This is a genomic window from Odoribacter sp. AF15-53 (genome assembly GCF_003479425.1).
Classification (GTDB): domain Bacteria; phylum Bacteroidota; class Bacteroidia; order Bacteroidales; family Marinifilaceae; genus Butyricimonas.
The window spans coordinates 115,343-346,028 of record NZ_QUHC01000002.1; the positions used below are offsets into that span (position 1 = coordinate 115,343).

Consider the following 230,686-nt stretch of genomic DNA (forward strand, 5'->3'; position numbering starts at 1 on the left):
AACTTCGAATTCTTCCACACGTGCAAATTATTTCCTTGCAACATGAAGCGAATATTTTGAACACCCAGTTCCTGCAACTTCTTCAAATGCAAATCATAACTCAAGGATATGTTCTGCAACCGCACGAAATCACCTTTCACGGTTCTCAAATCGCTATTATTATACATCGTTCCGTTCGAGGGATAAGGATAGAAAACGGCATCATCAAACTCGTTAGCTTCCAATCTCGGCACATCCGTGAAAGCCTCGTCTCCCGGTTTTCTCCACCTGTATGCCCATTCCTTTGACATATTCTGCGTTGCCTCGGGATAAGCGAATGCCTGACCGTCGGTCATGTTTCTCAGGCGAATCACGTTCCCGAAGTTACCCACCAGCAACACGGACAAGGTCACCCCTTTATACACGAACGTGTTGGTGAAACCACCTTGCACCAGAGGCATCGTTGTCCCGGAATATACCAGTCCCTCTATATTATTCATTCCTTTCAACACCTTCTCTCCTTTCTCATTATAGAACTGGGCCCGTCCTTCCTCGTTCAGCCCGGCATATTGATAAGACCACAAACCGTTAATCGGTTTTCCCACGATTGCCGCAGACGCATAATCCGTCCGCTGGGCATTGGTCATCGAACCGTAAGTCGGGGTGGAATACACATCTAGAATTTCGTTATAATTATAACCGAAATTCAAATTAGATGTCCAACGGAAACCGTGCGTATCAACATTCACCGTGTTCAACGAAAATTCCCAACCGGTATTTTTCATCGAAGCCCAGTTAACAGAAACGGAGGGGAAACCGGAAACCAATGACACTTGTTTTTTTCCTAACAAATCCACCCCTTTCTTGTAATAATACTCCAAAGTACCGGCTATCCTACGCTTGAAAAGGCCGAATTCCAACGCCAAATTCGTGGAATAGTTCTTTTCCCATTTCAAATTCGGATTCTTGGGAGCCTCGATCACCAGGTAATTTTCTTTCTTTATAGCGTCAATGGTACCAACCTTAGCCACCAAATCAGAATAAGCGTCAGCCACGTTACCCTGACTACCATACGAACCTTTCAAGGTCAAATAAGTCAACCACTGCAAATCTTTCAGGAAATTTTCCTCTTTCACCTGATAATTAAACCCGACAGACCAAAGCGGTTGGAAAAGATCATTCGACTTCACCCCGAAACGATTGGACCCATCCGTACGAGCGTTAAAACTAACCGTGTAACGATTCTTGTAAGTATAACCGGCCACACCAAACCAGGATACAGCCGCCGACTCGTTCAGATTTTCTGTCCAGTAAGGAACACCCAATTTTGCCATCAAATCTAATTGCAGGATTTGCTGATGTCCCCGATCATGAGCGTAACCATAAATTTGCGTGGTCTCCTCCTCATATTTAGAAGTCCGAATTTCCTGTCCCAACATAATATCAAAACGATGATCCTCGCTTATAACCGGCATGTAAGAAAGTTGATTACGGAAAGTTATAGAACTATTGTTCGTCCCTTTACCCTGGCGGTATCCCCCGTCATGCCACACCGGTTCGAAAGTGGTATTATCCTGCATATCTTTCTGCCGGGCCCGGACAAAATAACTATCCTCCGTAGCCACATCCACATCGGTCGTGTTAGATTTTGAGAAAGAGAATAAGCTGCTGAATGTCAGATCAGGCAATATCTTCCATTCGATATCGACCGTACCTTTCAACCCGAAACTCTTTGACTTCCGCCAACTTTGATCCCTGTTTTCCAAGAAGTTAAATTTCAAATCATTATAGTACATATAATTGAAATTACCGTTCTCATCGTACGCATTATGAGCCCGAGTCGTGTAAATAGCCCACTCGTAAGGATTTTCACGAGAATCCGACGCGAAGAAACTTTTATTATTACGCATGTTCACGTCCAACATTCCCCCGACTCTCAAATTATGTCTTAGCTTGGTGAACACCTTGGCCGCCATCGTGTAAGTCTCCATACCGACATCCTTGGCCGTTGCCTGCTCATCCATGTAACTGCCGGAGAGGTAAAACGTGGTGGTCTCGGACCCACCGGAAATACTGATACTATGCCGATGCGTAATTGAATTGCGGAAAAGATACTTGAACCAATCCGTGTTCACCGTTTCCAACTGGTTGACCTTTTGCTGAAACTCCTCCCAAGTCATTTTATGATCGTGCACGTCGATAAAATAACGTTCGAAATCGGAAACCGTACCATATTGTCCGGCACTATTGGAAGAAGCCTGCAACAAACCTTTCTCCAACATTTCCATATTCACGTCGATACGATCCTTGGAATTCATCATATAGGCATCTTTCAACTTCGGACGCATCCCGACAGTTATACTCCCGTTATAAGTCACCCGGGTTTTACCGGCTGTACCCTTTTTAGAAGTAATCACAATAACACCATTGGCCGCACGAGTTCCATAGATAGCCGTTGCCGCCGCATCCTTCAACACGTTGATTGACTCAATGTCATCCACGTTCACGCCACCGATACCGGAAGCGATCAGATTCCGATTATTCAGAAGATCATCCACGTTAGCATCCACCGGATCCTCCAGGATAATTCCGTCTACCACCCACAACGGCTGAACATTACCACTAATGGTTGACGTTCCCCGGATACGAATTTGCGGAACCGCTCCCGGCGCACCCGAAGTACTCACTATCGTCATACCCGGGACTTGTCCCTGCAATAATTTATCAATACTCGGTTGATTTACCATCCGTAACCGATCCATATCCACCGTGGTAATCGAAGATGTCAATTTACGACGTTCTATCTTCTGGTAACCCGTAACGACCACCTCTTCCATTTCGCTCACGTCATCCAGCAGAACGACATTAATCACCTTTTGCCCCGTGTAAGTCACCGTCCTCGTTTTCATCCCGACAAACGAGAATTCCAACACGAGAGATTGCTGATCGGGAATCGTCAACTTGTAAGTACCGTTGATATCCGTGGCCGTACCCAGACTTGTACCCTTCACGAGAACCGTTACCCCCGGAAGCGGAACACTATCTTTGTCAACGACTCTACCGGAGATATCCACCGATTTAACATTCACTTGTCCCGCGGGTTTAGAAGAAACCACGATCACGTTATCCACCAATTCAAACCCGTAATCCTGTCCGAACACCAATCGCACGAAATCGGCAACCGTGGCATTCACGAGATCAACTGAAACTTTTTTATTCACGTCAATCTCCTGTTTGTTAAAAAAGAAATCCTGTTTTAATTGCTTTTCCGCGTTCCGGACGGCCTCCTCTAAAGTCACATCTTTCAACTTCAGATTAATAACTGCATTTTGACTGGAAGCCGTTGCCGACACGTGGGTTAACCCTACCAGCATCAAGAATATCATGATTCTCAATCCTTGGAATAAGTTAAAAAATCCCTTGTATGTACCGGAATGGCACAAACTAAACTTTTTTTTCATAACTTTGAATTACAAATTAATATTGAGGTTCTCTCTCGGAGAATCTTGACGGGGATTGTTGACGGCAATCCTCGTTTTTTCTCCTATTTGATTTTTGTTGCTACTTTTATGGTCCGCCCCTGTACATTGAAAATAACATTACTTGTTTTCTCCACGATGGACAACACGTCCATCAAATTCATGTCTCGATTGATTGCCCCCCGGAATTCATATCGCTTCACGTCCGGCACCACGTATTCCACGTCAATATCGTACCAACGTTTCAACTGGCTCATCAAATCCTCCAGCGTGGTGGAAGCAAACACGAACCGTCCTTGCCGCCAAGCGACATATTGTTCTACATCCACTTCTTTCAATTCCGTTTTTCCCGATGCCAAATTCAAAATGCTTTGCATTCCCGGTTTCAACGTCACTTGTTGCTGATCTTTTTCCGCCGTAAAACAGACACGCCCCTCGACCAGCGTCGTATATATATAATTCTCATCCCCGTACGCCTTGATGTTGAAAGAAGTTCCCAACACGGCAACATTCGATTCATTCAGATGAACCACGAAACGCCTTGCCGTATCCCGCTTCACGTCGAAATAAGCCTCTCCTTTCAGGTACACGTCCCGTTGCTCCCCGATAAATTGCACGGGGAAATGCAATTCGGACTCGGCATTCAGCCATACCCGGGTCCCGTCACTCAACTCCAATTGATAAAAACCACCCGTGGGTACTTTCAACGTGTTATACAAAACCTCGGTGTCATTCACTTGTTGCGCTTTCGCCTGTAAATAAGTCAATCCCTGCAAAGAATCATCCTTGATCCCCGACACGCTCAAATCCTCGATCATCTTGCCGGAACCGTCAAGTAACACCCGTTCCCCGTTGGCCAAGATCAACTCCACGTCGGCTTTTTCAGATTTCATGATTTCTGCCTGTTGCGGCAACTTTCTTTCAACTGCCAAATAAGAGTCATCCAATAAATACCACACGCTAAACACCACGCACAAAGCGATAGAAGCGGCCACCGACCAACGAATCACCAATTGACGTCTAGTCCGGACATCGACAGCCTTTCGCAAACGAGCATATTCCGCAGCCTTTACCGCCTCGAAATTCAAGTCCGAATATTCTCCCCGAATAGCCCCGAATTCTTTCAACAATTCCACGTGTTCCGGATCACTCATCCACATCTTCACCGCCTCGTCGGATAAATTCTCCCGACGTGTAAGTATCTGACTTGCAAATTCTATATCTTCCTCGTTATACTTCATTTCTTTTATTTTACACAGCTAATACACGTACCCCCATAAAATGGGTGACGAGAGAAATAAAGTTTTTTTGAAAAAAATCGAATCTATTTTCCCCGGTTATTAAAAAACTATTACACCGAGGTCGCACTAGGTTTTCTACGCTCGTTTTACGCACATACCACAGGCATTCTACCGGAAATTCAGAAGAAAGCATGTTCGAGGGCAGATCAAACACACCTCCAATACACGACTAAAGACTTACCGATATAGTATAAATAGCATCACCAGATCATCCTGCAATTCTTCTCTCAAGAATTTTAACGCCCGCGTGATATGAGTCTTTACCGTATTCAACGTGATATTCAATTCTTCCGCCACTTCCTTGTATTTTTTCCCTTCCACCACACATTTCACCAACACTTCCCGCTGTTTGTCCGACAGTAAGGCCAACTTTTCCTCCAAACGCGCCAAACGATTCTCGTAATCATTCAAATCCTCGTTTGCCGCCTCCAATAATTCACTCACGACTTGCTCGTTGCCCACCACGACACGTAAGTGCCGCAGGTAATTCAACGCACAATTCTGAGCTAAAGTAAACAAGTAAGATTTCACAGGATAGACAGGATTCAGGCACTTCCGGTTCGTCCATAAAGTCAGAAAAGCGTCATGCACGATATCCTTGGCAACCTCCTCATCCCGTACGTAATTATAGACGAATCCCATGAGTTTCGTGAAATGCAGCTCGAACAACTCCTCAAAAGTCTTATTATCCAAAAGTTCCTTTGCCATATAACATTCGTAATTAATACGCCCGTGACTTCACCTTGACAAAGTTAAATAATTTATTAAACTAAAAAAATACCTTCTATAGATAATGATTTACGAAAAAAGAGGAAGTACCGTATTTCGAGTACTTCCTCTCTATTAAACATCAAAATAATAACTCAATCATTTCCCAAATCTCCCTCACATTCTCTCCAGACAACCGATTGACACAACCACCCGTTCAAAATTATACTTCGCTTCATTCGTGTAATCTATTATAAAAACACGAAATCCGTAATTTTTCCGAATTCATAATATACCTGTTTAGCCGAAAAATGTTCACTACTCTCTCCCAGAGAACCCGTTGCAGCTAAATTCAATATTACAAAATCACTCGTACCATCTTCCATCTCAAAAGCCACTCCCAAACTACGAGCCAGATCAAATTCATAATTTTTATATCCATCTTTCTCGCTACGGGTACGAGCGAATCTCATCCGAACCACTTTACCCCCCTCATGCGTGTAAATTGGCGTGGCCTTACCTCCTTGTTGCACAAAATCCAAACGATATATCGTATTGCCTGCCGAGTAAAAAATAATACCACTATAAGCTGCAGAAGAAGCGAAACAACTACCTTCATTCAAACCTTTCGGCATCGGCAAGCGATAATAATTACTAAAACTCGGATTTCCAGAACCATAAGACATCCCCATGACATTAAATTCATAAATAAAACAACTATCCTGTCCTTTCGTTGCCACAGCATAAGCATAAGAATAAGACGCATTACTTTGGTTATAATTATACCCAGCACCAACATATACCACCTCCTGATCCGGAGAAATATTACGAGGGTCGGCATCTTTAGAGTCACTCGTGGTCCTGGGCAATGCAGCTAACTCAACCTTATTTTCTTTGGTCGGATCAAAAAAATTAGGATCCGGGTACCCGGAATTATTCATGTGCCACATGCTACCGAAACGACGCCCCTTTTTATCATACACTAAAGACACGTCCGCTATTTTAGCCGCATGCGAGATATAAAAATCACCACTAAAATTATCTTTATTCCGTGCCGGTTCATACAATTTCATGGCTGCGGATGTTTGATAAAACCTTCCGTTTGTAAGCATGATTCCCCCACGGTACCCCTCACCATCAATCATTTCTACTTTATCAAAAGCAAAATTCACGGCATCTGCCGAATATACCATCCTTGACAAACTATCCATGTGTTCAAATTGTTTCCATTGGCAATATACCCCCGCTTCCTCCGGAATATCTGTCATTACCGAAAACATTTGAACGCTAGAGGAACCATAATACGTGCTACTCAATGAAACACGCCCCAAACACAATGGATTTCCCCGGAAAAGTTTACCCGTTGCTTTATAATAAGCATCTTTGGTTTCCACAACATTTTCGCCGATGTATTCTATCGTACCCAATTCAGTCCGTCCATCTTTAGCATGCAATAATATCCAAGCACCATCAAACGGTTTTACCAGTTTCATCATCGTGTTCACCGGATATTCCAAACCGGTCAACTTATCATACACGTTTAAACGAAAATAGTGTTCGTACTTCAATTTCGCATCCTCCGGATCAACGTGAAATTTCAACGCTTCCGTTCGACAAACCGTATCACAATCTTTTATCGTGTAGAAATTGGTATTTGTCGTGGAATGCAACCACATAAATTCCAAATTATCTTTATTCTCCTGCAAGGATTGCGACAATCTAGGCTGAATCGTCACGATAGTATCACTCGCAATTCGAACAGAATATATTTCGTCCAACCCGACTTCCAGCACGTTGATATCCGCATAATCATAATTTCCTTTATCATCATAACAAGCCGTGAAAAGCAAGCCTATCAATATATAATAAATAACCAGTTTCATACTCTTTCCATTTTTATGTACAACCTAATTCTGATTGGGGAATTCGATCCATTCCCCTGTATTCTCATCTATAAACTTCGGTTTCGAGGCATCTTGCTCACAAACCTTTTTATAAGCCTCCAAATCAGTGTATAACATATTATAGTACAAGGCTAACATATACCCGTTACGATACCATGCAGCAAAAGAGGTTCCGCCATATTGCTTCCCGTATTGCGTGATCACGTATCTGGCTTTTGCCTCACTATACTCACCAAAATATTTTTTATAAGTATTCCAATCCCGATCGTCCACACCCCATAACTCTTTACTCACACAATCTGAAATAATCAACTGAACCACCTGACGTTCTTCCGAACCTTCCTCGAAAGCAGAATTCTCATAATTGAACAACAATTCGGCATTATATTCAACACCCCGGTTAGCGGGACGTTCGATAACAATCCGAAATACCGCAGCAGTGGTGTCAGCTCCCACATAATATTCATCGGGAAATATCACATTGAGAATATTCTCACCCGACGATTTTGCCATTAATGTAACCTTACGTGGCTGACTGACAACATCCCCCATTATTTTCACTCCCACTTGCAGTGTATCATATAATAAATTCTCCCCGATGGCATTAATACCGAAATTAAACGTGTACTTTAACGTCGCATCATCCGACCACAGGGGACTACTGGACGTTCCAGGACTCGCCCAATTTATATCGCCCATAAAATTGATCCTCGCACCTTTCCCGTACTGTATCATCTCGTATTCCTCGCAAGCCGCAAAGCATAGGGCCACGATCATCATATATAATATCTTCTTCATACAACTACAAATTAATTCGTATAACCAAACAATATTTCGTTTTCAGGCCAACAGAACATATAATTATTCTCCGACATGTTTTGCAAAGGACAATTCACAAAAGTCGAGCGTCCCAGACGTTTATAATAAAAAAATACCTGACCTTCTCCATAAAATTCTTTCCTATATTCTTCTTCTATTTCGGATTGCACGTTCTGCGAAGTACAATTCACCGGATCAATACCCCGCATTTCCCTCACACTGTTTAAATATCCGGAAGCCTCTTCCGGTGTTCCGGCACACTCGGCCAAAATGTAATACATCTCCGACAGACGGATCAGAACAACTGTATTTTGCAAAGAGGGCCACACGTTTTCCTGTTTATATTTCAACATTCTTTTTCCCGAAGTAGCATTCTCAAAACTAACTCCTTCACGTACCCGAAAGTCATTCGTACCATCATTAGCGACATCAAATATCTCATTAAAAACATCGTTGTCAATAGTGTAGGTAGTTACAGTCATCATATTATCTACCACCTGATCAAATTTATCAATATAGACAGAGAAAATAATTTCTTTGGAACGTTGAATATCGTTTGCATTACCAGACAACTCGAACTGTTTACTATCAATAACCTCCCTAGCGTACTTGGCAGCCTCCGTGTAATTCCCCGCATACAAATGTACACGGGCTAACATAGCTTTAACCGCATACAGATTCATACGTTTATGACGATAAACAAGGAATCGATCGCCTTCCATCTTATTCTCTTCAACTGTACTAATCGGGAAATCAAACCTCAACGGATCCGTACCCGTCAGTAAAGTTTCGGCCTTCTTCAAATCCGCAATAATACTATCAATCACCACATTCGAGGGTTGCATTGCTTTGGCATCCTTATTAAACTCCGTACGATAAGCTATTCGTTTGGCTGTTGGTTTATCTTTATAGATCGGTCCATACATACGCAACAAATCAAAATGAAGAAATGCACGTAAACCCAAGGCCTCACCCTTGATTATCTCGTAATAAGATGCTGTAGTAAACACCCGCTTGTTCTTATCACAATAATACAACATATTGTTCAAGTTAGCAATAATATTGTACATACTACTCCATATACTTCTACTATAAGATTCTGCAGTAGACGAAGGATCGGGGGCAAACGTGTAATAATCTTTCTGCTCCGTCTTTTGAGTGTAACGTCCTCCCAGTATATCCATGAAACCAAAAGTCAAATTCCTTGCATACAAATCAGTGGAGGCCATTTTTATATAAGCACCAGTCAACGCCTCTTTAAATCCCAATTCCCGGCCAAACACTTCCTCTTCCTTCACTGTCGTCTTAGGTTCAACATTCAACCAATCCGAACAGGCTGAAAAAAGCAATAAGCTAAAACAAATACAAACAATATTTTTTTTCATATCCTACGAGTTTAAAAGACAACATTTAAAGACATTGATACCTGTCGGGAGAAGGGATAATCAATACCTCTCTCCATTTTTATGGTTGAAAAACGACAAATATCCTCCATGTACAAACCGAGTGTTGCTGAAGTAATCCCAATTCGTTTCATCCAATCGAACTTCTTCCTTTCAAAACGATAAGATAAATTCACCGTGGAGAAATAAAATTCATTATCATCCATCACGAAACGAGAACTCTCCTTCGTATCCGTTTTAGAAACATTACCGTCGATAGCTTTAAAGAACACATGATCTCCCGCCTCCTGCCAACGACTATACAAGGCCCTCCTATCCGCATTCTTACGTAGATTCGCATTTTCAACCTTATTAATCAAAGTTTTATTAAACGTTTGGCCTCCCCAATGATATTGCCCGGCAAGCGTTAAACTCAAACCTTTGTACGTGAATGTCGTTGAAACTGAACCTTGAAATTTCGGTTCCGAATCTCCAAAAGGAATCTGATCGGCCGCATTGTAATTACTAGTCAATTTCCCGTCACGAGTCATAAACACTTCCCGACCGGTTGCCGGATCAATCCCCTCGGAACGAACCACCCAAATCGTGGTTTGCGAATAACCATTTTCATAACGAGGCAACGGGAATTTCTCACGCTTGCCCTCCAAATCATACGGATTCTCAAATGCCATTGCCCGATTCATCTGTTTTTCATTCAACACTTTTAAAGCATTAGATATCTCCTCGATCCGAGATTTATTATGCGACCCGGTAAAAATCACCTGCCAATAAGCTTGATTAGCAGGATTACTATATGGCATCAAACGTAATGTTATCTCGTACCCTTTATTGGATATCTCTCCCAAGTTCTCCTTCATCGTGGCGAAGCCGACGGAAGGGGCCATCGTGTAATCCAACAACGTGTTTTTCGTGTACTTCTCGTAATACTCAAGTTTAGCACTCAATATATTACGAAACATAGTAAAATCTAATGACACGTTATAATTCTGTGTTTGCTGCCATTTCAAATCAGGATTTCCCAACCCGTATATTTCTGTCCCGACCACATCCGAACTCTTATAAGTTTTCATCAAATTAGAGTAGGTATACATCTGCAAAGACTGGTAAGGAGTAAAACCTTGTGATCCCGTAATGCCGTAGGTCCCACGCAGCACCAGTTCGTCAAAGATTTCCAGATTCTGAATAAACTTTTCTTTTTCCGCATTCCAACGTACCCCGGCAGACCAGAAAGGAGCATAACGATTGTTCTTTCCGAATTCAGAAGAAGCATTAATACTCATACTATAATCAAAAGCATACCGTTGTTTATAAGAGTAATTCAAAGTCATCATAAAAGCCAACGCACGAGCAACACTCTCGCTACCTCCCGTTGTCTGGTACTCCGTTCCCATGTATACCTCGCTCAATTTATCATTCGGAAATCCCTTCATAGAAATAGAAGTCAACTTATTCGCTGTTTCATTAATGCTGTAACGAGCAAAAGCCGAGAACAAATGATCAGAACCAAATGATTTATTATAAGCTCCAGACAAACTCAAACGGTAACTACTACCTTCAGATTTCGACCAATAATAAGATCCTTTCTCCGCAGGATCCGTCACCATATAAAAATCATTATGTTGAGCCGATTTAAAAGTCTCCACAGTACCATCACTTCGGGATAACGTGAAATCCAAGCTTAACCGCAAGTTATCCACGGGTATATATTCAACTTTTAAAGCCTCTCTCAAATCAAAATTACGACTATCATTTTTTGAATCAAATTGTGCATTCCAAAGCGGATTCAACGTTGGTGTATCATAATCTGCAATATACTTATCACCAACTTTATGATCATCCAAGACTTGCTTGACATTGCCATTTTCATCTTTTTTACGGTAATAAGGATTTATCTGTGCATAATCCTGAAAACTACCATAAGGAGACGTACGAGCCCCGTCAGAATAATCCACGGTTAAAGAATTACTGATTAAAACCTTGTTCACACGGTAATTCAAATCTATTTTACCCGTCTTGATATTCAAATTGGATTCTTTCATCACTCCTGGAGCCCACCTGGCGCCTAAATAAATTTTGTAACGTAAAGCTTTATCACCACCTTCCGCCGTCAATCCGTGACGATGAGAAAAAGCCGTGTGTACCGGTTCTGCCAACCAATACGTATTCACCCCCCGCAAAATATCCTGTTTGATACGGTTGTAATAATTACGCAACTCCACGTTATTCTTGTTGGAATAATACCCCGCTAATTCTTCTATACGTAATTTTTCTTCCGCATTCATCAAATCATACACGCTCAGATCCGGCCACTCCAGTTCATAATTTCCATTATAACTAAACCGTAATTTTCCAGGAGCAGGAGCTTTCGTTTCAACCACCACAACTCCATTAGCAGCATCGGAACCATAAATAACTGTAGCAGCAGCATCTTTCAACAAGGTGATTGACTCCACTTGTTCCGGATCCAAATCCATAATTGTCGTTGCACTCACCCCGATCACCCCGTCCAACACGAATAAAGGCTGGTTCGGACGTGAATTCACGTCCCCTCGCAAAACCACCACATCATTACTTTCATAATTCCCGATACTCGCTTGTCCCCGCATCTGGAAGTCTGGAATGGCATTCGGGTTCGAACCGGCCAAATTACTGGTATTCATTCTAAAACCCGGATCAAGCATTTCCAAGGCTTTCAACACATTACCCGATGTCATCCGTTTAATCTCTTCCCCCGTGACCTGTGTCGCCGACCCAGTAAACCCCTCCTTCTTCCGGGTAAAAATACCGGTTACAACAACTTCTTCCATCGCCTCTACATTTTCTTTCATCACCACGTCAATCGTTTTCTGCCCGGTGTACTTAATCTCTTGTGCCTCCATTCCGACAAAGGAAAATACGAGTTCCAGATTCTCCCCTTTTGCAACAGTCAATTTATAAGCACCATCAATATCTGTAGCCGTTCCGAGTGCGGTTCCTTTCACCATTACCGTCACTCCTGGTAACAAATTGCCATCAACATCTTTAACCACTCCCAACACTGTAATCTCCTCCAATTGTTTCTTCACCTCTGTTTTCTTTATCAAAATAGCATTCATCTCGAAACGGTACTCAAACGGTGTACCCGTGAACAACTTTGATAAAGCAGCATCCACAGTCACATCTTTCACCTGAAGAGTCACCAAGCCAATTTCTTCCAATTGTGCAGTATTATACACGAAATCCAATCCGGTTTGCTTATTAATACCCTTGAACACCTCCTGAATATTCACGTTCTTCATGTCTATGGTTACCTTCTGCTGTTGCGCCATAAGTTCGGTCATAAAAAACAAACAACATAGCAACATACAACTCCTCGTAACCCAAATCTTCGCACTTTTCAAGCACAAAAAATTCCTAAAGAAAATCCATTCTCGATTTTTTTTCATAGCTTTGTAATTAATTAATATTATATGTGACCTAATCACATCTACTATAACCGGAAGTTGTTAGCGCAACTTCCGGTTTTATTATTGCTCACCTTGTTCTCACTGTTACCACATTATCTTTCTGGTCAAACTGCACCATAGCTGTCTCCCCGATCAGATACAACAAGTCTTTCACGTTGGAATGTCGCGTAATAATCCCGGTGAAAGTTTGATTTTTTACTTGTTCGTCACCATAAAAAACTTTTATATCATACCAACGCCCCAACCGGGACATGATCGTCTCAATTGTAGCATTTTCAAAAACAAATTTCCCGTCTTTCCAAGCCGTGTAAGTAAATGGATCCACTTTTCCCACCTTTACCATTCCCGATTCCTTGTAAAATTCTGCCATATCATCAGGTTTCAACATGACTTCCTCGCCGGTTTTCAACGCCTTCACGCTCACTTTACCACGTTCTAGCACAGTCTGAACAACTCCTTCTTCTAAAGTATTCACGTTAAACCGAGTTCCATACACTTTCACCTCCATCCCCTCCACATTCACTACAAACGGATGATCCGCATCTTTCGCCACGTCGAAATAAGCCTCTCCGGCCAAGTACACGTTACGTTGTTCACCTCTGAAAGTCACGGGATAACGTAACTTTGTCATGGAATTCAACCACACTTTCGTCCCGTCAGATAACGACAATTGATAAAAACCGCCCACCGGAATACTCAACGTGTTATACACTTCTTCTCCCGTCGAAACATTCGCTTGTAATCCCGCACCCATGTAATTCAACCCGAATAAAGAATCATTCTGAATCCCAATTTCGCTCGCCCCCTCAATAATTTCATTTTTTTGTTCCAGAATAACCTCTCGTCCATCCGCCATCATCAGCACGGGTTTTCCAAAATCTACATTGGTTTCCGTATTTACAAGGATCGGTTCGGACTTCTGTTCCGACCAGAAATAAATACCCAGCAATAATAACGGGATCAATAAAACAGCCACATACCGATACCACAAACGGACAACTTTGGATTTTAAATGTTCTCTCTTCTTTAAAGATGAATTTTGCATATACCCTACAAAACGCTCCATTTCCAACGCCTTCCGTTCCGGTGACAATTTCGGTCCGTTCGTCATATTCCATACTTTCTTCAGCATGTTGAAATACTCCCGGTGACTTCCATCCTCTTTCATCCACCGCATCAGCACACGCATCTCTTCTTCCGAGGCTTTCCCGTCCAGTACTTTTCGAATCAACTCATCCATTTCGTTTGTCATACTATTTCTGCTTTTATAAATATATGACAACTCAGAAAAGAGGAACCCCTACGCTAATTTCAAAAATTTACAAAAAAAATGATACATAACACCCATTCCAGTTCTTCCCGTAACCGGGACAAAGCTTTAGTCATCTGAACCTCAACGGTTTTTACGGAAATATTTAATTTTTCAGCAATCTCCTTATTAGATAATTCCTCCACCTTACTCAACACGAATACCTCCCGACACCGTTCCGGCAACTTGTTTATTGCCTCTTCAAGCGCTTTCCGGATATCTTCATTCTGCAACGCCAACTCGGCTTCTGGCGTTTGCACGATCTCGGAAAAATAGAAATCCAACAATTCCCGATCAGCATAGTTATTAACCACCTTTTGATACTTGATCTCGTTCAGACAACTATTATAAACTGATTTATAAAGATAGGATTTTACAGATAAATGAATATTCAAATTCACATGATCCTCATACAACTTGCAAAATGTCTCCTGCACGAGATCATGAGCCAACTCCGTCTCCCTCACGATACGCCCTGCATAGTTTAACAGTCCCTCGTAATATCTGTCAAAAAGATACACGAAAGCTTTTTCTTCCCCTTTTTGCAGGGCCTCCAACAATACTTCATGATTATCAAAAGGATGCATATTCATTTCCATAGCTTTTGCAAAGCTAAGAAAAAAAACAGAATATATCCCTGTCATTTTTTCCGAAAAATTCTTTGAACTCTATCAAAACAAATTACATCCTCTCGATAAACATTCTTCAAAATACATTATTCATCGTACAAGAAGTTATAATTAACCAACAGGCAACAAAACCTCATTATAACAACACTTCTCATTCATTTTTTTAACTCAGCTTCAATCATTTCCTTCAAGCGAGGATCAGAAGGACGAGGGGCCTCTTCTTTCACCACACATCCCTTTTTATCAAATACGATAAAACGAGGAACTCCCGTAATATTATAATCTTTCGCAAATTGACTTTTATCGGATGCATACAGTTGAATTCCATCCAAACCTTTCTCTTTGACAACATTCATCCATTTTTGCTGATCCTTGTCCAACGAAATTCCGATAAACACCACATCTTTACTCTGAATCTCTTCTTCCAACTTGCTTAAATAGACATGTTGCGCAAAACAAGCGCCACAAGTCGTTGTCCATACATCCACTACAACCACCTTTCCCTCAAAATCCGATAAAGAAACATCTTTTCCGCTCACATCCGGATAAGTAAAATTCCCTTTCCGTCCAACGAAGGACGGATGCAATTTAGCAGCCATAACCTTAGCCCTCTCTTTTTGCTCCTCGGTCAAGATCTTCGAGTTCTCCGAAATAAATTCTTCGTAATCAGAATAGTATCTTGCTCGAATAGAGAATAAATACAAAAGGAGTTCCCCACGCAACCGAGTATTAGTAAAAAATGCTTCTCCCTCTTTAGGCACATCAACGTAATAGGTATAATTATAATACATGATTAAAGTACTCAATCCTTCCGGCAACAACAATAATTCATCCGAAATAAATTTCTCATCTGCAAGAATTATATCATAATAAGCAGGCCAATCCGAACGTGGGGGTTTTCGCGAAGACAACAAAAACATCATTGCGCAATAATCCACATCATAATCTATTTTTTTATAAAACAACTCATCAAATACAGGATTCCCGCTTTTAATCGCTTTTTTCACCGAATCTATTTTAGCTACAAACTTCGTTAGGTAAGGGAAGAAATCTTCATGGGCAACTCGTTTTCCCGACATCACACGCAAATCCTTCACATACTTTTCCCATTGGTAAAGAGCCCTATTTTCCCTCGTGTTCTTTCCTTTCAACACCACCTCGTTTCTAAACAAATCCAAATGAATCTTTTCTCCACCTTTTATATAAATAGGATGATTTTTCTGTTTATTACCAATAACATAAAATCCCGGTTTTTCTGGAACAAAAGTCATTTGATAAGAATTATCCTGCTTTACCGACGTTGTCACACATTCTTTCACCTTTCCGTTCTCGATGGCAAAAAGAGTAATCTGTGATGCATTCTTATATTTAGCAAATCCCTCCAAAACTGTTTTCTTTTGTGCAAATACAACAATATTGACACAAAGCAACAATAACAATACCGACAATCTCTTTTTTTTCATAATCAGATCATTTTTAATGTAACAAACTCTCTTATCATTTATTCAATTCTTCTTCTATCATCTTTTTCAAGCGAGGATCAGAAGGACGAGGAGCATTTTCGGAAACAATATTTCCCTTTCTATCGATCAGCATAAAACGAGGAATTCCCTTAATCTCATAATCTTTGGCTATTTGACTCCATCCTGAAGCGTGTAGTTGAACTCCTTTCAAAGCTTCCCGCATCACAAAATCAATCCATTTTTGTTTATCTTTTGCTTCATCTAACGATACCGCAATAAACACCACCTCTTTGCCATGCATCTCTTCTTCTAACTTTTTCAAAAAAGGAAGTTCTCTTTTACAAGGTCCGCACCAAGTAGCCCATACATCCACCACGACAACTTTTCCCTTAAAATCAGATAACGAGATTTCTTTCCCGTTCATATCCGGATACGTGAAATCCATGGCAGGTTTGCCCGCTAAAGAAGGCGATAACTTCATCGCAATCTCCCGGGCTCTATTTTGCTGATCTTCTGTCACCAAATATTTCCCACTTTCTTTCATTTTCTCATCAAACTGCGAATGGAATTTACAATATTTCAATCCGAATAATAACATTTCTCCTTTTAGTTCATCATTATTCAAAGCTTCTATTCCCTGTCTAGGAGCCTTAATTATAGTAGCAAAACTAGTATACATACTCATCATTCTTGCTCCCAACGGAAACTTCAAAACATCAATAGTCGTAAATTTCTCATCTGAAATTACATTTTTGTAAAAATCAGGCCATTCATCACGTTCTGGATGTACACTCCTGGGAGACAGAATAAATAACATGGCATAATAGTCCAAATCATAGTCTATTTTCTTTTTTAATAACTCATCAAACGCTTTATTTTTACTTCGAATTGCTTTTTTTACAGAATCAATTTTGGGAACCACGGCCATCAGCTTCGGGAAAAACTCCCGATATGTACACATCGGGTTATCCATCGCATCACAACGTATATCATTGATAAAATTCTCCCATTGATACAAAGCCTGGTTTTCTCTCGTATTCTTTCCTGCTAATTGTGCCTGTTTTTCAAGTAAATCAATCTGAATCTCTTCGCCACCTTTTACATAAACGACATAATTCCGTCGGTCGTCTCCTACTGTATAAAATCCGGAAGCGTTAGGAGAAAAATCAAAACGAAACTTACCATCCGCATCTGCTTCCGTTGATTTTAAAACCTTTACCTCTCCATTTACAACGTCATAAAGATTCACGATTCGAGTTCGTCCATGCTTTACATACCCGTTTATAGTTGTTACTTTCTGAGCAAACAGAGTTTCTCCCATACACAAAATCAACAATAATAATCCAATTATTTTCATAACATACAAATTCCATTATTCAAAATCATTTTCTTAACTCTTTTTCTATCATCTGTTTTAATTGCGGACTGGAAGGACGAGGAGAACTCTCCGAAACAATGTTCCCTTTTTTATCAAATACCATAAAACGAGGGATACTCTTTATTTTATAATCCCTTGCAATCTGACTCCAACCGGAAGCATGTAATTGAACTCCACCCAGATTTTCATTTTCAACAAAATCTAACCACCTCTGTTTATCTTTTGCTTCATCTAAAGCAACACCAATAAACACGACATCTTTACCACGCATTTCCTCTTCCAGTTTTTTCAGGAAAGGAATCTCTCCTTTACAAGGGCCACACCAAGTTGCCCAAACATCTACCACAACTACTTTCCCTTTAAAATCAGATAATGATACCTCTTTCCCATTTACATCTGGATAAGTAAAATTTTTTGCCGGTTGACCTTTCCAAGAAGTCCCCAACTTATCACCAATCATCTTGGCTCTTGCTTTTTGATCATCTGTTGCCAAATATTTCTCATCAGTTTCCATATAGTTATCAAAATCAGCACGTACTCTGGCATATTGTAATTTCGATAAAACAGCTTCTCCACGCAGACGCTCATTATTCAATATCTCAAATCCCGCTCTAGGCGCTTCTATTTTCATCGAAAAATTAATATAAGCATTTATCATAGAAAGCCCTGTCGGGAACTGTAACACCTCGTCTGAAGTGAATTTTTTATCCGAAATAATTGTATCATAAAAAGCAGGCCAATCGCTACGCTGGGGATGTGCAGTACGTGGAGTCATCAAAAACATCATGGCGTAATAATCCACATCATAATCTATTTTCTTTCGAATCAAGGCATCAAATTCCAGGTCACCACTAGATATAGCCCCTTTTATTGAATCTATTTTAGTAAGAAATTCTGTAAATTCGGGAAAAAATTCTTTGTAAGTTGTCTGCATAACCAATGGCACGACGGATTGATACCGAATACTATTGGCAAAATCCTCCCATTGATAAAGAGCTTTATTCTCTCTTGTATTCTCTCCAGTTAACACAGCTTTCTTCTCCAACAAATCAACATTGATCTGTTCTCCTCCTTTCACATAGATCGGGTAATTTACCCGAAAATCACTAATAGCATAAAATCCCGGTTCTTCGGGCACGAAAGAAAATTCATAAGCTCCATCATCACCAATATTACTAGTTAATAATGTTTTACACTCCCCTTTTTCTACAGAAAAAAGTTTTACTATAGAATTCCGTTTCTGTTTTACAAATCCTTTTATTGTCGTACTCTTCTGAGCAAACAAAGGCATGCTCAGGCAAAGTACCCATAATAATAAACTAATCTTTTTCATACATCCATTTTTAAATACAATACTAAATATTCTGCTTTACCAAAATTCATAAAACAAAAGGAGAGACAGGGGAAGGGCATACCCCTTCCCAAAAGTTACATTTTCAGTCTAATATCCTTGCTTATAAACTATACAAACCCCAATCCGGTCATTAACTCCTTGATAATTTCATATTTTTTCAACACCAAAGGATAATCGACATACATTTCCTTGAATTCTGATTCACTATAACGGAAAAAAGCCATTACAAAATCTTCAAGATCTTCAGCCTGTGATATCGTGTAATATATCCACTGCGACGGATCTTTCCCTTCATTCATTGCATAATAACGGCTATCATAATCCAAGAATCCATACACCTCGCATTTCGCCGAGGGCATAGCTGCACCAGGCGCATAATTAACCACGTGCTGATAATAACTAAACTTCTTCTCCGAATCATAACTTACCATATAAAAATCAGTCAATTGATCATCTTCCATCTGATCCAATGCCAAAGTTGCCAAGATAAGACCCTTTTGCTTATTTTGTTCTTCCGGGGTCATCTTCGCAATGGCCTTTCCTTGTCCGATAGCCAATGTCATTACACCTTTATATACATTTAGATCTTTCCTCTCCACCCCCCAACCGCTACTAGACATACGCATCTCGTATAAAGAATCCAACAAAAGAATAGAATTAAAATACATTCCTTCCGGTAATGCCGGTATCAGATAGTTATCCAGGAAAGCGATCCCTGCCAATTGGTCTTCAACATCTTGCAACAAAGAGTATTTTCTAGATCGCAAATAATTGTCCGTAACTGGTGCACCAACCGTATAATTCATATTTAAAACATAATAATACACGATCGGATTACCATAATAATCCACCCCTCTATCTTCTTGTCCGATAGTATCATTCACAAAAACAGGAAGATTATATTTTTCATACAATAAATACAACTCATGTCCTACCGGATCATCAGAATCCTCAATAGCAAACCAATCCCGATCTGCACGAGAAGGTGTCAACTCGTTTTCATCACTATTACATCTGATAGTCAGAAAACAAACCAAAATCAACAGTATATAATTTCTCATATTTTCCATCATTAAAAACGTACAAATGCTTCTCTGTTCGGCCTCGTCTCATTATCCTCTATATTTCCTTTGTTAAACTCGATCACGTGTTGAGGAATCGGTATCACATAGGCTGGCTCTTCTCCATACTTATTTAGCCTATAACTACCCACGTAAGTCACCTTTCTTGTGGAATTATCATAGAAATAGTGATCATGCACGATCTCTTTCGAGAACGGATATTTAGGATGAACGGCATATCGGCGTAAATCAAACCACCGTTGCCCCTCTCCACATAATTCCCGACGACGTTCGTCCCTGATCAATTCGACAAGCTTTCCCCCGCTTCTCACGTCCAACGGTTTATATTCTGTCGCAACAATGCGCTTTATTCTCAACTCTTCTAAGACCTCCATGGCTTCTTCATCACGATCCAACATTGCCAAAGCCTCCGCTTTATTCAACAACACTTCTGATAAACGAAGTAAAAACTCAGATGAAGCCGTGGTCAAAGATGTTGTTACTTGCTTTTGAATATAACGTTTATTCGCGGGATCCCGTTGATTAATATACATAAAAAACGTGGGTCTTAAATCCGTACCACCGCCCTGCTCTTTATAATACATTTGCACTAACTCTTCCGAAGCCCTAAATCTATTGACAACAGACAACACACTACCATTAGCTATTCCATACCCATGTTTATTACCAGCAAAAGCCCCTGTCCCCTGTGTAAATATAGTCTCCTCAAAAGAAGGATCCAATACACTTACCGGAACAATATCATGCATTCCATACATATTGGCAGGAGAAGCCTCAACTTGTGGGAATTCATTATAATCCAACAATGTATAATTACCTTGCAACACAGAATCTGCAGCTTGAAGCGCAGCCTCGTACTCCCCACGATACAAGTAAACACGACTCAACAAAGCTTGTACGGCATAATAATCTGCTTGAAACACGGATTGATGTTTCTTATCCTTTAATAAACGTGATGCTATCTCCAAATCACTCATGATCAAAGAATAAGTCTCTTCTACTGTATTCCGTTTAAAATAAATATCTTCGATATATTCCGTCGTTTTTACAGGAACCCCTAGATCCGTCGAAGCCGATTCCTTCACATAAGGCTTTGCATAAGTATTCACCAAAAAATAATAGTAAAAAGCCCTAAGGAAATGGCATTCCCCTCTCAACCGTTCTACCTCTTCGGGTAAATCGGTAATATCTTTCAATTTAGACAAAACTACATTGATGGCACTAATATTTTTATACATCGTCACCCAAGTTTCATCCTTATACACCTTGTTATTTCTGGTACAAGGGTAGCTTACCCAAATAAAAAAATTCTCGTACTCCGTGTAACTGGAACTTACCACGGCTTCCTCCAAATCATCATCCATCGTATGTACCCATGAAAAACCCGTTGATCGATTAAGATACCCGTTACCGATCAAAACTTCTTCCAAATCCGAAAACGTCTCGGCATAAGCAAGATCCTGAGAATATTCTTTCAAGAAGCTATCACAACTCCCTAACAAGAATACCAGTATACCTAAAATAATATATTGTTTCATCTCCATTCAATTAAAACGTTACATTTAAATTCATCGTGTATGTAGGACGAATCGACAGATTCAACTGATCAGCAGTTCCCGATTGAGAAGGATCTTGTCCTTTCAGTTTTGAATTACAAATCGTAAACAGATTCGTTCCAGAAATACCGATATCTGCCGATTTCAAACGCAACTTCTTACAAAAACTCTCCGGTAACATATATCGGAATGATACAGATTGTAATTTCAAGTAATCCCCGCTCACAGTCCGAATATTCGAATTATCATACATCTGCCAGATATTCTCGGCAAATTTAATGGCATTATAATTTCCTTGCTTCCACCAAGGCTGTAAAGTCTCAGTATACACACTATTCTGAAGCAATCCGGGAATACTAGTCTTTTTCTCATCTCCCGGTCTCTGCCAACGATGAACGAATTCCCTACGCATATTTCGTTCTGGCAAGAATGCCACGCTTGAACCACCCGAATTCTCCCCGTACAACTTCAACAAACGGATCTTCGACCCCAATGAATAAGAAAAGTGTATTCCCAAAGTCATTCTTTTATACGAAAAAGTATTTGAAATGCCACCCTGAATCACGGGTACCCGAGTTCCGGAAACTTTCATTACCCGACGGAACACCTCTTCTTTATCCATATTCACATACTCGTCTTTTAACTCTTCATCAATATCATAAAACATCGGACGACCATCCACTGGAGACAAACCCGCAAATTTGTAAGAATAAAATGAATTCAACGGTTCACCTTCGATTAACACGTTTCCATTCAAATAATCTTCAAACCGGATTTCATCCTGCACTTTATCAAAACTATTATTATTAACAGCTTTAGACAATAAAGTGTTTACAATCTGACCAATCTGCGGGTCAAAATCCCAACGGAAACCACCAACCTCCGCTCCGGCTTTAATCGGAGTAAAATTAAATCCCAACTCGAAACCTTTGTTCTCCAATGTTCCCGAATTAACGACATAACTATCCATACCGTTAATATCCGATATTGTTTTAGTCAAGAAAGCATCCTTGGTCTTCTTGTAAAAATAAGAAACCGTACCACGGATTCGGTTATTGAACAAGGCAAAATCCACGGATGCATTAATGGTTCCCGTCTTCTCCCAACGCAAGTCCGGATTCGGGTAATGTTTGATCGCTGATTCATACTTTCCGAAATCATCATTATAATCCCCACGCTCGATAATCAATTCCGGACTCTGCTCGCTCAATATGTTTCCCTGGTATCCATAAGAAGCCCGTAAACTTAACACATCCACCCAACGTACATTCCGAAGAATATTCTCTTTCATATCCCAGCTACCGGAGACAGACCACACGGGTAAGACACGTTCATTACTCCGATCCCCAAATTTATTCGAAGCATCCGCCCGGGTGTTAAAATTAAAAGAATAAGCATTATTTAACGTGTAAGTCAAAGTTAAATAAGCAGATAACTCGTTCTGAACATTATCCGAAATAATACCTCGTGTCGCTCCTGCCGTATTCATCTGCCATTGTGCAAATGAAGTATACACGGTAGGATCAAACGTTGTGATAATCTTTCCCCTCTCCGGCAAATACCCCCGATGCGTCTGACTCTTACCTGCATATTTATTGGATGACAATTCGAATCCCACGGATGCATTAATCAAATGCTTGCGATCCTTATCCAAGAATTTATTATAATCCAATTGTAAACGGGCTGTATACGTATCATTTCGTGTAACATCCTCCCGGTACTCACCTCCCATAGGTAACAAACTCCACCCCTTAATGTCATCAGATAAAGCTACCCCATAATCGGTTCCCCGGAGACAAGACGCATACCAAGAAGACTCATCCATCACAGTCTCTTGTGTGGTATTACTCATTCCGTAAGAAAACATAAACTGTGCCTTCAGATGCTCATTAAACCGATAATTCAGATCAGTTGTAACCGTCATCGCATAAGTGTTATACTCATCCCGACAATTCTCCATCTCATTCAAGGCATTAAACGCCAGATCCAATCTCCGTCGGCCTTCAGAATGGATATAACTTTTCTTATAATAATAAAGACTTCCGTCCTCATTAAAAGCAGGTATTGTTCGGGCCGTATTATAGGCATAATTCAATATATCAACCTCCGAATTCGTGTAATTTCGCTCTCCCCGATTTGCCTGAATCATAAAATTAAATGCCAACTTGTCGAAATTTCCATTCACTTTCAACAAAGTTGAATACCGATCGTTTTTCTCCTTCTTGATAACCCCGTTTTCATTCGTATACCCTAAAGAGGCATAATAACTAATATTGTCACTTCCTCCCGACAAACTCAACGTATGATTGTGAGAGAATGTATCCTCGGTGATCAATTTAAACCAATCCGTATTCACAGTCTCTATTCGGTCCACTTCCTGTTGAAACTGATCATAAGTATATACCCCATTTAACAATTTGTTAATGGCATCCTCGTATCCCACGTAATTTTGTATATCCGGAAGAGACAACCTTTTCTCCACTAACTCTCGGGAATAAGCTACACGTTCTTTTGAATTCATTAAATAAATGTTATTATCCGTGTAACGAGGTCTTCTCGTGTACGTCCCACTCACGTTATAAGTCACGGAAGGAGCCCCCGTTCTTCCCTTCTTTGTGGTTATCACGATCACCCCGTTAGCCGCCTTTGCCCCATAAAGCGCAGTTGCTGAAGCATCTTTCAAAATATCAATACGTTCGATATCATTAGGATTTATTCCGGAAATTGCATTTCCCACAAGATTCACAAAATCCAGATTATTTGCCAAGCTTGGACTTACATTCACGGGATCACGCAAAACGATTCCATCGAGTACCCACACCGGTTCTTGATTTCCCAAGATTGTCGATGTTCCCCGTACTCTCAACTTAGGGGCTGCACCTACCTGTCCTGAATTTTGCATGAAAGTCATTCCTGGAACATGCCCTTCCAACAATTGATCTATTCGAGTCACCCCCGGTACCTTAATATCATCCATCCGTAACGTTTGAACGGCACTGGTATTTTTTCTCTTATCAATCTGCTGATAACCCGTAATTACCACCTCATCCAGATTTGCAGACTCTTCCTCAAGAGTCACGTTCAGAACTTGTTCCCCGTGAAGCAAATGTTCCGAGCTTTTCATTCCGATAAAAGAAAACACCAGTACGGGATTATCCGTCTTCGGAATCACCATCTGGTAATGTCCCTGCATATCAGTGGCCGTTCCCACCATAGTCCCTTTCAACATAACAGTAACCCCGGGAAGCACATTTCCCGAAACATCCGACACGACACCACGAATCACCCTCTGAGCTTGTTCCTGCTTTTTCTGTATCTTCCGAATCAAAATAGATCCTAGCTCGAAACGATACTCGAAAGGTGTACCCGCAAACAACTTTGACAACACAGAATCAACCGAAATATTTTTCTCCTTCATCGAAACATTCGACATAGAAGCCAATTGATCCGGATCGTACACGAAGTTTAATTTCGTCTGTTCCTTGATCTGTCGGAAGACTACCGACACGTCCACGTTTTTCACGTCAATCGATACTTTCTGCTGTTGTGCAAAAGCCCCTAAAGAAAAACTCAGGCACATCACCATCGCCAACAACCAACGGCGACATAAAAGATTTGGATTCTCCCGTCTAAAAAAGTCGGGAAAAACAAAACTTGTCTTGTTTTTTTTCATAAATTTGTAAATTAACTATTAGAACTAACGCAGATGCGCAAACATCTCGTGACAAACCGTAAAAGTGTTGACGCACTTTACGGTTTTTTATTTACCATCACTCTACATTACTGTTCATTTTTCACGGTTACCACGTTTCCTTTCACTTCGAAACGTAGTGTTGCCGGCCCCTCGATCAGACGCAACACTTGCTCTATATCCTCATATCGACTGATCACCCCAGTAAATCGTTTTCGTTTCAACGACTCGTTTTCATAGAAAACCTTCACATCAAACCACCTACTTAATCGTCCCATAATTTCCTCTATTGTCTCCCGTTCAAAAACAAATTCTCCATCTTTCCATGCGATATATCTATACGGATCAACCTCTTCCACTTGAACCATTCCCGTCTTTTCCTCATACACTGCTATCTGTTTGGGTGCCAACATCACTTCTTTTCCCGTGCCATCTACCCGAATCCCCACCTTGCCTTTCACCAACACAGTTTGTACCATACCTTCCCGGTATGTATTCATGTTAAACTCCGTCCCGTAGACCTTCACTTCCATCCCTTTTTCCGTCATCACGATAAACGGATGTTTCGAATCATGAGTCACTTCGAAATAAGCCTCTCCTGTCAGGTAGACCTTCCTCTCCTCTCCCATAAAAGTAACCGGAAAGCGAAGTTCTGTCATTGAATTCAACCAAACCTTACTTCCATCAGACAAAGCCAATTGATAAAATCCTCCCACCGGTATACGCATCGTATTATAGATACTCTCTTCTCCCTGTACCTTTGCCGTTGTATAATTCAATCCGCTCACCGAATCATTTTGAATTCCCGTTTCATTCATTCCCTCGATCAATGCACTTTGTTGATTCAAGATCACTCGTTCACCCGTACTCAAAATCAACTCGGCCTTCACCCCGGGAACAATCCGCTCCGTTTCAGCCAGCAAACGGGCATCATCCAAATCACGCCATTCATTAACCGTACGCCCCACAAACAAACCTACCATCAAAATAATAGAAGCAGCCACCGACCAACGTAAAGTCATCCGTCGGCTCTTCCTTTCTTGAATCGTATTTTCCAACCGGACAAACTCTTCTTTCTTATCCCGGTTAAAATCCACATTCCTCCGCGTCTGATAAACCGTGGCAAATTCCTTCAACAACTTCACGTGTTCCGGATCTTCCATCCACGCTTCCACCTTCATATCATCCTGATTTTCCCGATCCGTCAGTATCAAGTTTGCAAATTCAATATCTTCATCCGTGTATTTCATAGACTGTCATTTTGCATCTATCACACGTACCTTTCAAAAAAGGGTGACAAAAAAAGATATTTTTTTCAGAAAAATTAAAAAGAAAAAGAAAATCACTTATCACACAGCAAAAAAAGCAGGATAGATTCGTCCTGTAACTCATCCCGTAAAAATTTTAATGCACGGGACATATGCTTTTTAATTGTGTTAATGCTCACCTCCAATTCATCAGCCACCTCCTGGTATTTTTTCTCCTCCACCACACATTTCAAAAAAACCTCTCGCTGTTTATCCGGCAATAAAGCTAATTTCTCCTCCACCCGGGCAAAACGTTCATCATACTCTGCCAACTCGTCTGCAGCAGACTCCAACAACTCTGTTACCTCCCGTTCGTTCACCTCCACCACCCGCAAATGTCTCAAATAATTCAAAGCGTAATTCTGAGCCAATGTAAACAAATAAGATTTTGCAGAATAAGATAAATCCAAGCGTTTCCGGTTATTCCAAAAAGTCAAAAAAGTATCGTGAACAATATCTTTAGCCACCTCTTCATCCCTCACGTATCCATACACGAATCCCACAAGATTCCCGTAATGCAAATCAAACAACTCCTCAAAAGCCTTATGCTCCAAAAAATCTTTCGACATAGTATCTCTATTCACGACATCTTACCTGCAAAAATAAACTATTTGTCGTGTTATACAATAACCCTCGAAATATTTAATTAAAAAAGAGGCTATTCCCGAAGAAATAGCCCCTACAAACATTCATTCAAATACAATTCGCTACCTGTCAAATAACTCTATCAACTTCGTATCCAACCACCCTCCACGAGCATTCGTCAGGATAATCTTACCTTGTGGATCAATCAGGAAAGAACTCGGTACTCCACGAACACCGTACTTTTTCACGATAAATCCATCAAATCCCTCACCTTTATCACAAACCTGCAACCAAGCCATTTGCTCCTGTTCCAATGCTTTTTTCCATTGCTTCTTATTAGCGTCAATTGACACGCTCACGATATCAAATCCCTTTGCATGATAAGCTGAATACGCATCTTTCAGATGAGGGATATCTCCCCGACACGGCCCACACCAGGAAGCCCAAATCTCCAACAAAGTATATTGACCGGGTTTTATCACATCCGATAAATTCACCGTATTCCCCTCTTTATCCAACATATCAATATCCAGATACTGATCGCCCACGTAAACTGGAATTCCATTCAAACGATCAGCCAAAGCCTTACCTTTCGAACTATTCCGTAAATTCTCCGACAATAAAGACAACACCTTATTTATCTCGCCCCGCCCGTATTTTGTTATCGCCAACGTACCGGCAACATACAAGGCTACCGGAGAATCCGGATTCTCTTTAATAAAATTCACCTTGTAACGATAAATCTCATCTTTACAATTCTCCAATTCCTCCAAAGCGTCATAGGCGGATTGCATATTTTTACGTCCCAATTCATCGGCCTTCGCGTAATAATAAGCCACACGATACTTCTCGAACAATTCAGAATTCAAGGTCGACAGGGGGGCCAATCCTCTATCATACTTCATGTACAAATCATTAACCGGGGAACCTGTAATTTTAATACATTCCGAAATTATCTCGTTCGATTTAGTAGGTAAACTATCATAAGGAGCTTCCAGCGTTATAGATGAATTATCAACAAAGATCGGTAACTTCACCGTACTTTTCCATTCCCCTCTCTGACTGTCATTCTTATAAATCGTGATACAACGCATTTCGGGAGAATCTACTTTCCCATTAAATTCAAACTCACCATTTTTAATCGTGGTACTATCATATAAATGCTTGTATTGGGAAAGGTCCGTCAAAAAAACTTTCACACCTTCTCCACCCCTACTGATTTTCCCTTTAATTTTAAAACCATCCGCATGACACAAACTCACGCTCGCTAACAAAACAATAACGTAAACGCATATAAACTTCATCATGACTTATTTCTTATTGTACTTTTCTAAGAGAGGAACAATCACATCTTTTTCAGACGGACGGGGAGCAGAAGCTGATATAATCTTGAAATCTTTATCTATCAACAAAAAACGTGGAATTCCCGTGATATCCCATCCTGTCCGAACCAACGGGTCGGTAGAAAACAACTCTAACACCTTCCCATGATCGGCATCTCCTTTCAATTTTCTCAACCACACCTCCGTGTTATCATCCAGAGATATACCAACAAACTGGATATTGGGATATTGCTTGCTCAACTCGTTAAAATAGGGCATCTCTCCCAAACAAGGCATACACCACGTGGCCCAAAAATCCACGAACAGAACTTTACCTTTATAATCACTCAGTTTACCTTTTTTTCCCTCCATACTCACAACCGTGAAATCAATTGCAGGACGTCCCTCCATCAATTTCGCACGTTTCTCCAATCTTCCTAAAAATGCCTGTTTAAAATCTGCATTTTTCAACTTGGAACCGTAAGCATATAATTCATCATAAAGCGGTTTCGTCATTTCCTCATCCATACTTTCACCTTTCATGTACGCATCGTTTAACTCCGTCAAACGTTGAGACTTCGGGAAATCAAAGATAGATACATCCATCTCGTAGCAACTCAACAGTACATCCCTCACCACGGCAACATCCAAATACTTATCTTTGGCAGAAATCTCTTTCAGTATAGGATTAATATATTCCCGAATAGACTTATTAAACTCATCTGCTTTTGCCTGCCCCTCTTTCTCCGTTTTACAATCTCTTAAAAGATCTGAATACCACAAATATGCCATATAACTATTCGCAACATCCGCTTTAATCCGCATCATTTCCAATTCCACGAACTCCTTACTCACGTTTGGCAACGCTTTTAACTCCTTCTCCCGTTGCGCAGCCCGTTCATCAATATACTTTTTTGTCTCCTCAAAACTACCTTTTACATTCCGACCTGCCTCCAAAAACGAACCCGCTTTTGGAAACAAACGGCCTTTCATGTAAGTATTCGCCTCTGCCCCTTTCCCTTTAAACCAGCTTTGCGGTTGGGAGGTTCCCAAGTTTACTTCCATGTCATCTCCCGGAGTCAAGTACAACGTATTTCTTCCCACGGAATAATACCCCGGTTTCTTCAAATCAAAAGTAAAATCAAAAGAACCATCCTTGTTTACCGGGATACGTTGCGTCCACTCTTTGGCGATCTCTCCTGCCGCCCCGTCAAAATTCATAGACACGACATCCGTTCCGAACTCTTTCAATGAACCGTGCAAACGCACATTCTTCCCCACCCCATGACTGGCAACGCCAAACACGAGTAAAAACACAAACAATACATTTTTCATACAATACAAATTTTATTTATTCAGTAATTCAAAAAGTTTCATATCCAACCATCCTCCTCTAGACTTCAATTGGATAACCTTTCCCGAAGGATCTATCAAAAAACCGGAAGGTACTCCCATAACCCCGAATGCTCGAATTCCATTCTTATCGAATTGTTTACCGCCTGTATCACGAAGTTGTTTCCAAAGCATTTTCTCTTCTTTTACCGCTTTTTTCCAAGACTCAGAAGAATCATCAATAGAAACACTAATAATGTCAAAACCTTGCGGATGATACTTCTCATAAGTTTCTTTCAAATGCGGGATATCCGAACGACAAGGACCACACCAAGAAGCCCAAAACTCCACTAAAGTATAACGCCCCTTCTCCACCAAATCCACAAGTGGAACCAGTTGTCCTTCCAAATCCAACATACGAACATCTGGTAACGGATCATTTAAATACAAAGGCTTATTCAACAAATTCTTTTCCAAAGCCTGTCCCTCTTCTGTATCTCGCATTTCCTCAGGAAAATAACTTACCAGCCGCTCGGCTTCCTTTCTACCGTAACGCTCGACAGCCATGTTCTCAACCACATACCTAACAACAGGAGATTGCGGATACCGATGTATAAAATCAGCTTGATAACGGAAAATATTTTCTCTGATCTTGTCTATTTCCTTCACCATACGAAAAATCTCTTCTTCCGTTCCCTTATGATAATAGTAAGCCGTTCCGTAGCGAGAATATAAATCACAATATTGCTGATACAGTTCCAAATACCCTTTCATGTAGAGCGCATACTGTTCATGAATAGGACCACCTTTCACTTTCACCTCCGTTGATAATTGACTATCCCCCTTTGTCGGCATTTTCTCATAAGGAGCCTCCACTGTCACAAGCGTATTTTCCACGAATATCGGCAAAGCAATGATACCATTCCATGCCTCTTGGTTCTGCAAATTCTTATAAATCGTAAGACAACGCAGTTCCGGTAGCTTCACGATTCCCTGGAATTCAAATATCCCGTTTTTTATCACAATACTATCATAAACCACCTGCTGGTCCATGTCTGTCAGATACACCCATTGCCCTTCTTTTACCCCGGATATCTTACCTTTTAAGACAAAACCGTTAGTCTGTGCCTGCCCCGCCAGTGCGGTAAGCAGGCATATGATCAATACAAATATTCTCATGCTTTCTATTGCTACAAAAATAAGATATCTTTTACCTCTCCAAAACCTGTATAAACTTGAGTTGCGGGATAATTTTCACTATCCGAACCGATACCCCCAGTTACAGAAAGGTTCAGTATAACAACATCACACGTTCCATTTCCCATATCAAAAACAACTCCCAAACTACGATTCGGATCAAATTCATAATTACTAAAATCAAGATAAGTACTGTTTATTTGAGCCTTTTTAGCAAATTTCATGATAGTCGCCTTACCTCCCGTATGCGTGTACACGGGTGTAGATTTCCCTCCACTTTGTTTAAAATCCAAACGATAAACGACATTATCGACCGTGTAGAACAAGATTCCACTATAAGGTTTGGTTCCAGCAAAACAACTATTTTCATTTACACCGGAAGATAACTTCAATTTATAGTAACCGGAAAAAGCAGGATATCCATTTACAGTCGAAGCAATTCCGTCCATATTAAATTCATACACGAAACAACTGTCTACACCTTTTAATGATACACCATAAGCATAAGATCCCCGCACGTAATCTGGCTCAAATTGGTAACCGGGTCCGATCCAGATCATCTTCTGATCTACAGGCAGTGCATTCGGATCAACCTCTTTCACGTTGTTATCGCGTACCGGGATTGGATTAATCTTATAGCTAGTAGGATTTTCATTCGCTGCATTAAAACGAGTCGGGTCACCTGTCGTTTCCCGCGACTGATTCTGATAAAAACAAAAACGATGTCCTGCTTCGTCATACAACATAGAACTAAAGCCTGCTTTAGTCGCATACTTTATCCACACATTATCTCCCAGTTCTGAGGCAATATTCGCTTTATACAACTTCATCGCTATCGGACTTTGAAACAGTACTCCGTCAGATAAACAGATCGCTCCCCAAGAAGCTTCACCGTCAATTAACTGAACATTTGAAAAATTGAAACGTCCTTGATTGGGACCATACACCATCTTATCAAGAGAATTCATTAATTCAAATTTTTTCCATTGGCAAAATACCCCAGACTCCTCAGGCTGATCCGTAACAACAGAAAAAACATTCCAAGTCTTTCCTTTCCCATATGGAAAGAAAGAGGTCAAATAATTTCCCATACACAAAGCCTTACCTTGTAAATACCTACCGGTTTCTTTATAATAAGCATCTTGTGTCTTCACGATATCATTTCCCATATATTCGATAGCTCCCAATGCTGCATGCCCATTCTCGTTATGCAGAATCATCCAAGCCCCATCATACGGTTTCATCAGTTTGATCGTCGTATTCAAGGGATAATTAATACCTGTCAAACGATCATACACGTTCAACCGGAAATAATGCATATATGCTAAATCGGGATCATCCGGATTAATACGAAAACGTAATGTATCAACACGACTGATTGTATCGTTATCATCATGCCCCTCAATAAACTCATTAATCACAGAATGTACCCACATAAAATCCAGGTTATCCTTATTCTCCTGCATGGATTGACTCAATTTAGGGACAATACTTATCGTGGTATCTTTATCCAAGCGAAACGAGTACATTTCATCCAAGCCGACTTTAACCGTATTTATATCAGCATAGTCATAATTTCCTTTATCGTCATAACACGCCGCCAAAAGGAATAAACTCAAAATATAGATTATTTGTTTCATAGCTCTCATTTTTAACCTAACAATTCAGATAAATCCGGGAATTCAATCCACTCCCCCGTGTTCTCGTCCAGCAAAGGAGGGTTAGACGGATCTGATTTATATTCTTCCAAAGTCTCGTACAATATATTTCCCATAATAGCCTCCCAAAAACTATCATCTGCATAATACCACGCCTCGAAATTCGTACATCCGAGCATGGTTATCATGTAACGCATCTTTGTCTCGCTCCATGCCCCGAAAAACATCACCGGCTCATATTCCCAATATTCCTCTGTAATCCCCCACAATTCCAAAGAAACCTTATCCTCAGCTACTAATTTAAAAACTTGCCTTTCTTCTGTTCCCGCCTTGAAATCTGATTGAGCATAATCGAAAACTAATTCGGTAGTATAAGTTACATTTTGAGTTGCCGGACGTTTCACCAATACCTTAAAAGATGCAATCCCGGTATCTGCCGAAACGTAATATTCTTCCGGAAAAATAACTTCCAGTGCATTTTCTTTCGGCGGGTTCGACTTCAATACCACCTTACGCGGATGATCCGCTTTTATCCCCATGATCTTCACCCCCACGATCATCGTATCCAACAACAATGAATCTCCCAGTTTATTGACTCCGAAATTTCTCTTCCACTCCAGATACTTCTCATCATCACTCCAGTAATACTTACTGCCACTCTGAAATCTACCCATAAAATTGATTTCACCACCTTCTCCATAATCTACCATTTCATATTTTTCACATCCCTGGAGAAATACAAGTAGAATCATGAATCCTATAATCATTATTCTTTTCATAGATTGTTCATTTTAACTTGATAATCAAAATACCCCACACTCTCAATAGGCTTTCCCGAACAATTCCTCATTCTCCGGCCAACTGAACATATAGTTTTTTTCAACCATTTTCAGCATCGGGCTATGCAAGAAAGTCGTGTAACCATGCCGTTTATAGAAAAAGAACAATTGTCCCTCACCATAAAACTCCTTACGATACTCTTTCTCAATCTCGTAAAGTTTGGTCGTTTCCGTGCACGAAACCGGATCGACTCCCCTGATTTCACGAACTTTATTCAAGAATCCTTCTGTCACTTTAGGATCAGTAGCACATTCAGCCAGAATATAATACATTTCGGCTAAACGAATCATGACAATGGTTCCTTCCGTTGAAGGCCACATTTTATCCTGCTTGTACTTTCGTGTTGTGATTCCATTTAACCCGTAATCAAAGCTAACCCCTTCCCGAATTCTGAAATCATTTGTCCCATCAGTAGCCACATCAAACATTTCGTTTAAAAACTCCGAGGTTGAAATATAATATTGACCACTTGTTGCGAACTCCTCCTCCACTTGCTGATCAAAATCATCCACGTAAATCGAAAAAACAATCTCTTTAGAACGCAATAAATCTGCGACATCTGCAACAAAATCAAATTGTCTGCTGTCAATCACCTGATTGGCATAATTTTCAGCTTCCGTTTTATTACCGGCATACAGGTTTACCCTAGCCAACATTGCTTTAACAGCATACAAATTCATTCGTTTATGACGATACACCAGAAAACGATCCCCGGTCATGTTTTCTTCCGACTCAACAGGAAATTCAAAATTTAACGGATCCGTATCCTTCAGAAGAATTTCGGCTTCTTTCAAATCTGCGATAATACTATCCAACACGATGTTTGAGGGTTGCATTTCTTTCGGTTCCCGGTTAAACACGGTCCGGTAAGCAATCCGTTTAGCCGTAGGATTTTCCTTGTATATCGGTCCGAACATCCGCAACAAATCAAAATGTAGAAAAGCACGCAATCCTAAAGCTTCCCCTTTTATGATTTCGTAATAATTCTCCGTGGTAAACACATCCTTTTTTTTATCACAGTAATACAATAAATTATTGATATTAGCGATCACATTATACATTTTTCCCCAAATAGCCGTCGTGTAACTTTCGGTCTTCTTCGAAGGGAATGTATACCACAATTCATCTTGGTAAGAATCAATATTTGTCGGCTGATAGCGTTGCCCTAGTATATCCAAAAAACCATAACTCAGATTTTTAGCATACAAATCCTTTGAAGCCATTTTAATATATATACCGGTCAAAGCTTCCTTAAAACCTAATTCCCGACCGAACACCTCTTCTTCTTCAACTGTCGTTTTCGGTTTCACATCTAACCAATTCGAACAGGAAGAAAAAAACAATATACCTAGACAAATAACAATATATCTTTTCATATCTATCACATTTAAAAAGTCACATTTAAAGACATTGACATCCGACGAGAAAACGGGTATTCAATACCCCTCTCCATTTTCACGGTCGAGAAACGGCAAATATCCTCCATATAGAATCCAATAGTAGCCGCACTGATGCCAGCACGTTTCAACCAACTAAATTTAGAATCATCCATTCGGTAAGAAAGGTTAATCGTAGAGAAAGCGAACTCGTTATCGTCCATAACAAAACGAGAACTTTCCTTCGTATCCTCCTTAAAAATATCACCGTCAATAGCCTTAAAAAGTACTTGGTTCCCCGGCTTCTGCCAACGACTATATAGAGCTCTACGATCGGCATTTTTACGTAAATTGGCATTCTCAACTTTGTCAATCAAGGTTTGGTTAAATACCTGGCCACCCCAATGATACTGCCCGGCCAATGTCAAACTAAATCCTTTATAGGTAAAAGTAGTAGAAACAGATCCCTGAAACTTTGGTTCAGTATCCCCAACGGGCACCTGATCCACGGAAGAATAAGTATTAGTCAACTGGCCATCACGGGTAACAAAAACCTCCCGACCAGTCTGAGGATCAATTCCCTTAGATCGAACAGCCCAAATTGTCGTTTGAGAGTAACCATTCTCATAACGAGGTAACGGACGCTTTTTACGTTTATTATTAAAATCATCCCAACTCTCATACTCATCCGCATTTTCCTCTTTATCCGCTTCAGCCATCTGCTTCTCGTTCATCACTTTCAATGCGTTAGAAATCTCCTCGATCTTTGATTTATTATGCGAACCCGTAAGTACAAGATTCCAATACGCCTGTTTAGCCGAATTACTGTACGGCATCAAACGTAAAGTGACCTCATAACCCTTATTGGAAATTTCGCCCAAATTCTCTTTCATCGTCGAGAAACCGACAGACGGAGCCATTGAATAATCCAACAAAGTGTTCTTCGTATATTTCTCATAATATTCCACCCGTGCGCTCACGAGATTTTGTAATACGGTAAAATCCAAAGAAACATTATAATTTTTTGTCTGTTGCCATTTCAAATCAGGATTTCCTAAACCATATATTTCCGTACCCACCACATCCGAACTCTTATAGGTTTTCATTAAATTCTTATACGTGTACATTTGCAAAGATTGATAAGGAGTAAAACCCTGCGACCCAGTAATACCGTAAGTACCACGCAAAACCAATTCGTCAAAAATACCCAGATTATTGATAAAAGTCTCTCTATCGGCATTCCAACGGAAACCAGCGGACCAAAAGGGCGCATACCGATTGTTTTTCCCGAACTCAGAGGAAGCATTAACACTCATGCTATAATCAATAGCATAACGCTGCTTATACGAGTAATTCAAAGTCATCATAAAAGCTAATGCCCGAGCCACACTCTCACTACCGGAAGTTTCTTTGTATTCCGTTCCCATATACACTTCACTCAATTTATCATTCGGGAAACCTTTCATGACCAACCCTGTCGTTTTCGAGGACGTTTCATTTATACTGTAACGGGCAAAAGCGGAGAGCAAGTGATCGCCCAAAGACTTATTATATGCTCCAGATAAACTGACTCGATAAGAAGTTCCCTCCTTTTTTGTCCAATCATAAGATCCCTTTTGTGCCGGGTCCGTTACCGAGTAAAAATCATTATGTTGGGCGGATTTGAACACCTCGACAGAACCATCCGTTCGCGTCAACGTGAAATCCAAACTTAAACGCAAATTCTCTACAGGCAAATATTCAACCTTCAGGGCTTCACGCAGTTCAAAGTTTTTACTATCATCTTTTGATTCAAATTGTTTATTCCAAAGCGGGTTCAAAATAGGTTCTCCGTAACGTGCCACAACATCATCAAATTCATCCCCGGTTCGATTATCATCCAACAATTGTTTAATATTTCCATGACTATCCGTTTTACGATAATAAGGATTAACCATAGCATAATCCTGAAAACTACCATAAGGGGACGTCCGTGCCCCGTCAGAATAATCTACAGACAATGAATTATTAATTAATAACTTATTATTCCGGTAATTCAAATCAATTTTTCCGGTTTTAGTATTCAAGTTCGATTCTTTCATCACACCCGGAGCCCATTTGGCCCCTAAATAAAGCTTATACCGCAATGTCTGGTCTCCCCCCTCCACGGTCAATCCATGTCGATGAGCGAAAGCCGTCTGTACCGGTTCTGCCAACCAATACGTGTTCACTCCTCTCAACACTTCCTGGCGAAGATTATTATAATAGTTCATCAACCCCATATTATCTTTCTCGTCATAATATCCGGCCAATTCCTCTATTTTCAACTTCTCCTCCGCATTCATCAGATCATACACACTTAAATCCGGCCATTCCAATTCAAAATTCCCGTTATAAGTAAAACGTAACTTACCTGGAGCTGGAGCTCTCGTTTCCACGACCACCACTCCATTAGCCGCCTCGGAACCGTAAATAACCGTTGCAGCAGCATCTTTCAACAAAGTAATAGATTCCACCTGTTCTGGATCAAGGTCCATAATCGTCGTGGCATCCACCCCAATCACACCATCTAACACGAACAACGGTTGATTCGGACGGGTATTCACATCACCACGTAACACCACCACGTCATCACTCTGGTAGTTACCAATACTCGCTTGCCCCCGCATTTGGAAATCTGGAATAGCATTCGGATTTGAACCTGCCAAATTACTGGTGTTCATTTTAAAACCCGGATCTAACATTTGTAACGCTTTCAACACATTACCCGATGTCATCCTTTTAATCTCGTCACCAGAAACACGAGTTGCAGAGCCGGTAAACCCTTCCTTTTTCCGGGTAAAAATACCCGTCACCACCACATCTTCCAGACTTTCCGTCTGCTCCTCCATCACCACCTTCAAATCCTTCTTCCCGGCCAATACCTCTTTATCTTTAATCTCAGCCAACTTCACTTTCTGGGTTTCCATTCCCACGAAGCGAAATACCACCACCACGTCTTTCAACTCTTTAGGTAAAGGCAAGCTGAACTTTCCGTCCACATCAGTGGCACATCCAACGGTAGTACCCTCAATAAGTACCGTCACACCAGGTAAAGGGGCTCCCCCCTTATCAACGACCTGCCCTTTCATCAGAACCGTTTTCTCCTCTTGGACGACAATGGCCTTTGGGGTAATCACGATCAGGTTATCTATAATTCGATAACCAAAGCGATCCCCAAAAATCACTCGAACCAACTCGTCAAGAGTGGCCTGATTCAAATCCACTGAAATCTTTCGGTTAACATCCACTTCCTTTTTACTAAAAAAGAAATCCTGTTTCAACTGCTTTTCGACCTCGAAAATGACCTTCTCTACCGTCACGTCCTTCATTTTCAAGTTAACCTGAGCATTCTGACTTCGAACCTCCGCGGAAAGGTGAGTCAAACTGAGTAACATCAAAAAAATTACAATTTTCATCACTCGAAATAGGTTAAAAAGTTCCCTGAATGTGCAATTCATGCACATACTTCGTTTTTTTTTCATAGCTTTGTAATTGGATTATTATTAAAGATTCTTCACGAAGAATTTAGACGAGGGTTGTTAGCGGCAATCCTCGTTTTTTCTTCCTAACGTTTTATAATTGTTATCACTTTTCCTTGCACTTTAAAATCAACATCTGTTGTTGCCGCAATCACGGACAACACACGATCCAGCTCCATATCCCGGTTTATCACTCCCCGGAAAACATAATCCTTCAAATCCTGATTCTGGTAAAAAACCTCAAAATCATACCAACGTTGTAACTGTCGCATAAGCAGGTCCAACGTCATGGACTGGAACACGAATCGCCCTTTTCTCCAAGCTATATAAGGCTCCACGTCAACCTCATACAACATGAACTTACCAGTTTCCAAGCTCATCACGCTCTGCATCCCCGGAGTTAACACTTCTTCCTGACCACTCTTTTCAGAAGAAAAACGAATCGAACCATCCACCAGCGTCGTGTACATCCGTCCGTCATCCCCGTAAGCATTTATATTAAAAGAAGTTCCCAACACTTGCACCTCGGCCCCGTTTACCCGAACGATAAAAGGATGCAAACTATCTTTCCGCACATCAAAATAAGCCTCTCCTTTCAAATCAACCACCCGTTTCCCGTTCAAAAACTCTACCGGGTATTTTAATTCCGAATCCGCATTCAAATACACTTTCGTACCATCAGCAAGAGTCAAAGCGTATTCTCCTCCAACCGGGGTTGATAACGTGTTATACTCTTCCTTCACACTTCCCTTCCCGGTTTCCTCGTACACGATCCCTTCTCCGGTAGTTGCCACCCGCACCCGTTCATTCAACTGAATATTCAGATCTCGATTCTGTTCCAAAGCAACCTTTTTACCATCGGCCGTCATCAAAATAGCTTTTGACTTGCCGGGTTGCATTGCGTTTGTCGTCAAAACCTGTTCATCATGCATATCCCGAACATCGTTTATCATCCGTCCAACAAACAACCCGACCAGTAATATAATCGATGCCGCAACCGACCAACGTAAGGTCATCCGGCGACTCTTCCGATCGTAAACGGCCTGTTCCAGACGTTGATATTCCACATCTACATTCTCCCCATACCCACGACCGGATAATTTTTGCCGGATTGCCGCAATCTCGTCCAACAACTCCACGTGATCTTTCACTCGCAACCATGCAGCAACCTCCTCCTCGTTCAATTCTTCCCGTTGGGTAAGAATCCTGTTGGCAAATTCTATATCTTCATCCCTGTAACTCATTTTTGCTTATTTTTATAATAACACAACAACCTACTCGAAATAGGTGACAAGAAATAATATTTTTTTTCAAAATTCTTCCAATTCCCCCCAAAACCTCTTCTTTATCAACAACGAAGGTCATGTCAACATACCTTTCTACAAGGGCAAAGTAACTTTTTTCCCAAGGTTTTAAATCACATAAAAATCCAAATATTCTTCAACTTTTTCAGAATCACACAAAAAAAGAGTGCCCCAACCGAAGCACTCCACACTTAAAAAATAATAATATCTTACTTGTACTTTTTCATCAAATTCTCAATAACCTCCGCGGTCAATTCATGTCCCTGTAATAACGGAAAACCTTCCCAACGGATGATTCCTTTCGGATCAATCAAGATAACATGAGGAATACCTTTCACGCCGAGCGCTTTTTTCATCACGCCTTTAGTATCCACGGCACTGTAATACTCGATATTCGGATCTTTCATCGCTTTCACTTTATCAGCCGTTTCATCAGAAATACCAATAACAACCAATTTTTTACCAAACTTTTTGGCAAACTCGTTCAATTCGGGGATCGCTTTCCGGCAAGGTCCACACCATGTCGCCCAAAAGTCGATTAGAATAAACTTTCCTTTCAATTTGGGTTGTTGGGAAATCCATTCCTCCACAACAAATTCAGGAGCCTTTTTATTCAAAAAAGAATCTGCCCACAACTTTTTACCATTATTAGACTCTTGTCCAAATACATTTGACAAGGTCAATGTCAACACGATACATACAATAAACTTCATCATACTCTTCCATTATTTAAAATTAACATACAATGTCAAACTCATTTATTCACGCTCTCGCTTCAACATAAACAACATGACCATCTCTTCCTTCAACTCGTTACGCAGGAATTTCAATCCCCTGGAAATATGTGTTTTCACAGAATTGACACTAATTCCCAATTCATCGGCCACGTCTCTGTATTTTTGCCCGTCCACGAAACATTTCATCAGCACCTGCCGCTGTTTGTCTGGTAACTCTGCGAGTTTCTCGTTCAACCGGGCTACCCGTTGCTCGTATGCATCCAGCTCGTCATCAGCATTTTCCAACGCCTCGATAACCTCTCGCTCGTTCATGGCCACCACACGCAAATGTTTCAAGTAGTTCAATGCGTAATTTTTAGACAAGGTGAATAAATAGGATTTCAAGGAATAGGATACATCCAAGCTCTTTTTGTTTTTCAATACGACCAGAAAAACGTCATGCACGATATCTTTCGCCACCTCCTCATCGTTCACGTAACTACATACAAACCCCACCAAATCCCCGAAATGGGATTTAAACAAGCCTTCGAAAGTATCCTTATCAAATTCATTCTCTACCATGGTATATCTATATAACACGCCCCTATATCCATACAAAATTATACTTTTTATCGAAGACAACAAACAATCAATATAATATAAAATGAATCCCGACATTAAAATAATTAACAAACAAACTTAGAACCGGTTTAAATTCCATGTTCTGCAGGAAGCTTTCTTTGAAATAAAGCCTCCCTCTAGCAATCTCTTCTCTATCGTTACACTTGGACAATAAGGAAATTCCCTCGCAGCACCTACGGAACATAGACCGAAATGAGTGTCTATGGTATGTTCGTGTTATATAGTTGTTATGTTCTTGATCTAGAGAAAGGGTTGCTCAACCACAGGCCACGGAGGGGTTACTCCCGAATAATAGTCGTAATGATGAACTTGGATGGGCTATAAGCTTCAGCAAAGAAATTCAAACAGGCTCTTATTCTTCCCGATTTATTCCTAAATTTGCAGACACTCATAAAAAATCAAACGTTATGAAACCGACCTTTCAACCACCAACTCCCGAAATTCTCGAAAACCTGCTCGGTAAAGACCTCTATCCCGTGTGGACGTCCCTCTGTCAAAGAATCGAACAGAAGTACGAAATGGAGCAACTTTGGAACAAGGGGTACAAAATATGGGATTATGAATACAAATACCGTAGAGGGGGGAAAACACTTTGCGCTCTCTATGCCAGGGAAAATGTATTCGGGTTCATGGTCATTCTCGGAAAGGATGAACGTGCGAAATTCGAGACAGAACGGGAATACTTTTCCAAAGATGTACAAGAAATGTATGATCAGGCGACCACTTATCACGACGGAAAATGGATCATGTTCGAGCTAAAAGACACAAGCCTGTTCGGGGACATGGAACGCCTCCTGCTCATCAAACGCAAGCCGAATAACAAGTTATTCCATCACCAAAGAGTTCCGAATCTCCCCGCTGATCAACAATAACGATAACTCGGATACTTTCGCTTGATACAAAGCAGACAGTTTCCGGTCAACGGCATCAATATAACTACGTTGGAACTCCCGGAATTCAATCCCGGAAAGCGAACCGAGCTTGTATTTTTGCAAAGCGGCATCCAAGTTAGCCTCCGCCACGTCGGCACTCTCGATCTCGAAATTCACCATCAGCAGATTGTTCTCGTAAGTATTGTACAACAAGGCCAAATCACCCAGAGTTTCTTTCTCGACCTCTTGGTATGAAAGTTCCGTGTTTTCCAATTCGAGTTTGGCATTCTTGATCTTTGTCCGATTCTGCAAACGGTTGAATATCGGTACATTCAACGAGAATCCCCAATAAAAACCGTTTGTCCGGTTCAGCGTGTTGTTAGACGAGGGAGAATCCGTTTTGTTATAGTTATACCCGGAACTGAAATCCAGTGTCGGGAACAGCACGGCCCGGGTATTCTTCAAGTCCAATGCAGAAATCCTCTGGTCCTTTTTAGCCATCAATAAGGTTGTATTCCCCTGTAATGTCTTTGCCTCCAATGTACCTAAAGCTAACTGAGATCCCAACAGGATCGTGTCCTGCACGTAATTCACCAGTTGCAGGTCGGCATTCATTAATTTATTTAACGTAATATAAGCACTTTTCAACGCTTCTCTTTGCCGCATGTAAGCAGAACTGTCCGAGTTCAGATCTATTTTCGCTTGTCGAGCTTCCAATCCCGACAGATTTTTAATCTGATAACGAACCTGAGCTTCTTCATAGCGCTCGGTCGAAATCTCCAACGAGTGACGAACGGCAATCAATTTATGATGCTGTACCAACACGTTATAATAAGCGGAACTCACGTTTACAATCAGATTCTCCACGGCTTGCTGCACGGCAAGTTCTCCCATGGCCAGCAACTCTTTTTGTTTCTCGTGGGTGGTAAACATTTCCAGACCATCAAACAGACGCCAGTTCAAGGCGACCCCCGCCGTGTAATTATCCGTTTTCATGTCGGACACTTTATTCACTTCTCCCGCACTATTTTCCGTCTTCGAGTCATTCCGGGTCTGCGTTTGCTTAGCGTTGGCCTCCAACGTCGGCAGGAAGGTCGAATAATTCAAGTTATTTTTATCCATGCGAGCCTCGTTCCGGATAATCTTGATCGAAAAATTGGATTCCAAGGCTTTTTCCAAACACTCATCGAGGCTCACGCGCTGTTGCGCGTGGCAATTAAAAATTGAAAGTTGAAAATTGAAAATGAATAATAGAAGTACGGACTTCAAAACCATTCCTTTATATTGTATCTTTTGTTTCATCATAATTCACGTCATTCAAAATAGGGTTATCTTTTAATCTTCAATTTCCTCAATGATACGGACTTTTTTAGCTGACAGATAGGTGTAGATAGCCGGGATCACGAACAAGGTCAACAGGGTGGAACAAACCATTCCCCCGACAACCGCTATACCCATGGCGACACGGCTCTCGGCTCCGGCTCCCGTGGCCATTGCCATCGGAAGGATACCCAATATCGTCGACAGACTGGTCATCAGAATCGGGCGCAAACGAGACACGGCCGAATCCTCGATCGCCTCCCGCATGGATAGACCTGCCGCCTTACGCTGGTTGGCAAATTCCACGATCAAAATACCATTCTTCGAAACCAATCCGACCAACATAATGATACCGATTTGGCTGAAAATATTCATCGTCTGCCCGAAATACCACAAGGCAACCATGGCCCCGATCAATGCCAAAGGAACCGTAAACATGATAATCAACGGGTCGCGGAAACTCTCGAACTGTGCAGCAAGTACCAGGTAAATAAATACCAAGGCCAACATGAAAGCGAACATCAAACTGGAAGAACTTTCCACGAAGTCTTTAGAAGTTCCAGACAAAGTGGTTTTGAAGTCATCGCTCAACACTTCGTCAGCGATACGATCCATTTCCTCCAATCCTTGTGAAAGCGTTACTCCTTTCGCCAATCCGGCAGAAACAGTAGCCGATACGAAGCGATCGTAACGATACAACTGGGGAGGCATGGAACTCTCGCTGATTGAAATCAAGTTATCCAAATGGATCAAATCCCCACTATTATTTCGCACGTAGATTCCTTTCAGGTCACTCGGCTTGTTCCGGTTCTCCCGATCCAACTGACTCAATATCTGGTATTGTTTTCCATTCATGATATAATACCCCACGCGCTGCTCGCTCATCGTCAACTGGAGGGTTCTGGCAATATCTTGCACGGAAACGCCCATACTGGCAGCCTTGTCACGATCTATGTTAATGGTCAATTCCGGTTTCGTGAATTTCAAATTCAAATCGGACGCCGAGAACTTGTCGCTCTTGTTCACTTCGTCCATAAACACGGGCAATATAGCTTTCAAGTCATCCAGATTTTTAGCCTGAATAACGTACTCCACGGGAAGTCCACCCCGGCGTCCGCCGAACGTCTGTTGCTGCGATACCAGCGTACGTCCTCCCGTAAACTCCCGTACTTGAATTGCCAACTCGTCAGCAATCTCCTGTTGCGTACGATCCCGCTTGTCGGCATCCACCAACCACAATTGCAGGCTGGCCCGGTTGGTCTGTCCTCCCCCGATAAACTCGATCACTTTTTCCTGTTCGGGTACGGTTTCCTCCACGAAAGAGGAAATCTCGTCGGCATACCGGCTCATGTACTCGTAAGTAGCCCCCTCCGGAGCCACGGAGTTCAAGCGAATATTCGAACGATCTTCCAAAGGAGCCATTTCCGAAGGTATCAATAACCAAAGCAGGTAGATGGATACACCGGATATTCCTAGTATGATTATAGACCAGTAACGTACTTTCAGAAAACCTCTCAACCAACGGCGATATACCCGGTTCATCCCTTCAAAGAAAGGTTCCGTTTTCCGGTAGAACCAGTTCTGTGCGGCAGTCCGGGTCAACAATTTCGTGGAGATCATCGGGGTAAAGGTCAGGGCCACGAAAGACGACACGCATACCGCCCCGGCAATAACCACGCTGAATTCCCGGAATAAACGTCCCGTGGTTCCTTCCAGAAAGACAATCGGGAAGAACACGGCTACCAACACGACCGTTGTGGCGATAACGGCAAAAAAGATCTCGTTCGCTCCCTTGAATCCGGCCTGTAAGGGAGTCATTCCCTGCTCAATCTTTGTGAAAATATTCTCCATCACCACGATAGCATCGTCCACCACCAGACCGATAGCCAGAACGACCGCCAGTAAGGTCAAGATATTAATCGTAAACCCGGCAATGTACATGATAAAGAAAGATGCGATCAAAGACACGGGGATTGCCAACACGGGGATCAACGTGGTACGCCAGCTTCGCAAGAAGAGGAAGATGATCAGAACGACCATGATAAAAGCCTCGAAAATCGTGTCCTGCACCTCGTTAATAGAACTTCGTATAAACACGGTGTTATCAAAAGCGATCGTTGCATCTACATCCTCCGGCAGGTCCTTCTCCAAATCTTTCATCACCACGTACGCCCGATCGGCAATATCAATATAGTTCGCTCCGGGCTGGGGTATCAAAGCACACATCACCATCGGGACCCCGTTACGTTTGGCAATACTACGAGTATTCTCGGCATCCACTTCCGCGGAACCGATATCCTTGAAGCGAACGATCTTCGATCCCTCCCTTGAGATAACCAGGTTATTAAAGTCGTCAATTGACATCAAACGCCCCAACGTACGAATCGTCAATTCGGTATTATCTCCCTCCACGCGTCCGGAAGGTAACTCTATATTTTCTTTCTCCACGGCAGACTGCACGTCCATCGGGGTCAAACGATGCGCGGCCAACAAGGCCGGGTCCATACGCAATCGCACGGAATAACGCTTTTCTCCCCAGATATCCACGCTACTCACGCCGGGAATAGTCTGCAATCGTTCTTTATAATAACGTTCGGCATAAGTACTCAAATCAATCAACGAACGTTGACCGCTTCGCAAAGAGACCGCGAAAATCGGCTGGGCATCCGCATCCGCCTTGTACACGGTCGGGGGATCAATATCCTGAGGCAATCGGCGCAACGTACCGGACACTTTATCACGCACGTCATTAGCTGCCGTCTCCAAATCCACGCTTAACTCGAATTCAATCGTGATCCGGCTCTGCCCGTCACGGCTCGTACTGCTCAAGGAACGAATTCCCTGAATACCGTTAATAGCCGACTCCAAGGGTTCGGTTATCTGAGTCTCGATCACGTCGGCATTCGCACCCACGAATGAAGTTGACACGGATATCACCGGGGGGTCCACGCTCGGATAGTCACGCACTCCCAAATATAACAACCCGATAGAACCGACAATAACCAAAAGCAAATTAAGCACAGTCGCCAACACGGGACGTTTTATACAGGTTGAAGATAAACTCATTTAATTTTAGATTTAATGATTTTAGATTTTAGATTGCAAAAGCCTACTAATTTTTTGATTTATGATTTCCGATCAAGTGATTCTATTGATTCTGTGATCAAGTGATTCCAACCGTACGACTCTCTCGCTCTTTGTCAATAATCACCAAATCATTGAATCGCCAATCAATGAATTTATTAATTGTTCACCGTGACACTTACCACCATTCCTTCCCTTAATTGCATCAGCCCTCCGGTCAGCACGGTGTCCCCGACTTGAATACCGGAAGTGACTTCCACGTATTTGGAATCCCGGCTATCCGTTTCCACGGGTACACTGGTTGCCTTTTTATTTTTCACCACCCACAAACGTTTACCGCCCATTTCCGGCACGACAGCCTCGGTCGGGATAAGCATGTATTCCAATCCCTCCTCGGTCCTCAAATCCCCTTTCACGAACATCCCCGCTACCAAATTTTTAGTATTCCGGTAACGTGCCCGCAAATTAATAGTGTGTGTTGACACGTCGGATTGTGGATCAACGGCATAAACCTCGGCCTCTATCGTGTAATCCAACCCGCTGGGTTGGAACGAAATTTTCCGGCCGATCAAAGGCACGTCAATATATTTCTCGGGAATCGAGAATTCTACTTTTAAATAAGAATTATCGACTATCGTCGATACCTTCGTACTGGGTTGCAAATAACTCCCCTCGCTCACGGACCGGAATCCCATTCGCCCATCAAAAGGAGCCCGAATTTCAGTACGTGCAATTTTCACCTTTAACAATTCGATATCCGCCAAGTTCATATTATACTCGGTTTCCAACTGTTGGAATTCCTCCAGACTGATAGACTCCCGTTTTAACAAAACCCGCTGCCGTTCCAACTTGGCGGCAAGCTGTTTATCCTGAAACTCGGCCCGGGACAACTGGGCCTGCAAGTCCGAATCATCCACTTTAACCAGTAATGTACCTTTTTTGACCAAAGTTCCTTCTTCGAAAGCGATCTTCACCACTTTACCCGCAGTTTCCGAAACGAGTTCGACCTCCTCGTTCGCCACCAACAATCCAGTCAAGGGAATACCGTTCGTGGACGTGGATAGGGAAGCGATCACTCCTGTTACCGGCAAAGCGCCCCGCACCGCGGTCTTGGGAGCGGATGTAGACGTTGACTTACTTTTATCTGAAGAAAAATCTAAACGAGGTATTAGTATCGCCCCCACAACAACAACGGGGATACCAATTTGTAAAACTCTCTTTAACCCTTTGTTCATATTTAATAAATTACATGCAATTACATTCCTGTGTCAGCCAAGCGTTCACAAGCATTCACGACACTGTTGTTAAGACATCAAATATCCCCAAAAGTTTATCAACAAACAGTTAAGAGTTTGTTAAATTAAAGAGAGGTTTCACACTTTTTATTTAAAACCAGTGTTTCCATTTAAACACGATGTAACCGAACACGGAAAAGAGGATCGAGATCACGATCACGATCAAAAAACCGTAAGGATTCTCTTCCAGCGAATTCGGAACATTCATCCCGTACAAACTAGCGATCAGGGTTGGTAACATGAGTATAATCGAAATAGAGGTCATTCGCTTCATCACGATATTCAGGTTATTGGAAATAACAGAAGCGTAAGCATCCATCGTCCCGCTCAAGATATCGCTGTAGATACGGGCAGAATCCTGCGCCTGTCTCAATTCGATTTCCACGTCCTCCACCAAATCCTCGTCAAAGAACTGACGTTGCACTTTCAGATTTTTCATCTTGATCAACAAGTTATCGTTCCCCCGCAAAGAAGTAATAAAGAAGACCAACGATTTCTCGATTTTCAACAACCGCTGCAACTCCTCGTTACGAATAGAACGCTCCAGCTCGACCTCAGCCATGTGCATCTGGGTATTAATCTGTTTCAGATATTTCAAATACCACACGGAAGCGGACAGGAACAAACGGAATACCAGATCCCAATTATTGGCAATCTCCAAGTTTTTCCGGATCACGTAATTGATAAAGTCGGGTATCATTTCCGTCCCGTAGTAACACACGGTCACGAAGACATCTCCCTTCACGATAATACCCAAAGGCACCGTGATAAAAGGTATACTTGTATCAATAGATTTAAACGGGATACGCAGAATCATCAGCGTCCACCCCTCTTCCACCTCCAAACGGGAACGCTCGTCCACGTCCTCGATGTCATCAATAAAAGCTTCCGGAACACCCATTTCGTCGATCAGGTAGCGAAGATCTTCCTGAGTTGGTGAAACAACATTAATCCAGCAATTCGGTTCCCATGCTTTCTTCTCCAAGAACCCTACTTTACCCATTAGGAAAGTTCTCATAATAATCCTCCTTCAATTTACGAATAGAGGCTTTTTTTCCGAGAACCCCTATTCAGATTAATACTGTTGATGATAGTCGTCCATATCTTGTTCTATGAATTTTGCCACAAAAATAAACTTTTATTTTCAGTTCGAACCTTTTGAAGGTGAATTATTTTTTCAAATCAATAAATACCGGAAGATGATCACTATACCCCCCGATATACCGAGGCCCCCGGTATGTCGGTTTCGGACGAATTCCAAACATTCCACGTTCTTCCTCCATCAAGAACCCGGCGTCATAAACACTCATCTTTCGGGATGCCCGCACCCCAGACTCCCCGTTCAACAGGCTACCGGAAACAATCACGTGATCCAATGTCTGCCATTCCCCCCGGTAGCGGTAACTACCGTAAGGTTTCCCCAAGAGATAATATCCGGTATTATACAATGCCCCAGATTCAAGCATCCCGTCATCCGGCTTTCGGGCTTTCAATACCTGTTGGGCCGGGGTATCCGCTCGCCCATTCAAATCTCCCATGATCACGATCATCGCTCCCGGGTGCGTATTTTGTATCGAATCAACCTTCTGCCTCACCACCGAAGCTGCCTTCACCCGCTTCCATTCACTTTTGGCCTCGCCCCCTCTCATGGAAGGAAAATGACAAACAAAAAAATGAACCGTATCACGTTCTCTCATGATCCCTTCACAATAGAGAATATCCCGAGTGGTCTCTCCCGCCTTCAAACGCACGGGAAAAAAACAAGCATGTATCACCCGGAACAAATCCTCCCGGTAAAGCAGGGCAACATCTATCCCCCTCCGATCGGGAGAATCGGCATGCACGATTCCATACTTCCCGTCCGACAACCCGGTCTTCCCGATCAGGTCTGACAAGACCGAACGATTTTCGACTTCACTCAACCCGATAATTCCGGGCAAATCACCTTCCCCGACCCCGATCAACGCTTTTGAAAGATGCAACAATTTTCGAGTGTAACGCTCCCGGGACCAATGCTGCCTTCCCTTGGGAGTGAAATCATCATCTGCCGTCAAGGAATCATTCCGGGTATCAAACAAATTTTCCACGTTATAAAACACCACCCGAACCCTTTCGATCTTCTGCCCCGGGAGCAGAATCGGAACCAAAAGTAACAATATACTCGCTTTTAACAACATCCCTAAAGCAAGATGAGATGTTTCTCCAGTAAACTCATAATTTTGTTTTTCAACAGACTGGCATTAATCGGTTTGGCCGTGTAACCACTAAAACCGCTGGCCATAATCTTCTCCTCATCGGACGCGTAAGCATAAGCCGTAACCGCGATCACCGGCACAGAATCCGAATGCTTACGGATCTCCTGCACCGCCTGAAAACCGTTCAGTTCCGGCATATTGATATCCATCAACACCAAATGCGGCTCATGCTCTTTAAACAATTCAACAGCCTCCAACCCGTTCCACGCGTGAATCAGATTATAATCCTTCTTCAGGATAGACTCAAAAAGCATGTAATTACTCGGATTATCCTCGGCAATCAATATTTTAAGTTTGCTTTTCTCGACAATCTGTTGAGCCACCGTCTCTTTTTTCTCTTCTTGTATCTGCAACTTCACGGCACTATAGGGTATCGTAAACCAGAACGTGGTACCTTGTCCGAGTTCCGATTCGACCCCGATCTTCCCACCCATACGTTCCACGATTGTCTTGCAAATAGACAAACCGAGTCCCGTACCTTGGGCAAAACTGTTCAACTTGACGAAACGATCAAACACCGCATCCTTTTTATCCGGGGCAATACCGCATCCCGTATCGGAAACATAGAAATAAAGAGAATCTTTTTCCAACAAATGATAACCAAAACGAATACTCCCCTTTTCAGTGAATTTTATCGCGTTGGTAACCAAATTGGTAATCACCTGAGTCAACCTGTTCCTCTCGGAACGGATACAACATTCCGGCAAACAATCTTCAAAATGGATGACAACAGCCGAGGAAGTCAAACGCAAGGAAGTTGACTGTTCCAACTCGTGCAACAAAGCGTTTAAATCGAACTCGGAGTACACAAATTCCATCGTACCCGATTCTATTTTGGAAAGGTCAAGAATATCACTGATCAACTGTAATAGCAACGTGTTATTATTCTCGATAATATTAATGTATTCTCTTTTCTCTTCCTCAACATCCGTGGACGCCAATATATTCGAGAACCCAACGATTGCATTCAGAGGAGTACGAATCTCGTGGCTCATGTTGGCCAAAAACGCAGATTTCAAACGATTGGATTCCTCCGCGTGTTCCTTCGCTTCCCGTAACGCCAACTCCATGCGCTTTCGTCCCGTGATGATCACCGACGAACCGACCAGAGACAAGGGTTTTCCGTCCGCATCCCTCTGGTCAATAGCTGCCTGTGCTTCCACCCACTCGTAAGAATAATGATGATCGCTCCGGTCCAGCACCCGATACTCCTCTCTTATTTTATTGACCTTTCCCGCTATCAACGCGGTATAAGCGATCCGAACCCGGTCTCGATCCTCCCGATGAATTTTAGAGAAATATTGATCCTCCGGAACAGACAAAGAAACTTCGCTAGCACCACAATGTTTTAATTCTATCGGACGATTTACATCACACATCACCGTGTGACTCTCCAGATCCCAACGCCAGGGAGTTATACTAGCCACGTCAAGAGCCATCGACAATTTATCGTTCACGGCTTCCAGCATAGATTTCGTTTTCCGCAAATCGGTCACGTCCACGCAGAATATATCCACCATTCCTTTTTCCATCGAAGCAATACTCAGCACCTCGTAGTATTTTTGGGTGGCTTTATGATAATACTCTACCGTGAAAGACATCTTCTCGGCAAACATTTTCTTATACAATATGACAAATTCCGAGAAGCGATTATTCGACAATTCATCCCCCTTTTTCCCCACGACAAAATCCCTTGTTGCAAAACATTTCTCAAACATCGGATTCACCTCTTCTATCTGATAATTCACGATCTCTCCCCGGGCATCATAAATCAACCGGTGTTTCATGTAGGCAAGCGGCATATTCGTGAAGAGAGCCTTGTATTTCTGAAGCAACAACATCTCCCTGTCATGCATACCTTTTTCCTTTTTCAAAAGTCGCACCCGAATCCACATCAGATAAGTCACGAACAATAAAATGGCGATCACAAGCAACATATAGCGAGACTTCTCCCAAAAACTTTCCGGGGCAAAAAAATAAATAGCATTATCCGGATACAAAGATGTCGGAATCCCGGCTTTTTGAAGCATCGGATAACATAAATAATACTTCGATTCGCCCGCCATTTGATTAGGGATATTCCGAGCCTCATTCTTCACGAGAACCTCCCTTACCGTCTTGGCCACGGTATGTCCGAAATCCGATCCCAAATAGAAATATCCTCCGGCAAGCTCCCCGTTAGTAACACCCACGTCCTTCAACGTAAAGACCGGGTGATTATCAAAATGACTGATCGTCCGGTGGTTATTGGAAGAAAGGTATTTATTACCAGCGAGAACATTCCGCTGGAACCACGAATAATAAAGAACGCCTACTTTTTGAATATCGAAAGAATAAATAGAATCCAGCATACGATCCATGCTTATCTGGCCCTCGACAAAATAAGAAACTTCAAGATCCGGAAAATATTCCTTACACACTTGTCGCATATTATATCTCACCTGACAACTTATATAACGCTCATCAGATATCAACACGATTTTTTCCATCTGAGGCAATAACAACCTCATCTCATCAATGGTCTCCTTTATATATATCGGACATTCAATCAAAGTCACGTCCATCCCCTTCAGCATATCGTTCAACGGGATGATATTATCAGGAGTGATCTCTTTTTTTTGATAAAGAACATTCAAAGGACTCACGTAAAATTCTTGCGCGCACAACACGACGGGAACATCTTTCCAGATCCCGTCAAAAAATTCCCTGAAAACACACAACGCACTATTCCCCAACACGACAATACACGAGGGTTTGGAACTATATTTTGTCAGTACGTACTCTCTCCTTTCCTCGGCCCCCGTCTCGTCATCCACCAGAAGCATGTTGAGGGATTCCACACAAACATCCTCCTTTATCGAAGGATCTTTAATTAAACTATCAATCGCGTAATTCGACCAAATAGCAACATCCGTGTAAGAATTAAGTATTAAAACATATCCCCGATCATGAATCTTCGCCTCTACAGAAACACTAACAAACCAACAAGTTATAAATAAACCAACCCTCAATATTCTTTTAAACCACATGACACTCTGCCTTTATACAAACATTGTACAAAGGTATAAATATCTTATCAAGAATCAACCCTATTTAGCTTAAACTTTGAAAGATTGCGTAAATATAACTCACTATTCCCCGGACATACTTTCCAGCTCTTCCCAGTACTCCAACGCCCGCCTCGTGTGAGGGATCACGATTGTTCCGCCGACCAGATTGGCAACCGAGAAAATTTCAAATAATTCCTCCGTGGTCACGCCATATTGATGACATTTTTCCAGATGATATTTGATACAATCATCACACCGCAACACCATGGAAGTCGCCAAACCCAACATCTCTTTCACTTTCGAGGATAAGGCCCCGTCTATATAAGTATTCGTGTCCAGATTATAGATACGTTTTATCACTTTATTATCGCCGGCCAGTATTTTCTCGTTCATCTTGGCCCGGTACGCCCGGAATTGCTCCACCATTTCACTCATAACACAAGTAATTTACTACATGAATAATTTTAATATATCGTTAATGTTCGCGAACAACAACAAGAACAACAGGAAGAACATCCCGACAATCTGGGCATTCTCCATGAACTTCTCGTTGGGCTTACGGCGGGTAATCACCTCGTACAACAGGAACATCACGTGCCCCCCGTCCAACGCCGGGATAGGCAACAGGTTCATCACACCCAGAATAAGCGATAACATCGCCGTTAAACTCCAGAATGACGGCCAATGCCAATAACCGGGGAATATACTCCCAATAGAGATAAAACCACCCACGGAACGGAATGCTTCCGGGTTTTTAAACAGCTTGAATTGCTTCAGATAGGTTTGAATTTGATTGATCCCCTTGTCAATTCCCGCCGGGATTGCTTCTAGGAATGAATATTCCTTCACGGCATATTCAAAATCGTACACCACTTTCGGATACACCCCGATAACTTTATCCGCCCCCATCGTTATCGAGAGGAATAAGGTATCGAAACCCCGCAATACTTTCACATCCAGCACGCTATCCTGACTAGAGCGTATTAAATCAAGATACTCGTTCAAATAAGTAAACCCGCGACCATTAATCTCCACCACGGTATCTGTCACTAACATTCCCGCATCCCGCGCCGGAGACTTATCCCCGAACTGTAGGATCGTTCCATCATATTTTAATCGAGGTTCCAACAAATCACCCCGACTAAATCCTTTCGAAGAATAAGCCAGCATATCGTTAACCAACGTTGACGGGAGATTGATATTAACCAATTCTCCATCCCGGATCACCTGCATGGTTTTAGGACTTTCCATCAATATATTAATAATGATATCCCCGAAACGTTCCACCTTCTTGTTATCCAACGACACCACGATATCCCCGTCACGCACCCCGGCGTTCAGCATCAGCGAATCACAGACAACACCGTATTTTGCGTTCTCGGCGGGTAAATACTGTTCTCCCCACGCGTACATCATCATGATGTAAATGAAAAAAGCCAACACAAAATTAACAAACACCCCGCCAATCATAATAATCAACCGTTGCCAGGCCGGCTTGGAACGGAACTCGTAAGGCTTTGCAGGTTCCTTCATTTGCTCCAGATCCATCGACTCGTCTATCATTCCCGCGATCTTCACGTAGCCCCCCAGAGGTAACCACCCCATACCGTATTCCGTCTCTCCCTTTTTGAAGCGGAACAATGAAAACCACGGGTTGAAGAAAATAAAAAACTTCTCTACCCGCACCTTGAAAATCTTCGCCGCCACGAAATGTCCCAACTCGTGCAACATCACCAGAATCGAAAGACTCAATAAGAACTGCAATATTTTTACTAATACCTCCATATACTAAGTTTATGATTTTAGATTTACGATTTTAGATTTAATTAATTCTGTGCTTTCCGATTAGGTGCTTCCTGCCGTACGAGGCTAACGCTTTTTTTTCATAATCACAGAATTATTCAATCGGCAATCTCTGAATTGTTTCATTCTAAATTTTGCACTTTAATTGTTTCGCAACTTCCCGTCCTTCCCGGTCGGAAGCAATATAATCATCCAACGAAGGAGTGGCGATATAATTCACCTTTTCCAGCGTTTGCTCGATCACGTCGGACATCGCCGTGAAAGAAATTTCATTCTTCAAGAAAGCGGCAACCACGATTTCATTGGCAGCGTTCACCACGCAAGGAGCGTTCCCGCCCCGGTCCATCGCCTCGTAAGCCAAACCCAAATTGCGGAAAGTCTTCATGTCCGGTTTCTCGAAAGTAAGATCGGAATAAACCCCGAAATCCAAACGTCGGATTTCTGAATGCACCCTTTCCGGATAAGTCAATGCGTATTGAATAGGTAAACGCATATCCGGCACTCCCAGTTGGGCTTTTATATTACCGTCCTGAAACTGCACCATGGAATGCACCACCGATTGCGGGTGAACCAGCACCTCGATCTGCGAGGGCTTTACCCCGAACAACCACTTCGCCTCGATCGCCTCGAAACCTTTATTCATCATGGAAGCCGAATCAATCGTGACCTTCGCCCCCATGCTCCAATTCGGGTGTTTTAAAGCCTGCGCCGCGGTAACCGTTTTCAAATATTCATAATCACGTCCCCGGAACGGTCCCCCGGAAGCCGTCAATAATATCTTTTCTATCGGGTTATCATGCTCGCCTACCAAGCATTGAAAAATAGCCGAATGCTCCGAATCCACGGGCAATATCGCGACCTTATACTCCTCCACGAGGCGATTGATCAGATCCCCGGCAACCACCAGCGTCTCCTTGTTCGCCAGAGCGATCGTCTTACCCGCCTTGATAGCATTTATCGTGGGCAGCAACCCGCTATATCCCACCATGGCAGTTACCACCACGTCAATCGCGGCTGTCTGCACCACTTGGGCGATAGCATCACTCCCGGCATATACCTTTACATCCTCGTCTTTCAACAATTCGGTCAACTCGGAATACTTCTCCTCGTTCCCGATCACGACCATGTTAGGTTTAAACTTCTTGGCCTGTTGCGCCAGTAACTCCACCTGATTATTCGCGGTGAGCACTTCTACACTAAACCGCTCCGGATTGGCCTCGATCACCTGTAACGTTTGTGTCCCGATCGATCCGGTCGATCCCAATATCGCTATATTTTTCATTATTCAACAATCATCTAACCTTAAACCTTCCCTATCACCAATTCCCTCATTTAAATTTGATAAACGTCTCCGGGTTCAACGGCTTCCCGGCTTGCCATAACTCAAAATGCAGGTGCGGCCCCGTGGTCTCCTCCCCCGTGTTCCCCACGATCGCTATCGCTTCCCCCGCACGCACGAAATCACCCTGCTTTTTCAATAACACGGAATTATGCTTGTAGACCGAAACCAGATTCCCGTTATGCTGCACTTGAATCACGTATCCCGTTTTCAAGGTCCAATCCGTGAAAATCACCACGCCATCTAACACGGACAACACGTTCGAATTCTGTTTCGCCACCAAATCCACCCCGTAATGACGGGTCGTCTCGTCGAAATGATTCGTCACGACCCCATCCAACGGGGAAAAGAAATGGTAAAAATCATCATCCGAGGAACTGACCTGTCCCAAGGCCAAATTATACCTCTCCTCTTTCTCCACGATCTCCCGGAAACCGGCCTCTTCAGCAGACATACCCAACATGGAAGTATCGTAAGACACCTTCACGTTCTGGTGCATGGCCTCGTAACTAGCCGTATCCAGCTCTTCATCTCTCAATATAGTCTGTATAGAATAAAGGAAACGATCTTTCTTCTGCACCTCATTTAACAAAGAATCAACGCGCAAAGCATTCTGCGTGATCTGGCGCCTCAATTGCTGGCTCGGATAACCGGGTATAAACTCACGCAGATTCGTGAAAGCGATCAGCATGATTGTCAAAATAACTAATATTACAATCAACGTACTCAAAGCCGTGAGCACGTGCAAAGGCGAAAGTCGAAGATGCATCACCTCCTCGTAAGTCGACTCGTTAAATATCGTCAACTTGTAGCGGTTCTTCAACTTATTCCAGTATTTCCGTTTCTTCGTACCCATTCAATTATTTTTAGCCTTCAAAAATAGTATAAAAATCCAACTTTCCGAGTCACCGGGCGCACAAAGTTTTATATAGTCCGAGAGATCAAGTAATTTTCAACACAAATCAGGATACAAACCCATCCCGACATTCCCCTCCCGCCCTCCGGTGTCCCGCCAATATGCCGGCCACTCGTCGGGGGTAAACCAAGGATAAGTTCACGATCCGCGTCGGCAACTTATCGGTAACTTATCGGCAACTTATCGTTAAGTTATACACGCGCCACCCCGGCAAGGAAGTTGAAAACAGGAAGAATTCAAGAAGCTTTAAACGTCTCCGGGTACTGGAATATCCGCAAATGAAAATAAGGAATCACGGCTAACAAGTGATCGAAAATATCGGCCTGCACTTTCTCGTAAGCCACCCACTCTTGTATCCGGGAAAAACAATAGATCTCCAGCGGGATGCCCGTCGGACCGGGCTGTAACTGCCTGACCATATAGGTCATATCCATATTCAAATTAGTATTGGCCTCCAACTTGCGCACCGCGTATTGCCGGAACACGCCCAAATTCGTCAACCGTCGTTCATCCAACACGTCCGCCTTCCCCTTGTTCTGCTCGTTCAACTTCGGAAGCATGTCCTCGATATACCCTTTCAACACTTCCGACTTTCTTAATATGTCGATCTCCTCGTCTGAAAGAAAATGCACCGAATGCATGTCAATATTAATATAGCGCATAATACGCCGTCCGGCAGACTCCTCCATTCCCCGCCAGTTCGTGAAAGAATTAGACACCAGTTGATACGTGGGAATCGTCGTGATCGTCATATCCCAATTCTGCACTTTCACCGTGTACAAATTAATTTCCAGCACCGTCCCGTTGGCATTATTACTCGGCATCACGATCCAGTCGCCGATTCGCACCATTTGATTGGCCAGTAATTGCACCCCCGCGACAAAACCTAAAATCGCATCCTTGAAAATTAACATCAATACTGCCGCAAAAGCACCCAAACCAACCAATAGATTGCGAGGAGATTCCCCGATAAACTCGCTGACAATCGTGATAATAATTGCCGAGACCACGAAAATCTTGATCACCTGCACGAACACCTTGATCGGGCGATCCTTCGAGATCGGGTACGACTCGTAAATCCGGTTGATTGAATCCAGCACGGCGACAATAACGAATCCCGCCACCACCAAAATCCACCCGACAATAAAGCGATGAAACAACTCAATATGATCCCACTTCCCGTACACGATCTTAAAAGCGAAATCAATAAATATAGGAGGAATCAGGTTAAATATTTTCTGAAAAACATGTTCCTCGAAAAAAACATCATCCCATGTTGTCTTCGTCCGGCGAACCATCCCCCCGATCAAACGGGTAAGCCCCTTGCGCAAGAAAAAAGTAAACAGAAAAGCGATCAGGCAAATGACCCCAATCTGTAACAACACCTCAACCGCCGAAGCCGTCGAGGGATCTTTAATTCCCAATTTCAACCAAGAAAACCACTTATTTACATCTATTTTCAACAGCATCATATCATTTCTAATTTTTAAAGTCCACAAGGTGATATAAAGTCTATAATTTTGTGATCTCCGCGAGGTGCTTTCTTCACAGCAGCATTAGCTGCCGAATCACTGAATCTACAATCTCCTAATCACTGAATCCCTCAATTTAAAATCTAAAATTTTTATAGCCCGTTACTGTATACGACTCTCCTCCCGATAAGTTAAACCCAATTAACAACGAATCGTTCTAAATTATCTAAAAACCCCTCTATTTTTCTCTATTTTTACACTTATCCCATAAATTAACGTTAAAGATTTAACGTACGAGGACAAAATTAGTTACAGTTTACTATATTTGCAGACACAAACATTAAAACATTAAAATAATTCGTATGGCAAAGAAATTATTAATTGTGTGTGCCTTATTGGCGTTGATCAGCAGCAGCTTGTTCGCCCAATACGATATGAAAGCACCACTTCCCATGGATCCTAACATTCGGATCGGGAAACTAGCTAACGGTTTGACTTATTACCTCCGCCACAACGCGGAACCGAAAGAACGGGCAAGTTTTTACATCATCCAAAACGTGGGAGCCATCCTAGAGAACGATGACCAAAACGGTTTGGCCCACTTCTTGGAACACATGGCTTTCAATGGAACCAAGCACTTCCCCGGAAGAAAAGGAATCACCAACATGTTGGAAAAACATGGTGTTGAATTCGGTAGAAACGTGAACGCTTACACCGCACAGGACGAAACAGTGTACAACATCAGCGAAGTTCCCACGACAAACCCGGGATTGCTGGATACTTGTTTACTCGTACTTCACGACTGGTCACACTACCTTTTATTAGTTGATGAAGAGATCGACGGCGAAAGAGGAGTTATCACCGAAGAGTGGAGAACCCGGAGAAACGCAGGTTTCCGCATTCGCGCTCAAATGATGCCGGTTCTTATGAAAGGCTCTAAATACGCGGAGAGAGATGTTATCGGAGACTTGGATATCATCAAGAACTTCAAATATCAAACGCTTCGCGACTACTACCACAAATGGTATCGTCCGGACCTGCAAGCTATCGCCGTTGTTGGTGATTTCGATGTAGACCAAATGGAGAAAAAAGTAAAAGAACTGTTCTCTCAAATTCCTACCCCGGTTAACCCGGCCAAGAGAGAAACATTCACGGTTGAACCACACGATGAAATCTTGTTCGTATGCGCAACCGACAAGGAAGTAACCAACTCTTCCATAAGCGTGTACATCAAATACCCGGAAACTCCTGTTGCCGAGAAAAATCACCAGTACATGAAAAACGGAATTCTTCAATCCTTCTTCAACACGATGTTAGGACAACGTATTTCCGAATTACTTCAAAAAGGTAATCCTCCCTTCATCAACGCACAAGCCGGATTCGGCGGAGGCCTAGTTAGAGGTTGGAATGTTTACGCTATCTCCGCAACAGCAAAACCGAACGAAGAAGCGGGAGCCCTGGAAGCCGTGTATCGTGAAAACGAAAGAGTGAAAAGATTCGGATTCACCCAAGGTGAGCTTGAAAGAGCAAAAACCAACATGTTGGTAGGCTTGGAATCCGCTTACAAGCAAAAAGATAAAACCACCTCCGAAGATTATATCGGCGAAATGAAATCCAATTTCTTGGAAGGAGAACCCATCGTGGATTTCGATTATTATTACAATTTTGCCAAAGCAATCATCCCGACAATCACCGTGGAGGAAGTTTCCGCTTTAGCTGACCAGTACATCAACCGGAAAAACATGGTTATCATCGTACAAGGTCCGTCCGAAGGTGTAAAACACATCACGAAAGACGAAGCTATCGCAGTCATGGATAAAGTTGAGAAATCTCAATTAGAACCTTACAAAGATCAATCTTCAGAAGCATCTTTGATCACGGAAGACCTGAAAGGTTCCAAGATCATCGCTACTAAAAAATTACCGCAATTCGATGCAGAAGAATGGACCTTGGAAAATGGGGCAAAAGTAGTATTCCGCAAAGCAGATTTCGAAAAAGACCAAGTACAAGTAACTTCTTACAGTAAAGGTGGTACCTCATTATACGATGTTGACAAATTGGCTTCTGCCATGGTTGCAACACAATTCATCGGGGCTTACGGACTTGGCGATTACGATGCTATTACCCTGAGAAAATTATTGACCGGTAAACAAGCTAACAGTGCCGTTAGCATCGGTGGACTTTCAGAATCAGTAGGAGGAGCATCAACCCCGAACGATTTCGAAACCATGATGCAATTGATCTATTTGCGTTTCGAGAAACCTCGTTTCGACAAAGAAGCTCACGAAGCCATGATGCACCGGAACTACGCTGCTATCGAGAACGCTCCTATCACCCCGCAAAAGATTATGCAAGACTCTATCAGCATGATCATGAGCAATTATAGCAAGAGAAACTTGATATTCAACAAAGAATTCTTGGATAAGATCAGCCTGGAGCAAATCGAAGAAATTTATCGTGACCGTATCAAAGATATCAGCGACTTCACCTTCTTCATCGTGGGTAACATTGATGCAGAAACCGTAAAACCGTTAGTAGAAAAATACCTCGGTTCCGTAAAATCCTACAACCGCAAAGAAACTTGGGTAGACAACAAGGTTAGAGGCCCGAAAGGAAGAACGGAGAAAGTGATCGAACTCGATCTGACTACACCGAAATCAACCGTGATCACCAACTTCTCTAAAGATATGAAAGTAACGATCCCGAACAACCTTTGCTTGAATATCCTAAGAGGCGTACTGGATGCAAGATACTTGACCAACATCCGCGAGAAAGAAGGCGGTACCTACGGAGTAAGCGTTCAACCCGGATCATCCAGAGAACCGTATGAAAGTTACAGTATGGCCATGAGCTTCGATTGTGATCCCGACAAGGCCGAGCACTTGAAATCATTAATCTACGCCGAAATCGACAAATTAATGAAAGAAGGCCCGACTCAGGAAGAGATCGACAAGGTAACCTCAATCATGAAGAAAAATAACGAACAAAGCAAGCCTCACAATGCTTATTGGATGAGTGCTATTCAAACTTATTATCTTCGTGGAATTGATGTTACCGACCCGAAAAACTTTGATAATATCATTGACAAAATCACCCCGAAAGACGTGAAGAAATTCACCCAGAAACTATTCAAGGGAGCTGACGTCGTTGATATTCTCTTCGTTCCGAAAGCAAAATAAATTATTGAATATATTAGAAAACGTCCGGGATTCACTTTCCGGACGTTTTTTTATAACTCAATAAAATCTACACGACATATTCATTCTCAAAAAATAATAACAGAGAAGTTCTATATATAATTTTTGATTATCTTTGCGTGAGAAGTATCCCTCATAATAAAAAAATGCGTCAAGACAATTATATAGATGTATCAACATGGGACAAGAAACAATTTCAACGATTTATCGAAAAAAACGCTTCTAGTTTCCGTGTTTTTACAACCCGTTACGTCCATGACAATGATGTGGCAGATGACATGCTACAAGAAGCATATATCAAATTTTGGATAAATCGCCAGAAAATTGGTAAGGTAATTTCTCCTCGCAACTATTTTTTCTCTCTACTGAAAAATTTAATTATTGATAAACGAAATTACTTTACTCGCCGCAGTATTGATTATGACGAAAAAGCTTATACAGAACTAGCTGACGAAGAAATCATTGAAGAGCATATCATAGAAATAGAAACTTCAGAACTAATCTCTCGGGCAGTGATGTTATTAGCCCCGAGGGGAAGACAGATCATTTTGATGGAACTAGACGGAAAAAATCTAAACGAAATAGCAAAAGCGCTTGACTTATCCATTAATACCGTTAAAACCGTTCGCTATAGAATGTTGAAGCGTTTATCCGAATTACTTTCTCGGGAAGATTTCAATTACTTCTTATCCCTCTCGGCAATTAACATCTTTTACATTTAATTTCTATTTATATTGTCATCGTTTTTCCCCTTTCACCCCGTCAATAAGGTAAAAAGTGATAGGTATGGAAAAGAAGAAACAAAATATTACTCGTTTAATTGCTTCGGCTGTATTAGGCATAAAACTTTCAGCCGAGGAGCAAAAGATATTAGATGATTGGTTGAAAAATAACACTCGGAATCAACGTGTTTTCGAAGAAGTCCAAACATTACGCGACGCGGATGAGATCCTAGAATTAGAACGAAAAGGCTATCCGCTTCATATGGCCACTCGGGTATTACAACAGATCGAAGAAAATCAAAAACATTCAAAACATTACTGGATAAAGTGGATAAGTGGCGTGGCTGCAGTGCTCGCGGTAACAATATTCATATTAACGTGGTCTCACGATAAATCCATTAAACAACCATTGGCACAATCAGAATCCACAGAACAAATTGTTCCCGGTAAAGTGGAAGCTATATTAACTTTGGCAAATGGAGAAAAATTACATATTACCGATACAACCAATATCGAAATATTACACAACAAACTAGTAACAAGTGATAGTACCACTTACAACACACTCACAGTGCCTCCAGCAGGAGAATTCTTCTATATGCTCTCAGATGGAACACAAGTTTGGATCAACTCGGATTCTGAATTACAATTTCCTGCAAATTTTGAAACCTCTAAACGCCAAGTGAAATTACGAGGAGAAGCATTCTTTAATGTAACTCATAATCAACAACGGCCTTTTGTCGTCTCTCTCTCCGAAGGAGACATTACAGTTTATGGAACTCGTTTCAATGTAAGCAACTACGAAGATTCTGATCTCTCGGCAGTATTAGTGGAAGGATGTATCGGTTTCTGCTCTAAACATGGAGACTCCGTTCTTTTGAACCCATCAGAACAAATGATATATAAAGAAGATAAAGACGAAATATCTGTAAAAAAAGTTGATACAGAATTGTACACGTCTTGGATTAATCACCGATTTGTATTCAAAGAACAAACCCTAGAAGAAATCATGACAACCCTTTCCAGATGGTATGGATTTAGCGTCAGGTTTGCCGACAAAGATGTCCGCTCAATTCGCCTTTCTGGACGACTAAACAGATACGACGATATCCGAGTCCTGCTTTACAGTTATGAAGAAGTAGCTAATATCCATTTCGACATCCAAGGACGGGAAATTATCATTTCTCAAAAAGATAAATAAAAAGAATCCGGAACTAAAATTGCGAGTTTCGGGACCGGATTCAGAATAATTATATAATTAAATTACAACGTTATGAAAAAAAAATTACATTTAAGGTGGAAACATCCACAAAAATTATGTGTTTTTTTAGCAACATGGCTAATCTGCTTGTGTCCGATCATGCTAGTAGCACAAAAAATCACAGTACATATTGGACAAGGAACGCTGGATCAGGCTTTTCAACAAATTATGAAGTCAAGTGATGTTGAAATCGTCTACAATACAGATCTTGCTGCCAATATAAAATGTTCGGCTGCAACATATAACCAGCAAGAAATTTCCGATATTCTGACAACCCTGCTACAAGGTACGTCTTTACAATTTCGTAATAAAAACGGGATCTATTTAATTACATCTAAATCAACACAACAACAGCGAGGAAAAATAACAGGTAAAGTGCTTGATAAAGATGGAAGTCCAATTCCAGGAGTAGCGATCATTATCAAAGGAACTTATAATGGAGCGGCGACTGATATTGACGGTAAGTTTGAAATACAAAACTTACAAGATTCCGTGTTTACGTTGGTAGCTAGTTATGTCGGGATGAAGACTAAAGAAATCCAAGTAAACATCAACACGAACATTGTGATTCGGATGGAAGAAGAAACGAAAGACCTAGAAGAGGTTGTTATTACTGGTTATCAAACCATTAAACATGAAAAAGTAACGGGATCTACCACCACGGTCACCTCTCGACAATTAGAAGAACGTTATACCACAAACCTTCTTAATAATTTGGAAGGACGCGTGGCTGGTTTAGTGACTTACGGGGATAAAACATTAATTCGTGGATCAAGTAGTATGCATGCCGAGACCAATCCCCTATTAGTTGTAGACGGCCTGCCAATAGAGGGAAAGATCGAGGACTTGAATCCCTATGATATTGAAAGTGTAACTGTATTGAAAGATGCTGCCGCAACTGCAATTTACGGGGCTAGAGCTTCTAATGGAGTTATTGTCATAACAACAAAAAAGGCAACAAAAGAAGGAACAACAGAAGTTACCTTCTCAGGTAATCTCTCAATCTACGAGAAACAAAACATGAATTATCATGACAATTTCTACATGAACCCGGCAGAACAAGTAGATTTTGAAAGTGCTTATTGGGATTATTACTATTCAGATGCAAATACCGATACCACCGATCCTATTGCCTCTTTTGAAAGCAGTTTAAACAGTTATGGAACGATTACTCCTTTACAATACGCTTATTACCTCCGTGCAACAGGTGAACTTTCTGATACAGATTTAGAAGCATACAAAGAAGAATTAAGACAAAACAATTTCGCGAAAGAATTTGGAAAACATGCTCTAAAACGCCAATTATTACAACAATATAACCTGGCGATTCGTACTCGGACAGAAAAATTAAATTCAAGCCTGGTATTCAACCTCAAACGAGACAATAACGGGATCATTAACTCGTATGATAATCAATTGAACATATCGTTCAAAATTTCCTATGACGTAAAGAAATGGTTGACCGCAAATTTCAATTTTAATAGCATCTTGTCAAAAACCAAAGAAAGTGCCAGATCCTGGTGTACTACTCCGTTTAATGTACCGGCATACTACCGTTTATTAAACGATGACGGTAGCTATAATTATTACTCAACCAACTTTAACCAATACTACACCTTGGACGACGAAAATCCCGCATTAAAATCAATGGATTTCAACCATTTAGAAGATTTAGGAATGGATAGCGAGATCACAGACAACCGGAATATGCGTTATCAAGGAGAATTACTATTCAAGGTCATTGATGGCTTGACAATAAATAGTTCATTCGTGTATGAAACAGAACGCAAAAACATATCAAACTATTCTGAAGCTGATAGTTATGTAATGCGTTTTCTTCGGAATGTATACACGACACAATCCGGAACAGATCCCAATTACACCTACACGTATATGATCCCAGAACAAGGAGGAAAATTAACAACACAAGACACCAGGGGAGAATACTGGACTATTCGGGGGCAATTAAATTTTCAAAGAACTTTTGCTGAAAAACACGCTGTAGACTTCATTGGCGGTTTTGAATTCAGAGAAACAAAAAGCAATGGTACCAAAGGAATCTTACTCGGTTATGATGATCAATTGCAATCACATGCCACAACAACCGTAAGTTTCCCGGATTTAAATAATTACACGTACACCACGTTTTTTGCCCCGGGTTATTCCGCACTCTCTTGCTACAATGTCTACATCAACCCCTATCTTGATATTATCCAAGAACAATGGCATCGCTATGCATCCGGATATGTGAATTTAACATACACTTATGACAATCGCTACAACGCGTTTGCTTCTTTCCGTAAAGATTATGCCGATTTATTTGGAGCCAATGCCAAGTTCCGTGGGAAACCGCTTTGGTCTGTCGGTTTGAGTTGGAACATCGGATACGAGGATTTCATGCAAGACGTGAAATGGCTGAACAGCTTGAAATTGCGTACAAGTTACGGTAAAACAGGAAACATCTACCAAGGAGCGACCAGTTATATGACAGCTTCTACGGGAACCTTAAACTACTATACAAACATGCAAAAAGCAAGCATTGATTCCCCTGCTAATCCCAACCTAAAATGGGAAAAAACGGCAACTACGAATATTGGTGTTGACTTTTCTCTCTTCGGTTACCGCCTGCGAGGATCATTTGACTACTATTACAAAAAAGGAACCGACATATTCTCTCAAAAGACTTTAGACGTATCTAAAGGATTTACATCCATGAACATGAATATGGCAAATATGAAAAACAACGGGGTTGAAATTACTTTATCCTATGATTGGTTCCGTGCTGACAAAGAAGGGGGGTTCTCTTGGACGTCATCCATGACTGCCGCTTATAATAAAAATGAAATTACCTCCATGGAAGTACAAGCAACTACCGCTAGTAGTTTAGCTGGGACTAGCTTCCAAACCGGATATCCAACAAGCGCGTTATTTTCGTATCGATACGCAGGCCTAGATCAAACCGGAGAAACGACAGAATTGGGACAACCTACATGGTACACGGAAGACGGGAGTAAAGTCGGAACGACAATCATGAGTGAAGACATCTCCGCTCTCGTTTATAGTGGACAAACAGACCCTAAAGTTAACGTAGCCTTAGATAATACCCTGCGTTACAAAGGATTTAACTTGAATTTCATGATGGTATATTACGGTGGTCATAAAATGAGGGCAAGAGAGTATTTGCAAATTTCCGCGCTACCTTATGGTGCGGCCACAGATTACCTTCTAAATAGCTGGACTCCGGAAAACACCGATACGGATGTTCCCGGATTTGGACAATACGGACCTAAAAATAATTCGAATGTTAGTCATCAATATTCTGACCTATTTGTTCGTCCGGCAGATTTTATCAAGATACGTAACATCACTTTCGGGTATTCCGTGCCAGAATCTTTAACAAGACAAATCGGGATGGAAAATTTACGATTAACTTTCCAAATAGACAATATTCCTGCCCTATGGAAGAAAAACAACGTTGGAATTGATCCTGAAACATTAGGCATCAGAAATCGCATGAAATATATAATTGGTCTTAATTTTAATTTTTAAGCTATTATGAAAAAACTACATACTATTTTAATAGGTATCTTCTTGTCCTTGGTTAGTTGCACCGATTTCACGGATATTGATCCCAAAGGGAAGAATATTTTAAACACCGTAGACGATTTGGATTTAGTATTGAATTACCAATATTCTTTATCAATATACAATTATGTGATAAACATGATGAACGATATCTATCCCCAAATGACAAATATCCCAGACTTAGTGAATCAATCACCAAGAACATTAAGGAGTATTTACGTTAGTTGGGATGAGACTTCAGATAGAGAATCATTAACAACATCTGATGAAATATATACCGGTTTATACAAGATTATTGGTCAAGTATCAAATCCCGTATTATTGAATATTGACAACGCTGACGGTGATCGAAAAAAAGCAAATCGGTTAAAAGCAGAAGCATTAGTATTGCGGGGATGGTGTCACTACCTTCTTGTGAACATTTATGCCAAAGCATACGACCCGACAACGGCAGCAACAGATCCAGGTATCGTTTATGCCATCGAAACTGAGGCCGTAGAGACCCCAAACGAAAAATTAACGGTTGCTCAAATATATGAAAATATCCTGTCGGATGTGAATGCCGCATTGGAATTAGGAAGTTTATCAACATCTCCGAGTAAAATGCGTATAGGACAAGCTTTTGCCTATGCCGTAAAAGCAAAAGTTCTTATGTCTATGCATGACTACGATGGTGCTTTTAAAGCAGCCACAGCATCCCTAAAAGTGAAAAACACAATGGATAACTATAATGATTTAGTTATTCCCGAAGTAACTTACGGAACAGGAATAAGCGAATTCACTCATCCATACCTAGAGTTAAATGAAGAACTTTTCGATACTCCGGTCTTGTTTTTCTATGAAGCTTTCACCACCGACCTCTGGAATGCATTTGAAGAGGGACATATCGTTAAAGAATACGCCTTAACAGATACAAGATTATATGGCATGAATATGTTTGGTTCTTCATTCTACGGCTTAAACATTCCTATGATGATATCCATGAATATGTATTACAGCCCAATAGGATTAACAACCGTAGACATGTATCTAACTCAAGCCGAATGCTACATTCGGGAAGGAAATTTAACAGAAGCGATGAATACATTGAACAATATTCGGCAACATCGTATTATCACGAGCAAGTATGCAGATCTAAGTGCATCCACGCCAGAAGCTGCAATAACGATATTAAAAAATATTTACCGGACGGAGAATTATGCAACACTAAAGAATTTTATCGACTTGAAACGCTGGAATACCGACGCCACCTTCCAAGCGACTCTCTACAAATCGATATCATACACGGCAAATGGTGAAACTAAAAATTTCTCGGCCGAGTTAACTCCTGATTCCCCGCTTTGGATTCTTCCGTTCCCGCAAAATGCCACGGACTATAACCCCAACTTGACCCAGAATTACTAACAATTCATATAAGTTGATTTTAAAAAACGGGAAAGTATATTTTTCCCGTTTTTTTTACCGTGTTGATCGTGTTCCCCAAAAATCGGCTCTGAAAAAGTAGGTGGATGTTCTTTTGTCTTTCAAACAAAATTGGAACAATAAAAAAGTCCTACAACACGTTGGTATATAGGACTTATCTCTTTTTTATCGCCATTTGGCTTTGTTCTTCCGTGATCCAGCTGGGACTCGAACCCAGGACCCCAACATTAAAAGTGTTGTGCTCTACCGGCTGAGCTACTGAATCCTTCAATTGTGTTTCTCAATTGCGGTTGCAAAGATAGTAATTCTATCTTAACTCCCAAAGGACAGAAGGATTTTTTTACAAAAAAAATACGAGGAAATCAAGCAGGCAGCACGATTTCGGCTATTCCTCAATCGACAAGGACTCGATTTTCAACAAGCGTTCTTTCAAGCGAGGCATATCTTTCTGTCTGATTGACAGCTCCATTTCGCATTCCATTTCAAAATTACGGGACAAGACCTCCGGTTCTTCCTCTTTTAATACTTTCATCACGTCATTCATAACCACGTAAGTAAAACGTACCCGGATCACCTCGTCAACCGTACGCTCCACGATCTCGGCATTATTAATCGCATCGGAAGCCGCTTCCTTATAAGCTTGGATCAAACCGGAAACGCCCAGTTTTATTCCCCCGAAATAACGGATCACCACGATCAACACATTTGACAGATCGTTCGACACGATTTGCCCGAGGATCGGTTTCCCTGCCGTGGACGAGGGTTCCCCGTCATCATTCGCCCGGAAGCGTTCCCGGTTTGCCCCTAAACAATAAGCATAACAATGATGCCGGGCATCATAATACTTTGTCTTCAGTCCGGCAACAATATCTTTAATCTCTTCTTCGGATTTCACGGGATAGATAAAAGAAATAAAGCGACTGCCTTTCTCCTTGTACAGGCCCTCGGCAATCGCGTTTACTGTTCTATATTTATCCTCTTCCATAAAGGAATAATTGACTAGTTACTACAATAGAGTTTCTTTTGAAGTTCCTCTACCTGTGCTTTAAAAGCACGATCGGTTTCCATCATATCGGTCACCGCTTTACAGGCATACAACACGGTCGTGTGATCCTTGCGTCCGATCTGCTTCCCGATATACGCTAAAGAAGCGTTCGTGTAATTCTTGCTGAAATACATCGCCAACTGACGAGCCTGAACCACCTCTCGCTTTCTCGTCTTCTCCTGCAACATATCAGGCGACATATTAAAGTGGGTACAAACCACTTTTTGAATATGCTCCACGGTCAACTCGATCTTCTGCTTCTTCACCATCTTACCCAAGATATCCTTCACCACGTCGACCGACAGATCCTTATGGTTAAAAGTAGCTTGAGCCAGCAAAGAGATCATGGCTCCTTCCAGTTCCCGCACGTTATTGCTCACGTACTTACAGATATATTCCAATATCTCGTCCGAAAAATCAATTCCGTCCTTACGTGCCTTGAAACGGGCGATCTCCATCCGTGTCTCAAAATCCGGGGCTTTTATCTCGGCGGATAATCCCCAACGGAAACGAGAAAGCAAACGCTCTTCCAAACCGCTCAACTCGGCCGGAGAACGATCGGATGTCAAAATCAACTGCTTCCCGGATTGGTGCAAATGATTAAATATATGAAAGAACGTATTCTGCGTTGCCGTCTTTCCCGCCAACTCGTGAATATCATCCAGTATCAACACGTCAATCAATTGATAGAAATGCAAGAAATCATTGATCTCGTTCTTACGCACGGCTTCCGTGAACTGCGTCTGGAACACGTTCGTGGTCACGTACAGCACCACCTTGTTCGGGTAATTCTGCTTCACTTCCATACCGATAGCTTGGGCCAAGTGAGTTTTTCCTAATCCCGATCCGCCATATATCAACAACGGGTTGAAAGCCGTACCTCCCGGATTCTGGGCTATTGCCACCGCTGCCGACTTGGCCAAACGGTTACATCCTCCCTCGATATAACTGTCCAACGTGTAAGAAGGATTCAATTGCGGGTCGATCTGTAAAAGATTATTTCCACGCTCGAAAGGATTCTTCGGAGCCACTCGATCCTGCTTTCCCCCATTCACGTAAACCGTGTTCGGTTCCACTTTCTTCACATTATTAGAAGACATGGTCACGGAAATGGGATCGCGAGGATGGCTCTCCTCTACCACAACCGAATATTCCAATTTAGCATTCGGACCGATCACAGTACGAACAGCCTTCCGTAATATATCCACGAAATGCTCTTCCAGACACTCGTAAACATACTGACTCGGCACTTGAATCGTCAACACATCCTGTTGTAGATTCAACGCACGAATCGGCGCGAACCAAGTCTTAAACGTTCTTGGTAACACTTGTTCTTCGATCAAGCCTAGACATTCCGACCAAACACTTTTACAATCCCTTTTCATTTATATATCGTTTTTCATCCCTATCTCATTTCTGCGAAATGGAATGCTAAATTCGAAAAAATTTTCTTGTAAAAAAAATGATGATTTCGCTTGTTTTTTATGGTTTCCCCCTTATGGTTTAGATATCAATTCTTTAGATATACACTACTATAAATCAATACATTAACCCCATTTTCCTCATTCCCGAAAACAACAAGCCATGCAACACATTCTTAACATAAGCGTAACAAAACAATTAACCCTCACACGCTATAAACCTTTAACACCGAGGGTAAAAAAATAAGATCAAAGACTATATTTCGATTCTTAATTTTTAAGCATTATGTTAACAATATTCCCTATTCCGGAAACATTATTTAGAACGATTCTAATTTTCAAATAAAGTCAATTTTAACAATATAAGCATCATCATAACGTTTGATAACATCCTCCAATTTCCGCTGAGCTGCTTTCAATTTCTTGTAACTATCAATGATATAAAGATACTTATCCTTGTATTTAACCTCTTTCACCCCAGGATTTTGCATGTAAATCTCCGAATTCATGGATAATCGTTCCGGGGACTCGAAAATCACCACCCCGTACTCTTCAAGCGATGCTTTTCCCGATGAAAAATCAATCAAAGAAAGGCTGATGAAGCGCTTGGGATTATACCTGAATTCCACCAGTAAACGATTCAAATTTTCACTCGCCTGATTCAAATTATAATACAAATCATTATCATTCAAAAGAGCACCTATCGTTCCCTCTCCTCGATTTATCTTACCCATGATCGAATCCACGGAAGCCAACATATTATCCAGACTCATTAACGTCTGGTGCAAACTGGCCCGCTTCAAAGAATCAGTTATAGCCGACACGTTGCCCAGAATATTCGAAATCTCCTCGTTATTATCTCTCAGATTCCCGGTAATACTATTTATATTTCTCAAAATAGAACTAATTCTGACCGACTCGGATTTCATCAACGTATCCAGATTTTCAGAAGCACCTTCCAAGTTACGCAACGTGCGATCAATACTCCCGAAACTATTTCCCAGATTCTTTTTCGTCTCTTCATTAAAAAGTCCCTGCACAATCACCATCACCGAATCAAGAGATCCCATCAACCGTTCCGCCTTCTGCTTCAGGGGCAACATCTGTTGACTGACCTGCTCCATAAGCCCTTGCTCCACTTGGGAGCGCAAGGTATCACCACTCACGGCAAACACGGGAGAATTACCCGGGACCAGATTAATCACCTTCGACCCCATCAAATCGGCACTCTGGATCATCGCCAAGCTATTGACCGGCAATTCCAATCCCTTGTTCACGGAAAACTTCACGAGCACCTTATCAAATCTCTCCCCGGTAAACTGGATTGAAATGACCTGTCCTACCTGATACCCCCGGTACATGACACCGCTGGACACCTTCAACCCCTCGACACTATCATACGTGCTGTAAAACGTACTCTTGGATTCAAACAAGGACGAACCTTTCAAGAAATTTATTCCCCAAATCAGGATAAAAACCGCGGCTAATGCCGTCACGGCCAATTTCGCTTCTCTCTTTATTTTCATGAGTGTTATTTTAATTTCTCTATTTAATTTTCTGTTCCAATTTCTTTGCCTCCGCAACCGTGATCTGTTTTCCTTTATATATAGCGATCACGAAACAATCTTTCACCGTCTTCCGGACATCCTTCTGCACGTCTAACGCTTTTTCATAACTTGAAGTTTTCCCCACGTAATACCGGAAACGATCCACTCCCTTCAACTCCTCTACCTTATATTTTAATTTCAGGTACCTGAAATCTTTTACCTGTGTCTTGGAAGACGCCACCTGTATCGCGAAAAACAAGTCGTTTTTATCAACCGCTTCCGCCTTCGTCGTCGAGCTTGTTTCTACTTTCTTCTCCACGGTTTTAGAGGTTTCCTGTTTCGGCGACGTTTTCGGTGTTTCCGTTCTTACCACGTCTTTTTTATCTTCCTGTCCTGCCGTCAACACCACGCTATTCTTTTCCACGTTATTCTTATACGTCTGAAAAGCGGTAAAAATCGAACGGGCGATATTCGTCTGTCCCGATTCGGAAGTCAATATCTTCTGGTCATTCGGGTTCGAGATAAATCCCGTCTCGATCAGGACGGCAGGCATCCCCACGTCCATCAACACGATAAATCCCGCTTGCCGCACTTCCCGGTCCGGCATCCGGGTCCTCGCCACCAACTCCTTCTGGATCGGGGCGGCAAATTCCATGCTGTTTTTCAAATGACTATTCTTCAAAAAATTGAACATGATATACGATTCGGCCTTCTTCGGGTCAAACCCGTCATACTTCACCGAATAGTCCTCCTCGTAGTGAATAGCCTCGTTCTCTTTCATGGCCACCTGGAAACTCGCCTCGGACTTGTGCAACCCCAACACGTAAGTCTCCACCCCCCTCACGCTCGACTTGGCAAACTTGTTCACGTGGATAGATATAAATAATTGTGCTTTCGCCTTGTTGGCAATCTTACCCCGCTCCCGCAAATCCACGGCCACGTCTTTCGTTCTCGTGTAAACCACTTTCATATCAGGATACGTGTTACTCACCATTTTTCCCAGTTTCAAGGCAATCGCCAAGGTTATATCCTTCTCTCTCAACCGCCCGCTAATAGCCCCCGGATCTTTTCCCCCATGCCCGGCATCAATACAAATACATTTAATTTTACCCAATGCCTCCTGTGCTGTCAAGGATTTTGAACCTCCTAACAGCAAGATTACCAACAACAAACTTATGACACTGTACTGATTTATCATGTATTTAAAACTTTTTAAAAAGAATCATGAGCATTAACAACCATTATTTCTTACATTTGCAAAGCAAAAATGCAATACGCGTGATGCAATAATTAGTCACAAAAATAATTATAAAATTGCAAGTTAGATTATATACAGGGCTTTTTATTAAGAAATGTATCATTTTAACAATGATCGCCCTGCCCATAATACTCTCCTCGAATGGCTTGGCGTCCGAGATTATTTTCGGACAAGGCATCTTCGTAACAGCCATTGACACAACGGGAAAACCCGGTGATAGCATTCGTATCGTTTATGATTCCGCGGGAATTCCCATCGACACGATCCGGAATGACACCACTCCCCAAAAACCTTTATTTGATGATCTAATCAAATACACGGCTGATGACTCCGTTAAATTCTCGATCCGGGAGAAAAAAGTATACTTGTACGGCAATGGTTACGTGAAATACCTCACGACCGAGCTAAAAGCCGATTACATCGAACTGGATATGGATAAAAAACTGGCTTTTGCCTGCGGGGTACCCGATTCTGTCGGGGAATTAAAAGGAAATCCCAACTTAAAAGACAAGGGCCAGGAATTCGATAGCAAGGAATTGCGCTATAACTTTGATACCAAAAAAGCTTATATCACGAATATCGTCACGCAGGAAGGGGAAGGCTACCTGCAAAGCGAGTTGACCAAAAAACAAAGTGATTCCGTTTATTGCGTGAAACACGGGACCTACACGACTTGCGACGAACACGACCATCCTCACTTCGGTCTCCGGATGAACAAGGCGAAAATGATCAAGGACAAAAAGATATTTACCACGTTCACTTATCTCGAACTGGAGGGAATACCTTTACCCATAGCTCTTCCGTTCGCCTTTTTCCCGATCACGAAAAAAGGGACATCGGGAATCATCATGCCGACATACGGGGAAGAGCGAATGAGAGGTTTTAACCTGAGAGGCGGAGGATATTATTTCTATATCAACGACTACATTGATATGAATATCACCGGGGATATTTACACGAACGGATCATGGGGACTGCAATACGCCACCCAATACCGGAAACGGTACAAATTCAACGGTAACCTGAACTTCACGATCAGCAAAAACTACGTCAGTGAAAAAGGCCTGCCGGACTATCAGGAATCATCGGACTGGTCGGTACGCTGGACCCATACCCAAGACGGGAAAGCGAATCCCTACAGTTCATTCTCCGCTTCCGTGGATATGTCCTCGGCCAACAACAATTATTATAACGCCAACACGGTTGATGGAATCGCCAACCAACGAAAACAATCCAGTATCTCCTGGAGCAAGAAATGGCCGGAAAGCCCGTTCAGTTTAAGTGGTTCCTTTAACCACAGCCAGAACAGTCGGGATACTTCGATCGCCATAACCTTGCCCAATTTAAGTCTCCGTATGACACAAATCTACCCCTTCCGTAAAAAAGGGAAATCGGGTGAAATGAAATGGTATGACAACATCGGTCTATCCTACTCGGCAGAATTAAGAAACAGTATCCAAACCAAAGAAAATAAACTATTCAAATCTTCTTTCGAAAGAGATTGGAACAACGGTTTCAAACACAACATCCCGATCAGTCTCTCGTTCAAAATCGCCAAGGACGTGACGTTCACCCCTTCGCTAAACTACAACGGATACTTGAACCTGAAAACCATAGAAAAAATATGGGTACCCGATACCACTGCAAACGGAGGGCAATATGTTACCCGGGATGTTATCGGTTTAAATTACTCGCACGACTACTCTGCCAGCGGGTCCATCGGTTACACCCCGACCATATACGGTATGTTCACTTATAAACCGGGCTCTAAAGTCGTGGCTATCCGCCACATGATCCGCCCGTCCATGTCCATATCTTATACTCCGGCAATCAAACCCTTGGGTAATTACAAAAAAAGTTACTTCAACGGGAAAGAGGAGGTAGAATACGCCATTCATGAAGGATTGGCTTATCGCCCGAACACGGAAGGAGGTAAACAATCCGGAAGCATCAGTTTCAGCCTCGACAACAACGTCGAAATGAAAGTGCGGAATGACAAGGACACCACGGGAGACGATGAATTCAAGAAAGTAAAACTCTTGGAGAGCTTCCGTATCTCCACTTCCTACAACCTGTTTGCCGACAGTATGAACTTCTCGAACATATCGTTAAGCGCACGTACCAAAGTTTTCAATAACAAAGTCGATTTGAACTTTAGCGGAACGATTGACCCTTACGCTATCGACACGCTCGGCCATAGATATAACAAATATCACGGGAAATTAGGCCGTTTGACCAACGCTACTATTTCTACGAATTTCAGTTTCTCCGCGGATAACGGGAAAAACAAAGAAAAGAAGAATGATCTGGTCGGCGGATTCTATGATGATTACGTGGATTTTGACGTGCCTTGGAATATTAACATCAGTTACAATTTCAGCTATTCAAGGCCTAATCCTTACAAGAGCCCGACCATCAGTCAGATTATCAACTTCTCCGGTGACTTGTCACTAACCCCCAAGTGGAAGATCACCTTCCAATCCGGTTATGACATCAAGGCCAAAGAGGTTACTTCCACGAGTTTCGGAGTCACGCGAGACCTGCACTGTTGGGAAATGACCTTCAACTGTATGCCGTTCGGGCAGCACCAATCTTACAATTTCGAGATTCACGTACGCTCGTCCATGTTGAGAGATTTGAAACTTACCAAGCGGGATTCCTGGTACGACAGGCGACTCTAGTTACTACTGAGATACGTATATGTTCGAACCGAGATACGGCTCAAATAATTGAACAAAGACGAGACATAGCCAAGATAAAGACGAGACAAAGCCAAGATAAGTCGGCTTTGTCTCCCAAATAAATTACAGATAAATGTTTCGTGAGAACCGATCACACCTCTATCACGGTTAGATTTCGGTCTGAATACATGCTTATTCCATGATTCCTCTTTGTCTTACCGCCTCGTACATCAACACGGCAGCGGCGGCAGAAACATTCAACGATTCGATTTGTCCCAGTTGGGGGATTTTGATTTGCTGATCAGCCAGAGCCAACAACTCTTCGTCGATACCGGTATCTTCCGATCCCATGATGAACATACACCCCTCTTTCATGTCCACGTTGGTATAGAATTTATCCGCTTTTTCCGTGGCAGCATACAACGTCAATCCTCTCCGTTTCAGCTCTTTTATCGTTTTCTTCAGATTTTTCTCCCGACAAACAGGAATATGATATAACGCACCCGCGGATGTTTTTATAGCATCGGAAGATATTTTCGCCGAATTCTTATTCGGGATTAAAATAGCACTCACCCCGGCACATTCGGCCGTACGGGCAATTCCACCCAGATTACGGACATCGGTAATCCGATCCAGTATAAGTACCAAAGGATTTTTTCCCTCGGCCACCACGGCATTCACCACCTCGTCAATGTCCTGATAAGGAATAGGAGAAACCTCCGCCAGCACCCCCTGGTGATTCTTCCCGGCAAACGGTTTAAACACTTCTTCAGGTACGTACTGGAACGGGATCTGACGTTCGCGCACCAATGAAAATAGCTGCTGGAATAACTCCCCCTTATTCCCCTGACGGAACATCACTTTATCTATCTCTTTCTCGTCCTGTATCGCTTCCATAACAGCACGAATACCGAAAATACACTCTTGCTTAAACTTTGCCATTTTATTTGTTTTTTTAATTTCTAGCTTTTAATTCTTCCAGATGTTCGTTCTCCCCTTCCCACTCTTCCATGCATGCCTCCAGACGCTTCCGCAACTCGTCATAACTTTTCAGAAGCTCCTCGCCGATCACCCCTTCAGCCATTTTCCCCTCGGCTTCCCCGATCTTCTGTTCCAATTCGGCAATTTCATTTTCCAACTTCTCGATCCTGCTCTCCGCACGTTTCAACTCCTTATTCCACTGTTTACGTTCCTCGAAGGCCATTTTACTCTCGGAAACCACCTCTTCTTCTACCACTTCATTTCCTTGGGCTTTCCGGGGATGCATTTGCTCGTATTCACGGAAACATTCCAATTTTTTGGCTTCCAGGAAATGAGTTACTCCCCCCAGATATTCTTTTATCCCTTTGTTAGCAAACTCGTACACCTTGTCGGCCAACCCGATCAAAAAGTCCCGGTCATGCGACACCACGATTACCGTTCCTTCAAATTTTTTCAAGGCATCCTTCAATATATCTTTCGTCCGCAAATCCAGATGATTGGTCGGCTCGTCAAGAATTAATACATTATAGGGTTCCAGCAACAAACGAACCATAGCCAAACGGGTGCGCTCCCCCCCGGAAAGAACCTTCACTTTCTTATCGACATCCTCCCCGGAAAACAGGAAAGCCCCCAGGATATCCCGAATTTTCTTCCGGATATCACCCACGGCAACCTGATCAATCGTGTCAAGCACGCTTAACGAGGGATCGAGTAAATCCGCTTGATTCTGGGCGAAATACCCGATATTCACGTTATGACCGATTTTCAACTCTCCTTCATAAGGGATCTGATCCATGATCATCTTTACCAACGTGGTCTTACCCTCGCCGTTCCGTCCCACGAAAGCAACCTTCTCCCCCCGCAACACGTCGAGATTCACCTCGTGCAACACCACGTGACTGCCATACGCTTTCGTCAAATCACGACCGCTCACGACGACATCACCGGAACGCACAGCCGGTTGGAATCTCACGTTAATCCGGGCCGAATCTTCCTGCTCGACCTCTATGCGATCAATTTTCTCCAACTGCTTGATCCGCGACTGCACCTGTACTGCTTTCGTCGCCTTGTAACGGAACCGCTCGATAAAATCCTCGGTATCTTTAATCTGCTTTTGCTGGTTCTCGTACGCCCGTTGTTGTTGCTCGATTCGTTCTTTACGCAACTCCGTAAACTTGGTGTACGATACCTTATAATCGTATATCTTTCCTAAAGAAATCTCCACCGTACGCGTCGTGATATTATCCAGAAATGCCCGGTCATGAGACACGAGAACAACTGCCCCCGGATACCCCTGCAAAAAAGACTCCAACCAAGAAATGGACTCGATATCCAAGTGATTGGTCGGCTCGTCGAGTAAAAAAACATCCGGACGTGCCAATAATATTTTCGCCAACTCGATCCGCATTCGCCATCCCCCGCTAAATTCCTCGCAACGACGTTCCAAATCTTCCTGCCGGAACCCCAATCCTTTCAACACGACCTCGACTTCCCCGTCCATGTTATCCGCTCCCCGCATGTGCAACATTTCGGTCTTGACATTCAATTTATCAATCAACGCCATGTAGCTGTCCGACTCGTAATCCGTGCGTTCGGCCAGTTCCTGATGCAAACGATCCAATTCCGCCCGCAATTCCAACACGTCATTAAACGCCGTCTCCGCTTCTTTCCGCACCGTTTTCCCCTCGGCATACACTTTGGTCTGGGGTAAATATCCAATTTTCAACCCGGAAGGAACCGACACGCTTCCCCCCGAAGGTTCCTGAACTCCCGCTAATATTTTTAATAATGTAGACTTGCCAGCCCCGTTACGCCCGGTCAAACCAATACGATCCCTCTTGTTTACTAAAAAAGAAATAGAGTCGAGCAACGCGTAATCACCAAATAAAACACTTACATTATTAATTGAAATCATATATATAGGTACAAAATAAAACCTTCCATTTTTAACAGGTGCAAATATACGAAACTTATAGACAACGGACAAACGTGTTTGTCCGTTGTGTTACAAGTTACAAGTTTACAGGTTACAAGTTATTTTTGCTGCTTTTTAACTTGCAACTTGTAAACTTATAACCTGTAACATGACGAAGTCATATAAAAAATGACAATTATCATGTTTTATCCTCCAAATAATTTTGTATATTTGGAAAATCTTGGAAAATACTAACTACATAAAAAAATAAAATATGTCCAAAGGAGTATTTAGACTACCGAACATTACCAATGAACCCATCAAAAGTTATGCACCGGGTTCTCCGGAAAGAAAAGAATTGAAGTCACAAATCAATCATCTGCGTTCTATCGTAGCCGATGTTCCCATGATTATCGGCGGGCAAGAAGTTCGCACGGACAAGTTAGTGGATATTCGTCCGCCACATGATCATAACCACCTGTTGGGCCATTATCATCAAGGGGATGCCAGTCACGTGCAAATGGCAATTGACGCGGCAATGAAGGCAAAACCGGAGTGGGAAAAAATGAGTTGGGAAAGCCGGGCAGCTATTTTCTTGAAAGCAGCCGACCTTTTGGCCGGTCCTTATCGTCAACGCATGAACGCGGTCACGATGCTGGGACAATCTAAAAATGCATTCCAAGCTGAAATTGATTGTGTTGCCGAACTAGCAGACTTCTTCCGTTTCAACGTGAAGAATATGTACGAGATATATCACATGCAACCGAACTCGGCTCCGGGAATCTGGAACCGCACGGTATGGCGTCCATTGGAGGGATTCGTTTTCGCCCTTACCCCGTTTAACTTCACTTCCATCGCCGGAAACCTTCCGGGCGCTCCAGCATTGATGGGTAACGTTTGCGTGTGGAAACCCTCGAAAACCGCCGTTTATTCAGCTCACCTGATCATGGAAATCCTGAAAGAGGCCGGACTCCCCGACGGAGTTATCAATCTGGTATATTGTTCAGGTCCCACCGCGGCCGAGGTGATTTTCTCCAATAAAGATTTCGCGGGAATTCATTTCACGGGTTCAACCCAAGTATTCAATGATATCTGGGCTACCATCGTGAAAAACATTGATAAATATCGCAGCTACCCGAGAATCGTGGGTGAAACCGGGGGTAAAGACTATATCTTTGCCGACCCGACAGCATGCCCGAAAGAAGTGGCAACCGCAATCGTTCGAGGCGCTTTCGAGTACCAGGGACAAAAATGTTCTGCTGCATCCCGTGCTTATATCCCGTCCAACATCTGGGCTGAAGTAGAGAACTACGTGCAGGCAGATATGGCAACAATTAAAGTCGGTGGCGTGGAAGACTTCACGAATTTCGTGAACGCGGTTATTGACGAGGCTTCTTTCGTGAAATTATCCGGGGCTATTGACGCGGCAAATAAATCGGAAGATGCAGAAGTAATTATCGGTGGACATTACGACATGAGTGCCGGTTATTTCATTCAACCGACAATCATCCAAGCTTTCAAACCGGATTACGTTACCATGCGTGAAGAGTTGTTCGGACCGATCTTGACCGTTTACGTGTATGATCCCGAAAAGGTAGATGAAACACTGGACCTTCTGGATAAATCATCCGCGTACGCTCTGACCGGAGCTATTTTCTCTAAAGATAGGGCTAATATTGAAAAAATGACCGAGCGTCTGACTCACACGGCAGGTAATTTCTACATCAATGACAAACCCACGGGTGCCGTTGTCGATCAACAACCCTTCGGTGGAGGGCGTGCATCGGGTACGAATGATAAAGCGGGGACAATCTTTAATCTATTGCGCTGGGTATCCCCGCAAGCTATTAAGGAAACATTTGTTCCGGCTACAAATTACATGTATCCCAATTTCCTGGAAGAATAGAACTACAAACCTTTACATACGGGGTTGGTCAAATATTTGATCAACCTCTTTTCTTTTAAAAGAGCTGATGTTTTCGATTCACCGCGTAAAAAGTCTCCCGCGATACATTGTAAATCCGGCAAATAGCCGACACGGACATCCCTTCTTCAAGCAAATGAGAGATCTCTTCCCAGTTATCCAATAACATATTTTGTTTTCCCTTTCCCGGCGGACGCCCCAGACGTACGCCCTCGGTTTTTCGATGTGCTAACGCTTCTCTGGTTCTCATCGAGATCAAATTATGCTCGATTTCCGCGACCAGTGCAAACGCGAACGCCAATACTTTACTGTTAATACTGTTGTCAAAAGCATAACCGTCTTTCGTACTATAAACAACAATATCCTTTTCAAGACAACGATGAAGAATCGACATGATATTCAACAAAGTACGACTTAATCGTGATAATTCAGTAACAATCAACACATCACCTTTTTTCAAACTCTTCAATAATTTTCCAAGTTTCCGGTCATGTTCGTTCTTCTTACCGCTGACGACTTCCGTAACCCAACGATCTATCGTTAAATTCTTCCGCGCGGCAAATTTTTCAATTTCCTCTTTTTGATTCTCCAAATGTTGTTTTCCTGTGCTAACTCTTAAATACGCTATTGTCATAAACCCTATTACCTTATAAAATGAATTAATACTACGACAACGAATAAAATTTCATATAAAAATCAGAATCTCAAATACTTACAACCAAATTACACAGGTGTCATGCAAAACGTCCTTAAAGTTGACATCGTTTTTTGCACTGATTATTACTTCTTTCGAACTCTCATTTCATTCGTATAATAGGCTCTTTAGTAACATTTCTGTAAATTTCCATCCTGTTTTTTCTAAAAAATGCTATATTTGTCAAGTAAAAGGAACGTTTATCCTGACAAATAGTTGTCAAAAGTGCGTTAAATCACATGAAAATTAGAATTTACATTTGATAGTTCAAACTAATAAACATTTGATTATGAACAAAAGAGAACTCACGAAGAAAGTTGCAGAAAAATGCGGATATACCCAAGCGACTTCCGCTCAGGTCATTAACGCTTTCATTGATTCCATCATCGAATCACTTGAAGCCGGAGAAAAAGTCACGATACAGGATTTCGGCACATTAGCCGTAAAACAGCAAAAAACAAGGAAACGTTTTAACTTGATTACGAAGGAGGTAGAGAACTATTCTTCTTACGATTACATCAAGTTTATCGCTAGTAAATCACTCAAGATGAAACAGAAAGAAAAAAGTTTGAAATAAAAAAAATAGAGATACTCACGTATCTCTATTTTTTTAGCGATTATCTTATTCTTAGATAATCTCGATATGTTCTTGATCTGTCAACTTCTCGCAATAGTGGCATTTCAGCACGATAGGAGAACTCCCGACAACATCAAATTTCGTACGAACGTGTTGATTGTTGGTAATACATTTCGGGTTCACGCATTTAGCAATTCCCTCTACATGTTTCGGTACCATCACGGCTTTCTTTTCAGCCACTTCGAAATCCCTTATAATATTGATTTTAGCCGTCGGCGCAACCAAGGCTAGTTTGTTGATCTCGTCGTCCTTCAGGAATTTATCCCAAATCTTGATGATTCCCTTTTTTCCCAGCTTGCTACTGATCAGATTATACCCGATCGTCACCGTGTTATCCAACTTCTGGATTCCCAACACGTTAATCACGTCAAACAATTTATCCGCAGGAATATGATCTATTACCGTACCGTTTTCTACGGCGCTAACCTGTAATTCTTTCTTTGCTGCCATATCTTTCTATTCTTTAATTACCATTTTAAATCTAATGCCTTGAAAATTATTGCCTGCCGGGTATACACACCGTTCAGTGCTTGCTGGAAATAGTATGCCTTCTTGTTGTCATCCACGTCCTCGCTGATCTCGTTCACGCGAGGTAGCGGGTGAAGGATACGCATCGTGTCTTTCGTTCCGGCCAACATCGAATTCTTCAAGATGTAAACATTCTTCACCTTCTCGTATTCCAACGGATCGGCAAAGCGCTCGCGTTGTACGCGGGTCATGTAGAGAATATCCGCGTCGTTGATCACGTCATCCAACTCGGTATGCTCGTAGTAAGGAATGTGTAACTCATCCAAGAATAACTTGTAAGCCTTCGGCATTTCCAATTCTTTCGGGGAGATAAAGTGGAATGTCGGGTTGAAGTGACTCATGGCTTGTAGTAAAGAATGAACTGTTCTTCCATACTTCAAGTCTCCTACCATGAAAATGTTCAAGTTTTCAAGAGTTCCTTGAGTTTTGTAAATTGAATACAAGTCCAACATCGTCTGTGTCGGGTGTTGGTTAGCACCGTCACCTGCATTGATCACCGGAACATCTGCCACCTCACTGGCAAAACGGGCAGCGCCTTCCAAGGGGTGACGCATCACGATCAGATCGCAGTAGTTATCCACCATCTTGGTCGTATCTTTCAACGATTCACCCTTTGTAGTACTGGACGATGAAGCATCGGAGAAACCGACAATACGACCACCCATTCTACTGATAGCTGTTTCGAAACTCAAACGCGTACGAGTAGATGGCTCGAAAAACAGGGAAGCAACCACCTTACCCTCTAATAAATTGCGATTCGGGTTTTTCTCAAATTCAGAAGCTATTTGCAATACTTCCAAAATGTCCTCTTTCGAGTAGTCGGTAATGGATACTAAGCTACGTTTATTCATAATTCTATATATTAAATGTGTTTATGTTCATATTTTCGTGGGCATAAAAAAAAACCAACAATGTCAACTAACGACAATGTTGGTTTTTGTATCTTGTTAAAACAACGATTATGTCTCTGCCTGAACTGGAGGCACAATAACAATCTTCGCCGAATATTTTGATGTTCTATCTTCATATCGGAATACAAAATTATGGATAATTTTCATCCGAACAAAACGATTTTCCGATTTATTTTTCAAAATATTTTCAATGCAAACGAGACTAATTGCAAACGAAGCACTTAGAGACGGGATTCTATTTCATTCACGATATCCCGTGCCACCTCCGTTTTCGTTTTCAGCTCGTAGACCGTTTTCCCGCCTGTTCTGTCCATGATGGTGACCTTGTTGGTATCTCCCCCGAAACCGGCACCCTTATCGTTCAAGCTATTCAATACAATCATATCGAGATTCTTTCGCTGCATTTTGGAAAACGCGTTATTTTCCTCGTCATTGGTTTCCAAAGCGAACCCTACCAGCATCTGGGAAGCCTTTTTCACGTGTCCCAATTCCGCCGCAATATCTCTCGTTGGCAATAACTCCAATACCAAATCCTCCTTTCCCCGTTTGATCTTTCGATCTGCCTTCTCCTTCGGGGTAAAGTCTGCTACCGCCGCGCTCAACACGGCAATATCACACGTTTCAAATTCTCTGGACGCGACCTCGTACATCTGGGCGGCAGATTCCACATCCACCCGATGAATAGACGGATGTCGCGTTTTCAGGTTCACCGGACCGCATACAAGAATCACCTCGGCCCCACGTCCGGCCAACTCCTCGGCTATTGCCAATCCCATCTTACCGGAAGAGTAATTCCCGATAAAACGTACCGGATCAATCTTCTCGTAAGTAGGTCCAGCCGTAACCAACACTCGTTTTCCCTTGAAGTCCGTGCGTTTGGCGAAGTAATCCGTTATAAAGGTCACGATTTGTTCCGGTTCTGCCATCCGGCCTTTCCCGATCAAGCCGCTGGCAAGTTCTCCGCTCTCCGGTTCTATTATAATATTCCCAAAAGACTGCAATATTTGCAGGTTACGTTGTGTTGCCGGGTGTTGATACATATCCAGATCCATTGCCGGAGCCACCATCACCGGACATTTGGCCGACAGATAGGTGGTCAACAAAAGGTTATCCGCTATTCCTCCGGCCATCTTTCCTATCGTGTTGGCAGAAGCCGGTGCGATCAGATACAAATCTGCCCACAACCCTAAATCCACATGTGAATTCCAATCCCCATTTTCCGGATTATAGAAATCGACCATGATCGGACTCTTGGAAAGCGTCGCCATCGTTAGAGGCGTGATAAATTCTTTAGCCAAGGGAGTCATCACGACTTTCACGCTTGCCCCCTCTTTCACGAGCAAGCGAGTCAACGTGGCAGCCTTGTAAGCTGCAATACTTCCCGTCACCCCCAATATAATATGTTTTCCTTTCAGCATAAGTCAGTTTATAAAGTTTATAAGGTTTATAAAGTTTATAAGGTCAAAAACTCATACTTAACTTTTATCGCAGTCACTCTGCCAATAAATAAAGCGCCCGCAGGGTCCATTGACTTTATAAACTTTATGGACTTTATGGACTTTACGAACCTTATAAACCTCATAAACTTATTTAGATTAAAAAACCTGAAAGCATGACACTCTCAGGTATATTCTTTCTCCTAAAAATAGGATTTATTCCCCGTCTGAATTATTTGCTTCACTCTTCTCTTTCGATGAAGTGCGGAAATAAATTTCCCCGTCCACGAATTCCTGGGTAGCAATTAACACCGGCTTAGGTAAACGCTCGTAATACTTGGAAATCTCGATTTGTTCACGATTTTCAAATATCTCTTCCAAATTATCCGCGTAAGAAGCAAACTCTTGAAGTTTCCTACTTAACTCCTCTTTCATTTCAACCGAAATCTGATTAGCCCTCTTACCGATCACGGCAACAGCCTCGTAGATGTTATCCGCTTTGCTGGCCAAGGATGCAGGATTCCGGGTAATAGTATTATTCGGCGCTTTAACTTTCTTAAAATCTACCATGGTTAATTTGAATATTATTGTTTTATCTGGTTAATCTTCTTCGTCAACATCGTACTTTTTCAAGAACTCGTTGATGATCTCGTATTTTCTGGTCATTTCTTTCGCGTAACGGCTTTCGGGATATTCTTCCAAGAAATAATAATATTCTTCTTTCGCCGCGTTGAAACGCTCGTACTGTTTCTCCTCAATACTATTCACAGCCATCTCGTATTTAGAATTGAATAGCATGTACATGATCTCTTCCCGGTATTTAGAACCCGGATAATCTTTCAAACAATTTTCGAGACTGATAACGGCTGCTTTATATTTTTCTCTTAAATAATAATTTCGGGCACTCAGGTAATCCTTGTAAGACAATTTATCCCGCATTTCATCCATAAACTCGTTAATCTGTTCTTTACGAGCACTATTCGGGTAACGACTCAAATAAAGCTGGAAGTTTTCTATCGCCTTTTCGGTCACGGACTGATCCAATCTAGCTTTCGGGGATGCAAGGAAATTACAATATCCGATCATGTATAAACACTCTTCGACAAAGGAACTTTCGGGATACATGGCAACAAATTGTTTGAATAATTCACCTGCCACCTCGTAATCTTTTTGGTTATAACTACAGAAAGCACGATAATAAGCAACACGTTGCGCCTTGGACGTCCCCTTAAAGGTCCCCCGGATCGCATCAAACAGGTTCGAAGCCCGCGTGTAATCGCCATTATTATAATACTCTACCGCTTTATCAAACATGGTCTGAGGATCACCATTTTTCAATAGTTTCTGGTACTCGCCACATGAACTCATCAAAAATATTACAAGCAGAAATCCTATAAAATTTTTCATCATAAAGTGCCTTTTTTGCATCAGGCAAAGATAAATTATAAATATCAATCTACAAAATAATTTACGATTAATGATTGCAAATAAGCCGTCAGTTTCATGTTCACCTACAACTTGTAACCTGCCAACCCGTAACCTATAACTCGCCGAAGGCGACTTACAAAGATAAAAGTTAAAAACTAAAAGATAAAAGGTTGAGTGAAATGGCAAGTCTGGAGCGAAGGGTAATTTTAACCTGCAACTTGCCGAAGGCAAATGTAACCTGTAACTTGTAACTCGCCGAAGGCGACTTTCGACTAAGTATTTAAACGTATTTCCATGCTTCCGCCCACAACTTTTCAAAAGAACTTATTTGGAATACATTTTTTTAGTTACCTTTGCTTCCATATTTGTGAATACAAGAATATTGTAAATATTAAGATTAAGAATTTTCAAAATATTTATCGAAGTGGACATTTTTGAAAGAGTTAGAAAACAAAAGGGAAACATTGGTCAATATGCCAAACAAGCTCATGGCTATTTCTCTTTCCCGAAATTAGAGGGTGAAATTGGTCCCCGCATGAAATTCCGCGGTAAGGAAGTTTTAAACTGGAGTCTGAATAATTATATCGGTCTTGCCAACGATCCGGAAGTACGGAAAGCAGATGCAGAGGCTGCCGCTAAATACGGTATGGCTTACCCGATGGGGGCTCGAATGATGAGCGGACAAACCTCTCGTCACGAGTATCTGGAATCTCAACTGGCCGAATTCGTGGGTAAACCGGATGCCTTCTTGTTGAACTTCGGTTACCAGGGAATGGTGTCTATCATTGATGCCATGACCAGCCGTCATGATTGTATCGTGTATGACGCGGAAGACCACGCTTGTATCATGGACGGTCTGCGCCTGTCTCCGGCAAAAAGATACGTGTACCAACACAATGATATGGAGAGTTTGCGCAAACAACTGGAAAGAGCTACCAAATGGGTGGAAAACACCGGTGGCGGTATCCTGGTTGTGACGGAAGGTTTATTCGGTATGGCCGGAGACCTCGGAAAATTGGATGAAATCGTTGCCATGAAAAAAGATTTCAATTTCCGCTTGCTCGTGGATGACGCTCACGGTTTCGGAACCATGGGTCCTCACGGAGCCGGAACAGGAGATCATTTCGGGGTAATGGACGGAATCGACCTTTACTTTGCAACTTTCGCCAAAGCTATGGCCGGAATCGGAGCATTCATCGCTTGTGACGAAGATATTTGCATGTACTTGAGATATAACATGCGTTCTCAGACTTTCGCCAAATCACTCCCGATGCCGATGGTTGAAGGCGCGATCAAACGTTTGGAATTACTGAGAAGCAAACCGGAATTAAGAGAAAAATTGTGGACCATCGTTCGTGCTTTGCAAGCCGGATTGAAAGCAGACGGATTAAATATCGGTGTTACGAATTCACCTGTTACTCCCGTTTACCTGTCCGGTAGTGTTGCCGAAGGAACCCAAGTGGCCATGGATTTAAGAGAGAATTACAACTTGTTCTGCTCCATCGTGGTCTACCCGGTAATCCCGAAAGGACAATTGCTGCTCCGCCTGATCCCGACCGCTATGCACACGTTGGAAGACGTTGAATACACGGTTAAGGCATTCAGAAACGTAGCTCAAAAACTAGCAAATGGCGAATACAACAAAGACGTAGTTGTTGACGCTAACGCATTATAAAGAATTTCATTCTTCATAAAAAAATCGCTGACCTTTAGGGGTTGGCGATTTTTTATATTCTCTAATTCAACTTTCCGGGATTAATACCCCAGAATTCGGTATTTCTTGCTCAATACTATCGCTTACATCTCTTCGTTATCTCTTCGATATACCATGCTTAAAACATGCTTATAAGCAACGAAGAAATGTCGAAGAGATATCGAAGAGATAACGAAGAGATGTAAGCTTATAATACTCGTTAATAAAGACTTGACATTACATTTGTAGCATTATTTCTCAACATCCACGTACCCGCTAAACATTAATTCCTTATCCCCTCTTTCCTTCAACGTACGGGCTAAACAAGCGGCTGTTCGCTTCACCTTTCCCTCGAATAACGTTTTACCTTGATAAGTCACCTTTACCGGCTTATCCATATCCACCATTTCATCATTCAGATACACTCTTACCCGGGGATAATCGCATTTCTCGATTTTCACCTCGTTCCCATCAAGTTCCGCGATCACACTCATCCCGTAACGAGCACACTCCCGCTCAACCTCCAACCAATACATGGACGGACGCACCACTTCTTCTTGTCGCCACACGATCTTTTTCGGCAAGGTGTTTCTTTTATATCGTGTCATCCAAGTTATGGCTGCCGTATCTGCCCGATCCATCCAATGACCTTTTCCTTTCACGATATGCGTTTCATGAATATATCCCTGCGGCTCCGCCTGTTGTAAAGAATCCATCACCATTCCTTTCTCCACGGCTAATTTATTCCGATCATACGCCCCATCATTCTCGCCCATCCAAATCATAAACGGCACATTACGCAAATTCACCTGCGAAGCTTCTCCCGGATGTCCGGCCATCATGGAAGCTGCCGCCCACCGATCAGCCATTCTGGGAGCCATACGCCACGTGCCATCCCCTCCGGCCGAATATCCCAGCAAGTACACCTTATCCGGGTTCACCCCCATCTCTACCACGGCAGTTTGAATCAACGCCTCGAAAAATTCATCCAACCCGGGCTTGAACCACATATTCCAATCATCCCAAGGAGCCCTTGGTGCCACGTAAACCCCTTCCTTGGGCTGGTATAAACGAATCTGATTCTGCCATTGCTGCGTGTTCAGCGCTTCCGGGGCATTTCCCCCGCCATGCATGGAAATAAATAAACTTCGTCCGTCCGCGGGTTGTTCGCCGAATACCCGATAATCAAACTTCATTCGTAAACTATCCCGGTTGAAACATTTCGACACCCAAGAACGATGATATCTCTCTTTAATCTCCTTCTTCCAAGCCTCAAACAACACGTTTTCAACAGTTAAAGCACTTTCCCGTGTCAACTCTTTTTTTGCAAATCCCTGTGTCTCGACCTCTTTCAACGTCCCCTTTTGCAAATATTTCTCCAATTTTCCCACATTTTGGGCAAACGTGCTGGAACATAACAACACACTCGCCAATAAAAACAAACCGTTTTTTACCGTTTTCATACACTAAACCTGATTACATAAATACTCTTTATGTTGCAAGTTTACCACTAATTCTCAAAAAAACATGATTTTTTCACCTATAACCTCTCTAAAAAAATGAAAATCCCAAGTATTTCATGAGATTCAAAAAATACTTGGGATTCATAAAAAATTCAAGAGATCTTCGGATCACTCCATTATTCCGGTATCACGAACAAGCCGTCACATCCGGTTTCAACCCATTTTGCAAAAACACTGTTATCTTGCGGGTTAAATGACACGATAGAATATCCTTCATCACTCATACCGTAAATCAAATGACTTACCGCATCGTAAACAGCATACGTGAAATCATAATCTAACTTGGTCACGGGTGTCGGGTTATTCTTAACACTTTCCCATGAAGCCGCATCCGTGAAAGAGAATACGGATGTCTCGTACACGCCCTCATCTTCATCAACTGCCACACAATTGAACTCGTACCACGTGTCGCCCACTTTCTGGTAAGAGTAAACCGCACTCTGGTTACTATATTTCTTAGCAACTTCATCTTGCGTCATGGAGAACCCGAAACCACAATTGGAAATTTCACTGCCTTGATCAATACGAAGACCACAGAACCCATAATTACCGTCACAGACAAACGTTCCCCCGATCGTGTACAACCGGTTAAATGAAAGGCCAATTATGTTCGAGTACGTGTGCAACACGGTCTCGCTTCCCGTCGAGCTGACAGAAACCAACGAGATATTGTCTGTACCTTTATCCGCAATCAAAGCATACAATTTTTCCCCATCCGTTCCAAGACTAAAACACTTTTCGGCATTCGCCCAGTCCAAATTATCCCCTTGACGAGTTTTCGTGTCATAATAGTACACGGCATGTTCATTCACCATTGTCTTGGTTTCCTCATCATAGTAAACCAAGATCGTTTTGTAATAAATCTTTCCATGATTATCTGCCACGATTCCGTCTACCTGTAAATCCGGATTATCCAGCGTGAAAAGAACTTCGCCCAAGGCTTTCCCCGTCACGTCGACTGCACATATCGCCAAATTATCATCCTCATCATACACCAACCCGTATGCGGATGATCCCTCTCCCACGACAATCTTGGTCTCGAAAGTTACCTCGCCAAGCTCGTAAGTTTTCCCTCCTTGCGTGAGAATCACCATATACTTACCCTCCGCATTCTCGGGACTCGTAAACGTGAGACTCCCTTCGGTAACGGAAGTTACCGCTACATCTACCAACGTCTCGCTCCCATCCGCACGCAACTGAATCTTACAATTCTTGGCAAAACCGTTACCGGCCAGGATCACGTTTTCCCCGGCCGTTTGCATTCCGGTCGGGATAACTAGGTTCTCGATAGGCATCTTCTTATCGTCGCCACCATTATCATCGTCCGAACAAGCGACAAAAGCCGCTACTAATACAAAAATAAATAATAATTTTTTCATAACTTTTTTATTTACAACCTTTACCCCAAAAGGTCATTCCATTTTTAAAGAGGTGGGGTTTCAACCTCTTCCGTTTTATCTTATTTAACTTCATCCAATTTTTTCACGTAATCCTGCACAGAGGCCGACAACGCCGGGTTATTAAACTGCAATGACACCACGTATGCCTGTTCGTAACTCTTCTTGGCCTTCTCTTTTTCTCCCGTCGTCTTGAAACAATCCCCAAGCATGATAAGACCCCGCATCTGTTCGTCAGGCTTCACCGGGAACTTTAATGCATTCTGCAACCACACCGCCCCATGCTTTGCCACCTCTATCGTCAACTTCTCGCCCAAAGCTTCATACAAGGCATCCACGGCCCCCAAGTAATCCCGGTAACCGACACCCTCACCCAGACGGGCAAAGTAAGTATCCATATCACGACAATACCGATCCACATCCTTCTTATTGTAGAGATAATATTCCGCCTCGAACAACATCTTCAACCCCGTGTAAGCATCCATACCGGCAAAATTCATCAACGAATCGTACACGGGTTTCAAATCACCCTTTACCCGTTCCAACTCCTTCAAGTAATCCATATCCCCTTTACGGGCCAATTCCCGCGTCAGCATAAAACTCAATTCGAACAAATAACCGGACACCTCCATCGGTTCCACCTCCCGAACGTAATCTCCATAATGAGCCGCCACGTGATTAAGCACCCGATCGTTCTTCACCGCCTCGGGATGATAGAGCGTGAATACCTTGAAGTCTTCCCGGTTTACCCGTTGTTCCAACGACTTTTGTTTGTCATAATCCGCATATAAACGCTCCACCCGGAACTCCCATTTGTCATAATCCTGTCCCGACAACCGGGCAAGGAAATCAGGAGCGTCCAGCAACATCGCCCGCACGAGCTCCAGATTCTTCTTATCTTTCCGGTATTTCTCGTACAACTGATCCAACGGCAATACCTCTTTCAACGCCAACAAAGCAAAACGCTTCAACCCGTCAATCTCCAACGCCCCCTCCTGCCGGGCGATCACATTCCCGTCCGGATCCAGAATCAACAAGGTGGGATAAGCTTTCACTCCATAACGTTTCACTTCTGCCGCAAAAGTCTTGTCCTCCGCATTTACCCGGTAATTAACGAATCGTTCGTTAAAACACACTCCCACCTCGTCATTCGGGAACACACGATCAGACAACAATTTACAAGGCCCACACCAAGTCGTGTAGAAATCCACGAAAACCTTCTTGCCCTCGGCTTTTGCACGCTGCAATGCCTCCTGAAAAGTCCCCTCGAAAAATCGAATACCCTCACCTCTTGCCACCACAAGCGACGACAGCAACACGATCAATAAAACAATCTTCTTCATCTTTCTGCAATTTTATTCTACAATAAACGTGAACGCTTTTTCTACCACCTCGCTATATCCCTCATTCGACACCCCCACGCTCACCACGTAACGTCCCTCTGGGATTTCAGCATTCGTCAAGAGTTCCATTCTTCCGGCACCGCGTATCTTCAACAAATTGCGAAACAAAACAACGTTCCCTTGCGCGGATGTCACCTCTATAATCTCATATTTAATCGGTGCCGTTCCCGCCAATCCCTGTAACTTCGGAGATACCCACGGGGCCCCATACTCGATACGGTAAGCATCCTTCACCGGATCAAGCTTTTTACGTATAATCATAGTATCGGGAACATACTTCGCATGCTCCGTTTGCAAGTATCCCACCGTGGGATTTTGACAGCCAGCCAGACCGACCAAAAACAATATTATGATCCAATATCCTCTCATAACCTTCTTGTTTAATAATTTTTCACCCAATCTTTTTCCTCGAACATATCGCCGAAATTGTAGCTATAAGGCAACGAATGAACCACCCCGTTCGTCGGGCGGATATCCACAGAGGCAATCCCGATATCTTTCAATTTCTTGTCGTGCTTATCCAGCGAGGCCATACTCAATATCACGGGCCCCATGTCGTCGATACCCATATAAGGTTCCTTATCCGTCCAGAACCAAAGCCGATTACCCCACCGGGTTGTCAAAAAATCACCACCACCGGTTATTTTTTGAGTTTCGTCATAAGTAGCTCTTGCCACTAAATCACGTAACACGATCTTGTCGATCACGTGACTGTACACGATCTTCCGGCACAAATCCACCGGCACTTGCTTGATACTTTTGTACCCATGAATAACATACCCCTTATCCGTACCGCTCATACCATCCTTACGATCCCAATAGAACCATTTCCGCACGGTAATATTCGTCGGTCCCACGAAAGTAAACTCCTCTTTCTCGAACATCTCCTTCAGACCTGCCCGGTCAATAATCTTCACGATAGAATCCCAGTCATAGGAATTACTATGTAAATACTCGTACATATTCCCGGGGAAATACTGTTCGCTGACCCCCGTGTCGTGGTAATTATATTTTGTTTCGCAGGATACCAACGCTACCGCCGCGGCTATCCAAATCAACCATTTCTTCATAGCTTATTTCATTTTTGACACCCAATACGTGTTCTGTATCATTAAATCATTATCCGAGAATGCCGTTTGCGGCACGGGAAGATAGAGCGCGCCATCCTTCACTTCCGTCTCCGACAACTTGGGAAAATTACTATCGAACTCCGTGTTCCAGTAACCGTTACGGATCACGTCGTAATACCGATGCCCCTCGTGGAGCAACTCCTTCTCGCGTTCCTTGAAAATATCGTATTGCAAATCCCCGCTATCATTCTCGGAAGGCCAAGCTTTCGCTCCCGCACGTTGCCGTATGACACCCAAATCACTCTTAGCCCCGGCTACATCACCCAATTTCACCCGGCACTCTGCCCGCAACAAATAAATATCTGCCAACCTGAAAATCACCTTGTTCAGATCGAATCCCACGAACCAGGACTCGCCCGACTGGGAAGCCCCATAACGGGCATAACGCCATTTATAAAGAAACGCCAAACCTTCAGTACGCCATTCCGGATCGTCCAACTTGTAGAAATAGGCTTCCCGCCGACCATCCCCCACGGGATACATCTCTTCGATCATCGGGATGGACATGCCGTAATTCTTATCCCGAATATCCGCTTTCTCCTCGTTTTTCATAACAGGAGCACCGATAAGATAAGACGCCGGTAAAAAAACAGGGTACGTGGTCGCATCCGAGTAACTGATTTCCAGTTCAAAAAGACTCTCCGCACTCTTCCGGTGCATCACTTCCGTGCAAACTTCTTCGGGATTTACCGCCAACGTGTAAACACCCACCTCGTCACGAAATTCCGGCTCGATTAACTTACTCGCCCACGTCTCGGCATTCACCAGATCCGCCTCCCGATTCATCACAGAGCCCTTCCACGCGTACAAATGCGCCAGCAAAGCAGCCGTATTCCCCTTGCAACCATACTGTTTGGACGTCAGTGTATTATTCTTCGAGTCCTTTAATCCCTCGTACTTGGGTAACAGATTATAAGCCCTCAATGCCGTATTAATCGCCGTGTCGAGTACCGTTTCCACGGAACTTTTCGCGTAACAGTCCGTGTACATACTCCCTTTCGTGATAATAGCCTCCCCCCAATCACGGGCCAAATAGAAATAACATACCGCCCGAACAAAATTCACTTGTCCAAGATAATATTTCAGACGGGCCTCCGACACGTTTTGTGCTTTCTTGTAATTATCCAAATAAAGATCGGCCAACGCCAACACGTTATAATATCTCTTCCATTGTTCTTGATTAGATTTCTGCACGAGATATGCCGCATTCAGACTACGCACCTTCTGGAAGTTCGTGTTTTCCTTAACCACGTCAACTTTCAACCCCATATGATCGTGATATGAGATCTGCCCCAGACTTGCGCGCAACGTTCCATGCATCTGAAGTACAAGAGCTTCCAAATCCTGCTCCGTCCGGAAATAATGCTCGAACGTGATCCCGTTCCGCGGCTCCACATCCAACAACGAGTCACATGAAGAGCAGCCGAGAAGTAATATCAAAAAATAAAATAATCTTTTCATAACGATTCGTTTAAAAATTCACGGTTATACCAAACGTCCATTTACGAGCCAGAGGATAAGCTCCCCCACTATCAATTCCTGTCATGATATCCACCACTTCTGGATCAATACCGGAATAATTAGTCCACGTGAACAAATTCTCACCCGTAGCGAACAACCTGATCCCGTCGATATGCATCTTTTGCGTCAACTTCTTGGGCACGTTGTACCCGATCGTGAGTTGTTTCAACTTGCAGTAATTCACCCGTTCGAGCGAGGCATCCGTCAAGGTCGTCATCGTGATCAAGGAACTATTCGAGTATACTTGCATGCTTTGGTATTTCGAATCAGCCCCACCTTCCTGCCAGAAATCAGAGAACGACACGTCCGCAAACACGGGATAGCCTCCAAGCCGACCTAACAGAGTAGAACGAGAAAAGGCATTAACCATCTTACGGCCTAAAGAATAATTCAATAATATATTCAAATCGAAATTCTTCCACTTGATTTCGTTGACAAATCCCCCGTACACGACAGGCAAGGCACTACCCGAATAGACCATATCGTCCTCCGTGATCTGCCCGTCCCCGTCCACATCCGTCAAACGGAGCATACCTTTCGTGAAAGAGTGTTCCTCGTCCCCGTCAGGAGAGAGATACTGTTTTTTCCCCGCTTCATCATACACGTACGGGATTTCACCCTCGTTCCCGATGATCTCTTCCGCTTTATACAAATAAATACCACTCAGCGGCTTACCGATCACCTTGTCATAAAGGTCAACTCCCGTGTAACTTTTCCGGAAACGGTTCCAGTTCCGGGAGACATTAAGACGAGCCCGCCAACTAACGGGACCTTCTCGCAAAATGTCACACTTCATATCTAACTCCAACCCTTCGTTGGAAATCGCCATGGCATTCCGCCATTGTACCCCGTTGAAACCATACATATCACCGGGAAGAGGCACTTTATAAATCAACGAACGAGTATATTTATAATAGTAATCAAGTGTCACGTTCAAACGATAATTGAAAAAATCCATATCCAACCCGATATCATACTGATCTGACTCTTCCCACTTCAGTTCCCGGTTTATCACTCCTTCAGGCTGCATACCTTGCGTGCCGTCAAAAATAATTCCCGGAGACATCATTCCTTGTGCCAGGTAAGGTAAACCGAACTGGCTACCGGAACGCCCCCAACTGGCACGTATTTTTCCGAAATTCAACCACCACGCCCATTTCATAAAAGGTTCATCCGAAAAGGCCCATCCGAGTGCCACCGATGGGAACGTGGCCCAGCGATTTGCCGTACCGAACACGGACGACCCGTCCCGGCGCACCGTGATCTCCGTCAGGTACTTCTTGTCATAATTGTAAGCCAAGCGACCGAAATAACTTACCATCACCGTCTCGGTAAAATCCGACTTGTAATCTTTCATCGCCCGATAATCATCTATCTTCGGATCATATATCAAATCAGGAAAACCGGAACCCACGTACCAGATATTGTCACTCGGCCCCCCGGATCCCGAACCGCTATTACTCCAACTCTTGCTGGCATCGTAAGCCAATCCTAGCAACAGATCGAAATTATGTTTCTCTTTAATCGAGAAAGTATACGTTAGTAGATTCTCGTTAGAAACCAAAAGATCACGAGTGATCTCACCCAATGATTTCGTCTCCTTGTAGGTAGGATTCAAATAAGTCGGCGTGAATTGATTCCGGTTTCCCTGACTGTAATCCAATGCGACCGAAGTAGAAAGCGACAACCCTTTCACGATTTCGTAAGCAAGTACCAGATTTGTCCGCAAACGATAAGAAGTGTTATCCTCCACCTGCCCATTTAACCTCTGCAACATCTTTTCCTCGACAGCCCCTCCCGTGGAGAGTAATGACGACGTGTATTGCGGATCGACAGTCAGTCCTTCAACCTTGAACGATTCGCCAAAACTACTGGCCGATGTTCCCCGGCTTCGATCCGTGTATGCCAGATAAAAACGACAATCTACGGAAAGTTGGTGTACCGGGGTAAAGGATAAATTAGACAACAGATTGACCCGGGCAAAATCACTACCCGGCATTATTCCCGTCTCTTTATAATACCCGGCACCCACGAGATAAGTCATCCGATCAGAACCGCCACTCGTCTGCAAATTGGCATTCAATATCTTACCGGTCCGGAAAATATACTTGTACCAATTCGTGGAATTATTGAAAAAAGGATTTAAAGAATCCTGTAACACCTTGATCACTCCCACTCCGGTTCCGCCATTCCAGAAAGCGTCATAATCGGCACTGTGCGAGGCTGCCTCCTCGTAAGAAGTGGGATACTTATAATATCCCTTACCTTTCACCTCGTAAGCGGAACGAAGCGCCCGCTGCAACGCGATATGATAAAGCCGTTCACCCCGACCGCCCAATTGATCGGGAGCTTCCGGTAGCATGGAAGCCGAATAAGAAAAATTAGCCGAGAACTTTCCCTCTCCCGCACGTCCTTTTTTCGTGGTAATCAATATCACCCCGTTTGCGGCACGGGACCCGTAAATAGCTGCCGATGCGGCATCTTTCAACACTTCCACCGATTCGATCGTGGAAGGATCAATCTCCGCAATCGTGTTGGTACCAGTCACCGGGGAAGTAAACGAATGTACCGGGACCCCGTCAATCACGTAAAGCGGGGAACCGTCCGTCGACTCGTCAATCATCAACGAATTGTACCCTCTTACCGCCACGTTCGTACCCCCACCACCGGGAGAACCCGATTGCTGGTTTACCCCCACTCCCGCCATTCGTCCTTGCAACAAGGTTTCCAGACTGGCTGAAGGAACTTCCTTAATATCGTCCGCCTTGATCGAAGAAACGGCACTGATTAATTCTCTTTTCTTTCTTGTCCCGTAAGCGATTACCGTCACCTGATCCAAATCGGAAACCTCATCTTCCAACACCACCGTCAACGTATCGACCTTCTCTGCCACCCGTACATCCTTGGGCTTCATTCCCACGAACGAAAAATGTAATATCAAATCCTTTATATTTGGAATTTCCAACCGGAACTGCCCACCAGCATCCGTGGCTGTCCCGATCGTCGTACCTTTCAGCATGATCGTCACACCGGGAAGCACGACACCTCCCGCATCTGTCACCTTCCCCCGGATCAAACGCCCCTGCACCTCCTTCTTCACCGAATCAACTGCCGCGTTACGAATCAGAATCACTTGATCTTCCAATCGCCAAGCCAAGGTCGTCCCTCGAAGCAAGTTATCCATTACCTCTTTTACCCCGGCATCACGAACCTGTAAATCTTGCTTATCATACTTTTTCAAGTCATCGACCTTGTAAAGAAACTGGTAATCAAACATCTTCCTTAATTCACTGATAATGTCTAACATGGAACATTGTTTCATGTTCAAGGTCACCTTGGCTTCTTGCGAGAAACCATTCGCGTGGACCGTGACGGTTGCTAACAAAACCAGATAAATCCCTATCTGTGTTTTTCGCAAAATTCTCCGCGTTATCCCTCCCCGGGCATCAACGCATGTTCGTCTTTTTTCCATACATTTGTTATTAAATACTTTTATTGACGTGCACTAATAATCACGCATTTATTATTGATATCCACTTCCAGATCTGCCACCTCTTCTATCATCCTCACGGCTTGCTCGAAATTTTCATACTTTTTCAAATCTCCCGTGAGACGGTACTCCCGGACCTCATCGTTAGCATAAAAGACTTCCATATCATACCAACGCTTCAAGCGTTCCATGATACGTTCCAACGGTTGATCCTCAAAAATAAATTTACCATCTTTCCATGCGGAATAAACAGAAGCATCCACCTCACCTCTATAAAAAGTTTTTTCTTTCTTGTTAAAAACCACTTGCTCGTCCGGCTGCATCCGGGTAGAATCCCCGTACATGACGATCTCCACGCTTCCCTCTGCCAACGTCGTGACAATCTCCTCGTCCCCAGCATAAGCCGAAACATTAAACTTCGTTCCCAAAACCCTCACATCCACATCATCACCCGTACTGACCGTAAAAGGTCTATCCTTATCCGGTGCTACCACGAAATACCCTTCACCTTTCAGGTAAACCGTTCTCCGATTACCGGAAAAACGAACGGGATAACGTAATTCACTCTCCGAATTCAACCACACGAGCGTACCGTCGGCAAGGCTTACCTTATACTCGGCCCCACGAGGTACGAGAAGCGTGTTGTAAACCTCTTCGCACAAGAGCGTATCTCGTTCTCGGTAACAAAGTTCTTCCCCGGATACCCAAATATTACCGGAAGGTTCTTTTATCTCAAAATGTATTGAATCCACCAATCCCACACGCTCTCCGGAAGAAAGTTCCAACATGACCTGACCTTGTGCCACCTGTATGGAAGCGGGAGAAGTATCTGGCAACGAGTAATCCCGGCGCATTCCCCAGTATAACAGGACTGAAAAACCAATAACCAACAGGACAACCGATGCCACGGCATAATAATAAAAAGGAATCCGACGAGACCGAGTCCGATGACGGTAAAATAAACTTAATTGATGTTCCACTTCCTCGTCCGAATAGGGTCCCATTCCTTTCCCGCAAAGAAAATCCTGTTTAAACTCCCGATAAGTTTCCCGGTTTGCTTCCGACTCCGCCAGCCACTTGTCCAAAGCCTCCCTATCCGACCCGGCAAGCGTACCCGCCATGTCCGAAGCCAACCAACGAGATATCTGAAAACATTTCATTAATCCTTCCTTTTTTGATTGCATAGACAACTAAAAAGGAGGATTTCGGTAACTTTTTGATTATAAAAGAAAAGAAGATGAAAACAATAAGCGAAAATGATGAAAATAGGCTTCACCACGGGATAGCAAAAAAGGAAGGTATTTTGATGTATTTAAAAGTAAAGACGACACCTCCGATAAAACGGGTGAATAAGAATGTTATTATTTAGGAAATAATTTTCATAAAATCACGTAAATAGCTTTAAATTAATCATTTCAAATACACATATTATTACTTAAATAAAAAACACGAATCTCAATCTTCTGTTATACAACTTATTTTACCCGATATTCCCACGCACGTTCTACGGGCTACATGATAAAAACAACATTCGAAAACAGGTTAAAACTCCTCCAACAGTATTAATAACAAGATCAAATACTCCTTAGACAAAGTTTCCCGAAGTATGGCATAACCATTTTTTTTCAACGTTTTCACCGTATTAATGGACACACCTAATAATTCCCCCACCTCCTGGTTAGAATTTCCTTCCATACTTAATAAAATCACTTGACGAGTCTGGTTCGGCAATCGATCAATAGCCGAATGGAGAATCCGGAAAGTCTCTTGACGAATCACATCCTTAAAAAAAGTTGAAACCGTCAATTCATTTTCCTGAATATAGCGAGACATATAATTTTTCTCCGCTTTTCTCCGCTTTAAATGGTCAAAACAAAGATTACGAGCCGATATATATAAAAAAGCCTTGGCATTTTCTTCCGATTCGAATTCATCCCACCGCTCGAACACCTTCAAAAAAACATCTTGGGCCAAATCAGTAACCTCCTCTTTCTCCCCCATAATCCGTTCTATAAACAAACAAATCGGGTTAAAAAAGGCTTTAAAAAACGAATTAAAATTCTCGTTACCTTCGAATTCCATGATGCCGATGTCCTATTCATCGACAAACTTACATAAAATAACTGAAATAAACGAACCTAAATAAAACAATGATCCCCCAGTCAGTTACAACTGCATGAAAAAAGAGGGGGTGTCTTCTGTGTAGACACACCCTCTTTAATATTTCAGAAATATCCCTGAAACGATCTTAACATTCACTTTTTCAACTCCCGCTCCAAAAGTTCTTTCAATGCTTTATCTGAAGGTCGGGGCGCCTTTACCGCCACAATCCGACCATCCCGCCCAAAAACCATAAAACGAGGAATACCGGTAATCTTGTACGCCTTAGCGATATGGCTCCAACCATTGGCGAACAATTGAAAACCGGGTAACTTCTCATCCACAATAAATTTCTTCCATTTCTCATGATTTTTATCTTCATCCAAAGAAACTCCGACGAACACAACGTCCGAGTCTTTCATCTCTTCTTCCAATTTTTTCAGATAAGGCAGCTCTTTACGACAAGGCGAACACCACGTGGCCCAAACATCCACCAAAACTACTTTTCCCTTGAAATCGGATAAAGACACCATTTTCCCGTCTTTATCGGGGTAAGTAAAATCCGCCGCCCTCATTCCTTCTTCCGCCTTGTACAAATTCGCAGCCATCGCATCCATCCGAACTGTCTGTTCTTTCGTCAGATACTTTCCCCACATCTCTTTCTGTTTCATACAATCGGCATAAGAAGAAAACCGTTTCATGCTACTCAACAACATTTCTCCTTTTAGTCGATGATTAGGAACATATTTTTCAAAATATTCAAACATATACGGTTCTTTATTCTCCATCACTTGCTCCAAAACATATTGTTCCAACAAAGCCATTCCAAAAGGAACTTCCATTAGCATGTCATCTTCCAACTTCCCGGAAGCGTAAACACTTTTGTAATACTCGGGATAATCACTTTTCCCCGGGCACTTTTTCCGAGGTGTATACGAGAAACTCAATGCAATATAATCAATATCATATTCCACGTAACGTTTCATCCAAGCATCAAACGATTTATCACCACTCTTTATATTTTTTTGAAAAGCATGGGCTTTCTCCAAAAATGTCTCAAACATCGGGAAGAAAGTAGTATAATCTATACTCATGTATTTTATTCGCGTGGCTATTCGTCGAACTTCCGCCGACAATGCCTGCCATTCATACAAAATCTTGTTTTCTCGAGAACATTTTTTCCCTACCAGATAGGCCGTATCCTGATCCAGATAAAGGGAAACCCGATCGCCTTGCTTCAAATAAACGGGATATTCCAAATGCTTCCCATCCCCGACAACATATATACCCTCGTAGGGCGGAATGCATGAAAAACCGAAATACCTTCCTTCTGCACATTCTCCTTCCGCAACCTGTTGCGTTTTCCCGTCTTTCACTTTTTTGAAAACAATGGTTTTAAAAGCATCCTTCGCCGTGTAACAATCCACAACGGCCTTTTCAAATTTCTGAGCCAAACCGGGCATGTCAACATTCATCACGATACCCAGTAATAATACGAATACCTTTATGTATTTCATCAAATTCTCCTTTCTATTGCCAATAACTGATACTTTTCACTTTACCATCTATCGGGATTACTTCCACGACTTTCAAGTCTCGACTCTCCGACTGGTCGGGTTGTAAAATATACACGTTACCCTTATTTCCGGCACTATAAGTGGCTACCACGATATTTTTATTATACTTCCCATCCGTAACAACAGCCATTGTCGTTATTTCATCCAAAATTACTTTCTCCCCTTCAAAAGTCAGATTTTCCAATTTCACGCAAGCATCAATCCCCGCACCTTCCCTATAATTATACAACGTATTACCGATGGCAAAATAAACAAACCCGTTTCCCCGATCAATCACCATGTGATCAGCTTCTTCCAGCATACGTGCATTATTTTGCAACTCCCGCGTGAAATTTGCCTGTTGTTTAAACACGGCTCCCGGTGGGTATGAAGAAAAATCAAGAGATGTCGTATAAATATAGCGCCGATATTTGCCGTCCGGGTCTTTCGTGATAACGATCACACTACCATCCTCTATACCTTGCATATAAATCAGTTCGCTTCCTTCCAAAGCATCCGCCCCGGACAAACGGGTCGACTCAGACTTGGCGTACATCGTATTCCACGTGCTATAAGAAAGGAAATATTTCCCCACCTCATCGTAAAGCAAAATACCATCTTCACTCACACCCAACATGGTTGATGCTTTAAACTTTTTCCCGCTATTAAAAGCACAATCCGAATAAAATGTTGAAGTCGGGTCAAACCAATGCACTTCACCATCATCCGTTACGAAAAATTCCTGCAAGTTATTTTGTTTAAAAGCATACATCTTTTTAAAAGTATAACTTATCGGTTTCGTCTCGACCATCATAAACGTTGCCAGATTTGTCTCCTGCCACAGCATATCGGGAATCGTCAGCCATCCGGTAGCTTCTCCCGTGGCGACCCATATTTGTTTGATATTCATACGATTCCAACAAACATACGAAACCGCATTGGCCCCCCGTTCCGATAGGGGAAACCCGATCTCCGCAACATCCCGGTCTCTCGTATTTTACCTCCTTCTGCATCATCTCCATACATTTCCAACTCCACGCCTCCACTAGCATCTTCTGTCAGAAAAAGGAAACCGTTCTTGTAAGCCCCGATTACTTTCAATCCGAACTGACTCAACCATGAAACCCCGCTTTCTTTCTCGGTAACGGAAAAAGTCACTCTATATTTATCCGAAATCGGCAGGTAAATGGTATCATCCAGATAATAGCGATTTCCCAAAGTATCCCGTTTACCGGTCGTCTCGTTATACGTGTACCACAAGTAATCGTATTGCTCCAGATTCACAGCCGTCGTGTCATTCCCTCCACGTGTAGTGATCTTCACGATATCCGGCTTTAAAGTTAACACTCGTCCCCTCGTCACGACCGTATCTTTCAGCTCACCTTTCAACATGACACTCTGAATATAATCGTAATCATAGTTTCCCTGATCATCGTAACAAGACGCGAACAGCCCGATGATCATCCAATTTAGCACCAAGAATATATATTTATTCATATTCAATCATTTTAAACTATTAAAATCTCTTCATTCATTATTCCTTTTCAGGCCACGCATCCGGGAAAGAACTCGGAATCACCACATCGGGCAAAGTCATATATCCCCGGGTAGATTGCGGATCCGGATCTTTAATCGCACTTTCGGGTCCTTCGGCTATCTTACTATTCAAATAATTGGTAATCAAAAGCGGCAACTGGTAATAATACTGGGAAGGGAAACGATTCGCATTCCATACCTCGGGATCTATATTCCCCAACTCGTTCACCAGCTTATACTTCGCCTCGGAAAAATAACCGAAAGCCCACTCGTACCAGTTCTTCGGCTGTGTCAATTTACTGGTAAATATCAGCGTCTTACGAGTCATATTCAACGTATCCTCATCTTGCACTTTCAACGCCAACAACTGGGTAAAATATTCGTTAGGCAAAATTCGTAACGTCAAGTAATTTTTCGCGGAACCATGCCGGAATATCCGCACGGGGATATCCGCTACCGCTTTGTTAGCCAGTAAAACATATTCTTCCAAAAGAGGCTCGTAATCAATACCCGATTCACCTGTAGCCTTCTCAACCTCCACCCGGAAAGGACGATCGTAATCCCGCACCTCCCCGTACAGGCGAACAGCCATATTCACGACCGTATCATCTACCGTCACCATTGCAAATGAAAAAGAAGTAGAATCTATATATTTTCCCAGCATATTAGGGGCAAAATAAATCCCGTCATTCCCGTGGTACGTGTCAAGCGTATCTTCCGAGCAATTCAACAATAACAGGCTAAAACCTAAAATCAATAATATATTTTTCATAATCCGCATGCTTTTATTCGTATCTATTATTCACTTCACTTTCAGGCAATGGAATCTGGTAATAATCCATCATATTGAACTTCGTATTCCCATCCTGTCCATACAACACTTCTACTTGATTGCGTTTCAAATAAAAGAAATATTGCCCTTCTCCATAAAATTCCCGTTGCCACTCTTTATCCAGCACATCATTCACGTCCAATCCATCCAGATTGTGGTTCTGGTAGCCTCGGTTCAATCGCCCTTTCTCAAGCCACTCCTTTTTCAACGATTCATCCCGAGTGGTAGCCGCCGCAATCAAATACAGCTCACTCATTCGCATCAACGATTGTATCTGATAAGTATACGGGTTCTTATCCGTCCGATTGATCGTCTGCGGGTAAAAACGTACGAAAACTTTCACCTTTTCGTCGCTGGAAGACTGTTCCCAGAAACGATTACGATAATCCCGGTTATCATTATACAACGCACCGAGATACGACGTCAAACCTTGAAAAATAACCTTGGTATCCAAATCTTGAGAAAACATATTTTTGTACAACTGATCCCGGTTCAGGTTATGCAGGCAAAAAAGCATCTCTGGAAAATACACGCGATCTTTAACGGATTGCTCTTTTGTTACGGCCTCAAAAGTAGTAGCAAACGCGATAGCATTCCCACTCTTCGGATCTTTCCCTTCCAGTAAAGAAGTCGCGATCCGGTAAGCTTCCGTCCGGTATTCTTCACCTAAATACCAACACATCCGGGCCTTCAATCCCCAAGCCGCATAATAGTTCATCCGCACGTTACGATAAGCCCAAAAATCCTCATCATCCAACACGATTCCTTCGGTAAGGATCGGATCTTGCTGTAACAAATAAATAGCGGAATCAATGTCACTCAACAAGCGAGTTGCAACTTCCCCACACGTCAGGATCGGAGCAGGTACATCCGTCGGCTTATCATACAAAGGGATAGCCGGCTTGTTCTCTGTATCGGCACTATAAACCGGGGCAAACAAGCGGAAAAGATCAAATTGAACATAGGTACGAACAGCCAAAGCCTCTCCCAACACCAAAGAATTCTGTTGCTTTGTCAACACGTCTTGATGTTTGGGTAAATTCTCCAACAACTCGTTACAAGCCGACACCAGATTCCAGGATGAACTCCAGATACTCTCGAAAAAAGGCTTCACATCTTTATCGGTATACTGATAACGACTCAATTTATAATATGAGTGTTCCGAGTCCGATATATAATACCGTTGAGCCAGAACATCCAAAACTCCACATGATAATTCCTTGGCATACAAATTCTCTGATGCCATTTGCAGGTATAGCCCGTTTAACTTCCTCTGAATACCCTGTTCGGAAGCATAAACCTGTTCCCCCGTCATTTTGTCATAAGGCTCCACGTCTAACCAACTATTACAACCGGATAGCAAAAAAGCCATCACCACTCCTAACAATTTATATTTACAGACTATCATAATCTTAATCATTTAAAAGGTCATACTTAAAGAGAAAGACACCGTACGAGCAAAAGGATAGGATGTTCCCCGCTCCGCCCGAATTGTCGAACATCGGAATATATCATTCATATTCGCCCGGCAAGTGAGGCTTGAAAGATACAATTTCTTCAACCACTTCTGCCCGCTAAACTCGTAAGCCACTGACATACTCTCCCCGGAAATCGTGTTCTCACGTTGCACGTAACGATCTGACATGGGATAGGTCTCATTCGAGGCCACCTTGGAAGTAATTTTCCGGTATTGGGCATGATCTCCCACCTTTTGCCAACGATCATACAAAGCTCGTTTATCCTGATTGTATTCGGAGAAACTCGTGATATTCTCTATCCGGTTATACAATTCCGTGTTAAAATAGTCCGCCCCGATCCGATAACGGAAATAAGCACTAACGGAAAATCCTTTATAATAGAAATTAGATCCTACAACTCCTTCTAACTTAGCCTCGGTATTCCCCACGACAACTTCATCATTACTGTCATAATCAAAAGTATATGAACCATCTTTTTTGATAAAAAGTTCATTTCCCGTGGCCGGATCAATTCCATTAGAGCGAACGGCCCAAATATCCGTCGGACTACCGCCATCTCGATAACGCTGAAGCGAGGTCTTCTTCAATTCGTCATTAATCAAATCTAGTTTATTACCTATTTTACCGTATTCTTGTTTCTGATGTCTACCGTTGAAAGAGAGAGACCAGTTAATCCGATCTTCGGGACGATAAATCGGCGAGATCACGATACTTGCACTAATACCGTTTGTTTTCTGCGCTCCCAGATTCGTAATATATGCATCCCTTCCCGTGGATGAAGCTATCGTGGTTGTCACCAGCAAAGGATCAGTCTCTTTAAAATATACATCCAAATTCACTTTCAACCGATTATTAAGAACAGCAATATCGGCCCCGATATTATAATCCATTGTCTTCTGCCATTTCAAATTGGGATTTCCGAAACCAAGAACTTCTATACCCATCCCGAACAAATTCTGCAATGACGTATTATAACCGTAAGTGTTATAAGAACTATAAGATGAAAAATTCTGATTTCCCGGATTCCCGACAGAGAAACGCAATTTGAATAAATCCATCCATTCCCCGATAAAAGCCTCGTTATGAATATTCCAAGCAATCCCAACCGACCAGCTATCCGTGAAGCGCTTATTCACACCAAACACGGAAGAACCGTCTTTCCGCCAGTTAAAATCCAGTAAATATCGATTATCGAAAGCATAGTTCCCGTTCACGTAAAAACTTGTACTTCGACTCACCGTCTTGTAATACGAGGGCTTGCTATTGGTTGCATATTGGTTGGAAAATGCAGGATTGGGGATATTATCATCCGGGAAACCAATTGCCTTATAAGAATCGTTCACGTTATTAGAAGACGCGAAACGCCATCCCCCCACGACATTCACCTGATGCTTCTCGGCGAACAATTTCCCGTAAGTAACCACGACATCCCCCTCGTAGGCCCATTTATCGGTCGTGGATTTCTGGTATGATCCCCGCTCCGTTTTTATCGTTTCGTCAAAATCAGAATGAAAAGGTGATTTAAAATATTCCGTTTCATCTTTCGACTTTGTTAAACCGACACGTCCGCGGGCCATCAACCCATCACAAGGACGATATTCTATTTGGAAGTTATCCCTGAAAGCCAAACTCCGCGTACAATCCAGATAATTCAAACTAGCATTATACAATGGATTAGGTCGTTTTATCTCGGTTATCAACCCATCAATAATTTCCGATTCTTCCAAATATTTCGGGATACTTCCTTCGTAATCTTTTTCATAATAAGGATTAGTTCGCACATACACGGCAAAACTCTGCGGCGCATTATTCGCTTCCCCATAATCCAGAGTGAATTTATTGTCAAACCGTAACTTGCCTTTCCGGTAACGCAAATCTAAATTAAAACTGAACACATCCCGATCAGACCCTTTCATCACCCCATTCGTTCCATTGTAATTCAATCCCACACCATACAGCATAGCATCATCTCCCCCTTCTATATATAAATTATGCTTATGCACGAATCCGGTACGCAACGGCTCACTCAACCAATAGGTATCCACCCCGCTCTTCACTTTCTCCAAACGGCGGTTGTATAAATTCAACAACTGGTATTCCAAATTTTGATCTCTATCCCAGGAAACAGAATATTCTCCGGCCAACCGTTCAAATTCCAATTTTTCAGCAGCATTCATCATATTATAATCAGACAAATCAGGAATTGACACACTGAAATCGCCATTATAACTCAATCGTAATTGCCCCGCTTGCGGTCGTTTGGTCTCAATCACGACCACCCCATTTGCTGCCTTGGAGCCATAAATCGCAGTAGAAGCGGCATCCTTCAAAATAGTCACGGAAGCCACCCGTTCCATATTCAAATCAACAATCGTTTGTAAAGAAACTTCGAAACCATCCAGAATAAACAACGGCTGATTCGGATCGACCGAATATTCTTCCTTCAGATTCACCACGCTTGACTTTCCCCGAATATCAATATCCGGCAGTCTATTCGGGTCAGAACCAAACTCATTATTCGGAGTGATATGAAAAGAAGGATCCAACGTTTTCAAACTCTGCAAAACATTCTGACTACCGATCATCTTCAAATCCTCGGTCTTATACGTGGATGTAGAACCGGTAAAGCTCTCGGCTTTTCGCTCGAAAATACCGGTCACAACCACTTCCTCCATCTCCGTCATGTCGGGCATCAATGTGATTTTTATCTCTTTTTGTCCTGTATATTTGATCTCTTGCGTTTCCATTCCGATAAAAGAAAACACTAGTACAAGATCCTTCATCACGGGCATAGTCAACGTGAAACATCCCGCCGTATCCGTCGCCGTTCCCACGGATGTCCCTTTCACCACCACGGTAACTCCAGGCAAAGGCTGTTTCCTGTCATCAACAACTTGCCCTCGAATCGTCATCTTCTCACTCTTCTCCTCCGATACGACCTTCCGTTCTTTGATCACGATAATCCCGTCCATGAAAACATAAGTCAACTTGGTATTCCCAAGTACCTGTTTCAACACATTTTCTACCGTCTCTCCTTTCACGTTAATCGAAACAAGTCCTACAAGTTCTGCTTGCTCCCGATTCATCATAAAATTCAGTTGTGTCTGTTCCTGAATTTTATCCAGCAACGTTTTCAACGTTACCTTCTCCAACTCCAAGTTCACCCGTTCCTGTTGGGCCAGACTCTTGGCCGAAAGCCCAAAAGAACACACACACATCAAAATAAGGCATAACTTCATAATACGTCCAATTTTGTGCCAACGATATTCCACGACACGATGGCAATGTCGATTTTTTTGCATAATTTTGTCATTAAATAGTTTATACTAGCAACAGGTATTGCTGAAAGACTATCCTGTTGCAAAAAATTATTATGGAGGAAGGTGCTGTCACACCTTCCTTTTTTAATTCACAATAATGGTTTTATCCTTTATATCAAATTTCACCCCGGTTGATTCCGTCACCGTGGCCAAAATCTTACGAATATCTTCATAACGCCTCAAATAGCCCGAAAAATGTAATGCCTTAACAGCATCAGAACGGAAAAATACTTCCATATCATACCAACGTGTTAATTCACCCATGATATCCTCAAGCGTTTCGTCATTAAAATAAAAAATTCCTTCTTTCCAAGCCGTATATTGTCGCATATCCACCTCTTTTAACCAAATCTCTCCGCTTTCTCGGCGGTATTCAGCCATTTGACCCGGATGCACGTGTATTTCCTTAGGCGTATTTTTAGCTTTTACACCGATTGAACCTTCTACCAGAACGGCCTGAGTAGATTTCATCCCGTGGGTATTCACATTAAAAGAAGTTCCCAATACCTTTACCCGAATATCATCCGTCATAACGTAAAAAGGAGATTCACTATTCTTGGTCACCTCAAACCAAGCTTCCCCTTTTAGAAATACCTTTCTCTCTTTTTCCGAAAAAGCGACAGGATATTTCAATTCACTATCAGCATTCAGATGTACGATCGTCCCATCCGACAATTCAACCCGGAATTCTCCCCCTCTGGGAACGAGCAATGTATTATAAACCATCTCTTTTTTCTCTTTCCTTATCCCTTTATTATAAGCTATCAGTCCCCCGTTCACTTGTATAGCTTCCCCTTTTTCATCTATCCGAAGCGAATCCTTACCCCCTAATACGATTTGTTTTCCCCCGCTCAACTGTAATACAACCTGTCGCTCTCCGGGAGTAGCATTAGTCACGGGTAAAGCTTCTGGTTTCATCCAAAATAACCAAGATATACCGACTAAAATCAAAACACTACATGCCACCGCGCTTATTCTCCGAATAATAATCCCACGCTGCCTATTTTGCAGCCGACGAAAAGCTTTACGCCCATCATACTTACCACGTCTCGCCATTTCCTCTTCAAAAAATTTCGCCCCCAACATATCCTCCACAAGCAAACTTTCCGAATCATCTCTTTCCTCCTCTTGCTCTTCCGCTAGCTTGGCCGTTATACGCAACACGATCCGTTTGGCTTTATCATCTATATTTTCCCATTTCATCCTTTTCGATTTTAAATACACCTATAAACGCAAAAAATTATGGAACGGGTGACAAGATTTTTCAATTAATTCATTTTTTCTTATTCTAATCGTATTTTCTCGCTAAATTTACATTTATCGAAACATTTTAAAGAGTGACGGAACAAAATAAAAGATAATTTTAAACACAAGTTATCATTTCCCAAGATAATCCGCAATATTCCTTCTTTTCTTAAAAAAGATGGTCAACAACACCCGCAATTTAGTTTTGTCAAAGTGTTCCCGCACGAATAAATAAGCCCGTTTCTTCTGTGTTTTAATAGAATTCTCACTGATATCCATGATTCCGGCAATATCCTGCACTTTCAATCCTTGCAGACTATACAGCAGTATATCCCGTTGCTGAACGGGTAATTGATAAAGAAGTTCATAAAAATAAGAAATTACCTCCTCGCGCAATGCCATTTCCTGAGCCGTTTCCTCATCACTAACCTGCATCTCGTTCCAATTCTCCTGAAAACGCTCCAATAATTTTTTCTCCCGTAAAACACTGACTGAAGCATGGTAAACACTCTTATAAAGCCATGCCGACAATGACTTTACATCCGGGAAAGTCACGGAAGTATTCCACATTTTAATTAAACACTCCTGCACGATATCCTCTGCAATCCCGGCATCCCCCAAAAACTTCTCAACATAACTACATAAAGAGGCATAATAGTGATCATACAACTTTCCCCAAGCTTTCTCACTTTTTGTATTTATACCCTCAATGAATGCTGAATAGTCCATAACCACGTGAAATTACGTGACAAATATACATGATAATTGCTTTTAAAACAAACTTACCTGTATCCGGAATATTCACTTTCAATCGGACATACAACTTTTATCGCAGCACCTTGTATTTTAATACATGATTTCCATCGCTACCCGCAAACAAATAGAATCCGGTATTATTCCCGTTATCAAAGAAAGCAATTGAAAAAGGAGAATTACCCCGGATAGGGAAACCCTTTGACACATCCTTCATGTCAAGCAAAAAAAGACGCTCGCCCTTCTCATCCAACAATCCGATTCGCGTATCTCTGGCTGAGAAGCGATAAGTATAAGGATATCCCAACCCGGCATTATTCCAATTTTTCTCCAACAATAATTTTCCTTGTTCATCATGTACCTGCAACGTGTTATCGTTGGAATAAATAAACTCATTCCGACCGTCATTATTAACATCTTCCACGTTCAACATACCTCCCCCAGTCATTTTCTCACCCTTCACCCGTTGCACGTTTCCCCGGAAATCAACCAATAAAATCTCCCCGTTTGCATCCACAAAGGCTATCTTCGTTTGCCCGCCTTGCTTCGTCAAATAAAGAAGCGTGTTTTCCGGCAGATTCAACAAAGTTGAAACTTTCACCCGTTCTTTTCCTTTGCGATCCAATATATAGAGACGGTAACGATCCGCATACACGATATAATCTTTCCCCTCTACCCGGAAATGATACACTCTGGATGCAATATCATTATCACTCTTGGGCATATCCCATCCTTTCACGAAATTTCCAGATAATTCGTATAGATACAGGTAATGGTCCGCCCCCGGTGCAAAAATCCGGTAATTCTTGTTATTCTCGTAATCGGCCACGGAAATCCCTCGCATACAGGGCGATTTGAAAGCCAACGGGTAACGGGGTAAATAATTACCATTTCGGTCAATCAAGTAAAGATTATTCGCCGTGGAGAACAAATATTGTAACTTTCCGTTCTTGAACATATCTACCTGATACACGTCGCTATTTATCTTACCCTCGATCGGTAACTTCCATAAAATCCGCCCCACGTCATTAATCAAATAGATCGTGTTCCCCTCATCTTGCACAAAAAGTTCCCGTTCTCCCGTATCATGATTCACCACGATAGCCGGTTTCATGCTCATCTTGGCATCCAACTTCGTTTGCCACATCACTTGAGCCTGTTTCTGCTCTACTTCTTCTGTACTTAAGAACAATGTATGATAAAGCATGTCCCCCTCGCAAACCCATTGCAAACCCAAGGAAGAAAACGTCTCCATGCCTTCTTTATTCCGTTCCAGCAAGCCCCGTAACTCCCCTTTCGTCACATTCTCATAATAAGGTAACATCGAGGGAATCTCAGACAAATACATCCAGTTGAATTTGGATGATAATTTCGTTCTTAATTTTTGGTACCACTCCTGATCCCTCACGCTCAGGCGACGCATATAATCACTCGCGTAAGTTTGAATTGCCCGTTCCGAAGAGGCAAAAACCACATAATTATCTTCCACCAGCACATAGTTATTCGCAATACCGCCCAACACGTATCCCCACATTACCTCAACAAAATCCGGCACCGGCATTTTGAAATATCTAATCGTCTTATCTTTATCTAAAGAAAATGTACGATACAAAGAAGCCTCGACCGTCCCGGTCTTTGAAGCATATGATTTCACCATTTTCTCCAACATCCCTCTAGCCAAGCTACCGGCTTTCACGTGAACCACCACTATTCCCTCCTCCTGTTTCCGGGTAGCATCATAAGAAAGAGTTGCTTTCCCCCATTCACCTTTCAACAGAGCTTGCCACTCCTCATCCAGTTTGTCCCCGAAAAGCCGAGTAAACTCCTGCTTCCGTTTCCGTATTTTATCAATCTTACCCGCTCCATAACGATAAGTTTCCAAGGAGGCCAAATAACTCTTTACGTCACTCAATGCCAAAATACTGACACTCTTCGCATCCGTCGGCATCATGGCATCCAATTTCGAATCCTGAGGACTCTGCCCCTTAAACACGATTGGAAAAGCGGCCTTTAACCCATTATAATGCATGAAGCCGTTGAAACTAATCCCGTTCGGCCGGATATCCCCGTCCAAAGCTCCCCATTTAAACCATTTAGCGACGTCTGTCTGTTTCGAAATAAAATCCTTTTGCAACAACAAGGGAAGCAAATCAGAAAAACAAGCCGTATTCAAAAACACGTTCAAACCCGCCCCGGCAGAAAAATAACGATTCACATTCCTGAACCGGGGTGCTTCTCCCTTCTCGCTCTCACTATGATCACTCAACTGGTTTATCGCGTCTTCCACGTACAATTCAGAATTAGAAACCAACACCATCCCGCCGACCACAGCATAACAAACTTCCTCTTTCCCTTTATTTACCACGTGTATTTTCTGGTTATTATATTTTCTCTCCTTCGCCTGTCCCCCGGAAAACATCTTTTGCAAAAAAGCATACACGTCTCCCCTGGAAAACAAACCACTCCGGTTCAACACGTACAAACAACGTATGGATTGTTTTCCCTCAACCCGGATCGCCATAACGTAAGAAGAGGTATCAACCTGACACGCCTGTTTCAAGGTATCAATCGCCCGGAACAACATGCTCTCCCGGAATCTCTTGATTTCACGGTCAAAGGCTGTCGCCAGCTTCGGGGATAAACTTGCATTCGCATTTACATTAATCACCACGGCGGAATTATAAGGAATAAACGATTCCTTCGGTACATCAACCTCCCGTTCTCGCTCGTTCACCCACCATAGCGCAGTCAATATTCCTCCTAAAAGAATAACCCCAAAAACGATTAATGCAATTTTTTTCATCATAGCCATTCAGTTTATAAGGTTTATAAAGTTTATAAAGTATATAAAGTACTTTACGAACTTTATGAACCTTAAAAACTTTATAAACGAAAAAGGCTCCGCCTTTTTCTCTGGAACAAATTTAGTAAAATCAAGCCTTTTTCCTACTTTTGTAAAAAGGAAAATCGTATGAAAAAAATATATACTCTGTCAGAAGTGGAAAACATGCTGACTTGTCGGGGAGAAGAAGAAGCTCGGCTCTACGCAGATGCGAAAAAAATAAAAAACGAAACAATCGGTAACAATGTCTACCTTCGGGGATTAATCGAGATTTCAAACATCTGCACCAAAGATTGCTTTTATTGCGGCATCCGGAAATCAAACACGGAAACAGCCCGCTATGCCCTGTCCGATCAGGAAATCCTCGACGCTGCCGATTTCGCGTACACCCATCATTTCGGTTCCATCGTCTTGCAGGGAGGGGAACGTTCCGACAAAGAATTCGTGGACCGTATCACACGTTTACTACTGGAAATCAAAAAAAACAGTCATGACGAACTCGGAATCACACTTTCTCTAGGCGAACAAACAGAAGAAACCTATAAACGTTGGAAAGAAGCGGGTGCGCACCGTTACCTGTTACGCATCGAAACATCCAATCCCGAACTGTATGCCAAAATACACCCGAATAACTCGCTTCACTCGCACGCAACCCGACTGAAATGTATCGAATCATTACAACGTTGCGGTTACCAAACCGGAACAGGTGTTATGATCGGGCTGCCTTTTCAAACAATAACCGATCTGGCAAATGACCTGTTATTCCTACAAGCCATGGATATTGACATGGTGGGCATGGGACCATACCTGGAACATCATGCTACCCCCCTCTATCAATATCGCCACTTATTGCTTTCCCAGCAAGAACGTCTACGCCTGTCTATTCACATGGTCGCCGCTCTTCGGCTTCTCATGCCGGACATCAATATTGCCGCAACCACCGCTTTACAGGCTATCGAACCCGCCGGGAGAGAAAAAGCACTAGAAATTGGGGCCAACGTGGTCATGCCGAATATCACCCCGACGACCAATCGAACCCTATACAAACTATACGAAAACAAACCGGGAACTCACGAGGGGGCAGCCGAATCCATGCGCAAACTGGAAGAAAGTATTCTGAAAAGCGGTTGCCAAGTTGCTTATGGCTTATGGGGCGACTCGAAACATTTTAAATTTTAGATTTTCATACACATTCCGCTCCAATTTTGTGATTATGAGCGGATAATATGATTATTAATCACAAATCATTACATCATCAAATAACGAGATTTCGAAATGGGGCAAATGCAGCAAGAATCACCAACGCTCCCAGTACGGCAATGATCATCCCAGAAACCCGGTTAATCGTGATCAGCACCCGCAAACGGAATTTTTTACGAAAAATATTAACCAACGTAGAAAGAGTATACCACCACACTCCACCACCTAGTAGTACTCCTATAACAACCAATAATTCCCCTAACATGGAAGACGTCTCTCCAAAAACCGACATCCCGGCAAAAACGGCCATAAAAACGACCACCGTGATCGGGTTGGATACCGTTAAAAAGAACAGAGATAGGTAATCTCCCAACAACCCGGTTTTGCTCACGCGCCCCTGACGTCTCTGTCGGATTTGGCGAATCGGGTTATCAAAATAAATTTTCAATCCAATCCCCACGAGAAAGATTCCCCCGATAATCTGCAACAACAATTCATGAGTTTGCACGGTATTAATCACAAATCCCAACCCGAAAGCAGCCACCGAAGCATAAAAGAAATCAGCAGAAGCAGCCCCCATTCCGGCAATAAAACCCGATAGCGCACCTTTATGTAATGTTTTCTGGATAATTAGAACCCCCATGGGTCCCAACGGAATGGATACCATTAATCCAATTAACATTCCTTTGAAAAGATACAATATATCGTACATCCCTTTTTAATTTTAGATTTAACGATTTTAGATTTTAGATTCCAACCACACAAGCGATTCCTTCTTTTCCATTCTAAATTTTAAATTCTAAATCCTACATTTATAATTCCACGCTATCCGACGAGAAACGGCTCAAAATCGTGTCATCGTTTATCTCCTTTGACAACGACTCTATAGTCTTCATCGGCACGTCAAAAATATCTAAAATTAATAAACCATCCAAACACATACTGAATTTAGGATCAATATTAAACCCGATAATTTTGGCATTCAGTGAAATATATTTTTTCAACAATACAGGCAATTTATCACTTGAAGGCTCAATATCACCGATCATCTTATCCAAAAGAGCAATATCTTTGTGTGCTGCGTCCAGCATAATCTGCACTCCCGGTTGCTCTGAATGAACCTGATATTTGGATCGAGGAAGCACGTATTTTGCCAACTCGTGATCATAATGATTCTCTTGGATAAAACGCATGATCAACTCTTTCGACACCTCCGTGTACTTCCCGCTAATTGTCACCGGACCAATCAAATAACGATACTCCGGATTTTTCAGCAAGAAATAAAGAATACCTTTCCACAACATAAACAACGGAAGCGGCTTACGCTGGTATTCCTCCGTGATAAAAGAACGCCCCAACTCGATCGACTCGTACAGCACTGGCAACATCTCCTTCCGCATCTTGAACAGCGAATGGATATAAAACCCTTTTATCCCGTATCGATCGATTATTTCTTTCCCCTTCCCCACGCGATAGGCCCCGACAATCTTCTCGTCCTCCTTATCCCAGATAAATAAATGGTAATAATAAAGATCGTATTCATCCAAATCTATACTACGATTCGTTCCCTCGCCCACGGCACGGAAAGTAAGTTCCCGCAAGCGTCCGATCTCGTTCAGCACGTTCGGAATCTTCACCGAAGGCGAACAATAAACATCGTAGTTTTTCATGTTAAACAGCAAATAATCCTCAGCGATACCCTCGATCTCTTTCTTCAATACCGCACTGTCTGTCTCCGCTGCAATAGGTTCTGCTTTAGGCATTGCTTTTTGTGATTTAATAAAAAACTTCTTTACTTCTAACGCAGATCCCAACAAATAAGTTTTTGCTCGTAAAAACTTGCCGTATTGGGCAATATCATGAAATGTATTCTGAGTTTCCACGCTAATCGGATTCCCGATTCTTAACTTCACCACCCGGTTCTTCTTGTTCAGCAACTCGGAAGGCAATTTAATCGTCTTTAATACCGGGTGAATCATTCCCAGTAAATAAAACAACAGACTATTAGAACCCTTAAAATAAATAGGTATAACCGGCACTTTTCCCATCTTCACCAACTTCACCACGGATGCATCCCATTCCTTATCCTCCACGTGATTCGAATCCGCCTGGTAAGAGGACACTTCCCCCGCGGGAAAAATACCTAACGGTTTCCCGTCAATGACATGCCGGATAGCTTCTTTAATCACCCGCATGTTGGAAGCGTTTTTCCCGTCAGCCGGTTCCAGACCTAATATATAATCCTGCAACGGATCGATCTTTTTCAACAAGAAATTAGACATGATCTTGTAATCTGGGCGCAATTTACACAACAACCGGATTAATATAATACCATCCAATCCCCCAAACGGGTGATTGGAAACCGTGATAAACGGCCCATTTTTCGGAATTTTCTCTAGATCTTCCTCCTTCACCTCAATCGTTACCCCCAAAGCCTCGATCAGACTATCCAAAACTGCTTCCGGGTCATCATCATGCACCTTTGCATTCAACTTATCCAGTTTATGCAAGCGCAATATATACATCACTAACTTGGATACCAGACTTTCCCGGAATCGGTTCAGTCCTTGGGAGGCAAGTAAAAAATCATTCGTATCAATCAATTTCATTTATATCCTTATTAAATGTTCTATGACTAGAACACTACAATATCTTTTACAACATTATCCCCGACCCGATCATTCAAGGCTTTTATCAACCCCTCCTTCACCATCAGAATCTCGTTCTTCACCACCGAAGACGTGAAACTCACGAATACTTTCCCATCTGAAATCCGCAAACTCTTCGTTCGAGAAGCGATCATCCCCCCCACGACATCCGGCCATACCTGACAAACCTCCCTTTCCTTGAACTGACGGGACAATCCCATCTGCTCCAGATAAAGGTTTACCAGTTCGTCCATTGTCAAAGTCTTTCCCTGCTTCAAAATACTTCTATTTATTTAGTTCTTACTATTCATTCGTTCTACAAAAATACGATTTTCTAAACAACCCAGAACTATTTTAGATCGTAAATTTTAAATCTTATTCCTCTTAAACTTTTTCAAAAAATCCGCATTAATCAACTAACAATCTCATTGTCACCGAATCCTACAATCCAAAATTTAAAATCTAGAATTCTTCAACTTCTCCTCCCTCCACGTGAAATATCTTGTATTCCAGAGCATGTTGCTTCAATATTTCATCAATATGCTCTCGGTTCGTATCTGTAACAAAAACTTGGCCAAAGCTTGTATCCGAAACAATCTGAATAATCTGGCTGACCCGGTCTGCATCCAGTTTATCAAAAATATCATCCAGCAACAACAAAGGTTTCACCCCCTTCTGTTCGGCTAAATAAGCGAATTGAGCGAATTTTAAGGCGGTCAGGAAACTTTTTTTCTGCCCTTGAGACCCTAGTTTCTTCACGGGATACCCCTCTAGGCTCAAATCCAAATCATCCCGATGAACACCGACCGTCGTGTACGTCAATACGCGATCCCGCTCGAAACTATTATGTAAGGATGTAAGAAAATCATCATTCTTTACCGTGGTCCTGTATTCTAGCATCACTTTCTCTCTTCCCAAAGCCACCCGGTTATAATACACCTGAAACATCTCTTCCAACTCTACGATAAACGCCCTACGTCGTTTAAGAATCACGCTACCACTCTCGGCGAGTTGTTCATCCCACACAGACAACATATCAACATCAAACCCTCGTCCCGCGTACTCTTTCAGAAAACTGTTCCGTTGCATCAACACACGGTTATAGCGAATCAATAACTGTAAATACTCCTTGTCACACTGACTGATAACCCCATCAATAAAACGCCGTCTCTCCTCACTCGCCCCGTCGATCAAAACCACATCGGCCGGTGATATCATCACTAGTGGCAACAAACCGATATGATCCGAAAGCCGAGTATATGCCTTTTTATTTTTCTTGAATATCTTCTTTTGTCCCCGCTTCATCCCACAATACACGTCAATCTCTTCATCTTCATATGCGTACTTCCCTTCAATCACGAAAAAAGCCTCTCCATGACGTATATTCTGGGCATCGGGTAAATTAAAATAGCTCTTACACATCGACAACTGGTACACCGCATCCAGAATATTCGTCTTTCCGACCCCGTTATTCCCGATAAAACAATTAAACCTGGGACTACACACAATACCCGCTTCTGCGATATTCTTGTAGTTGACTATATCTAAATTCTTTAAAATCATTCAGTCTTAAATTTTTCAACCTGTATCTAACCTCCAAAAGTAAGGAAAAGAAGAATATATTCCGCCAGACCGATAATTTTTTGCATAAAATTTCGCAGACCCTCTGCTGGTATCAAAAAAAAAATTAATTTTGCACGTTGACGAGCGATACGTCAGGAAATAAGAAAAGTAAACAACAAAAAGTATATAACAATGTCAAAAGAGAAACAGAAACGTGCGGATGGCTTTGAACAAATTGAAGAAGCCACGATTTCAACCGAACAATTTATCGAGAAAAATCAAAAATTACTGATAAGAGGTGTCCTCGTTATCGTTATCGTGGTAGGTGCCATCTTGGGATATTATAGATTTTATAAGGCTCCCTTGGAAGAAGAAGCACTAAAACAAATGTTTGTTGCCGAAAATCTTTTCGAAAAAGATTCATTCAACATGGCTCTTAACGGAGATGGAAACGCCCCCGGTTTCTTGGAGATCATTGATAGATATGGCTCAACCCCTAGCGGAAACTTGGCAAACTACTATGCAGGAATCTGCTACTTGCACTTGGGTGACAACCAGAATGCAATCAAATATCTGGAAAAATTTTCTTCCGATGACGTGATCTTCTCAAGCATGGTAAAAGCCAACTTGGGTGATGCTTACATGCAACAGGGAGATTTCAAGAAAGCTTCCAGCTACTACCAGAAAGCAACCACCGGAACCACCAATATGGTAACAACTCCGATGATTTTAATGAAAGCCGGCCTTGCCTTCGAGAAAGCTAACGATTACAAAAATGCCTTGAGCATGTACGAAAGAATAGAAAAAGAATTTCCGGCCTCTATGGAAGCTGCCGAGATTGAAAAATACATCACTCGTGCAAAATTGAGCATGAAATAAAAACAAAATTCATCATATATAAAAAAAGCTATCCCAAAGGATAGCTTTTTTTATTGCGGATTCCAATAATAAAAATCTCCCTGTTAATACGAGAAGTTCAAACGGATTTTGTCAATTATTTTTATCTCTCAAGCGTCTAGATTCATCAGTATAATAAAGAACCCCCGCCTCAACGAGACGGGGGTTCCTTTATCGTAAAATAACTTATTATTTCTCGAACAATTTACCGAAATCTTCCATAGAGATCTCTTGCTCTTCCAACTTCACGCCTTCTTTAATCACGCTGAAAATCTTGTTTTCCAAAGCACGATCGTATAGACTTGCACGTTGTTTCTCATTCTCTAGCAAACGAACGGCAAAACCGTCTAATTGCTCGTCAGACAAACCGTACAGACCGTATTGTTGTAATTGAGCGGCAGCAACTTCACGACCAACAGCTTTCATATCCTCGTCTTCAACACGAAGATTATTTTCCTTGATCATATCGCCTTTAATCAATTGCCATTTGAACTCGTCGCGGTAAGCATCGAAATCTTTATCCACGGCTTCTTGAGTCAATTCTTTATTGGTAGCTAACATCCAACGTTTCAGGAATGCTTCTGGAAGAACGATATCCTCGTTTTTCTTCAACATCTTGTCACGAGCGTCTACTGTCAAACGATACTCGCTATGAGCTTTGAATTGTTTAGCCAAATCCTCTTTCACGCGAGCACGGAACTCTTCAACGCTCTTCACGTTTCCTTCCCCGTATACTTTGTCAAACAAAGCCTGATTTACTTCAGCATCTACGTAACGTTTGACCTCGCTGATGATAAAGCAAAAATCAGAAGTAATATTCTCAGCCTCTTCTTTGCTTACTTGCAACAAAGCCGCATAATCCGTTTTATTCGGATAAGCTTTTGATGGATTGAAAACGACCTCATTTCCAGCTTGCTTACCTGTGAAAGCCTTTACTTGCTCTTCGTCCTTCATGTGCTCAACCGACAAAGAAGCATCCTCGATGTGAATTCCACCTTCTTTCGGCTTGCCGTCAGCACCCAGCTCGATCAATTCACCTTTCACGTACTCCGATCCCTCGATCGTGTCAACTGAGGTCAACTCACCGTTACTCTTGCAAATGCTTTCAATTTGTTTGTCTATCATTTCATCATCAACCTTGATGACATAATAAGGAACTTTCTCTCTCTTGCTCAACTTCACATTCATCGCGGGAGACAAAGCGATATCATAAACGAATTCGAAACTCTCCTCGTCCAGATTCAACTCTTTCTGATCAGTCTCACTGGGAAGCGGCTCACCCAAGATATTCAAATCGTTCTCTTGGATATAATTAGACAAACTCTCCCCGATCAACTTGTTGATCTCCTCGATCAAAACGGCTTTCCCGTACATTTTTTTGATAATCCCGAAAGGAGTTTTCCCCTTACGGAAACCGTCGATCACCGCTTTCTTCTGATATTCTTTCAACGCGTCGCTCACGCGAGTTGCGTAATCATCCTTATCCAATTGAATCTTAATGGTTGCATTAAGATCGTCGATTTGGTTCTTTGTTACATTCATACTTCTTTATGATAAAACAATAAATTGATAAAACAAAACAAAAAAGCCACCTCATTGTAAGGCGGCCATCTCTTCAAGTGCGGGCGAAGGGACTCGAACCCCCACGCCTTGCGGCACTAGATCCTAAGTCTAGTGCGTCTACCAGTTTCGCCACGCCCGCTTGCTATTTTGACGGTGCAAATATATAGCTTTTTTACGAAAAGCAAAACGATTTGACCGTTTTTTTATTTTTTCCTGCGTAACTCGAAGTTTTTTCCGAGATACACTCTTCTAACCTCCGGATCATTAGCCAATTCCTCTGCCGATCCCGCCTGCAAAATACGACCGTCATACAACAAATATGCCCGGTCGGTGATACAAAGCGTCTCCTGCACGTTATGGTCCGTGATCAGAATTCCGATATTTTTCTCTTTCAACTTGATCACGATACTCTGGATATCCTCCACGGCTATCGGGTCAACTCCCGCAAAAGGCTCGTCCAACAGGATAAACTTCGGGGCGATCGACAACGCTCTGGCAATCTCCGTACGTCTCCGCTCACCTCCCGACAACTGGATACCCTTGCTCTTCCGGATATGCTGCAACCCGAATTCATCCAACATCTCCTCCAAGCGGTGACGTTGGTAATCCTTTGGTAAATTACTCATCTCCAAAACTGCCTTGATATTATCCTCCACGCTCAACTGACGAAAAACCGAAGCCTCCTGCGCCAGATACCCGACACCAAGCTGTGCCCGACGATACACGGGCTCCTTCGTGATCTCCGTGTCATCCAAGAATATCCGCCCGCCATTCGGCTTAATCAATCCCACGATCATATAAAACGAAGTAGTCTTTCCGGCCCCGTTAGGTCCCAATAAACCAACGATCTCCCCTTGTTCCACGTTCACGGAAACCCCCTTTACCACCGTACGGCTCTTGTACTTTTTAACTAAGTCCTCAGCTCTTAATATCATATCTTACAGTTTTATCGCGCTAAGATAGTCTTTTACTATTGAAAATTGAAAATTGAAAATTGAAAATTATCAGAAATTTAGGTGAATCGAGAAATTGATCGCAAAATTATCCACTTTCTGCCCTAAACGATCGCCCCTGTGCGTCAATCGCCAGATCGCATCTATACGGAGAATTCGGAAAATATTCTCCACACCCACACCCGCTTCGATGTAAGGCTTAGACACGGAAGACATACCCTCCGGGAATAAAAGGATCGCTTTGGTATCTGCCAGACTCCCGTTATTCTTGTCCGATAACGTTCCCCACAAAGCCTTCACGGTAGCCACCTCTCGCCATTTCAACCGTTTCATCAACGGGATCTTACTCAGGAAGAATCCCCGGAAATGATGTTCCCAGAATACCGCTGCCCACAAATCCGAGGCAAACTCGTAGAAATTCATACAGGAAAAAGCATACGGATCATAAAAATAGGTAGCGTTTCCCTCATGCAACTTCAACAAAGGATAAGGAACCTTGTTAAAAATCTTTCCTCCCGATACCATGAAATCACTATACCCAATCGGGGCAATATTCACGTCATGCTTTATCGACAATTCAGCCCGATAATACTCGTAATTTCCGTTCAGAACACCCTTCAACCCGGCTACCAAATCAATTCCCACAATCGGGAAATCCGATCCCATCGAAGCCTTGTCAAATGATTGACGTACTACAATCTCGTTTCTTGACAAACGAGTTCCCAAACGGAACTGTGTCGTGCGAATCTGGCTAACTTCTTCTCCATTTGGACGCACAAAACCTACATATTTCGTGGGAAACATCTGCCTGTATTCCATCGCAAAAATATTCGAGAACCCCTGCCACCACTCTTTCTCGTAGCGGAAATCAAACGAATTGATCATTGTCAGTTTATCGTTATTCCCTCTTGAAAATATAGAACTCAGGATATTCCCTGTTGAGAAAGCATTTTCGCTCGCTCCTAACTGGAACACGTCATGCCGCCCGCTAATCGTCAACTTCGAGGTTGGTTGGTTATTAAACATATACTCGACCGTCCCCCCACCTTTAAATTTTTCATCCTTCGTACTATAGGCCCCGTATCCTGAAAGCCGTATCCGTTTACTGAAATCGCTCGTAGTCTTCACACCAAGCTGGAAACGAGCACCTTCCAACTTATTAAAACTAATCAATTTGTAATAAGGACCAAATCCCACGTACTTTGTATTATAATATCCCAGGAAAATGGTCTGAATCATATCATATATATTCTTATATAGCGGCACGTTCTTAATCGAATCCACCATATTATATATATTCTGCTCTTTCACGCTCAACTCGTAAGGACGCACGGACTGCCAGTAATTCTCGTCATTCTGGAGAACATTTTTATTAATAATCACGTCATTATCCAGCTTTTGAATATCCGCCGGAATCTCCTCGTTCACCTTCACGTTCGAATAATCAATCTGCCGATGCCCCATAAACGAGATCAATTTGGAAGAATCTTTCATCTGTACCGTGAAATCCGCCAGAATCTTGTCCTGTTTCAAGAACCAAGTCGAATCATTAATTAACTCGTTGGTATTCTCGATTGCCAAATCCTTGATCCAGTTCACGTTCAAACCTTTCGTCATGCGAAGTTGGGCGGATTCCAGCGCCCATGTTGTGGAATCAATATTCACCTCCCCGTCAAACACAGGTGTAGACTTACCTTTAGGATGAAAACGTATCTTATAAATTTTCCGTCCCTCCTTCTGCACGCTATCCACTAGGAAATATTTATAATATAGTAAACCATGTTCACTCAGAGGACTGGCAAAATTTACCTCGAAAATATTGATATAATTATCATATAGATTCACATTCACGTGTAAATGCCCCGTGAACTGCGCTAGACTATAATCCTCCTCGATACCAGAAATACGACTGGCTTTCACGATCTCCCTGGATAACTTCGGTGAACGACGATAGTAATAATCAGCCGATGCCTCGGAAATCATTACCGGCAAATAAGCCTTTCCCGTGATGGCCGACGTATCCATATACTGGAACACAAATCCGAAATTCTTCTGCAACTTCTTGTTCTTGAACTCCGGCTTCATATTCGCCACATCCAACTCCATTTTAGTATAAGTCGTGTAACTGTATGATTCCTTCTCGGCCGGATTATTTTTCTTCTTGTTCTTCGAAATGTTCCGCAAGATAGCATGAGCCGGATTCTCCCCCGGCTTCACCTTCACCTCGTCCAAGTTCGTCACGATCGGAACCAGCTTGAAGTCAATTGTGTTAAAAGCACCCTTCTTGATCGCCACTGTCTGACGCTCGTAAGACACGAATGAAGCCATGATCTCACTGACCTCCTCCCGCGTCTCTATATTATAATTTCCATCGAAATCAGTTGTCACCCCGATCGTGGTACCCACGAATATGATACTCACCAACGGCATCGGCTCGCCTGTTTCGGCATCCACAACTTTTCCTCTTACCTTTGTCGTCTGAGCCTCAGACACAGACACCCACGCCAATAAAAACAATACAAAGCATAACTTTACATGAATCATAACGATTACATAATTTTAAATTCTAAATTCTAAATTTTAAATTCAAGTGACCATACATACAATCTAAAATTTAAAATCTAAAATCATCAATTAAACCACTCCTTCCCGCAATATGTCATGTATATGCACCATTCCTTTATAATGATTATCCCGGTCCACGACCACCAACTGGGTGATACTATTCTTTTCCATCATCCGGTAAGCGTTGTATGCCAGTTCATCCTCCGATATCGTTTTCGGCGATTTTGACATGACATCTGCTGCCATCAACCCGTCTACATCATCATATTTCTCCATCATCCGTCGCAAATCTCCGTCCGTGATAATACCCTCCAAACGTTCTTCTTTGTCCACGATGGCCACCGCTCCCAAACGTCCTTTTGACATCGCCAGGATAACGGGACGAATCCCGGCTTCCCGAGTGATGCAAGGTCGGTTTGTATTGTCATAAACATCCGATACTCTCGTGTACAAACGCTTTCCAAGACTTCCGCCCGGATGATATCTCGCAAAATCCCGACTAGAGAAACTGCGACATTCAATCAAACACATTGCCAATGCATCTCCCAGCACTAACTGTGCCGTAGTTGAATTTGTGGGAGCTAAATTTAACGGGCATGCTTCTTTTTCCACTTTAGCCTTCAGCACATAAAGCGCATTCTTGGCCAGAAAAGAGTCGGTATTCGACACCATGGCCACGATATTATTATTTCCATTATTTCGTATCAACGGAATCAAAACTTTTATTTCTGGGGTATTTCCACTTTTCGAAACACAGATCACCACATCCTCCTCCCGGATCATTCCCAAATCCCCATGAATAGCATCCGCAGCATGCATAAACACGGCAGGAGTACCCGTCGAATTCATTGTTGCCACGATTTTTGTCGCAATAATTGCACTTTTCCCGATCCCGGTAATGATCACCCGACCTTTAGTTTCATAAATTAATTTAACAACAGCCTCAAAATCGTCATCAATATAATTAATCAGATTTTGAATAGCTTCTGTCTCATCCTGAATCACTTTACGTGCAACCGATTTTATGTCTACCATGCCTCTTTAATTATAAATATTCGTCCGAAAGTCATCCTTATAGCAAAAAAAATAAAAAACTATTGTACTTATCATTTTTTGCTATAACTTTACTAGGGACAAAAGTATCATTTTTTATGATAGGTCAAAAACGAGTGATGACAGATTTATTATAGAATATATTGTTTGTAAAAACAAATTAAATTATAAATTTGCGCACCCGTGTAGAAATGGGGTGTGTGAAAATTAAAAAAACAATGGGATTACAAGTAGATTTACATGCTAAATTAAAAGAGTATTTCGGCTTTGATAACTTCAAAGGGAACCAGGAGGAGATAATAAAGAACGTCCTTGCCGGGAATAACACATTTGTACTGATGCCGACAGGAGGGGGTAAATCTTTATGTTATCAATTGCCCGCACTAATGCTTGAGGGAACGGCCATAGTGATATCACCACTAATCGCTTTAATGAAAAATCAGGTTGACGCCATGCGCTCGTTCAGTGCATCCGAAGGTGTTGCCCACTTCATGAACTCGTCTCTCAGTAAAAGTGATATTTTAAAAGTGAAAGAGGACGTGTTGAGTGGCAAAACAAAGCTATTATACGTGGCCCCGGAGTCTTTAACTAAAGACAGTAATATCGAATTCCTGCGGAAAGTACATATTTCATTTTTCGCGGTTGACGAAGCGCACTGTATATCCGAGTGGGGACACGATTTCCGCACGGAGTACCGAAAAATCAGACCGATCGTGGAGCAAATCGGGAAAGCCCCGATCATCGCGTTAACGGCTACGGCCACACCGAAAGTTCAACACGACATCCAGAAAAATCTGGATATGCTTGATGCACAAGTATTCAAATCATCCTTCAATCGCTCTAACCTCTACTACGAGGTGCGCCCGAAGGTTGATCCGGGAAAAGATATTATCAAATTCATCAAGAACAACGAAGGAAAATCAGGAATTATCTATTGCCTGAGCCGTAAAAAAGTAGAAGAACTTACCGAACTCCTTTGCGTGAACGGTATCAAAGCCGCCTCTTATCATGCAGGAATGGATGCCTCAGCTCGTAGCGCCAATCAAGACAAATTCCTGATGGAAGAAGTCAACGTGATCGTGGCAACCATCGCTTTCGGAATGGGGATCGACAAACCGGACGTACGTTTCGTGATCCACTACGACATCCCGAAAAGTCTGGAAGGCTATTATCAGGAAACAGGACGCGCAGGACGTGACGGCGGCGAAGGCTATTGCCTGACATTCTACAGCTATAAAGATATTCAGAAATTGGAAAAATTCATGCAGGGTAAGCCCATTGCCGAACAGGAAATCGGGAAACAACTCCTCATGGAAACCGTCTCTTACGCGGAAACCTCTCTCTGCCGGAGAAAAGTACTTCTGCACTACTTCGGTGAAAACTACGAAGAGGAGAACTGCGGGGCATGCGACAATTGCCTATTCCCCAAGAAAGAATTCGAAGGGAAAGAATACTTAATCGATGCCCTGAACTCTATTCTTGAAGTAAAAGAAAAATTCAAGGTAGAACATCTTGTAAATATTCTTCTCGGAGAAACCGATTCTATAATAAAATCGTATAAACATGACGAACTGGAATCTTTCGGGGTCGGATCGGAAAAGAATGCACAATTCTGGCACATGGTATTCAGACGTGCACTTATTGCAAATTATATAGAAAAAGATATTGAACAATACGGGGTCATAAAACTAACAGACAAAGGCCACGAATTTTTAAAAGAACCTAAAGATTTTATGCTGATGGAAGATCATAACTTTGAAGAATCAGAAGAGAAACTTCAGGAAAAAGGGGGAGTATCAGCACTCGACAACACCCTGTTTGCCATACTGAAAGACTTACGGAAAAAGATTGCCAAGAAAAACAATCTGCCTCCGTACGTGATTTTCCAAGACCCGTCTCTGGAGGATATGTGTACCAACTATCCAATCACGCTGGAAGAATTAGCCAACATACAGGGAGTAGGTTCAGGAAAAGCTCAAAAATACGGACAGGAATTTGTTGAAGTCATCAAACAATATGTCGAAGACAACGAAATAGAGAGAGCACAAGACTTGGTTGTCAAGACGGTTGCCAACAAATCCAAGTTCAAAGTGTACATCATTCAAAACATTGACCGTAAGATTGATCTCGAAGATATTGCCTCTGCCGAGGGCCTGACCTTTGAGGAACTGATCAAGGAAATGGAAGCCATCGTCTTCTCCGGGACAAAACTCAACATTGATTACTATCTCTCTCAAATCCTTGACGACGAGCAACAACAAGAGATCATGGATTACTTCATGGAAGCCAAAACCGACAACATCGCGGATGCCTATGAAGAGTTCGACGGCGATTATTCCGAGGAAGATCTCCGTCTGATGAGACTGAAACTACATTCCAAACACGGAAACTAGAATAAAAAAGCTACCCTAGGGTAGCTTTTTTTATTCCATCCTATCATCATCACGTCAGGCAGGTGTTGTATAAACTGAAATAGCAAAGCTTCATCCCCCGATTTTCGGGTCCGAATTACCAAAGTTACCCGATAAGTAGTCATATCACCCAGCTTTGCCGATTCCGTAGAATAAGAACTGATTGTATGTTTTTTCCGGTTTATTTCATCCGTAACCTGTTTAATCACCTCCTGACTGGTTGTCGTGAAAACAAGTAACACGTTTCGCTGATTCACTCGTTGGAAAATATATCCCAATCCTTCCAACCCCAAAAGAGTCAACAACATGGCACAAATCCCCAACCAATACTGTCCGGCCCCGACGGCCAAACCGATTGCCGATGTCGCCCATACGCCTGCCGCTGTCGTCAAACCCCTCACAAACAACTTCTGTATAATAATCGTACCGGCTCCCAAAAAACCGATACCGCTCACCACCTGTGCCGCAATACGACTCGGGTCCAACCCGATCCCCGTATCCCCAAGAATATCCCAAAAACCATATTTGGAAACAATCATAAAAAGAGCACTTCCCAGGGCCACGAGAAAATGCGTACGAAAACCCGCTTCCTTCGCCCGGTATTCTCGATCCAAGCCGATAATGGCACCTAAAATCCCGGCCACTAGCAATCTAAAGAAAAAATCCCATGTCATCATATCATGCCTCCTTTACTATAAACCTGATCTTCACCACAAATATAAACCAATCTACGCAAAATTGCGTATGAAGGATACAATACTGTAAAAAAACTTCATAACGTAGAACATGATTTTACTCCTCACGTCCATATTCATCCTTGGCTATGTTCTTATCGCCCTGGAACATCAAACTGGAATCAATAAAAGTGCCATCGCCCTCCTTTTGGGAATTTCGCTATGGACGCTAATCCAACACACAGACAATGAAATCGTCGAACATCTAGGTGATATCGCCGAGATTCTTTTTTATCTGCTGGGCGCCATGACCATCGTCGAATGGATTGACACGCACGAAGGTTTCGACTTGATTACGCGCCATATCACGACCCGGAACAAAAGAAAACTATTATGGATCATTGCCCTGATCACGTTCATCATGTCTTCCGTGCTGGACAACCTGACTACAGCCATTGTCATGATCATGTTACTCCGCCGCTTGGTCAACGATCAACAGGAACGATGGATATTCGGTAGCATCATTATCGTTGCCGCTAATGCCGGAGGCGCGTGGACCCCGATCGGGGATGTCACCACCATCATGTTGTGGATCAACAACAACATCACCTCCTTGAACGTCATCCGTCATCTGTTTCTCCCAAGCCTTGTTTCATTGTTCATCCCGTTGGTAATCTCCACGTTTTGGTTACATGGCAAAACTCAACCACAACTCAATTCGGGAACAAACCCGACTTTGGCTATTTCCCGAAGCGAGCAAATAACCATATTAACCCTCGGAATTGCCAGCCTGTTATTTGTCCCTGCCTTCAAGGAACTCACGAACCTCCCCCCTTTCATGGGAATCATGCTGGCCCTCGGATGCGTGTGGGCATACACGGAAATACTCTATAACCGGAAGAAAAAAATCACCCCGGACAAAGTACATCGCATTCCCTCCATTCTCTCAAAAATAGATTACGCCACGCTTCTTTTTTTTCTGGGAATCCTCATGGCCGTGGCCGCCTTACAAATTGCCGGGGTACTCGACCGGATGTCCTCTTTTCTGAATGACAAACTACACGACGTGTATCTTATTAATATTATCATCGGCTTCCTTTCCTCGGTTATTGATAACGTTCCTCTCGTAGCCGCCGCAATGGGAATGTACCCGCTCACTCACACGGATGCCACCCTATCCCCCTATCTGGTGAACTTCACCACCGACGGAACATTCTGGGAACTCCTGGCTTACAGTGCCGGAATTGGGGGTAGCATTCTGATCATAGGTTCTGCCGCGGGAGTTGTCGTCATGGGTATGGAACGCATCAATTTCATCTGGTACATGAAACACATCACGTGGATCGCCACCCTGGGTTACCTGGCCGGAATCGGTGTATATTATATTCAAAAAATGTTTATATAAGTTCATTAAAAAAGGGAACTTCCTCATAGAAGCCCCCTTTTATATCGTCAAACAAATTATCCCAATCTGTTGCTTATGCCTATTCCGTGTATCTTATAATCGTTTGCTCCCGATCAGGACCGACAGAAACAATCTTCACCGGCACTCCGGTTTCTTCTTCCAAGAATGCAAGGTAATTATTGAATTCTTCCGGAAACTCATCTTCAGAAGTCATCTTCGTCATATCACATTTCCACCCCGGCAACTCAACATAAATCGGTTTCACACCTTCCGTAATATCATACGGGAAATAATCCACCTCTTCTCCATTCACCTCGTAAGCAACGCAAGCCGAAATCGTATCAAACGTGTCCAGCACATCACTTTTCATCATGATCAATTGAGTCACGCCATTAATCATGATCGAATATTTCAATGCCACCAAATCCACCCAACCGCAACGGCGTCTACGTCCTGTCACGGAACCGAACTCATGACCCAGATCACACAATTTCTCCCCGATCTCGTTCTCTAATTCCGTGGGGAACGGTCCGCTACCCACGCGGGTACAATAAGCCTTGAAAATTCCGTACACTTCACCTATACGATGAGGAGCAACACCCAATCCCGTACAAGCCCCGGCACAAACCGTGTTGGAAGAAGTCACGAACGGGTAAGAACCAAAATCAATATCCAACATGGTTCCCTGCGCACCCTCGGCCAGTATAGACTTATCATCATCCAACAAACGATTAATCTCATGCTCACTATCCACGAACTGGAATTGTTTCAGGTACTCGATAGCTTCCAGCCACTCTTTCTCGACAGTCGTCAAGTCATACGTGAAATTCAGACTTTTCAATATTTGCTCGTGGCGAGCTTTCGCCTTGGCATATTTATTATCGAAGTCATGCAGGATATCTCCCACGCGCACCCCGTTTCTACTAATTTTATCCGTGTATGTCGGCCCGATACCTTTTCCGGTAGTTCCCACTTTAGCATCCCCTTTGGCTGCCTCATAAGCGGCATCCAGGAAACGGTGAGTCGGCAGTATCAGATGTGCTTTCTTGGATATATGAAGTTTCTTTCTCAAATCATGACCGGATGCAGCCAATGCTTCTGCCTCAGCCTTGAACAAAGCAGGATCGAGCACGACTCCATTTCCGATAATATTTACCTTATCACCTTGGAATATCCCGGAGGGGATTGAACGAAGTACATATTTCTGACCTTCGAATTCAAGCGTGTGTCCCGCGTTAGGCCCTCCTTGAAAACGAGCCACGACATCATAGTTCGGGGTTAACACGTCAACTACTTTACCTTTACCTTCATCTCCCCACTGTAATCCCAACAATACATCTACTTTCATCTGATATTATTTTTTATAAAACAAACATGCAAAAATAATATTTATTTCTTACCTGCCAACTTACAATTGTGACAAATACCATAAATATAGAGCATGTGATGATGAACGGAGAAATCATATTTTTCTTCAACATGTTCCACGATTTCTTCCAACCGGGAATCGGCAAACTCCTCCACCTTCCCGCATATTTTACACACGATATGTTCGTGTTTCCGGTTATTGTACGCACGTTCAAACTGGGCGATATTATTACCGAACTGGTGTTTTATAACCAACTTACATTCCAGCAACAAATCTATCGTATTGTACAACGTGGCACGACTGACCCTGTAATTTTTATTCTTCATGAACACGTACAGGGATTCTATATCAAAATGTCCGGAATGAGAATAAATCTCATCCAAAATGGCGTATCTTTCGGGCGTCTTGCGATGTCCCTTCTGTTGCAGGTAAGTGGTAAAAATCTCTTTTACCGTCTCCTTTATTTTTTCCATTGAGTCCAAAGCTAATTCAATTTACGACATTGCTAAGTTACAATAATTATCCGAAGAATTCTCACTATTTAGACGAAATTTAATTTAGACATCCAAATTCTCAACTCTAGAAACGTTCTCCACGCCCTTCAGAGAGGCAATTTTCATCATTAAGTTGTTCAAATCGGCAGTATTATGCACGTACAGATGAATCATTCCCTCGAATATCCCGTCCTTCGTCTCGAAATGCACCGTACGCATATTCACGTTACTCTCCTTTGATATGATCATCGTGATATCACTCACGATCCCGATACTATCAATCCCGTTCAGCTTAATAATAGCCAAGAAAGACATAATCTTGTGACTCACCCACTTCACGGGAACAATCTTATCCCCGTGACTGGACATCAAGCGAATCGCTTCCGGACATTTTCGTTTATGCACGGTAATCTTATCTCCGTCGATTTTCATTCCGACCACGTCGTCACCCGGAATCGGGTTACAACAAGGTGCGACAATAAAATCAGAAGCATCTTCGGCTATATCATTGATCACCTTATCTTTTTCTTCTTTCTCCGGAGCGACTTTATCTTTATCACTCTTGAAGAATTGCAGCTTCCAGTACTTGACAAACTTATTCTCGGATTTCTTTTTCAAAGCCTTGCGTACATCCTCGATATCCAAATGCCCCTTGGCAAGACTAACATACAAGTCATCCTTATTTTGCAATTTCAAATGCAACAGGGCTTTATTCAGATTCTCTGTTCCAAAAGGCAATTTCATATCCTCCAGCAACTTCTCGAACATAGTAGTCCCGATACGGATTTGTTCTTTCTTCTCCCGCCGGAAAATCATGAGTATATTATTCCGCGCCTTGGCCGTCACGATAAAGTCCAGCCAATCACTCTGGGGCTTCTGCTTGTCGCTGGTCAACACCTCCACCTGATCACCACTCTGCAACTGGTGACTCATGGGAACCAGCTTGTGATTCACCTTTCCCCCGATACACGAGTTCCCGATTTCCGTGTGAATATCGTAAGCGAAATCAAGTACGGTAGCATTTTTAGGTAAGGTACGCATCTCCCCTTTCGGCGTGAAGACCCGAATCTCCTTGGCGAAAAGATTCAATTTAAATTCATCCAGGAATTCCAAAGCATCTGTTCCCGGCTGTTCCAACATCTCCTTGATACCCGCCAACCACTTGTCGACTTCGTTGCTAGCCTCGGCATTATCACCCTTATATTTCCAGTGTGCCGCCAACCCCTTCTCGGCGATCTCGTCCATACGGCGGGAACGAATCTGCACCTCGATCCACTTCCCACCGGGCCCCATGACCGTCAAATGCAACGCCTCGTAACCATTCGCCTTGGGTACGCTCACCCAATCCCGAATACGTTCGGGTTTCGGGCTATACATATCGGTAATCAAGGAATAAATATTCCAACATTGCCACTTCTCTGGCTGGTTATCCTTTGGCTCGAAAACAATTCTCACCGCAAGTAAATCATATATCTCGTCAAAAGAAATGTGTCTACGCTGCATCTTAGACCACACAGAATAGACACTCTTCGTTCGTGCCGTAATTTCGTAATGATACCCGCTTTCCGTCAAGCGCTCCCGGATCGGGGCAATAAATTGCTGGTATAAACCGGTATGCTCGTCCCGGTAATCATGAATTCGTTGCTCCAACTCTTGATACTCAACCGGGTTCTCGTACTTCAGACTCAAATCCTCCAGCTCGGTTTTGATCGCGTGTAATCCCATACGATGAGCCAAAGGAGCGTATATATAAAGTGTCTCGCTGGCAATTCTCACTTGTTTATGTTCGGGCATGGAATCAAGTGTTCGCATATTGTGCAAACGATCGGCAATCTTAATCAGAATCACCCGCACATCATCCGCTAAGGTCAGGATCATCTTTCGGAAACTCTCGGCCTGTTTCGTCGTGTTAGACCCCATGGCCTCGCTAATTTTCGTCAGCCCGTCAACAAGCGAAGCAATCTTCGGCCCGAAAAGATTGGCTATATCTTCCACCGTGTAATCGGTATCTTCCACCACGTCATGCAACAGAGCAGCAACAGCAGACTTTGTTCCCAACCCGATCTCCTTCACCGCGATCTTCGCCACCGCCAAAGGATGCAATATATAAGGCTCCCCCGACTTCCGTCGAACTCCCTGATGAGCTTCCCTGGCAAACTCAAACGCCCTGCGGATCAGTTTCACGCTCTCTTCCGTTGTTCCCTTTCGTAAAGATTTAATCAAATCATCGAAAGCTGCTTCAATCATTTCCTGCTCGTTCATAAAACCTTAACAATTTTAGATTCAAAATTTTAGATTCCACCCGCACAAGGCGGGGCCCATTTTTTGATTTATGATTTCCGATTAGATGATTCCAGCTGTACTAGACTACGTTTTTAACAATCACTTAATCATTGAATCGCCAATCACTCAATAGTTTCACTCTAAATTTCAAACTTCACAGCTCCGTGTGCCTCGAAGTAACCTCCGCCTGCATGAACAAAGCTGCCATTTTATCAAACATTCCACCCTTTTCCGTTGTCAGGAATTCAACCTTCCCCCCACGAGAAAGTTCACGTTCCATTTCGGGATGACGCTGCAAATAATCCTTCAGACTCCGGGCCACAATCTCACCCTGCTGTATGACCGAAACGCCTTCCGGGATAAAACGATCAATTACACCTCTCAACAACGGGTAATGCGTGCAAGCCAACACCAACGTGTCAATCGCCGGGTCTGCCTGCATGATTATATCTATATATTTTTGCACGAAAAAAGCCGCTCCCGGGGAATTTATCTCGTTATTCTCAACGAGTGGAACCCACATGGGGCAGGCTTGCTGCGTGACTTTAAATCCTTTTTCTGAATGTATTTTAGCGATCTCCAACAGATATGACTCGGAAGCAACCGTTCCTGATGTAGCCAAAATACCGATATGCCCGTTCGTAGTGAAGTCAGCCACCGCCTCCACGCTGGGCCGGATAACCCCCAGCACCCTACGCCGGGGAGCAATCTGTGGCAAATCGACCTGTTGTATCGTCCGCAAAGCCTTTGCCGAAGCCGTGTTGCAAGCCAAAATCACCAACTTGCACCCCATACCGAACAACTTCACGACCGCCTCCCGCGTGTACTTGTACACCACGTCAAAAGATCGTGTTCCATAAGGCGTACGGGCATTATCACCCAAGTAGATATAATCATACTCCGGCATTTCTTTGACAATATCTTTCAATATTGTCAATCCCCCGTAACCTGAATCAAACACCCCGATCGGACAAGACATAAATCTGTTATTTTTAATTTATAGCTGCTAATATACCTTTTATTCCTTAAGAATGCAAAAAAAAGTCGCCTTAAACAGGCGACTTTATTCCTTGCAATATATAAAATTATTGAATACCTAATTTTTTCTTTACCAACGGTAAGATATCCTCGCTATTATCAGCCGTGTACAATAATGCACCCTGACCAAAGTTCGGAGTAGCAGCGAAAATATAAGTGAAACCACCTTCTTTACCTACAGCTTGAACAGCATTCTGAATTTTCGTGATAATCGGGGTCAACAAATCTTCCTGAGTTTTGGCCATCTGCTCTTGAGCCAAACTTTGAAATTGCTCAATTCTTTGCATCAACCCTTGGATCTCCTGTTCCTTAGCAGTACGAGTTAATTCCGTGTATGTTTTTGCGTTAGCTTGATATTCTTGTGCCAATTTCTGATAACTCTCATGCATTGACGTCAACTCTTTTCTGATCTCTGCTTCCTTAGCTTCCAGATCCTGTTGAGCTTTTTTAAACTCCGGCATACTAGTCATAACTTTTTGAACATCAAGATGACCCAACTTGATCGGTTTTGCTGTTTGAGCAGTAGCGGCAAAAGCAGCAAATATAAATGCTACTAAAGCGAATAATTTCAATGTATTCTTCATAATGTTTGTCTTTAAAATGATCAACAAAAATAATAAAATAAATTCCCTTTTCCTAGCCTACATACATAATGTATGCAAACAAGACCAAAATTATTTAGTGATTCAGCGATTTATGATTCTATGATTTTATTAAAATCTCAAAATCACGGAATCAAACAATCACACCATCCTTAAAATTCTTGTCCAAGTACGAAGTGGAACTGTGAACCACCCGCTCCGGAACGTCCCGGTACATCGTCAAACCCGTATCCCCAGTCGATACCTAGCAAACCGAACATCGGCAGGAATACACGCAAACCAACACCGGCAGACCGATACAAGTTGAACGGCTCGAAATCTTTCAATTCATACCAGGAATTACCCGCTTCCAAGAACCCTAAAGCGTAAATCGTTGCCGATTGTGCCAAAGAGATCGGGTAGCGCAACTCCATCGTGAACTTGGAGTACAGGCTCGCGTCTGAAGACTTCGGTGCGATGAAAGAAGAACCGGCATTCGTCAACGAACCGTTTTCGTAACCGCGTAAACCGACATACTCTCTACCGTACAAACTATATCCGGACATTCCGTCACCTCCCATTTCGAATCCCTCGAACGGAGATTTTTTATTCTTATCATAGTAACCTAAATATCCATACTGAGCTGAAGCGTACAATACTAACGGACGTTTCTCGCTACGAGTCAAAGGCATAAACACCTTTCCGCTGAACTTCCACTTATGATACTCGATCCATCTGTATTTAACCTGATCCTTCTCGGCCTCGAAATGACGACTAGAGAATAAAGAATAAGGCGGAGTCAACGTCAAGGAGAAAGTAAACTCACTACCTTGTTTCGTGAACAACGGGTTATCAATAGAACTTCTCTTGATCACCGTGGCGATAGACAAGTTGTTGGAGTTTCCGTCACTGAATATATAATACGGCCAATTCTTCAACTGATAACGTTGGAAAGAAACCTCATTATACATCGTGAACCAGTTATCCGGCCAGTTAATCCGTCGTCCTAATCCCACGCTAAGACCATACGTCAACATCAACTGACGTGAATCGTACATCTGAGACGTGTTACTCATATAATAGGAATTCCGGTAACTACTTGAATATCCCGTTTGACGAGAGAAATACATGGACACACTCAAAGAATTCGGCTTTCTTCCTCCCAACCAGGGCTCACGGAAAGACAAACTGAAAGAGGTATAATATTTACCATTCGTTTGGGCTTTCAAACTGAACGTCTGACCGTCACCCTGCGGGAGAGGACGATAAGTATCCCAGTTAAATATATTACGAATCGAGAAGTTCGTGAATGTCAATCCCACAGAACCGATGATCATACCGGCACCCCAACCTCCGGAAAGCTCGATCTTATCATTTGCTTTTTCAACCAAATCAAACACGACATCTGTCGTCCCGGCTTCCGCATTCGTATTTGCCAAATCGGGTTTTATTTGTTCCGGATCAAAATGTCCCATATTTGCCAACTCGCGGGCACTCCGGATAATATCCTCACGACTGAACAACTCTCCCGGATAAACATACAATTCCCGACGAATCACGTGTTCATGCGTACGATTATTTCCCCGAATGATTACTTTATTAATAGTAGCCTGGGGGCCTTCAACCACCCGAATCTCCAAATTTATCGAATCTTCTCCGGATATCGTTTCCACCGGAATCAAACGAGAAAAAAGGTAACCGTTATTCTGGTACACGTTGGAAACAGCATCGTCATCCGATTGCATTCTTTCTCCTAAATATTTACTATTATATACATCACCTTTCTTGATATTCAGTACACGGCTCAATGTTTCGGAGTCATAAATCGTGTTACCGACCCAAGAGATATTATTAAAATAGTATTTATTTCCTTCCTGCACGTTAATATAAATTCTCACCCGTTTCGGAGAAATTTGAACAACACTGTCGGAAAGAATAACGGCATCCCGGAATCCCTTCTCGTTGTATTTATCCACGAGGTTAAATTTATCTTCATCGTAATTTTTCTCGATATAATTGGCTGACTTGAAGAAATTCATAAGAGATTTCTCTTTGGTTTTCTTCATGGCCGCTTTCAAACGACCATCTTTCATCAATTCATTTCCTTCAATAATGATCTTATCAATCTTTATCTTATTGTGCTTTTCAACGATAGCATCCAAAATCACGTGTCCTTCCTGATCTGGGTCATCCCGTTGAATAATCCGGATGTTCGTGTTGTAATACCCTTTTTCTTTCAAGTACTTTTCGATCTGTATCTTCAAATTCGACTTCATGAAATCATTCACCTGCGAACCATAGACCAGATTCATTTTCTCCTTAATCTTGTTCTCCTCTGCTTTTTTCAACCCGACATAATTGATCTTGGAAAGCTTGTGGCGTTCCTTCACGTAGAAAGCCAGATACACTTTATCCCCCTCGATCTTATCGACAGCGATAGACACGTCCGAAAATAATCCCTGATCGTACAATCTTTTAACTGCCCTCGTGATGGCCTCTCCCGGAATTTGTACGGACATCCCGATAGATAATCCAGCCAATTGAGCTAAATAAACATCATCATAATGATCACCGCCACCAACTATTTTCACTCCGGCTAACTCGTAAGTTTTGGGTGAAGAATAAAAAATATCAATTTGCTGTGTTGTATCCGCAACTTCTTGGGCTTTTGCCCCACAAACACACAATATAAAAATTAATAGAAACGTTATTTTTCTTGTCATCTGAGTCACTTTTTTAGTTGCTCTCCGGTTAACCCGAATCGTCTTTCTCTTTTTTGAAAATTACGAATGGCCAAATATAAGTCTTCTTTTTCAAAATCGGGCCAAAATTTGTCAAGAAAATATAGTTCGGTGTACGCTAATTGCCATAAAAGGAAATTACTTAACCGACATTCACCGCTTGTCCGGATCATCAAATCAGGATCAGGAATCCCCGCGGTCGTCAAGTAATTAGAAAAATCCGCATCCGTAAACGCCTCTACATCTTCAACTTTCCCATCCGCAACATCCTTCGCTATTCGCTTGGCTGCTGTCAAGATTTCCCACCTGGCCCCGTAACTCAAGGCCAACACGACTGTCAACCCCGTGTTCGAAGCAGTTTTATCAATCAACCCATTTAATTTTTGCAACACTTTCTCCGGTAAATCCCCCAAATTTCCGATGGCCTTCACACGCACATGTTTCTCCATCAGGTTATCCGTCTCCGCGAGAATAGCATCCACCATCAACCCCATCAACACATCCACCTCCTCCTTCGGGCGATTCCAGTTCTCGATCGAAAAAGCATACAATGTCAAATACTTAACACCTATTTCCCCGGCCGCTTCCATGACCGTTCTTACCGCATCCACTCCTTTTTTATGACCTTCCCATCTTTCTAAACCGCGACTTTTTGCCCATCTTCCATTCCCATCCATGATGATCGCCACGTGTTCCGGTACATTCTCTACATTCATACAATTGAAAATTGAAAATTGAAAATTGAAAATGACTTCTCAATCCCAATAAATTTAATTTACCTATTTTATATTACTTAGTTCTCAACTCTTTCTCAACTCTAAACCCTAAACTTTTAGTTTTTATCTTTTATCTTATTCCTCCTGTCTTCCCCCCAATTCAGTTTATTCCGCAGGGTTTCGTAATAACTATGATCGGGCATCTTCACTACATTCATTTTAAAATCGCCCGAAGATATAAATAATTCGTGATTATCCGGCATAGTTTGCATACGAGAATCTGCACTCAGCATAAAATCGCCCGAACGACTCTCCACGATTAAACGAATTTCCGCACTCCCGGGTACGATCAAAGGACGCATATTCAGATTGTGCGGGCTTACCGGCGTAATAATTAAATTATCGCAACCGAAAGCCACGATCGGGCCCCCGCAACTCAGCGAATAAGCCGTAGACCCCGTCGGCGTGGCCACTATAACCCCGTCGGCCCAATAAGTCGTGAGATATTCGTCCCCGACATAAGCATGTACTTTCAATAAAGAAGATCGCTCGGTCTTCAATATACTAATCTCGTTCAAAGCGTAATTAAAAGATGCAAAGGGATTATCCTCGATCTCGAACTTCACCAGCGCCCGCTGTTCCACCTCGAACTTCCCGGCACAAAGCCAGTTTATCGCCTGTGGAATCTCCTCTTGTGCTATATTAGCCAAAAAACCCAATCTTCCACTATTTATTCCCAACACGGGGACCCCTAAATCCTTCACGCGTACCGCCGAATCAAGAAACGTCCCGTCCCCGCCCACGCTAAACAAAACATCCGTGTCCTTCTCGATCTCATCCTCGTAGAAGGATTGAAAATAATCCGCAGCCGGACACTTCTCTTTCAAAAAATCATAAAACGGCTTGTAACAAGCTAAACGAACTCCACGATCATTCAAATCACGCAACATCTGTTTAAAATAGGGATAAAAATCCTCATGAATCACCCGCCCGTATATAGCTACTTTCCTAATTCCTAAACCCATTCGATTTACTTATTTTAGATTCCTGATTTTAGATTCTCTCCACACAGATCTAACGCTTTTCCATTCTAAATTCTACATTTTAAATTCACATTTCCAAATACCGAAGCAACTGCCCGTACCGGTCCTTCAACTCTTCATTAAAATCCTCTCCGGACACGAAAGTATTCTTTATCACGTAACGATAACGGATAAAAGTATCCAATATCGGTTCTATACGCGCGACATTCACTTTTAGCGTAATCTCCACCTTGTTGGAATCCGGGTTACACGTCACGTAACAACTCAGCACCTTTGCCTCGTTATACTCCACGATCTGGGCGACCTCGGCCAAAGAATAATCAATTTTATTCACTTCCAGCACGATGATCCCCCCCGGATCATCCACGCACAACAACTTATCAATATTATGCAATATATCCGTCAACAAAATCGCACCCTGATACACGTTTTTCCGGTTCAAAACCGGTACTACCGACAATAATTGAGACGAAACAACCTCGATCACGTCGTACACGTGCATATCCTCGTAAACATAAGTTGCTTCCCGGGGAATATCCAGCTTCCCGATCGGATCATTAATACTCCCGTGAGCATACATGATTTCATCGGACAAAAGTCCGATATAGGTTTCCCCCTCAATCACAGGCAGATGTGACACTCGAAACAGATCCATCCATCCCAACGCCTGAGCACAAGTATCATCTTTTTTCAGTACAGGAACGACATTCGACAGTAAACTTGATGCAATCATATCTATTTCATTTCTCGCCCTAAAGATACATTATTTTCCCCACTAAATTTCACCATTAAAATAATTTTCAATTTTCAATTCTCCATTTTCAATTATATTCTATATTTGCCACGTAAATTTAAAAATTAGAGAACATCATGTTACCAAAATTTCTAATTGCAGACAATTCCCAGGAAGCACCGGATCTTGTATACGTCGTGCACACGGAAAAGCCTCAATGTATTATCCAATGCGATATGGATGGTTTTTATAACAACCAGAAAATTTACTGGATCGACGAAGAACCACTTTGCGCGGACGATATTGAAACCCTCATGGAAGAAGCCGAAGAATTTTTCGAGGCAGAACTAGAGAATCAAGAAGAATTATACGATGAAGACGACAATTAAATTGTCGTCTTCATCGTATAAGTTACCCACGAACTTGCAACCTGCAGAGCCAAAGGCTCAACCTGCAACCTGTAACTCAAAAAGCAACTCATTGCTTTTTGAATTAAAATTCGTACCTTGCAAAATTATTTGCTAAATCTACAAACCTAGAATTATGTACACGAAGAGTGATCTCAAACAATTTAAGCGCAGGGGGATTAAGCCCGAGCAAATTGAAAACCAGCTTGAAAATTTCAAGAAGGGTTTTGATTTCGTGCAAATCCGGGATGCGGCAACAATCAACAACGGGATCCATAGCCTGAATGACGAGCAGGCTGATGAATTCATCCGCATTTTCGAGGAAAAAAGAAACACGTTGAAAATGGTGAAAATGGTACCGGCTTCCGGTTCGGCTTCACGCATGTTCAAAGCCTTGAACACGTTTTTCAACACCTACACCGGTAGTGACGAGGACTACCTGAAATATCGACAAGACAAAGAACCGGGAAGTATTTTCTCGTTTTTCGAGAAACTAAAAGAGTTCCCGTTCTATCCACACCTGAAAGAAGCTCTTTACAAAGATCGCCACGACCTGGATAAATTGCTTTGGAAAAATCAATTCATCCTGATCTTGGAATATATCCTGACGGAAAAAGGGCTTAATTACAACGCGACACCCAAGGGATTGATCGACTTTCATATATACAAAGATCATATCCGTACGGCAGTCGAAGAGCATCTGGTTGAAGCGGCACTTTACGCCAATGACGACAAAGTCGCCCACCTGCACTTTACCGTTTCGGAGGAACATATCGGGAAATTCAAAGCTCTCATGAAATCCGTTCTCAAAGAGTACCAGAAAACGTATAACTTGAAATACGATATCACCTACTCCATCCAGTCCCCGGCGACAGACACGGTAAGTCTCGACTCGGAAGGCAATTTATTGAGAGACAACGAGGGAAACATCGTATTCCGTCCGGGAGGGCATGGAGCGTTAATCCATAACCTCAACGACCTGAAAGAAGAGTTGATATTCATCAAGAATATCGACAACGTGGCTCCAGACCGGAATAAAGCGGACACGATCAAATACAAAAAAATTCTTGCCGGGGTACTATTGAAAACCCAGAACCGTATTTTCGATTACATGAAAATACTGAACAAAAAAAGTAGTATCACGGAAGAGAAGTTAAACGAAATTGAACAATACATTTACGAGAACCTCGGCTACAAACCGCAAGAAGGTTTAACTCACGCCAGCCTGAAAGAGAAAGCCGCTTACCTGAAGCGACTACTCGATCGGCCACTGCGCGTGTGCGGGATGGTGAAGAACGAGGGCGAACCGGGAGGTGGTCCGTTCTGGGTCGAAGACAGTGAACACGCGACACGTCTGATGATCGTGGAAAGCGCACAAGTCAATCTGAAAGACCGGAACCAGAAAAAAATATTCACACAATCAACCCACTTCAACCCGGTAGACATCGTATGTAGTACCTATAATTATAAAGGCAAAAAATACGACCTGACGAAATTTATCGACAACACGCAAGGATTTATTACCAGTAAATCACTCGGTGGTAAAGATATCAAAGTCCAAGAACTTCCGGGTTTATGGAACGGGGCTATGGCCAACTGGAACACGCTGTTCGTAGAAGTACCCTTATCCACGTTCACCCCGGTAAAAACCGTTTTTGACTTACTACGTTTCGAACATCGCAACGTGTTCAAAGTCGAATAACATTATAATTTATGATTTACGATTTATGATTTGTGATTTCATGAGATCCAAAATCATAAATCGTAGATTCCCGTTAAACGTCAGCCCGTGGGCTGGAATCTAAAATTTAAAATCTAAAATTTAAAATTAATTCATGGAGAAGAAAAAAAACTACTTGTTACTGGTGTTGAGAGGATGCGCCATGGGTGCCGCGGATGTTATTCCGGGAGTTTCGGGAGGTACCATCGCGTTCATCACGGGTATTTATGAAGAATTAATCAACTCTATCCGTTCCATAGATTTAAAAGCGTTACGCCTTTTGGGAAGCTTCCAACTGAAAGAATTCTGGAAGCATATCAACGGGAACTTCCTGATTTCCGTCGTTGCAGGTATCGCCATATCCATATTCTCGTTGGCAAAATTGATGAAATACTTGCTAGAAACACACCCACTTTACATTTGGTCCTTTTTCTTCGGTCTTATTATTATTTCCGCGCTCATGGTATCAAAAGAGGTAAAAAAATGGGACTTATTCGCCATCACCTCTCTAATTGTCGGGGCCGTGCTCGCCTACACGATTACCGTGCTCACTCCGACCAGCACGCCGGAAACATGGTGGTTTATCATCCTCTCCGGGGCGATTGCCATTTGCGCCATGATCCTGCCGGGAATATCTGGGGCCTTTATCCTGTTGTTATTAGGAAAATATGAATTTATCATCACGGCCGTCAGTGAATTCAACATTCCGGTTTTAATCACGTTCTTGGTCGGGGCCGTGGCGGGAATCATTTCATTTTCACACTTGCTATCTTGGTTACTAAAGAATTATCATGGTATGACCGTATCCATGTTAACCGGATTCATGGTCGGCTCTCTGAATAAAATCTGGCCGTGGAAAATTACCGACACGGAATTAATCAACGGGGTTCCTTTCGATATCGAGAAGAACGTTCTCCCCGGAACTTTCGAACAAGCCACCGGATCAGATCCCCTGATATGGCAAGCCATACTCATGTGTATCATCGGCATCCTGCTCATCTGGGGAGTTGAAAAACTAGCTGTTGTACTAAAAAAATAGTCTATAAAGTCCATAAGGTCTATAAAGTTTGGGGTGTCCCTCGGACAGAGTTTGTAGGCAGCTAGCTGCTATAGACAAGGCGCCCCGCAGGGGGCCACTGACCTTATGGACCTTATGGACTTTATGGACTTTATAAACTTTACAGACTTATGAATCTTTTCGGATTACTCGGATTTCCTTTAGGCCACTCTTTCTCCAAAACCTATTTCACAGAAAAATTCAAAGCGGAAGGTATCAATGCAGAATTTGTCAATTTCGAATTCGAAGACATCCGACAAATGCAACAAATCATCAATAGCACCCCCGATTTAAAAGGCTTTGCCGTCACTATCCCCTATAAAGAAAAAATCATTCCTTTATTGGATCATATCAGCGAGGAAGCAAAAGCCATCGGAGCGGTCAATTCCGTGAAAGTGGAACACACGCCCTCCGGCCCCGCCCTAACCGGGTACAACACGGATGTACTGGGTTTTAAAGAATCCCTGTTACAATTCATTCCCCGTATCCCCGAGCAAGCCCTTCTTCTGGGAACCGGGGGAGCCTCCAAAGCCGTCAGGCACGCCCTCGAATCGCTGGGAATTACCGTGATCACGGTCAGCCGTACCCCCCGTACCCTTTCCGACATCTCTTACGATCAAATTCCCCGGTATATCTCCCGAAGTCACCTGATCGTCAACGCCACCCCCGTCGGCACGTGGCCCCACGTAACGGACTGCCCGGACATCCCTTACGATCTTCTCACTCCAGAACACTACCTTTTTGACCTCGTCTACAATCCCGCCGTTACCGAATTCATGAAACGAGCCCAGCAGCAAGGCGCCCAAACCCGCAACGGTCTACAAATGCTCCAACTACAAGCCGATCACTCATGGCAACTCTGGACGAAAAATTAAAATACAAGCGAAAAGAAAATACGCAATTCAATTAAAATCATTAACTTTGTTATTGGCAAACAACCATTTAAATAGACTATTTTCTATTTGAGAGACCGAATTATTTTCACATGACTACCCCTTTTCAAGGAAAACATTTGGGATAAACTGCACTTTTACACGACCATAGTCTCACTTTTAGGCCATATCTAGGCGACTTAGCCCACACTTAGCCGCCACCTAACCGCCACCTAACCGCCATTTTAGTAGGCAATAAGCTTTTTTAACGCTTTCAAAAAAGCGGAATCCCGGATCATAAAAAGAATTGCTTATAGACTATTCCAACGCCACGGGACAGCTCATCCCCAATTTATCCCTTGCTTATCTTCTTCAATTGTGCATGCGGTGTCCAAGAAAATTTTTGGCACGGCTGAGTGTGTGGATATCGTGATCAGATCGAAGTGAATCAGACATCTTATTTCACTTCATGGAGGGGCTATAAAGCCCCTCTGCTTTTTGTTCTCGATTTAAACCGGAAACTCATCACGGTTAAATCATCCGACTGTTCCGCTCCCCCAACAAAAGCATCAACATTCGCTATCACGTTTTCAACAAGTTCACGAGGAGCAAGATCGGCATTATTCGCTATAAAATTAAAAAACGATCCACTTTATAGAATCTGGATTGTTCATTCTGCGCTTCCGACACACCATCCGAATACAGAACCAATTGGGAACCGGGCGCAAAATAACACTCCTGTTCTTCATACTCGTAATCGGAAGTCACACCCAACGGTAAATTATCATTTGTTTTAAAGAAAGATACGGTGCCATCCGGGGCAATTAACACGGGATAAGGATGTCCCGCATTACAAAACCTCAACCGATGCGTGTTCAGATTCAACACCCCGGCAAAAAACGTGATGAACATACTCGGATTCTCAGTCCGAATCAGACTGCGGTTCATCAGATTCACAATATAATTTAAAGAAGTATCTCGCAAGGCCAAAGAACGCATCTGGCTGATCGTTGTCGCCATAAACAAAGAAGCCGGAACTCCCTTGCCGGAAACATCACCTATCGCGAACCCGAATTCATCTTCATTTAGCATCAGGTAATCATACAAATCCCCTCCTACCTGACGGGCCGGACGCAAAACGGCATAAATATCAATACATTCTGCTCCCGGCGTGGGTACAAATTGCTTGGGAACCATTCCTAACTGAATATCATGAGCAATACGTAATTCACTTTCAATCTTCTCGTTGGCAGTCGTCGTACTCCGCAATTGATCCACGTATTCAGTCAACTGTTGCTGCATGAAAAGGAACGAATCATACAATTCCCCCAATTCATCTTTCGAGCGGATAACCGGTAGCGGAGTATTAAAATTACCCTCCGCGATATCTCTGGCCGAAGAAGCAAACACCATCAACGGTTTAGTAATTCGTCGTACAGCCAAAAAACATATAATATAAATGAACAGTAACAAGGACACGAAACCGATTAACAGATACATGTTGAACTTGCTCAATTTACCAAACACTTTTTCATAGGGACAAACAACTGCCATGTACCAATCCGTGGCAAATACCGGGGTGTAATACACGTAAGACAATACCCCGTCATCTTTCACGATCATGCTACCGCTTTTCCCAGCCGCCATTTCATTTACCAGCACGGTAATATTCGTATCACGGGATTCTTTTGCCGTCTCGAACATATTCTTGCCAATCGTGGTCTCTCCCTCCTTGCGCAATATATAACGCCCTTTTTTATCTATGATGACCGTGTAACTCCCCTCGTAAGGTTTCACAGAATCAATCAGATCCCGCAACCAACGATTGGTTAAATCCACGGAAAGAATCGCGATTAACTTATCCTTTTCGTCATGAACCGGTACGGCATAAGAAGTGGTTATCACGTCCGGATCGCCCGCATCCCGATACGGTTTACTCCAGTAGCGTTGTTTTCGAGCCCCTTTATACCAACCTTTCTCGAAGTAATTATAATTATCACCCCCCACCTGGATGGTTTTCACCTGATCACCATCCATATATGAATAAGGTGCGAAATAATGTCCCTTTCCCGGAAAATAATAAGGTTCAAAAGCGATCGCACAACCGAAAATCTCCCGGTTGTCCTCAACAATCCGGCGGGTTATGCTAAACAGAGAATCCGGCTCTTTTACATATTCAACAATCATCCATCCCAGATTATCCGGAATTTTTTCTACTTTACTCAACAACGCGCTCACCCGAAGGTTAGCCCGGTCTGCCATACTCTCGATCTTATCCTCGGCTTCTTGAGACAATGTTTCCGTTGAATAATGATAAAACACTCCTACCAAAACAAACGAGAGAAGCGTAATAAAGGATATTACATATAAACTCAATTTAGCAGGAAAAGATCTCTTATATCGTCCAAACATAACAATTATCAATTGGTAAAAAGTGTCTATCAGTTGCCCTATTCTAAGGCACGAATATACAAAAAAACTATAAAACAAATTATAAAAAAAGAATTATTCAAAGTGGGTTTCCAAAGTTATTTTGACAAACAAGCCATAAAGCCGCAACCTACGAGGAGAAAAGCGTCATCCCCTTTGCCCTTCAAGTTCAAAGTTTATAAAGTCCATAATAAACTTTTGTCCAAGATATATTTGTTCTTATAAAATATTAATACTAATTTAGTCCCGAAATAAAACCGGAAACGTTTTAAATATTAGTGCGATGTACAAACCGTCAGAATATTATTTCGTTTTAGCCTACATCGTGGGCGTGCTTAAATTATTCGGGGGACTATGAAAATTCCGCCGGAATAATCCGGATATTATTTTCTTGGCGACAAACTGTCGCTTCTTTCAAGCAAGACAAACAACTTAAAATCAATAATCTTATTATTATGCAAAAACAACTATTATTAGGTGTTGAAGCTATTGCACAAGGTGCCATAGATGGAGGTATTTCCGGCGTATTCGCGTATCCGGGAACCCCTTCAACAGAGATCACGGAGTACATTCAGGAATCGAAACAGGCTATTGCCCGCAACGTTCACCGGATGTGGTCAGCGAATGAAAAAACAGCCATGGAAACGGCCTTGGGTATGTCCTATGCCGGGAAAAGAGCCCTGGTATGTATGAAACACGTGGGAATGAACGTGGCTGCCGATTGTTTCATGAATGCCGCTATCACCGGAGCCAACGGAGGTATGGTTGTTATCGCTGCAGATGACCCATCTATGCACTCATCACAAAACGAGCAGGATTCACGTGTCTACGGTAAATTTGCTTTAATTCCGATCATGGAGCCTTCAAATCAACAAGAAGCATACGACATGACACGTGCAGCTTTTGATTTGTCTGAACAAATGGGAACTCCCGTGTTGTTAAGAATCACGACCCGTTTGGCTCACTCCCGCGCAGGTGTTGAAACGAAAGACGCCAGAGCCGAAAACGAAATGCGTCTACCGGAAGACAAACGTCAATTCGTATTACTCCCCGCTATCGCAAAAAAGAGATATAAATTATTGTTAGATAAACAAGTCAAATTCGAAGAAGCTTCTGATAACTCTGCTTTCAACAAATATATTGACGGTGCAGACAAATCTATGGGTATCATCGCTTGCGGGATTGGTTATAACTACCTGATGGAAGTATTCGGCGGAAATTGCCCTTACCCGGTAGTTAAAGTAAGTCAATATCCTCTTCCGAGAAAAATGATTACAAAACTGGCTGCAAGCACAGAAAAATTGCTCGTACTGGAAGAAGGTTACCCGATTATCGAAGAAGCAATAAAAGGTTATCTTGAAAAAGAATGCGTGCATGGACGTTTGGACGGCACTCTTCCCAGAGACGGAGAATTGAACCCGGATCACGTGGCTAAAGCATTCGGATTGCCCTCTATCGAAGGCGCTCCTGTTCCGGAAATCGTTGTTCCACGTCCACCGGCCCTTTGCGTGGGATGTAGCCATAGAGACGTGTACGCGGCATTAAATGCCGTGATTGCCGAATACCCGAACGCTCGCGTATTCTCGGATATCGGCTGCTATACTTTAGGAGCTTTACCTCCATTCCAGGCGATCAATTCTTGCGTGGACATGGGTGCTTCTATCACGATGGCCAAAGGCGCTGCCGATGCAGGATTATTCCCGGCAGTATCGGTGATCGGAGACTCTACCTTCACGCACTCCGGAATGACCGGGTTGCTGGACGCCGTAAATGAGAAATCAACTATCACGATCATCATTTCCGACAACGAATCTATCTCCATGACGGGTGGACAAGAGTCTTCAGCATTAGGACACCTGGAAGCAATCTGTCGCGGAATTGGTGTTGAGCCGGAACACATCCGGGTATTACTTCCCGTTCCGAAGAACCATGACGAATTGTGCCAGATCATCCGCGAGGAAATCGAGTACAAGGGTGTATCCGTGATCATTCCGAGAAGGGTATGTATCCAAAAAGCCAGCAGAGACGCCAAAAAAAAGAAAAAATAAATTGCTCTAAACATTCAGTGATTTAATGATTTATGATTCCGTGATTCATATTTATAATAATAATCACGGAATCGAGAATCACCTAATCACAGAATTATTAAATTTAAAATCTAAAATTATGAAAACAGATATTATATTAGCGGGTGTCGGTGGACAAGGAATCCTTTCTATCGCAGCAGCATTAGGCTCTGCCGCCCTTACCAATAACCTGTACATGAAGCAAGCCGAAACTCACGGAATGAGCCAGCGCGGTGGAGACGTACAGTCATACATGAGAATATCCGACAAACCGATTTTCTCGGATCTGATTGCCAAAGGAACTGCCGATATCATCTTATCCGTGGAACCGATGGAGGCTTTACGTTACTTACCCTACTTGAAAAAAGGCGGTTACGTGGTAACGAACGCGACCCCATTTATCAACATCCCCAATTACCCGGAAGTTGAAACTTTAATGGCTACATTAAAAGCTCTTCCTCATCATGTAATTATCGACGCTGACAATATCGCAAAAGAAGCTGCCGGAAACGTACGGGCCAGCAATTTCGTGATGATGGGTGCCGGCTCCCCGTTTATCGAAATCCCGTTCGAATACTTGGAAAAAGGTATCGAATCTATTTTCGCTCGTAAAGGAGCTGATATTGTAGAAATGAACTTGAAGGCACTGCGTGCCGGACGTGAATTCGCACAAAACTACATTAAATAATCGGAATTTAGAGTTATGTCAGAAGTCATTTTTGAACATTCTCTTTTACTCAAAACAAAACACCGGGATCATGATATCCCGGTGTTTTTCGTTTGTTATATAAAGACCAATTAGTAGGTTATACGAGTTCCTGAATTCCTATAAATAAAATTCTTGGCTAACCCCGTTCCCGTGTAGCTTTTCACGACTGTCGGGTTAATATCGGGCGTTGAACCTTCCCGATGATAAACCCGCAACACCCAATTTCCCCCTTTATTGGATAGAATACTGAATTCATCTACCGGTGTTACCGTACTCGGATCGGAAGAGTGCGCAAGATGAACAATCTCTTCATCCGCAGGAATAGTGACCACATTCTTCTTCTCTGTCTGGTTACTCGGATTATAATAATGGACCACGTTGTCGCCTTTCGAATAGTAGATGACACCACTATAAGCGGGAGGTGTGGATAATACGCCATAGCCTTGTATTGCAAAGACTTTACCGTTAACTACATCAAAAGACTCCGGAATCGTCCGTCCGCGATACCCGTTATCGTACATGGCATAGTAATTCTGCATGATACTGACATTGATTATCCACAAAGAAGCCACTCCTGTGGCACGATCTTTCACAATGGCATACGTCCCACCGTTGGAAGTCGAAGAATAAGGCTGCACACCCATATAAATCAAATCACAATTGGTAAAATATACTTCTCCAACCGGTTTCAAGGTAAGCGGAGAAGCCGATTCGATGGCATTCTTAATAGCAAAATGTTTTTGTACATAATATCCGACAAACTCCCCGGCATTATCATCATAACACAAGCAACTACTACTGCCGACCGCCACGATTGAATTAAGCTTTATACCTTCGTTCGGGTAAGCGTATCCGAATTCACCACCTCCGCCACCACCGATATACTCGAAGTGAACAGCATTATTATTCATTAACATAAAACCGCTTGTATTCGCCCAAACTCCTTGAGGTTTCTTGATGGCAGGCACTTCAAGGAATGCATCGTTCCATCTTTTGAGTTGTTTCATACTCGTACCCTCGTAAATTCCCAAATCGTCATCCGTACAAACCATATATGCCGGTTGTAGATTCTTTCGGGTACGGTTTCCTTCTGCATCGTACACGTAATAAGAATATTGGTTATACTCGTAAGTTGCCCGTATCGGTTTCCCCGGAAGACTCTCCCCGTTTATAGCCTTAAGGACATTCGCATTAACCAAACCGTTACGATCAACAAAGTCCACATCCGTATACCCGTTCTCATATTTCAACACATAGTAACCTTCACTGAAGAAACTGGCAACCACCAACTTCGATTTATAGAATGCCGAGGTCCCGTTTGTTTTATCCGTCACTTTAAACACCAATTGATAAGTTCCGGGCTCCAAAGAGACTGTATAATCGAGTTTTTTAGTCACGCTAAGCGTGTCGGAAGGAGTACTGCTGGTGATTGTTCCCGGATAAGCATACCACACGTAGTCATACAAGGATTCATCTCCTTCTATTGCCGGATCGATCACTAAATCCTCCAACACAAGTACGGAATAATTTTCTTCAATTCCCGATTTTATGGTCGGTGCAACAACTGCCGGATCTTCGTAATCATAATTACCCGTGTCTTCCACACAACCGACAAAAGATACACCCAGCAGTATCGCGTACAGATATATTATTATTTGTTTCATAGTTTCCATTCTTTAGAGTGTTTAATTTGCTTCAGGGAATTCAACCCGTGTACCGTCAGCCTCGTAAATCGGGCCATTAAGCGCCTCGAATTCGGCCAGCTTTTCCCGTGCTTTAAGTTGCAGATAATATCTGTAATCCGTGATTAAATCTTCATCAAACGTGTTGTACCCGACATACTCGATAATAAACCTCATCTTTTCCTGTCCCCACTCCCCGAACGTGGCCTTATAACTATTAGGGGCATCCCACTTAACGGGTTTTGTTGCCTTAGCGGTAATTTTGACGGTATATTTCGTGCGGTCTTTAATTCCTTGCACGAAATACTCGTTGGGCATGATCTCCAGATCAAGCCGGAATTCCTTAGTATCCATTTCGGATGTACGGGTCATGATAATCGGAATCGTGGCCACGACCTCGTTTGCCGGCATAACCATCCGACTCGCAACATACGAATTATCAAAAGCCACGTAATGGACTCCTGCAATGGCCGCATCGGGCTCCCCGGCATTAGACTGCACGATAAGAAGCGATCGGGCCTCACCGGAGGGCATACCCGTGAGTAACACGTCAAGCCATACCGTATCTACCTGAATAGCTCCCCCTAAAAAGAAGGAGTAAGAAGTGCTATCAAGTTGAGGAGCATCTTTGCTGTTCGTACTGTAAATACTCCTGAAGAAGAAAAGGGAACTTTCGTCTTCAAATGTTTCAATTTCGTTTTCCTTACAAGCGACAAGCGTCAGCATGGAAAGCATAAATAAAAATCCGTATTTTATCATTTTAATTGTCATAATTTAAGATCAATTTATTCAAATGTCATTTGAGATTCCGGGAAAGGAAGTTTGTAACTTGCCTCGGTGACCTCTTTTGCCACAGGCCAGGATAACGTACCGTACGCGTAACGTTTATAGAAGAAAAACATTTGTCCCTCCCCGTAAAATTCTTTGCGATACTCTTTTTCAAGACGCTCCTTTACAGCATCCGCATCCGTCAACGTGCCATCAATAGAAGCATCCAGAACACGTGAAAGACGGTAAACTTTAAATAAATCTTCACGTCCGCATTCCGTGGCGATAAAATACATCTCAACCAGCCGGATCAGAGGGATATCCGTTATTGCTGTCACGGTACTACCCGACTCGTTGTACTTTTTGAAATAGTTAAAAGCCGCACTCGCTAAAGGAACAACCCGACTCTCCCACAAACGGTTATTCCGGTAACGAATATCGGAAGAATGAAGCGTAGTTTCAAAAGCAGTCTTAAGACTGGTTTCCGATTGAGTGTATGCCGTGCTATAATTAAAGAAAACAGGAGTCAAAGTCTGGGTAGCCAGCGTGCTGTTCACGGCAAAAATTTGTTCGGTCGGGAACGTCAACTGACCATTATTGGCTTCGGCATCACTTCCAAGCGTGAATTTGGATTTCGCATCGTTATCCTGAGCATCAATCACGACAAGAGCGTTCTCCAGGGCTTCGGTTTTCTTGCCGATCCATAGATAATAGCGTGCTTTCGTTGCTTTCACCGCATAATAATTAAACCTCACCTGACGGAAATAATGGAATTCGTCTTCCGGGTGCGGCAAATCCTGATTGACTCCTTGAAGGTTATCCGGAGAATTCAAAATCGCATTGGAATAAGTCAGAATCGGGTCATTAGCCAACAACTGTTCGGCATTATTAAGATCTGTCAATATATTGTCAATCACTTCCTGGTATGACACGGCAAGCAATTCCTGAGGATTTTTAGTCACCATCTTCACGTAAGGAATGGCCTTATCCCCGGCCTTCACTTTACTCGGAATAGGTCCCCAGTAACGCAGTATTTCAAAATGCAGAAAAGCACGCAGCCCCAACGCTTCTCCCTTGATTAGCTCATAATTCCCGTTAGCAAATAAATCTTTCTTCGCGTCAATATGCTCCAAAATCGAGTTAATATTAATGATCGTCTGGTAATATTGTAACCAGACTTTTTCAAGCAGATCTTTCGTGGAGGTTTGAGTAAAATCAAAATTACTGATATAATAGATTTCCGCCTGTGATGAATTTTCAGATGGAATCGTCCAGTTCTGTGCCATCATTTCGGGTAATTTCATCGTCGTGTTGAGCCCGTAAAGTTCCGGGGTTGCCATCCTGATATACGCCCCGGTAAGTACATCCTTGAATCCTTGCTCGGATTCGAACATAGCCGTCTGGCGCATTTCAAGTTCCGGTTGTATATCCAGCCATTTATTACACGAGGTAAAAATCAAGGCCACCGGAATGAGTAAATACAAGTATATATTTTTCATCTTCATGCTGATTGATTATTATTTATAGTATTAAAACCTTGCCGATATCGAAACCGAAAATTTACGTGCGAAAGGATAAGAAAGTCCCCGCTCTTGCTTGACCGTCGAAAGGTAAAAAACATCCTCTGCATAAAATCCCAAGGACAAGTAATCTATAAAAAGATGTTTTTTCAGCCATTCCTCGTTAAATTCGTAATTAACATTCAGCGTGTTGAGAGTGATCGCGTTCTCTTTCATCACGAACCGAGAAGAAGCGTTAGTCGTGTTGAAATCTTTGATATTCTTGAATTTTACAATATCTCCGGCATTTTGCCAACGGCCATACAAAGCCCGCTTGTCAAGATTACCCCAGCGTTTTGCCGATGTTGTGATATTCTCCACCTTGTCAACAAGAGTCTGGTTATATATATATCCTCCAAGACGATAAGATAAAGTGGCATTTAACGAAATATCTTTCCAACGAAACATCGTACGAAGATTTCCCCTCACTTTCGGCTCGTTCACACCAAAAGGCACTTTATCTTTGGAATCCCACGTGTAAACCCGCTCGCCATCTTTATTCAAGAACAATTCCGAACCCGTTGCCGGGTCAATACCCAGTGAACGGACCACGAAAATCGTGTTCATTGATTGACCTTCTTTATAAAGGAAACTCGGATTCGGTCCTGCTTCTTCCAGCAATTCCGAGTTCAAAAATTCAAGAGCATTGGATATCTTAAGAATCTTGTTTTTGTTATGAGCAAGATTACCTCCCACGGACCATACAATATGCTTGTCGCTATTCCGGATCAGGAAAACAGTTGCATCCAACTCTACCCCTCTATTACGCACCTCTCCCACATTAGCCTTGTAGCTGGAGAAACCGGCCGCAGTAGGTAAATTAATATCGGTCAACAGATCGTTGGTAAGTTTATTATAGAAATCTACATTAAACCGTACCAAACCATTGAAAAGCGACGTTTCCACACCAAGGTTCAACTGTTTTGTCTTCTGCCATGACAAATCCGGGTTACCCATCCCGATCATATATGCCCCGTTCCAGTATTTGTAATTCTCCTGTCCGAAATACCGATAAGTCGTCAACGCCTGATACGAACTGAAGTTTTGTGACCCGACCGTACCGTAAGATGCCCTGAGACGCAATAAATTCACCACTTTCGACGAGTCAAAAAACGACTCGTTATGTACATTCCAACCTAATCCGGCTGAAAAGAAGGGAGCCGTACGGTCGTTACTCCCAAATTTAGACGATCCCTCGATCTTTCCCGAAAAATCAGCAAAATAACGACGATCATAAGTATAATTGACATTAAAAATCAAACCAAGCCGACGGGAATGCGCTTCCGTACTGATCGGTTTTCCTAACGCATAAGCACCCGCCATTCCGAGATTCTTCATATTTAGGGAAGAAAACCCGCGTCCGGTAACAGAATAACTTTCATCTTTATCCTCCGCAAGATTTCCACTTAACCCGGCATAAATCTGGTGAACCTTAGCCAAGGTCTTCGTGTAATTCACCGTCAGACTTCCCTCGTATGAAAATGAATAAGCCGTCGTGTAAGTGTAACTTCCACGCATATTAGAATTTTCTCCCTTGTATTCATCGGTGTCGAAACTGGTATGCTCCCTAGATAAATACTTATCCGTACGTGAATCCTGTTTCGTGAATCCAAAATTTCCCCTTACAAACAGATCAGAAGTAATCCTCCATTCAATGGCAAAATTGTTTTGAATATTCGTGTAACTACCATCATCACGTGAAGGTAAAGTCGCGTTATACAACGGGTTCCCGGCAGGTTCCGGGGTTCGGGAACCTTGAGCTATAGTCTGTACCAACTGTTTTTTTATATGCCCCTCGTCATCATACGGGGTATAGATCGGATTCGCCATAGAGTATTCGGAAAAACTACCATAAGGTGAATTCTGATTCTTATTATAACTAATAGTCAGATCGTTCTGGAACTTCAAATTTTTAAGTTCATACTGAAAATACAGGTTCCCCGACAACGTGTTACGTGACGATTCCTTCATCACGCCATTAATATTATTATACGAAAGCCCAATAGCATACTTAAAATTATCCGCCCCCCCGTCTATCCGCAAACTATGACGATTACCAACACCTGTTTTCACAGGATATTTAAGCCAATAAGTATCCACACCCCGTTCCACCTCGATCAATCTGCGGTTATAAAGCTCCATCAAATCCTGATTACTCGGATTATACTTACTATCAAGTAATCCAGCCGCAACCTCGTAAGCAAGTTTCTCACGGGCATTCATCAGGTTATAGGATGAAAAATCAGGAGCTTCAATATTAATTGATCCTCTATAACTCACTCTCAATTTACCGACTTCGGGGCGCTTAAGCGTGATCACGACCACCCCGTTCGCACCGCGAGCCCCGTACATGGCTGTTGCACTCGCATCTTTCAAAAGGGTAATACTTTCAATAAGCTCATCATCCATATCCATCACTCGTTGGAGGGATATTTCGAAACCGTCCATGATAAACAACGGTAGGTTTGCTGTACTTTTCACGCTACTCTCTTCCTGAAGGTTACGCACGCTGACATCCATACTGGTACGCCCACGGATCGTGATATCCGGCAACTGGTTGGGATCCGAACCGAATTCGATATTATCGGCAATATTAAAACTCGGATCAATATTACTGATCTGCGATATAATGCTACGATTACCCGATGCTTTCAAGTCACTGGCTGTTATCGTTTTTACCGATCCCGTGTAACTTTCACGTGATTTAGTAAAGATACCCGTGACAACAACCTGATCAATTGCCTGTACCTCATCCTGCAGTACCACTTTCACCTCCGTTTTGCCGGTAATATTAATCTCCTGTGAAACTTTTCCGATAAACGATACCACAATCACGTCATGACCTGCCGGAATCTCTATCTCGAAATTACCGGTAACATTGGTGATCACGCCTACATTTCGCCCCTTTATCACGACGGAAGCCCCCACAAGAGGCTGCCCATCAACCTCCATGACAACACCTTTGATCTTCACGGACTTCCGATTGACAGAATCCCGTGCTACTTGATCTTTAGTCTTAATAATCACAACATTATCTTCAATTTGATAAGTACAGGGTTTTCCGGCTAGGATGATATCCAACAAATGCTTTATCGTCACATCGGTCACATTCACGCTGACACTCCCGATATTCCGCACGGTTTCAGTACTATACATGAACGAATAATCCGTCTGTGATTCTACATCGCATACGATCTCCTCAAACGGAACATTTTGTTTATTAATCGTTATATTCCGGTTACCTTGTGCAGAAACCCGCGTAGAAAACAAAGCGGTAAAACAAAGCACGGCAATAACAAGCAAGTATCTGCCCCTTTGGGGGAAAACTGGACTCCCCCAAGCACACTTTAGTCTCTTTTTTTTCATATTTATTGGTAGGTTATCAGGTTCTGAAACTGTTTTCTTGGTTAGAACCACGGTTCAAGAAGAAGAACCCGTTACTCTTCTATCCCCGTTCTTTACATCTGAATTCCGGCCCGAATCCAGATCAATCGTTGGTCTTTTATGATATCATTTTTTACCATCCATAATTTTTATTCCTTGCTCAGACACGGAGAATTGGATCTCCTCGGTCTTCTCCATCAAGCTCATCAACTTGTCAAAACTATCCGCCCGCGGAAGTTTCAACCGGAACTTCTTATTTTGCAGAACACTGTCTTCAAAACTATACTTAAATCCATACCACAAGCTAAATTCTCGCATAATCTCGTCAAGCGTCTTGTTATCAAAGATAAACATCCCTTGGGCTCGCTGTTGATAGATATCAGCCTCGACATGCTCGATCCGAATATGCTGATCCTTGCGATTAAAAATAGCCATCTCGTTGGGTTGTAACACGGTTCCGTTTAACATCACCTTTCCGGTCACAAGTACGGTTTCTATCGTTGACTCTCCTTGATATGCCCTTACATTAAAACTCGTTCCCAAGACTACGATTGAAACCGATTCGGCTTCCACCGTAAAGGGTCTCGACGAATCCCGCCGTACTTCGAAATATCCCTCTCCGAGAAGTTTCACAGCACGTCCTCTCGAAGAGAAAAATGCCGGGAATTGCAACTCCGATCCGGGATACAGGACGACCGTGGTACTATCCTCAAGCGTGACAGTTTGCGTTGCCCCGCACAAGACCTTGACCTTATATATTTCCGCGCTCTCGGGCTCAGGGTTTACTTCACGGGCAGCAGCATTTTGTTGAATAATATCCAATATATTTGTTCCTTCGGTCAACACGACCTTTTGCCCGGAAGGGAATTCAAGTACCGTCTCGTTCTTCAACAAAGACATCTCTTTCCTTGCATGATCGGCAGACTGTCCCGGATACATGAAATAGAATGCGGCAAGCCCTATCATCCCGACAAAAATCGCCACGTAAGGCAACAACATACGTCCCCAACGTCTATCCGAACGTTTTATGTCCCGTTCAATGGATTTCCATAATTTTCTTCCGGCCTCGATATCGGCATCATCATTCGGAGCGATATCCTGACAAACCGCTTTTTCAATCACCTCCTGAACATCTATACCCGACTTCTTGACCAAGGATGCCAGCTCTTGTTTCTCGCTTTCTGATATATTCTGCATCACAAGCTTTACAAGCAGTGAAGCAATCCTTGTCGATTCATAATACCTTTTCATGTTATAATCGCATTTTATAGACAATATCCACAAGTCGCCAAAAGGTATTATCCTATTTTCAAAAAAAATTATTCCAGCATAAAAAAGAGAACAGGATAATACCTTTTCCCGGTTCACGGATATTAGAGGAGTTAAAAAACTTATCAATTAGAAATTATGAAAAAATTTATCTTAACACTCGCTATGGTGTTCGCATCAATAGCACTTTTCGCCCAAGGGATCGATTTTCAGGATCTAACTCTCCAACAAGCGTGCGCAAAAGCGAAAGCAGAAAACAAATTCGTGTTTATAGATTGTTACACAGACTGGTGCGGTCCATGCCGGATGATGAGCGACCAGATATTCCCGATGAAAGAAATGGGAGACTATTTCAATCCAAAATTCGTGAGTATAAAAGCCAACGCGGAAAAAGGCGAGGAAGGTCCCGCTATCAAGGAGCAATTCGGGATCAAGGCATACCCGACCTTTGTTATCCTGGACGGCGACGGAAATCTGATCCACATGTTCGCCGGCGGGGTACTGAGTCTTGCCTTCATTGATAAAGTAGAAGAGTCGTTCAATCCAGAACTCGCCTTCGGTCAACTCCAGAAACGCTACAATGCAGGAGAACACAATAAAAAACTAACGGCCAGTTACCTGAAGGCTTTACAGAACACGTACACGACGAACATCACTCCCCTGATCGAAGAGTTCGCCAACTCCCTGAGTCCTGAAGAACTTATATGTGACGAATGCCTGTTCCTGTTTGACGAACATGCCAGATTAGGCTCCCCAAGAGAAAAATTCCTCACCGAAAACGTGGAGAAATTTCGTAATACACTAGGCCGAGAGAAAATTGATCAAGTTTTGAAAAAGAAATACGAAGCCTATTATAGTAGCATTCTTGGTAGACAGATCACCGCAACAACCGATGACGTGCAACAAGTCAACAAGCAACTAGAAGCGTTAAACCTTAATAATGCCAATAATTTACCGCTTTACCAGACAGCCGTATCAACTTACCTGACAAAAGAAGGGGGCGACAAACTTTTCGAGATGATTAAAAGTACATCCGGTAATATCACGAAAGATGAAATGGATCTATTCCTGTACTTTGCCGTACCGTCAGTAAACGAATTCTGGACCCCGGAACAATCCGATCAAATCCTGGCATTAATCAGTAGAGACGACATCCGGGCTAGAATCACGAACACGCTAAACCGTCAGAAACAGGCTTCACAGCCCAAGTAAAAGAATAAAACTACCAATATCTTTCAGCTCTTGACGCAATGATGCGTAAGCTTTCGTTTTTTGGTTCTTAACCGTATTGATAGATATATTGAGTGTGTCGGCGATCATCTGTTCGCTCATCCCGGACATGGACAACAGAATGATCTCCCGACGCTTCTCCGGTAACAGAGAAACCGCACGTAATATCTCTCGATTAAACTCAATCTCGGTAATTTTCAACAAAACATCCTCACTCTCTTTATTTTCGGCACACTCTAAATTCAAAACATGCTTGTTTCTAGTAATATATTTTATCGTATTATTCCGCAAGGCTTTATAAAAATAGGCTTTAAAATGATTTTCACTTTCAATACTTTGTCGTTTGTTCCAGATATGAATGAACACCTCTTGAAGAATATCATCCGCACAACTATCATCAACCTGAAACGACTTTACAAATTGACGACCCGCCGAGAAAAATGACCAGAATAACTCTTCAAAAGCACGCTGGTTTCCTTCACGAAATCTCTTTATTACCTCATCCATAAAACAAAATCAATTTATAGCATTAACATCACTTATTGTCTTTAGATACTTCGAAAATACAAGAACCTTTCATTCTCCCGCACTATTCAATTATCCACAAAACGACAAAAGGTATTATCGTAGTTAAAATTATTTTGGACCATGACACCAGACTAAAACTAAGAATAAATTTTCAGTTAAACAATAAAATGCCAAAAAAGCAAAACAAAATTCATAGTTCTATCGTTTAATTTACAATTAAACTTAAAATTTAAGGCTATGACTGAAGATTATGAATTAAAAGATGATGTGCATCGTCAACAATACGAATTTCGCATCGGTAATTATACACCCAAAATTGAATACATCAAATCAATAAATGGTGAGATATATCTCACGCATACGGAGGTCCCGCGGGAATTAGAAGGCCGTGGAATAGGCTCCCAACTCGTGGAAAAGACACTCCAAGACATTGAACGCCAAGGTCTGCGTCTGGTTCCGCTTTGTCCCTTTGTGGCTGCCTACATAAAAAAGCATCCCGAATGGAGACGTATCGTCATGAGAGGTATTAACATCAAATAAACGTGCACATGGATAAAAAAATTGAATACACGAACGGAGAATTAACCATCATCTGGCAACCCGGACTTTGCCAACACTCTGGAATTTGCGTGAAAACCTTACCCAAAGTATATAATCCACAAGAAAGACCGTGGGTTAAAATCGAAAACGCAACAACTGAAGAACTAATCGCTCAAATAAAAAAATGCCCATCCGGCGCATTAAGTTACAAAATGAATAAATAAAGAAGAGACTGTCTGAAAAGTCTCTTCCCTACAAAATCATTACCCCCACCGGCTCCTCCTTACACCGGCGGGGAAACCGCTTATTATCCCCCCCGTGTAAGGAGGAACTAGGGATGGTAGTTCTATGTAAATTGACTTTTCAAACGACCTCTTTATTTTTTCTTTTTCCAAAAATAACAGATAAGAAATATCGCCAAGAAACAAAGGACAATCGTTGCCCCGGAAGGTAACTTCAAGGCTGCCGAGGCGAAAAGCCCGATGATTGATCCCCCGCAACTCACGATCGTCGACCAGACAAGCTGTTTGGTAAAATTCTTATGAAACATCCCGGCAATAGCCTGAGGCATGGTGAGGTATGAAATAACAAGGATTATCCCCGCCAACTTCATGCACAACACGATACACAAGGCAATCAACGCTGTAACTCCGATCTCCAGACCGTTCAAGGCAACAAAATGCGTCCGGCTATACTCCTTGTCAAAAGCGATATAGAATAAAGGACGATAAAATTTGGCAAAGAACAGGACGATGACCAAACACAATACAAGTGACAATGCGACTTGTTCTCCCGTTACGGTAAGAATATTTCCGAACAGGTAAGACAACAGATTCGGAGCATACCCCGGAGTCAAATAAATGAACAGCACACCGATAGCCATTCCTGCCGACCAGAAAATACCGATCAGGGAATCCTCCTTAAAGCGCTTACTATCCGAAAGATATAATATACAAAATGCTGCTGCCAACGCGAATACTGCCGCCCCGAAAAGAGGAGATAACCCCAAGAAATAGGCCAACCCCAACCCTCCGAAGGAAGCATGCGTGATTCCCCCGCTGATAAACACCATCCGTTTCGCCACGATATACGTTCCGATCAACCCACAACTCACCCCTATCAATATCGTACACAATAGTGCATTCTGGAAAAAAGTATATTCTAATAATTCAAACACCTTATTAATTTTAGATTTTAAATTTTAAATTAAAAAATTCTGTGATTACGTGATTCTCGATCAAGTGATCTTATCTATTTAGTGATTTATGCTTCCCGATTAGGTGATTCCATCCGCACAAGGCTAACGTTTTTCATAATCACTAAATCATTGAATCATCAATCACTGAATCCTTTTATTTTCAATTGTTTCGTCATGCTCCAATAACACCCGGTGTGGTACCGTACCGTGCGAAATCAGCTCGATCGGGCAATTATACAGTTTCAACTGTTCCGGCGTGATCAGATTCGATTCATGATAATGCAAACCACCATTCACGCAAGCGATCGTTTTCACGTATGAACAAATGGTTCCCAGATCGTGAGACACCATCACGATACTCATTTTCTCGTTCAACTCTTTCAATAAAGAATAAAATTCCATCTCGAAATTCGCATCCACGTAAGTAGAAGGTTCATCCAGAATAAGAATCTTCGGTGAAGATATGATCGCTCGACACAAGAATACCCGTTGCATTTGCCCTCCGGAAAGTTCCCCGATAGGGCGATTCTTATAATCGCTCATACCATACACTTCCAAAATCTCCTCAACTCGTTTTCGATCGACCTTCGTGTACGCTTTAAAGATCCCCTTCTCGGACATCAGTCCCGACAGCACTACCTCTTTCACACTTATCGGGAAACGTGCATCAAATCGACTGTTTTGAGGCAAATAACCGAACAATGACTGTTTGGAAACATGATAAACAATCTCCCCGGAAAAAGGCTTCAGCAATCCCAAAATCACCTTCAACAAAGTTGTTTTTCCTCCCCCGTTCGGTCCGATAATACCGATAAAATCATGCGCATGAATCGCTAAATTCACATCCCGCAACACGACCGTCTGCTCGTACCCTGCTGTAATTCCCTTTAACTCCAGAAGTTCTTTCATCTCGCTACTCCATTTTCTGTTCAATGATTCCCAATAAAGAATACATTTCCGTTTTCCAGTCCGGACTCAACGGATCAATAGCAATCACCTCTCCATCAATTTCCTTGGCTATCGCCTTGGCATTCGCCACGTCAAACTGGTTTTGGATAAACACGATCTTTATCCCTTTCGCCCGGCAAGTATCAATGACCTCCTTAATATGCGTGGGATTCGGTTCTTTTCCCTCATCCTCTATCGAAATCTGTTCCATGCCGTAATCTTTGGCAAAATAAGTCAATGCCGGATGATAAATCAGAAAAGTTTTATTCTTTTTCTCCGGAATGATCCGACGAGCCTCCCGGTCTATACTGTCAATTTCCGACTTGAATTGTCGAAAATTTTTCTCAAAAGTAGCCTTCTGATCAGGGAACTTTGCAGCCAACACATCCAGCATCGTCCGGGCCATCATTTCCGCGTACCGGGGAGACATCCACACGTGAGGATCAAAACCTTCTCCATGAGAACAATCCCCGTGATCATGACCGTGATCATGGCCGTGATTACAAGAACCCGCCTCCAAGTCCATCCCGACAGATTGTTTCACGAGCAACACCTCCTCCTGCTTTTCTAGGAAAGGGTACAAATTACTCAACTCGAAAGGCAAGTATCCCACGGCAAAATAAATGGAACTATTGTGCAAAGCCTTTAATTGCTCCGTGCTCAAATCACTCACGGCCGGGTTTGCCCCGGGGGGTATCATCACGTTCACCTTCACGTAGTCCCCCGCGATTCTCTCCACGAAATAACGCTGGGGCAAGATGCTCACGCTAATCGTCCTCTCCTTATCCTTATTCTCTCCACAAGCCATAAACAAGGCCATCAATGCAATTACAATTCCTATTTTCATTATTTCGGGTATATCAAATTCTCTTCTTCTATCACATCTAACACTTCCGTGAGGTATTTAGCAGCCTCGTATCTCGCCATAGGCAAGTTATGCAACAAATAATTACCGCAATCCTTTGCCGCCACCCCGGGAACTTCTCCTTCAAAATCCCGGATAAAACGGAACGTCTCCCGCATCAACTCCACGATATCACGAGACTCCCAATCTCCCTTCATCAGGAAATAATTTCCCGTACAACATCCCATGGGTCCCCAGAACACGATCTTATCCCCCCATTCCTTGTGATTCCGCAAATAAGTCGCCGCCAGATGCTCTATCGTATGCAACTCGCCCTGTCCCAGTATCGGTTCCCGGTTTGGCTCTTTCATACGGATATCAAAAGTTGTAACCACCTCGTCTCCCAAATAATCCTTTCGAGAGACATAAATACCCCTTAACAAGCGTAAGTGGTCTATCGTAAAACTCGGTATCTTTTCCATTTATTCAATTATTACTCTTCCGACAATGCTGTAATCAACACCTTGATCATTTCAAAAGAACGTTTGGGAGCCTCCTCCCAAAAATTCAGATATTGTTTGTAGTGATCCTTAACCCCCGGCGTATCGCTGATAATGCGATAACTCAGGAAAGGAACCCCACACATGTAACAAACTTGGGCGATAGCACAGGATTCCATATCCACGGCTAACCCTTCCGGGAAACGTTTTTTAATCTCTACCAGCTCTTCTTTATTCGTTATAAATTTATCCCCGCTACATATCAATCCTCCGTACACGTTCCCGTCATGTTCCACCGATAAAGCCAATTTACATAGCGCTTTATCCGACACGTAACGAGCCGGTAGTCCTTGCACCTGACCATACTCGTTTCCTTCTCCACACCAGACATCATGATACACCATATTTTCCCCCACCACGATATCCATCACCTCGGTCAAGGGATCAATTCCCCCAGCCACCCCGGTATTCACGATAACATTCGGTGAATAACGCTGGATCATCTCCATCGTCCCAACCGCCGCACACACCTTACCGATGCCGCTTTTAGCCAGCACGACCTCAACATTCCCGATTTTCCCTTCAGTAAAAGGAATTCCCCTAACGGCACACTCCTTCCCCTGATCTAACAACGATTTTACCAGTCCATACTCGGACGTCATAGCTACAATTATCCCAATCCTTCTCATAAATTTTTACTGAAAAAATGGATTCATCCGTTTCTCTTCCCCGATCGTCGTGAAACCGCCATGTCCGGGAACCACACGAACATCATCGGGCAACGCGAACAATTTCTCCCGGATACCTTCTATCAACTGGCGCATATCACCTCCCGGCAAATCAGCCCTTCCGATACTTCCCTGGAACAATACGTCTCCGGCTATCAACAACTTATCCTTCTCGCTATAAAAACAAATCCCCCCCGGAGAATGTCCCGGCACGTGAATAACTTTCAATTCCGAATGTCCGAACTTCACGACCTCCCCGTCTTTCAGGTATTCGCCCAAAGCCGGGGGGGGCGTTATTCCCCTTATACCCAACATCGCCGCATACTTCTCGGCATCTTCCACCCAAAAGGCATCCGCTTCATGCGCCCGTGCCGACAAGCCGTATTTATCTAGCATAAAATTATTACCGAAAATATGGTCAATATGTAAATGGGTATTCAGTAAAGCTACCGGTTTCAAATGATTCTCGACCAAGAAATCAGCCAAACGTTGTTCCTCCTCTCTTGAAAAACAACCACAATCAATGACCACGGCTTCCCCCGTCTCATCGTACAACACGATCGTGTTCTCCTGCCATGCATTATTAGCAAATACTTTAATCTTCATTTCTCACGTATTTTAGAAATACAAATATAAAGAAGATTTCGCGTAATATCGGTAAAATCCGGTTGAATATGGAAAGCGTAATACAATATTTTAACTTTGTTTTTTATGCTTTCTTGAAGCAAACGTATTGAGAATGTGGCAAAAGCCTGCTTTCTTCCAAGCCCCCCTTCAAACACTCCTCTATAAACGAGGCCGCTGAAAAAAAACTTTGCTTCACAAGTAACCTCGTGAAGCAAAGCAATATCATTTATTCATCAAACATCATCACGTTCGCAACGTGTCGAATCCCCGACCGTAAACACCCATAACCGTGTTCATTGTGAGGAAAGCATCCTGATCGACCGCTTTCGTTACCCGCATGATATTTTGCATTTCACTCTTGCGAGCCACGACAATCAACATCTTACGAGCCTCCCCCGTGTACCATCCCTGGCAATCCACCACGGTAACCCCTCGTTTCAAATCATGCGTGATAGAATCCGCCACTTCCTTGTACTTATTAGAAAATATTAAGAATTGCACGGACTGCATCTGCCCGGTAAACACCAAGTCAATCGTGTAAGAGTTGACCCCCATGACCACGTAACCGTAAATAATCGTGGCTATCTTCGCAGTGGGATCCACCGCCGTATTCTCCCCGATGAAATAACTACACCCGATGATAAACACGTCTATATACATGATAATCTTACCCGGACTAATATTCCGGTACTTGTTAATCATCATGGCCACGATATCCGTTCCGGCAGTACTTCCCCCGTTTGCCAGGGAAATACCGATTCCCGCACCACACATGATACCGGAAAGAACGGCACACATGAATTTATCTTCCAGCAAAGGTTCATGAATCAGATTCTGTAACAAACTCAACAGGAAAGAACTCATGAAAATAGCATAGATAGTCTTGAAACCGAACCGGGGTCCCAGTACCTTTATAGCGATCGCCACCAACAAAAAATTGATCACGAAATAACTATATCCGATAGGAATCACCTCCCCGGAAAGGAAATAAATAATTGTCGAGATACCGGTCACTCCGCCACCGACCATACGATGCGGAGCCAAGAAAGCGGTAACGGCAAAAGTATATATCAACAACCCGAACGTGATCAACAGATACGCCCGAATCTCTCTTGTCATTTTTTCCTTCGTAATTTTCATTTTATCATTAATTGTTTTGTTTCGCCCACGTATCCTTCAACCCGACCGTCCGGTTAAACACCAGCGCCCCGGGTTTAGAATCCTTATCCACGCAGAAATATCCCAAACGTTGGAACTGGAAACGATCCCCTTCTTTAGCCTCCTTCAAACTCGGTTCTAACTTACACCCTGTCAAAACCTTCAAGGAATTCTCGTTCAAGAACTCCTTGAAATCAATATCCTTGTGTCCGGCTGGATCCGGGTCTTTAAACAAACGATCGTACAAACGCACTTCCGCCTCGATCGCATCGGGGGCCGAAACCCAGTGAAGCGTTCCCTTCACCTTCCGGTTACTTGCCGATCCGGTACCGCTACGGGTATCCGCGTCGTATGTACAATGAATCGTTGTAATATTTCCATCCGCGTCTTTCTCCACGCTCTCGCACTTCACGATATAAGCCCCCTTCAACCGCACCTCGTTACCAATCGTCATCCGGAAAAATTTCTTCGGGGCATTCTCCATAAAATCATCCCGCTCGATGTATAACTCGCGAGAAAAAGGAACCATTCTCGTTCCGGCCGCTTCATCTTCCGGGTTATTCTCTATCTCCACCGTTTCCGTCTGGTTCTCCGGGTAATTGTCGATAACCACCCGAACCGGATCCAGCACCGCCATCACGCGAGGAGCTATTTTATTCAGATGCTCACGCACGCAGAACTCCAATAACGCCATATCCACCACGATCTCCCGACGAGCCACACCCACCTTCTCCGCAAAATTACGGATAGATTCAGGCGTATACCCGGCACGTCTCAAAGCGGTAATCGTCGGCATACGGGGATCATCCCAACCCGCCACGATACCTTTCTGCACGAGTTCCAGCAAACGACGTTTACTCATCACCGTGTAGCTCAGGTTACGACGGGCAAATTCGATCTGGCGAGGACGGTATTCCGTGTCGATCAACTGATCCAAAAACCAGTTATACAGCGGACGATGCACCTCGAACTCCAGCGTGCATATAGAATGCGTGATCCCTTCCAGGTAATCACTCTGCCCGTGCGTGAAATCGTACATCGGGTAGATACACCATTTATCACCCGTCCGGTGATGTGCCACGTGCATGATACGATACATAATCGGATCACGCATCAGCATGTTGGAAGAGGCCATATCTATTTTAGCGCGTAAAACCTTCTCCCCTGCCTGAAACTCCCCGTTCTTCATGCGCCGGAACAGATCCAAGTTCTCCTCCGGCGTCCGGTCCCGGTAAGGACTGTTCACGCCGGGTTCCGTCGGCGTCATACGCTGGGCGCTGATCACCTCAGCCGGCTGGTCGTCCACGTAAGCCTTACCCTTCATGATCAACATCTCGGCCCAATCATATAGCTGTTGAAAATAATCGGAAGCGTAATGCGTCTCGCCTTCCCATTGGAATCCCAGCCATTGTATATCTTGTTGTATGGAATCAATATATTCGACATCCTCCTTCGAGGGATTCGTGTCATCAAAACGCAAGTTGCATTTTCCCTTGTACTTGGTTGCCAACCCGAAGTTCAAGCATATAGAAGTCGCATGCCCGATATGCAGGTATCCATTCGGTTCCGGCGGGAACCGCGTATGTACCCTACCGCCGTTCTTTCCCTCGGCCAACTCCTCTTCAATAATCTGTTCGATGAAGTTTAACGATTTACCTTCACCTTCTTCTTCCACAAGATGATCTTTGTCCATACTAAAATTATTATAACATATTTGCCGCAAAGGTAATTAATTTATGAGAGTTTTAAAAGTTTCTGTATATTTGCAGGCCATGAAAAATATATTTTACACCATAATATGCTGTCTGATTTCACTCACGTCATTAGCCCAGAGTGATTTTGACTACGAGAACCCTGACGGAAGGGATCCTCGTGAAGAAGGAATGCATCAGGATACCACGAAAGAACAACGCAATGTTCCGCGTCATCGCCTGACCTGGAAATGGGTACACGACGGGGTTTACAGGGAATATTACCCGATCGACACGCTGCAAGACGGGATCCAGAACACGAACCTGATTTTCAAACATAGCGTATCCAACACCTACCTGGGAAATTTCCCCTCCCCTTACATTTCCGACATATATATCTTGCGTCCCAGGGGAGAAGACTTCTTACCTCTTGACCGGGTAAGGGATTACATCTTCAAGCCGGAAGACGCCTTGGACTACAACACGACCGTCCCCTTCACGCAACTGAGCTATTTCAACGGGGGAGGCCGGGGAAAAACCGAGGACTGGCTGGATGTATGGCATATCCAGAACATCCTTCCCGTGTGGAATGCCGGATTCCGCTACAACCTAATCTCCTCCGACGGGGCCTATTCATACCAGAAATCGAAGACATACAACTTCGCCTTTTTCAGTTCGTACGAGAAAGACCGGACCGCCGTTTCGATGTTTATCAACCAAAACATGGGACACTACAACGAAAACGGGGGTGTCGAGAACCTGGCCGATATCCGGGATACCTCGCTCGACGCGAAAGTCGTGGGCACACGCTTGGCCATGGAACCCAACAACAACGTCATGAACTTCAACTTTAAAGTTCTCGCCCAATACAATATGGGTAACCCAAAAGAAATAATCACGCCCATAGACAGCGTGACCATTGACACGACAATAACTTATCCTATGAAATTCGCCTTGGGGATTAAAGTCGAGGATAACCGCTATAAATTCCAGGAAGAAACTGTCGAGACCAATTTCTTCGACACCACGTACATCAACAGGCAAAAAAACGCCGACGTGATCAATAACCGGAAATACGATATTGACGCCAAATTTATCCTGAACGAACACCCGAAATACAAATACCTACCGGGAGTTTATGCCGGATTAAAATTCAAATATCTCAAATACGAACAACGGGTATCACTCGATACCATGAATAATATCGGGACCAGCAAATACACCGGGACCTACCTCACAGCCGGGACCTTCAACATGGACACGACCACGATGTTCAATTTCGATATTTGGGGAAGTTTCTGTTTCGCGGGAGAATACTCCGCAGACTACTCGCTGGAAGGAAAGATTATCCAATACCTGAACAAAGGAAGAAACTCATCCGTCACGATCCACGCCCTGTTGGACAACCAAACCCCGAATCATTATTACGAACAATATCAGGGAAACCATAACCAGTGGGAAAACAGTTTCGACAAAATACACGCTTACAACCTGAAAGGATACTACAAAAATAAACGCCTCCGCACCGAAATCGGGATCGCGATCAACAACACGAAAAATTACATTTATTTCGACACGGCCGCCATGCCTCGCCAGTACAACGGGAATCTCATGGTATTCACGGCATGGGCCAAACAAGTATTTCGACTGGGGCGCTTCTACTTTGACCAGAAGGTATACTATCAAATCGTAAACAAAGACGAGGTGCTGCCTCTACCCGAGCTTGCACTCCACTCGCACAACTATTACCAGAACCGTTTCTTCAAAGATGCGTTGGGATTCCAAATCGGTTTAGACCTGTTCTACAACACGTCATTCTACGCCAACGCTTACGACCCGGCAATCATGCAATTCTACAACCAAGAGATCGAGAAAACCGGAAACTACCCGAAACTCGACGTGTTCATCACGCTGAATATAAAACGAGCCGACCTGTTCATAAAATATGAGCACGTCAGCGAGTACATCGGCAACCGGAACTACTTCTCGGCCTACACCTACCCGATCAACCCGGCGAAGCTAAAATTCGGTATCCGGTGGAACTTCTATGACTAAAAATATCCATAAATCACTCCATCGAATCATGATTTCATCGGTCCCGCTATAATCCCGGAGATATCCCACCGTATTCACAAGGTAATAATCTCCCCCTCTTTCTCTCGCCCTTTCACGCCCCATTCCCAATATAGCAACAAGGACGATGAAACATTATTACCCTAAAATTACTTCGGTATATCAATCGGATTCCCAGAACAAGCCGGGATGAAATACAAATTGTGTGTTCGCCACCATTTCTCAAAAAAATCACATACTTGAATGGTAACGTTACACGAGAGGCTAGAATCCACGCTCCGGACTAATTTGGTAGTTCACAGCATTTTTCGTATATTCGCGGCATGTATATAATAAGAAATATTACATACACGCTGTCGCTCTTACTTTGTCTGGCTTCATGCAAAACGAAAGAAGAGGATCCGCTAATCATTCCTGAACCCACCACGTTAGAGCAAATTGATCAACGAGGGGTTTTAAATGTTTGCAGCTATTACAACACGACAGACTATTACGTGTACAAGGGTATTCCAAAGGGATTTCACTACGAATTAGTAAAAGATTTTGCCGATTATCTGGGAGTAAAACTAAATATCGAGGTCAACTCGAACATCGAAGAAAGTATCCAAAAACTGAATGAAGGGAAGTACGATCTGATCGCCATGAGTCTTGCCATCACCGATGCCCGCAAAGAACAGGTACGCTTTGTTCACCCCCTGTTCAGTACCAGCCGGGTACTGGTTCAGTACAAATCGGATTCTATCATACAAAGCGTGCAAGATTTAAAGAACAAAGAAATCTTTATCCAGGAAGGGACATCAAACACGAAATTCCTTCAACAACTGAATGACTCTTTACAATTGAATCTAAAAATCACGGAACTCGAAGACGTGACTTACGAGGACATCCTGTTGAAAGTAGAGAATGGCGAACTACCTTTCACCGTCATCGACAAAAATGTGGCCCAGATTGCCGCTCAATACATGAAACACATCGACTACTCCTTGCAACTATCCACCGACGGACCTGTATCTTGGGCCGTAGCCGGCAAAGCCGTGTTATTAAACGAAGAGATCAACGCCTGGCTCGACCCGATCAAAAAAAGCGAGAAATTCAACGTGTTATACAATCGTTATTTCAAAAGTAGTTACATCACCTCCTTACACAACTCCAAATACTACAAATTAAAGAATGGCGTGATCTCCAGTTTTGACCCGATCATCAAAGAAGAAGCGAAAAAAATAGGCTGGGATTGGCGTCTGTTGGCCGCTGTCATCTACCAAGAATCCGGTTTTGACCCGGAAGCAACTTCCCACCTTGGAGCTGTCGGCCTGATGCAAGTCATGCCGGAAACCTCGATACAACTGGGATTCGAAGACTACCAGGAACCCCAAGACAACATCAAGGTAGGTGCATACTACCTGAAATACCTGGAAAAAATGTTTTCAAAACTGGACCTGGATACCCTGAACCAAACCAAATTCACGTTAGCTGCCTATAACGCAGGTCCGGGACACGTGTTCGATGCCATGAGATTAGCCGAATCCTACGGGAAGAACCCGAAAGTATGGGACAATAACGTGGACTACTTCCTACTCCACAAATCCCAACCCGAACTATACCGGGATTCCGTTGTCCGTTTCGGATATTGCGACGGAAGACAAACTTTCAGATTCGTGAATAACATCATCGAAAATTACACGCACTACAAGAACACTATTCCTCGATAATCTACATGAATATTACCCAACAAACAGAAGATAAGTAACCGTAGAAAAACATACCAACTTGCGCCTGGGAAGGAACCTGCAACCTGCAAACCTGTAACCTGCAACTCGTCGCAAACGAAAAAACTGAAAGGCGAATATTGATTTACATTAATTTTTTTCATACCTTCGCATCAGAGTTTTGATCATTATTAATTAATTGCTAAGACTATGCCTTACAGAAGATTACCGAATACAGATGCAGCAAGGATAAGGGCATTGGAAACAGCCTTGAATAACGAAGATTTTTCCGATATCAATAATTTACCGTTTTCATTAACCCTAAGACAGAAAATAGAATTCTTTCTACCGAAGTTCAAAACCGCAATCACGAACTCTCAATGTGCGCGGGATAAACAAACGGTCAATAGCCGAAAATACGCGGAATACACGCGAAAAGCGAAATTATATATTTCTCATTTCCTACAGGTATTGAATTTCACCATTGCCCGTGGAGAACTAAAACCGATAGCCCGAACATTTTACGGGATCGCAGAAAATGACACCAAATTACCCTCTCTAATTTCCGATCAGGACTTGCTGGATTGGGGAGCAAAAATCATCGCAGGAGAACAGGAACGTACCCGGAACGGGGGTGGTAACCCGATATACAGTCCCTCTATCGCCCTGGTTAAAGTCAACTACGAGAACTTCAAACAAGCCAATTCTTCCCAGAAACAATTTCAACAGAACTCCGCTCGCTACAGCGCGGAAGTTGCTCAATACCGGGGAGAAGCAGACGAGTATATTCTCACGTTATGGAACGAAATCGAGGCCCATTACGCAGACATTGATGACGAGGATGAACGCCGCCAGAAATGCGAAAACTTCGGCTTGGTCTACGTTTTCCGAAAAGGCGAAAAAGAAGAAATCAAAAGAAAAAAGGAAGCCGAACGGATCACGCTCAAACTCCCTTTTTAATTTTAAATTTATGAATTTTAGATTTTAAATTATTCTTCCCGACATTAAGATCAATAATTCAATTTAAAATCACATATACAAATCTCTCTCCCCTCTCGCTATTCTTTCATAATAAGAACGGAACGTGGGGAGTAATTTTTTATCACTAAAGAAAGGAGTGTTTTCAATTTCCAGCAATTCCTTCTCGATCAGCTTCTCACCGATAGCACGAGTCTCCGGGGAGGCATAATCGTTCAAGTATTCACGGAAAGTCAGCACGGCATTCAACTTACAGAACTTACCCTCGACACCCTTTTCCAACAGATTCATGATCTTATCCCCAGTACGGCCGCAACGGTATCCTGCAGTACAGAAAGAAGTGATCAGCCCGTCGTTGGCCAATTCTCGGATAACCTCATCCAGCGAACGTTGGTCTCCCAACATGAATTGAACTTTTTCCGGGTTCTCCTCTTGTTTCAACTTCTTGGCGTAAGCCCCGATTCCCAACTTGGATGAAGCATCCGTTTGCGTACACCCGTAATGACGGATCAATTCGCGTTTCAGATTCTGTTCCTCGCGTGCCGTCACGATCAATCCGCTATACGGGATTGCCAGACGTAACACGGCAACCACCCGCTTCATGGCTTCGTCACTCACGATATAAGGAGAATGCTCGCTCAGGAAAGAGCCCGGAGCCGGTTGCATACGCGGGAATGACACGGTGTGAGGTCCGATACCGAATTGTTTCTCCAGATCCAGAGCATGATGCAACAACCCCATAACCTCGAACTTCCAATCGTACAACCCGAACAAAGCCCCGATAGCCACGTCATCAATCCCTGCCTCCATAGCACGGTGCATCGCGTAAAGCCGCCAACGGTAATTACCCTTGATCGTGTTTGCCGGATGCAATTCGGCATATCTCTCCCGGTGATACGTTTCCTGGAATACCTGAAACGTACCGATACCCGCACGCCATAACTTCTTCAAGTCCGCAATCTCCATGGGTGCCGCGTTCACGTTCACCCGGCGAATATTATTAAACCCACTTCCTATGGGAGTCGTACGTTTCACGGAATAAATCGTGGAAATAGATTCGGCGATATAATCAGCGCCATTCTTAGGATGTTCCCCGTACACAGCGATCATTCGCTTGTGTCCCTCGTCAATCACGGCCTCCACCTCATCCCGCACCTCATCCATGGTCAGCACATGACGTACCTCATCTTTATTTTCAGCACGGAATCCACAATATTTACAGCTATTCACGCATAAGTTTGACAAATACAAGGGAGCGAAGAAAACGATACGATTATCGTACACTTTCTTCTTCACGGCTAAAGCTGCTTCCTGCATTTCATGCAAGAGTTCCGGATCCTCCACGTTCAACAACATAGCCGTCTCGGAAGGGGTCAGAATCTTTATATCCAAAGATTTCTGTAAAATATCCCGAACTTGCTGTTTATCGGGATTCTTTTGTTTTTCAATCTCTGCAAATATCTTTCCTTCGTCTATAAAATCTTTCCCGTCCACCAGATATTTATCTATTTCAGCCTGTTTAATGACTCCGGTCGTCCAATCTTTTACAGTACTCATTTTTCCATTTATTACAAGTTCATAAAAGTCTTAACATCTATACAAAGATCGTCAATTATTTTATCAATCCCTTCCATTCCTCATATTCATTTTCAATCAGTAGATAAAGAAAATCAATAAGATGTCTCGAATCATACGAACGTTATAAACTTCTAGCTTAACAACTCTTTTACAATCGCAGAGATCGCTTTTCCATCAGCCAGACCGGCCAATTCCTTGGAAGCAACACCCATCACTTTTCCCATTTCTTTAGCCGAAGTGGCTCCCACTTTCTCGACAATCGCTTTCAATGCCGTTCTCAACTCCTCTTCGGTCAACTGTTTAGGTAAAAATTCATTCAAGATATTCACCTGAGCCATTTCATGCTCGTACAAATCTTCACGTCCTTGTTGTTTAAATATCTCTGCAGATTCACGTCCTTGTTTTGCCAATTTCTGTATAATCTTCACGCTATCGCTATCGGCAATCTCCTCCGGAGCCCCGGCAACGGATTTCGCCTCGATGAAGACTTTCTTTATATTTCTCAATACTTCCAAACGAATGGTATCCTTAGCTTTCATGGCAGCCATAATGCCTTTACTAACCTGTTCTTCTATTGTCATTTTTCCTGAAATTAAAATTTAAAACCCACGAAGTTACGATTTATTCCTCAAATTTCCATTGTCTGCTTTCAATTTTCGAAATACTAAAGTAATTTTGTACCTCAAACACACTTGGATGAAAACAACAATCACGAACAAAACGATTTGGAATATAGCTTACCCCATTATCATGGGTAGCTTGGCGCAAACTCTTATCACCCTTACCGATACGGCATTTTTAGGACGAGTTAGTGAAATCGCCCTAGGAGCCTCTGCCATGGCCGGGATTTACTACTACGTGTTCTCCACGCTAGCCTGGGGATTTTCTATCGGTATCCAGATCATCGTGGCCCGGCGGCTGGGAGAAGGAAGACTGAACCGGATCGGGGTCGTGTTCGAACACGGGTTATGCTTCGTGTTCCTGTTGTCCATAACGCTGTTTCTCGTTCAACGCTATTACAGCGACGTGCTTCTCGATGCATCCATTCAATCCCCAAACATATACGCGGCAGCCATGGAATACATGTCCTACCGCCACTACGGAATCATATTCGTATGCTTCAATTTCTTATTCCGAGCGCTCTACATCGGGCTTTCCAACACGAAGATCATCGGGTACTCGACAGCCGCCATGGCCAGTATCAACGTCGTATTCAACTATCTGTTGATTTTCGGGAAGTTCGGTTTCCCGGAAATGGGAGTGGGAGGAGCAGCCTTGGCTTCCGTATTCGCGGAAATATCCGCCTTCCTGATCTTCATCTTCTACACCTTATTAAAATTACCGATCAAGCAATACGCACTATTCTCCTTCCACAAACTGGAAGGCTGGTTGATGCTCACCGTGTTAAAAACAGCATTTCCGACCATGTTACAAAAGCTGTTGTCTTTCGGCACGTGGTACATTTTTTTTATGCTTATAGAACACATGGGCGAACGCCCGATTGCCATCACGATCGTGGTCCGCAGTGTTTACATGCTCATCTTGATACCCGTGTTCGGATACGGAGCTACTGCCAACACGCTCACCAGCCGCCTGATCGGGGAACAACGACAACCCGAAATCATGTCGACCCTTTCCCGGATCATGAAGCTGGCCGTGTTCAGCGTACTTCCCGTCTTACTCGTGTGTTACATTTTCCCGCATCAAGTACTATCCATATATTCCAACAGCAGCGAATTGATCGCTGCCGCCACGCCTTCTCTTTACGTGGTTGGATTATCAGCCATCGGCTTCTGTTTCGGGCTAACCTTCTTCGAGGCGATTTCCGGAACGGGTAATACCACGCATGCCCTTATCCTTGAAAGTTTCGTGCTGGTCTTTTATACTTTCCAGACTTGGTTATTGACAACGGTCATTCAGGCAAACGTGGAATTCGTATGGACCGTAGAACTCACGTATGGGATACTGATAGGTATCGTCTCCCTACTCTATCTCAAATACACGAAGTGGCAACAGAAAAAAGTATAAAACGAACAAAAAAGCACCCACTCTCGATATACATTTTTTATAATGCAGGATAGCAATCAGCTCTCCCCCTGTGCAAGGGGAAGCCCAAGGGGGTAGTCGTATCCCAAAAACAACTTTTCCCGTAGCCTCGTTTATAGAAAGAACAAAAAAAGACTTTCGATTATCGCAACTTTTCCATTCCAAATATCATTAAATGATCATTTAATGCAATACAAAAATAGTAATATTTTCTTTAAAAGACAATTTTATATTACATATTTTTATTTCATGACACATAGTCTATTATAAATTATCCCAAAACACAACTTGACAAAAAAATTCACGCTATCAATTAATGATCAATTAATAACACAACAAATAGGAAAAATAAATTTTGCTTTTACTCTTTATTTAGCTCTATAGTAGAGTGAAATAATAATTACTAATTAAAAAATTTTCAATTAACAAAAATGTTTGTATATTGCAATGTTTTTAAATGACGATCTTTTTCTGATAGCCTCTGGAAAATTTTGCTCAAGAACAATTTCATTGTGGTGCGGAAGTAAAACTAAAAGATTATTCAAGCATGAAAAGATATACATCTATCCTATGTATCATGATGTTATCTATCGGTAGTTATGCCCAATCAACGGGTACTACTGCCGTTGATTCAATTCGTAAGCAATTTGAAAAGGATGCAGTACAGGCTGTTTCCGATTTTGAAGCATACAGCAAGAAAGCACGTGAGGAATACGAAAAATACGAGGCGCAAGCACGTGCGGACTATTCCCGTTATACCCGTTCTATCAAACAAACATGGGGTGGCGATAGCATTATAGATAATACCCCGACAAAATGGGTAGAATATAGTGATGATTACCAAAGTCGATCAATCGTTGATTTTGACAAGGGAAAAATTATCGTAGAAGTAGCACTCGAAGACAACGGCACGACAAACCCCGCCGTGATAAATGCTCGCTTGGCCGCGGCTATTGAAGAAATTCTGAACAGCCGGGGATCGACTTGCCCCTACCCGTCTTCCGTTGATGTGTCAAAACCTTTAACGACAGCCCCCGTGCTAGAGGGTCTTGTCGACTTCTCCATGTACCGGTCCGACACGTCATTAGCCTCAACGGGTAAAGCCCCGCTCCCCGCTAGTACAGCACCTCCCACGCCGACCGTGAAAGGGAAAAAACTATCTCTCAATCAAAGCCAAACGCAAAAAGTAACCACAGATTCAACCACGACGGGAATAACAATGGCTCGCCGTAAACAAGAAGAAGGTAACAAGGGGAATGACAATCCTCTTGCAGACAAGCGCAAAGAAGCCCACGAACGAGCCGAACAAAAAGTACAGACATGGCAGAAGGATGCCGAGAAGACTTCCATCGTTAAAGCGATCGTCACGCAAAGCAAGAAAGAAACCGTTAAAGTGAAAGGGGAGGATGGAAAAGTACGCCAAGTGGTACAGATTCAAATGAGTCTCGTTTCAGATAACCTTTCAAAGAACGCAACTCTTTATAAAGAATTCGTGGAGGAATTCTCGCGAGTCTTCCAAATAGAACAACCTCTTATTTTTGCCGTGATGGAACAAGAGTCTCGTTTCAATCCCGAAGCAACGAGCTGGGTTCCCGCCTACGGTTTAATGCAACTGGTGCCCACTTCCGGCGGATTGGACGCGTATAACTACGTGTACCGGAAGAGCTGGGTTCCCACGCGTAGCTATCTTTTCGTCCCTCGTAATAATATAGAATTGGGCACAGCCTATCTCCGTGTTCTCATGAATCAATTCGCGTCAGTTTCCGACCCGAATTGTCGCAGACTGTGTGTCATCGCTGGATACAACACCGGGGCCGGAAACGTAAGCAGAGCTTTCACCGGTGCAACGAATCTAAATAAAGCGATCCCGTTAATAAATAAATGTAACTACGAACAGTTGTATGATCATCTCACGAATCGTTTGAGTACGAGCGAAGCTCGGAATTATGTTTCAGGAGTGAGCAAACGACGGGAAAAATATCTCAAACCTTAAAAAGAAATAATAATGTTTTGTCCAGAATGTGGTAACCATATAAAAGATCAAAATATCCATTTTTGTCCGGAATGCGGGACAAAAATAGAACAGGGCAGTCATACCGGGAAAAATACTCCAACCCCTCAATCCGAAGGAACGGGTACTCACGGGTTGATTTTCACAAACGTGGGTTTATTGGCTGAAAAAATGGAAATTGACGAACAAGATTTGATGTCCGTTTTTGATGAATTTATAAAACAGAAACGGAAATACGATATCTCGTACAAACTTGTCGACGCCGGTAACTACTCTTACCAGAAAAGTGGCTTTTGGGGAAATAACAAGACTGTTTGTTTGACTCCGGATAGCCCGTTATGGGATTACATGGATATACTGATGGACGTGCATAACGGTGAGAAGAAAGCGGGAAGCGAAATATCACAATACCTATTTATCATAGGAGGTAACGATACTATTCCCATGCCGTGCACCCGCCACTACATCCCAGATGACGGCAACGATGACAGTATCGACACGGACATACTTTACGCCTATCCCTACGGGAAAGAAATGCTTACCTTACTCGAAAATCAGGAAGTATTTAAATATGACCAGTTATTTTTCGTGGGAAGATTACCATTCGGGACAGATGCCTCGCTAGAAGATTTGTGTGGATACCTGGAACGAGATATCAATTATTCCAACGGAATCCCGATGAGCGAGGCCTACGGGCAATGTGATCCTCATTGGAAAAAGGTATCAAGCCGTGTGACAAATGATCTTCTGAAAGGTAATTACTTGCGCAATTTAGATCGTTACCTATCTGCAGATCATTATTATAACCGACTGATCCTTTCTCCTATGGTTGTAGAGGAAAATGTCAGCCAAGTTTTTCACACGAATGCTTCCTTGTATTATTTCAACCTTCACGGCGGAGAGGGACGGGAAGCGCGCGGTTATTTTGGAGTCATGCTTCACCAAGAAGAAGACGGATGTTGGCCTGTCATTGAACCGGAACACATGACGACCTGCGAGACACCCAACATCACCATCAGCGAGGCTTGTTACGGGGGACGCTTTATCGGATTGGACAAACACCATAGTATGATGCTGGCCTCCCTTTTTACAAACACGTTGGCCTTCGTGGGTTCATCGCGTGTAGCCTGGGGTGCCGTTGATTCCTCATCCTCCTCTGCATCTGACTGCCCGGTAAGCTACGCTGATATCATCGCCAATTATTTTATAAGCGCCATCCTACAAGGATATTCCGCAGCTGAAGCATTATTTATTGCCCGCAGAGCCTTACTTCAGGGGACCACCCCGGGTGACCCGCACGCCGCTCTAACGGTCGTGGAATTTAATCTTTTTGGAGACCCGACGACCACGATGGACTCCCGCTCGGAGCTGAAGTCCGGGCGTAAACCGACCGGCAAAAACGCTTTAGCCACCCAAGATGCTAAAATAGGATGCTCTATAGAGAAAATTGAAACAACAAACAGGGGTAACTCAATTCTCGAACAGGTACGCGGAGCCGTGAATGCAAACATTCAACTGATACACGTGATTATCGGTCAATTCCTATATGCCAATTACGGCATAAAACCACGCCCGGTAGACGAAATTTTTAAAATAAAATATAACAACGGACAGGAAGAATTGAAATTTAATTACGACCTGACTTCCGAAAGAAAAATCCCGACCCGCTTTGTTGTCACGACAAGCACGGACGGGAAAATCAAGAGTGTTTATACAACGAGATGAAAAACTTAAGGTGAAACCATAAAACGCTATAACTATGAATTGTCCTAAATGCAATGCCGTTCTTCGTCCGGGTGTGAAGTTTTGTACTTCCTGCGGACAAAAAATAGAGCAATCGACCACATGTACCCAATGCGGTTCCCCGTTAAAACAGGGGGCTAAATTCTGCATCAAATGCGGCCAGCGGGTAATTCTTGCCGAAAAAACATCCGCACCTTCGCAAGAAACTCCGTCAGACATCAATTCCGTCAAAGGACGCATTTATTGGAATATACAACCGGGACAAGTTGCCCGCGTGATTAACGAGGCGGAATTCGACTCTTATAATAATATTCAAGGAATCATTATCCCGGAAGGAACAACAGCTTACATCCGTGCCAACGGTCACACGATTGCCTCCATCAGCGGGGGTACGTACAATTTCACGGGTTCCCCATCCTCTCCGTCCGGAAATACACTACGAAAAGGTTGGGAATTTATCATCAACCTGTTCAAAAAAGGCAAAAAAGAAGAGAAATCAACAACCGAAGAACTCTACCGGGAGCAACAAGATTTAATCCTGAAAAACGCACAAAAAGGGGCTGCCTTTTCGGTTGTCATTTTACTGGATAAATCATTCCCACTTCTCTTCGGTTCCAGACAAAGCCAACTTGACGATTACAAAGATTTCGTCCCGATGAAGATACAAACCCGATACCTTGATATGGCCTTGGGTGTCAATGCTTATTTCAAGATTTCGGACCCGGAACGATTTATCGTTCATTACCTGACCGAACGCCAAATGCTGAATACGACCATCATCGTGGACGAAATCACGGATACGATCCGAAACGTGTTGCAGGAAACATTGTATGACACGGAATTATCCTCCAACCGTATCCCCCAAGAACTTCACGCGTTACTTAAAGACAAGATCAACGCCATCGCAGCGGAAGCTTTCTTCGGGATTTCCGTCGTGCGTATTGTCGAGATTTCAGCCACCAGTGAAGACCTGGAACGATTCAGAACATTAAGCCGCGAAATCTATCTTTCGGAGCAAGAGTTGGATTATCTCCGGCGTACGAATGACTTCAAAAACCGAATGGTAGACACGGTAAATGCACAACGACTGCATGAGGCCACGACTGATCTAGAACTGGACAAACAACTGGAATCGATTAATCATGACCGGCTATTACATGACGAGGAGGTAGAAAAATTCAAATATTTCCTGAAAAACGAACGTATCGTACGCGAAGCTCAGAACGATAGTGAACGCAATGCGGCTCTTCTGGAAATCGCAAAAACAGGACTGATCCAGGAAGATGAAGTACACGCACTACAAGATCAATTGGAAACGAACAGCTACCAACGAGGTATGTTGTTCCAGATGATGCAACTTCGTGACGGCATTGAATTCGAGCGTACCCGCATGGAAGGAGAAGCCGAAAAAGCGACCTTGATTGTCAAGAAAGAACTCGAATTACAAGGTCTACATGATGATTACTCGGATAGTCGTTTCTATAAAGAAGTTGAAAAACAACGAACCGTTGCCGAAACTAATCTGGATCTGGAACAACGCAGCCGAGACATGGACTATAATGACGCCAAACGCATGCACGACATGGAACGGGAAGATGATGACACGCAATTCCAACAGTTCATAGCAATGCAAAACGCGGAAGAACAGACAAAAGAAAACCAACGCAAGCATGATGCGGAAATGGAACAAAACCGCCTAAAGAATGCAGAGGAGATGGAACGTCTGAAATGGGAAAACGCCAAAGAACTTTCCGATGAAAAAGTGTGGGCGCTCAATGGTGGAGAAGCCGCCGTGGCATACGCCGAGAACAAATACAGTTCGGAAGCAGAACGTGAGGCAAGCGAACGGCTGGAAGCGCAGCGGCGAGAACTCGATGCCCGTTTGGAAAATGAACGAGCTTCACGAGATTCCGAACACCGGGAAAATCAATCACAAATGTTCCAAATGATGCGTGATATGATGACCATGACCGGAGGTATCCAAGCCCAAAAAGTGGAAGAAAAAGATCGTCAATTACACGAACGAGAAGAACGCATTCTGCGCCAGGAAGGACGAATGGATACGGCCTATGACCGGGCTCTGGATTATTCGACCCGTGGCAACATTCCACAACAAATGCCAAACGTCCAAGCGGGGCAACAACAACAACAACAACAACAACAACAAGTACAGGCCCAACAACAAAGCCAGCAACCACCCGCGGCAAAAACAGTTATACCGATCACTTGTCCTGAATGTGGGACACCGTTGGAACCCGGAACTCAATTCTGTGCAGATTGCGGGGCCGGAATCAAGTAAAACCATATTTCAATTCAAAAATGAAAGATATGATAACCATTCACGGAATCTTGGAATGCCCTCTATTGGATGCCGGTTCCAAATCGGAAGGCCGAAAAGCCATTTTGACAGATGATGACGGGAAAAAATACAAACTCTACCGGGCTGGAATTTTACCAGCAGGAGACCCGTTCTTCATCCCCTACGACGGGATGCACGTCAAGATTCGCGGAAACGAGGAGGAAGAGACGGGAAGTTTTCTCGTCACCTCCATTTTATTGGACGACGGCACGGAAATCTTCTCTCAACCAGTGGAATTTCCCACTGGGGTACCGATTGAACTTCCTTCACCCCGCAAATCAAAGAAACAGTTGAAAAAGAAAAACAAATAAATACACAAAATAATGAGCAAAGAGAGATTTTGTCCGGAATGTGGTCAGCCCTTGGAAGCAGACGAACGCTTTTGCCAAGATTGCGGGGCAGAAGTACCGTTCGAGTCAAATACCGACACGAATAACGCGGAGGCCATACTGAATAAAGTGAAACCTTCAGCAACGGATGAACCGATCATTGGCGCGGGAGCACGTGCAAACGTTACCGGTGGCATCAACAAAACTTCCACCACTCACGCCAACATCAACACATCAAGCGTCGATAATTCTTCCACGGTCCATCACAACACGACGATCGTCATGGGAAAAGAGGGAAGCGAATATTGCGAAGTATGCGGAAATCCTTTCGATGAGAGACACGCCCGGTGTCCCAAGTGTGGGAAAGAAATCTGTTTTGATTGTAAAGTAAAAGGAAAAAACCGTTGCGTGGAATGTGAAAAGAAATCCATCAACGAATACCGCTTAGCTTTCCAACAATTACTCCTGACTACCAATGGAAACATCGGCATCGCCGGACGCCAAATGATGGATCAGAAAGCTAGGGAACTGGACGTGGAGAACGCAAAAGCCGACATTGAAAAAGAAATGATTGAAACATATAAACCGGCAAATAAAGCCACACAACCAGCCGTAGTGGACCTTCCTTCCACGAACGAATCCATTCAATCACAGGAATCAGGACAAAAGGGTATAGGAGCCTTAACCGGAGCACGACCTCACCCCGCACCCCGGTCAAGTACAAGGAAAAACAAGTGGATTCCCCTGAGTGCCATCATACTCATCGCACTTGTCGGTTATTTCTTCCTGTCAAGAAAAGATCATACTCCCGCGGCAGCTCCCGTGAAACCTCCAACGGAACAAAAAGAGAGTGTTACTCCCAAATCCTCTCCTGCCGCGAAACCGGAGGCAACACCTCCCACGACGACTTCCGTGAAAAAGGAAGAACAACCCGCAAAAGTAGAACAACAACCCGTGGTGGAGAAGAAAGACACAGACTATGACGCCGGGATGGAAGCCTATGAAAAAAAGAATGGACTAGATGCCATCCGCTTGTTCAAAAAATCCGGAAGTGCGAAATCTTATTACATGATGGGATTAATTTATGAAAACGGATGTGGCACGGTTGCCAGTAACGGGATGATGGCCCGGAAAAATTTCAAAAAAGCTGCCGATATGGGAAATAAAGAAGCGAAGGCAAAATTATAAACGATATTCTATTAACCTCTAATTAAAATTTTATTGTTATGCTAAAAAGAATTTTTACGTGTATGGCTCTACTGTGTGTGGTAGTGATCGCAGCCAAAGCACAAGAAGTAAAAAAACCGCGGATGTATGTCGAACGTTTCACGGCCGCAAACGGAGTTGGGGATGCGAACAGCGACAAAGTTCGCCAGACAGTCATGGCTGCCCTCAACAAGACAAAACGTTTTGAACTGGTAGACCAAGACGCCGAATCATCCATGAAACAGGAAGAAAAACGCCGTACGGATGAAAAAGCGATGAGCGACGAAAAAGCCCGTACGCAAACCATTTCCGCGGCTGCCCATGATTACCTCCTGAGTGGTAACGTGTTGGCTTGCTCCGTGAAATCCCAACAAAAAGACGGGAAGACCATGTATTCCTGCGTTTTAAATTATTCCGTAACCGTGACAGAAGTTGCCACTTCAACGACCGTCGCAACGGCCACATTCGACCATTCTCCTTCCGGGGTAGGCGGTACGTTGGGGAAAATTCTGGATTTATCGGATTCACAAGAGAAAGCCATTGCCAGCGCGACCAACATGATTGCAAGTGACATCGAGGATTTTCTGATCAAGGAATTCCCGTTGGAAGGAACCGTTATTCCCATGGACTACGAGGTAAAGAAAGACAAATTGGTGAAATGTTACATCGACTTGGGCGTTGACCACGGTGTTAAGAAAGGAGACTATTTCTCCGTCTTGGTTCCCAGCGTAAGAGCCGGTCGCACGACTTACAGCGAAGTAGGACGAGTGAAAGTAGAAGAAGTTGTCGACGGAACCATGTCGCAATGTAAAGTAGTACAAGGAGATAAAAAGATATTCACTGCCATGGAAGCTTTCCAGGCTCTTGACGAGGCAACACAAAAGAAACAGCCCCTGAAAGTAAAAGCGACCGTGGCTCCTTTATTCTCAATATAATTCGTTTATCTATGAATAAAATAGTAAACATACTTGGCATACTGTTACTTCTCTTTACAACTTCCGCAAAAGCCCAAGAGTATCTTCAAATTGTTTCACTGGAAGCCGAAAAAGGGGCGAACGCAGTTTTTTCTTCGGCAGGAACAGCTGATAGTAAAAAGGGAGTTGAAACAAATGCCATCAAATCACTCATCTACACCCTGTTCTTTCAGGGTGTAGAAGGTGTTAATGACGGGAAGCCTTTAGTAAGCAAACCTAACGAGGCCTACACCAATACCTTCTTTAACAATCAGGCTCGTTACACGCCTTATATTGTCAGTACCGAAGAAGCCGTTAAAACCACGAAAGTAGGCGGGCATTTTCAAGGAACCACCCGAATCACCTTGCGACTTCGACAACTGATCAATGATGTACGAAAAAACACTCATTATGAAGAGACTGTCGCGGAAACTCCCAATCCCCGTCATCCCAAACCGACCATCATCGTGGTTCCCTACAAGAAAACGGGAGAAAGTTTTCAGGCAATCCTTGAAAATGACAGTGATAGTCGTATCGCCATAAGCGCCGTGCAAAAAGGACTTGAAGCGTGTGACATTAAAACAATTGACTTACAAGGACGTATTGACGCCATGCATCGCCGGGGACAATACGAAGAAAATGCCGGGGCTGCAGAATCCAATGACAAACAGCTTTTGATGTCTTCCGGCGCGGACGTTTATGTCACCGTGGACTTAATGAAAGATTACACGGCAGAGGATGCCCGCGTAGCCTTAGTCATGAAAGCCTATGAAACCGCAAGTGGGACAATCTGGGCCTCGGAAGACGGCTGGACGAACCGTTTTCGCACCACGAACACGGAAGCCCTGTGTTCTTATGCCATAAAAGACCATCTTCCCGCTTTCCTCGAACAGATCATTAAAAACTTTTCCCTTCCCGCCCGTATCGTTCTACAAATATCCATTAGTGAAAATTCAGCGGGTTCCTTACAGGACGCTTGTTGTTCAAACGGGGAGAGAATCGTGGATTTTATCCAAAATTGGCTGGACCGCAATGCGCATGACGGTGATTATCACATACAAGGGATCATGGATGAATCTGCCATCTTTGACTACGTGATGATTCCCAAGCAAGACAAAGAAGGTTACAAAATGACCTCCTCCAAGTTCGCGAAAGCACTGAACGACCAACTCAAAGCGCAAGACGTTTCGGGTACAATCCGCATTGACGGGAATACGATTTTGCTAATGCTGGACTTGTAATAAGTAATAACAATAAAAAAAGAAAAACATGCGAAAGATTATTTTAGGCTTCTTACTTCCGATATGCAGTGTTTTCTACGCGGAGGCACAAGAACCTGACTGGGTAACCCAACGCCCGACCTCGTCTGACGCTTACATCGGCATTGGCATCGTTTCGTTGTCGGAAACCGATTACATGAAAAAAGCAACCCGGAATGCCTTGGCTGACATCGTTTCACAAATTGCCGTGAAACTTGAAAACAACTCTTTTTTACACCGGGTAGATGTAGACGGGAAAACACGGGAAATGCTGGAAGACAAAATTCACAGCTCGATGGAAGCCTGGCTGGAAGGACAAGAATTGAAAGGAAGCTACCAGTCGGAACAAAAATACTACGTGTACTACACGCTGGATAAAAAAGTATACGCCCGGAAGGCCGAAGAACGCAGGCAACAGGCGGTGAGAACAGGTATGGATTACCTGCAGAAAGGCCGTACCGAAGAAAAATCCATGAATCTTTCGCAAGCCGCCCAACTCTATGGTAAAGGACTGGAAGCGGTGGAACCGTGGGCCTTTATGGATCTGACGACAGAAGCAGGAGGCGTGTCCGTGAATATACCAATCGAACTCTATAACGCTTACGTAAATGTATTCAACGGAATGACAATCACCACCAATGTCACGATGGTAGAAGGAGAGGCATTTAAAGCCATCGCCGACCCTATCGCCGGGTGTCTTTCCAAAAACGGCGTTGTCGTTCCGAATGTAAAATTAAACGCATCATTCGTATCCGGCAGCGGTACCGTCTCTCCCGCCATTCAAACAGATTACACGGGTACGGCGGAATTCTACGTGACCAACATCACCTCTAAAGACGACGTGCAGGAATTACGCATCACGATCGACGACTCGTTCATGAGTACCCTTCCCAAGGCATATCGCCAACTGTTGCAAAACCAAACATGGCCTTCTGCCAAAATCACGATTTCGTTGAAAAGCGCACCCATCACCGCCTACCTGCACGTGAGCGAAGATCATGAACTGGAAGGGTGTGAACGCCAGATCAGCAGCCTGCTGACAAACAATTATTTCTCCCTGTCGGAAGACCCGGATGCCGCCCAATGCTTCGTGGAACTGTCAACAAAGTTAGACATGGGAGAAGTCGTAACCGGGGGTGTTTATGATCTGAATACCTGTTACTGCACGATTGTTCTCAAAATATACAATAACAAGACACAACAAATGCTCCTGAACTATTCAGCAAATCAAATTAAAGTGTTAGTACCGGTAAACAAGTCAGCGACAGCATCTATCTCGATGTGCGTGCGGGAAGTGATGAAACGAGTGAATCGAGAACTACCAAACCAAATCAAAAAACTCAAAATCAATTAAAAAGTAACATTATGAAACATTTAATCTTATGGGGGATGGCTATAACCGCATTTTCTTTATTAAGCAGTTGCGGTTCTTCAAAGAAGATTCAGGAAAAGACACCTGTTTCCACTTACATCCTACCGGGGACCGATCTCATTAGCGGGGATGGAGTACTTCGGGGATGGGGTTCCGGCAGATCCGACAACGAGGCGTCAGCCCGGAAAAAAGCTCAAATGGCCGCTTCAGCCGAATTAGCCGCAATACTAGCCAAAACAGTAGAAGCTACAACAGAAGAATACTCGACGATTTTATCCGAAGGCTTATCATCTGAATCCAAATCCCTCCTCAACGATAAAACGAAAGTAACGGTAAATCAGACATTAGCCGGGGCTACCATCGTATTCGATCGTTGGAGCAAAGATGAAGAAACCGGACAGTTAATCAACTACATCGTTTTGGAACTCAAAGGAGAGGACTATCTAAAACAACTGTACAAGGAACTCGGTAAAAATAAAGCAACTTCAGTAGATAAAGATTTATTACAACGCCTCTTTTTGAAGCACATTGACGAAAGTTCAAAAAAATAAATAATCATTCGACACGGAGGTATCAAAAGGATTTTTAATACCCCCGTGTCCCTTATTTTCATATCTTCCTCTCTTCCACGAAATTTATCAGAAATATACAATACTTATTAATTCTATAAATACTTTTTTCTCAACTTTGCCGTAAAAACCGAGAAAAAGCTGTATTTTCGAAGAAACAAAATCATTTAGACGTGAAAAACATTTTACTTATATTTCTGACCATTCTGGTTCTACTAAATAGTGCCGCCATTGGGTATTATATCTACGAGGACAAGCTCGACCAACCCGAAAACGATTTGCCCGTCTTTCATGTCATGAAAACATCAGACGTGGAGTTTCCCGACAAATTTTCCCTAGCAGGAGAGCGGGTTCCCCTAGAAAGGATTGACGTGACCGAAGCATTCAAAAAAGAATTAATCGTGAACACGTACCTGCATTCCCACACGATACAAGTGTTAAAACACGCTCCCCGCTATTTTCACACGATCGAACCGATCCTGAAAGAAGAAGGAGTACCCGACGATTTCAAATACCTGGCCGTTATCGAGAGCAGCCTCAACCCACTGGCCGTATCTTACGCCGGAGCCGTGGGAATATGGCAATTAATGAGCGGAACCGCCAAAGAACTCGGACTGGAAGTATCGAATGACGTGGACGAACGCTACCACTTGGAAAAAGCCACCCGTGCCGCTTGTGCTTACTTGAAAAAAGCCTACCAGAAATTCGGTTCGTGGACGTTGGCCGCGGCTTCATACAACGGTGGCATGAACATGTTATCCAAACAACAGGACCGCCAGAAAGAAACAAACTTCTACGATCTCCTACTCGGAGAAGAAACCGGAAGATACGTTTATCGCTTGTTAGCCTTGAAACAAATCATGGAAGAACCCCACCTCTACGATTTCTACGTGGAGCAACTATACCCGGTTGAACCGGTCACGTTAGTCAAGGTCACCCAATCAATCAAAGACCTTGCAGAATTCGCCAAGGAACACGGGATATCCTACAAAACACTCAAACGCTTCAACCCCTGGTTGCGGCAGACATCCTTAAAAATCGGGAAACACAAAACGTATTACATCGCCATCCCCGAAAACAAGGAAGCCTACAAATAAGTCCGTAAAGTCTATAAGGTCTTTGGACCCCTGCGGGGCGCTTTGTTCACGACAGCTTAAGCTGTCGGTAGATACTATCCGAAGGACACCCGTGACTTTACAAACCTTATGGACTTTATAAACTTTCGACCCAAAGGCTTTAGCCTGCACATATCCGGCACGTTATTTGTAACCACTGCCTATATTAGATATTAAAAACCTCCCAACATGGAAAAAAATAAAATTACCGTCTTTTGTGAAAACAACGGACAAGAATACCAGATTCCCACGGGATCTAGTTTAAAAGAATTCAAAAAAATCGTGTTTCCCACGAATCACCAAAGCATTCTGGGGGCACTTGTTAATAACGAAGTTCGTGATCTGCATTACGAGATATACAACCCCAAATACATCAACTTCATTGATGTGACCACGCTAGACGGGTATAGCGTGTATCTCCGTTCGCTTATTTTCGTACTTTATAAAGCAGTATATAACCTTTATCGCAAGAAAACATTGGTCGTCGAATATCACCTTTCCAACGGTGTGTTCTGCCGTCTAGCCAACAAAGATGTTGTTCTTACCGGCGACAAAATCTCGGAGATAAAAGCAGAAATGCAACGCATCATCGACCACGATTATGAAATCATGCGCCGGGAAACTCCCACGGAAGAAGCCATTAAACTGTTCAACAGCCAAGGATTAAAAGATAAAGAACTGTTACTCTCCACACGAGGCAAGATGTTTACCTCGGTTTACTCCATTGACGGAACTTGTGACTATTTTTACGGTACATTAGCCCCTTCCACCGGATGTTTAAAAGTATTTGATCTGATGGACTACAAGGATGGCATGTTACTCATGATTCCCGACCGGACTCAACCGGACAAGATACTTCCATTTGTCCCGCAGGAAAAACTATTCAGCACGTTCAGCGAATTCAAACGCTGGGGTAAGATTTCCGAGGTCATGCAAATCGGACATCTGAATCAGGCGATCGAACATAAACACGCCGGAGACATGATCAAGGTCAGCGAGGCCCTGCACGAGAAAAAAATCTCCCAAATTGCCGACCTCATCAAAAAACAGAAACAAGTCAAGGTCATCCTGATAGCCGGCCCGTCATCCTCCGGGAAAACGACATTCGGCAAACGTCTGGCGATTCAATTACTGGTAAACGGGATCAAACCCGTGAACCTCTCGCTGGATAACTATTTCGTGAACCGGGAAGATACCCCGAAAGACGAGAAAGGTGAATACGACTTCGAAACTATTGATGCTTTGGACATCAACACCTTCAACGACAACATCATGAGTTTGTTGCGAGGAGAAGAAGTCGAAATCCCGAAGTTCTCCTTCGAAACCGGACAACGCTTCTATGACGGAGAGAAACTGAAAATGTCTAAAAACAACGTGATTATCGTGGAAGGTATTCACGGTCTGAATCCCAAACTGACCGCCACCCTGCCCCACGAGAGCCTGTTCAAGATATTCATATCCGCCCTGACCGTGATCTCTATCGACAATCACAACATCATCAACCCGTCGGACAACCGCCTGATCCGCCGCATGGTCCGAGATCACAAATACCGGAGCTACTCGGCCCTCGACACCCTGAAAAGGTGGGAAAGCGTCCTTTCGGGCGAACAAAAACACATCACCCCTTACCAGGAAGAAGCCGATGTCATGTTCAACTCCGCCCTCGTCTACGAACTAGGAGCCTTGAAACAACAAGCCGTTCCCCTACTGGAAGAAGTTCTGGTAAAATACCCGGAACACTCGAAAGCCAACCGCCTTTTGAAATTCTTCTCGTACGTTCAAGCCGTACCAACCCGTGAAATCCCTCCCACCTCCATTTTAAGGGAGTTTTTGGGTGGAAGTTCATTCAAATATTAAACAATTATCTCAATTCAATAAGTTTACATTATTTCTTAAATAACGTCAGTTCGATGAAATTTACTTGATTCATTTATCAGTAAACCGACTTTATCGAACTGACGTTTAATTTTCATGAGGGAAAATACATCTGTAAATCAGCACAAAAACGAGTGATTGACATGGAGAGTTACTATTTCATTAGATCATTAATAGTGAATCACTACTTATCAAGTACCATCATGAACCTTATACAAATCCTATAGAAACCCTATATGAACTCTATTATAATAAGGTTCATAAAAGGTTTATATTAGGTTTCTAAAAGATTATTACCGCTATTCATCAGTAACTCATCAAGAATTCATGATGCAATCATGTACTATCTCAATAGGAAATCTCCTGTTATGGATATAGATAATCAACAAGTTTTTAATTCATTATGTCGTATTAATCCCTCGTTGAAAATTTTAAAGGAGAATTGGAAATCACTACATCCAAATTTTCCCGGCTTGTCGTTAAAACAAGCCGGGAAATCATAATTCTATTTTAAAATTCATCAGTCAATAAACTTCACGATCTCCCAAGGTTGATCCGCGATATACGATGCTCCGTTCTTCAACAATTCCTCCCGATCCCGGAACCCCCAGGTTACTCCCACGGAGGCCACGCCGCTATTAACAGCGGTTTGCATATCTACACCGGAATCTCCCACGTAAAGTACCTCGTCTTGCGTCACGCCAGCCTCTTTCATAATATCAAACACGATCGTCGGATCGGGCTTGATAGGCACTCCATCCCGTTGCCCGTAAACGAAGTCAAAAAGCCCCTCTCCAAAATATTCGGGAATCAAAGCCACCGTGGCCGAATGATATTTATTAGAAGCCACGGCCAACAACATCCCCCGACGCTTCAACTCCCTCAACAACTCACAAATTCCATCATAGGGAGCCGTGAAATCCGCTTTATGCTCGGCATAATAAGCCACGAAATCCTCCCGGATTTTCAACATATTTTCCTCTGTTCTTTCAGACTCTGGCAACGCCCGTTCTAATAATTTATTTATCCCGTTCCCCACGAAATAACGGTAAGCAGGTAATTCGTGTGTCGGGTAGCCGTGCCGCCGTAAAGCGTAATTCGTACTCGCCGCCAAATCCTGCAAAGAATTCAATAACGTCCCATCCAAATCAAAAATAACCAACTTCGTCATATAATCTCCATTTCATTTATTACAGGACAAAAGTAACACATATCCCCGTATTTCTGAAACACTTGGACACAAATCGGGAAAATCAAAGGTAATACTACCATAATCCTAAGGTAATAATACCCCTCTTTCGTAGATCCGCCAGAGTTTCCCCGTTGCATCCCCGTTTTCTGCTATTCGAGTTACGGTGAAGCTTCGAAGTTGCAACGAGGGAAGGGTATTATTACTTTAGGATTACCTATAATTCACCTATATTTCTAGGTAATTCTATAAAAATCTTAAAGGGAATCGGCTAATAAACAACAGAGGCCGCATCATTGATGCGACCTCTGTCTGCACGGGAGGAGAGGTTCGAACTCCCGACCCTCGGTTTTGGAGACCGATGCTCTACCAACTGAGCCACTCCCGTTTTTCACGCTGCAAATTAAGACAAATTAAACGAGAAAAACAAGACTTGGCGGGGAATAATACGTATTTTTGTATCCCAGACTTCAAGTAACAAGAAACATGGAAAAAATAGTAGTCGGTCTTAGCGGTGGCGTGGATAGTTTTGTAACAGCCCTTTTGTTACAACAACATGGATTTGAAGTCATTGGCGTCAACCTGCAACTCTGGGACTCATTCTCCCCTTCCATTCAAAAAGATGAACTTGACGAATTATGCAAACTCGTCAACATCAAACTCTACAAGCTAGACGGCAGGGCACGTTTCCGGGAGCGAGTGGTGCAACCGTTCATTCTCGGCTATCTTTCCGGTGTTACCCCCAACCCTTGCGCGACCTGCAACAGTTTCGTGAAATGGAATTTACTCTGTTCTCTGGCTGATGAACTGGGGATATATCATATTGCCACGGGGCATTACGCCCGGATACTCCCCTTTTCGGAACATCATTATGTACATAAAGGAGTTGACCCGAATAAAGATCAATCCTATTTCCTATGGGGGGTACAGGAAAATATTCTATCCCGAACAATCACCCCTTTGGGAGACCTCACGAAAACCGAAGTCAAAGAAATCGCCCGTGCTCACGGGTTCTCTCGAGTTGCCGACAAACGGGAAAGCATGAGTATCTGTTTTCTGGAAGGGAATGACTACCGGGATTTTATCCTACGACAACCGGATACGGAACACTGTTTCACGCCCGGTTCTATCGTGGATATACAAGGGCAACCGGTTGGAGAACACGAGGGAATCGCCAATTACACGATCGGTCAGAAAAGAGGTATCCCCCTAAAAGACGGCCGCCCTCAATATGTAGCCAAGATCAACGCTGTAACCCGACAATTAATCGTGGGCGAAAAAAACTCGCTAAATCAAACGGAACTCTCGGTGATCCACCCGCATCTGATTGATCCGAACGAAATCACGGCAAATGACATCGAAGTCAAAGTCCGCGGTTTAGGTCTCAACCCGCAAGGTTATGCCCGAATTACCCCACAACCGGGTAACCGGCTCTCCGTTGAACTCGCCTCCCCGGCCTGGGCTGTTGCCCCCGGTCAACCGGTTGCCTTCTACCGGAAAGATCGCTTGATCGGTGGCGGCATACTGGCAGACAACACGCAAGAATAACAACGTAAATACACCGCCTCATGGAATTCACGAAAAAACTTCAGGAACAGTACAAGTTATCAACAGAAAGCATCGCCCTTTTACAAGAACACATGCAACTTCTATCGTTCGAAAAGAAAGAGGTTATCATTCAAGAAGGCCAACGGGATGATTACACCTATTTTGTCGAAAGCGGCTCCGTGCGAGCATACGTCATTCGGGAAGATAAACAAGTGACCTTGTTTTTTGCTTTCGAAGGAGATAGCGCAACCACGATTCTTGGCCCGTCGAACACGTTAACCTCAAAACTCACGATTGAAACCCTTGAACCCACGACCCTTGTCAGAATCTCCCGTACCCGTTTAGAGGAACTTTTCCGACGGTCACTTGAAATAGCCAACTGGGGACGCAAGCTCATGGAGAAAACATTACTGGAATACGAACATTATTTCATAGAATACTACTGGATGGAAAAAAGTACCCAATACCAAGCACTCATGAAAGAACATCCCCAGTTATTACAACGGGTTTCCTTGAAAGAGATCGCCTCTTACTTGAATATAACCCCTCAAACCCTTAGTCGGATCCGGGCGCATATCAAGTGAAAAACAGGATCAGCAATTGCGCTGTCAACACTCGCAGAAACATCGTCAACGGGTAAACAGTAGCATAACTTACCGAGGGGGCATCATTGTTGGCCATACCATTGGAGTATGCCAAGGCCGGAGGATCCGTCATACTTCCCGCGATCAACCCCATCAAGGTGAAATAATTAATCTTGTATACAATTCTGGCTATTATCCCGATAATAATCAATGGTATAACCGTAATCATAAAACCATAACCGATCCAAGCATATCCTCCTCCATCAATAATGGTTTTCACGAAACCCTCTCCGGCTCCCAATCCCACGCTAGCTAGGAATAATGAAATTCCGACTTCTCTCAACATCAGGTTGGCACTCATCGTTGTGTAAGTCACCAAACCGTATTGTGGTCCGAAACGACTGATCAATATGGAGATAATCAAAGGTCCTCCCGCCAATCCCAACTTAACGGGTTGCGGGATTCCGGGAAACGTGAAAGGAATACTTCCCAACAGTATACCCAAGAAAATACCTAAAAATATCGAAACCAAGTTAGGTTCTCTCAAACGTCGCAAAGAATTACCCAACACTTTAGCAACATTTGCAACCGCGGCTTCCGGCCCGACTACCGTCAAGCGGTCGCCTATCTGCAACTGCAAATTCGGCTTAGCAACCAAATCAACCCCGGCTCGATTTACCCGGGTAACATTCACCCCGAAGCAATTTCTCAACCTCATATCTCCCAGCATTCTCCCGTTCACCTCGCCTTTCGTGATCGCGATTCTCCTAGATACAAGTTGCTTATCCAATCTTTCCCATTCTACCTCTACCCGCTCGCCCAAGAAAGCCGTGATCGCGTCTATATCCTGCAATGCGGCAACCACCAGAAGTTTATCCCCTTCTTTCAAACAAGTCTCTGAAGAACCGATCTCGATCTTCTCGTCCTGATGACAAACTCGTGAAAAAACAAACTTCCGGTTAATCAACCGGGTAATTTCCATCAAATCTTTCCCGAACAGAGCCGGATTCGTTACCCGAACAGAGAATTGTTGCGCCCCGCTCGCCTTACTCGTATCTTGTTGCTCGATGTCCTCGTTCTCCTTTTCCATTTTAATCCTGAAAATCACCCGCATCAACATAATCGATCCGATAATACCGATCACTCCCAACGGGTAAGCGACAGCATATCCCAGCGCTATCGTGGGATCATCAATTCCGGTTGCATCCGAATAAGCCTGTTGGGCAGCCCCCAGACCGGGCGTGTTGGTCACGGCTCCGGAAAGAATACCCACCATCGTGGTAATCGGCAACCCGGTAATCACGTGAATGATGTAAGTTGTTACCACCCCAAGCAACACGATTCCCGAAGCCAGCATATTCAGCGTGAACCCGCCTTTCCGGAAAGATGAGAAGAAACCGGGACCCACTTGTAACCCCACCGAGTACACGAATAAAATCAATCCGAATTCTTTCATGAAATGCAACGTATGCCCATCCACACGCATCCCGAAATGACTGCAAATAATACCCACGAAAAGAATCCATGTAATGCCTAACGAAATCCCCCAGACTTTCACTTTCCCCAACACGATTCCCAAAGCGATAACGATTGCGAACATCAAAACCGAGTGCGCCACTCCCTGTCCGAAAAACAGATCACTTAACCAAGTCATGCCATTTATAATTTTAGATTTTAGATACTATTAATTCTGTGATTTTATGATTTTCGATTAGATGATTCCAACCGTCCAAGACAAACTCTTTTCCATTCTAAATTTCTCGAAACCAGCGATCACTAAATCTTTTAACTTTTCATTTTCAATTTTCAAGTGTTTTAGGCTTCTTGTCAATGGAACGACAGAATTCGATATCTTCCCGGAACAATTTCCGATAGGTTATATATGTCTGGGATTGTTTTGCCCCGATGTACTCCATCAAATGCATCATCTTCGGGTTAAAATCTCCGACCCAACTCAGATCCAACCAATCGTAATTGCGTTTTCCCATGATGACATTCTTGCAAAAAGCGTAAATCATGGCAGCCTCAACTCCCCGCCCTTGGTATTCTTCCGCAACACCGAATATCAATCCCAAAGCAATACGTCCCCGTTTAAAATAACGGTAATAAAGGAATTTCAAAATTCCTAACCCGCTAATCTTGCCATTAACATGCTTCACGATATAATTCAATTCGGGAATCATGATAAAGAACCCGATCGGAATATCCTTATAATAAGCGAAATAAAGCAAATCTGGGTCCAACACGGGTTTCAATGTCTTGAACAACACTTCTACCTGTTCCTTATCCATGCCCCCCACGCCATGCACGTTCACATTCCATGCCTGATTATAAATTACCAGAAAAGCCTCTTTTGCCTGTTCGGGCGTCATTTCCCGGTAAGAACTAATCCGGTAATCCCCGTTTTTCAACAATCGTTCGGATTTCCAGACCACCACCTTGGAAAGACTCTCTTCCACGAGGCGCGTCCGGTAGATGTATTGCTTGAAATAATCCCGGAACCCGTAATTCTCGAAGAAAGGAACGTAATACTTATGCGTGTAAGGCATTTGAAACACGGGGGGCTTAAAACCATCTACCAACAATCCCCACCACTCGTTACGCTCGCCGAAATTAACGGGACCTTCCATAGAATCCATCCCCCGTTCCTCCAACCACTCCCGGCAACGATCAAACAACATGAACGCAGCTTCCTGATCATTAATACACTCGAAGAACCCCATGCCCCCCACCGTGTACGAATCCAACCGACAAGTATCCTCGTCGATAAAAGAAGCCACACGCCCAACGCATGTTCCTTTTTCATCCCGAAGTAGCCAACGAGTACATTCCCCGTGCTTGAAATAAGGGTTCTTCGCCCGGTCAAACACTTTCGTGATGTCTGTATCTAAAGGTCGTACCCAATTTTCGTCATTCTTGTAAAGAGAGACAGGTAGCACTAAAAATTCATTCGCTTGCTTTTCGTTCAAAACCTCTTCAATCGTGTATTTCATATATCTATAAACTTATATTTTCAACTTTTATCGGCGGATGCACCCGTGCCTGCAACCCGTAAATACCCCGGCGTATCCACACGACAATCATCGCTAACACGACACGAGGGAATATCAACCACATGACAGGTAACCCCATCACCGCGAACAACAACGGATCTTCTAATTGGGAATGAGAAATTGCCAGGTGATAATTCAACAAATCCGCCTCTTGATGAACCAATTTCCCCGTTTTGGCGTAATCCATCATAATCGCGGAACCATAGGCCAAACCGACCGTGTTCCCCACGAGCCACAAGAAAGCGACATCCGGTTTCAACCCGAACAAACGCATCAACGGGGATAACATCGTGGATAATATTTTCAACACTCCGAACTCTTCGAGCAAACGTTGCAAAATCATCAAGCCGGAAATCACCAACACGATCTTCACGCACAACAACAAGCTACTTTCCAACCAATGCAACATCGTCTCTCCCAGTCCCAATGCAACCGAAGTCTCCGCCATCATCTTCCTACTCATTTCCGGCAACAGCAAGTTCAACCCGATTGCCGCCACGAAACTCCCCACGACACGCAAAATCACCATACCCACGGCCGACGATCCGGTTTTCTGCAACACGATCGTCTCCACGACAAAGTTATGGGATATCAGGCACATCGTGGCCATGATCAGGCTCTCCCTCACGGAAAAATCAAGTGTCGACAACAAGGCTATCACGGTATATATATTAGTGAATATACTCGTGACAAACACCAACGCCGCATCTCCCGGCAAACCGATCAAAGTAAACAACGGGGACGCGAACGAGGATATATAAGGCAATATATTAAAATATGACAACAACGTCACGAACAAAGAGACCGGCAACATGATCTTCAAAAACCATATTGATGTCTTTATCGCCACGGGTAAAGCTTTCCGCACACATCCCATAACTCTCGCACTGTAACTTGCCATACGCTTTAATTGAAAATTGAAAATTGAAAATTGAAAATGATATCCCCCCACTCCCAACTTCCAATTTTCCAATTAAACTTTTATAATTTTAAAGTCGCTTGACGACTTTTCATTTTAAATTTTAAATTCTAAATTACCGAAGCTCGTCGGTTAGCAACCGGATTTCCATTGTCGGGCTGATGCGCTCGTACAATATATTATACACGGCATCTGTGATCGGCATGTGAACCTTATACTGCTCGTTAATCTCGTGGATACCTTTCACCCCGAAATAGCCCTCGGCAATCATCAACATCTCCATCTGAGCCGACTTCACTGAATACCCTTTCCCGATCATCGTACCGAACGTCCGGTTCCGGCTGAACTGCGAATAGGCTGTCACCAACAAATCACCCAGATAAGCCGAAAACTTGATATCCCGTTGGATCGGATGAACGGCATTCACGAAACGTTCCATTTCTTGGATAGCATTCGCTACCAGAACCGCCTGAAAATTATCGCCATACCGCAACCCGTGACAAATCCCGGCTGCAATAGCAAAAACGTTTTTCAACACAGCCGCATACTCCGACCCGTATATATCATCGGAAATCGTCGTTTTCACGTAAAAACACTCGAACAACTGTGCCACCGACCGGGCCACCCGCAAATTCTCACTGGAGAACGTCAGGTAGGACAGACGCTCCAAAGCAATCTCCTCCGCATGACAAGGCCCCGAAATAATCACGATCTGCTCCAAAGGCACCTCGTACCTCTGGTGGAAAAATTCCCCGATCAGCATATTATCATCCGGGATCATACCCTTGATAGCCGAAACAATAATTTTATCTTTCAAAGAGACTTGCAATCTTGAGGTCACCACGTTTTTCAGGAATGCACTCGGGATCGCGAAAACAATCACGTCGGAATTCATAACCAACCGATCCAGATCATCCGTGAACGTGATCTTATCCAGATCGAACTCGACACCACACAAGTACCTCGGATTGTGCTTCAATACTTTAAAAGCCTTTATTGATTCAATATTCCGCATGAACCAATGAATATGCCCGTTGTTATCCGTCAGCATTTTAGCGATAGCGGTAGCCCAGCTACCACCACCCACGACACCAATCCTTGGTTTGTCTAATATTTCCATGATAAAAAGAGTTACAAGTTTGCAGGTTACAAGTTACAAGTTTTAGGTCATAATCGAACCTGCAACTTGTTAACCTGTAACCTGCAACTATTTAGTTAAACCAGCTCTTCACCTCATCCGGAGACAAGGTTTTCAAGCCCAATTTCATTTTTTTATTCAAACCACTAAGCTCCTGATGTAACTTGTTCGGGTTCTCCACCGCTTTCAACGCTTCTACCGTTTGATAGCCGGCCTTACGCACCACTTGTATCCACTCGGCTGGGACACCGACACCCACGAATTTATCATCCGAATCCACCACTGCTACCTTCTCCGGCTTCATTTGCGGGAACAACAACACGTCCTGTATAGACGGGCTATTCGTCAGGAACATACAAAGACGGTCGATACCGATACCCATTCCGGAGGTCGGAGGCATACCATACTCCAATGCCCGCACGAAATCGTAATCAATAAACATTGCCTCGTCATCCCCTCTCTCCTGCAAAGCCAACTGATCCTTAAACCGATTCAACTGGTCGATCGGGTCATTCAACTCGGAATAGGCATTAGCAACCTCTTTCCCGTTCACGAACAACTCGAAACGCTCGGTCAATCCCGGATCCGAACGATGCATCTTCGTCAAGGGCGACATCTCCACCGGGTAATCGTAAATAAACGTCGGTTGAATATAGTGACTCTCACATTTCTCCCCGAATATCTCGTCAATTAACTTTCCTTTACCCATCGTTTCGTCAACATTCAAACCGATCGACAGACAGAACTCACGAATCTCGTCCTCACTCTTACCCGTGATATCAAACCCGGTATATTCTTTGATCGCCTCGGACATCTTCACTCGCTTGAAAGGACGCTTGAAATCCACCTCGTTATCCCCGAAAGGAGCCTTCGTGGTCCCGTTCACGGCCAAGGCTGCCGCCTCGATCATGCGCTCCGTGCTATCCATCATCCACAAGTAATCCTTGTAAGGCACGTATACCTCCATACAAGTAAATTCCGGATTATGCGTCCGGTCCATACCCTCGTTACGGAAGTTACGAGAAAATTCGAACACCCCGTTAAAACCGCCCACGATCAGACGCTTCAAATACAACTCGTTCGCGATACGCAAGTAAAACGGGATATCCAACGCGTTGTGATGCGTGATAAACGGGCGGGCCGAAGCTCCTCCCGGAATAGCCTGTAATACGGGAGTTTCCACTTCCAAACATCCCATATCCGTATAAAACTTCCGAATCGCATTGATCATCTTTGTCCGCTTGATAAACACGTCCATCACCTGCGGGTTCACGATCAAATCCAAATAACGTTGACGATATCTCAATTCCGGATCGGTAAAAGCGTCAAACACCTTACCATCCTTTTCTTTCACGATCGGAAGCGGGCGCAAAGACTTGGATAACATCACCAACTCTTTCGCGTGAACGGAAATCTCTCCCATGTTCGTACGGAACACGAATCCTTTCACCCCCACGATATCACCGATATCCATCAACTTTTTGAAAACGGTATTATACATCGTGCAAGCTTCATCCCGACTCACATCATCCCGACTCACGTAGACCTGAATCCTACCTTCGGCATCCTGTAATTCAAAAAATGAAGCCTTACCCATAATCCGCCTGCTCATCATCCGCCCGGCAATCACAACCTCCTGCAATTCCTCCGGTGATTTTTCAAATTTATCAAGGATCTCTTTAGAAAGGTGAGTTACTTTAAATTCCGGTGCCGGATAGGCATCAATTCCCAAATTCTTCAACTCGTTTAAAGAGTTCCGGCGAATAATTTCCTGTTCGCTTAATTCTGCAAGACTCATTTTTATATGCTTTAAAAGGTTACATAAATCAATTCTTTACCGGGCATAAACCCGATCTAAATTTTGTTTTTAAATTAATGTGCAAAGATAATAAATAAAGAGCAAAGAAGAAAGTAAAAGGGAATCTTAAGTGGCTTCGCCAAGTTGCAAGTTACAAGTTTGCAAGTTACAGGTTATGAACTTAAACGAAAATCATCAAGCATACAAACGATATCCGACAACAAAAAATTTACATTTTTCCTCCTTTTTGTTAAAAAACTACTTTACATTTTTAGTGTCTATATTATAGAACTGAAACACAAACGTATAACCCGATTTATCTCGAACCTGTTAAAAAATATAATCGGGATTCTTTTGAAATCCCAAGGAAATTCTGCTTCTTTGTAGCAGAATAGGAGAAAGTAGATAATGAAAAAAAGATGGGTTATCAACACCCCACCCGAGTGGGAAAAAATTGACAAATTATCCAAAGAACTTAACTGCAGTCACGTCATTGCGAATTTGCTATTGCAACGCGGTGTACCTACTGCGGAAGAGGCCCATGCTTTCTTCAATCCGACTCTCAACATGCTCCACGATCCATTCTTGATGAAAGATATGGACAAAGCGGTTACCCGGTTGGAAAAAGCGATCGGCAACGAGGAAAAAGTTATGATCTACGGTGATTACGACGTAGACGGGACAACCGCGGTGGCTTTACTTTACAAGTACCTGAAAAATAAGTGCAACAAAGCGGAATATTATATTCCGGATCGTTACACGGAAGGATACGGAGTGTCTATTCGTGCGATTGATTATGCCGCCTTGAACGGGATCACGCTCATGATCGTCACGGATTGCGGTGTAAAAGCCGTGGAAAAAGTACGTTATGCCAACTCCCAAGGCGTGGATATCATCATTTGCGATCACCACACCCCAGGCGACGAACTTCCCGATGCCATTGCCGTGCTCGACCCGCAACGCAAAGATTGTAACTACCCTTATCGCTGGTTAAGCGGTTGCGGGGTCAGCTTCAAACTAGCACAGGCGTACAGCATCAAGCACAACCTTCCGATGTCGGATTTGTACAAATTGTTAGACTTGGTATGCGTCAGCATTGCCAGCGATATAGTCCCGATCACGGGCGAGAACCGCATTCTCGCACATTTCGGGTTGCTACAATTAAATCAAAAACCAAGCCTGGGATTAAAGACAATTCTAAATTTCTCCGGCATTGGCAAAGACTTGACGATAAATGATATTGTTTTCCGCATCGGCCCGAAAATCAACGCGGCTGGTCGGGTCGAATCAGGCAACAAATCGGTAGAACTACTGATTGCCGATGACGAGATCAAAGCTTCCGAGGTCGCCGCAAGCATCAACAATTTCAACGACCAACGCAAGAAACTGGATCACGACATCACTGAAGAAGCCCTCGAATACATCAACCAGTCCCACTACGATCAATCCCAAAAAGCTACCGTACTTTACAACCCGAACTGGCACAAAGGTGTCATCGGAATCGTGGCTTCCCGTCTGACGGAATATTATTACCGCCCGACAGTCATACTGACGGAATCCAACGGTCTGGCCACGGGGTCTGCTCGTTCCGTGGAAGGATTTGACCTGTATTACGCCATTTCTCAATGCAGCGAATTCCTGGAAAACTACGGGGGACACAAATACGCGGCAGGGTTAACCTTGAAACTCGAAAACATTGAGCCATTCAAGGCAAAATTCCAGCAAATCGTGAGTGAAACCATCACGGAAGAGATGTTGACCCCCCAAATTAACATTGACGCTCAAATAAAACTGAACGATATTACCCCTGATCTTTATACGATGATTCAAAAATTTGCCCCGTTTGGCCCGAATAACACGATTCCCGTGTTCATGACCGATAACGTGACAAACTTCATCGGCTCAAAACAGGTAGGACGCAACAATGAACATTTGAAACTGGTCGTGGTGGATGACACGCGAATTTGCAATGACCGGAGCGGTATAGCGTTCGGCATGGGAGAATACTTTCCCCGGATCAGCAAGGGCGAGTATTTCGATATCTGCTACACGCTTCAAGAAAATGAATTCATGGGAAGAAGCGACATTCAAATGATGATTCGTGATATAAAATTCAAAGAGGACTAGACACATGCAATCTTTATCTTCCAGACTGTTGGAAAAAGCGGTCGAACAATTCGCTTCCCTCCCGGGAATCGGGCGCAAAACAGCATTGCGCTACGTGCTTCACATGCTTCGGCAAAGTCCCGAAGAGGTAAAACAATTCACCGACAGTATTACCGCCCTGAAAGAATCGATAAAAGAGTGTCAATTCTGTCATAACATTTCCGATAGCGATACCTGCGAAATCTGCTCCGACCCGAAACGGGATTCACAAATCATCTGTGTCGTGGAAAACATCAAGGACATCATGTCCCTTGAGGCCACGGGACAATACCACGGCCTTTACCACGTTCTGGGTGGCATTATCTCCCCCATGGACGGAATCGGACCCTCCGACCTACATATCAGCAGCCTCCTCGAACGAGTAGCCAACCCTACCGTGAAAGAGATCATTTTTGCCCTGCGTGCCACCATCGAAGGAGACACCACGGGTTATTACATCTTCAAAAAACTACCCCGCCGGGATGAAATCCTCGTCAGTACCCTCGCCAAAGGAATCGCCGTCGGCAACGACCTGGAATACACCGATGAACTCACGCTCGGTCGCTCTCTCGTCAACCGGGTGAAATTCAATTTGAATGGCTGATCTCTCAACAGGGAATTTTCAATTCGAATAGAAATACCCTAGTGTTAAGGGTGAGATAAGGCACCATATATTGATCACCGGAAAGCCCAAGAACGTTACCTCCAAGACCCGGAAGGCATACACGGGACCGAATTTTTTCTGGATTCTATTATCGAAGAAGAAGTCTATTTTCTCATGCAGAAAGCGATCACGGAACTCCCCGATAAAATTCAGGAAATTTATAAATTAAGTCTCGCCGGGGAAACCAATGAATCCATCGCCGTTCAACTCGCCTTGACCGTCGATTCCGTGAAAGCCTACAAAAAAAGGGGCAAACAAATATTAAAAGAAAAACTACAGAATTTACTTATGTTCCTGAGCGTAACGTTATAAAAATCAGGCTACCGATTATTCGATAGCCTGACAATATAATTCTTGAATACAAGATCTCGCCCGTATCACTTCATTAATTCCAGCAATTGCATTTTCAATTTCGGATCGGAAGGGCGTTTTGCATAAGCATCCACGATCTTACCCTCTTTATCAATGATAACAATCCGGGGAACCGAATGAATCAGATAAGCTTTCACTAAATCGGATTTAAAACCTCCCGGTACATTCAAGCGGTACTCCGCACCTTTCTTATCTTGAATCATCTGTTTCCAGAGCCCGATCAACTCATCCCCAACATCCAACGACATTGAAGCGAACACGACAGGCATACCCTTCATCTCTTCAGCCAACTTCTCCATATAAGGCATTTCGGCCCGACAGGGGACACACCCGGTAAACCAAAAGTCCAACACTTGCATTTTCCCTTTAAACTGGTCGGAAGTATACTCTTTTCCGTTTATATCCACAGCCTTAAACTCCGGTGCAGGCATTCCGCGTAATATGGACTTATTCGCTTCACGAGCTTGTTGATAACGAGCTTCAATAGCGGGCAATTGAGCTATTGCCGCCGTGTCCGTAATCAAACGACGCACATTCATCACGTAAGTAGGTAATTCATCCGAATACCCCTTATCCAACGTGAAATTCAATAAATTGATCAAAAACAACGAACGCACTTTATCATTCTCTATTCGCCCGGCATAAATCTCCATATACTTATCCGGAGATACCTCAATCATTCCCTCTTTTTCCATTCGCTCGAAAGCCGCCAGCATCGTTTTAAACCATTTCGGAAGACGAGTTATCAAGGGATCATCAAATTTCAAATCTTTCAAAAAGTCATAATAGTTATCCGGCAAATTAACATCCACTTTCATGAACATCGCCATAAGCTCCGGCCCTTCCAACAATTGGTTATAAAAACCGTACTGGTATTTCAACGTTTGCTGGTGAATAAACTCCGGGGAGAGTCCTGATTTATTCAACTTTTCGAGAATACGGCTTAATTCTTCCCGGTTTATCTTCATCCATTCCGCAGAATAAGTAGGAATTTCCCGCGATACAGCCGCCGTGAACGGGTTCTCGGCCAAGAACGTGTTTTCTGCCGCAAGATCCCCCTTAAAGGTCACGCCATCAGCATCCTCACAAATTTCCATTTGAGCTCCGGGGACAAGATACACGGAATAAAAACGCTGTTTTGTACTCGTGTACTGGTAATATCCCGGTTCTTCCAACTCTACCGTGAAAACCACATTCCCCAACGAATCCGGAACCACCTTCTCGTATCCCGATTTACCTTCCGGTTGAAAATAGAAACTCCCCTCGTTCGAAACCCGGAACACAACTCTTGCCTCGTTAGTCTTCGCTTTTTGACATCCGGTTCCGGCAAAAGCCAGAACCAGAATCATCAAAAGCATACTATAACCACACTTCATTATTTTGTATTTTGAGTTAAATTACTTGTCTCCATTGCATTCTTCGGGAAAGGCCAGATCAACAACGGAGAATCCGGTCTCAACGTGTAAGTTTTCGTGGTAATCTCACCCGTTGTAGAATTCTTCATGACGTAATCTTTCGTAAGCGTTTCATTAAATTCCGCACAGAAACGACGCATGTCAAAGAACCCGTTCGACGTCAACAACAACTCCCGCTTCCGCTCGTCACGAACCAACCGGAATGCTTCATTTGCATCTGCGGCATCCAAATCCTCGTAAGTTCCCGGTTTCATCCTCATTTTTCTCAATTCATTCAGATAATGTAAGGCATTCCCTTTATCTCCCTTACGAGCGTAACACTCGGCAACCATCAAATAAACCTCTGATAACCGTATTCCTCCGCAATTCCATTTAATGTTTGAATTCATCATAGCCACCGCACCCACTTCTGCCGTGGGACGATCCGGCATATAATATGCAAAACACATAATATACCGCAAATCCGAATTCTTATCATACAAATCTATAATCGGCTTACGGACATAAGACGGAGACGGAGAAAACTGGTTCAACCCAAATTGGAACAACAAGTTTTCAGGATCATCTATCGCACGGGACACATACATTACCCACATCGAAGGCGACGAGGGAAGAAACGGAAACTCAGAAACCAATTGAGTATACAAGGCCGGCATATCCCACAACTTGTGATAATCCGATTTCAGGGCATTCAACCCGGCATTCAAGGCGCTATCAATTTCTCCTTTATATAAATGCACCTTGGCTTTCAAGGCATAACCGAAATATTTATCCGGACGAAGAGCACTGGCTGCTCTTTCGGGCAATCCGGGCAAAGCTGCCGTAATATCCCGCTCGATAGAATTATACACCTCTGCTACCGAATATTGTTTACTGGTCGATTCCAAGTTCAACTCTTCATGTAGGATAATCCCGTTATCCGCCTCCGCGGTATTCTTATCATAGAATTTTGCATACGTATTAACCAAAAAGAAATTATTATACGCTCTCATGATCCGAGCCTGGGCTTTTCCAAGAATTTTATCCTCAGATGGTCCTTCTGCATCATCAATATTCGAGATCACCACGTTATATTTCGCGATCCTTGCATAGCAATAGTTATAAAGCTCGCTGGATTCCGTATACTCGTAACGACTCTTCTCTTCATCCCAGAAGAAAGATATTGATTGTAACGGATATTGATAGACATCCAGCAACGGCATATTATAATTACACACTTCATTTGCCATATACCAGAAATTTTCCATATCATAACACGGATCTATTTCCTCTATCAATCCCAGATAATCACTTGTCGAATTCAGCACGGATTGTCCCTTAGGAACAACATCCAGGAAATTATCACACGCTGAAAAAAACATGGATAAGCACAAAATGCTAATTGCAATATATTTTTTCATAACTACCGATCTTAAAAATTAATATTCAAACCAAACACGTACGTGGTAACCTGCTCCTGAGTACGCGTTCCCTCATTCGCATTGAACGCTTCGGGGTCGATACCTTCTTTGTTTTTTGCCCAATAGAACGGGTTATTCACCTGAGCACGCAAGCTAATATTACTTAATTTCAAATATTTAACCCAATCTTGCGGCAACACGTAAGAAAGACCGATATTCCGGCATTTTACAAATGAAGCACTCAACACGTGAACATCGGCATATCTCCACTGTAAATTCCGATCCTGCTGCGATCCGTAAAGCCCCATAGCCGGGATATCCGTATCGGTATTTTCCGGAGTCCAACGTTTAGCCATATCCTTGTGCATGTTTCCTGATATCTCTCCATAACCCGGATTAAACATATCGGGTGCATACATGGAATATAACGGGGTCACGTCATTGCGCAAAGAATGCCCTGCATAATACACGAACTTGGTAAACAATTCCAACGTCTTCCATTTCAAATTAACAGTCAACGCCCCATTCCATTTCGGCGCCAATTGTCCCTTCACCACAAGCGCTTTGATATCGCGTACGGAAGTACCGGACTGAACCTCCCCGTTCTCGTCGTACACGGACGGATCGCCTGTCTCCGTCAACCCGGCATAACGATAGGCATAAATGCTACCATAGGTATCCCCCTCCAAATAATTAGAATAGGGATAGAGCAACATATCCGACGCGTTAGAAGGCGTGAACCCTATTTTCTCGATCTTGTTCTTATTATAAGCAGCTGTAAACATCGTGTTCAAAGACCAATCTTTATATTTCTTCAACCAATCGTAAGCAATACTAAACTCTACACCAATGTTTTTCATCTCCCCGTTATTCACTCTGGCAGAAGTAAATCCCAAAGATGGATCCAATGTCTTGTTTGCCAACAAATCGGTGCTATACCTTCTGTACACATCGAAAGAACCGTTTAAACGGGCAAAAAGTGAAAAATCAACACCGACATTCAAAGAAGAGGTCTTTTCCCAACGTAACATCTTATTAGGAGGAGATACGATATCGGTCACATCCGAATTCGTCCACATGGATGATATATAAGCACCTATCAGGTAAGGCGAAGAACTCTGATCCACGTTACCGGTAATACCGTACGTAACCCTCAATTTCAACAAATCCAACGCCTTAATATCACGCATAAAAGATTCACTTGTAATATTCCAACTAGCCCCCAACGACCACAGAGGACGATAACGATATTTCGGGTCCGTACCGAAAAGATCGGCCTGATCCACACGGATACTACCATTCAACGTGTAACGTCCGGCATACGTGTAACCGGCATTGGCATACGCAGAAACATAACGATGTTTCGTTTCTCCGTTACTTATATTCTCGGATAAATTGAATGCTCTAGAGGTATTTAGCTGTCCGATCACCCCTTTTTGAGTCAAAGTCAACCAATCAACCTGCGCATAAGTCAATTTATCTTTATCATAACCATACACTTCATTGGCAGAACTATTCCATTGATCCTGACGAATTTCACCTCCTAAAAGAACTGAAACTTCATGATCATCGGAAATCGCTTTCTGGTAATTGATTTGTGCCCGGAAATTATAGAATTCATTCCGGTTGTGATTTTTCAAAAGATGTCCGCCATCCGGGACATTATACACGAAATTCCCGTATGAATCGACCGAAGCAAACTGATTGATCAACTCACGCATCTTATAAGACTCAACTTCATCGTATTGATCCTTATCCGTATTACTCCTCTCGTACTGGAATTTCAAGCCCAGATCCAACCCTTCCATTAATTTAAAATCCGTATGGGCAAAAAACTTCAGATACAAATCTTTCGTGGTTATCATGTTCTGCTTGGAAGCTTCCAAAGAGTTATATCCCATGAATTTCAATCCCTCCGTCTCGTTAATATCCTGTGCCATGTAATAATTCCGGTAATATTGGTACACCAGATTTCCATCATCATCTCTCAACCGTTCATAAGGCATCGTATTCATAAAGCCGGCCTGTCCGTTACTAGCCTCCGAACGCGAGAAATAAGAATTAGCCCCGTAAGTTAATTTAAACCAATCGGTCACGTTCATTTCATTCTTCAAATACACGCTAAAACGCTTATTACTTGAACTCTTCGCGTAACTCCCCTGATCTTCATAACGGAAAGACAAAAACAGGTTAGAATGCTCCCCTCCTCTTGCTATGGATAGATTATAATCCTGCGTAACAGCCGTATGTTCCAGTGCCTTGCGAGCCTCCTTACGGTAATCATTTTTACGCATAGCATCCAGTTTTTGATCCAATTCATCCTGAGTCAGATTTCCCAAAGACATTTCATAATACAAACGTTCTACGCTCGTCAAATTACTCGGATTAGACCGATCATTCTTTAATGCAAAATAATCTGCAGGATTTTGTTGATAGGTCGGATTATTCTGTATAAACTCCTTTTCAAAATCAATAATATCACTTGTAGACGCGTAATCCAAATACCCCATATCAGGTAAGGGATTAATATAAAAACCGGCAGATACATTTACATTTGTCTTATTCTTATTGGCTTTTTTCGTAACGACCACGATCACCCCGTTGGAAGCCCTCACCCCATAAAGTGATGTAGCGGCAGCATCTTTCAACACCGTAACCGATTCAATATCATTCGGGTTAAGCACACTCAACGAAGCATTTGTCACCTGCCCGTCAATCACCAGTAAAGGAGTCGAACCTACGGCAAAAGACGATCTTCCCCGGATAGCCATCGTACCCCCGTAATTCATCAATCCCGGGGTAATTCCCTCCAACTTGCTTGTCAAATCAATGGCCTGCACCTGATCCAGCTTACGGGAGTTCAAGATAACAGCGGAACCCGTCGATCTTTCCCGTGAAATCGTCTGGTACCCGGTAGCAACCACCTCGCCCAACATCTCGGCTTCCTCTTCCAACACCACGTTCAACACTTTATCCCCCTCCGTCATCACCTCTTTCGTCTTCATTCCCACGAAAGAAAAAACCAGCAACGTGTTTCTCTCTTTCACTCTTAACTCAAATGTACCGTCAGGATTTGTCGCCGCTCCCGTTGTGGTTCCTTTCACGATAACCGTCACTCCCGGCAACGGCAAACCGAATTCATCTTTCACCGTTCCTTTCACCAGAAATCCGTCTTCTTTCTTCGTGTCATCTTTATAAGAAATCACGAAAAATTCCCCCTCCCGTTCAAACTTAAACGGTTTATCCTGCAATAATATCCCCAAACTCTCTTCAATACTTTTATTTTCCAACTTTACAGAAACCTGATAACGATTCAGATCATCATAATTGAAAACAAATTTGCAATCCGCAACTTCTCCCAATTGCTTCAAGGCCTGAGAAAGCGTGGCCTTCTCAAACGTCAGATTTATATCCCGATTTTGCGACATTCCCGATGCAATACTCGTGAAAAAACACAGAGAAAGCATAAATTGAACAAGCAAAACCCTCAACATGATCCCGCTTCGCCCCTTGCAAGCAGAACCATTACAGTTCAAAATCATTGCCATAAATAAAATTTTAATTTAGGTTACTATAAATTCTTTTTCATTTATCGATTCATTTCCGAGACGATCAATGTTCGTCCCTCTAACTTCATATGCACTTTGTTTGTTTTCATCAACAAGCCTATAATCGCCGAGATATTACTATCCCGACTTGACCAAAGCTCAAATTTCAAATCCTTGACCCTGTTCCCGACATACACAACATCAAAATCATACCAACGCTTCAGATCATTCATGATTGTCTCCACTCGTTCGTTCTCGTAATAGAAATATCCTTCTTTCCAAGCCGTGAACTTATGTACGTTTACTCTCGTTATTTCAGGACGCTCTCCTTCGAAACGAGCATTCTCCCCCGGAGTTAACGCATATTCCCGTGTCGCATCATCTCGTTGCACCCCTACTCGCCCTTTCACCAACGTCACGTTCACATCATTCACATCATAAGATCTCACGTTAAACTCCGTACCGTACACTTTCGTCCGTACCCCGGCAGCCACCACCACGAAAGGCAACTTATCGTCATGCGTCACCGAAAAATATCCCTCTCCTTTCAACTCCACTTCCCGCTCATTCCCGGTAAAAACCGTGGGAAAACGCAACTCGGATTCGGAATTCAACCACACTTCGGTTCCATCACGCAACACGATTTTAAACTCTGCCCCTTTGGGAACTTTCAACGTATGGTAATGCACTGCCATATTCTTACCCAAAGAATAGTTTACCCCTTTCACACTATCATCCCGCACCACAATCCCGGCTTCAATCTCCACATCCGACATATTATTACGTCCCAACACGACCGTTTTCCCCGACTCTGTAACCAATACCGCCTCATTCTTTCCGGGCACAACCTGTTCGGATGAAACATTTGCCATCGGTATCACCTCTCTCAATCCCATATCCGAATTCATCGCCAACCACCACGCACTTACCATGATGATCACGATAGCAGCCGCAGCTGCTGTCCATCTCCATATCCCACGTCCCGGACGATGCATAAACTTCCGATTGAACCTCTCGTATTCGGTCGTGACATCCAGGCGTTCCCCGACTTCTTTTCTCAACCCCGCTTCCAGATACAGCCGACACTCCTCGTACACACTTTTGTTCTCCTCATGGGTCAACCATTCCCGAACATACTCCTCTTGCAATAATTCCGGATGATTGAGTATATCCAAGGCAAATTTCAGTTGATCATTTCTTTCGTCTGCTTTCATTATTACATTTTTATAGATAACACGTGAGCCCCCCAAAATCATGTGGGTAAAAAATGAGATAATTTTATTTTTTTAAGAAATAGGCATATAACAGGACAAGCTCTTCTCCGGACAACTTCCCTCGCAATATCCTCATTGCCTGATTAATATGCCATCGAACCGTGTTGATTGAAATGCCAAGTTCATCCCCCGCCTCTTGGTATTTTTTCTTCTCGATAAAACATTTTTTGAACACAGCAGCAGTTTGGGATGGTAAATTTTCGATCAAATTCATGACCTTCCCGATAAGTTCTTCATAATCCCGATACTCTTCCTCCTCTTCCGGGAACCGACTTTTATAAGCCAGAAACTTCTCTTTCGTTTTTTCTTTCCGCAAGAAATCAAGAGACCGGGAACGGGTCAACGTGTATAACAAAGGACGCAAAGACACGGAAGAATCCAGTTTATTAAAGTTTCTCCAGACATATTCATACACATCCGTGACAATATCATGCGCTTCTTCCTCATCCCGAACAAAACTTAAGGCATGCACATACAATTCCTTATAATGAGTTTTAAACAGGAATTCAAAAGTATCTTGCTTCTGTTTATCCACTATAAATTTATAATTTAAGCTAATTGTTCCCGTCTGCTACCTTTTCAGACTTCTCCTGCTCAAAGATAAACATTTTTTATTTTAATGATAATTTTCTTTCTTCTCTTTTACAAGTCATCCTTATCCACGCTATTATCAAAGCGTTGAAAAAGCTACACTATAGACGCAACAAAAAGGTTCATCCGGCATATTTTACCGAATGAACCTTTTATCCATTCATCACGAATTCCTTCTATTTTCCTCTTCTTCTCACCCAAATGAACACGCTACATAATAACAACAGGATGGGCAATACTCCCAAGAATCCAACTTTCACCACCGACATTCCATCCATGCTCACGTGTACGGCATTATCTTTCGCTGGTTGCCGACGAACATCAATAGGCACTTCATTATCAGACAACCAGAAAAACATCGCATTTATAAAAGAATAATTAGATGCTATTATATTAGACCTCTGACGGCTGATCTCCCCGTTACTGATACAATCCGCATCCCCGAGAATAATGATTTTCTGATCTTTATCCCCGACTTTACGATTTAACGCCAGAGCCGTCAAATTAGCTTGTTCCACTTCCCCGTCTTCCGGATTCAACTCCGCTTTATCATCCACGAAATCCGTTGTCTTATACTCGATCCAGCTTCCCTTATTTTTTGTTACCAATAGGGGCGTCACGGTAAATCCTTTGGTTGTATCACATTCCAAAGCAACCGCATCCGGCATGGTAACACTGTAAACATGGAACATATCACGGAACATATAGTTCAGGTTACAACTTTCCCGGGTCACGTTCCCCACGATTAAATTAGCGACATGCTCTCCCTCTTGAACCAGACGGCCGGGCAAGAACTTCACCCCGAAGGGAGCCACCACGGGATTCATAACTTCCTGTCTCTCGGCATCACCCGCGATCAACAAATTACCACCTCTCTCGATATACCGGTTCAAACGTCCCAACTCTTCCTCCGAGAACGGTGCCTTCATCTCGGCAATAACCAACACATTCACATCTTCCGGAATCTCCTGATCCAATGTCAAGGCTGTCACATCAAAACCTTGATTCAACAACGAATAACGGAATACCTTATTATGAGCGAAATTATAATAATCCAAATCACCCGTTTTCCATATATCACGCATCCCGTGTCCTTGCACGAAACCGACTTTCGGTAAATCCATCACCAAACGTTTCATTGCCGCAGACACCTCCCGCTCATGCGGATGCTTCTGGTTATCCTCGTATACGCGCAAAAAGGTCTTTTCTCCACTGCCTCTTTCCAATACACGAATAAAACGATTGTACTCGTCAGACAAATCTATCACTTTACGAAACTCTTCCGGCTTCATAAACATCTTTGAATTCAAATTCATCGTCTCACACAATTTCTTCACAATCTCCTCATCACTTAATCCCGGATAACGCTGTTGTAGTGCGGCATGATTATACGTCCGGTCATAATAATACACGTACTTCATCTTAATATCCGGCTTAAAGCGAATATATTGCGCGAAACGTCCGATATCACCATTCCGACTCACCGGAAGACCCGACCAACAATTATCATCGAACAAATTCACGTAAGTCGTTATCGTCAGATCACCGGTCATCTTATTCATGATATCCTGACTACTTTTAGTTAAGGTCTTTATCTTCGTGGCCGTGGAATCATGAAAGAATTTCAACATCGGACGGGAACTCAAATAACCGAAAAATATGGCAACCAGAAAAACCCCCATATATTTACCCAATGTCATATACCACGTTGTTCTCTGTTTACCGGATTGCAATTTGATAATACTAAAGCCCAAAAATACAGCGATAACAATAATAAAATAAAGCACGTCTTCGCTACAAATCAATCCCCCGATCAACTCATCCGCACGTCCGGATATGGACAACCAATACGTGATGTCCCGGATCAAATCAATGCCTTGCCACATACCGCCAACAAAATTCAAGGCCGCCAACAAAGCCAGCGTACCAATAGCGGCAACCACCTGATAAGAGGTCAGGCAGGACATGAACAACCCGATCGCAGCGTAAGCGCATATCAACAGGTATATCCCCAACAATCCCGTAAAGACTAATCCACAATCCATATTTTCAATCGTGAACAAGTTAAAAATAACCATCACACACAGGATTCCGATCAATATCAACCCGTAGATCACCATTGCCAGATACTTCCCGAAAATAATCTGCCAACTGGTGACCGGCGACGAATACAACAATTTTATCGAACCGCTGCTTAACTCCCTACTCATCAATCCCATTGTCAACAACGGCATATAAAGATACAGGTAATTCTGCACGTTCGAGAAGACTCCCGTCCAACTGGCATATAAACGCGATGTCACGCTATACACCCCGTAACCAAGAGCCTGCGATCTCACATACCCTTCCATCTCTTGCGTGAACACCAGACAGGTCTGGAAAGTAAACACGATAAGTATTAACCAAGCTATAGGGGAATAGAACAATGTTTGTAATTCTGTTCTCGCTATTCTATATATTTTTCTCATAACCTTCTCTTATTAATTGATTTTTTTACCCGACAACTTAGCAAAGATCACATCCAATGAACTCTTTTCCAGATTGATCTCCTGCAAATGCCATCCATTAGCAACACTCGTTTCAATGACTCTTTCCGTGATCATATCCGTGGTGTCAAAATGCAAACGGAACCGCTTCTCGGTCAAATTCTCCACGCTAACGATCCCCGGGATTGCCCTTAACTCGGATTCACTGGGAGGAGCATCCATTAACACGACTAGCGAATCCGGTTTTATATAATTGTCAAACTCATCCATCGTACCCGAGAACACCATCTTCCCCGATTCGATCATCCGGATCTGGTCACAAGTAACCTGTACTTCCGGCAAAATATGCGTGGATAACATCACAGCCCGCTCTTCGGCAATCTCCTTGACCAGATTTCGAATCTCCACGATCTGATTCGGATCCAAACCATTCGTCGGTTCATCCAGCACGACAAACTTCGGATTATGCACGATAGCCTGCGCTATCCCCAAACGCTGTTGATACCCTCCCGAAAGATTCCGCACCAACCGCTTGCTGAAATGCATAATCCCGCATTTACTTTTCGCCTCGTCTACAGCCGCCTTGATATGTTTCGGCTCAACCGAACGCAGATAAGCGCAATGAGTTAAATACTCGTCGACATTTAAATCCAAGTGCAAAGGCGGTTTCTGCGGTAAAAAACCGATATGCTTTTTAGCCTCTACCGGATTATCCCGTAAACTCACCCCGTTGATGTACACTTCACCCCGGGTCTGTTTTAACACACCACACATAATATTCATCGTGGTTGACTTTCCCGCCCCGTTCGATCCCAACAAACCGAGTACTCCCGTCTGGTTGATCTCGAAATTAATGTCCTGTATAGCCCACTGGGAACTATAACGATGAGAAAGATTTTCTACTTTTACAATAGCAACATCCATACATTCTAGTTTTACAGTTTTATTATTTACATGCTTATTTTTCTCTCAAAACACCTTTTATCTTCACGATCTCCGGCAAAGCCAGAAACAACATTTTAGCCGCATCTTCCATGATTTCCGGGGTCAGCGTCTCCTCCCGATCCCTCGGATCGTGGTAATACATCGGTTTCAACTCCTCGGTCGTGGCAATATACAGGGCCGGAATCCCCCGCTTAGAAAACTCATCACCATCCGCTTGGGAATAACTCGTTGCCCGCTCGTAAGGAGTAACCTCAAAGGCCCGGTGTATCCACGTGTCATTAGCTTGACGGAACACCCCGGCCACTTCCGGGAAGGTCTCCGCTCCCCAAACGGCCAACCCGTTACCATTCCCGACCATATCAATATTCAACATACACATCGTCCGATCCAACGGGAAAGTCGGGTGATTCAAATAATGAATAGCCCCTTTGATCCCCCGTTCTTCTGCCCCGAAGAAAGCAAACACGATATTCTTCTCGGGCTTTACCCCACTTGTTGCCAAAGCTTTAGCCACCGCCAACTGAAGAGCTACCCCGGAAGCGTTATCCAAAGCCCCGGGAAACATCAACCCGTTATTTCCCAAATGATCCAAATGTGCCCCCAGTACAATCGAGGAAGTCGTATCCACACCTTTGATCACCCCGATCACGTTACACGCCGTGGCATAAGGATAATGGCGGGTACGCACATTCATTTCCAACGTGTTTCCCGTGTTAAAAGAACAAGGCTGATGCTTCTCGGCAATCTGCTTCCGTAATTTTTCCCGGGTATACCCCGCTTTAGCAACCAGGTCATCCACCATTGACGGATCTATATGTGTATAAATCACGCCTTTTCGGAAATCAATACCCGTGTGAGCCAGTTTCCCGACCAGCAAAACAGCCGCTGCCCCTTTCTCCAAAGCCCGGGGTAATTTATAACTCTCGGAGGCATAACGCATATACAAATCGAATCGCTTCTTTTCATCCTTATCCCGATAGGGAATTCCTCGCTCGATGATCACGATCTTTCCTTTCACGTCCACCCCTTTATAATCATCATAATTATACTCCGGTGCGGTAATTCCATAACCGACATAAACCACCTCGGCATCCTTCACCCTCCCGGAATCTGAATTCATTCCCGGATAAAAATCCCGGGGGAAAGTATATTCCACACGCTTGTCTCCTTCCTGTCTTCTCAACTGACAATCCAACAGATCGGTCGTCGGCATTCGAAAATGTTGCAGGTAGGAGCCTGCATCACCTGCCGGCTCCAAACCAAAACCAGACAACAATTCGGCACACCAATAAGCACACTTCATATATTCACCCGTCCCTGCAAGTCGCCCATTATATTCTTCCTTGCACAACTCATGCACGTATTCCATGATCTCATTGCTCGAAATAGAGTGAAACACATCCAACTGTTTCTTTGACATCTTCTCCCGTTGCGCACAAAGCGGAAGACAGCAACAAACCCATATTCCAAACAACAACGAGTTTCTCATCATTATCCTATTCATATATCGGTATTATTTGAAACGTAAAATCATATTTGCCCGGCAGAATCAGATATTGCGGATGAGGAACTGCCCGCAAACTCCATGTTGTATCCCCACCAACTCCCATTTGCATACCATCAATATTCCACGTGATCAAATCCTCCTGTTTTACCTCATTCAAATGACGTTGTGTCGTTTCCATCCCCGGTTCCTCTAACACGGCATTCGAGAAACGATACACGGAAGAACCAAACGGTACATCCCCTCTCACTTCCAATCCGAACTCCTTTCCCATCAATTTCATCCAACGGATATCCGTGCGATTCCCATTCTCTTGCGGACGGGGATAAGCCACGTACCAATCTTCCACGTTATTTTCATACCATCCCACAAAAGCTCCCGTGTTACGGTCGATATAATTCTCCTGAGGTCCCCTGCCGTACCATTGCACTCGTGCAAAATCAGGTACAAGCTGCCAAGTCAAACCGATCCTCGGAATAAAAGATGATTTACAATTCCGGGCATCCACCTGATACCGTATTCCCATTTCGCCTTCTCCATTCATTTGATAACAAATAGAATAGGTCGTATTCATCTCTTTCAATTCATAGGATGTCCGTACCTCTATCAATCCATCTTTTTCTTTCATCTCAAAATGAGCCAACTTGGCTTGTTCGGTGGCGTTCTTCCAACCGATACATTCCGGAATGATATACTCGCTCCCGAAATCGTTATCCGTTCCCGCCCGCCAAAAATGGCCTCGGAATCCATCAACCAATAACTCTTTACCGTTTAACTGATAAGAAACCAATCGTCCGTTTCCTTTATCAAACTGAAACCGCACTTTTTTCCCCTGCAAACTCACCATATTATCCGCTTCAACTATTTCCAACCCATTCTTCTTCGGAAAAACAAGAGTTTTCTTCATACAAGGCAACACAAATTGTTCTGCCGCCAACACGTACCCTTTTTCCAACAACGCACGCTGTTCCCGAGTCACGGCATATAAATTCACAACATACTCCGCCCCGTCATCTTCTAATTCAGGAAAAGAAATCCGGAACAATTGTTTCTGTTGAGGAGCTACCCCCAGACATTCCACGTTACCGGAATCAACAACACACCCCTCTTTCAATACTTCCCAACGTAAATCCACATCGTCCAGCGATTTAAAAAAATATTCATTATAAACCTCCACGATTCCTCGCCCGTAATCCAATAACCGGAAAGCGACATCCTGGTAAACCTTTTTAACCTCCCAAGCGGCAGGACTCCATGAACGGTCTGCACGCACCAAACCATTCAAACAAAAATTCTTACTGGAAGGGATATCTTTTCCCCCGAAATCTCCACCATACGCCCAGTATTTCACCCCGGCACGATCCACCTGTTCAATCCCTTGATCCACCCAATCCCAGATATGTCCTCCCTGCAAATAAGGGTATTTCCGAATAACATCCCAATATTCCTTCAATCCCCCGACACTATTTCCCATCGCATGGGCATACTCACACAAGATTAACGGTTTATCCGGTCGGGAAAAGGCATGATTAATTAACACGTCAATCTGTTTGTACATCGGGCAATAAATATCCGTGAATTCCTTTTTCCCCGCATCTTCCGAATGAATCGGACGAGCGGAAAGATCATGTTCTTTTAACCATTTATAAGTAGCCAAAAAGTTAATCCCCGAACCAGACTCGTTACCCAGCGACCAGATAATAACACAAGCATGATTCTTATCCCTCTGAAACATCCGCTCCGTGCGCTCAATGAAAACACCCGTCCACTCCGGCCGATTAGCCAACGATTCCCGGGGATCGTAACCGATACCGTGACTTTCTATATTTGCCTCGTCCACCACGTAAAGCCCGTACTCGTCGCACAAACGATACCAGAGAGGATCATTCGGATAGTGGGAAGTACGTACACTATTGATATTCATTTCCTTCATCAGCCGAATATCTGTCATCATTGACTCCCGATCCACCACATGTCCCTTTTTAGGATCATGTTCATGCCGATTCACCCCTTTCAACAAAACGGGTTGTCCGTTCACGAGTAACTGTCCTCCCTTAATCTCGGACTTCCGGAAACCGACAGCCTGAACCAAGACCTCCTTCACCACTTTCCGGTTACCCTTCGCTACCCGAGTTTCTAAAATTAAATCATACAAATAAGGTGTTTCTGCCGTCCATTTCAATGGATTGGAAATAGATTTCACGATACTCACCGTATCCACCCCCATTTTCTTCCGAGGTGCCACAACCTCCGAAAACAACGTATTCCCTTCCCGATCATTCAGCATCACCAACACGTCATATAACTCTCCCCCTGCCTCATTTTCAAGTTCCATATTCAACCGGAAAATTGCATCCCGATACTCTCCATCCAAATCGGTAGCCAATTGAAAATCATACACGCTCGATTTAGGACGGGCATACAGAAAAACATCCCGCTGTATACCCGAAAAACGCCAAAAATCCTGATCCTCAACATAACTACCGTCACACCAACGAAATACCTGTACGGCAATTTCATTCTTCCCTTTTCTCACGTATGCCGTAACATCAAACTCCGCCGGCACTTTCGAATCCTGTGAATATCCCACGAGTTGACCGTTCACCCACACGTAAAATGCTGAACTAACCGCACCGAAATGCAACATGATTTTATCCCCGATCCACTTTCCAGGTATATTAAATTCCCGTTTATAAGAACCTACCGGATCATTCTCCGGGTCCACGTTAGGCCACTTGGCTTTAAAACCGAATCCCGTTTCCACGTAAATCGGCACCCCATACCCTTTCAATTCCCAATTAGACGGGACTTCGATGTCATCCCAGGTACGCACGTCATACCCGACTTTATAAAAATCCATCGGTCGCTCTCCCGGTTTACCAACCCAGTTAAACTTCCATACCCCATTTAGCGAGAGATAACGGGATGATCCCTCCACATCCCACGCCAAAGCTTGTTCCCGATTATCAAAAGGAATATAAAATGCATGACTCCGAGCCCGATTTTTTTGAAGGACATCCAGATTTTCCCAGTCATTCTGCGCCCCTGCCGATAAAGTTATCAGCATAAAAAAGAACAACAAATATCTCATAAGCAATTATTTATATTCAAACATCATTAATAGTAAATGTGCCGCAGACCAACCGAAATGCGGAGCATTCAAACGATCCCCTGTCAACGGGTTATAATTCTCCTGAATAGGCTGATCCCCCAACAACCCTTGACAGTTATTCAATACTTTCAGGGTCAATTCATTCGCCTCATTATCATACCCGTAGTTTCGCAATCCTCGTATCCCGAAATATACTTGATCCAACCATACCGGGCCACGCCAATATCCCCGCTGAGGTTCCAACTTCGAGTGACTCAAATCCAACGTCCCTAAAGGCACGTAAGAATTAAAGCGATTCCCGTCCATCATAATATCTTTTACTTTCCCGGCCTGTTCCCGATCGGCCACTTTAGCCCAAAGCGGTAACCATCCTTCCGGGCCGTACACCCGCACAACATCATGCCCTTCCATCTTAACATCAAAAAAATATCCCGTCTCCCGATCAAACATAATCGTTCTGATTTTACGGGCCAATTCATCGGCCTCTTTTTCCAAGCGGGAAGCCACATCCTCCCGTTTCAACAAACGAGCAAAACGGGCTAACGTCACTTTCTCATCATAGAGATAAGCATTTAAATCCACACTTTCCTGATCCATAGACCAAGCACGGGGTACCCTACCCTTCAACATCCCGACACTATCAAATCGCACGGCATTATCCATCCCGCTTTCCCAAGCCGCGGCTTCCAACGTCCCATCCGTCGATCCGTACTCGCACAAACCATCCCCATCAATATCCCGGTAAGTGTACCACCAACGATGATACTTCAACAATCTATCAAACATCTCTCCCACGAAAGCCAAATCCCCGTCTGCCTCGTAAATCTCATTCACGGCCCACGAAGCCAAAGGAGGTTTCGTATCCCGAAGATTATTGATATATTTTATCCGACTCACGAAATCCGGAATCATCCCCTCCTCTGTCTGGTAATCAAACAAAGCCCGGATATGACTTTTAGCTAATTCCGGCTCCCAACGACATACTCCGGCAGCAATTTTCCAAGAATCCCACGACCAAAAACCCGTACTAAACCCCCAATAAGAAGGATAACCGCCATCGTGTAACAAATCATGCGCGGCACTCCGCCAATTGGCCATCAACGTCATCAGGCACTTTACCGCCAGACGTTTGTATCTCAGATCTTCCAACAGGGATGATTTATTTTCCAGCAATTTCGTCAAATAATGATCCCAACGCGAAGCCGATCCCTCAAAAAAAGGTTCGCTATCCGTGAACGGATCACCTTCCAATACCGGGTACTTCACGCTATCCGGTTCATCATTAAAATATGCCGAATAAACAAACACATCCTCCCGTTCTTCTCCCCGTTTCATTTTCCGAATCCCGTAATCAAACCGGTATAAACCATCCTTCACCTCTGCCTTACAAGATTCTCCTGCCGCGATCTCAAAACAACACTTCGTTGCCGGGAACTCCAACAACACTTTTCCCTGCCCGATCGTCCTTCCTTGAAAACACTGCGTGAAAAACCGCCCTTCATAAGTAACCTTAACCTCTTTAGGACCTCCCATGTTGCGGACCCAAGTCCGCAACAAAGAAGCCCGATTGTTCACGAAAACAATCTCCTGTGTCAAGGTTAGTTCTTCCCAAGCGAAAGATTGAACCATTCGCCCGGGAAAGTAACTCTTTTCAATCTTCGCATCTGCCGTCTTCTGTAACACCCCGTCAACCTCGACCAAAGCGTTTGCCGTGTAAGGGCCCACTGCATAATTAGAGGCCATTGATAAGGGACCTGAAAAACCACCCGTCATCCGGGCACTGTCAGGAATAAAGGCAAACCCATGCCATGCTCCCAGATCCGAGAACAACGATATTCCTTCCCTGATCCCTTGCGGCCAATTGGTTATATCCAAGATATTACAATAATCTTTTTGCAAACTCAAAGGCGACGTTCCTGCACATCCGCACAAAAAGAACATGACGACAAACACGAATCTCATAACTACTCCGCTTTTTTATGAATAATTTGTTTTACTCTACCCACATTCTTATCCATCTTCATCACGAATCGCCCGGCCTCATCCGAAGCAAATCCCCCCTTCGATCCCTGACGGATATCCAACAAATAAACTTCCCCGTTAGCCAACCCGACACACAAATATTCATTGGAATGCCACTCATCTTCTATGGCCGTAATCTCTGCCGGGAAACCGTAATAACGTTCCGGCACAATCTCTTCTGCATCATCATCTTTTCCAAAATAATATAACACGTTACCGGAAGCCAAGAATGCATAAGGACATCCGAATCCCCTTCCCTTTCCGTTATCCGGAATCAGTAACAAGACATTATCATTCATCATATCACCTTTAAACTTCCGTTGAGAAACCGTTTCAATAGCCTCCGGCTTATCGGTATTGAACATCTGACCGACATACGAACCGTCCGGTCGTTTTATGATATTAAACAGTCCACCTGCAGGAATATAATAGTCATTCCACCAATACCCCGATGTTGCAATCAACTCATTATCGCCGAGATCATCCAAACGAACAAATCCGTCCGGATAGTTAGCCACACCGGGTTCCCCGATAGTTCCATAACTGGAACTACCACGTAAATACAGAAAGCGTTTGTATTCCTTCTCGTACACAAACACGTACCCCCCCTCTGTGTTCATATCATACACGAAACGATCTACTTTCAATTCATGCGGAACGGTTTCTTCTCCCGTCTCATCCACGGGTTGCATATACACCAGCGGATATTGCGAAAAATATCCCGTGTGAAAAGCCCCGGAACTAAAATTCTTACGAGCAAACACTCGTCCATCCTCATCCAATAAGAAACTAAACCAAATATCAAAATAAGCCTGTTTGGGTTTGATATTCTCGGGAATTACTTGAAATTCTTTCGATAACTCCAAGGACTTTTCCAAATTACCTGCATCCAAATCCATGCATTTATAAAAATCATCTTGCAATAAGATCACGTGTTGTCCCGCAGAACCATCTCCCCCCAGCTCATGTAGAAAGAATTGCACGGGCTTACCTCCCAAAGAAGTCCCCTCTATCCCCTCGTAAATATCATATATACACCGATCCCAATCCGCACCATTCGACCGCTTCAAAAAGCTCAACGACGACACGCCATCTTTCTCGGACAAGATTAAAAAACCATCCGAATAAAGCGAACGAACATTTACCATAGTCCGGGCCATAAAAGTCAGACCGCTCAACGTATCGGTAACCTGCAACACCCATTCCATCTTTTTCGGTGCATCCACGGGAACAATATACTCCACGTCCTTTTCCCGGGAAAACACGGAATCAAGTTCTATCGACCATTCATACTTCAAACCAACCTTCGTTTCTATATCAAACGTGATCTCCGGTTTGATTATCACGGTATCTCCAACCGATGCCCCATATTGAGTTTTCACATTCCCAATTGTTGCATGTGCCAATTCACGATAATCATAATCCCCTTTATCTTCATAACATCCCGTAAAGCCCCAGGCCATCACAAGACATAATATCCATATTTTTCTCATAGTATTCATTATTATCCAATTACACTTACCACCATTCTCGAACCGTCAGCCTCGTACTCCGGGTTCGCTTCCAGATACCGTTTAAACTGCAAGGCATATTCCCGTATATATTTCTCCTCCACATCCGTCAAATCCGTCACCTTAATCTCACGACAGAACACCTCATATTTCTTGGGCGAGAACTCCCCGAGATAATAGTCCACTATTTTTTCATTCCACCAAGCAGGCGTTGAGATCGCCGAGGTGAAATAAATCTTTGCCTGACAATAAGTCGTCTCTCCCACCATGAAATATTCATTCGATTCAATCTGTAGAACCACCCGACAATAAGCGTTATCCAACTTCGGGGTCTTTTTCAACACGACAAAAATTGAATCTACTTCCACTCCTTTATGAAAGACCATCGAACTCGGAAAATCAAAATCTTCGTTCGAAAGCGGGGACACCACTTTACCATCTTTCAACATCCCCGATAAAGAATCCACGATACTCAAAGTTATCGGACAATCCTGAGTCAACAAACGACCTCCCAAATTAAATTTAATCGGAACCGCTATCGTCTCCTTTCCAAAATGGAAAAAGAAAGTCTCTACGATACTATCCGTGGCCGGATTATCATAAAAGCTCAAATAATTTCCACCGCTATAAGTGTCGAATTCATCTTCCTTACACCCGAAAACAGCCAAAAGAAGAAACAAAAAGATAAATTGTCCTTTCATAATCTTTATATTTTTCATGCTCATGATATTCTACTGATTTAAAGTTATATCCTCACTATCCGGAATATTAAACACGAAAGCCTCGTCTTTCATATCCGGATAAATCTTAATACCCAGCTTCTTGTACAAATAGAACAATTGTCCCTCACCGATAAACGAACGGAACCCCTCGTTCAACCAAGCATCGTGATAATCCCCCAAGCTACCCACACTAGGTGAAGAATAAGCATAATTAGCCTGTTTTACCTGCGTGATATAAGAAACCGCTTTCGTGTAATCGTTCATTGAAGCATAATACTCACCCAAGATATAATGCAACTCGGAAGTACGGATGATCGGGATAATCTCATTCGGGATCGTTTCCCTCTCGTCTGTTATCGGAAGATATTTCTTACTCACCTTATTTTCACCATCCAGTTTCAACAAATGATAATATCCCCGACACTCGTAACTATCCGAACCAAACATCTTGCTGATCAAAGTATTCGACAGACACAACACCTTGTTGTTCCCCGTATAATAGGCTTCAAAATACTCTGTCAATTTCTTGTTACTCAAAGCAAATATGACATCATTATATTGCTTGGGACTTGATGTAGAACCTTGCACCGTAAAATACTTACTATCAACAACCTCCTGAGCCTGTTGTGCCGCCAACTCCAGTTCCCCCCTGTAATTATACACGCGGGCCAACAAAGCAGTAACCGCATAATAATTCACCCGGAATCCCCGGAAACAATAGAATAATTCATTCTCCAGATTTCCCCCTTTGGCTAACAAACGATTGTTTGTTGTCAATTGACTCCTCCTCACTTCAGAAATCGTGTCAAAAGTAGCTAACAACGTCTTGGCCTTCAACAAATCCCGAATCACCTTATCGAGAAAACCATTCACGGTTTCCCGCTGTTGGAATACTGCCGGATGCGTCTCGCAATAAGGAATATACTCGTCATTATCATTCGAGGGAACATACCCTGTCCGGGTCGCGTTTACCTTCACTGGTACCGGAGCAAACAAGCGCAACAAATCAAAATGCAAGAAAGCACGTAACGCCAAAGCCTCTCCTTGTATCATATTCTTCTCCCCTTGTCGTCCGAGAAACTTTGTAACATCTTCATTCTCTATATTCTGTAGCAAATTATTACAATTCGCAATGGACGTGTAAGCTCCCCGCCAGACCTTATCCAACACGCTCCGCACTTCCGTGTTGTCATAATCTCCATTGTAAGCTTTCGGGTAAGCCCCGTACTGACTCATTTTATTGATATTATAGTATTGCGCCACCACATCCAAAAATCCCCAAGTCAACTGTTGGGCATACATATCCGATCCGGAAATCCGGGAATAAACCCCATTCAGCGCATTACGATATCCCTCGCCATCACCAAAAAGTTCTTCTTCGTCCACTTCCTCCTCCGGAATCACATTCAACCAGTCATTGCACCCGAACAACAACGGTAAAAACAACAGTAATAATATTTTGTTCTTCATACTCATCTCATTAATTGAAATTAATTTTAACCGTGAAATTGAATGAATGGGCATAAGGATAACTTGTTCCCCGTTCCCGCTTCACCGGAGAAATCCGGAACACGTCATTCGCACCCAATTCAAAACGAATCATTCCGAACTTATATCTCTTCAAAAATGCCGATTCCATGTCGTACCCCAACGTGATCGAATTCAACGAAAGCTCGTTATCCTTCTGCATAAAGCGGGAAGTCGGCCGAGTGTAACCATCTTGATTCTTTATATCCTTATACTTGGCAATATCGCCCGGCTTCTGCCATCTCTCCTTCATCACACGCTTATCAACATTCTCATCGTAAATCTTGGCTCCCTCCACCTTCGTCGCCAAAGTTTGATTGTACACATCTCCCCCGAACTTATACATAAACGAGGCAAACATCGTCCAGTTCTTATACCGCAAATTAAACCCGAAAGAACCTTGCGCATCCGCTTCCGTGTCACCAATAATCACGTTCTCATCTCCACTCCATGTATAAGTAACCGTACCGTCTTTTTTCAGGAACATCTCCTTACCGTTTGCCGGATCAATCCCTAAAGATTTCATACCATAAAGAGCCGTGTTCGAACCACCTTCTTCATACTTGGTAAAGATTTCCGTGGCTGATCTCTTACCGGTTCCTTTTTGTAAATAATAATTATTCACGCGGTCATTATAACGTTTCAAAGCATCTGAAATTGCCAGAATCTCATTCCTGTTATGAGCTAAGTTTCCATACACGGAAAGCCCCCAGTCCCGTGTTCTTATGACGTCATACTTCACATCTAATTCAACCCCCTTGTTCAACACGTTTCCCATATTATCGTGATAAGTATCGAAACCGGAAGACGTGGGGACCGAAACCGTCGTGATCAAATCGGTCGTTTTCTTGTGATACCAGCTACCCGTTACAAACAAACGGTCGCTCATCAATCCCAACTGGAAACCGACATCTATCGTTTGCGTCTTTTCCCAAGTCAAATCCGAATTTCCCAAAGCTTTCATCGAGGCACCAAATCCCGTGCGATACCATTCATCCGTCAAAATCTCGTAAGTCGTTTTAGCCACGTACGGCGGGAAATTCACCTTACCCGTGGCCCCGTATGATGCTCTCAATTTTAAGGTAGACAACACGGCCTGATTCT

Annotated in this window: 167 protein-coding genes and 3 tRNA genes (2 of these 170 cut by a window edge); 44 read left to right on the plus strand and 126 right to left on the minus strand. The window is 43.2% G+C overall.

Annotated features, from left to right (window positions below; genetic code table 11):
• The 27 genes from DWW52_RS05145 to DWW52_RS05275 all read right to left on the minus strand — a co-directional run.
• A protein-coding gene (locus DWW52_RS05145) for a SusC/RagA family TonB-linked outer membrane protein (RefSeq protein WP_118714406.1) crosses the window boundary here: on the minus strand, positions 1-3,440 show its 5' portion. It extends 133 nt beyond the left edge of the window; the window shows 3,440 of its 3,573 coding nt (coding positions 1-3,440); it begins with the start codon at positions 3,438-3,440; its stop codon lies beyond the left edge, outside the window.
• 83 nt (positions 3,441-3,523) lie between these two features.
• Positions 3,524-4,699, minus strand: a complete 1,176-nt coding sequence (locus DWW52_RS05150; RefSeq protein WP_118714407.1) for a FecR family protein — start codon at positions 4,697-4,699, stop codon at positions 3,524-3,526.
• 237 nt (positions 4,700-4,936) lie between these two features.
• Positions 4,937-5,467, minus strand: coding sequence for an RNA polymerase sigma-70 factor (locus DWW52_RS05155; protein ID WP_118714408.1), 531 nt, complete (start codon positions 5,465-5,467; stop codon positions 4,937-4,939).
• A 251-nt stretch (positions 5,468-5,718) separates the two neighbouring features.
• Positions 5,719-7,350, minus strand: a complete 1,632-nt coding sequence (locus DWW52_RS05160) for a PKD-like family lipoprotein (RefSeq protein WP_118714409.1) — start codon at positions 7,348-7,350, stop codon at positions 5,719-5,721.
• Between the two features lie 24 nt (positions 7,351-7,374).
• Positions 7,375-8,169 carry a DUF4843 domain-containing protein gene (locus tag DWW52_RS05165; protein ID WP_118714410.1) on the minus strand — a complete coding sequence of 265 codons (795 nt, stop codon included), beginning with the start codon at positions 8,167-8,169 and terminating at the stop codon, positions 7,375-7,377.
• A gap of 11 nt (positions 8,170-8,180) precedes the next feature.
• Entirely contained in the window at positions 8,181-9,575 is a 1,395-nt protein-coding gene (locus DWW52_RS05170; RefSeq protein WP_118714411.1) for a RagB/SusD family nutrient uptake outer membrane protein, read from the minus strand.
• Between the two features lie 11 nt (positions 9,576-9,586).
• Positions 9,587-13,018 carry a SusC/RagA family TonB-linked outer membrane protein gene (locus DWW52_RS05175; RefSeq protein WP_118714412.1) on the minus strand — a complete coding sequence of 1,144 codons (3,432 nt, stop codon included), beginning with the start codon at positions 13,016-13,018 and terminating at the stop codon, positions 9,587-9,589.
• Between the two features lie 88 nt (positions 13,019-13,106).
• The gene (locus DWW52_RS05180) at positions 13,107-14,291 is read right to left on the minus strand and encodes a FecR family protein (RefSeq protein WP_118714413.1); all 1,185 of its coding nucleotides are present in this window, start codon (positions 14,289-14,291) and stop codon (positions 13,107-13,109) included.
• Positions 14,292-14,350: 59 nt separating this feature from the next.
• Positions 14,351-14,941, minus strand: coding sequence for an RNA polymerase sigma-70 factor (locus tag DWW52_RS05185; RefSeq protein ID WP_233556706.1), 591 nt, complete (start codon positions 14,939-14,941; stop codon positions 14,351-14,353).
• A gap of 191 nt (positions 14,942-15,132) precedes the next feature.
• Positions 15,133-16,440, minus strand: a complete 1,308-nt coding sequence (locus tag DWW52_RS05190; RefSeq protein ID WP_118714414.1) for a TlpA disulfide reductase family protein — start codon at positions 16,438-16,440, stop codon at positions 15,133-15,135.
• 34 nt (positions 16,441-16,474) lie between these two features.
• Positions 16,475-17,797, minus strand: coding sequence for a TlpA disulfide reductase family protein (locus DWW52_RS05195; RefSeq protein WP_118714415.1), 1,323 nt, complete (start codon positions 17,795-17,797; stop codon positions 16,475-16,477).
• 25 nt (positions 17,798-17,822) lie between these two features.
• A complete protein-coding gene (locus tag DWW52_RS05200; protein ID WP_118714416.1) occupies positions 17,823-19,151 on the minus strand; it encodes a TlpA disulfide reductase family protein in 1,329 nt (442 codons plus the stop codon).
• A gap of 128 nt (positions 19,152-19,279) precedes the next feature.
• Complete coding sequence (locus DWW52_RS05205; RefSeq protein ID WP_148315331.1) at positions 19,280-20,233, minus strand: hypothetical protein; 954 nt, start codon at positions 20,231-20,233, stop codon at positions 19,280-19,282.
• A gap of 11 nt (positions 20,234-20,244) precedes the next feature.
• Positions 20,245-21,792 (minus strand): RagB/SusD family nutrient uptake outer membrane protein, encoded by a 1,548-nt coding sequence (locus DWW52_RS05210; RefSeq protein ID WP_158582486.1) that lies wholly within the window; start codon positions 21,790-21,792, stop codon positions 20,245-20,247.
• A gap of 10 nt (positions 21,793-21,802) precedes the next feature.
• Complete coding sequence (locus DWW52_RS05215) at positions 21,803-25,483, minus strand: SusC/RagA family TonB-linked outer membrane protein (protein ID WP_233556707.1); 3,681 nt, start codon at positions 25,481-25,483, stop codon at positions 21,803-21,805.
• A 107-nt stretch (positions 25,484-25,590) separates the two neighbouring features.
• The gene (locus DWW52_RS05220) at positions 25,591-26,751 is read right to left on the minus strand and encodes a FecR family protein (RefSeq protein ID WP_118714419.1); all 1,161 of its coding nucleotides are present in this window, start codon (positions 26,749-26,751) and stop codon (positions 25,591-25,593) included.
• 92 nt (positions 26,752-26,843) lie between these two features.
• The gene (locus tag DWW52_RS05225) at positions 26,844-27,377 is read right to left on the minus strand and encodes an RNA polymerase sigma-70 factor (RefSeq protein ID WP_118714420.1); all 534 of its coding nucleotides are present in this window, start codon (positions 27,375-27,377) and stop codon (positions 26,844-26,846) included.
• A gap of 138 nt (positions 27,378-27,515) precedes the next feature.
• On the minus strand, positions 27,516-28,700 hold the full coding sequence (locus tag DWW52_RS05230) for a TlpA disulfide reductase family protein (protein ID WP_118714421.1): 1,185 nt from the start codon (positions 28,698-28,700) through the stop codon (positions 27,516-27,518).
• Between the two features lie 3 nt (positions 28,701-28,703).
• Positions 28,704-30,050, minus strand: a complete 1,347-nt coding sequence (locus DWW52_RS05235) for a TlpA disulfide reductase family protein (RefSeq protein WP_118714422.1) — start codon at positions 30,048-30,050, stop codon at positions 28,704-28,706.
• Positions 30,051-30,062: 12 nt separating this feature from the next.
• Positions 30,063-31,226, minus strand: a complete 1,164-nt coding sequence (locus DWW52_RS05240; RefSeq protein ID WP_118714423.1) for a TlpA disulfide reductase family protein — start codon at positions 31,224-31,226, stop codon at positions 30,063-30,065.
• An 11-nt stretch (positions 31,227-31,237) separates the two neighbouring features.
• Entirely contained in the window at positions 31,238-32,884 is a 1,647-nt protein-coding gene (locus DWW52_RS05245) for a PKD-like family lipoprotein (RefSeq protein ID WP_158582487.1), read from the minus strand.
• Positions 32,885-32,895: 11 nt separating this feature from the next.
• Complete coding sequence (locus DWW52_RS05250; RefSeq protein ID WP_118714425.1) at positions 32,896-33,681, minus strand: DUF4843 domain-containing protein; 786 nt, start codon at positions 33,679-33,681, stop codon at positions 32,896-32,898.
• A gap of 42 nt (positions 33,682-33,723) precedes the next feature.
• Complete coding sequence (locus DWW52_RS05255) at positions 33,724-35,118, minus strand: RagB/SusD family nutrient uptake outer membrane protein (protein ID WP_118714426.1); 1,395 nt, start codon at positions 35,116-35,118, stop codon at positions 33,724-33,726.
• 11 nt (positions 35,119-35,129) lie between these two features.
• A complete protein-coding gene (locus tag DWW52_RS05260) occupies positions 35,130-38,555 on the minus strand; it encodes a SusC/RagA family TonB-linked outer membrane protein (RefSeq protein WP_158582488.1) in 3,426 nt (1,141 codons plus the stop codon).
• Positions 38,556-38,704: 149 nt separating this feature from the next.
• Complete coding sequence (locus tag DWW52_RS05265; RefSeq protein WP_118714428.1) at positions 38,705-39,862, minus strand: FecR family protein; 1,158 nt, start codon at positions 39,860-39,862, stop codon at positions 38,705-38,707.
• Between the two features lie 269 nt (positions 39,863-40,131).
• Entirely contained in the window at positions 40,132-40,638 is a 507-nt protein-coding gene (locus DWW52_RS05270) for a TlpA disulfide reductase family protein (RefSeq protein WP_233556709.1), read from the minus strand.
• Positions 40,639-40,680: 42 nt separating this feature from the next.
• The gene (locus DWW52_RS05275) at positions 40,681-41,220 is read right to left on the minus strand and encodes an RNA polymerase sigma-70 factor (RefSeq protein ID WP_118714967.1); all 540 of its coding nucleotides are present in this window, start codon (positions 41,218-41,220) and stop codon (positions 40,681-40,683) included.
• Positions 41,221-41,687: 467 nt separating this feature from the next.
• On the opposite strand from DWW52_RS05275, the gene DWW52_RS05280 reads away from it, so the two are divergent.
• The gene (locus tag DWW52_RS05280; protein ID WP_118714429.1) at positions 41,688-42,152 is read left to right on the plus strand and encodes a DUF3788 domain-containing protein; all 465 of its coding nucleotides are present in this window, start codon (positions 41,688-41,690) and stop codon (positions 42,150-42,152) included.
• Here the strand turns inward: DWW52_RS05280 and DWW52_RS05285 are convergent.
• The 11 genes from DWW52_RS05285 to DWW52_RS05335 all read right to left on the minus strand — a co-directional run bounded on the left by DWW52_RS05285 (position 42,105) and on the right by DWW52_RS05335 (position 58,686).
• On the minus strand, positions 42,105-43,457 hold the full coding sequence (locus DWW52_RS05285; protein WP_118714430.1) for a TolC family protein: 1,353 nt from the start codon (positions 43,455-43,457) through the stop codon (positions 42,105-42,107). The two genes, DWW52_RS05280 and DWW52_RS05285, sit on opposite strands and share 48 nt — an antisense overlap.
• Positions 43,458-43,487: 30 nt before the next feature.
• Positions 43,488-46,538 (minus strand): efflux RND transporter permease subunit, encoded by a 3,051-nt coding sequence (locus DWW52_RS05290; protein WP_118714431.1) that lies wholly within the window; start codon positions 46,536-46,538, stop codon positions 43,488-43,490.
• 176 nt (positions 46,539-46,714) lie between these two features.
• Entirely contained in the window at positions 46,715-47,791 is a 1,077-nt protein-coding gene (locus DWW52_RS05295) for an efflux RND transporter periplasmic adaptor subunit (RefSeq protein WP_118714432.1), read from the minus strand.
• Between the two features lie 151 nt (positions 47,792-47,942).
• Positions 47,943-48,869 (minus strand): magnesium transporter CorA family protein, encoded by a 927-nt coding sequence (locus tag DWW52_RS05300; protein WP_118714433.1) that lies wholly within the window; start codon positions 48,867-48,869, stop codon positions 47,943-47,945.
• A 151-nt stretch (positions 48,870-49,020) separates the two neighbouring features.
• Entirely contained in the window at positions 49,021-50,007 is a 987-nt protein-coding gene (locus DWW52_RS05305) for an endonuclease/exonuclease/phosphatase family protein (protein WP_148315332.1), read from the minus strand.
• 23 nt (positions 50,008-50,030) lie between these two features.
• Entirely contained in the window at positions 50,031-53,135 is a 3,105-nt protein-coding gene (locus DWW52_RS05310; RefSeq protein WP_118714435.1) for an ATP-binding protein, read from the minus strand.
• Positions 53,136-53,237: 102 nt separating this feature from the next.
• Positions 53,238-53,591 carry a carboxymuconolactone decarboxylase family protein gene (locus DWW52_RS05315; RefSeq protein WP_118714436.1) on the minus strand — a complete coding sequence of 118 codons (354 nt, stop codon included), beginning with the start codon at positions 53,589-53,591 and terminating at the stop codon, positions 53,238-53,240.
• A gap of 15 nt (positions 53,592-53,606) precedes the next feature.
• Positions 53,607-54,941, minus strand: coding sequence for an RIP metalloprotease RseP (rseP, locus tag DWW52_RS05320; protein ID WP_118714437.1), 1,335 nt, complete (start codon positions 54,939-54,941; stop codon positions 53,607-53,609).
• 145 nt (positions 54,942-55,086) lie between these two features.
• Positions 55,087-56,241, minus strand: a complete 1,155-nt coding sequence (locus DWW52_RS05325; protein ID WP_118714438.1) for a 1-deoxy-D-xylulose-5-phosphate reductoisomerase — start codon at positions 56,239-56,241, stop codon at positions 55,087-55,089.
• A gap of 46 nt (positions 56,242-56,287) precedes the next feature.
• Positions 56,288-57,154 carry a M23 family metallopeptidase gene (locus tag DWW52_RS05330; RefSeq protein ID WP_118714439.1) on the minus strand — a complete coding sequence of 289 codons (867 nt, stop codon included), beginning with the start codon at positions 57,152-57,154 and terminating at the stop codon, positions 56,288-56,290.
• Between the two features lie 296 nt (positions 57,155-57,450).
• Positions 57,451-58,686 carry a mechanosensitive ion channel family protein gene (locus DWW52_RS05335; RefSeq protein ID WP_233556711.1) on the minus strand — a complete coding sequence of 412 codons (1,236 nt, stop codon included), beginning with the start codon at positions 58,684-58,686 and terminating at the stop codon, positions 57,451-57,453.
• A 362-nt stretch (positions 58,687-59,048) separates the two neighbouring features.
• Here DWW52_RS05335 and DWW52_RS05340 point away from each other — a divergent pair, with 362 nt between their 5' ends.
• The 5 genes from DWW52_RS05340 to DWW52_RS05360 all read left to right on the plus strand — a co-directional run bounded on the left by DWW52_RS05340 (position 59,049) and on the right by DWW52_RS05360 (position 68,855).
• Positions 59,049-61,865 carry a pitrilysin family protein gene (locus DWW52_RS05340; RefSeq protein ID WP_118714440.1) on the plus strand — a complete coding sequence of 939 codons (2,817 nt, stop codon included), beginning with the start codon at positions 59,049-59,051 and terminating at the stop codon, positions 61,863-61,865.
• A 164-nt stretch (positions 61,866-62,029) separates the two neighbouring features.
• Entirely contained in the window at positions 62,030-62,605 is a 576-nt protein-coding gene (locus DWW52_RS05345) for an RNA polymerase sigma factor (RefSeq protein ID WP_118714441.1), read from the plus strand.
• Between the two features lie 64 nt (positions 62,606-62,669).
• Positions 62,670-63,806 carry a FecR family protein gene (locus DWW52_RS05350; protein ID WP_118714442.1) on the plus strand — a complete coding sequence of 379 codons (1,137 nt, stop codon included), beginning with the start codon at positions 62,670-62,672 and terminating at the stop codon, positions 63,804-63,806.
• 72 nt (positions 63,807-63,878) lie between these two features.
• Positions 63,879-67,415: a SusC/RagA family TonB-linked outer membrane protein gene (locus tag DWW52_RS05355; protein WP_118714443.1), complete on the plus strand. Its 3,537-nt coding sequence runs from the start codon at positions 63,879-63,881 to the stop codon at positions 67,413-67,415.
• A 6-nt stretch (positions 67,416-67,421) separates the two neighbouring features.
• Complete coding sequence (locus DWW52_RS05360) at positions 67,422-68,855, plus strand: RagB/SusD family nutrient uptake outer membrane protein (protein ID WP_118714444.1); 1,434 nt, start codon at positions 67,422-67,424, stop codon at positions 68,853-68,855.
• A 210-nt stretch (positions 68,856-69,065) separates the two neighbouring features.
• On the opposite strand, the gene DWW52_RS05365 is transcribed toward DWW52_RS05360, so the two are convergent.
• The 5 genes from DWW52_RS05365 to DWW52_RS05385 all read right to left on the minus strand — a co-directional run bounded on the left by DWW52_RS05365 (position 69,066) and on the right by DWW52_RS05385 (position 74,084).
• A tRNA-Lys gene (locus DWW52_RS05365) sits at positions 69,066-69,138 on the minus strand.
• Between the two features lie 120 nt (positions 69,139-69,258).
• Positions 69,259-69,858, minus strand: coding sequence for a YigZ family protein (locus DWW52_RS05370; protein ID WP_118714445.1), 600 nt, complete (start codon positions 69,856-69,858; stop codon positions 69,259-69,261).
• Between the two features lie 14 nt (positions 69,859-69,872).
• The gene (gene dnaA / locus DWW52_RS05375) at positions 69,873-71,303 is read right to left on the minus strand and encodes a chromosomal replication initiator protein DnaA (RefSeq protein ID WP_118714446.1); all 1,431 of its coding nucleotides are present in this window, start codon (positions 71,301-71,303) and stop codon (positions 69,873-69,875) included.
• 374 nt (positions 71,304-71,677) lie between these two features.
• Positions 71,678-72,865, minus strand: coding sequence for an MlaD family protein (locus DWW52_RS05380; RefSeq protein WP_118714447.1), 1,188 nt, complete (start codon positions 72,863-72,865; stop codon positions 71,678-71,680).
• A gap of 19 nt (positions 72,866-72,884) precedes the next feature.
• The gene (locus DWW52_RS05385; RefSeq protein WP_118714448.1) at positions 72,885-74,084 is read right to left on the minus strand and encodes an N-acetylmuramoyl-L-alanine amidase; all 1,200 of its coding nucleotides are present in this window, start codon (positions 74,082-74,084) and stop codon (positions 72,885-72,887) included.
• Positions 74,085-74,200: 116 nt separating this feature from the next.
• Here DWW52_RS05385 and DWW52_RS05390 point away from each other — a divergent pair, with 116 nt between their 5' ends.
• Complete coding sequence (locus tag DWW52_RS05390; protein ID WP_233556713.1) at positions 74,201-76,825, plus strand: putative LPS assembly protein LptD; 2,625 nt, start codon at positions 74,201-74,203, stop codon at positions 76,823-76,825.
• Between the two features lie 192 nt (positions 76,826-77,017).
• On the opposite strand, the gene rlmB is transcribed toward DWW52_RS05390, so the two are convergent.
• Positions 77,018-77,767 (minus strand): 23S rRNA (guanosine(2251)-2'-O)-methyltransferase RlmB, encoded by a 750-nt coding sequence (gene rlmB, locus DWW52_RS05395; protein ID WP_118714450.1) that lies wholly within the window; start codon positions 77,765-77,767, stop codon positions 77,018-77,020.
• Between the two features lie 13 nt (positions 77,768-77,780).
• Complete coding sequence (locus DWW52_RS05400; RefSeq protein ID WP_118714451.1) at positions 77,781-79,721, minus strand: ABC-F family ATP-binding cassette domain-containing protein; 1,941 nt, start codon at positions 79,719-79,721, stop codon at positions 77,781-77,783.
• 274 nt (positions 79,722-79,995) lie between these two features.
• On the opposite strand from DWW52_RS05400, the gene pruA reads away from it, so the two are divergent.
• Positions 79,996-81,627, plus strand: coding sequence for an L-glutamate gamma-semialdehyde dehydrogenase (pruA, locus tag DWW52_RS05405; RefSeq protein WP_118714452.1), 1,632 nt, complete (start codon positions 79,996-79,998; stop codon positions 81,625-81,627).
• Between the two features lie 55 nt (positions 81,628-81,682).
• Here the strand turns inward: pruA and DWW52_RS05410 are convergent, their stop codons facing one another.
• A complete protein-coding gene (locus DWW52_RS05410; protein WP_118714453.1) occupies positions 81,683-82,279 on the minus strand; it encodes a recombinase family protein in 597 nt (198 codons plus the stop codon).
• A 319-nt stretch (positions 82,280-82,598) separates the two neighbouring features.
• Here DWW52_RS05410 and DWW52_RS05415 point away from each other — a divergent pair, with 319 nt between their 5' ends.
• Entirely contained in the window at positions 82,599-82,916 is a 318-nt protein-coding gene (locus DWW52_RS05415; protein ID WP_305036205.1) for an HU family DNA-binding protein, read from the plus strand.
• 51 nt (positions 82,917-82,967) lie between these two features.
• Here the strand turns inward: DWW52_RS05415 and pyrI are convergent, their stop codons facing one another.
• The 5 genes from pyrI to DWW52_RS05445 form a co-directional block, all read right to left on the minus strand.
• Complete coding sequence (gene pyrI, locus DWW52_RS05420; RefSeq protein ID WP_118714455.1) at positions 82,968-83,426, minus strand: aspartate carbamoyltransferase regulatory subunit; 459 nt, start codon at positions 83,424-83,426, stop codon at positions 82,968-82,970.
• 17 nt (positions 83,427-83,443) lie between these two features.
• Positions 83,444-84,355, minus strand: a complete 912-nt coding sequence (gene pyrB / locus DWW52_RS05425) for an aspartate carbamoyltransferase (RefSeq protein ID WP_118714456.1) — start codon at positions 84,353-84,355, stop codon at positions 83,444-83,446.
• 281 nt (positions 84,356-84,636) lie between these two features.
• Entirely contained in the window at positions 84,637-85,833 is a 1,197-nt protein-coding gene (gene coaBC / locus DWW52_RS05430) for a bifunctional phosphopantothenoylcysteine decarboxylase/phosphopantothenate--cysteine ligase CoaBC (protein ID WP_118714457.1), read from the minus strand.
• 234 nt (positions 85,834-86,067) lie between these two features.
• Positions 86,068-86,421, minus strand: a complete 354-nt coding sequence (locus DWW52_RS05440; protein WP_118714459.1) for a DNA-directed RNA polymerase subunit omega — start codon at positions 86,419-86,421, stop codon at positions 86,068-86,070.
• A gap of 30 nt (positions 86,422-86,451) precedes the next feature.
• Entirely contained in the window at positions 86,452-87,261 is an 810-nt protein-coding gene (locus tag DWW52_RS05445) for an outer membrane protein assembly factor BamD (protein ID WP_118714460.1), read from the minus strand.
• 442 nt (positions 87,262-87,703) lie between these two features.
• Between DWW52_RS05445 and DWW52_RS05450 the strand changes: the two genes are divergently transcribed.
• Positions 87,704-88,954 carry an aminotransferase class I/II-fold pyridoxal phosphate-dependent enzyme gene (locus tag DWW52_RS05450; protein WP_118714461.1) on the plus strand — a complete coding sequence of 417 codons (1,251 nt, stop codon included), beginning with the start codon at positions 87,704-87,706 and terminating at the stop codon, positions 88,952-88,954.
• A gap of 269 nt (positions 88,955-89,223) precedes the next feature.
• Here DWW52_RS05450 and DWW52_RS05455 read toward each other — a convergent pair whose 3' ends face one another.
• The 8 genes from DWW52_RS05455 to DWW52_RS05490 form a co-directional block, all read right to left on the minus strand.
• Complete coding sequence (locus DWW52_RS05455) at positions 89,224-90,435, minus strand: alpha/beta hydrolase (protein WP_118714462.1); 1,212 nt, start codon at positions 90,433-90,435, stop codon at positions 89,224-89,226.
• A 176-nt stretch (positions 90,436-90,611) separates the two neighbouring features.
• Positions 90,612-91,874 carry an IPT/TIG domain-containing protein gene (locus DWW52_RS05460; RefSeq protein WP_118714463.1) on the minus strand — a complete coding sequence of 421 codons (1,263 nt, stop codon included), beginning with the start codon at positions 91,872-91,874 and terminating at the stop codon, positions 90,612-90,614.
• 80 nt (positions 91,875-91,954) lie between these two features.
• Positions 91,955-93,235, minus strand: a complete 1,281-nt coding sequence (locus DWW52_RS05465; protein ID WP_118714464.1) for a thioredoxin fold domain-containing protein — start codon at positions 93,233-93,235, stop codon at positions 91,955-91,957.
• 12 nt (positions 93,236-93,247) lie between these two features.
• Entirely contained in the window at positions 93,248-93,664 is a 417-nt protein-coding gene (locus DWW52_RS05470; protein WP_118714465.1) for a hypothetical protein, read from the minus strand.
• A gap of 11 nt (positions 93,665-93,675) precedes the next feature.
• Positions 93,676-94,365, minus strand: coding sequence for a hypothetical protein (locus tag DWW52_RS05475; RefSeq protein WP_118714466.1), 690 nt, complete (start codon positions 94,363-94,365; stop codon positions 93,676-93,678).
• 3 nt (positions 94,366-94,368) lie between these two features.
• Positions 94,369-95,886 carry a RagB/SusD family nutrient uptake outer membrane protein gene (locus DWW52_RS05480; protein WP_118714467.1) on the minus strand — a complete coding sequence of 506 codons (1,518 nt, stop codon included), beginning with the start codon at positions 95,884-95,886 and terminating at the stop codon, positions 94,369-94,371.
• 10 nt (positions 95,887-95,896) lie between these two features.
• Entirely contained in the window at positions 95,897-99,418 is a 3,522-nt protein-coding gene (locus DWW52_RS05485) for a SusC/RagA family TonB-linked outer membrane protein (RefSeq protein WP_118714468.1), read from the minus strand.
• A 20-nt stretch (positions 99,419-99,438) separates the two neighbouring features.
• Complete coding sequence (locus DWW52_RS05490) at positions 99,439-100,596, minus strand: FecR family protein (RefSeq protein ID WP_158582489.1); 1,158 nt, start codon at positions 100,594-100,596, stop codon at positions 99,439-99,441.
• A 77-nt stretch (positions 100,597-100,673) separates the two neighbouring features.
• Between DWW52_RS05490 and DWW52_RS21300 the strand changes: the two genes are divergently transcribed.
• A complete protein-coding gene (locus DWW52_RS21300; RefSeq protein WP_255418948.1) occupies positions 100,674-100,805 on the plus strand; it encodes a hypothetical protein in 132 nt (43 codons plus the stop codon).
• Positions 100,806-100,978: 173 nt separating this feature from the next.
• On the opposite strand, the gene DWW52_RS05495 is transcribed toward DWW52_RS21300, so the two are convergent.
• The 10 genes from DWW52_RS05495 to DWW52_RS05540 form a co-directional block, all read right to left on the minus strand.
• Positions 100,979-101,518 (minus strand): RNA polymerase sigma factor, encoded by a 540-nt coding sequence (locus DWW52_RS05495; RefSeq protein ID WP_118714470.1) that lies wholly within the window; start codon positions 101,516-101,518, stop codon positions 100,979-100,981.
• 173 nt (positions 101,519-101,691) lie between these two features.
• On the minus strand, positions 101,692-103,053 hold the full coding sequence (locus DWW52_RS05500; RefSeq protein WP_118714471.1) for a TlpA disulfide reductase family protein: 1,362 nt from the start codon (positions 103,051-103,053) through the stop codon (positions 101,692-101,694).
• Between the two features lie 13 nt (positions 103,054-103,066).
• Positions 103,067-104,002, minus strand: a complete 936-nt coding sequence (locus DWW52_RS05505) for a hypothetical protein (RefSeq protein ID WP_118714472.1) — start codon at positions 104,000-104,002, stop codon at positions 103,067-103,069.
• A complete protein-coding gene (locus DWW52_RS05510) occupies positions 103,999-104,589 on the minus strand; it encodes a PKD-like family lipoprotein (protein ID WP_118714473.1) in 591 nt (196 codons plus the stop codon). The genes DWW52_RS05505 and DWW52_RS05510 overlap by 4 nt, the downstream gene beginning before the upstream one ends.
• Positions 104,590-104,626: 37 nt before the next feature.
• Complete coding sequence (locus DWW52_RS05515) at positions 104,627-105,400, minus strand: DUF4843 domain-containing protein (RefSeq protein ID WP_158582490.1); 774 nt, start codon at positions 105,398-105,400, stop codon at positions 104,627-104,629.
• 13 nt (positions 105,401-105,413) lie between these two features.
• Positions 105,414-106,868, minus strand: coding sequence for a RagB/SusD family nutrient uptake outer membrane protein (locus DWW52_RS05520; RefSeq protein WP_158582491.1), 1,455 nt, complete (start codon positions 106,866-106,868; stop codon positions 105,414-105,416).
• 12 nt (positions 106,869-106,880) lie between these two features.
• Entirely contained in the window at positions 106,881-110,240 is a 3,360-nt protein-coding gene (locus DWW52_RS05525) for a SusC/RagA family TonB-linked outer membrane protein (protein ID WP_118714476.1), read from the minus strand.
• 102 nt (positions 110,241-110,342) lie between these two features.
• A complete protein-coding gene (locus DWW52_RS05530; RefSeq protein WP_118714477.1) occupies positions 110,343-111,461 on the minus strand; it encodes a FecR family protein in 1,119 nt (372 codons plus the stop codon).
• Between the two features lie 174 nt (positions 111,462-111,635).
• Positions 111,636-112,232, minus strand: coding sequence for an RNA polymerase sigma factor (locus DWW52_RS05535; protein WP_118714478.1), 597 nt, complete (start codon positions 112,230-112,232; stop codon positions 111,636-111,638).
• A gap of 97 nt (positions 112,233-112,329) precedes the next feature.
• Positions 112,330-115,062, minus strand: coding sequence for a WD40 repeat domain-containing protein (locus DWW52_RS05540; protein ID WP_148315333.1), 2,733 nt, complete (start codon positions 115,060-115,062; stop codon positions 112,330-112,332).
• Positions 115,063-115,227: 165 nt separating this feature from the next.
• Between DWW52_RS05540 and hydE the strand changes: the two genes are divergently transcribed.
• Positions 115,228-116,277: a [FeFe] hydrogenase H-cluster radical SAM maturase HydE gene (hydE, locus tag DWW52_RS05545; RefSeq protein WP_118714480.1), complete on the plus strand. Its 1,050-nt coding sequence runs from the start codon at positions 115,228-115,230 to the stop codon at positions 116,275-116,277.
• Positions 116,278-116,353: 76 nt separating this feature from the next.
• Here hydE and DWW52_RS05550 read toward each other — a convergent pair whose 3' ends face one another.
• The 4 genes from DWW52_RS05550 to DWW52_RS05565 form a co-directional block, all read right to left on the minus strand.
• Positions 116,354-117,010, minus strand: a complete 657-nt coding sequence (locus DWW52_RS05550) for a LysE family translocator (RefSeq protein WP_118714481.1) — start codon at positions 117,008-117,010, stop codon at positions 116,354-116,356.
• Between the two features lie 100 nt (positions 117,011-117,110).
• A complete protein-coding gene (locus tag DWW52_RS05555; protein WP_118714482.1) occupies positions 117,111-118,907 on the minus strand; it encodes a lysophospholipid acyltransferase family protein in 1,797 nt (598 codons plus the stop codon).
• Positions 118,908-118,933: 26 nt separating this feature from the next.
• Positions 118,934-119,200 carry a DUF721 domain-containing protein gene (locus tag DWW52_RS05560; RefSeq protein ID WP_118714483.1) on the minus strand — a complete coding sequence of 89 codons (267 nt, stop codon included), beginning with the start codon at positions 119,198-119,200 and terminating at the stop codon, positions 118,934-118,936.
• 208 nt (positions 119,201-119,408) lie between these two features.
• Positions 119,409-120,509, minus strand: a complete 1,101-nt coding sequence (locus tag DWW52_RS05565; RefSeq protein WP_118714484.1) for a DNA replication/repair protein RecF — start codon at positions 120,507-120,509, stop codon at positions 119,409-119,411.
• Between the two features lie 192 nt (positions 120,510-120,701).
• Here DWW52_RS05565 and DWW52_RS05570 point away from each other — a divergent pair, with 192 nt between their 5' ends.
• Positions 120,702-121,388 carry a tetratricopeptide repeat protein gene (locus DWW52_RS05570; RefSeq protein WP_118714485.1) on the plus strand — a complete coding sequence of 229 codons (687 nt, stop codon included), beginning with the start codon at positions 120,702-120,704 and terminating at the stop codon, positions 121,386-121,388.
• A 207-nt stretch (positions 121,389-121,595) separates the two neighbouring features.
• Here DWW52_RS05570 and tig read toward each other — a convergent pair whose 3' ends face one another.
• The 5 genes from tig to DWW52_RS05595 all read right to left on the minus strand — a co-directional run bounded on the left by tig (position 121,596) and on the right by DWW52_RS05595 (position 127,522).
• The gene (gene tig, locus DWW52_RS05575; RefSeq protein ID WP_118714486.1) at positions 121,596-122,948 is read right to left on the minus strand and encodes a trigger factor; all 1,353 of its coding nucleotides are present in this window, start codon (positions 122,946-122,948) and stop codon (positions 121,596-121,598) included.
• 78 nt (positions 122,949-123,026) lie between these two features.
• Positions 123,027-123,108 (minus strand) — tRNA-Leu (locus DWW52_RS05580).
• A gap of 64 nt (positions 123,109-123,172) precedes the next feature.
• The gene (lptB, locus tag DWW52_RS05585) at positions 123,173-123,904 is read right to left on the minus strand and encodes an LPS export ABC transporter ATP-binding protein (RefSeq protein ID WP_118714487.1); all 732 of its coding nucleotides are present in this window, start codon (positions 123,902-123,904) and stop codon (positions 123,173-123,175) included.
• Positions 123,905-123,973: 69 nt separating this feature from the next.
• On the minus strand, positions 123,974-126,466 hold the full coding sequence (locus DWW52_RS05590) for a DUF5686 and carboxypeptidase-like regulatory domain-containing protein (protein WP_118714488.1): 2,493 nt from the start codon (positions 126,464-126,466) through the stop codon (positions 123,974-123,976).
• A 90-nt stretch (positions 126,467-126,556) separates the two neighbouring features.
• A complete protein-coding gene (locus tag DWW52_RS05595; protein ID WP_118714489.1) occupies positions 126,557-127,522 on the minus strand; it encodes an SIS domain-containing protein in 966 nt (321 codons plus the stop codon).
• 236 nt (positions 127,523-127,758) lie between these two features.
• On the opposite strand from DWW52_RS05595, the gene recQ reads away from it, so the two are divergent.
• Positions 127,759-129,933 carry a DNA helicase RecQ gene (gene recQ / locus DWW52_RS05600; protein WP_118714490.1) on the plus strand — a complete coding sequence of 725 codons (2,175 nt, stop codon included), beginning with the start codon at positions 127,759-127,761 and terminating at the stop codon, positions 129,931-129,933.
• Here recQ and DWW52_RS05605 read toward each other — a convergent pair.
• Positions 129,930-130,625 carry an MgtC/SapB family protein gene (locus tag DWW52_RS05605; RefSeq protein WP_199691968.1) on the minus strand — a complete coding sequence of 232 codons (696 nt, stop codon included), beginning with the start codon at positions 130,623-130,625 and terminating at the stop codon, positions 129,930-129,932. The two genes, recQ and DWW52_RS05605, sit on opposite strands and share 4 nt — an antisense overlap.
• 112 nt (positions 130,626-130,737) lie before the next feature.
• On the opposite strand from DWW52_RS05605, the gene nhaD reads away from it, so the two are divergent.
• Positions 130,738-132,030, plus strand: a complete 1,293-nt coding sequence (gene nhaD / locus DWW52_RS05610; protein WP_118714492.1) for a sodium:proton antiporter NhaD — start codon at positions 130,738-130,740, stop codon at positions 132,028-132,030.
• 79 nt (positions 132,031-132,109) lie between these two features.
• Here the strand turns inward: nhaD and DWW52_RS05615 are convergent, their stop codons facing one another.
• From DWW52_RS05615 to DWW52_RS05655, 9 genes are all read right to left on the minus strand, one after another.
• A complete protein-coding gene (locus DWW52_RS05615; protein ID WP_118714493.1) occupies positions 132,110-133,378 on the minus strand; it encodes an adenylosuccinate synthase in 1,269 nt (422 codons plus the stop codon).
• Between the two features lie 41 nt (positions 133,379-133,419).
• Positions 133,420-133,872: a Fur family transcriptional regulator gene (locus DWW52_RS05620; protein WP_118714494.1), complete on the minus strand. Its 453-nt coding sequence runs from the start codon at positions 133,870-133,872 to the stop codon at positions 133,420-133,422.
• Between the two features lie 84 nt (positions 133,873-133,956).
• A complete protein-coding gene (locus tag DWW52_RS05625) occupies positions 133,957-136,155 on the minus strand; it encodes a bifunctional (p)ppGpp synthetase/guanosine-3',5'-bis(diphosphate) 3'-pyrophosphohydrolase (protein WP_118714495.1) in 2,199 nt (732 codons plus the stop codon).
• Between the two features lie 175 nt (positions 136,156-136,330).
• Positions 136,331-137,155: a glutamate racemase gene (gene murI / locus DWW52_RS05630; RefSeq protein ID WP_118714496.1), complete on the minus strand. Its 825-nt coding sequence runs from the start codon at positions 137,153-137,155 to the stop codon at positions 136,331-136,333.
• A 106-nt stretch (positions 137,156-137,261) separates the two neighbouring features.
• Positions 137,262-137,798 carry an OmpH family outer membrane protein gene (locus DWW52_RS05635; protein ID WP_118714497.1) on the minus strand — a complete coding sequence of 179 codons (537 nt, stop codon included), beginning with the start codon at positions 137,796-137,798 and terminating at the stop codon, positions 137,262-137,264.
• Between the two features lie 170 nt (positions 137,799-137,968).
• A complete protein-coding gene (locus DWW52_RS05640; protein WP_118714498.1) occupies positions 137,969-140,518 on the minus strand; it encodes an outer membrane protein assembly factor in 2,550 nt (849 codons plus the stop codon).
• 5 nt (positions 140,519-140,523) lie between these two features.
• The gene (locus DWW52_RS05645) at positions 140,524-141,252 is read right to left on the minus strand and encodes an isoprenyl transferase (protein ID WP_118714499.1); all 729 of its coding nucleotides are present in this window, start codon (positions 141,250-141,252) and stop codon (positions 140,524-140,526) included.
• A 116-nt stretch (positions 141,253-141,368) separates the two neighbouring features.
• Complete coding sequence (locus DWW52_RS05650) at positions 141,369-142,277, minus strand: NAD kinase (protein ID WP_118714500.1); 909 nt, start codon at positions 142,275-142,277, stop codon at positions 141,369-141,371.
• 85 nt (positions 142,278-142,362) lie between these two features.
• The gene (locus DWW52_RS05655; RefSeq protein ID WP_118714501.1) at positions 142,363-143,028 is read right to left on the minus strand and encodes a CBS domain-containing protein; all 666 of its coding nucleotides are present in this window, start codon (positions 143,026-143,028) and stop codon (positions 142,363-142,365) included.
• Positions 143,029-143,165: 137 nt separating this feature from the next.
• On the opposite strand from DWW52_RS05655, the gene DWW52_RS05660 reads away from it, so the two are divergent.
• From DWW52_RS05660 to DWW52_RS05675, 4 genes are all read left to right on the plus strand, one after another.
• A complete protein-coding gene (locus tag DWW52_RS05660; RefSeq protein ID WP_118714502.1) occupies positions 143,166-143,417 on the plus strand; it encodes a hypothetical protein in 252 nt (83 codons plus the stop codon).
• Between the two features lie 154 nt (positions 143,418-143,571).
• Entirely contained in the window at positions 143,572-145,137 is a 1,566-nt protein-coding gene (locus DWW52_RS05665) for a DUF4301 family protein (RefSeq protein WP_118714503.1), read from the plus strand.
• Between the two features lie 133 nt (positions 145,138-145,270).
• Positions 145,271-146,194, plus strand: a complete 924-nt coding sequence (locus DWW52_RS05670; RefSeq protein WP_233556715.1) for a DUF368 domain-containing protein — start codon at positions 145,271-145,273, stop codon at positions 146,192-146,194.
• Positions 146,195-146,343: 149 nt separating this feature from the next.
• On the plus strand, positions 146,344-147,087 hold the full coding sequence (locus tag DWW52_RS05675) for a shikimate dehydrogenase (protein ID WP_118714504.1): 744 nt from the start codon (positions 146,344-146,346) through the stop codon (positions 147,085-147,087).
• A 624-nt stretch (positions 147,088-147,711) separates the two neighbouring features.
• Here the strand turns inward: DWW52_RS05675 and DWW52_RS05680 are convergent.
• Complete coding sequence (locus DWW52_RS05680) at positions 147,712-149,496, minus strand: SpoIIE family protein phosphatase (protein WP_118714505.1); 1,785 nt, start codon at positions 149,494-149,496, stop codon at positions 147,712-147,714.
• A gap of 473 nt (positions 149,497-149,969) precedes the next feature.
• Here DWW52_RS05680 and DWW52_RS05690 point away from each other — a divergent pair, with 473 nt between their 5' ends.
• Positions 149,970-151,562 (plus strand): thiamine pyrophosphate-dependent enzyme, encoded by a 1,593-nt coding sequence (locus DWW52_RS05690; protein ID WP_118714507.1) that lies wholly within the window; start codon positions 149,970-149,972, stop codon positions 151,560-151,562.
• 118 nt (positions 151,563-151,680) lie between these two features.
• Positions 151,681-152,268: an indolepyruvate oxidoreductase subunit beta gene (locus DWW52_RS05695; RefSeq protein ID WP_118714970.1), complete on the plus strand. Its 588-nt coding sequence runs from the start codon at positions 151,681-151,683 to the stop codon at positions 152,266-152,268.
• Positions 152,269-152,378: 110 nt separating this feature from the next.
• Here DWW52_RS05695 and DWW52_RS05700 read toward each other — a convergent pair whose 3' ends face one another.
• The 5 genes from DWW52_RS05700 to DWW52_RS05720 all read right to left on the minus strand — a co-directional run bounded on the left by DWW52_RS05700 (position 152,379) and on the right by DWW52_RS05720 (position 160,933).
• Positions 152,379-153,953, minus strand: a complete 1,575-nt coding sequence (locus DWW52_RS05700) for a PKD-like family lipoprotein (protein ID WP_158582492.1) — start codon at positions 153,951-153,953, stop codon at positions 152,379-152,381.
• A 21-nt stretch (positions 153,954-153,974) separates the two neighbouring features.
• Positions 153,975-154,742 (minus strand): DUF4843 domain-containing protein, encoded by a 768-nt coding sequence (locus tag DWW52_RS05705; RefSeq protein ID WP_118714509.1) that lies wholly within the window; start codon positions 154,740-154,742, stop codon positions 153,975-153,977.
• 14 nt (positions 154,743-154,756) lie between these two features.
• On the minus strand, positions 154,757-156,238 hold the full coding sequence (locus DWW52_RS05710) for a RagB/SusD family nutrient uptake outer membrane protein (protein WP_158582493.1): 1,482 nt from the start codon (positions 156,236-156,238) through the stop codon (positions 154,757-154,759).
• 30 nt (positions 156,239-156,268) lie between these two features.
• A complete protein-coding gene (locus DWW52_RS05715; RefSeq protein ID WP_118714511.1) occupies positions 156,269-159,664 on the minus strand; it encodes a SusC/RagA family TonB-linked outer membrane protein in 3,396 nt (1,131 codons plus the stop codon).
• A 144-nt stretch (positions 159,665-159,808) separates the two neighbouring features.
• Positions 159,809-160,933, minus strand: coding sequence for a FecR family protein (locus DWW52_RS05720; RefSeq protein ID WP_118714512.1), 1,125 nt, complete (start codon positions 160,931-160,933; stop codon positions 159,809-159,811).
• A gap of 156 nt (positions 160,934-161,089) precedes the next feature.
• On the opposite strand from DWW52_RS05720, the gene DWW52_RS05725 reads away from it, so the two are divergent.
• Positions 161,090-162,163, plus strand: a complete 1,074-nt coding sequence (locus tag DWW52_RS05725) for a thioredoxin family protein (RefSeq protein ID WP_118714513.1) — start codon at positions 161,090-161,092, stop codon at positions 162,161-162,163.
• On the opposite strand, the gene DWW52_RS05730 is transcribed toward DWW52_RS05725, so the two are convergent.
• Positions 162,149-162,688, minus strand: a complete 540-nt coding sequence (locus DWW52_RS05730) for an RNA polymerase sigma factor (protein WP_118714514.1) — start codon at positions 162,686-162,688, stop codon at positions 162,149-162,151. The genes DWW52_RS05725 and DWW52_RS05730 overlap by 15 nt on opposite strands.
• Positions 162,689-162,946: 258 nt before the next feature.
• On the opposite strand from DWW52_RS05730, the gene DWW52_RS05735 reads away from it, so the two are divergent.
• Both DWW52_RS05735 and DWW52_RS05740 read left to right on the plus strand, forming a co-directional pair.
• Positions 162,947-163,249 carry a GNAT family N-acetyltransferase gene (locus DWW52_RS05735; protein WP_118714515.1) on the plus strand — a complete coding sequence of 101 codons (303 nt, stop codon included), beginning with the start codon at positions 162,947-162,949 and terminating at the stop codon, positions 163,247-163,249.
• Positions 163,250-163,257: 8 nt separating this feature from the next.
• Complete coding sequence (locus DWW52_RS05740; RefSeq protein ID WP_118714516.1) at positions 163,258-163,473, plus strand: (4Fe-4S)-binding protein; 216 nt, start codon at positions 163,258-163,260, stop codon at positions 163,471-163,473.
• Positions 163,474-163,625: 152 nt separating this feature from the next.
• On the opposite strand, the gene DWW52_RS05745 is transcribed toward DWW52_RS05740, so the two are convergent.
• From DWW52_RS05745 to DWW52_RS05785, 8 genes are all read right to left on the minus strand, one after another.
• A complete protein-coding gene (locus DWW52_RS05745) occupies positions 163,626-164,426 on the minus strand; it encodes a metal ABC transporter permease (protein ID WP_118714517.1) in 801 nt (266 codons plus the stop codon).
• A 162-nt stretch (positions 164,427-164,588) separates the two neighbouring features.
• Complete coding sequence (locus DWW52_RS05750) at positions 164,589-165,356, minus strand: metal ABC transporter ATP-binding protein (protein ID WP_118714518.1); 768 nt, start codon at positions 165,354-165,356, stop codon at positions 164,589-164,591.
• A 4-nt stretch (positions 165,357-165,360) separates the two neighbouring features.
• A complete protein-coding gene (locus tag DWW52_RS05755; protein WP_118714519.1) occupies positions 165,361-166,242 on the minus strand; it encodes a metal ABC transporter solute-binding protein, Zn/Mn family in 882 nt (293 codons plus the stop codon).
• Entirely contained in the window at positions 166,242-166,721 is a 480-nt protein-coding gene (locus DWW52_RS05760) for an S-ribosylhomocysteine lyase (RefSeq protein ID WP_118714520.1), read from the minus strand. Before DWW52_RS05760 ends, DWW52_RS05755 begins: the two co-directional genes overlap by 1 nt.
• An 11-nt stretch (positions 166,722-166,732) precedes the next feature.
• Positions 166,733-167,428, minus strand: a complete 696-nt coding sequence (locus DWW52_RS05765) for a 5'-methylthioadenosine/adenosylhomocysteine nucleosidase (protein WP_118714521.1) — start codon at positions 167,426-167,428, stop codon at positions 166,733-166,735.
• A 6-nt stretch (positions 167,429-167,434) separates the two neighbouring features.
• On the minus strand, positions 167,435-168,073 hold the full coding sequence (locus tag DWW52_RS05770; RefSeq protein ID WP_118714522.1) for an MBL fold metallo-hydrolase: 639 nt from the start codon (positions 168,071-168,073) through the stop codon (positions 167,435-167,437).
• Positions 168,074-168,337: 264 nt separating this feature from the next.
• Positions 168,338-169,234: a YitT family protein gene (locus tag DWW52_RS05780; RefSeq protein ID WP_118714524.1), complete on the minus strand. Its 897-nt coding sequence runs from the start codon at positions 169,232-169,234 to the stop codon at positions 168,338-168,340.
• Positions 169,235-169,241: 7 nt separating this feature from the next.
• On the minus strand, positions 169,242-170,945 hold the full coding sequence (locus DWW52_RS05785) for a glutamine--tRNA ligase/YqeY domain fusion protein (protein WP_118714525.1): 1,704 nt from the start codon (positions 170,943-170,945) through the stop codon (positions 169,242-169,244).
• Positions 170,946-171,024: 79 nt separating this feature from the next.
• On the opposite strand from DWW52_RS05785, the gene DWW52_RS05790 reads away from it, so the two are divergent.
• The 3 genes from DWW52_RS05790 (at position 171,025) to DWW52_RS05800 (ending at position 175,682) form a co-directional block, all read left to right on the plus strand.
• A complete protein-coding gene (locus tag DWW52_RS05790; RefSeq protein ID WP_118714526.1) occupies positions 171,025-172,998 on the plus strand; it encodes a putative porin in 1,974 nt (657 codons plus the stop codon).
• A gap of 341 nt (positions 172,999-173,339) precedes the next feature.
• On the plus strand, positions 173,340-174,725 hold the full coding sequence (locus tag DWW52_RS05795) for a transporter substrate-binding domain-containing protein (RefSeq protein ID WP_118714527.1): 1,386 nt from the start codon (positions 173,340-173,342) through the stop codon (positions 174,723-174,725).
• 207 nt (positions 174,726-174,932) lie between these two features.
• A complete protein-coding gene (locus DWW52_RS05800; protein ID WP_118714528.1) occupies positions 174,933-175,682 on the plus strand; it encodes a hypothetical protein in 750 nt (249 codons plus the stop codon).
• A 69-nt stretch (positions 175,683-175,751) separates the two neighbouring features.
• Here the strand turns inward: DWW52_RS05800 and hydG are convergent, their stop codons facing one another.
• Entirely contained in the window at positions 175,752-177,257 is a 1,506-nt protein-coding gene (gene hydG / locus DWW52_RS05805; protein WP_118714529.1) for a [FeFe] hydrogenase H-cluster radical SAM maturase HydG, read from the minus strand.
• A 152-nt stretch (positions 177,258-177,409) separates the two neighbouring features.
• Entirely contained in the window at positions 177,410-177,859 is a 450-nt protein-coding gene (locus tag DWW52_RS05810) for a GatB/YqeY domain-containing protein (protein ID WP_118714530.1), read from the minus strand.
• A gap of 115 nt (positions 177,860-177,974) precedes the next feature.
• Here DWW52_RS05810 and DWW52_RS05815 point away from each other — a divergent pair, with 115 nt between their 5' ends.
• The 12 genes from DWW52_RS05815 to DWW52_RS05870 all read left to right on the plus strand — a co-directional run bounded on the left by DWW52_RS05815 (position 177,975) and on the right by DWW52_RS05870 (position 194,097).
• The gene (locus tag DWW52_RS05815; protein WP_118714531.1) at positions 177,975-179,306 is read left to right on the plus strand and encodes an MATE family efflux transporter; all 1,332 of its coding nucleotides are present in this window, start codon (positions 177,975-177,977) and stop codon (positions 179,304-179,306) included.
• Positions 179,307-179,871: 565 nt separating this feature from the next.
• Positions 179,872-181,317, plus strand: coding sequence for a murein transglycosylase domain-containing protein (locus tag DWW52_RS05820; protein WP_118714532.1), 1,446 nt, complete (start codon positions 179,872-179,874; stop codon positions 181,315-181,317).
• Between the two features lie 12 nt (positions 181,318-181,329).
• Entirely contained in the window at positions 181,330-183,060 is a 1,731-nt protein-coding gene (locus DWW52_RS05825; RefSeq protein WP_118714971.1) for a C25 family cysteine peptidase, read from the plus strand.
• 34 nt (positions 183,061-183,094) lie between these two features.
• Positions 183,095-185,377 (plus strand): zinc-ribbon domain-containing protein, encoded by a 2,283-nt coding sequence (locus DWW52_RS05830; protein WP_118714533.1) that lies wholly within the window; start codon positions 183,095-183,097, stop codon positions 185,375-185,377.
• Between the two features lie 29 nt (positions 185,378-185,406).
• Positions 185,407-185,748, plus strand: a complete 342-nt coding sequence (locus DWW52_RS05835) for a hypothetical protein (RefSeq protein WP_148315334.1) — start codon at positions 185,407-185,409, stop codon at positions 185,746-185,748.
• Between the two features lie 12 nt (positions 185,749-185,760).
• The gene (locus DWW52_RS05840) at positions 185,761-186,954 is read left to right on the plus strand and encodes a zinc-ribbon domain-containing protein (RefSeq protein ID WP_118714535.1); all 1,194 of its coding nucleotides are present in this window, start codon (positions 185,761-185,763) and stop codon (positions 186,952-186,954) included.
• Between the two features lie 62 nt (positions 186,955-187,016).
• Positions 187,017-187,907, plus strand: coding sequence for a hypothetical protein (locus DWW52_RS05845; protein ID WP_158582494.1), 891 nt, complete (start codon positions 187,017-187,019; stop codon positions 187,905-187,907).
• A gap of 11 nt (positions 187,908-187,918) precedes the next feature.
• Positions 187,919-189,166: a DUF6175 family protein gene (locus tag DWW52_RS05850; protein WP_118714537.1), complete on the plus strand. Its 1,248-nt coding sequence runs from the start codon at positions 187,919-187,921 to the stop codon at positions 189,164-189,166.
• Positions 189,167-189,194: 28 nt separating this feature from the next.
• Positions 189,195-190,538: an LPP20 family lipoprotein gene (locus tag DWW52_RS05855; RefSeq protein ID WP_118714538.1), complete on the plus strand. Its 1,344-nt coding sequence runs from the start codon at positions 189,195-189,197 to the stop codon at positions 190,536-190,538.
• Positions 190,539-190,549: 11 nt separating this feature from the next.
• Positions 190,550-191,107 carry a hypothetical protein gene (locus tag DWW52_RS05860; RefSeq protein WP_118714539.1) on the plus strand — a complete coding sequence of 186 codons (558 nt, stop codon included), beginning with the start codon at positions 190,550-190,552 and terminating at the stop codon, positions 191,105-191,107.
• A 191-nt stretch (positions 191,108-191,298) separates the two neighbouring features.
• On the plus strand, positions 191,299-192,222 hold the full coding sequence (locus DWW52_RS05865) for a lytic transglycosylase domain-containing protein (RefSeq protein ID WP_118714540.1): 924 nt from the start codon (positions 191,299-191,301) through the stop codon (positions 192,220-192,222).
• Positions 192,223-192,429: 207 nt separating this feature from the next.
• Positions 192,430-194,097 carry a nucleoside kinase gene (locus DWW52_RS05870; RefSeq protein ID WP_118714541.1) on the plus strand — a complete coding sequence of 556 codons (1,668 nt, stop codon included), beginning with the start codon at positions 192,430-192,432 and terminating at the stop codon, positions 194,095-194,097.
• Between the two features lie 538 nt (positions 194,098-194,635).
• Here DWW52_RS05870 and DWW52_RS05875 read toward each other — a convergent pair.
• Both DWW52_RS05875 and DWW52_RS05880 read right to left on the minus strand, forming a co-directional pair.
• Positions 194,636-195,286, minus strand: coding sequence for an HAD family hydrolase (locus DWW52_RS05875; protein ID WP_118714542.1), 651 nt, complete (start codon positions 195,284-195,286; stop codon positions 194,636-194,638).
• 333 nt (positions 195,287-195,619) lie between these two features.
• Positions 195,620-195,692, minus strand: a tRNA-Trp gene (locus tag DWW52_RS05880).
• A gap of 98 nt (positions 195,693-195,790) precedes the next feature.
• On the opposite strand from DWW52_RS05880, the gene mnmA reads away from it, so the two are divergent.
• Complete coding sequence (mnmA, locus tag DWW52_RS05885; protein ID WP_233556717.1) at positions 195,791-196,852, plus strand: tRNA 2-thiouridine(34) synthase MnmA; 1,062 nt, start codon at positions 195,791-195,793, stop codon at positions 196,850-196,852.
• A 20-nt stretch (positions 196,853-196,872) separates the two neighbouring features.
• Complete coding sequence (locus DWW52_RS05890) at positions 196,873-197,436, plus strand: Crp/Fnr family transcriptional regulator (protein ID WP_118714544.1); 564 nt, start codon at positions 196,873-196,875, stop codon at positions 197,434-197,436.
• On the opposite strand, the gene DWW52_RS05895 is transcribed toward DWW52_RS05890, so the two are convergent.
• The 5 genes from DWW52_RS05895 to lysS form a co-directional block, all read right to left on the minus strand.
• Positions 197,429-199,090: a putative transporter gene (locus tag DWW52_RS05895; RefSeq protein WP_118714545.1), complete on the minus strand. Its 1,662-nt coding sequence runs from the start codon at positions 199,088-199,090 to the stop codon at positions 197,429-197,431. The two genes, DWW52_RS05890 and DWW52_RS05895, sit on opposite strands and share 8 nt — an antisense overlap.
• Positions 199,091-199,235: 145 nt before the next feature.
• Positions 199,236-200,429: a hypothetical protein gene (locus DWW52_RS05900; RefSeq protein ID WP_118714546.1), complete on the minus strand. Its 1,194-nt coding sequence runs from the start codon at positions 200,427-200,429 to the stop codon at positions 199,236-199,238.
• A gap of 4 nt (positions 200,430-200,433) precedes the next feature.
• Positions 200,434-201,390: a nucleoside recognition domain-containing protein gene (locus DWW52_RS05905; protein ID WP_233556719.1), complete on the minus strand. Its 957-nt coding sequence runs from the start codon at positions 201,388-201,390 to the stop codon at positions 200,434-200,436.
• Positions 201,391-201,523: 133 nt separating this feature from the next.
• Positions 201,524-202,528, minus strand: a complete 1,005-nt coding sequence (locus tag DWW52_RS05910; RefSeq protein ID WP_118714547.1) for an NAD(P)H-dependent glycerol-3-phosphate dehydrogenase — start codon at positions 202,526-202,528, stop codon at positions 201,524-201,526.
• A gap of 91 nt (positions 202,529-202,619) precedes the next feature.
• Positions 202,620-204,344 carry a lysine--tRNA ligase gene (gene lysS / locus DWW52_RS05915; RefSeq protein ID WP_118714548.1) on the minus strand — a complete coding sequence of 575 codons (1,725 nt, stop codon included), beginning with the start codon at positions 204,342-204,344 and terminating at the stop codon, positions 202,620-202,622.
• A 408-nt stretch (positions 204,345-204,752) separates the two neighbouring features.
• Here lysS and recJ point away from each other — a divergent pair, with 408 nt between their 5' ends.
• From recJ to DWW52_RS05930, 3 genes are all read left to right on the plus strand, one after another.
• Positions 204,753-206,471, plus strand: a complete 1,719-nt coding sequence (gene recJ, locus DWW52_RS05920) for a single-stranded-DNA-specific exonuclease RecJ (RefSeq protein WP_118714549.1) — start codon at positions 204,753-204,755, stop codon at positions 206,469-206,471.
• A gap of 4 nt (positions 206,472-206,475) precedes the next feature.
• Complete coding sequence (recR, locus tag DWW52_RS05925; protein ID WP_118714550.1) at positions 206,476-207,093, plus strand: recombination mediator RecR; 618 nt, start codon at positions 206,476-206,478, stop codon at positions 207,091-207,093.
• Between the two features lie 174 nt (positions 207,094-207,267).
• The gene (locus tag DWW52_RS05930) at positions 207,268-207,465 is read left to right on the plus strand and encodes a sigma factor-like helix-turn-helix DNA-binding protein (protein ID WP_118714551.1); all 198 of its coding nucleotides are present in this window, start codon (positions 207,268-207,270) and stop codon (positions 207,463-207,465) included.
• A 65-nt stretch (positions 207,466-207,530) separates the two neighbouring features.
• Here DWW52_RS05930 and DWW52_RS05935 read toward each other — a convergent pair whose 3' ends face one another.
• The 14 genes from DWW52_RS05935 to DWW52_RS06000 all read right to left on the minus strand — a co-directional run.
• Positions 207,531-208,901, minus strand: coding sequence for a TlpA disulfide reductase family protein (locus tag DWW52_RS05935; protein WP_118714552.1), 1,371 nt, complete (start codon positions 208,899-208,901; stop codon positions 207,531-207,533).
• Complete coding sequence (locus DWW52_RS05940; protein ID WP_118714553.1) at positions 208,901-210,340, minus strand: RagB/SusD family nutrient uptake outer membrane protein; 1,440 nt, start codon at positions 210,338-210,340, stop codon at positions 208,901-208,903. The genes DWW52_RS05935 and DWW52_RS05940 overlap by 1 nt, the downstream gene beginning before the upstream one ends.
• An 11-nt stretch (positions 210,341-210,351) precedes the next feature.
• Positions 210,352-213,888 (minus strand): SusC/RagA family TonB-linked outer membrane protein, encoded by a 3,537-nt coding sequence (locus DWW52_RS05945; protein ID WP_118714554.1) that lies wholly within the window; start codon positions 213,886-213,888, stop codon positions 210,352-210,354.
• Positions 213,889-213,929: 41 nt separating this feature from the next.
• Positions 213,930-215,102, minus strand: coding sequence for a FecR family protein (locus tag DWW52_RS05950; RefSeq protein WP_158582495.1), 1,173 nt, complete (start codon positions 215,100-215,102; stop codon positions 213,930-213,932).
• A 64-nt stretch (positions 215,103-215,166) separates the two neighbouring features.
• Positions 215,167-215,697 carry a sigma-70 family RNA polymerase sigma factor gene (locus tag DWW52_RS05955; RefSeq protein ID WP_158582496.1) on the minus strand — a complete coding sequence of 177 codons (531 nt, stop codon included), beginning with the start codon at positions 215,695-215,697 and terminating at the stop codon, positions 215,167-215,169.
• A 232-nt stretch (positions 215,698-215,929) separates the two neighbouring features.
• Complete coding sequence (locus DWW52_RS05960; RefSeq protein ID WP_118714557.1) at positions 215,930-218,221, minus strand: Gldg family protein; 2,292 nt, start codon at positions 218,219-218,221, stop codon at positions 215,930-215,932.
• A gap of 12 nt (positions 218,222-218,233) precedes the next feature.
• Entirely contained in the window at positions 218,234-219,163 is a 930-nt protein-coding gene (locus DWW52_RS05965; RefSeq protein WP_118714558.1) for an ABC transporter ATP-binding protein, read from the minus strand.
• Positions 219,164-219,197: 34 nt separating this feature from the next.
• Positions 219,198-220,688 (minus strand): M20/M25/M40 family metallo-hydrolase, encoded by a 1,491-nt coding sequence (locus DWW52_RS05970; protein ID WP_118714559.1) that lies wholly within the window; start codon positions 220,686-220,688, stop codon positions 219,198-219,200.
• On the minus strand, positions 220,681-223,779 hold the full coding sequence (locus tag DWW52_RS05975) for a glycoside hydrolase family 2 TIM barrel-domain containing protein (protein WP_118714560.1): 3,099 nt from the start codon (positions 223,777-223,779) through the stop codon (positions 220,681-220,683). The genes DWW52_RS05970 and DWW52_RS05975 overlap by 8 nt, the downstream gene beginning before the upstream one ends.
• A 6-nt stretch (positions 223,780-223,785) precedes the next feature.
• The gene (locus DWW52_RS05980) at positions 223,786-225,762 is read right to left on the minus strand and encodes a trehalase family glycosidase (RefSeq protein ID WP_118714561.1); all 1,977 of its coding nucleotides are present in this window, start codon (positions 225,760-225,762) and stop codon (positions 223,786-223,788) included.
• Between the two features lie 2 nt (positions 225,763-225,764).
• Complete coding sequence (locus DWW52_RS05985) at positions 225,765-227,315, minus strand: PKD-like family lipoprotein (RefSeq protein WP_158582497.1); 1,551 nt, start codon at positions 227,313-227,315, stop codon at positions 225,765-225,767.
• Positions 227,316-227,326: 11 nt separating this feature from the next.
• On the minus strand, positions 227,327-228,052 hold the full coding sequence (locus DWW52_RS05990) for a DUF4843 domain-containing protein (protein WP_158582498.1): 726 nt from the start codon (positions 228,050-228,052) through the stop codon (positions 227,327-227,329).
• 12 nt (positions 228,053-228,064) lie between these two features.
• The gene (locus tag DWW52_RS05995; RefSeq protein ID WP_158582499.1) at positions 228,065-229,525 is read right to left on the minus strand and encodes a RagB/SusD family nutrient uptake outer membrane protein; all 1,461 of its coding nucleotides are present in this window, start codon (positions 229,523-229,525) and stop codon (positions 228,065-228,067) included.
• A 10-nt stretch (positions 229,526-229,535) separates the two neighbouring features.
• Positions 229,536-230,686: the 3' portion of a SusC/RagA family TonB-linked outer membrane protein gene (locus DWW52_RS06000; RefSeq protein WP_118714565.1), read on the minus strand. 2,239 nt of this gene lie beyond the right edge of the window; only the last 1,151 of its 3,390 coding nucleotides appear in the window; the start codon falls outside the window, past its right edge; its stop codon occupies positions 229,536-229,538.

Bases quoted from the DNA above. Each gene is read 5' to 3' on its own strand.
- DWW52_RS05490 (WP_158582489.1), bottom strand. From the start codon at position 100,596: ATGAAATGTTTTCAGATATCTCGTTGGTTGGCTTCGGACATGGCGGGT.
- DWW52_RS05705 (WP_118714509.1), bottom strand. From the start codon at position 154,742: ATGACAATTAAAATGATAAAATACGGATTTTTATTTATGCTTTCCATG.
- lptB (WP_118714487.1), bottom strand. From the start codon at position 123,904: ATGATATTAAGAGCTGAGGACTTAGTTAAAAAGTACAAGAGCCGTACG.
- DWW52_RS05495 (WP_118714470.1), bottom strand. From the start codon at position 101,518: ATGGAATTCGAAGGTAACGAGAATTTTAATTCGTTTTTTAAAGCCTTT.
- DWW52_RS05795 (WP_118714527.1), top strand. From the start codon at position 173,340: ATGTATATAATAAGAAATATTACATACACGCTGTCGCTCTTACTTTGT.
- DWW52_RS05735 (WP_118714515.1), top strand. From the start codon at position 162,947: ATGACTGAAGATTATGAATTAAAAGATGATGTGCATCGTCAACAATAC.
- DWW52_RS05560 (WP_118714483.1), bottom strand. From the start codon at position 119,200: ATGGACGAACTGGTAAACCTTTATCTGGAGCAGATGGGATTGTCCCGT.
- DWW52_RS05245 (WP_158582487.1), bottom strand. From the start codon at position 32,884: ATGAAACAAATAATCTATATTTTGAGTTTATTCCTTTTGGCGGCGTGT.
- DWW52_RS05905 (WP_233556719.1), bottom strand. From the start codon at position 201,390: ATGGCAAGTTACAGTGCGAGAGTTATGGGATGTGTGCGGAAAGCTTTA.
- lysS (WP_118714548.1), bottom strand. From the start codon at position 204,344: ATGAGTCTTGCAGAATTAAGCGAACAGGAAATTATTCGCCGGAACTCT.
- DWW52_RS05720 (WP_118714512.1), bottom strand. From the start codon at position 160,933: ATGAAAAGGTATTATGAATCGACAAGGATTGCTTCACTGCTTGTAAAG.
- DWW52_RS05165 (WP_118714410.1), bottom strand. From the start codon at position 8,169: ATGAAGAAGATATTATATATGATGATCGTGGCCCTATGCTTTGCGGCT.
- DWW52_RS05910 (WP_118714547.1), bottom strand. From the start codon at position 202,528: ATGGAAATATTAGACAAACCAAGGATTGGTGTCGTGGGTGGTGGTAGC.
- DWW52_RS05260 (WP_158582488.1), bottom strand. From the start codon at position 38,555: ATGAAAATTGTAATTTTTTTGATGTTACTCAGTTTGACTCACCTTTCC.
- DWW52_RS05180 (WP_118714413.1), bottom strand. From the start codon at position 14,291: ATGACAAACGAAATGGATGAGTTGATTCGAAAAGTACTGGACGGGAAA.
- DWW52_RS05300 (WP_118714433.1), bottom strand. From the start codon at position 48,869: ATGAGAACTTTCCTAATGGGTAAAGTAGGGTTCTTGGAGAAGAAAGCA.
- DWW52_RS05965 (WP_118714558.1), bottom strand. From the start codon at position 219,163: ATGGATGTTGCTATTGTAAAAGTAGAAAATCTTTCTCATCGTTATAGT.
- DWW52_RS05710 (WP_158582493.1), bottom strand. From the start codon at position 156,238: ATGAAAAATATATACTTGTATTTACTCATTCCGGTGGCCTTGATTTTT.
- coaBC (WP_118714457.1), bottom strand. From the start codon at position 85,833: ATGCTGAAAGGAAAACATATTATATTGGGGGTGACGGGAAGTATTGCA.
- DWW52_RS05410 (WP_118714453.1), bottom strand. From the start codon at position 82,279: ATGACAATAGCGTATTTAAGAGTTAGCACAGGAAAACAACATTTGGAG.
- dnaA (WP_118714446.1), bottom strand. From the start codon at position 71,303: ATGAAAAGGGATTGTAAAAGTGTTTGGTCGGAATGTCTAGGCTTGATC.
- hydE (WP_118714480.1), top strand. From the start codon at position 115,228: ATGAAAAAAATATATACTCTGTCAGAAGTGGAAAACATGCTGACTTGT.
- DWW52_RS05210 (WP_158582486.1), bottom strand. From the start codon at position 21,792: ATGAAACAATATATTATTTTAGGTATACTGGTATTCTTGTTAGGGAGT.
- DWW52_RS05655 (WP_118714501.1), bottom strand. From the start codon at position 143,028: ATGATTGCATCAAGTTTACTGTCGAATGTCGTTCCTGTACTGAAAAAA.
- DWW52_RS05230 (WP_118714421.1), bottom strand. From the start codon at position 28,700: ATGATGAAGTTTATATGCGTTTACGTTATTGTTTTGTTAGCGAGCGTG.
- DWW52_RS05930 (WP_118714551.1), top strand. From the start codon at position 207,268: ATGCAGAAAGCGATCACGGAACTCCCCGATAAAATTCAGGAAATTTAT.
- DWW52_RS05620 (WP_118714494.1), bottom strand. From the start codon at position 133,872: ATGGAAAAAATAAAGGAGACGGTAAAAGAGATTTTTACCACTTACCTG.
- nhaD (WP_118714492.1), top strand. From the start codon at position 130,738: ATGATTTTACTCCTCACGTCCATATTCATCCTTGGCTATGTTCTTATC.
- DWW52_RS05945 (WP_118714554.1), bottom strand. From the start codon at position 213,888: ATGGCAATGATTTTGAACTGTAATGGTTCTGCTTGCAAGGGGCGAAGC.
- DWW52_RS05950 (WP_158582495.1), bottom strand. From the start codon at position 215,102: ATGAAAGCAGACGAAAGAAATGATCAACTGAAATTTGCCTTGGATATA.
- DWW52_RS05215 (WP_233556707.1), bottom strand. From the start codon at position 25,483: ATGAAAAAAAACAAGACAAGTTTTGTTTTTCCCGACTTTTTTAGACGG.
- DWW52_RS05335 (WP_233556711.1), bottom strand. From the start codon at position 58,686: ATGATGCTGTTGAAAATAGATGTAAATAAGTGGTTTTCTTGGTTGAAA.
- DWW52_RS05470 (WP_118714465.1), bottom strand. From the start codon at position 93,664: ATGAGAGGATATTGGATCATAATATTGTTTTTGGTCGGTCTGGCTGGC.
- pyrB (WP_118714456.1), bottom strand. From the start codon at position 84,355: ATGAATAAACGTAGCTTAGTATCCATTACCGACTACTCGAAAGAGGAC.
- DWW52_RS05255 (WP_118714426.1), bottom strand. From the start codon at position 35,118: ATGAAAAGATATATTGTTATTTGTCTAGGTATATTGTTTTTTTCTTCC.
- DWW52_RS05315 (WP_118714436.1), bottom strand. From the start codon at position 53,591: ATGAGTGAAATGGTGGAGCAATTCCGGGCGTACCGGGCCAAGATGAAC.
- DWW52_RS05290 (WP_118714431.1), bottom strand. From the start codon at position 46,538: ATGAGTTTATCTTCAACCTGTATAAAACGTCCCGTGTTGGCGACTGTG.
- DWW52_RS05175 (WP_118714412.1), bottom strand. From the start codon at position 13,018: ATGAAAAAAAATCGAGAATGGATTTTCTTTAGGAATTTTTTGTGCTTG.
- DWW52_RS05900 (WP_118714546.1), bottom strand. From the start codon at position 200,429: ATGAAATACACGATTGAAGAGGTTTTGAACGAAAAGCAAGCGAATGAA.
- DWW52_RS05650 (WP_118714500.1), bottom strand. From the start codon at position 142,277: ATGGGTTTAGGAATTAGGAAAGTAGCTATATACGGGCGGGTGATTCAT.
- DWW52_RS05635 (WP_118714497.1), bottom strand. From the start codon at position 137,798: ATGAAGAATACATTGAAATTATTCGCTTTAGTAGCATTTATATTTGCT.
- DWW52_RS05360 (WP_118714444.1), top strand. From the start codon at position 67,422: ATGAAAAAACTACATACTATTTTAATAGGTATCTTCTTGTCCTTGGTT.
- DWW52_RS05605 (WP_199691968.1), bottom strand. From the start codon at position 130,625: ATGACATGGGATTTTTTCTTTAGATTGCTAGTGGCCGGGATTTTAGGT.
- DWW52_RS05570 (WP_118714485.1), top strand. From the start codon at position 120,702: ATGTCAAAAGAGAAACAGAAACGTGCGGATGGCTTTGAACAAATTGAA.
- DWW52_RS05265 (WP_118714428.1), bottom strand. From the start codon at position 39,862: ATGAGTTACAGGGATGAAGATATAGAATTTGCCAACAGGATTCTTACC.
- DWW52_RS05870 (WP_118714541.1), top strand. From the start codon at position 192,430: ATGGAAAAAAATAAAATTACCGTCTTTTGTGAAAACAACGGACAAGAA.
- rseP (WP_118714437.1), bottom strand. From the start codon at position 54,941: ATGGAGGTATTAGTAAAAATATTGCAGTTCTTATTGAGTCTTTCGATT.
- DWW52_RS05550 (WP_118714481.1), bottom strand. From the start codon at position 117,010: ATGTACGATATATTGTATCTTTTCAAAGGAATGTTAATTGGATTAATG.
- DWW52_RS05770 (WP_118714522.1), bottom strand. From the start codon at position 168,073: ATGAAGATTAAAGTATTTGCTAATAATGCATGGCAGGAGAACACGATC.
- DWW52_RS05400 (WP_118714451.1), bottom strand. From the start codon at position 79,721: ATGATTTCAATTAATAATGTAAGTGTTTTATTTGGTGATTACGCGTTG.
- DWW52_RS05840 (WP_118714535.1), top strand. From the start codon at position 185,761: ATGAGCAAAGAGAGATTTTGTCCGGAATGTGGTCAGCCCTTGGAAGCA.
- DWW52_RS05535 (WP_118714478.1), bottom strand. From the start codon at position 112,232: ATGGACTATTCAGCATTCATTGAGGGTATAAATACAAAAAGTGAGAAA.
- DWW52_RS05350 (WP_118714442.1), top strand. From the start codon at position 62,670: ATGGAAAAGAAGAAACAAAATATTACTCGTTTAATTGCTTCGGCTGTA.
- DWW52_RS05845 (WP_158582494.1), top strand. From the start codon at position 187,017: ATGGCTCTACTGTGTGTGGTAGTGATCGCAGCCAAAGCACAAGAAGTA.
- DWW52_RS05565 (WP_118714484.1), bottom strand. From the start codon at position 120,509: ATGATTTTAAAGAATTTAGATATAGTCAACTACAAGAATATCGCAGAA.
- DWW52_RS05860 (WP_118714539.1), top strand. From the start codon at position 190,550: ATGAAACATTTAATCTTATGGGGGATGGCTATAACCGCATTTTCTTTA.
- DWW52_RS05765 (WP_118714521.1), bottom strand. From the start codon at position 167,428: ATGAGAAGGATTGGGATAATTGTAGCTATGACGTCCGAGTATGGACTG.
- DWW52_RS05480 (WP_118714467.1), bottom strand. From the start codon at position 95,886: ATGAAAAGATTATTTTATTTTTTGATATTACTTCTCGGCTGCTCTTCA.
- DWW52_RS05485 (WP_118714468.1), bottom strand. From the start codon at position 99,418: ATGGAAAAAAGACGAACATGCGTTGATGCCCGGGGAGGGATAACGCGG.
- DWW52_RS05815 (WP_118714531.1), top strand. From the start codon at position 177,975: ATGAAAACAACAATCACGAACAAAACGATTTGGAATATAGCTTACCCC.
- DWW52_RS05445 (WP_118714460.1), bottom strand. From the start codon at position 87,261: ATGATGAAAAATTTTATAGGATTTCTGCTTGTAATATTTTTGATGAGT.
- DWW52_RS05525 (WP_118714476.1), bottom strand. From the start codon at position 110,240: ATGCAAAAAAATCGACATTGCCATCGTGTCGTGGAATATCGTTGGCAC.
- DWW52_RS05595 (WP_118714489.1), bottom strand. From the start codon at position 127,522: ATGGTAGACATAAAATCGGTTGCACGTAAAGTGATTCAGGATGAGACA.
- DWW52_RS05970 (WP_118714559.1), bottom strand. From the start codon at position 220,688: ATGAATAGGATAATGATGAGAAACTCGTTGTTGTTTGGAATATGGGTT.
- DWW52_RS05330 (WP_118714439.1), bottom strand. From the start codon at position 57,154: ATGGGTACGAAGAAACGGAAATACTGGAATAAGTTGAAGAACCGCTAC.
- DWW52_RS05325 (WP_118714438.1), bottom strand. From the start codon at position 56,241: ATGAAAAATATAGCGATATTGGGATCGACCGGATCGATCGGGACACAA.
- DWW52_RS05530 (WP_118714477.1), bottom strand. From the start codon at position 111,461: ATGAAATGGGAAAATATAGATGATAAAGCCAAACGGATCGTGTTGCGT.
- DWW52_RS05940 (WP_118714553.1), bottom strand. From the start codon at position 210,340: ATGAAAAAATATATTGCAATTAGCATTTTGTGCTTATCCATGTTTTTT.
- DWW52_RS05830 (WP_118714533.1), top strand. From the start codon at position 183,095: ATGAATTGTCCTAAATGCAATGCCGTTCTTCGTCCGGGTGTGAAGTTT.
- DWW52_RS05625 (WP_118714495.1), bottom strand. From the start codon at position 136,155: ATGAACGAGCAGGAAATGATTGAAGCAGCTTTCGATGATTTGATTAAA.
- DWW52_RS05190 (WP_118714414.1), bottom strand. From the start codon at position 16,440: ATGAAAAAAAAGAGATTGTCGGTATTGTTATTGTTGCTTTGTGTCAAT.
- DWW52_RS05810 (WP_118714530.1), bottom strand. From the start codon at position 177,859: ATGACAATAGAAGAACAGGTTAGTAAAGGCATTATGGCTGCCATGAAA.
- DWW52_RS05995 (WP_158582499.1), bottom strand. From the start codon at position 229,525: ATGAAGAACAAAATATTATTACTGTTGTTTTTACCGTTGTTGTTCGGG.
- DWW52_RS05455 (WP_118714462.1), bottom strand. From the start codon at position 90,435: ATGAAAACGGTAAAAAACGGTTTGTTTTTATTGGCGAGTGTGTTGTTA.
- DWW52_RS05195 (WP_118714415.1), bottom strand. From the start codon at position 17,797: ATGAAAATAATTGGATTATTATTGTTGATTTTGTGTATGGGAGAAACT.
- DWW52_RS05835 (WP_148315334.1), top strand. From the start codon at position 185,407: ATGATAACCATTCACGGAATCTTGGAATGCCCTCTATTGGATGCCGGT.
- DWW52_RS05680 (WP_118714505.1), bottom strand. From the start codon at position 149,496: ATGTTTGGACGATATAAGAGATCTTTTCCTGCTAAATTGAGTTTATAT.
- pyrI (WP_118714455.1), bottom strand. From the start codon at position 83,426: ATGGCAGCAAAGAAAGAATTACAGGTTAGCGCCGTAGAAAACGGTACG.
- pruA (WP_118714452.1), top strand. From the start codon at position 79,996: ATGTCCAAAGGAGTATTTAGACTACCGAACATTACCAATGAACCCATC.
- DWW52_RS05985 (WP_158582497.1), bottom strand. From the start codon at position 227,315: ATGAGAAAAATATGGATATTATGTCTTGTGATGGCCTGGGGCTTTACG.
- DWW52_RS05515 (WP_158582490.1), bottom strand. From the start codon at position 105,400: ATGAAAAATATATTATTGATTTTAGGTTTTAGCCTGTTATTGTTGAAT.
- murI (WP_118714496.1), bottom strand. From the start codon at position 137,155: ATGTCTTGTCCGATCGGGGTGTTTGATTCAGGTTACGGGGGATTGACA.
- DWW52_RS05555 (WP_118714482.1), bottom strand. From the start codon at position 118,907: ATGAAATTGATTGATACGAATGATTTTTTACTTGCCTCCCAAGGACTG.
- DWW52_RS05665 (WP_118714503.1), top strand. From the start codon at position 143,572: ATGTACACGAAGAGTGATCTCAAACAATTTAAGCGCAGGGGGATTAAG.
- DWW52_RS05615 (WP_118714493.1), bottom strand. From the start codon at position 133,378: ATGAAAGTAGATGTATTGTTGGGATTACAGTGGGGAGATGAAGGTAAA.
- tig (WP_118714486.1), bottom strand. From the start codon at position 122,948: ATGAATGTAACAAAGAACCAAATCGACGATCTTAATGCAACCATTAAG.
- DWW52_RS05700 (WP_158582492.1), bottom strand. From the start codon at position 153,953: ATGAAACAAATAATAATATATCTGTACGCGATACTGCTGGGTGTATCT.
- DWW52_RS05730 (WP_118714514.1), bottom strand. From the start codon at position 162,688: ATGGATGAGGTAATAAAGAGATTTCGTGAAGGAAACCAGCGTGCTTTT.
- rlmB (WP_118714450.1), bottom strand. From the start codon at position 77,767: ATGGCAAAGTTTAAGCAAGAGTGTATTTTCGGTATTCGTGCTGTTATG.
- DWW52_RS05465 (WP_118714464.1), bottom strand. From the start codon at position 93,235: ATGAAGAAGATTGTTTTATTGATCGTGTTGCTGTCGTCGCTTGTGGTG.
- DWW52_RS05875 (WP_118714542.1), bottom strand. From the start codon at position 195,286: ATGACGAAGTTGGTTATTTTTGATTTGGATGGGACGTTATTGAATTCT.
- DWW52_RS05690 (WP_118714507.1), top strand. From the start codon at position 149,970: ATGCAAAAACAACTATTATTAGGTGTTGAAGCTATTGCACAAGGTGCC.
- recQ (WP_118714490.1), top strand. From the start codon at position 127,759: ATGGGATTACAAGTAGATTTACATGCTAAATTAAAAGAGTATTTCGGC.
- DWW52_RS05200 (WP_118714416.1), bottom strand. From the start codon at position 19,151: ATGAAAAAGATTAGTTTATTATTATGGGTACTTTGCCTGAGCATGCCT.
- DWW52_RS05675 (WP_118714504.1), top strand. From the start codon at position 146,344: ATGAATCTTTTCGGATTACTCGGATTTCCTTTAGGCCACTCTTTCTCC.
- DWW52_RS05460 (WP_118714463.1), bottom strand. From the start codon at position 91,874: ATGAAAAAATTATTATTTATTTTTGTATTAGTAGCGGCTTTTGTCGCT.
- DWW52_RS05340 (WP_118714440.1), top strand. From the start codon at position 59,049: ATGGCAAAGAAATTATTAATTGTGTGTGCCTTATTGGCGTTGATCAGC.
- DWW52_RS05750 (WP_118714518.1), bottom strand. From the start codon at position 165,356: ATGAAAGAACTTCTGGAGTTAAAGGGAATTACAGCAGGGTACGAGCAG.
- DWW52_RS05740 (WP_118714516.1), top strand. From the start codon at position 163,258: ATGGATAAAAAAATTGAATACACGAACGGAGAATTAACCATCATCTGG.
- DWW52_RS05220 (WP_118714419.1), bottom strand. From the start codon at position 26,751: ATGAAATACACGGATGAAGATATTGAATTTGCAAACTTGATACTGACG.
- DWW52_RS05370 (WP_118714445.1), bottom strand. From the start codon at position 69,858: ATGGAAGAGGATAAATATAGAACAGTAAACGCGATTGCCGAGGGCCTG.
- DWW52_RS05380 (WP_118714447.1), bottom strand. From the start codon at position 72,865: ATGAAAATAAAGAGAGAAGCGAAATTGGCCGTGACGGCATTAGCCGCG.
- DWW52_RS05820 (WP_118714532.1), top strand. From the start codon at position 179,872: ATGAAAAGATATACATCTATCCTATGTATCATGATGTTATCTATCGGT.
- DWW52_RS05270 (WP_233556709.1), bottom strand. From the start codon at position 40,638: ATGATGAAGTTTATTGTATGTATCGTGTTGACATTGACCTTGTCAAAT.
- DWW52_RS05695 (WP_118714970.1), top strand. From the start codon at position 151,681: ATGAAAACAGATATTATATTAGCGGGTGTCGGTGGACAAGGAATCCTT.
- DWW52_RS05960 (WP_118714557.1), bottom strand. From the start codon at position 218,221: ATGAGAAAAATATATAGAATAGCGAGAACAGAATTACAAACATTGTTC.
- DWW52_RS05355 (WP_118714443.1), top strand. From the start codon at position 63,879: ATGAAAAAAAAATTACATTTAAGGTGGAAACATCCACAAAAATTATGT.
- DWW52_RS05895 (WP_118714545.1), bottom strand. From the start codon at position 199,090: ATGACTTGGTTAAGTGATCTGTTTTTCGGACAGGGAGTGGCGCACTCG.
- DWW52_RS05505 (WP_118714472.1), bottom strand. From the start codon at position 104,002: ATGAATATCAAACAAATATGGGTCGCCACGGGAGAAGCTACCGGATGG.
- DWW52_RS05850 (WP_118714537.1), top strand. From the start codon at position 187,919: ATGAATAAAATAGTAAACATACTTGGCATACTGTTACTTCTCTTTACA.
- DWW52_RS05510 (WP_118714473.1), bottom strand. From the start codon at position 104,589: ATGAATAAATATATATTCTTGGTGCTAAATTGGATGATCATCGGGCTG.
- DWW52_RS05975 (WP_118714560.1), bottom strand. From the start codon at position 223,779: ATGAGATATTTGTTGTTCTTTTTTATGCTGATAACTTTATCGGCAGGG.
- DWW52_RS05280 (WP_118714429.1), top strand. From the start codon at position 41,688: ATGAAACCGACCTTTCAACCACCAACTCCCGAAATTCTCGAAAACCTG.
- DWW52_RS05345 (WP_118714441.1), top strand. From the start codon at position 62,030: ATGCGTCAAGACAATTATATAGATGTATCAACATGGGACAAGAAACAA.
- DWW52_RS05980 (WP_118714561.1), bottom strand. From the start codon at position 225,762: ATGAGATTCGTGTTTGTCGTCATGTTCTTTTTGTGCGGATGTGCAGGA.
- hydG (WP_118714529.1), bottom strand. From the start codon at position 177,257: ATGAGTACTGTAAAAGATTGGACGACCGGAGTCATTAAACAGGCTGAA.
- DWW52_RS05295 (WP_118714432.1), bottom strand. From the start codon at position 47,791: ATGAACAAAGGGTTAAAGAGAGTTTTACAAATTGGTATCCCCGTTGTT.
- DWW52_RS05935 (WP_118714552.1), bottom strand. From the start codon at position 208,901: ATGAAGTGTGGTTATAGTATGCTTTTGATGATTCTGGTTCTGGCTTTT.
- DWW52_RS05185 (WP_233556706.1), bottom strand. From the start codon at position 14,941: ATGAATATGCATCCTTTTGATAATCATGAAGTATTGTTGGAGGCCCTG.
- DWW52_RS05250 (WP_118714425.1), bottom strand. From the start codon at position 33,681: ATGAAAAGAATAATGATTATAGGATTCATGATTCTACTTGTATTTCTC.
- DWW52_RS05240 (WP_118714423.1), bottom strand. From the start codon at position 31,226: ATGAGAATATTTGTATTGATCATATGCCTGCTTACCGCACTGGCGGGG.
- DWW52_RS05520 (WP_158582491.1), bottom strand. From the start codon at position 106,868: ATGATAGTCTGTAAATATAAATTGTTAGGAGTGGTGATGGCTTTTTTG.
- DWW52_RS05790 (WP_118714526.1), top strand. From the start codon at position 171,025: ATGAAAAATATATTTTACACCATAATATGCTGTCTGATTTCACTCACG.
- DWW52_RS05540 (WP_148315333.1), bottom strand. From the start codon at position 115,062: ATGATGAAAAAAATTGCATTAATCGTTTTTGGGGTTATTCTTTTAGGA.
- DWW52_RS05590 (WP_118714488.1), bottom strand. From the start codon at position 126,466: ATGATTCATGTAAAGTTATGCTTTGTATTGTTTTTATTGGCGTGGGTG.
- recJ (WP_118714549.1), top strand. From the start codon at position 204,753: ATGAAAAAAAGATGGGTTATCAACACCCCACCCGAGTGGGAAAAAATT.
- DWW52_RS05150 (WP_118714407.1), bottom strand. From the start codon at position 4,699: ATGAAGTATAACGAGGAAGATATAGAATTTGCAAGTCAGATACTTACA.
- DWW52_RS05825 (WP_118714971.1), top strand. From the start codon at position 181,330: ATGTTTTGTCCAGAATGTGGTAACCATATAAAAGATCAAAATATCCAT.
- DWW52_RS05725 (WP_118714513.1), top strand. From the start codon at position 161,090: ATGAAAAAATTTATCTTAACACTCGCTATGGTGTTCGCATCAATAGCA.
- DWW52_RS05715 (WP_118714511.1), bottom strand. From the start codon at position 159,664: ATGAAAAAAAAGAGACTAAAGTGTGCTTGGGGGAGTCCAGTTTTCCCC.
- DWW52_RS05670 (WP_233556715.1), top strand. From the start codon at position 145,271: ATGGAGAAGAAAAAAAACTACTTGTTACTGGTGTTGAGAGGATGCGCC.
- DWW52_RS05855 (WP_118714538.1), top strand. From the start codon at position 189,195: ATGCGAAAGATTATTTTAGGCTTCTTACTTCCGATATGCAGTGTTTTC.
- DWW52_RS05205 (WP_148315331.1), bottom strand. From the start codon at position 20,233: ATGAGAAATTATATACTGTTGATTTTGGTTTGTTTTCTGACTATCAGA.
- DWW52_RS05170 (WP_118714411.1), bottom strand. From the start codon at position 9,575: ATGAAAAAAAATATTGTTTGTATTTGTTTTAGCTTATTGCTTTTTTCA.
- recR (WP_118714550.1), top strand. From the start codon at position 206,476: ATGCAATCTTTATCTTCCAGACTGTTGGAAAAAGCGGTCGAACAATTC.
- DWW52_RS05780 (WP_118714524.1), bottom strand. From the start codon at position 169,234: ATGAAAATTACGAAGGAAAAAATGACAAGAGAGATTCGGGCGTATCTG.
- mnmA (WP_233556717.1), top strand. From the start codon at position 195,791: ATGGAAAAAATAGTAGTCGGTCTTAGCGGTGGCGTGGATAGTTTTGTA.
- DWW52_RS05275 (WP_118714967.1), bottom strand. From the start codon at position 41,220: ATGGTAGAGAATGAATTTGATAAGGATACTTTCGAAGGCTTGTTTAAA.
- DWW52_RS05640 (WP_118714498.1), bottom strand. From the start codon at position 140,518: ATGACAAGAAAAATAACGTTTCTATTAATTTTTATATTGTGTGTTTGT.
- DWW52_RS05500 (WP_118714471.1), bottom strand. From the start codon at position 103,053: ATGAAATACATAAAGGTATTCGTATTATTACTGGGTATCGTGATGAAT.
- DWW52_RS05475 (WP_118714466.1), bottom strand. From the start codon at position 94,365: ATGAAGAAATGGTTGATTTGGATAGCCGCGGCGGTAGCGTTGGTATCC.
- DWW52_RS05890 (WP_118714544.1), top strand. From the start codon at position 196,873: ATGGAATTCACGAAAAAACTTCAGGAACAGTACAAGTTATCAACAGAA.
- DWW52_RS05160 (WP_118714409.1), bottom strand. From the start codon at position 7,350: ATGAAACTGGTTATTTATTATATATTGATAGGCTTGCTTTTCACGGCT.
- DWW52_RS21300 (WP_255418948.1), top strand. From the start codon at position 100,674: ATGAAAACAATAAGCGAAAATGATGAAAATAGGCTTCACCACGGGATA.
- DWW52_RS05755 (WP_118714519.1), bottom strand. From the start codon at position 166,242: ATGAAAATAGGAATTGTAATTGCATTGATGGCCTTGTTTATGGCTTGT.
- DWW52_RS05990 (WP_158582498.1), bottom strand. From the start codon at position 228,052: ATGAAAAATATAAAGATTATGAAAGGACAATTTATCTTTTTGTTTCTT.
- DWW52_RS05155 (WP_118714408.1), bottom strand. From the start codon at position 5,467: ATGGCAAAGGAACTTTTGGATAATAAGACTTTTGAGGAGTTGTTCGAG.
- DWW52_RS05800 (WP_118714528.1), top strand. From the start codon at position 174,933: ATGCCTTACAGAAGATTACCGAATACAGATGCAGCAAGGATAAGGGCA.
- DWW52_RS05440 (WP_118714459.1), bottom strand. From the start codon at position 86,421: ATGGTAGATTTTAAGAAAGTTAAAGCGCCGAATAATACTATTACCCGG.
- DWW52_RS05225 (WP_118714420.1), bottom strand. From the start codon at position 27,377: ATGTCGAAAGATTTTTTGGAGCATAAGGCTTTTGAGGAGTTGTTTGAT.
- DWW52_RS05785 (WP_118714525.1), bottom strand. From the start codon at position 170,945: ATGGACAAAGATCATCTTGTGGAAGAAGAAGGTGAAGGTAAATCGTTA.
- DWW52_RS05760 (WP_118714520.1), bottom strand. From the start codon at position 166,721: ATGGAAAAGATACCGAGTTTTACGATAGACCACTTACGCTTGTTAAGG.
- DWW52_RS05285 (WP_118714430.1), bottom strand. From the start codon at position 43,457: ATGATGAAACAAAAGATACAATATAAAGGAATGGTTTTGAAGTCCGTA.
- DWW52_RS05385 (WP_118714448.1), bottom strand. From the start codon at position 74,084: ATGATAAATCAGTACAGTGTCATAAGTTTGTTGTTGGTAATCTTGCTG.
- DWW52_RS05235 (WP_118714422.1), bottom strand. From the start codon at position 30,050: ATGAAAAATGTATTGTTTGTGTTTTTACTCGTGTTTGGCGTTGCCAGT.
- DWW52_RS05660 (WP_118714502.1), top strand. From the start codon at position 143,166: ATGTTACCAAAATTTCTAATTGCAGACAATTCCCAGGAAGCACCGGAT.
- DWW52_RS05310 (WP_118714435.1), bottom strand. From the start codon at position 53,135: ATGTGGTTTAAAAGAATATTGAGGGTTGGTTTATTTATAACTTGTTGG.
- DWW52_RS05645 (WP_118714499.1), bottom strand. From the start codon at position 141,252: ATGAATGTAGAGAATGTACCGGAACACGTGGCGATCATCATGGATGGG.